This window comes from Noviherbaspirillum sp. Root189 (assembly GCF_001428545.1).
Classification (GTDB): domain Bacteria; phylum Pseudomonadota; class Gammaproteobacteria; order Burkholderiales; family Burkholderiaceae_D; genus Noviherbaspirillum.
Genome location: NZ_LMHZ01000034.1, coordinates 57,672 through 251,879, shown reverse-complemented (window position 1 = coordinate 251,879; position 194,208 = coordinate 57,672). Strand labels below are relative to the sequence as shown.

At 57.4% G+C, this 194,208-nt stretch carries 171 protein-coding genes, 1 tRNA gene and 3 pseudogenes; 82 read left to right on the top strand and 93 right to left on the bottom strand.

The genetic code is table 11. The features are described 5' to 3' along the window. Positions 1 to 623: 623 nt before the first annotated feature. The coding region (locus ASE07_RS29930) for a hypothetical protein (protein WP_235548536.1) at positions 624 to 806 on the top strand (183 nt) is incomplete at its 5' end. 191 nt (positions 807 to 997) lie between these two features. Next, entirely contained in the window at positions 998 to 1,789 is a 792-nt protein-coding gene (locus tag ASE07_RS19830; protein WP_156396807.1) for a hypothetical protein, read from the top strand. Between the two features lie 61 nt (positions 1,790 to 1,850). Here the strand turns inward: ASE07_RS19830 and ASE07_RS19825 are convergent, their stop codons facing one another. Next, a complete protein-coding gene (locus ASE07_RS19825) occupies positions 1,851 to 2,957 on the bottom strand; it encodes an NADH:flavin oxidoreductase/NADH oxidase (RefSeq protein WP_057292533.1) in 1,107 nt (368 codons plus the stop codon). Positions 2,958 to 3,150: 193 nt separating this feature from the next. Between ASE07_RS19825 and ASE07_RS19820 the strand changes: the two genes are divergently transcribed. Together ASE07_RS19820 and ASE07_RS19815 are read left to right on the top strand one after the other, a co-directional pair. Beyond that, positions 3,151 to 4,164, top strand: coding sequence for an AI-2E family transporter (locus ASE07_RS19820; RefSeq protein WP_057292532.1), 1,014 nt, complete (start codon positions 3,151 to 3,153; stop codon positions 4,162 to 4,164). A gap of 110 nt (positions 4,165 to 4,274) precedes the next feature. Beyond that, on the top strand, positions 4,275 to 4,550 hold the full coding sequence (locus ASE07_RS19815) for a hypothetical protein (protein WP_057292531.1): 276 nt from the start codon (positions 4,275 to 4,277) through the stop codon (positions 4,548 to 4,550). 98 nt (positions 4,551 to 4,648) lie between these two features. Here ASE07_RS19815 and ASE07_RS19810 read toward each other — a convergent pair whose 3' ends face one another. After that, positions 4,649 to 5,248, bottom strand: a complete 600-nt coding sequence (locus ASE07_RS19810) for a short chain dehydrogenase (protein ID WP_057292530.1) — start codon at positions 5,246 to 5,248, stop codon at positions 4,649 to 4,651. A gap of 144 nt (positions 5,249 to 5,392) precedes the next feature. On the opposite strand from ASE07_RS19810, the gene ASE07_RS19805 reads away from it, so the two are divergent. After that, positions 5,393 to 6,355 (top strand): LysR family transcriptional regulator, encoded by a 963-nt coding sequence (locus ASE07_RS19805; protein ID WP_082584311.1) that lies wholly within the window; start codon positions 5,393 to 5,395, stop codon positions 6,353 to 6,355. A gap of 94 nt (positions 6,356 to 6,449) precedes the next feature. Here ASE07_RS19805 and ASE07_RS19800 read toward each other — a convergent pair whose 3' ends face one another. Then, positions 6,450 to 6,791: a hypothetical protein gene (locus ASE07_RS19800; RefSeq protein ID WP_057292529.1), complete on the bottom strand. Its 342-nt coding sequence runs from the start codon at positions 6,789 to 6,791 to the stop codon at positions 6,450 to 6,452. A 162-nt stretch (positions 6,792 to 6,953) separates the two neighbouring features. On the opposite strand from ASE07_RS19800, the gene ASE07_RS19795 reads away from it, so the two are divergent. After that, on the top strand, positions 6,954 to 7,934 hold the full coding sequence (locus tag ASE07_RS19795) for a 2-dehydropantoate 2-reductase (RefSeq protein WP_057292561.1): 981 nt from the start codon (positions 6,954 to 6,956) through the stop codon (positions 7,932 to 7,934). A 23-nt stretch (positions 7,935 to 7,957) separates the two neighbouring features. Here ASE07_RS19795 and ASE07_RS28990 read toward each other — a convergent pair whose 3' ends face one another. Both ASE07_RS28990 and ASE07_RS19780 read right to left on the bottom strand, forming a co-directional pair. Beyond that, positions 7,958 to 8,410, bottom strand: a complete 453-nt coding sequence (locus tag ASE07_RS28990) for a hypothetical protein (protein WP_156396805.1) — start codon at positions 8,408 to 8,410, stop codon at positions 7,958 to 7,960. Positions 8,411 to 8,581: 171 nt separating this feature from the next. Then, the gene (locus ASE07_RS19780) at positions 8,582 to 9,199 is read right to left on the bottom strand and encodes a 3'-5' exonuclease (protein ID WP_057292526.1); all 618 of its coding nucleotides are present in this window, start codon (positions 9,197 to 9,199) and stop codon (positions 8,582 to 8,584) included. Positions 9,200 to 9,631: 432 nt separating this feature from the next. On the opposite strand from ASE07_RS19780, the gene ASE07_RS19775 reads away from it, so the two are divergent. The 6 genes from ASE07_RS19775 (at position 9,632) to ASE07_RS19750 (ending at position 15,765) form a co-directional block, all read left to right on the top strand. Continuing rightward, positions 9,632 to 10,285 (top strand): c-type cytochrome, encoded by a 654-nt coding sequence (locus tag ASE07_RS19775; protein WP_057292560.1) that lies wholly within the window; start codon positions 9,632 to 9,634, stop codon positions 10,283 to 10,285. 9 nt (positions 10,286 to 10,294) lie between these two features. Next, positions 10,295 to 11,578 carry a c-type cytochrome gene (locus ASE07_RS19770; protein ID WP_057292525.1) on the top strand — a complete coding sequence of 428 codons (1,284 nt, stop codon included), beginning with the start codon at positions 10,295 to 10,297 and terminating at the stop codon, positions 11,576 to 11,578. Between the two features lie 71 nt (positions 11,579 to 11,649). After that, positions 11,650 to 12,723, top strand: coding sequence for a 3-deoxy-7-phosphoheptulonate synthase (locus ASE07_RS19765; RefSeq protein ID WP_057292524.1), 1,074 nt, complete (start codon positions 11,650 to 11,652; stop codon positions 12,721 to 12,723). 293 nt (positions 12,724 to 13,016) lie between these two features. Next, positions 13,017 to 13,214, top strand: coding sequence for a hypothetical protein (locus ASE07_RS29485; RefSeq protein WP_057292523.1), 198 nt, complete (start codon positions 13,017 to 13,019; stop codon positions 13,212 to 13,214). Between the two features lie 102 nt (positions 13,215 to 13,316). Next, a complete protein-coding gene (locus ASE07_RS19755) occupies positions 13,317 to 15,086 on the top strand; it encodes a thiamine pyrophosphate-requiring protein (RefSeq protein ID WP_057292522.1) in 1,770 nt (589 codons plus the stop codon). A 64-nt stretch (positions 15,087 to 15,150) separates the two neighbouring features. After that, the gene (locus tag ASE07_RS19750) at positions 15,151 to 15,765 is read left to right on the top strand and encodes an undecaprenyl diphosphate synthase family protein (RefSeq protein ID WP_057292521.1); all 615 of its coding nucleotides are present in this window, start codon (positions 15,151 to 15,153) and stop codon (positions 15,763 to 15,765) included. Between the two features lie 184 nt (positions 15,766 to 15,949). Here ASE07_RS19750 and ASE07_RS19745 read toward each other — a convergent pair whose 3' ends face one another. The 7 genes from ASE07_RS19745 to ASE07_RS19715 form a co-directional block, all read right to left on the bottom strand. Then, complete coding sequence (locus ASE07_RS19745) at positions 15,950 to 16,672, bottom strand: SOS response-associated peptidase (protein ID WP_082584309.1); 723 nt, start codon at positions 16,670 to 16,672, stop codon at positions 15,950 to 15,952. A gap of 24 nt (positions 16,673 to 16,696) precedes the next feature. Beyond that, a complete protein-coding gene (locus ASE07_RS19740; protein WP_057292520.1) occupies positions 16,697 to 18,049 on the bottom strand; it encodes an Nramp family divalent metal transporter in 1,353 nt (450 codons plus the stop codon). Between the two features lie 206 nt (positions 18,050 to 18,255). Further along, on the bottom strand, positions 18,256 to 19,170 hold the full coding sequence (locus ASE07_RS19735; protein WP_057292519.1) for a manganese catalase family protein: 915 nt from the start codon (positions 19,168 to 19,170) through the stop codon (positions 18,256 to 18,258). 386 nt (positions 19,171 to 19,556) lie between these two features. Next, positions 19,557 to 20,360: a phosphonate ABC transporter, permease protein PhnE gene (gene phnE / locus ASE07_RS19730; RefSeq protein ID WP_057292518.1), complete on the bottom strand. Its 804-nt coding sequence runs from the start codon at positions 20,358 to 20,360 to the stop codon at positions 19,557 to 19,559. Further along, a complete protein-coding gene (locus tag ASE07_RS19725; protein WP_057292517.1) occupies positions 20,357 to 21,229 on the bottom strand; it encodes a PhnE/PtxC family ABC transporter permease in 873 nt (290 codons plus the stop codon). Before ASE07_RS19725 ends, phnE begins: the two co-directional genes overlap by 4 nt. Before the next feature lie 13 nt (positions 21,230 to 21,242). Then, on the bottom strand, positions 21,243 to 22,088 hold the full coding sequence (locus ASE07_RS19720; protein ID WP_057292516.1) for a phosphonate ABC transporter ATP-binding protein: 846 nt from the start codon (positions 22,086 to 22,088) through the stop codon (positions 21,243 to 21,245). Continuing rightward, positions 22,088 to 22,939, bottom strand: coding sequence for a putative selenate ABC transporter substrate-binding protein (locus tag ASE07_RS19715; protein WP_057292515.1), 852 nt, complete (start codon positions 22,937 to 22,939; stop codon positions 22,088 to 22,090). The genes ASE07_RS19720 and ASE07_RS19715 overlap by 1 nt, the downstream gene beginning before the upstream one ends. Positions 22,940 to 23,188: 249 nt before the next feature. Here ASE07_RS19715 and ASE07_RS19710 point away from each other — a divergent pair, with 249 nt between their 5' ends. Then, complete coding sequence (locus tag ASE07_RS19710; RefSeq protein WP_057292514.1) at positions 23,189 to 23,593, top strand: chemotaxis response regulator CheY; 405 nt, start codon at positions 23,189 to 23,191, stop codon at positions 23,591 to 23,593. Positions 23,594 to 23,728: 135 nt separating this feature from the next. Here the strand turns inward: ASE07_RS19710 and ASE07_RS19705 are convergent, their stop codons facing one another. Then, on the bottom strand, positions 23,729 to 24,415 hold the full coding sequence (locus ASE07_RS19705; protein WP_057292558.1) for a type 1 glutamine amidotransferase domain-containing protein: 687 nt from the start codon (positions 24,413 to 24,415) through the stop codon (positions 23,729 to 23,731). A gap of 216 nt (positions 24,416 to 24,631) precedes the next feature. Here ASE07_RS19705 and ASE07_RS19700 point away from each other — a divergent pair, with 216 nt between their 5' ends. Then, positions 24,632 to 26,860, top strand: coding sequence for a molybdopterin-dependent oxidoreductase (locus tag ASE07_RS19700; protein WP_057292513.1), 2,229 nt, complete (start codon positions 24,632 to 24,634; stop codon positions 26,858 to 26,860). A 79-nt stretch (positions 26,861 to 26,939) separates the two neighbouring features. Here ASE07_RS19700 and ASE07_RS19695 read toward each other — a convergent pair whose 3' ends face one another. Beyond that, positions 26,940 to 27,248: a hypothetical protein gene (locus tag ASE07_RS19695; RefSeq protein WP_057292512.1), complete on the bottom strand. Its 309-nt coding sequence runs from the start codon at positions 27,246 to 27,248 to the stop codon at positions 26,940 to 26,942. Between the two features lie 229 nt (positions 27,249 to 27,477). Between ASE07_RS19695 and ASE07_RS19690 the strand changes: the two genes are divergently transcribed. Further along, entirely contained in the window at positions 27,478 to 27,828 is a 351-nt protein-coding gene (locus ASE07_RS19690; protein WP_057292511.1) for a hypothetical protein, read from the top strand. A 113-nt stretch (positions 27,829 to 27,941) separates the two neighbouring features. On the opposite strand, the gene ASE07_RS19685 is transcribed toward ASE07_RS19690, so the two are convergent. After that, on the bottom strand, positions 27,942 to 28,133 hold the full coding sequence (locus ASE07_RS19685) for a hypothetical protein (protein WP_057292510.1): 192 nt from the start codon (positions 28,131 to 28,133) through the stop codon (positions 27,942 to 27,944). Positions 28,134 to 28,391: 258 nt separating this feature from the next. Between ASE07_RS19685 and ASE07_RS29925 the strand changes: the two are divergent. The 6 genes and pseudogenes from ASE07_RS29925 to htpX form a co-directional block, all read left to right on the top strand. Then, positions 28,392 to 28,627, top strand: a pseudogene (locus tag ASE07_RS29925) (putative DNA modification/repair radical SAM protein); the annotation flags it as partial. A gap of 5 nt (positions 28,628 to 28,632) precedes the next feature. Next, positions 28,633 to 29,598, top strand: a complete 966-nt coding sequence (locus tag ASE07_RS28985) for a UdgX family uracil-DNA binding protein (protein WP_235548535.1) — start codon at positions 28,633 to 28,635, stop codon at positions 29,596 to 29,598. A gap of 10 nt (positions 29,599 to 29,608) precedes the next feature. Then, positions 29,609 to 30,988, top strand: a complete 1,380-nt coding sequence (locus ASE07_RS19670) for a 3'-5' exonuclease family protein (protein WP_057292507.1) — start codon at positions 29,609 to 29,611, stop codon at positions 30,986 to 30,988. A gap of 84 nt (positions 30,989 to 31,072) precedes the next feature. After that, on the top strand, positions 31,073 to 32,755 hold the full coding sequence (locus ASE07_RS19665) for a diguanylate cyclase (RefSeq protein ID WP_057292506.1): 1,683 nt from the start codon (positions 31,073 to 31,075) through the stop codon (positions 32,753 to 32,755). Between the two features lie 98 nt (positions 32,756 to 32,853). Further along, positions 32,854 to 33,198 carry an HPF/RaiA family ribosome-associated protein gene (locus tag ASE07_RS19660; protein WP_057292505.1) on the top strand — a complete coding sequence of 115 codons (345 nt, stop codon included), beginning with the start codon at positions 32,854 to 32,856 and terminating at the stop codon, positions 33,196 to 33,198. A gap of 55 nt (positions 33,199 to 33,253) precedes the next feature. Then, positions 33,254 to 34,129, top strand: a complete 876-nt coding sequence (htpX, locus tag ASE07_RS19655) for a protease HtpX (RefSeq protein WP_057292504.1) — start codon at positions 33,254 to 33,256, stop codon at positions 34,127 to 34,129. Between the two features lie 91 nt (positions 34,130 to 34,220). Here the strand turns inward: htpX and ASE07_RS19650 are convergent. Continuing rightward, positions 34,221 to 34,297, bottom strand: a tRNA-Met gene (locus ASE07_RS19650). Positions 34,298 to 34,403: 106 nt separating this feature from the next. Between ASE07_RS19650 and ASE07_RS29920 the strand changes: the two genes are divergently transcribed. Then, positions 34,404 to 34,622, top strand: coding sequence for a hypothetical protein (locus ASE07_RS29920; RefSeq protein ID WP_057292503.1), 219 nt, complete (start codon positions 34,404 to 34,406; stop codon positions 34,620 to 34,622). A 147-nt stretch (positions 34,623 to 34,769) separates the two neighbouring features. On the opposite strand, the gene ASE07_RS19640 is transcribed toward ASE07_RS29920, so the two are convergent. After that, positions 34,770 to 35,294: a PaaI family thioesterase gene (locus ASE07_RS19640; protein ID WP_057292502.1), complete on the bottom strand. Its 525-nt coding sequence runs from the start codon at positions 35,292 to 35,294 to the stop codon at positions 34,770 to 34,772. A 176-nt stretch (positions 35,295 to 35,470) separates the two neighbouring features. Here ASE07_RS19640 and ASE07_RS19635 point away from each other — a divergent pair, with 176 nt between their 5' ends. Beyond that, a complete protein-coding gene (locus ASE07_RS19635; RefSeq protein WP_057292501.1) occupies positions 35,471 to 36,733 on the top strand; it encodes an MFS transporter in 1,263 nt (420 codons plus the stop codon). 104 nt (positions 36,734 to 36,837) lie between these two features. On the opposite strand, the gene ASE07_RS19630 is transcribed toward ASE07_RS19635, so the two are convergent. Further along, the gene (locus ASE07_RS19630) at positions 36,838 to 37,284 is read right to left on the bottom strand and encodes a winged helix-turn-helix transcriptional regulator (RefSeq protein WP_057292500.1); all 447 of its coding nucleotides are present in this window, start codon (positions 37,282 to 37,284) and stop codon (positions 36,838 to 36,840) included. Positions 37,285 to 37,439: 155 nt separating this feature from the next. Here ASE07_RS19630 and ASE07_RS19625 point away from each other — a divergent pair, with 155 nt between their 5' ends. Beyond that, positions 37,440 to 37,826, top strand: a complete 387-nt coding sequence (locus ASE07_RS19625; protein WP_057292499.1) for a DUF4148 domain-containing protein — start codon at positions 37,440 to 37,442, stop codon at positions 37,824 to 37,826. Between the two features lie 365 nt (positions 37,827 to 38,191). Then, complete coding sequence (locus ASE07_RS19620; RefSeq protein WP_057292498.1) at positions 38,192 to 40,099, top strand: DUF4214 domain-containing protein; 1,908 nt, start codon at positions 38,192 to 38,194, stop codon at positions 40,097 to 40,099. Between the two features lie 95 nt (positions 40,100 to 40,194). On the opposite strand, the gene ASE07_RS19615 is transcribed toward ASE07_RS19620, so the two are convergent. Further along, positions 40,195 to 41,808: a CHASE domain-containing protein gene (locus tag ASE07_RS19615; RefSeq protein WP_082584317.1), complete on the bottom strand. Its 1,614-nt coding sequence runs from the start codon at positions 41,806 to 41,808 to the stop codon at positions 40,195 to 40,197. A gap of 229 nt (positions 41,809 to 42,037) precedes the next feature. Here ASE07_RS19615 and ASE07_RS19610 point away from each other — a divergent pair, with 229 nt between their 5' ends. Next, complete coding sequence (locus ASE07_RS19610; protein ID WP_057292496.1) at positions 42,038 to 43,246, top strand: MFS transporter; 1,209 nt, start codon at positions 42,038 to 42,040, stop codon at positions 43,244 to 43,246. 279 nt (positions 43,247 to 43,525) lie between these two features. Here ASE07_RS19610 and ASE07_RS19605 read toward each other — a convergent pair whose 3' ends face one another. The 4 genes from ASE07_RS19605 to ASE07_RS19590 form a co-directional block, all read right to left on the bottom strand. Next, positions 43,526 to 43,930 carry a hypothetical protein gene (locus ASE07_RS19605; RefSeq protein ID WP_057292495.1) on the bottom strand — a complete coding sequence of 135 codons (405 nt, stop codon included), beginning with the start codon at positions 43,928 to 43,930 and terminating at the stop codon, positions 43,526 to 43,528. A 141-nt stretch (positions 43,931 to 44,071) separates the two neighbouring features. After that, on the bottom strand, positions 44,072 to 46,126 hold the full coding sequence (locus ASE07_RS19600; protein WP_057292494.1) for a sensor domain-containing protein: 2,055 nt from the start codon (positions 46,124 to 46,126) through the stop codon (positions 44,072 to 44,074). A gap of 447 nt (positions 46,127 to 46,573) precedes the next feature. Further along, positions 46,574 to 47,875, bottom strand: coding sequence for an MFS transporter (locus tag ASE07_RS19595; protein ID WP_057292493.1), 1,302 nt, complete (start codon positions 47,873 to 47,875; stop codon positions 46,574 to 46,576). A 15-nt stretch (positions 47,876 to 47,890) separates the two neighbouring features. Beyond that, positions 47,891 to 48,913, bottom strand: coding sequence for a MerR family transcriptional regulator (locus ASE07_RS19590; protein ID WP_057292492.1), 1,023 nt, complete (start codon positions 48,911 to 48,913; stop codon positions 47,891 to 47,893). A gap of 252 nt (positions 48,914 to 49,165) precedes the next feature. Here ASE07_RS19590 and ASE07_RS19585 point away from each other — a divergent pair, with 252 nt between their 5' ends. After that, positions 49,166 to 50,395 (top strand): hypothetical protein, encoded by a 1,230-nt coding sequence (locus ASE07_RS19585; protein ID WP_156396803.1) that lies wholly within the window; start codon positions 49,166 to 49,168, stop codon positions 50,393 to 50,395. 171 nt (positions 50,396 to 50,566) lie between these two features. Here the strand turns inward: ASE07_RS19585 and ASE07_RS19580 are convergent, their stop codons facing one another. The 3 genes from ASE07_RS19580 to ASE07_RS19570 form a co-directional block, all read right to left on the bottom strand. Beyond that, on the bottom strand, positions 50,567 to 50,974 hold the full coding sequence (locus ASE07_RS19580) for a hypothetical protein (RefSeq protein ID WP_057292490.1): 408 nt from the start codon (positions 50,972 to 50,974) through the stop codon (positions 50,567 to 50,569). A gap of 403 nt (positions 50,975 to 51,377) precedes the next feature. Beyond that, positions 51,378 to 53,372, bottom strand: a complete 1,995-nt coding sequence (locus tag ASE07_RS19575) for a putative bifunctional diguanylate cyclase/phosphodiesterase (protein WP_057292489.1) — start codon at positions 53,370 to 53,372, stop codon at positions 51,378 to 51,380. Positions 53,373 to 53,636: 264 nt separating this feature from the next. Further along, a complete protein-coding gene (locus tag ASE07_RS19570; RefSeq protein ID WP_082584304.1) occupies positions 53,637 to 54,794 on the bottom strand; it encodes a GGDEF domain-containing protein in 1,158 nt (385 codons plus the stop codon). Between the two features lie 409 nt (positions 54,795 to 55,203). Between ASE07_RS19570 and ASE07_RS19565 the strand changes: the two genes are divergently transcribed. Together ASE07_RS19565 and ASE07_RS29915 are read left to right on the top strand one after the other, a co-directional pair. Further along, the gene (locus ASE07_RS19565) at positions 55,204 to 55,755 is read left to right on the top strand and encodes a septal ring lytic transglycosylase RlpA family protein (protein WP_057292488.1); all 552 of its coding nucleotides are present in this window, start codon (positions 55,204 to 55,206) and stop codon (positions 55,753 to 55,755) included. A gap of 110 nt (positions 55,756 to 55,865) precedes the next feature. After that, a pseudogene (locus tag ASE07_RS29915) lies at positions 55,866 to 56,024 on the top strand (DNA ligase-associated DEXH box helicase); the annotation flags it as partial. A gap of 19 nt (positions 56,025 to 56,043) precedes the next feature. Here ASE07_RS29915 and ASE07_RS19560 read toward each other — a convergent pair. The 5 genes from ASE07_RS19560 to ASE07_RS19540 all read right to left on the bottom strand — a co-directional run bounded on the left by ASE07_RS19560 (position 56,044) and on the right by ASE07_RS19540 (position 61,484). Beyond that, the gene (locus tag ASE07_RS19560; protein ID WP_057292487.1) at positions 56,044 to 57,201 is read right to left on the bottom strand and encodes a hypothetical protein; all 1,158 of its coding nucleotides are present in this window, start codon (positions 57,199 to 57,201) and stop codon (positions 56,044 to 56,046) included. A gap of 157 nt (positions 57,202 to 57,358) precedes the next feature. Then, positions 57,359 to 58,594, bottom strand: a complete 1,236-nt coding sequence (locus ASE07_RS19555; protein ID WP_057292486.1) for a metal-dependent hydrolase — start codon at positions 58,592 to 58,594, stop codon at positions 57,359 to 57,361. Positions 58,595 to 58,750: 156 nt separating this feature from the next. Further along, positions 58,751 to 59,656 (bottom strand): helix-turn-helix domain-containing protein, encoded by a 906-nt coding sequence (locus tag ASE07_RS19550; RefSeq protein ID WP_057292485.1) that lies wholly within the window; start codon positions 59,654 to 59,656, stop codon positions 58,751 to 58,753. Positions 59,657 to 59,916: 260 nt separating this feature from the next. Next, complete coding sequence (locus tag ASE07_RS19545; protein WP_057292484.1) at positions 59,917 to 60,684, bottom strand: TerC family protein; 768 nt, start codon at positions 60,682 to 60,684, stop codon at positions 59,917 to 59,919. Positions 60,685 to 60,794: 110 nt separating this feature from the next. After that, complete coding sequence (locus tag ASE07_RS19540) at positions 60,795 to 61,484, bottom strand: Bax inhibitor-1/YccA family protein (RefSeq protein ID WP_057292483.1); 690 nt, start codon at positions 61,482 to 61,484, stop codon at positions 60,795 to 60,797. 218 nt (positions 61,485 to 61,702) lie between these two features. On the opposite strand from ASE07_RS19540, the gene nhaR reads away from it, so the two are divergent. After that, entirely contained in the window at positions 61,703 to 62,626 is a 924-nt protein-coding gene (nhaR, locus tag ASE07_RS19535; protein ID WP_057292482.1) for a transcriptional activator NhaR, read from the top strand. Continuing rightward, on the top strand, positions 62,601 to 62,915 hold the full coding sequence (locus ASE07_RS19530; protein ID WP_057292481.1) for an MBL fold metallo-hydrolase: 315 nt from the start codon (positions 62,601 to 62,603) through the stop codon (positions 62,913 to 62,915). The genes nhaR and ASE07_RS19530 overlap by 26 nt, the downstream gene beginning before the upstream one ends. A gap of 5 nt (positions 62,916 to 62,920) precedes the next feature. Here ASE07_RS19530 and ASE07_RS19525 read toward each other — a convergent pair whose 3' ends face one another. After that, a complete protein-coding gene (locus ASE07_RS19525; protein ID WP_057292480.1) occupies positions 62,921 to 63,538 on the bottom strand; it encodes a LysE/ArgO family amino acid transporter in 618 nt (205 codons plus the stop codon). Positions 63,539 to 63,640: 102 nt separating this feature from the next. Between ASE07_RS19525 and ASE07_RS19520 the strand changes: the two genes are divergently transcribed. The 5 genes from ASE07_RS19520 to ASE07_RS19500 all read left to right on the top strand — a co-directional run bounded on the left by ASE07_RS19520 (position 63,641) and on the right by ASE07_RS19500 (position 68,415). Next, on the top strand, positions 63,641 to 64,534 hold the full coding sequence (locus tag ASE07_RS19520; RefSeq protein ID WP_200960983.1) for a LysR family transcriptional regulator ArgP: 894 nt from the start codon (positions 63,641 to 63,643) through the stop codon (positions 64,532 to 64,534). 80 nt (positions 64,535 to 64,614) lie between these two features. Continuing rightward, entirely contained in the window at positions 64,615 to 65,841 is a 1,227-nt protein-coding gene (locus tag ASE07_RS19515) for an MFS transporter (RefSeq protein WP_057292478.1), read from the top strand. Positions 65,842 to 65,913: 72 nt separating this feature from the next. Further along, complete coding sequence (locus ASE07_RS19510) at positions 65,914 to 67,215, top strand: family 1 glycosylhydrolase (RefSeq protein WP_057292477.1); 1,302 nt, start codon at positions 65,914 to 65,916, stop codon at positions 67,213 to 67,215. Positions 67,216 to 67,255: 40 nt separating this feature from the next. Then, positions 67,256 to 67,651: a 4-carboxymuconolactone decarboxylase gene (gene pcaC, locus ASE07_RS19505; RefSeq protein ID WP_057292476.1), complete on the top strand. Its 396-nt coding sequence runs from the start codon at positions 67,256 to 67,258 to the stop codon at positions 67,649 to 67,651. 188 nt (positions 67,652 to 67,839) lie between these two features. Next, complete coding sequence (locus tag ASE07_RS19500; protein WP_057292475.1) at positions 67,840 to 68,415, top strand: CHRD domain-containing protein; 576 nt, start codon at positions 67,840 to 67,842, stop codon at positions 68,413 to 68,415. An 87-nt stretch (positions 68,416 to 68,502) separates the two neighbouring features. Here ASE07_RS19500 and ASE07_RS19495 read toward each other — a convergent pair whose 3' ends face one another. Together ASE07_RS19495 and cls are read right to left on the bottom strand one after the other, a co-directional pair. Then, positions 68,503 to 69,930: a PQQ-dependent sugar dehydrogenase gene (locus tag ASE07_RS19495; RefSeq protein WP_057292474.1), complete on the bottom strand. Its 1,428-nt coding sequence runs from the start codon at positions 69,928 to 69,930 to the stop codon at positions 68,503 to 68,505. A gap of 331 nt (positions 69,931 to 70,261) precedes the next feature. Beyond that, entirely contained in the window at positions 70,262 to 71,674 is a 1,413-nt protein-coding gene (gene cls, locus ASE07_RS19490; RefSeq protein WP_057292473.1) for a cardiolipin synthase, read from the bottom strand. Positions 71,675 to 71,866: 192 nt separating this feature from the next. Here cls and ASE07_RS19485 point away from each other — a divergent pair, with 192 nt between their 5' ends. Then, positions 71,867 to 72,685, top strand: a complete 819-nt coding sequence (locus ASE07_RS19485) for a DUF429 domain-containing protein (RefSeq protein ID WP_057292472.1) — start codon at positions 71,867 to 71,869, stop codon at positions 72,683 to 72,685. A gap of 92 nt (positions 72,686 to 72,777) precedes the next feature. On the opposite strand, the gene ASE07_RS19480 is transcribed toward ASE07_RS19485, so the two are convergent. After that, complete coding sequence (locus tag ASE07_RS19480) at positions 72,778 to 73,029, bottom strand: DUF6139 family protein (RefSeq protein ID WP_057292471.1); 252 nt, start codon at positions 73,027 to 73,029, stop codon at positions 72,778 to 72,780. A gap of 404 nt (positions 73,030 to 73,433) precedes the next feature. On the opposite strand from ASE07_RS19480, the gene ASE07_RS19475 reads away from it, so the two are divergent. From ASE07_RS19475 to ASE07_RS19450, 6 genes are all read left to right on the top strand, one after another. Continuing rightward, complete coding sequence (locus ASE07_RS19475) at positions 73,434 to 74,864, top strand: dienelactone hydrolase family protein (protein ID WP_082584303.1); 1,431 nt, start codon at positions 73,434 to 73,436, stop codon at positions 74,862 to 74,864. A 44-nt stretch (positions 74,865 to 74,908) separates the two neighbouring features. After that, positions 74,909 to 76,159: an Hsp70 family protein gene (locus ASE07_RS19470; RefSeq protein ID WP_057292470.1), complete on the top strand. Its 1,251-nt coding sequence runs from the start codon at positions 74,909 to 74,911 to the stop codon at positions 76,157 to 76,159. Between the two features lie 172 nt (positions 76,160 to 76,331). Continuing rightward, on the top strand, positions 76,332 to 76,583 hold the full coding sequence (locus ASE07_RS19465) for a hypothetical protein (protein WP_057292469.1): 252 nt from the start codon (positions 76,332 to 76,334) through the stop codon (positions 76,581 to 76,583). Positions 76,584 to 76,697: 114 nt separating this feature from the next. Then, positions 76,698 to 77,468, top strand: coding sequence for a histidine phosphatase family protein (locus tag ASE07_RS19460; protein WP_057292468.1), 771 nt, complete (start codon positions 76,698 to 76,700; stop codon positions 77,466 to 77,468). Positions 77,469 to 77,478: 10 nt separating this feature from the next. Further along, complete coding sequence (locus ASE07_RS19455) at positions 77,479 to 78,426, top strand: NAD(P)H-hydrate dehydratase (protein WP_057292467.1); 948 nt, start codon at positions 77,479 to 77,481, stop codon at positions 78,424 to 78,426. 32 nt (positions 78,427 to 78,458) lie between these two features. Continuing rightward, complete coding sequence (locus tag ASE07_RS19450) at positions 78,459 to 79,076, top strand: DNA-3-methyladenine glycosylase I (protein ID WP_235548534.1); 618 nt, start codon at positions 78,459 to 78,461, stop codon at positions 79,074 to 79,076. A gap of 7 nt (positions 79,077 to 79,083) precedes the next feature. Here the strand turns inward: ASE07_RS19450 and ASE07_RS19445 are convergent, their stop codons facing one another. The 3 genes from ASE07_RS19445 to ASE07_RS19435 all read right to left on the bottom strand — a co-directional run bounded on the left by ASE07_RS19445 (position 79,084) and on the right by ASE07_RS19435 (position 80,924). Further along, complete coding sequence (locus tag ASE07_RS19445) at positions 79,084 to 79,755, bottom strand: glutathione S-transferase family protein (RefSeq protein WP_057292466.1); 672 nt, start codon at positions 79,753 to 79,755, stop codon at positions 79,084 to 79,086. A 95-nt stretch (positions 79,756 to 79,850) separates the two neighbouring features. Then, positions 79,851 to 80,468, bottom strand: a complete 618-nt coding sequence (gene gstA, locus ASE07_RS19440; RefSeq protein WP_057292465.1) for a glutathione transferase GstA — start codon at positions 80,466 to 80,468, stop codon at positions 79,851 to 79,853. Positions 80,469 to 80,498: 30 nt separating this feature from the next. After that, positions 80,499 to 80,924, bottom strand: coding sequence for a DoxX family protein (locus ASE07_RS19435; RefSeq protein WP_057292464.1), 426 nt, complete (start codon positions 80,922 to 80,924; stop codon positions 80,499 to 80,501). Between the two features lie 74 nt (positions 80,925 to 80,998). Here ASE07_RS19435 and ASE07_RS19430 point away from each other — a divergent pair, with 74 nt between their 5' ends. Further along, on the top strand, positions 80,999 to 81,889 hold the full coding sequence (locus tag ASE07_RS19430) for a LysR family transcriptional regulator (protein ID WP_057292463.1): 891 nt from the start codon (positions 80,999 to 81,001) through the stop codon (positions 81,887 to 81,889). Positions 81,890 to 82,004: 115 nt separating this feature from the next. Then, positions 82,005 to 82,607 carry a hypothetical protein gene (locus ASE07_RS19425; RefSeq protein ID WP_057292462.1) on the top strand — a complete coding sequence of 201 codons (603 nt, stop codon included), beginning with the start codon at positions 82,005 to 82,007 and terminating at the stop codon, positions 82,605 to 82,607. A gap of 495 nt (positions 82,608 to 83,102) precedes the next feature. Here ASE07_RS19425 and ASE07_RS19420 read toward each other — a convergent pair whose 3' ends face one another. Next, complete coding sequence (locus tag ASE07_RS19420) at positions 83,103 to 83,993, bottom strand: DMT family transporter (protein WP_057292461.1); 891 nt, start codon at positions 83,991 to 83,993, stop codon at positions 83,103 to 83,105. 195 nt (positions 83,994 to 84,188) lie between these two features. Here ASE07_RS19420 and gcvA point away from each other — a divergent pair, with 195 nt between their 5' ends. From gcvA to siaD, 8 genes are all read left to right on the top strand, one after another. Beyond that, the gene (gene gcvA / locus ASE07_RS19415) at positions 84,189 to 85,100 is read left to right on the top strand and encodes a transcriptional regulator GcvA (protein WP_082584302.1); all 912 of its coding nucleotides are present in this window, start codon (positions 84,189 to 84,191) and stop codon (positions 85,098 to 85,100) included. Positions 85,101 to 85,200: 100 nt separating this feature from the next. Next, positions 85,201 to 85,845 carry a pyridoxamine 5'-phosphate oxidase family protein gene (locus ASE07_RS19410; RefSeq protein WP_057292459.1) on the top strand — a complete coding sequence of 215 codons (645 nt, stop codon included), beginning with the start codon at positions 85,201 to 85,203 and terminating at the stop codon, positions 85,843 to 85,845. Positions 85,846 to 85,937: 92 nt separating this feature from the next. Next, positions 85,938 to 86,672, top strand: coding sequence for an AzlC family ABC transporter permease (locus ASE07_RS19405; RefSeq protein ID WP_057292458.1), 735 nt, complete (start codon positions 85,938 to 85,940; stop codon positions 86,670 to 86,672). Then, entirely contained in the window at positions 86,669 to 86,998 is a 330-nt protein-coding gene (locus ASE07_RS19400) for an AzlD domain-containing protein (protein WP_057292457.1), read from the top strand. Before ASE07_RS19405 ends, ASE07_RS19400 begins: the two co-directional genes overlap by 4 nt. 187 nt (positions 86,999 to 87,185) lie before the next feature. Further along, positions 87,186 to 89,186 carry a biofilm regulation protein phosphatase SiaA gene (siaA, locus tag ASE07_RS19395; RefSeq protein ID WP_082584301.1) on the top strand — a complete coding sequence of 667 codons (2,001 nt, stop codon included), beginning with the start codon at positions 87,186 to 87,188 and terminating at the stop codon, positions 89,184 to 89,186. Positions 89,187 to 89,335: 149 nt separating this feature from the next. Then, a complete protein-coding gene (gene siaB / locus ASE07_RS19390) occupies positions 89,336 to 89,875 on the top strand; it encodes a biofilm regulation protein kinase SiaB (protein WP_057292456.1) in 540 nt (179 codons plus the stop codon). A gap of 21 nt (positions 89,876 to 89,896) precedes the next feature. Further along, entirely contained in the window at positions 89,897 to 90,286 is a 390-nt protein-coding gene (gene siaC / locus ASE07_RS19385) for a biofilm regulation phosphoprotein SiaC (protein WP_057292455.1), read from the top strand. A gap of 2 nt (positions 90,287 to 90,288) precedes the next feature. Then, positions 90,289 to 91,074 carry a biofilm regulation diguanylate cyclase SiaD gene (gene siaD, locus ASE07_RS19380; RefSeq protein WP_442946103.1) on the top strand — a complete coding sequence of 262 codons (786 nt, stop codon included), beginning with the start codon at positions 90,289 to 90,291 and terminating at the stop codon, positions 91,072 to 91,074. A gap of 105 nt (positions 91,075 to 91,179) precedes the next feature. Here the strand turns inward: siaD and ASE07_RS19375 are convergent, their stop codons facing one another. Next, positions 91,180 to 91,716, bottom strand: coding sequence for an SET domain-containing protein (locus tag ASE07_RS19375; RefSeq protein WP_082584300.1), 537 nt, complete (start codon positions 91,714 to 91,716; stop codon positions 91,180 to 91,182). A 148-nt stretch (positions 91,717 to 91,864) separates the two neighbouring features. Between ASE07_RS19375 and mnmC the strand changes: the two genes are divergently transcribed. The 8 genes from mnmC (at position 91,865) to ASE07_RS19335 (ending at position 105,398) form a co-directional block, all read left to right on the top strand. Beyond that, positions 91,865 to 93,808 (top strand): bifunctional tRNA (5-methylaminomethyl-2-thiouridine)(34)-methyltransferase MnmD/FAD-dependent 5-carboxymethylaminomethyl-2-thiouridine(34) oxidoreductase MnmC, encoded by a 1,944-nt coding sequence (mnmC, locus tag ASE07_RS19370; protein WP_057292453.1) that lies wholly within the window; start codon positions 91,865 to 91,867, stop codon positions 93,806 to 93,808. 30 nt (positions 93,809 to 93,838) lie between these two features. Next, positions 93,839 to 96,277 carry an AsmA family protein gene (locus ASE07_RS19365; protein ID WP_057292452.1) on the top strand — a complete coding sequence of 813 codons (2,439 nt, stop codon included), beginning with the start codon at positions 93,839 to 93,841 and terminating at the stop codon, positions 96,275 to 96,277. A gap of 528 nt (positions 96,278 to 96,805) precedes the next feature. Further along, positions 96,806 to 98,728 carry a PrkA family serine protein kinase gene (locus ASE07_RS19360; protein ID WP_057292451.1) on the top strand — a complete coding sequence of 641 codons (1,923 nt, stop codon included), beginning with the start codon at positions 96,806 to 96,808 and terminating at the stop codon, positions 98,726 to 98,728. 131 nt (positions 98,729 to 98,859) lie between these two features. Beyond that, on the top strand, positions 98,860 to 100,125 hold the full coding sequence (locus ASE07_RS19355) for a YeaH/YhbH family protein (protein ID WP_057292450.1): 1,266 nt from the start codon (positions 98,860 to 98,862) through the stop codon (positions 100,123 to 100,125). Continuing rightward, entirely contained in the window at positions 100,122 to 101,702 is a 1,581-nt protein-coding gene (locus tag ASE07_RS19350) for a SpoVR family protein (RefSeq protein ID WP_082584299.1), read from the top strand. The genes ASE07_RS19355 and ASE07_RS19350 overlap by 4 nt, the downstream gene beginning before the upstream one ends. Before the next feature lie 485 nt (positions 101,703 to 102,187). Beyond that, complete coding sequence (locus tag ASE07_RS19345) at positions 102,188 to 102,889, top strand: DUF4142 domain-containing protein (RefSeq protein WP_235548533.1); 702 nt, start codon at positions 102,188 to 102,190, stop codon at positions 102,887 to 102,889. A 211-nt stretch (positions 102,890 to 103,100) separates the two neighbouring features. Next, positions 103,101 to 103,550 carry a ferritin-like domain-containing protein gene (locus ASE07_RS19340; protein ID WP_057292449.1) on the top strand — a complete coding sequence of 150 codons (450 nt, stop codon included), beginning with the start codon at positions 103,101 to 103,103 and terminating at the stop codon, positions 103,548 to 103,550. Between the two features lie 204 nt (positions 103,551 to 103,754). Continuing rightward, positions 103,755 to 105,398 (top strand): NAD(P)/FAD-dependent oxidoreductase, encoded by a 1,644-nt coding sequence (locus tag ASE07_RS19335; protein WP_057292448.1) that lies wholly within the window; start codon positions 103,755 to 103,757, stop codon positions 105,396 to 105,398. Between the two features lie 61 nt (positions 105,399 to 105,459). Here the strand turns inward: ASE07_RS19335 and ASE07_RS19330 are convergent, their stop codons facing one another. Next, a complete protein-coding gene (locus ASE07_RS19330; protein ID WP_057292447.1) occupies positions 105,460 to 105,930 on the bottom strand; it encodes a metallophosphoesterase family protein in 471 nt (156 codons plus the stop codon). 356 nt (positions 105,931 to 106,286) lie between these two features. On the opposite strand from ASE07_RS19330, the gene cysE reads away from it, so the two are divergent. After that, entirely contained in the window at positions 106,287 to 107,138 is an 852-nt protein-coding gene (cysE, locus tag ASE07_RS19325; RefSeq protein WP_057292446.1) for a serine O-acetyltransferase, read from the top strand. 13 nt (positions 107,139 to 107,151) lie between these two features. Here cysE and ASE07_RS19320 read toward each other — a convergent pair whose 3' ends face one another. The 3 genes from ASE07_RS19320 to ASE07_RS19310 form a co-directional block, all read right to left on the bottom strand. Further along, on the bottom strand, positions 107,152 to 109,431 hold the full coding sequence (locus ASE07_RS19320) for a two-component system response regulator (protein ID WP_082584298.1): 2,280 nt from the start codon (positions 109,429 to 109,431) through the stop codon (positions 107,152 to 107,154). 309 nt (positions 109,432 to 109,740) lie between these two features. Next, positions 109,741 to 110,535 carry a 4,5-DOPA dioxygenase extradiol gene (ygiD, locus tag ASE07_RS19315; RefSeq protein ID WP_235548532.1) on the bottom strand — a complete coding sequence of 265 codons (795 nt, stop codon included), beginning with the start codon at positions 110,533 to 110,535 and terminating at the stop codon, positions 109,741 to 109,743. Between the two features lie 73 nt (positions 110,536 to 110,608). After that, on the bottom strand, positions 110,609 to 111,043 hold the full coding sequence (locus ASE07_RS19310; RefSeq protein ID WP_057292444.1) for a DoxX family protein: 435 nt from the start codon (positions 111,041 to 111,043) through the stop codon (positions 110,609 to 110,611). A 154-nt stretch (positions 111,044 to 111,197) separates the two neighbouring features. Between ASE07_RS19310 and ASE07_RS19305 the strand changes: the two genes are divergently transcribed. Beyond that, positions 111,198 to 112,112, top strand: a complete 915-nt coding sequence (locus ASE07_RS19305; protein WP_057292443.1) for a LysR family transcriptional regulator — start codon at positions 111,198 to 111,200, stop codon at positions 112,110 to 112,112. Between the two features lie 45 nt (positions 112,113 to 112,157). Here the strand turns inward: ASE07_RS19305 and ASE07_RS19300 are convergent, their stop codons facing one another. Together ASE07_RS19300 and gstA (ASE07_RS19295) are read right to left on the bottom strand one after the other, a co-directional pair. Next, positions 112,158 to 113,327, bottom strand: coding sequence for a patatin-like phospholipase family protein (locus ASE07_RS19300; RefSeq protein WP_057292442.1), 1,170 nt, complete (start codon positions 113,325 to 113,327; stop codon positions 112,158 to 112,160). Between the two features lie 94 nt (positions 113,328 to 113,421). Continuing rightward, positions 113,422 to 114,033, bottom strand: a complete 612-nt coding sequence (gene gstA, locus ASE07_RS19295; protein ID WP_057292441.1) for a glutathione transferase GstA — start codon at positions 114,031 to 114,033, stop codon at positions 113,422 to 113,424. Positions 114,034 to 114,221: 188 nt separating this feature from the next. Here gstA (ASE07_RS19295) and ASE07_RS19290 point away from each other — a divergent pair, with 188 nt between their 5' ends. Both ASE07_RS19290 and ASE07_RS19285 read left to right on the top strand, forming a co-directional pair. Next, entirely contained in the window at positions 114,222 to 115,904 is a 1,683-nt protein-coding gene (locus tag ASE07_RS19290; RefSeq protein ID WP_057292551.1) for a long-chain fatty acid--CoA ligase, read from the top strand. A gap of 502 nt (positions 115,905 to 116,406) precedes the next feature. After that, the gene (locus tag ASE07_RS19285) at positions 116,407 to 117,906 is read left to right on the top strand and encodes a B12-binding domain-containing radical SAM protein (RefSeq protein ID WP_057292440.1); all 1,500 of its coding nucleotides are present in this window, start codon (positions 116,407 to 116,409) and stop codon (positions 117,904 to 117,906) included. A 161-nt stretch (positions 117,907 to 118,067) separates the two neighbouring features. On the opposite strand, the gene ASE07_RS19280 is transcribed toward ASE07_RS19285, so the two are convergent. Continuing rightward, a complete protein-coding gene (locus ASE07_RS19280) occupies positions 118,068 to 118,283 on the bottom strand; it encodes a DUF3717 domain-containing protein (protein WP_057292439.1) in 216 nt (71 codons plus the stop codon). A 146-nt stretch (positions 118,284 to 118,429) separates the two neighbouring features. On the opposite strand from ASE07_RS19280, the gene ASE07_RS19275 reads away from it, so the two are divergent. Next, the gene (locus tag ASE07_RS19275) at positions 118,430 to 118,756 is read left to right on the top strand and encodes a sensor histidine kinase (protein ID WP_082584297.1); all 327 of its coding nucleotides are present in this window, start codon (positions 118,430 to 118,432) and stop codon (positions 118,754 to 118,756) included. Here the strand turns inward: ASE07_RS19275 and ASE07_RS19270 are convergent. The 7 genes from ASE07_RS19270 to ASE07_RS19245 all read right to left on the bottom strand — a co-directional run bounded on the left by ASE07_RS19270 (position 118,740) and on the right by ASE07_RS19245 (position 124,276). Next, positions 118,740 to 119,945, bottom strand: a complete 1,206-nt coding sequence (locus tag ASE07_RS19270; RefSeq protein ID WP_057292437.1) for a pyridoxal phosphate-dependent aminotransferase — start codon at positions 119,943 to 119,945, stop codon at positions 118,740 to 118,742. The two genes, ASE07_RS19275 and ASE07_RS19270, sit on opposite strands and share 17 nt — an antisense overlap. Continuing rightward, on the bottom strand, positions 119,936 to 120,064 hold the full coding sequence (locus ASE07_RS30415; RefSeq protein ID WP_268793447.1) for a hypothetical protein: 129 nt from the start codon (positions 120,062 to 120,064) through the stop codon (positions 119,936 to 119,938). The genes ASE07_RS19270 and ASE07_RS30415 overlap by 10 nt, the downstream gene beginning before the upstream one ends. An 82-nt stretch (positions 120,065 to 120,146) precedes the next feature. Further along, positions 120,147 to 121,367, bottom strand: a complete 1,221-nt coding sequence (locus tag ASE07_RS19265) for an MFS transporter (RefSeq protein WP_057292436.1) — start codon at positions 121,365 to 121,367, stop codon at positions 120,147 to 120,149. Positions 121,368 to 121,462: 95 nt separating this feature from the next. Beyond that, on the bottom strand, positions 121,463 to 121,855 hold the full coding sequence (locus ASE07_RS19260; RefSeq protein ID WP_057292435.1) for an Hpt domain-containing protein: 393 nt from the start codon (positions 121,853 to 121,855) through the stop codon (positions 121,463 to 121,465). A gap of 161 nt (positions 121,856 to 122,016) precedes the next feature. After that, a complete protein-coding gene (locus tag ASE07_RS28980) occupies positions 122,017 to 123,240 on the bottom strand; it encodes a hypothetical protein (protein WP_057292434.1) in 1,224 nt (407 codons plus the stop codon). Continuing rightward, a complete protein-coding gene (locus tag ASE07_RS19250) occupies positions 123,210 to 123,584 on the bottom strand; it encodes a hypothetical protein (protein WP_156396801.1) in 375 nt (124 codons plus the stop codon). Before ASE07_RS19250 ends, ASE07_RS28980 begins: the two co-directional genes overlap by 31 nt. Before the next feature lie 395 nt (positions 123,585 to 123,979). Further along, positions 123,980 to 124,276, bottom strand: a complete 297-nt coding sequence (locus ASE07_RS19245; RefSeq protein WP_156396800.1) for a hypothetical protein — start codon at positions 124,274 to 124,276, stop codon at positions 123,980 to 123,982. Positions 124,277 to 124,553: 277 nt separating this feature from the next. On the opposite strand from ASE07_RS19245, the gene ASE07_RS19240 reads away from it, so the two are divergent. Next, positions 124,554 to 125,675 (top strand): GNAT family N-acetyltransferase, encoded by a 1,122-nt coding sequence (locus ASE07_RS19240; protein ID WP_057292431.1) that lies wholly within the window; start codon positions 124,554 to 124,556, stop codon positions 125,673 to 125,675. A gap of 50 nt (positions 125,676 to 125,725) precedes the next feature. On the opposite strand, the gene ASE07_RS19235 is transcribed toward ASE07_RS19240, so the two are convergent. Next, positions 125,726 to 128,644 carry a bifunctional diguanylate cyclase/phosphodiesterase gene (locus ASE07_RS19235; RefSeq protein WP_057292430.1) on the bottom strand — a complete coding sequence of 973 codons (2,919 nt, stop codon included), beginning with the start codon at positions 128,642 to 128,644 and terminating at the stop codon, positions 125,726 to 125,728. A 408-nt stretch (positions 128,645 to 129,052) separates the two neighbouring features. Between ASE07_RS19235 and ASE07_RS19230 the strand changes: the two genes are divergently transcribed. Beyond that, on the top strand, positions 129,053 to 129,415 hold the full coding sequence (locus ASE07_RS19230; protein ID WP_057292429.1) for a DUF1304 domain-containing protein: 363 nt from the start codon (positions 129,053 to 129,055) through the stop codon (positions 129,413 to 129,415). 15 nt (positions 129,416 to 129,430) lie between these two features. Here the strand turns inward: ASE07_RS19230 and ASE07_RS19225 are convergent, their stop codons facing one another. From ASE07_RS19225 to ASE07_RS19215, 3 genes are read right to left on the bottom strand one after another with little or no spacing between them, the layout of a single operon-like run. Further along, positions 129,431 to 130,267, bottom strand: a complete 837-nt coding sequence (locus ASE07_RS19225) for an alpha/beta fold hydrolase (RefSeq protein ID WP_057292428.1) — start codon at positions 130,265 to 130,267, stop codon at positions 129,431 to 129,433. Next, positions 130,264 to 131,322, bottom strand: coding sequence for a branched-chain amino acid ABC transporter permease (locus tag ASE07_RS19220; protein WP_057292427.1), 1,059 nt, complete (start codon positions 131,320 to 131,322; stop codon positions 130,264 to 130,266). The genes ASE07_RS19225 and ASE07_RS19220 overlap by 4 nt, the downstream gene beginning before the upstream one ends. 7 nt (positions 131,323 to 131,329) lie before the next feature. After that, complete coding sequence (locus ASE07_RS19215; RefSeq protein ID WP_235548540.1) at positions 131,330 to 132,268, bottom strand: branched-chain amino acid ABC transporter permease; 939 nt, start codon at positions 132,266 to 132,268, stop codon at positions 131,330 to 131,332. Here ASE07_RS19215 and ASE07_RS29910 point away from each other — a divergent pair. Beyond that, a complete protein-coding gene (locus ASE07_RS29910; RefSeq protein ID WP_235548541.1) occupies positions 132,171 to 132,446 on the top strand; it encodes a hypothetical protein in 276 nt (91 codons plus the stop codon). The genes ASE07_RS19215 and ASE07_RS29910 overlap by 98 nt on opposite strands. Here the strand turns inward: ASE07_RS29910 and ASE07_RS19210 are convergent. The 3 genes from ASE07_RS19210 to ASE07_RS19200 form a co-directional block, all read right to left on the bottom strand. Then, positions 132,443 to 133,180, bottom strand: a complete 738-nt coding sequence (locus ASE07_RS19210; protein WP_057292426.1) for an ABC transporter ATP-binding protein — start codon at positions 133,178 to 133,180, stop codon at positions 132,443 to 132,445. The two genes, ASE07_RS29910 and ASE07_RS19210, sit on opposite strands and share 4 nt — an antisense overlap. After that, a complete protein-coding gene (locus tag ASE07_RS19205; RefSeq protein WP_057292425.1) occupies positions 133,177 to 133,971 on the bottom strand; it encodes an ABC transporter ATP-binding protein in 795 nt (264 codons plus the stop codon). Before ASE07_RS19205 ends, ASE07_RS19210 begins: the two co-directional genes overlap by 4 nt. A 229-nt stretch (positions 133,972 to 134,200) precedes the next feature. Next, on the bottom strand, positions 134,201 to 135,373 hold the full coding sequence (locus ASE07_RS19200; protein WP_057292424.1) for a substrate-binding domain-containing protein: 1,173 nt from the start codon (positions 135,371 to 135,373) through the stop codon (positions 134,201 to 134,203). Positions 135,374 to 135,612: 239 nt separating this feature from the next. Here ASE07_RS19200 and ASE07_RS19195 point away from each other — a divergent pair, with 239 nt between their 5' ends. The 3 genes from ASE07_RS19195 to ASE07_RS19185 all read left to right on the top strand — a co-directional run bounded on the left by ASE07_RS19195 (position 135,613) and on the right by ASE07_RS19185 (position 138,024). Further along, positions 135,613 to 137,091: a DNA-3-methyladenine glycosylase 2 gene (locus ASE07_RS19195; protein WP_057292423.1), complete on the top strand. Its 1,479-nt coding sequence runs from the start codon at positions 135,613 to 135,615 to the stop codon at positions 137,089 to 137,091. A gap of 2 nt (positions 137,092 to 137,093) precedes the next feature. After that, positions 137,094 to 137,648, top strand: a complete 555-nt coding sequence (locus tag ASE07_RS19190; RefSeq protein WP_082584295.1) for a methylated-DNA--[protein]-cysteine S-methyltransferase — start codon at positions 137,094 to 137,096, stop codon at positions 137,646 to 137,648. 103 nt (positions 137,649 to 137,751) lie between these two features. Further along, entirely contained in the window at positions 137,752 to 138,024 is a 273-nt protein-coding gene (locus ASE07_RS19185; protein ID WP_156396798.1) for a hypothetical protein, read from the top strand. A 434-nt stretch (positions 138,025 to 138,458) separates the two neighbouring features. Here ASE07_RS19185 and ASE07_RS19180 read toward each other — a convergent pair whose 3' ends face one another. Continuing rightward, entirely contained in the window at positions 138,459 to 138,671 is a 213-nt protein-coding gene (locus ASE07_RS19180) for a glycine zipper 2TM domain-containing protein (RefSeq protein WP_082584314.1), read from the bottom strand. Between the two features lie 204 nt (positions 138,672 to 138,875). On the opposite strand from ASE07_RS19180, the gene ASE07_RS19175 reads away from it, so the two are divergent. Next, positions 138,876 to 139,283 carry a GFA family protein gene (locus ASE07_RS19175; RefSeq protein WP_057292548.1) on the top strand — a complete coding sequence of 136 codons (408 nt, stop codon included), beginning with the start codon at positions 138,876 to 138,878 and terminating at the stop codon, positions 139,281 to 139,283. A gap of 371 nt (positions 139,284 to 139,654) precedes the next feature. Here ASE07_RS19175 and ASE07_RS19165 read toward each other — a convergent pair whose 3' ends face one another. The 4 genes from ASE07_RS19165 to ASE07_RS19150 all read right to left on the bottom strand — a co-directional run bounded on the left by ASE07_RS19165 (position 139,655) and on the right by ASE07_RS19150 (position 145,603). Continuing rightward, a complete protein-coding gene (locus tag ASE07_RS19165; protein WP_057292420.1) occupies positions 139,655 to 142,276 on the bottom strand; it encodes a DNA topoisomerase III in 2,622 nt (873 codons plus the stop codon). Between the two features lie 269 nt (positions 142,277 to 142,545). Next, complete coding sequence (locus ASE07_RS19160) at positions 142,546 to 143,022, bottom strand: DUF494 family protein (protein ID WP_057292419.1); 477 nt, start codon at positions 143,020 to 143,022, stop codon at positions 142,546 to 142,548. 208 nt (positions 143,023 to 143,230) lie between these two features. Beyond that, positions 143,231 to 144,343, bottom strand: coding sequence for a DNA-processing protein DprA (dprA, locus tag ASE07_RS19155; protein WP_057292418.1), 1,113 nt, complete (start codon positions 144,341 to 144,343; stop codon positions 143,231 to 143,233). Between the two features lie 150 nt (positions 144,344 to 144,493). Next, positions 144,494 to 145,603 carry a LysM peptidoglycan-binding domain-containing protein gene (locus tag ASE07_RS19150; RefSeq protein ID WP_057292417.1) on the bottom strand — a complete coding sequence of 370 codons (1,110 nt, stop codon included), beginning with the start codon at positions 145,601 to 145,603 and terminating at the stop codon, positions 144,494 to 144,496. Between the two features lie 201 nt (positions 145,604 to 145,804). Here ASE07_RS19150 and def point away from each other — a divergent pair, with 201 nt between their 5' ends. Beyond that, positions 145,805 to 146,341, top strand: a complete 537-nt coding sequence (gene def / locus ASE07_RS19145; RefSeq protein WP_057292416.1) for a peptide deformylase — start codon at positions 145,805 to 145,807, stop codon at positions 146,339 to 146,341. 152 nt (positions 146,342 to 146,493) lie between these two features. Next, a complete protein-coding gene (gene fmt / locus ASE07_RS19140) occupies positions 146,494 to 147,447 on the top strand; it encodes a methionyl-tRNA formyltransferase (protein WP_057292547.1) in 954 nt (317 codons plus the stop codon). A 103-nt stretch (positions 147,448 to 147,550) separates the two neighbouring features. On the opposite strand, the gene ASE07_RS19135 is transcribed toward fmt, so the two are convergent. Then, a complete protein-coding gene (locus ASE07_RS19135; protein ID WP_057292415.1) occupies positions 147,551 to 147,772 on the bottom strand; it encodes a hypothetical protein in 222 nt (73 codons plus the stop codon). On the opposite strand from ASE07_RS19135, the gene metH reads away from it, so the two are divergent. After that, a complete protein-coding gene (gene metH / locus ASE07_RS19130; protein ID WP_057292414.1) occupies positions 147,771 to 151,514 on the top strand; it encodes a methionine synthase in 3,744 nt (1,247 codons plus the stop codon). The genes ASE07_RS19135 and metH overlap by 2 nt on opposite strands. Positions 151,515 to 151,597: 83 nt before the next feature. Here metH and ASE07_RS19125 read toward each other — a convergent pair whose 3' ends face one another. The 3 genes from ASE07_RS19125 to ASE07_RS19115 all read right to left on the bottom strand — a co-directional run bounded on the left by ASE07_RS19125 (position 151,598) and on the right by ASE07_RS19115 (position 154,968). Continuing rightward, positions 151,598 to 152,881, bottom strand: coding sequence for an EAL and HDOD domain-containing protein (locus ASE07_RS19125; protein WP_057292546.1), 1,284 nt, complete (start codon positions 152,879 to 152,881; stop codon positions 151,598 to 151,600). A gap of 282 nt (positions 152,882 to 153,163) precedes the next feature. Next, positions 153,164 to 153,949: a class II glutamine amidotransferase gene (locus ASE07_RS19120; protein ID WP_057292413.1), complete on the bottom strand. Its 786-nt coding sequence runs from the start codon at positions 153,947 to 153,949 to the stop codon at positions 153,164 to 153,166. 101 nt (positions 153,950 to 154,050) lie between these two features. Continuing rightward, a complete protein-coding gene (locus tag ASE07_RS19115) occupies positions 154,051 to 154,968 on the bottom strand; it encodes a LysR family transcriptional regulator (RefSeq protein ID WP_057292412.1) in 918 nt (305 codons plus the stop codon). A gap of 1,047 nt (positions 154,969 to 156,015) precedes the next feature. Between ASE07_RS19115 and ASE07_RS19110 the strand changes: the two genes are divergently transcribed. After that, the gene (locus ASE07_RS19110; RefSeq protein WP_162256916.1) at positions 156,016 to 157,035 is read left to right on the top strand and encodes a LysR family transcriptional regulator; all 1,020 of its coding nucleotides are present in this window, start codon (positions 156,016 to 156,018) and stop codon (positions 157,033 to 157,035) included. 301 nt (positions 157,036 to 157,336) lie between these two features. On the opposite strand, the gene ASE07_RS19105 is transcribed toward ASE07_RS19110, so the two are convergent. The 15 genes from ASE07_RS19105 to ASE07_RS19035 all read right to left on the bottom strand — a co-directional run bounded on the left by ASE07_RS19105 (position 157,337) and on the right by ASE07_RS19035 (position 171,295). After that, positions 157,337 to 158,791: a sigma-54 interaction domain-containing protein gene (locus ASE07_RS19105; protein WP_057292411.1), complete on the bottom strand. Its 1,455-nt coding sequence runs from the start codon at positions 158,789 to 158,791 to the stop codon at positions 157,337 to 157,339. A 324-nt stretch (positions 158,792 to 159,115) separates the two neighbouring features. Continuing rightward, positions 159,116 to 159,784, bottom strand: a complete 669-nt coding sequence (gene trmB, locus ASE07_RS19100; RefSeq protein WP_057292410.1) for a tRNA (guanine(46)-N(7))-methyltransferase TrmB — start codon at positions 159,782 to 159,784, stop codon at positions 159,116 to 159,118. 440 nt (positions 159,785 to 160,224) lie between these two features. Beyond that, the gene (locus ASE07_RS19095; RefSeq protein WP_057292409.1) at positions 160,225 to 160,482 is read right to left on the bottom strand and encodes a BTH_I0359 family protein; all 258 of its coding nucleotides are present in this window, start codon (positions 160,480 to 160,482) and stop codon (positions 160,225 to 160,227) included. 170 nt (positions 160,483 to 160,652) lie between these two features. Continuing rightward, positions 160,653 to 161,015 (bottom strand): hypothetical protein, encoded by a 363-nt coding sequence (locus ASE07_RS19090; RefSeq protein ID WP_057292408.1) that lies wholly within the window; start codon positions 161,013 to 161,015, stop codon positions 160,653 to 160,655. 7 nt (positions 161,016 to 161,022) lie between these two features. Continuing rightward, positions 161,023 to 161,751, bottom strand: coding sequence for a response regulator (locus tag ASE07_RS19085; protein ID WP_057292407.1), 729 nt, complete (start codon positions 161,749 to 161,751; stop codon positions 161,023 to 161,025). An 82-nt stretch (positions 161,752 to 161,833) separates the two neighbouring features. Then, the gene (locus tag ASE07_RS19080) at positions 161,834 to 164,137 is read right to left on the bottom strand and encodes a sensor histidine kinase (RefSeq protein ID WP_057292406.1); all 2,304 of its coding nucleotides are present in this window, start codon (positions 164,135 to 164,137) and stop codon (positions 161,834 to 161,836) included. A 2-nt stretch (positions 164,138 to 164,139) separates the two neighbouring features. Beyond that, positions 164,140 to 164,718: a DUF4390 domain-containing protein gene (locus tag ASE07_RS19075; RefSeq protein WP_200960978.1), complete on the bottom strand. Its 579-nt coding sequence runs from the start codon at positions 164,716 to 164,718 to the stop codon at positions 164,140 to 164,142. A gap of 215 nt (positions 164,719 to 164,933) precedes the next feature. After that, positions 164,934 to 166,241, bottom strand: a complete 1,308-nt coding sequence (gene rsmB / locus ASE07_RS19070) for a 16S rRNA (cytosine(967)-C(5))-methyltransferase RsmB (RefSeq protein ID WP_057292405.1) — start codon at positions 166,239 to 166,241, stop codon at positions 164,934 to 164,936. 35 nt (positions 166,242 to 166,276) lie between these two features. Further along, on the bottom strand, positions 166,277 to 166,915 hold the full coding sequence (locus ASE07_RS19065; protein WP_057292404.1) for a LysE family translocator: 639 nt from the start codon (positions 166,913 to 166,915) through the stop codon (positions 166,277 to 166,279). 89 nt (positions 166,916 to 167,004) lie between these two features. After that, complete coding sequence (locus ASE07_RS19060; RefSeq protein WP_057292543.1) at positions 167,005 to 167,874, bottom strand: alpha/beta hydrolase; 870 nt, start codon at positions 167,872 to 167,874, stop codon at positions 167,005 to 167,007. Positions 167,875 to 167,891: 17 nt separating this feature from the next. Continuing rightward, on the bottom strand, positions 167,892 to 168,236 hold the full coding sequence (locus ASE07_RS19055; protein WP_057292403.1) for a DUF1840 domain-containing protein: 345 nt from the start codon (positions 168,234 to 168,236) through the stop codon (positions 167,892 to 167,894). A 126-nt stretch (positions 168,237 to 168,362) separates the two neighbouring features. Next, complete coding sequence (locus ASE07_RS19050; RefSeq protein ID WP_057292402.1) at positions 168,363 to 168,905, bottom strand: hypothetical protein; 543 nt, start codon at positions 168,903 to 168,905, stop codon at positions 168,363 to 168,365. Positions 168,906 to 168,966: 61 nt separating this feature from the next. Next, on the bottom strand, positions 168,967 to 169,944 hold the full coding sequence (locus tag ASE07_RS19045; RefSeq protein WP_057292401.1) for a DMT family transporter: 978 nt from the start codon (positions 169,942 to 169,944) through the stop codon (positions 168,967 to 168,969). Positions 169,945 to 169,975: 31 nt separating this feature from the next. Then, complete coding sequence (locus tag ASE07_RS19040) at positions 169,976 to 170,824, bottom strand: AraC family transcriptional regulator (RefSeq protein ID WP_057292400.1); 849 nt, start codon at positions 170,822 to 170,824, stop codon at positions 169,976 to 169,978. Positions 170,825 to 170,962: 138 nt separating this feature from the next. Beyond that, on the bottom strand, positions 170,963 to 171,295 hold the full coding sequence (locus tag ASE07_RS19035) for a hypothetical protein (RefSeq protein WP_057292399.1): 333 nt from the start codon (positions 171,293 to 171,295) through the stop codon (positions 170,963 to 170,965). A 178-nt stretch (positions 171,296 to 171,473) separates the two neighbouring features. Between ASE07_RS19035 and ASE07_RS19030 the strand changes: the two genes are divergently transcribed. Beyond that, positions 171,474 to 172,940, top strand: coding sequence for an aminotransferase-like domain-containing protein (locus ASE07_RS19030; RefSeq protein ID WP_057292398.1), 1,467 nt, complete (start codon positions 171,474 to 171,476; stop codon positions 172,938 to 172,940). A 22-nt stretch (positions 172,941 to 172,962) separates the two neighbouring features. Here the strand turns inward: ASE07_RS19030 and ASE07_RS19025 are convergent. Both ASE07_RS19025 and ASE07_RS19010 read right to left on the bottom strand, forming a co-directional pair. Next, positions 172,963 to 173,571, bottom strand: a pseudogene (locus ASE07_RS19025) (ATP-binding protein); the annotation flags it as partial. A gap of 1,365 nt (positions 173,572 to 174,936) precedes the next feature. Continuing rightward, a complete protein-coding gene (locus ASE07_RS19010; RefSeq protein ID WP_057292395.1) occupies positions 174,937 to 175,194 on the bottom strand; it encodes a helix-turn-helix domain-containing protein in 258 nt (85 codons plus the stop codon). 982 nt (positions 175,195 to 176,176) lie between these two features. Between ASE07_RS19010 and ASE07_RS30850 the strand changes: the two genes are divergently transcribed. After that, positions 176,177 to 176,560, top strand: a complete 384-nt coding sequence (locus ASE07_RS30850; RefSeq protein ID WP_442946109.1) for an RNA 2'-phosphotransferase — start codon at positions 176,177 to 176,179, stop codon at positions 176,558 to 176,560. 642 nt (positions 176,561 to 177,202) lie between these two features. Here ASE07_RS30850 and ASE07_RS18995 read toward each other — a convergent pair. Next, complete coding sequence (locus ASE07_RS18995; protein ID WP_057292392.1) at positions 177,203 to 177,589, bottom strand: hypothetical protein; 387 nt, start codon at positions 177,587 to 177,589, stop codon at positions 177,203 to 177,205. A gap of 942 nt (positions 177,590 to 178,531) precedes the next feature. Beyond that, positions 178,532 to 178,867, bottom strand: coding sequence for a hypothetical protein (locus ASE07_RS18985; RefSeq protein WP_156396795.1), 336 nt, complete (start codon positions 178,865 to 178,867; stop codon positions 178,532 to 178,534). 164 nt (positions 178,868 to 179,031) lie between these two features. On the opposite strand from ASE07_RS18985, the gene ASE07_RS18980 reads away from it, so the two are divergent. Beyond that, entirely contained in the window at positions 179,032 to 179,595 is a 564-nt protein-coding gene (locus ASE07_RS18980; RefSeq protein WP_057292389.1) for an RNA 2'-phosphotransferase, read from the top strand. A 39-nt stretch (positions 179,596 to 179,634) separates the two neighbouring features. Here the strand turns inward: ASE07_RS18980 and ASE07_RS18975 are convergent, their stop codons facing one another. The 4 genes from ASE07_RS18975 to ASE07_RS28970 form a co-directional block, all read right to left on the bottom strand. Then, a complete protein-coding gene (locus ASE07_RS18975) occupies positions 179,635 to 185,604 on the bottom strand; it encodes a DUF3320 domain-containing protein (RefSeq protein WP_082584293.1) in 5,970 nt (1,989 codons plus the stop codon). A 1,448-nt stretch (positions 185,605 to 187,052) separates the two neighbouring features. Next, entirely contained in the window at positions 187,053 to 188,363 is a 1,311-nt protein-coding gene (locus tag ASE07_RS18965) for a Y-family DNA polymerase (RefSeq protein ID WP_057292387.1), read from the bottom strand. Further along, positions 188,351 to 188,824, bottom strand: coding sequence for a LexA family protein (locus tag ASE07_RS18960; protein ID WP_082584292.1), 474 nt, complete (start codon positions 188,822 to 188,824; stop codon positions 188,351 to 188,353). Before ASE07_RS18960 ends, ASE07_RS18965 begins: the two co-directional genes overlap by 13 nt. 499 nt (positions 188,825 to 189,323) lie before the next feature. Then, positions 189,324 to 189,602, bottom strand: a complete 279-nt coding sequence (locus ASE07_RS28970) for a DUF1488 family protein (RefSeq protein WP_156396793.1) — start codon at positions 189,600 to 189,602, stop codon at positions 189,324 to 189,326. A 336-nt stretch (positions 189,603 to 189,938) separates the two neighbouring features. Between ASE07_RS28970 and ASE07_RS18955 the strand changes: the two genes are divergently transcribed. Both ASE07_RS18955 and ASE07_RS18950 read left to right on the top strand, forming a co-directional pair. After that, entirely contained in the window at positions 189,939 to 192,998 is a 3,060-nt protein-coding gene (locus ASE07_RS18955; protein ID WP_057292386.1) for a PAS domain S-box protein, read from the top strand. Positions 192,999 to 193,452: 454 nt separating this feature from the next. Further along, a complete protein-coding gene (locus ASE07_RS18950) occupies positions 193,453 to 194,013 on the top strand; it encodes a PDC sensor domain-containing protein (protein WP_156396792.1) in 561 nt (186 codons plus the stop codon). Positions 194,014 to 194,208: the final 195 nt, after the last annotated feature.

Genomic DNA, 194,208 nt, shown 5'->3' with positions numbered 1-194,208 from the left:
GCCAAAACGGGAAGCGAAACAAACTCGCCTGCGGCTCAGACAGGTTTCGCTTCTTTATCCGTTTTGGCCCGCGCTCTTTTGGCGTCTGCACAGGGGGGTTTTTAACCCCATCCCCACCCTAACCCTCCCCCTACGCGGGCCGCCTTGAAGGGGAGGGAACCTCGGCTCGCTCGCTGCGCATCGCCTTGCTGAATGCCGAATGCTGATCGCCGCTGCGCTGCCGGGGCTTTGCCCGAACGGNCTCGGCTCGCTCGCTGCGCATCGCCTTGCTGAATGCCGAATGCTGATCGCCGCTGCGCTGCCGGGGCTTTGCCCGAACGGTGCTTTCTTCTGGCGGTACTCCATCCTCACCACCTTCCCACGATCAAGAACGTTCCCTCCCCTTCAAGGGGAGGGCTAGGGTGGGGATGGGTTGAAATCCCCCTGTGCAGACGCCAAAAGAGCAGCGCTGCAAGCGGATAAAGAAGCGCAGCTGTCTGAGCCGCAGGCGAGTTCTGCGCTTCCCGCTTGCGGCACTGCTCTTTTGGGAACCCGAAGGGCGGCTGAACCGGGGTCGCCTTTCTTTGCTCACTTTCTTTGGCGAAGCAAAGAAAGTGAGTGGCCCGCCGGGGCCAGTCCCGGCNTGGGAACCCGAAGGGCGGCTGAACCGGGGTCGCCTTTCTTTGCTCACTTTCTTTGGCGAAGCAAAGAAAGTGAGTGGCCCGCCGGGGCCAGTCCCGGCAAGCATCCACGAAGAACAACCAGCCCAGAACCACCGAAGAAAAAACCCTCAGAAACTCTTGCAAAAAAGCACCATTCCCCCTTAAACCCCTTCCCCAGCAACAAGTAGAAACAACTCTAACCATTAACACCACACCCCCACCGAACCTGCCCGCAAGAAGCATGTCGAATTCCGGCAAGCCAACCTCATAGCGGCCACACGCAAGATCCACCCACCGCTATGTCCCGGTCCACGGCAGCAGCAACTTGTTTTACGGAAATTTGAAGGAGATTTGACGTGGGCATACTAGGTACCATCATGGGCAGGCGTGAGCCTGAAGTCGCATACCGCACCGTAGATGGCGGTCATCCGGCGCCATATCCGGACATGACGGACGAACAGCTCTACAACTATGAAGTCACATTCAATGTACCGAAGCGGACGTTCGACAGACCGCCCGTATCGGCACGGCGACGAGACGAGGAGGTCACCATACTGCGCGAACCCAGAACAGACATGCGAATTGAGCCCAGAACGGAAATGCGGATTGAACCGCGTGTCGCACCGAGAATGCCGCAACCACCCGAGCGCTCATTCGACGCACCACGCTATACCGCCCGCCCGTCGCGTCAGCCCGAACCGGACCATGGATTCGTCGAACAGATCGAGCCGGTTGCCCCGGCTGCACCAGCACCCCCGGCTGCACCACGCGCGGCAGCCGTACCCGAGCCGCAACCTGTCGCAGCACCACCGCTGGACCTCAGCAAACCGGTGCGACTGACGACCACCAAGCAACCGGTCGAAATCATCACCACCCGTGCACGCCATCCGCTCTACAAGGTGCATGGCTACATTGGCGACGACGATGTGGTGACAGTATTTACCCTGGACGGACGCCTGTCGGAGAATGGTTTGCCTTACCTCGAAAACATCCCTTCACAGCAGCAACTGCATGTGAACATTTATCCCAACACCGATCCACGGAGCAAGGACCGGTACCTGCTGACCCAACATGCCAGCCGCGAGGAGGCAGATGCCGAGGCGCGTCCCGGACGACTGGCCTGTGTGGCGGTTCAGTTCGACTTGTGAAACACGCAGCGCGGGCGCCGAAAACAGGTGCCGGCAAAAGCCCGCGTTGCAACACCCTGTTTCAGCCCCACTTTCCTGCATTGAACAAGGTTTTCAGTTCGCGCGGCTGCGAGCGCCAGTACTGCGGCGGTGCATCGACATGCGCACCTAGTCTGGCCGCTGCATGCCACGGCCAGCGCGGGTCGTACAGGATGCCGCGTGCCAGTGCCACCAGATCGGCCTCGCCGGACGCCACAATCGCTTCCGCCTGCTCCGGCTCGGTAATCAGGCCAACGGCAATTGTCGGCAAGCTGGTTTCACGCTTGATGCGTTCGGCGAATGGCACCTGATAGCCGGGCCCGAGCGTGATTTTCTGCTTCGTCGACAGGCCGCCGCTCGATACATGAATGAACGCACATCCACGACGTTCGAGTTCCTTCGCGAAGGCAACCGTCTGTTCAAGATCCCAGCCACCGTCGACCCAGTCGGTCGCGGACACACGCACGCCGACCGGCCTCTCACCTGGAAAGGCTGCACGTACGATGTCAAAAATTTCCAGCGGAAAACGCATGCGGTTTTCCAGCGAGCCGCCGTATTCATCTTCGCGGCGGTTCGACAGCGGCGACAAAAACTGATGCAGCAGATAGCCATGCGCGGCATGGACTTCAATCGCATCCAGTCCCAGCCGTGCCGAACGCCGCGCCGCATCGGCAAACGCATCGCGAATACGCTGCAAGCCAGCGGCATCAAGCGCGACCGGCGTCTCATCGCCTTCCGTAAACGGCACGGCCGACGGCGCGGAGGTTTTCCAGCCGCCTTCGGCCAAGGGAATCGAATGTCCGCCTTCCCACGGTACATGTACCGATGCCTTGCGCCCCGCATGGCCCAATTGAATCGCCACGGCGGTCGGTGAATGCTTGCGCACCGCCTGCAATACCCTGGCCAGCGCCGCCTCGGTGGCGTCATCCCACAGCCCCAGATCGCTAGGCGAAATGCGGCCAGCCGCCTCGACGGCGGTCGCTTCGATAAACATCAGGCCGGCACCGGACAGCGACAGGTGGCCCAGATGAATCATGTGCCAATCGGTCGCCGCGCCGTTCTCGGCGGAGTACTGGCACATCGGTGCGATTACAATGCGATTCTTGAGTGTGAGTTCCCCGAGCGAGTAGGGCGAAAATAAGGTGCTCATATTCTTTTTCCTGGAAACAGATGAAAAATCCGGTACGACTGATGATATTGCAATGCATCATCCTCAGAGAGGCACGGCGGTGCGGAATAGCTGCGATCACTCCCCATTGCACGATGCGACGTAGGTCTATCCTGCAACACACGGCGACAACAAAAAGCAAGAACAACGAAACACAACAAGACACCACACAGTCATGTCCGAAAACAACAAGCTTCATTTAACCACCATTGCTTCTTATCTGCTGGCTGCGGGAGCTTTGTTCATCGTGCTGCACAAGGGCTTGCTGGCCGCGCTGTTCTCCGGCTTGCTGGTGTATTCGCTGGTGCATGTCATGGCGCCCCCGTTGTCGCGCAACATTAGTGATCACCGCGCACGCATGATTGCGGTCATTTTGCTTGGCGGCCTCATTGTGCTGGTTCTGTCGCTGGCCATCTGGGGCGGGGTCAGTTTTTTTCTGAGCGATGCCGGCAACCTCGGCGTGCTGATGAAAAAGCTGGCCGATATCATCGAAACCTCGCGCGACCAGATGCCGGCATGGCTCAGGCAATACATTCCCACGAGCGCGGACGCGATCCGGGAAATGATTACGACGTGGCTGCGCGCTCATGCGTCGGAGGCGCAATTCATCGGCCAGCAGGCCGGGCGCACCATTGCGCATTTGCTGATCGGCATGGCGATCGGCGCGATGGCGGCGCTGTACGACACCACCACCCCACCGAATTACAAACCGCTTGCTTCGGCATTGCATGCCCGCGTCGTTAACCTTCACAGCGCATTCCGCCAGATCGTCTTTGCGCAGGTCAGGATCGCCGGCCTCAATGCGCTATTTACCGCCGCATACCTGGTGATCGTATTGCCGCTGGCTGGCATACGCCTGCCTCTCACCAAGAGCATGATTGCGATTACCTTCTTCGCCGGCTTGCTGCCGGTGGTCGGAAACCTGATCTCCAACTCGGTGATTGTCATTGTCAGCCTGTCGCATTCGTTGTCGATCGCCATAGCGTCACTGGTGTTCCTCATCGTCATCCACAAGCTTGAATATTTCCTGAATGCCAGAATCATCGGTGCCCACATCAATGCCAAGGCATGGGAGCTGCTCGCCGCCATGTTAACGATGGAAACCATCTTTGGTTTGCCAGGCGTGGTCGCCGCCCCGGTGTTCTATGCTTATGTAAAGAAAGAACTCGCCGATTACGATCTTGTTTGAGCGATATTCAATGCTGAAACTTTCGACATTTCCTGTTATCACACCAATATGGAGGGCTGTGCCGGATTGCGGCATTGCCATTCACCATTGCTAATCAAAGGAGGACGACCATGTCGAACCTGAACAGAACGTCTGCGGAGGACGAGGACAAACAGAAAACGACTTCATCGCAAGGAAACGACTCACAGTCGGTAACGCCGAAGGATGTGTCTTCAAAGGATGCGGCTTCCCGCGACGTGCGGGTACGCCAGATTCAGTCCGAGGACAAGAACGAGAAAGAAGAAGAGCAGATCGACGACGCAGTGGAAATGACTTTCCCCGCCAGCGATCCGATAGCGATTCCCAAACCTGAAACCGAAGCCGACAAGCAGCGCTCCGGACGGTAAGCCGTAATACTGTGCCATGCGCGGACAGCATTCCGCGCATGGCGCCTTCGTATCCCTGTGTTCCTGCTTTCGTCCTGCTCCTCTATTCCCACCCTGTGTCACCAGACGTGATACACGCGCCCCGTGTGCAAGCCATCCACGCTCTTGATGTAAGCCTGTGCCACACGCGTTGCCGGCACCGGTTCAAATCCATGGAAATACGGACCGTAGGCCTCCATCGATTCCTGCAACACGGAAGGGCTGATGCCGTTGATGCGTAAGCCGCGTGGCAATTCGATCGCTGCCGCGCGTATGAAACCTTCGACTGCCGCGTTCACCATGGTGGCGCTGACACCGTAGCGGATCGGCTCGTCGCCGACTATCCCGCTGGTCAGCGTGATCGAGCCGCCGTCGTTCAGGTGACGCTGTGCGGCCAGTGCGACATTCACCTGTCCCATCAACTTGTGCTGCAGGCCGATGTGCAATTGCTGTGGTGTGATTTCCGAGAGCGGACCAAAGTGCACATTGCCGGCGGCGACCACTACCGCATCTGCTTTGCCGACACGCGCAAACAGGGCCTCGACGCTGGCCGGATCGGCAATATCAACATGGTACTGTCCGTTGGTGTTGCCGACCCGGATCACTTCATGCCGGGTAGCGAGTTGTTCCGAGACTGCTTTGCCGATGGTGCCGGTGGCGCCGATAACGATAACTTTCATGCTGTTCTCCTGTGATGGGTGGTTTTCCACGTTGCCCCATGCAAGGGAAGCGACGGCGGCAACGGTGAAGCCATTATTGATTTATTCATAAAAGGAATAAATGTGCTAGGATGAACAACATTACTAAGCAATGGTTAGCAATCTATGGACAAGCTGCGCAGCATGGAAATCTTTGTCGCCGTGGTGGACAGCGGCAGTTTCACGGCCGCCTCCGAGGCGTTCAACATTTCTCCGGTCATGGTTGGCAAGCATGTGCGTGAGCTGGAAGAGAGATTGGGCACCCGGCTGCTGACGCGCACCACCCGACGGCAGAACCTGACCGAGATCGGGCGCCAGTATGTCGAACGCTGCCGCCAGATCCTTGCTGACATTGCCGCCGCCGAATCGGGCGCGGAAGCGATGCGCACCAGCCCACGGGGCTTGCTCACTATCAGCGCGCCGGTATCCTTCGGCAGCCAGCTGATGGCGCCGGCCATTGCCGACTATCTCAGCCTGTATCCGGAAGTGAGCCTGGACCTTAATCTCAACGACCGCGTGGTCGATCTGGTCGAAGATGGCATCGATGTCGCGGTACGCATTGGCAAACTGGACGATTCCGCCCTGGTGGCGCGTCCCTTGCAGCCTTACCGGATGCTGATCTGCGCGTCGCCCGACTATCTTGCACGCGCCGGCACGCCGCTCAAGCCGGAGGACCTGGCCAGCCACCAGTGCCTGGACTTTATGCACTGGAGCAAGGAGGTACGCTGGAAGCTTGCCGCCACTGGGGACAGGCAGGTCGATGTGCCGGCCAGCCGCTTTCGCTCCAACAATGGGCAGGCGCTGCGCATGGTCGCATTGCGTGGCTATGGCATCGTGATGCAGGCGGAAATCCTGCTGGGCGACGATGTCCGTGCCGGACGCCTGGTATCGCTGCTTGAAGACTATGCACCGCCGCCGCGACCCACGCATCTGGTCTATCTGCGTGATCGCCAGCCCACACCCAAGCTTGCGACGTTCATCGATTTCATGCTGGAGCGTTTCGGCGCGAAGCATGGGGCGAACAGTCAGGAGAAAAGTACGACGAAAAGCATGACAAAAAGCGAGGCGAAAAAAAAGCCGGCTGGGTAAGCCGGCTTGCCAACGTTACGAATGCGATGGTAGGTAGGGTAAAGCCATCCGTAACGCGCATTGCTATACTCAATAAGCTAGTGAGCCACGTGAGCTATTCGTATTTGCCTCTTGCGAAAAAATTCAACAGCTTGTCGACTTCGCTGCGCTCTTCTTCGATACGCAGGCTGCCGATGAACTTCTGGTAGGCCTGCGTATCCTTTTTCGCCAGTTCCGTAAATTCAGCGGCGGACATCGGTTTCTTGCCATTATCGGGAGCTTGCACTATCAGGGTATCGACATTGAGCTTCTTCAGCTGCGTGGCTGCCGAATTGCCCGTAGCGAGCGTCGCCGGATCCTGTGCCGCACCCGCCATGCCGATCGCCTGCAGGATATCCGGCCTGCGCCAGCCGATAACAGATAGCGATACCAGCAGCATGATCAACAGCGTCTTCAAGGTTTTCTCCGGAAACTACAGGTAAGGTGTCAAGCGATGGAGCGAAGTTATCACATCGAAAAATCCCTAGCCATGCCATGAATATGTGATGTGTGGTTTGCCCTGCAGAGCAGTTCGTAGCGCGCTACACTGCGCAGTCGAATGATTTGCGGAGGCGGAATGATGAAAATTGCAGTCTACGGTTTCGGTGCGATCGGCGGGTTGATCGGTGCGCGTCTTGCGGGCGCCGGATGCGAAGTCAGCGCGGTCGCGCGTGGTGCGACGCTTGATGCATTGCGCCGGCACGGTGCGCGCGTGCAGTCGCAGGAACAAACCCTCACCGTGCCGTTGCGGGCGGAACAAGACCCGGCAGCGCTCGGCGTGCAGGACGTGGTGATCATCGCCGTCAAGGCCACCGCCTTGCCGGACGTCGCGCGCCAGGTTGCGCCGCTGATCGGACCGGAAACCATCGTGATCACGGCGATGAACGGCGTGCCATGGTGGTTCTTCGCCGCCGATGGGCTGCCCTATGCCGGCACCCGCCTGGCGTCGCTCGATCCGGACGGCGCCTTGCTGCGCGCCATTCCGGGCGCCCAGATCATTGGCTGCGTGGTGCACCTGTCGAGTTCCTGTCCCGAACCGGGGCTGGTACGTCTCGGCTTTGGCAACCGACTGACCCTCGGCGAACCGGGCGGCGGCGATAGCGAGCGCCTGCAACAGCTGGTGGCGCTGTTGGGCAAGGCCGGTTTTCAGGCGGAGGCCAGCCAGGATATCCGCACCGACATCTGGTACAAGTTGTGGGGCAACATGACGATGAACCCGGTCTCCGCCATCACCGGCGCCACGGCCGACAAGGTACTCGACGATCCGCTGGTCCGCAGCTTCTGCCTGTCCGCCATGCAGGAAGCCGCAACGATCGGGGAACGCATCGGCTGCCCAATCACGCAGAGCGGCGCGGACCGCATGGACGTGACGCGGCAGCTGGGCGCATTCAAGACTTCCATGCTGCAGGATGCCGAAGCAGGCAAGGCACTGGAAATCGATGCGCTGGTCACGGCGGTGCAGGAGATCGGCAAGCTGGTCGACGTCCCCACGCCGACGATTGATGGCTTGCTGGGGCTGGTGCGGCTGTTTGGCCGTACGCATGGCTTGTATCCGGAATAGCCCTGCTTAAGCACACTAACGCATTAAAAGCACTGCATGAAAGCACCGTTGCCGCGGCAGGTTCCACCGCCCGGCGCGACGTAGTTTCCATCGCTACCCTGATAGCGCTCGCCACCGCTCCAGCATCCGCCGGGATCGCAGCTGGTCACCGGCGCAGGAGAGGGCGGGCCGACAGGTTGCGGCGTGGCGAGGACTGGCGGGGCCGGGGACGGCGCGGGTGCCGGCGGCTCCGGCATTCGCATGATGGTTGCGGGCACGGCGCGACGTCCCGTGCGCGGATCGGCGGAGCGAGTTGGCGTCGATGACTTGTCCGTCGTGACAGGTGCTCGAGGTGCTGCAGAGGCTTCTGTTGCGGCCGGCGCGGCTGCCGGCTCCCTTGGCACGGGCCTGTTCTGTATGCTGAGGAGCTTGGGGTCGACTGAACTGCAAGCGGTCAGAATAAGCGCAGTGGTCAGGAAACGAACTGGTGTTCTCAAGTTGACTCCGGCGGAAATGAAGGCATCAGTTCATTATCGTTGGACCAAGCCGATCCGCAAGCTGTCGGCAAGACGGCCGGCAGGTACATGCGTGCTTCCACAACAGATACAGGAGAACAGGAGAACAAGAGATGGCTGAGCCGCCGGTCCTGGAACAAGCGCTTTACGATGTCACGCTGCCTGCCTCCGCAAGAACTCCGGCACCTTTGCCGCGCTCAGTGCCGTGACACGTGACAACAATTCCGTATCCACTCGTGTCAGCCCATATCGGCTTTGCAAATGCTCACCGATATGCAGCAGCACATTGGCGCTGACTTCCGCGTCGGCCTCTGCACGGTGCGCAGTACCCTTGAAACGAATCCCAAGCGATGAAGACAGCATACCAAGCTTGTAACTTGGCAAACCCGGAAACACCCGCCGCGACAGTTTTAAGGAACATACCAGGCGGCGGTGACGCGGCATCAACCCGAGATCACGGCTTTCCGCGATCAGGAATTTTTCATCGAAACTTGCATTGTGCGCGGACAGCGCGTCATCGCCGATAAACGCCAGCAGCTCCGGCACCACCCGCGAGACACACGGCGCGCTGTCGACCATCTTCTGGGTAATCCCGGTCAGGCTGGTAATGAAGGCCGGCACGTGAACATGGCAGTTGACCAGAGATACATAGCGGTCAACGATGCGACCGCCCTGGATCTTCAATGCAGCGACTTCGGTAATGCGTGCCCCGGCCGCCGGCGACAATCCGGTGGTTTCAAAGTCGAGCATCACGATGGGTTCCTGGTACATGGCTGTTGCAGCGCCGATAGGGTGGGATCGGCGTGATGGATGGCAAAGAGAAGCCCCGATTTTACGGTATGCGACAACAAGAAGCGATGTCGGAACGGTCAGATCTCGCACGCGCCGCCACGCCACAGTCAACGCAATGCCGCATTACATATCGTTCGCATCGCCGCATCGGCGCATCGACGTATTGCAATAATCGCTCGGCTTGCTTCCCGTGATCCGGGAACAGGCTGAAGCAACAGGGAACCCTGGTTGATCGGGTATGGTCTTTCTGTCAACGCAGTTGGACTTACGCATGTCGTGTCCCACGCCGACCTTGCCATTCACGTAAAATTCCGCCGGCTCATTTCTGGACTCGTCATGCCAAGCAATCCTCTCAGTCATTACCGTCTTTTTCGATCCGGCGCATGCCTGGCCTTGCTCGTTTTTTCCGCAATGCTGGCCCGCGCACAAGCGCCGACCCGCAGCGACGACATCGCCAAACGCGTTGCGCCCTGCATGACTTGCCACGGCAAGGAAGGCCGCGCCACCAATGATGGCTACTATCCTCGCATTGCCGGCAAACCCGCAGGCTACCTGTATAACCAGCTGATCAACTTCCGTGATGGCCGCCGCCAGCAATATCCCTTGATGGTGTATATGGTGCAAAACCTGTCCGATGACTACCTGAAGGAAATGGCAGTCTTCTTCGCCGACCAGCATCTGCCCTATCCGCCACCGCCGACGATCGCTGCGACGCCGGCTATCCTGGAACGCGGACGCCAGCTTGTGATGAACGGCGACCCGGCACGCAAGCTACCTGCCTGTATCGCCTGTCATGGCGAGGCGCTGACCGGCGTGGCCCCGGCCATTCCCGGTCTGCTCGGTTTGCCGCGCGACTATATCAATTCCCAGTTCGGTGCCTGGCGTGAAGGTACGCGCCGCGCGCTTGCCCCTGACTGCATGGCCGAAATCACCCGCCAGCTCCGTCCCGACGAGATCAGTGCGGTGTCCGCCTGGCTATCGACGCGCGGGGTCCCGGACGATGCGGCGCCTGCCCGTTCCTTGCCGGCAAAGCTGCCGGTTGCCTGCGGCAGCGTTCCGCAATAAGGGGAAATCATGAAACGTATTCTCCTGGTATTGCTGGTCCTCGTGCTGTGCGGCCTTGGAATCACCGCCTATTTCGGTACACGTGAAGACGATGTCGGCGCCGCTCCGGCCGCCGCCCAGGCTGATGCCGCCGAACTTGTCAAAAGGGGCGCTTATCTTGCGCGTGCCGGCGACTGCATGGCCTGCCACACCACGCGCGGCGGTGCCGCCTATGCGGGTGGTCGCGCGATCCAGACCCCGTTCGGCGCTATCCATGCACCCAACATCACGTCCGACAAGGAAACTGGCATCGGCGACTGGAACGCCGACGATTTCTGGCGCGCCATCCATAACGGCAAGTCGAAGGACGGCACGCTGCTCTATCCGGCATTTCCTTATCCAAACTACACTCGTGTCACGCGCGCCGACTCCGATGCCCTGTATGCGTATTTCAAGACGGTGCCACCGGTGCACCAGGTCAACAAGGAACCGGAATTGCGCTTCCCATTCAATTACCGCTTCCTGCTGGCCGGCTGGCGGGCCCTGTATTTCCGCCCCGGCGTGTATGAAGCGGAACCGACGCAGAATGCCGAGTGGAATCGCGGCGCCTATCTGGTGCAGGGGTTAGGGCATTGCAGTGCCTGCCATGCACCGCGCAATTTCCTGGGCGCCACGACAAGTGGTGAAAACCTGAGCGGCGCGATGATTCCCATGCTCAACTGGTATGCGTCGTCGCTGACTGGCGAACGCGGCGAAGGCTTGGGCAAGTGGGAGGTGCAGCATATCGTCGATCTGCTGAAAACCGGCGTCTCGGCGCAAGGCGCCGCGTCCGGCCCGATGGCGGAAGTGGTTCAGGAAAGCCTGCAATATCTGGACGAAAAGGATGTGAGGGCGATGGCGGTCTACCTGAAATCGCTGCCGCAGAATGAAAAAGCCGAAGAGCCGGCGGGGCCAAGGCGCAATCCCGAGACCGAGCAGATGCTGAGCCTCGGTGCCTCGCTCTATGAAAAACATTGTGTCGAATGCCACAAGGCATCCGGGGAGGGGCAGCCGCCCGGTTATCCGGCGCTTGCCGGCAACCGCTCGCTGCTACTTGCCTCGCCGGTCAACCCGATCCGGGCGGTGCTGCATGGCGGCTACCCGCCCAGCACCGCCGGCAATCCCCGGCCTTATGGCATGCCGCCTTTCGGTGCGATCCTGAACGACGATGAAGTCGCCGCGGTGGTTTCCTTTGTGCGTAACAACTGGGGCAATCGCGGTTCGATGGTAACGGGCGATCAGATCAATAACTATCGATCGATCGTGCTGGAGTAGCCGGGGCCGGTGCGAGGGCGGTTACACTATGGGGTTTCCATTCAACCCTTGCCGCCCATCCTGCCTCTGCCATGACTACCTTTAATGTAGAAAACGTCAACGTTACCCGTTTCGATTCCATGCCCACGCCGGAAGACTTGCATGCCAGTCTTCCCCTGACAGAAGCGGCGGGCACCTCTGTTACCAAGGGCCGTGAAACGCTGCGCAACATTCTCGATCGCAAGGATCCACGCATGTTCGTGGTCGTCGGGCCGTGTTCCATCCATGATCCGGTTGCTGGCCTGGATTACGCACGCCGCCTGAAAAAATTACAGGCGGAAGTCAGCGACACCTTGCTGCTGGTCATGCGCGTCTACTTTGAAAAGCCTCGCACCACCACCGGCTGGAAGGGTTACATCAACGATCCGGACATGGATGATTCCTTCCACATCGAGCGCGGCATGGCCGCTGCGCGCAAGTTTCTGCTCGACGTCTGCGAACTTGGCCTGCCCACCGCGACCGAAGCGCTCGATCCGATTTCACCGCAGTTCCTGGGCGACCTGATCGCCTGGACCGCGATCGGCGCACGCACCACCGAGTCCCAGACGCACCGCGAGATGTCATCCGGCCTGTCGACCCCGGTCGGCTTCAAGAACGGGACCGACGGCGACATCGGCATTGCGATCAACGCCATCCTGTCTGCCTCGCATCCACATTCCTTTCTCGGCATCAACGGCCAGGGCAAGGTGGCCATCGTGCGCACCAGCGGCAATCGCTATGGGCATGTGGTTTTGCGTGGCGGCGACGGTCGTCCCAACTACGACACCGTGTCGGTGGCGATGGCCGAGCAAGCGCTGGCCAAGGCGAAGCTGCCCGCCAATATCGTGGTCGACTGCTCGCATGCCAACAGCTTCAAGAACCCGGAGCTGCAACCGCTGGTCATGGCCGACGTGGTCAATCAAGTGCGTCTCGGCAGCAATTCGCTGGTCGGCGTCATGATCGAATCGAACATCGTCGCCGGCAAGCAATCCATCCCGGCAGACCTTTCCCAACTGAAGTACGGCTGCTCGGTGACCGATGGCTGCGTGGGCTGGGAGACCACCGAAAAGATGATCCGTGACGCCGACGCGATGCTGAAGGGCGTGCTCTCGGCACGATGCAAATAAGCTGCTTATAGCACTCTTCATCTTTAGCCTGCTGCAAGTTTCCAGGTCCACCTGTACCGCAGCGGTCCCTGGCGTGAAGGCGAGCCGACCCAAGGCTACCAGCTGCCTTTACGCCGGCTGAACTATTTCGCAATGCATTGCGCGGCATTTTGTCAGAGTCAATTTTGACCCTCGCCCGTTAGGTTTTGTTGGCGGTGCTTATATCGGCGAGGTGATGATGAACGGCCAGCCGATCGAGTTTCATCCGACGCCCCCGGCACGCCTTCATGGGGTGTCGACTGGAAGAAGGTGGTATGAGGCATTACAACCATACCGCCGTGTTTAATATCCATGGCAGCTCGGTATCGACCGGGCAAAACTACCTGGACCTCGATCCGGCTTACAGAGATGTGTGGGCCGCGGCGACCACCGGGGGAGCGCAAGGTCCTGGCGGCGGCGGTGGCGGTTCCGGCAGCGGGCCGACCGGCAATCCCACAGGCGGAACCAGGTAGTCTGGCAGGGTGCCATGTTGCCGAACTGCGAATCCGCGTACAGACAAGCTGCGTGGTGTGTATTTTGCATGCGGGGCTGTTCATTGAAAGTCTGGAGAGCGCATCTTGGCAACTGTCGGAGATTTCATCCTGCAGCGACTGCAGCAATGGAAGGTGCAACGCCTATACGGTTATCCTGGTGATGGCATCAACGGCATCATGGGTGCCTTGGGCAGGCAGGACGCCATTTCCTTCGTGCAGACAAGGCATGAAGAAATGGCTGCCTTCATGGCCTGCGCGCATGCAAAATTTACCGGCGAGCTTGGCGTTTGTCTTGCCACGTCAGGTCCTGGGGCCATCCATTTATTGAACGGACTGTACGACGCCAAACTCGATCATCAGCCAGTGGTCGCGATTGTCGGCCAGCAAAAACGTGCGTCGCTCGGCGGCGACTACCAGCAGGAAATCGACCTGATGTCGCTGTTCAAGGATGTCGCGCACGAGTACATCCAGATGGCGACCCTGCCCGGGCAGGTGCGCCATCTGATTGATCGCGCGGTCCGGATCGCACTCGACCAGCGCACCGTGACCTGCATCATTGTGCCCAGCGATGTGCAGGAACTCGAAGCGGTGGAAGTGCCGCCGCGCGAACACGGCACCGTGCATTCCGGTATCGGCAGCGTGGGACGCAACATGGTGCCAGCCGCCGATAGCTTGCAGGAGGCGGCAGCATTGCTCAACGGCGGCAAGAAAGTCGCGATCCTCGCCGGAGCGGGCGCATTGCAGGCAACCGATGAATTGATTGACGTTGCTGAAACCCTTGGCGCAGGGATCGCCAAAGCGCTGCTCGGCAAGGCGGCAGTGCCGGATGACCTTGCCTTCGTCACCGGCTCGATCGGACTCATCGGCACGCGTCCCAGCATGGACATGATGAACGAATGCGACACCTTGCTGATGGTCGGTTCGAGCTTCCCCTATGCGGAATTCCTGCCCAGGGAAGGGCAGGCGCGCGGGATCCAGATCGACATCGACGGGCGCATGACCAGCCTGCGCTATCCCATGGACTGCAACCTGATCGGCGATGCACGCGCCACCCTGCGCGCTTTGTTACCGCTGCTCGATCGCAAGAGCGACCGCAGCTGGCGCACGCGGATCGAAAGCAATGTGCAGCGCTGGTGGAACGTGATGGAGCGACGTGCGATGGACGACGCCAATCCGATCAATCCGCAACGGCCCTTTTACGAGTTGTCGGGTCGGCTGCCGGACGATTGCATTGTGACTTGCGACTCCGGATCCACGGCCGCATGGTATGCACTGCATCTGCAAATGCGGCGCGGCATGATGGCGTCGCTGTCAGGCACGCTGGCGACCATGGGATCGGCGGTGCCTTACGCGATTGCCGCCAAGTTCGCCCACCCGCAACGCCAGGTGATTGCGCTGGTCGGCGACGGCGCAATGCAGATGAACGGCATCAACGGATTAATCACGATTGCCAAGAGCTGGCGCGACTGGGGCGACCCCAGGCTCGTGGTGATGGTGCTCAATAACCGTGACCTCAACTTTGTGACCTGGGAGCAGCGCGGACAGGAAGGCGATCCGAAATATCCGGCGTCGCAGGATTTGCCGGATTTTGCTTATGCCGATTTCGCGCGCATGCTGGGCTTGCACGGCATGCGGGTCGAGCGCCCCGATGAAATTGGCGCGGCCTGGGACAAGGCGCTCGCATCGGACCGTCCGTGCGTGCTCGAATTCGTCGCCGACGCCAACGTGCCGCCATTGCCGCCGCAAGTCACCCGTGCGCAGGCCAGGTCGTATTACGAAGCCCTCGAAAAAGGCGACCCCGACGCGCAAGCCGTGAAGGCCGCATTGGCGCAACAGCAGTCCGAGGCGTAATGGACGTAAGGCATGGAATGGATGTAAAGGACTAACACCTACTCAATAACTCCTGCGAGGAACGATGAAAAATACCGCTCTTCCCCGTCACATTGGCTTCATCCCGGATGGCAATCGCCGCTGGGCCGTCAGTCAGGGCCTGCATAAGCAGGACGGTTACGCATTCGGCATCGAACCCGGACTTGCGCTGTATGAACAGTGCAAGGAATACGGAATTGAAGAGGTGTCGGTTTACGGCTTCACGCAGGACAACGTCAAGCGCCCGCCGGAGCAGAAGGAAGCGTTTCGCCAGGCTTGCGTGCGCTTTGCACTCGAAATCTACGAACGCGGCGCAGCCTTGCTGGTCGTCGGCGACGACGGTTCTCAGCAATTTCCATCGGAGTTGCGCCGCTTTCGCCAGCGCCAGGGCTCCGGAATCAAGGTCAATTTCCTGGTGAACTATGGCTGGCAATGGGACCTATCGGGTATCAGGGAAGGCGACGTCTATTCCAAAGACGTGTCGCGCGTCGACATGATTGTGCGATGGGGCGGTGGGAGGCGGCTGAGCGGCTTCCTGCCGGTACAGTCTGTCTATGCCGACTTTTATGTGGTTGATGATTACTGGCCGGACTTCAAGCCTGCGCACCTTGACGAGGCGCTGTCGTGGTTTGCCAAACAGGACCGTACGCTGGGCGGTTAATAAGGTTTCCGTTTCCGTGCTGGCGTCTTATGGCGCTAACTCATACCAATCCCAACCTGTAACGTGACAAATGAGATCGACGGATTTCGCAGGAGGAGTCAATAGCGGGCTATTGACGACGAGTGCAACGCAGGCAGACGGAAAAAGACGCGATCTCATGGTGCGTTATGGGTTGGGATTGGTATCAGGCATCATCTTCTTCGGTCGCTACGTCGGATTCGATAGGTTCGATCAACTGTGCATTGTTGTTGCCGACCCGGTTCACGTCGGTGCTGACCTTGTACCATTCGAAGACATCCGGCGGTAGTGCGACGGCACGTGCCAGGTGCTCGGCCTGATCGGGCGGCAGGCTGTTGTCCATCCAGAGCGCGGCATCTTCGGCTGAAAACACCACCGGCCGGCGGTCATGAACATCCACCAGTCCCCCTTCGGCGGCCGCCGTCACGATCACGAAACCCGTATTTTCGCCCGGCTCTTTTTCTGGCCGATAGCCGGTGATCGCCGCCAGAAACATCGGTCGGTCGTCCCTGCGCCGGATATACCAGGGCTGCTTGTGGCCTTTTTCGCCGGTCCATTCATACCAGCCATCGGCGGGCACAATCGCGCGTCCCGATTTCCAGAGCGATCGGAAGTAGGGACCGGTCGCCGCTTTCTCGATGCGTGCGTTAATGGCGATCGGGATTTTCTTTTCGGCCGCCCACGATGGACGGTAACCCCAGGTAACCTGATCGATATGTTCGCCGTCATCGCCGAAGCGGTGCATCAGCCAGGGCGCGGTGCCAGGCGCCACATTCCAGCTCGGCCCCCTCCCGCTTCCACCTCCATGACGGCCGAAGTCATCGACATTCCAGCCCATTGCATGTGCATAAGCGACTTGCGACCGGTGTTGTGTGATGCGTCCGCACATGATGAAGAGTCCACAATTTCAGATTTATCCGCTGACCAGTCCGTACAGCATGGCTGCATTCAGCGACACGATGATGACAACCACCAGCCATGCCAGCCGCTTCAGCCAGGCAGGATTGGCAAAGACACCCATCTTGGCTTTGTCGCTGGTAAAGCGCACCAGCGGCACCACGGCAAACGGCAACTGCAGGCTCAGGATCACCTGGCTCAGAATCAGCAGTTTCGCGGTACCGCTTTCGCCGTAGTAAACGGTCGCGATCAGTGCCGGTACGATGGCCACGGAACGCGTGACCAGACGCCGCAGCCATGGCCGCATTTTCAATTGCACATAGCCCTCCATCACGACCTGACCCGCCAGCGTGGCAGTCAGCGTCGAGCTCTGGCCCGACGCCAGCAAGGCCAGGCCGAACAGGAAGCTGGCCACCGTTGTGCCGAGCAGCGGTGTGAGCAAATGATAGGCATCCTGAATTTCCGCAACCTCATGGTGGCCGCTGGTATGGAACACCGCAGCCGAGGTGACCAGAATCGAGGCATTCACCAGTAGTGCAAAAAACAGGGCGATGACGACATCGATCGATGCGTACTTCATCGCATTACGCCGGCCTTCGTCACTCAGTTCAAAGCGCCGCGTCTGTACCGTGGACGAGTGGAGATACAGGTTGTGCGGCATGACGGTTGCACCGATGATGCCGATGGCGAGATACAGCATTTTCGGATCGGTCACGGTTTGCGAACTGGGTATGAGTCCGGCGGCGACCTCGCTCCACTGGGGGCTGGACAAAATCAGGTTGGCGCCGATGCAGACAAAGATCACTGCCAGCAACGATATGATCAGGGCTTCGAAATAACGAAAGCCGCGTTGCTGCAGCCACAGTACGACCAATACATCGAGCACGGTGAGTGACACGCCCCAGGTGAGGGGAATCCCAAATAACAGGTTGAGCGCAATGGCGGTGCCGATCACTTCCGCCAGATCCGTCGCGCAGATCGCGATTTCGCAGACGATCCACTGAAAGAACGCCGAGCGGCGTGAGTAATGCTGCCGGCAAGCCTGCGCGAGGTCCATGCCGGTCGCAATGCCGAGTCGGGCCGACAAAATCTGGAGCAGGATTGCCATCAGGTTCGACAGCATGATTATCCACAGCAGCGAATAACCGAATGAAGAGCCGCCGGCGAGATCCGTTGCCCAGTTACCGGGATCCATGTAGCCGACGGCAACCAGATAGCCGGGGCCCATAAAACCAAGCAGGCGTCGGATCCAGTGACCGTTGTGGGTCACGGCGACGCTACGCAGCATGCTCGATCCGTTTGAGCCATCGGCAGCAGTTGTCGGCGCACCCCATGGAGACGGTGTTTCTACGATGGTGGGCGGCGGCATGAAGAGTCATCCTTTATGGTGATAAACAGAGATTTAACGATGGAATATCAGCCGAACACCAGCCGAACACCAGCCGCATATCAGCGATGAAGCACCTATGCGTACAGCAAAACGCGCCGGCGAAAGCGATAAAGACGCTTTTGCCGGACGCATGGCGCGGGCACACTAATGCTGCATGCCCGCGCGGCACAACGTGGTGATCGACATTACGGTTTAATGGTCTTGCCTTTCGCCGACTTCGACAGTCCGTCCGGTGCAGCACCCAGTTCGGCGCCAGTGGGCGGATCGATTGTCGGATTGGACATCGTGCGTGCAGCCATGGCATCGACAGCGGTCATCTCTTCGGGCTTCAGTTGCACGGTCGGCATGCCATCGCCGCCGTCGACGGCTGCCTGTTCATTGCGATCCGAGACGAACATCCATTGATCGCCCTGGTTCCATGAGCCGCGTGCATCGCCTTCGCCCTGCGACATATTGAAATACACGCCGGTGAAACGGGGATCGCCCTGCAGTTTGCCGGGCGGGAAATTCGGTTCGATGGCATAGAGGGCTTTTTCGAAAGACTTCTGGTGCGCAATCTCCCGTGTCATCAGGAAACCGAGGGCTTCCTTCACACCGGGATCCTCCGTACAGTTGATCAGACGTTCGTACACAATTTTCGCGCGTGCTTCTGCGGCAATATTGGAACGCAGGTCGGCGGTTGGTTCGCCGATGGTATCGATATACGCAGCAGTCCATGGCACGCCGGCCGAGTTGATCAATGGCGAGCCGCCGCCATACAGTACCTGGGTAACGTGGCTGTCATTGCCGCCGCCGCTGATCTGGCGGTACATTTCCGCTTCGGTATCGACTCCTTCGGCCAGCTTGCCTTTGTTACCTTTGTTCAGCATCGCAACCAGGCTGCCAATGACTTCAAGGTGGCTCAGTTCTTCTGTCGCAATGTCCATCAGCATGTCCTTGCGACCCGGATCATCCTCAGCCAGTGCTTGCGTGAAATAGCGACAGGCCGCAGCAAGTTCGCCCTGTGGTCCGCCAAATTGTTCAAGCAGAAGATTGGCCAGACCGGGATTGCTTTCACTGACCCTTACTGTGTACTGAAGACGTTTGTTATGAGCAAACATGGTTATCCTTTCAGACGTTGCCTGGCACTGGCGTAAGGCTGGCCAGGATTGCTTTGTTGAGTGGACGTCGAAAGGATGCAAGACATATACCACGGCGCGCTACAGGCTCGCATGTTGTGATGACCGCGCTGTCTGTGTGTTTGCGTAAGCTCTGATGAATGCCGTAACCGGAAAGTTTTACCGGCGCGTTTTATAAAATGCACACATGGACTCGCTGACATTTTCCATGTCAGAACGGACTCACAAAAATCTTGCCAAGGCATTCATAAGCTTAGGCTATTAAGCTGATTGAAAATTCCTTGCGAATGTTAGTTTCGGCCATGCGTCTTGAAATGATCAAGCCATCAAACTAGCAGCCGGCTAAAGCGCGAGTAACAGGGGGAATGTCAGCGCATCATGATGCGCCGCAGCGTGAAGCTGAACGCATCCACGAGTGCTACCAGCAAAAGCATCGCGATGATGACCGTAGCGGCCTGATGCATCTGGAAAAGCGACAGGTGGTATTTGAGCATTTGCCCGAGACCACCAGCACCGACGACGCCGAGAATTGCCGCAGCACGGATATTATTTTCCCAGCGATAAAGTGTGTACGACATCATTTGCGGCAAAGCTTGCGGCAGCGTCGCATAAAAGAACGCGGCCATCGCATGCGTTCCGTTGATACGCAATGCTGACTCCGGCTGGGGGAGCGTATTTTCCAGCGCATCGGCAAACAGTCTCCCAAGCACGCCACTGGTATGCAAGGCCAGCGCAAGCGTGCCCGCAAACGGGCCAAGGCCGGCCGCAATCAACAGGATGGACGCCCATACCAGTTCCGGGATTGAACGCGATGCATTGAGCAGCATGCGTGTCATGCCTCGCGTTGCATTACCGAAGCGGCCGCTCGCCGGAATCGCGAGCGCAGCGCCGGCAAGCGCGGCAAGCAAGGTGCCGAGTGCCGACATCGCGAGGGTTTCGGCCGTAGCACCAAGGACCTTGCGCAAAAAGTTCGCTGCGGTTTCCGGCGGCGCAAAACCTTTCAGAAAATCGACGCTGGTATGTAGCGCATCGCTGGTAAAGAGTGCCTTCCATTGCAGCGGCAGCGTCGCGAAACTGGCAATCACCAGCAATAGCAGGCCGAACAGCAGCAGCAATGTCGAGCCGCGAATATGCGGCGGTGCCGGCGGCAAGCCCGTCTCGGACAACTTCATGCCAGCCTCCGCCGCAACATCTTGCTGACACCATCCGCAGCGGCCACCAGCAGTACGAAAATGATCAGCATGGTGGCCACTTCGCCGCCGGCCAGCATCTTCATGGATTCATCCATGCGCTGGCCAAGTCCGCCGGCGCCGACAAAGCCCATCACCACCGAACCGCGGATCGCGCATTCCCAGCGGTACACGGTGTACGACACCAGTTCCGATGCCGAGTCCGGCAGTGCGCCATAAAACAACGCGGCAAGCCGACTGCTGCCGTTGTAGAGCAGTGCATCGGTCGCGTGCGGGTCGGTCGATTCGAGGATTTCCGCATAGACCTTGCCGAGCATGCCGCAGTAGGTCAATGCGATGGCCAGCACACCTGCGGTCGGACCGAGGCCAACGATACGCACCAGCAGCAAGGCCCAGACCAGTTCGGGCACGCTGCGCAACAGGATAAGCAACCAGCGTATCAACTGGCGCACCGTACGTCCCACCATGCCGATGCGCCCGGTGCCAAGGCGCGATATCGACAGCAATTCGGTAATCACTAGCGTCAGGGGTATTGCGCCAAGCAGCGCCAGCGCCATGCCGGCGGTCGCCATGGCAACCGTCTGCCAAGTGGCTTCCGCCACCAGCAACAGGAACTCGCCGGAATGCGCGGGCGGAATAAAAGAGAGCAGGAAGCGCCCGGTGGCCTGCAAGCTTTGCGCGTCCAGCAGGATCCAGGGTTTGAATTCACTCCAGACCAGCAGCGGCCACAGCACCGCCAGTGCAATGACGAATGTAGTAACGCGGCCGCGCCATGCCGGATCGCGATAGGACGTGAGACCGGATTCAGCAGAGTCCGCAGAATGAGCAGGGTGGACCGGATGTGCGGACATGCGCTTGGAATACTTAGAAACAGCCGGGAGCGAAGCGACGCCCTGTCGCGCCCTCGCCAGCGGCGATGCTGTCGGCCGTGCCGGGATCGTTGCGATCGGCTGCGGTTGTCGACGTCCCCTGCTGGTAGAGGTCGGCGATCATGCGATCGCTCACATTTTCGCTGGGCGCATCGAAGATAATGCGGCCGTGGCGCAAGCCGACAATACGCGGAAAGAGCGCGCGCGCAAGTTCTACCTGGTGCAGGCTGCATACCATGCTGGCGTTGCGGCGTGCCGCTTCCTGCTGCAGCACGTCAATCGTTTGCCGTGCCAGTGTCGGATCGAGTGCCGACAGCGGCTCGTCGATCAGGAAGGCTTCTGCGTCCGAGACGATCAGCCGGGCCAGGCTGCAGCGCTGGCGCTCGCCACCGGAAAGACGGTCGACGCGCGCATAGAGTTTGTCCTGCAGGTTGAAGCGGGCAAGCGCTTCGTACGCGGCGCGCGGGTCCGCCGGCTTGAGCAATGAAAGCAGGGCCTGCCCCAATGTCCATTGGGGCAGCCGACCTGCGAGCACCGCGGTGACCACGCGCTGCCGGGGCGGCAGCGGCGGTGTCTGCGGCGCCAGAAAAAGCCGGGCACGCAATGCATGCCGCTGCGTCGACGACAGCTTCCACGGCTCGACGCCGAATGCAGTAAAGCTTCCGCCGTCATGCGCGCGCGCCAGTGCCAGCGTATGCAGCAGCGTGGTCTTGCCCGCGCCTGACGGGCCGATGAGCGCGAGCTGTTCGCCGCGCGCAATGTTGAGCGTCACGTCGGACAAGGCATGTTGCGGCAATGTGGGCGCATAACGCACCGACACGCCGCTCAGTGAAAAGCTCATTACTTCAGCAGTCCTGCCTGTTGGGCAGCCTTTTCAATCGAGGCATAGTTTTCCGCCTTGGTAGGGATAAAGCGACTCGCACGTTGCAGGTCCAGGATCTCCTTGGCTTTCGGATCATTTTTGTCGAGTGCGAGGAAAGCATCGGTCAGCTTCTTGCGCAGCGCAGGGTTCATGTCCGAACGCACGCTCCAGTTGTAATCAAAATACCCCGGCGTTGTGTAGAACACGCGCAGCGCATTGCGATCAACCTTGCCCTGTGCAATCAGTTTTTCCCAGACCGAGATGTTCAGCGCACCGGCATCCACCTTGCCGCCGGATACAGCGGCGACTGTCGCATCATGCGCACCGGAGAAAGCGATACGCTTCATGTCGGTGTCCGGATTGACGTTCGCATTCAGCAGATAAAAGCGCGGCATCAGGTGACCGGAGGTCGATGATTCAGAGCCGAAGGCAAAGGTCTTTCCCTTCAGGTCTTCAAGCTTGCTGATCGACTTGTCGGTTGTGATGAATACCGATTTGAATTGTTCGTCTTCTTCGCGCTGTACCAGCGGGATCACCTTGCCGCCGCTGCGTACCTTCGCCTGCACAAAGGTAAAACCGCCAAACCACACCATGTCTAGCTTGTTGTTGATCAGGCCTTCGACCGAGGCTGCGTAGTCCGTAACCGGCACGAACTCGACTTTCATGCCGAGCTTCTGTTCGAGATAGCTGCCTAGCGGCTTGAACTTTCGCTGCAGCTCCGTTGGCGCCTCGTCAGGGATGGCCGATACGCGGAACACCTGTTGTGCCTGTGCCAGGCCTGCAATCAGGAATGCGGAAACGGTAAGCGCAACGCGAAGAAAATTTTTCATGCGGAAGGAGGAGCCCAAGAGTTAGAGGAAGGCCGTTCTGGCCGGGAAGAAGGCGTTGTAAGCGCCGTGTCCGGCCGCCATGATAGCAAAACTGAATAAACATCCCTTCCTTCGCCTGCCGAAGGATGTCCGGCAGGAACTTTTTTCCTGTTGATGTCTCTTAACCAGTCTTTTGGCGCGGATTGCAGTACCCCGCTTCCATACCAACCATGGCGCGCTCGCGCTGCAACATTCCTTTTATAACATTGCATGTCTGCTCATATCCACGTTCTCGTCGTTGACGATTTTTCCACCATGCGCCGCATCGTGTCCAACCTGTTGCGGGAAATTGGATTCACCAAGATTACCGAAGCCGAAGATGGTGAAAAGGCCTTGCATTGTCTGCGCTCCGGCATCCCCATCAATTTTGTGGTCACGGACTGGAATATGCCGGTCATGGATGGCTTGACCATGCTGCAAAAGATTCGCGCGACAGAGGACTTCAAAGACCTGCCGGTCCTGATGGTCACTGCCGAAGCGAAAAAGGAAAACATCATCGCTGCCGCCCAGGCCGGCGCCGATGGTTACATCGTCAAGCCATTCAACGCCGCGACACTGAAGGAGAAGGTCGACAAGATCCTGACGAAAAAAGGGCTCGCTGTCCGATGCGCATGAGTGCGATTAACCGCGCGATTAACCGCACCTGAAACATTGCGCAGGGACGACGTTAAAAGAGTACGCCGGGCACGCACTTCATGCCTTGCCGGAATACGTACCCGTGAACCCGGCAGATTGAACACGGCGCCAAACCTATGTGCCTTGCTGCAGCAGCTTTAGCGTCGCACGGGCGGCTTCTTCCGATGATGCCGGGTTTTGTCCGGTAATCAGATGGCCGTCGACCTGTACATACGAGCTCCAGTCCGGCCCTCTTGAAAACTGACCGCCACCTTTCTTCAGCGAATCCTCGACCAGGAAAGGCACCACCTTGGTCAGCTGTACCGCCTCTTCTTCGGTATTGGTAAAACCGGTCACACGCTTTCCCTCGACCAGCGGACGTCCGTTATGCAGCTTGGCATGACGGAGTACGCCGGGTGCGTGGCACACGAGGGCAACCGGCTTGTCAGCCGCATACGCGCTCTGAATCAGGGTTAATGAATCCTGGTCTTCGGACAGGTCCCATAACGGGCCGTGCCCACCCGGATAAAACACCGCATCAAATTCCTCGTGCGACACGCTGGACAGCAGCACCGTATTGGCCAGTGCCTGCTGTGCTTCCTTATCCTGCTTGAACCGTTGGGTGGCCGCGGTTTGGGCATCTGCATCGTCACTCTTCGGGTCCAGCGGCGGCTGGCCACCCTTCGGCGACGCCAGTGTGATCCTTGCGCCCGCATCCTTGAAGACATAATAGGGTGCCGCGAATTCTTCCAGCCAGAAACCGGTTTTCTTTCCGGTATTTCCCAACTGGTCATGTGATGTCAACACCATCAGAATATTCATAAGGTCATCCTCTATCGCTTGACAATGAATCAACGTAGAGTAAGCCTGCTTATTGAAAGTTCGACCATGCGGACGGGAAAAGATCTTGCGGAAATGCATGAAAAATTGCTTGCGGCGCAATGCGTTATTACCTGCAAGGTTATCGCACATCCCTCATAATCACCTGACAATAAAACCAGTTATCGAGCCATCGGACCGCATCAAGAGGAGACAAGCATGACCAGCAATGCCGAAACGATTGCCCACCGTATCTGCCCGCTCTGCGAGGCATGCTGCGGATTGGAACTGAGAGTAAGCGACAACAAGGTGATTGGCATACGCGGCCATGACGAAGACGTGTTCAGTCGCGGTTATATCTGTCCAAAGGGTGCGTCCCTGAAAGATTTGCATGAAGATCCGGACCGCTTGCGCGCGCCGCTGATCAAGCGCGACGGCAAATTTTTCGAAGCGAGCTGGGATGAAGCATTCGCCGAAATCGAACGTCGCTTGCCGCTGGTGGTGCAGGCCCACGGCGCCGATGCACTCGCCATGGTGATCGGCAATCCTTCCGCGCACAAGATTGGTCTGCTGCTGTACTTCTCGCGCCTGGCCAAGGCGATTGGCAGCCGCAATATGTTTTCGGCCTCCACGCTGGACCAGATGCCCAAGCAACTCTCGTGCGGATTGATGTTTGGTAATTGGTTGTCCTTCCCGGTACCAGATATTGAACGCAGTGATTTCCTGCTGATGCTGGGTGCCAACCCTATGGTGTCGAACGGCAGTTTATGGACAGTGCCGGATTACCGTGGCAAGGCCAAGGCCATGCGCGCACGTGGCGGCCGTATCGTCGTCATCGATCCACGCCGCACGGAAACGGCGTTGGCCGCCGACGAACATCACTTCATCCGGCCTGGCACCGATGTCTTCCTGCTGCTCGGCATGGTGCATACCCTGTTCGACGAACAACTGGTGCGACTGGGGGCGCTTGCCGAACATGTCGCCGGCGTCGACCTGGTGAAGAGCGCGGTGAGCGACTTTACGCCTGAACGCATGGCCGATCGTTGCGGTATCAATGCCGCAACCATTCGCACGCTTGCAAGACGACTTGCGAGCGCTGAACGCGCCGCGGTCTATGGCCGCATGGGAACCTGTACTCAGGAGTACGGCACGCTGTGCAGCTGGCTGATCGATGTGCTCAATGTGCTGACCGGTCACCTTGACCAGGAAGGCGGCGCGATGTTTTCGAAGGCCGCCGCGTTTTCCGCCAATACCGCCGGCAAGCCCGGCGTTGGCAGGGGCGTTATCACTGGCCGGCGCAAAAGCCGTGTGTCGGGTGCACCGGAAGTGATGGGAGAGTTTCCAATTGTCTGCCTGGCGGAAGAGATCCAGACACCGGGCGATGGACAAGTGAAGGCCTTGATTTCGATTGCCGGCAATCCGGTGTTGTCGGCCCCGAATGGGCCGCGTCTTTCCGAAGCGCTGGACGGGCTCGAATTCATGGTCAGCGTCGACATCTATTTGAACGAAACCACGCGCCATGCCGATGTCATCCTGCCCGGCCTGTCGCCGCTGGAAGAATCGCATTACGACGTTGCATTCCCGCAGTTCAGCTATCGCAATCATGCGCGGTACAGCGAGCCGGTACTGCAGCGCGATCCGGCACAGCCGCCTGAATGGCAGGTGCTGCTACGCCTTGCCGCGATCGTGCAAGGCAAGGGCGCGCAGGCTGACGTATTGAAGCTGGATGATGCGTTGTTTGCCGAAGATGTGCGGCGCATGGCGGGGGAGCATGCCGAGGCGGTACTGGCTGCCTTATCGCATCTGAATGGCCCTGAGCGCCAGATCGACCTCGCCTTGCGCACCGGTCCCTACGGCGACCAGTTCGGCCGTAATCCGGGCGGCATCAATCTTGCCAAGGTCAAAGCGGCGCCTGGTGGCATCGACCTCGGTCCCTTGCAATCACGCATACCGGAAGTGCTGCGCACACCGTCGGGCAAGATTGAACTCGCGCCTGAGATGCTACTCGCGGACCTGAGCCGGGTACGCGGCGATCTGGCTCAACCCGCTCCCGAGCTGGTCGTGATCGGCAGGCGCCATGTCCGTTCGGGCAATAGCTGGATGCATAACCTGCCTATCCTTGCCAAAGGCCCGTTCCGCTGTACCGCCCTGGTCCATTCCGTCGATGCGCAGCGACTTGGCCTGCAATCAGGAAGCATGGCGCGTATCAGCAGCGGCGGACGCTCCATCGAAGCACAGGTAGAAATCAGCGATGACATGATGCCCGGCGTGGTCAGTCTTCCGCACGGCTGGGGTCATGACATGCCCGGCACACGCATGCGCGTGGCGGCAGAACGACCTGGCGCCAACCTGAATGCCATTCTCGATGAAAGCAAACGGGATCCCTTGTCGGGCAATGCGGTGTTGAGCGGGGTGGCGATAGAAATGACTGCGGTGGTCAATGCATGACTTTATGACTGTATGACTGCGCGATGAGTGCGTAAAAAAGGCAGACCGGACGGTCTGCCTTTTGATTACATCGAAGTCCTTACTTCTTCGCTGCGTCGGCCTTCTCTTCAGCCGCATCCTTCTTGGCTTCGGCCACTTTTTTCTTGGCCTTCTTGTCGGCTTTGGCTTTTGTCTTGTCGGCATCGGCGTTAGCCTTGGTGACTTTCTCTTCCGCCTTTGCATCTGCCTTGGTCGATTTCTCCGCAGCCTTTGCGTCCGCCTTGGCCGCTTTCGCTTCTTCCTTCGTAGCCGGTGCAGTCGTTGTTGTGCCTGCCGGTGCGGTAGCAGTTTGCGCAAATGCTGCGGTGGCGAACAGGCCTGCGATCAGGGTAGCAATCAGTTTGTTCATGGTCGTCCTCTGTAGTGGATATAGGAAATCGCTGCACCTCTACAAACGACCTGTCCTGGTATCGAGTTGACCATAACGTTGTAAGCAATTGTTATAGCAACACTGTTGCTAAAAATGACATACCAAGGCTTGCTTACAGGCAGTTGCGCAAAATCAAGCTTCCGTTGCATTTCTTACCGCAAAGAGTTTCGTGGAGGCAAAATTACTCATCGTTTTCAAGGAGCTAAGCATGCGCAAGAAATCACCACTGGTTGTACAAGAGGGTTATACGCCGAATCATTTGCTGGACACGCTGATGACAATGCTCGGCGCGAAAAGCGATGCGGCGCTGGCCCGTATTCTCGCCGTGCCGCCGTCAACCATCAGCAAGGTGCGCCACAAGCAAGTCGCCATCAATTCTGATCTGTTGCTGGCAGCGCATGAACTGACAGAAATGAGCATCCGCGAATTGCGTGACCTGATGGGGGACACCAAGTCCAAATATTGGCTCGGTGGCATGGATAGCGTCGTTAAGACACGTACCATCCCCGCCATGCCGCGCTACCATCGCGAAGCGTCGCAGATTGTCAGCCATGCCTGAAAATCGCACACGAGAAACCGTGTCGCAAAAAATTAAGCGGTACATGTTGCAGGCATGTACCGCACGATGAAAAGGCGATTTGTCACATCGCCTGAATCTCAACCTGCATTCAATTAGTTTTTATTTCCGTTTTCCTGCTCCTGGTTTCCCTGTTCGTTGTCGCGCGCATCTGTTTGCTCGCCACGATGGCTCGCCCTGCGATCCGCTGAGTCACGCGGGACCGCGCGTCGCTCGGCCATGCGGCGTTCGCGGAACTTGTTAAGGTCGTAACTTGCTTGTTCAAAAGGTGTTTCTGGTCGCGTCATTCTGTATCTCCGCCATAGGAATCGGCATTCGCCTGTACCAAGTCTAAGAGCTTGGCTCTGCGCAACTTTGATGCGGAGCAAACGCACACTAGTCCTGTACAAATCAGGACAAAGGAGATTGCCATCCTACAAACGCTTATAACAAGCGCCTAAAGACAAAGCGCATAGGCAATCTGGCTTGTCGGTCAATGCAGCCATCGGGCTATCAGCGTAAAATACTGTATATAAAAACAGCATGCAAAGCTGATGGAACTGATCGACAAGCTGGCTTGGGCATTGGCCCATCGCGAACACTTTCCCCTCACCTCAATACTGCGAATCCGAATCTGATTGTGCGTGTCCCGGGCATTGGTTTGCGCAATGCGCGGCGACTGGTGGAACTTCGCCGGGCACGGCGAATCCGTTATGCAGATCTGGCACGTCTTCGCTGCAGCATGGACAAGCTCAAACCATTCATTGTGACCGCTGATTACCGGCCGCAGCACGACACTTGACGCGCGTGGCGCAACACTTTTCGCATCGCATGGGCAAAAGCAGCTGGATGATCGGCACGCCGAAAGGTTCGGCCATATGGGATGGCACCGGACTGCACTTCGGCCCTCCCGTGGCGCGCGTCGACGACATCGCGGATAGCGGCGAAGCTCTGTGGCTCGCGTACTACCGCAGTATTTTCAATCCCGCCCGCTTGAATACCGGGGCGATGGAGATGCATATGCCTGTACGTTACTGGAAGAACCTGCCGGAAGGCAAACTGATTCCCGAACTGGTCAGCCGTGCCGGGACTGGCGGCCAGCGCGTCGGGCAGGCCAAAGAAGTGGACGTGCGCAAAGGAAAAACCATCGACATCGCTCCTGCGGATGCGCAGCCGCAGCGTGATGCGCCGACCGATCTTGACCAGTGCCGGCGCTGTGATTTATGGAGCATGGCAACACAGGGTGTGCCTGGCGTCGGACCGGATCATGCGACGATCATGCTGGTTGGTGAACAACCCGGCGACCAGGAAGACCTTGCAGGGCTGCCCTTTGTCGGGCCCGCCGGAAAACTGCTGGACGACGTGATGCAGCAGGCTGGCGTGGACCGCGATACCGTCTACCTGACCAACGCCGTCAAGCATTTCAAATGGGAGCCACGCGGCAAGCGGCGCCTGCACAAGACGCCGGGACAACGCGAGATTTCAGCCTGTCATTACTGGCTGGAACACGAGATTGCCGCGATCAGGCCCAAGGTGCTGGTAGCGCTGGGCAGCACCGCGCTCAAGTCGATCATGCAAAGCAGCAAGGTCACCTTGAACAGCATGCTCGGCAATCCTGTCCAGCATGACGGCCAGTGGGTGGTTGCAACCTATCATCCGGCCTACGTCTTGCGGGCGCCGGATGAACAATTGAAAGCGGCGGCCTTCGCCGACATGGTGAAAGCACTGCAAACCGCGGAGCGGCTTATCGCCGGGGACGCGCGACATCACTGAATATGGAAGCATGACAGCCCGCAAATTCCCGCACCTCGCCTTTGTCGACCTTGAAACAACTGGCGGCTCCGCCACCGAAGACCGCATCACGGAAGTAGGCATCATCGAAGTCGACGATGACGGGGTGCGCGAATGGAGCAGCCTGGTGAACCCCGGCATCACGATCCCGCCATTCATCCAGTCATTGACGGGGATTTCGGATGAGATGGTCGCCGACGCGCCACCGTTCGAAGCGGTTGCCGATGAAGTCGCCGCACGCCTTGCCGACCGTGTATTCATCGCCCATAACGCACGCTTCGACTACGGCTTCCTGCGCAATGAATTTCGTCGTATCGGACGCGATTTCCGGCCGCAGGTGCTGTGTACGGTACGGTTGTCACGCAAATTGTTCCCCGGCTTCGCACGACACAATCTCGATACGCTGGCCGAACGCCACAAGCTGCATGTGACCGAACGTCACCGCGCACTCGGCGATGCGCAATTGATCTGGCAGTTTTGGCAGCGTATCCATGAAGAGCATACGATTGAAACCATTGATGAAGTTGTCGGCAAACTCATCAGCCAGCCCACCATCCCGGCGCGGCTCGATGCGCTGCAGATCGATCAGATGCCGGGGTCGCACGGCGTCTACCTGTTCTATGGTGAAAACGATCTGCCTTTGTATATCGGCAAGGCCAACAACTTGCGTCGCCGCGTGTTGTCGCATTTCAGTGGCGATCATATGTCGTCGAAAGAGCAACGGCTCAGCCAGCAGATCGAACGCGTCGCGTGGATAGAAACTTCCGGAGAACTTGGCGCATTGCTGCAGGAAGCCGCCTTGGTCAAGGCATTGCGGCCCGTCTATAACCAGAAGCTGCGCGACAACGAAGAAGTCTGTTCCTGGCGCCTGACGATGCGCAAAGGCCGGCTGGTGCCGGTGCTGACCACCACCGATGACCTGTTCTTCGGTATTGATCCCAGCATGTATGGCGTGTATAGCAGCACCCGCAAGGCCAATGACGCGATACGTGCGATCGCCGATGCCAATGGGCTTTGCCATCTCTTGCTCGGACTGGAAAAAAGCAGAGGCGGCAAGGTTTGTTTCGCCAGCCAGGTCGGCAAGTGCCCGGGTGCCTGCGCCGGCAAGGAGAGTATCGACGCGCACAACGCCCGGGTGCTGGCGGCACTGGAAAGTTCACGCCTGCAGCCGTGGCCGTTCAAGGGCCCGATTGCCATCCGCGAAAACGAGACTTTTCATGTGGTCGACTGCTGGTCGTATCTGGGTGCCGCGCGTACCGGTGAAGAAACGGAGATGCTGCTGCAGAAAGGACGCCATCCATTCGATCGCGACGTATACCAGATCGTGCGCAAATGGCTGAAAAAGCCCGGTGTGCAAGTTGTCGATTTATAACGACAATCAACTATCGGTTACTGAAGATGTTGCCTCTCTGGCATTGTTCCCTGATAATGCCGGATCGTTTCTGACCGTCCGGCCATGCCACAATCTTCCCCGAACTCGATCGAAGATCGCCTCTATGTGCTGCAGAAGCGCTGGGAAAGGTACGTCGCCGACGGACGTTTCGAGCAATTCATCGAGTTCGCCGTCGCCGTCAACAGTTTGGCCGAGTATTTCAATCGTCTGCGTCTGCCTGGCCTGGTGCGCTTGTGCGAAGGCCTTGAAAATGCCGCGCTTGCCCGATTGGGCGACGACTCCACCCATCCGATTTCACAGCAGGACGTTCTGGCGCTGCAGAGACAGATCGATGCGCTTGCAGGCGCGGTCGCCAGCTCCCGTTCCTCAGGTACCGGTCGGCGAACCCAGGAAGCCGCAGCGTCGGTTGCCGACATCGACTGGATCAAGCCGCGCTCCGTATGGCTGGTGGCCGGGATGGAAAAGCGCGAGATGGCAGACGCGCTGATCCGCCAGCTGCAGTTCTTTGGTTTCAAGGTCGGCGAGCATGCCTGGGACGACCCGGACCATGCCGATGAAAAGCCGCTCGCCGTGCTTTTCATCCCTGCACAAGAAAACGCCACACCAGAGGAAATCGCCCGCATCTCCTCTGTCCGCGCAGCCTGCCCTGCCAGCCAGCTGATCTACCTCGGCGTCGAATCGGCCATTGAGCCTATCGTCGCGCTCATGCGCGCCGGCATCGACGTCACCATCCCGGCCGAAGACCAGCCGGCCATGGTCCTCAATTGCATCCTCGACCTGGTCCAGACCAAGGAGCAGGAGCAGTACCGGGTGCTTGTGGTGGAAGATTCCCGCGTTGCGGTTGCGCTGATCCAGAGAACACTGGCCCAGCATGGCATCGATACCCACGCGATCAACGATCCGGGCAAACTGCTCAATGCGCTGGAGTCCTACAAGCCCGACCTGGTACTGATGGATATGTACATGCCACGCTTCAACGGTGTCGAAGCTACGCGTGTGCTGCGCCAGATGGCCGCCTACAGTTCACTGCCGATCGTTTATCTGTCCGGGGAATCCGAAGTCGGCATGCAGGTCGAAGCGCTGCGCCTCGGCGGGGACCAGTTCCTGATGAAACCTTTCAATCCGGTGCTGCTTGCCGCAGTCGTCAAGACCCGGATCGAGCGCTTCCGCGAAGTGCGGCGCTCGACGCGGCTGGATGGCCTGACCGGGCTGTTTAACCATACGGCGGCCAAGTCGCGTCTGAAAGTGCTGGTTGATGAGCTGTCGGGGCTGTCGGGTCCTTATCCCGCTGACCCGAGCGGTTCCGGCGAACTTACCGTGGCCATGATCGACATCGATCATTTCAAGTCGATTAATGACACCTACGGCCATCCGGTCGGCGACCAGGTGATCCGTGGTCTCGCCTGGTTGCTGAAGGGCAGGTTACGCTCGATCGACCTCATCGGCCGCTATGGCGGAGAAGAGTTCCTTGTGGCCTTGCCTGGCGTCAGCGCCGAAAAAGCCATCGCTGTCATTGACCGCATCCGGCGCGATTTCTCCGGCTTGCCGCATGCGCATCCTGAAGGTGCCTTGTATGCCACCTTCAGTGCCGGCGTCGCATCCTATCCGGTAACGCAGACCGCGACAACGATGACGGAGGCCGCCGACAATGCGCTATTGCAAGCCAAGCGCCTTGGACGCAACCGTGTCGAGTACAGTGCCGGACTACACGTTGTCCAGGCAGAAAGCGATCTCGATTTGTCTTAAACATTCCTGTTTTTGCGAACAAAATGTCTTAAGAACTTCGCTTTTTTAAAAACAAAAGCTTGTCTACGATGAGGGTTCCTATAGCACTGGAGACTTTAATGAAACCGACCATCGTTGCCAAAGGCGTCAGGCTGACGCAGGTATTACGCGATTACGTGATACGTCGGCTGCAATTTTCGTTGAACCATGCGCGCCAGTCGATCAGTGGCGTCATTGTCCGCATCTCCGACCAGAATGGACCCAGGGGCGGTATCGACAAGCAGTGCCGCATCCAGATCAATGTACCGGGTATGCCTAGTATCGTCGTCAGCAGCACAGCCGCGCGGATTGCGGAAGCGGTCGACCTCGCGGTACATCGTGCCGCCATGGCGCTGGGACGCACGCGTTCGAGGGCAAAGAGCATAGCGCATGCACGTTACCCTGCGCTCGAATTCAATGCATAACTTGCAGCCGGCGCACCGCTCAAGCTTTTCTTCATTTACACTACTATAAGAAATCATGAAACGAGTCATTCTGTTTATCGGTACCAACCTTGCCATCATGCTGGTACTCGGCATTAGTGCCAGCCTGCTCGGTGTGAATAGATACCTCACCGCCAACGGCCTTAACCTCGGCACCTTGCTGATGTTTTCCGGCCTGATGGGCTTCGGCGGCGCATTCATTTCACTTTTCTTGTCGAAGCCCATTGCAAAATGGTCAACCGGCGCCCGCGTCATCGAGCAGCCATCCAACTCGACCGAACTATGGCTGGTCAACACGATTTCCAGCCAGGCGCAGCGGGCCGGCATCGCGATGCCGGAGGTGGCGGTCTATGAGGGCGAACCCAATGCATTTGCCACCGGCGCCACCAAAAACAGTTCGCTGGTTGCGGTATCGACTGGTTTGCTGGAATCGATGAAGAAAGAAGAAGTCGAGGCGGTGCTCGCACACGAGGTTGCACACATTGCCAATGGTGATATGGTGACGTTGACGCTGATCCAGGGTGTGGTCAACACCTTCGTCACTTTCCTTGCGCGCGTGGTTGGTTATGCGGTTGATCAGGTGCTGCGCCGAAACGACGAGCAGAGCAATGGCCCGGGCATTGGCTACACCGTCACCGTCATCATTTGCGACATTGTGTTTGGTATCCTGGCCAGCATCATCGTCATGTATTTTTCGCGTCAGCGTGAATTCCGTGCCGACCGCGGTGCCGCGCAACTGCTTGGCACGCCGCGTCCAATGATTGCTGCGCTCCAGCGTCTGGGTGGTTTGTCGGCGGGCGACTTGCCTAAAAACATGGCGGCATCGGGTATTGCGGGCGGTGCCGGTCTGATGGCCTTGTTTTCCAGCCATCCTCCCATCGAAGACCGGATCGCTGCTTTGCACAGTGCCTGAGCTTTAATCGTTGGTCTTAAGTGTGTTACCTGTTTTGACAGGCCTGAAATGAAAAAGCCGCGCAATATGCATTGCGCGGCTTTTTAATGTTTGGTTGCGGGGACAGGATTTGAACCTGTGACCTTCGGGTTATGAGCCCGACGAGCTGCCAGACTGCTCCACCCCGCGTCTGAGGGATCGAATTGTACAGGCGATGACGTATCGATGCAATCGAAAGCTGGCCAATTACATGAAATAATAAGGGCTTCCTATTTCTTCTCAGTTCAACGAAACAATGAGCAACAAACCATCCCGCACACTGACCTTCAAATGCAAGAAATGCACAAAGCCGGTTACCGTCTTTCTGCAAAAAGTTTCTGCCTGTTCGCATATTCAGCCGTACCAGGGCATTTGCACCTGCGGTGAAGTGCTGCGTCATGCCACCGGCCAGAAAGATGCTGTTGAAGCCTTCCTTGCATCACCCGATGGCAGCTGGACCCATCATCATCACTAAGCCGGTAGCATCAAACTGCCTCCATCATGGTCTTCGTGCTGTACATGAAATCACGCCGCCATCTTGACGGCGTTGCCTAGCCGTATTGCTGCTAAGCAGAAGGTTGCAGGAGGCGACACGAAAGTAGCGCCACCCGAATGCCCATGCTCAGACAGGAAATACCAGGCAAGTCGTTGTCGCATGCGCGTACAGCTTGCCATGGACATCGGTAATACGGCCTTCGGCCACGGCGACCTGGTTACCCACGCTGATGACTCGGCCTTCCGCACGGATCGGGCCTGTCTTGTCAGTCAGCGCCCTGATGTAATTTACCTTTAGTTCCAGCGTACTGTAACCCTTGCCCGCAGGGAGCATCGTCTGAACGGCGCAGCCGACACAGGAATCGAGCAGGGTCGCCGCATAGCCGCCATGCACCATGCCAATCGGGTTGTAATGCTCAGGTCCCGGTGTGCCCTGAAAAATCATGAGTCCGTGGTCGACCTCGATCGGAACAAAGTTGAGCAGGGCGCCAATCGGTGCCACCGGCAATTCGCCGTGCAAAATGGCGTTCAGGAATTCCAGTCCTGAGCGTTCGCGTAATTGTTCACGTGTAGCGACTCCCGGCGCCATCAGGCCGGGCCGCACGGCAGCTTCGTCTTCTTGCCATTGCTGCAGCGTTGCTTGCGGATCCATCAGTAAATCCTTCTTATTAAATTAATGCCTTAAAGAATGCTTTTTAACAATTATATGCATATGCACTATAATCCAAAACTGACAACTTGGCGTGCAGGCGGATAGATGACTATGCACCGTGAGATCCGCTGCATTGGCTGCAACTCCAACCCTTGGGCCCTTGCAGGAGCAGTGACATGGAAAACCAGAATACCCTGAGCTCGCGCGCCGCGTGGACGCTTACACTTGCCGCTGCGGCGATCATGATGATCACCGTCGGTGCGCGACTGACGACCGGTCTGTTCGTTTCGCCGATCAACACATCGACCCAGCTTGGCATCGTTACCATCAGTTTCGCGATGGCCGTTGGCCAGTTCGTGTGGGGCGCATCGCAGCCTATCTTCGGCGCTATCGCCGATAAGTACGGGCCGGTAAAGGTCATCGTCGCCGGCGGACTGATGCTGGCGGCAGGCACAGCCATAACGCCTTTCGTCAAGACGGAATGGGGACTGTTGTTGGCACTCGGTGTGCTCAGTGCGGCCGGAGCAGGCGCTGGAAGTTTTTCCATCTTGATCGGTGCCACGTCACAGCGTCTTCCCGCCGAGCGCCGCGCTTTCGCTTCCGGTTTTATCAATGCCGGAGGCTCGTTCGGACAATTTGTCTTCGCTCCCTTGCTGCAGGCGATCATTAGCAGCGCGGGCTGGGTGATGGCAATGCTCACGATGGCCGTGACGACGCTGGCCACCATTCCACTAGCATGGCCTTTGCGGAAACGCCCGGCTGCCACGATGCAAACACCGGCCGCCACTCCTGCTGCCGCGACGACCGTTGCCGCTGCACCGGCAGCCATGGGCCTTGGCGAGCAAGTCCGCATCGCACTGCGTGACCCAAGTTACCTGTTTTTGCATGCGGGATTTTTTACTTGCGGTTTTCACATTGCTTTCCTGGTGACGCATTTGCCTGGTGAAGTGGCGTTGTGCAATCTCCCTGCGGGCGTATCCGCAACATCGCTGGCATTGATCGGCCTGTTCAATATCGCCGGGAGCCTGACTGCAGGCATGCTATCGTCGCGCTATCGCATGAAATCACTGCTTGCGCTGATGTATGCGAGCCGCGCCGCGATGATCGTGATTTATCTGATGGCGCCGAAGACCGCGATGACCTTCTACGTTTTCGCGGCTGCACTTGGCTTTACTTGGCTAGCCACCGTGCCCCCGACCGCCGGGCTGGTCGGCAAACTGTTTGGTACGCGTTACCTGTCGACTTTATTTGGACTGACCTTGCTGTCGCATCAGATCGGCGGCTTCTTTGGTGCATGGCTCGGCGGCCTCGCGTTTGTCCGCTTCGGCAACTACAACTGGATGTGGTACATCGATATCGTGCTGGCACTCGCCGCCGCACTGATCAACCTGCCGATTCGCGAAGCGCATATTCCCGCAAGGACCGCGACCGCAGTCTGACATTGCAGACAGTAGCAATAGCGACGACACAAGCAGGAAGCGAGGAATGCATCAAAGCATTGCCTCGCTTTTTGACGCCAGCCATCTACGCAGGCGTTGCTTTCTCAGGAATCTTCCATCGTCACATTACCGAGTTTGAGCGGTTTGCCGCACTCGGAACAGTTCTGACCCGGCCTCGACAGTTTTCCGCACTCGCTATGGCGCAGGCGCACCGGTTTTGCATCCGGACATTGCAAGTATTCTTCGCCAAATCGCATGAGTTCAAGCACGATTGGAAAGAGTCCCATTCCGGCCTTGGTCAATTGGTAATTGAAGCGCGGCGGGCGCTCTTGATACGGCACCTTTTCAACCAGTCCGCCTTCAATCAGGCGGTTGAGGCGGGTGGTCAGAATGTTGGTCGCCGCCCCGGTCTGCTTTTGCAAATCATCGAAGCGCAAGGGCCCGCGAAACAGCGCCCGCAAGGCCAGCAGGATCCATTCATCACCCAGCAGCATGGCTGACCGCACAATCGGGCAGGACAGTGGTGCGGCACATTTAGTCGTTTTTTCCATAATTTTCATTTTAGACGCTTGCAAAATAAAAGTCACTAGGCTATGATGAATTCGTTACTTGCAAAACGCAAGCCACTGGGAGGCAAGCACCGCAAGTGCATTTCTCTGGCAGCCAAGTGCCGCCAACCCTTTATCGAACCTGTGGAGAATTTCAAATGAACATCAAAATGACCAGCGTTGCCCTTGCACTTATCGCCACTTCCGCTGCCGCCTTCGCGGCAGACGAGTTTGTCGAGCACACTAACTTCACGTCAACCCGTACCCGCGCGGAAGTACAAGCCGAGCTGAATAATTCGCCTGCACAAAATCAGGTTTCCACGCATCAGGAATTTGTCGAGCACCAGCCGCTCGTCTCCGGCAAATCCCGCGCCGAAGTGCGTGCCGAGCTTGAGGCTGCATATGCCCAAGGCACCTTGGGACACACTCCGGAATTTGTAGAACACACCTATGTCGCCTCGACCAGGTCGCGTGAAGAGGTGCGTAACGAAGCAATCCAGGCTGCCAAAGCAAGCCGTCCCGTGACAAGCCGTTACGGCAGCTGATCCGCAACGCGCCGTATTCTCTCTCCTCGTTGTCGTCTGTCTCGTCCATATTGTCCATATGGATGTTGGCCCGCCTCTGGCGGGCCTTTTTTCGTCATTGTTAAATGCGCTTGTTGATGCGGCCTGTTGCGCCACTGCGTCAGCGTCGATCAGCTTCCCTGCGCGTTTGCGCGGAATCAAACAGCGCTGGACCGCGATTGTTATCTTGACCAGATGCTGCGTAAGCCCAACAGCGAACGCGCGGCGCGTACGCACAACAAAAACACGACAGGGAGCCCAACCTCATCCGCGTGCCACAGACCAGGAGACCAATGCCAATGGTCAGCCAAAGCCACGGACACGCAAATATAAATATGGAGCTTTTCATGTCGCATTTTTTGCAAAGGCCAGTGCATTGCTTATCCTGTCTTGCCGCCTCGACCATTTTTGCTGCCCTGCTGACTGCTTGTGGCGGAAGCGAGCAAACATCTGCTTCGGCGACACGCAGTAGTTTCGCCCCCGCCACCGTCGTCGAAAACACCGCCGTATTTACTGGCAACCGACGCAACTACACCATCATCAAGGCCGCCACCGGCTACACCGTCATTGACAATACCGGTGCAGATGGGACGTCGAACCTCGGCGCCGGGATCAACCTGTTCAAATTCGCCGACATCACGGTCGATCCGGAAATCGGCGCCAAATCACTGACACTCCCGCCCGCACAACTCAAGATACTGACCGAGTTATATATCGCCTTTTTCAACCGTATTCCTGAAGCGGAGGGTTTGAATTATTGGATGGATCAGGTAAAGGCAGGACAAAGCATCAGCCAGATCGCAGATACTTTCTTTAATGCGGCAATCCAGTACACGGCCTTGACCGGCTATTCGCCCGGTATGAGCAATGCTGACTTCGTTCGCGTAATTTACAAAAATGTACTTGGCCGCAGCGGCGCGACCGCACCGCCCGAGGAAGACGTGCAATTTTGGGTGGGCGAACTGACCAGCGGACGAGCTACCAAGGGCACACTGGTACGCAGCATGCTCGACTCAGCGCACACCTTTGTCGGCGATCCAACCTGGGGTTTCGTGCCCTCGTTGCTCGATAATAAATTTACCGTCGGTCATTATTTTGCAGTTCAGCAAGGCATGAGCTTCAACACCCCGGAGGAATCCATCCAGAAAACCATGGATATTGCTGCTGCCGTGACGCCGACCGACACCGTCGCCGCCATCAACCTGATTCCTGTCGCCCCCGGTACGCAGCCGGTTGATCCGAACACGCCAACCACGCCACCGGGCTCTGACCCCAGCCGTGCTCTCAATGCGCGGTTTAATGCTCCACGTGCGTTGGTTGCAGGCGCGGGCGGCTATCTGTACATCGCCGATTCCGGCAGTGATACGGTGCGCAAGTTCAACACCATCACTGGCGCGGTCACGACCCTTGCCGGCACACCGGGTCAATTCGGTACGCCGGGTGCCGCGCCAGTGGACGGAGTCGGCGCGGCCGCGCGTTTCAATGTACTGACTGGCATCACTGTCGATGCAGTGGGCAATCTGTTCGTCACTGACACCTTCCTCAATACCGGACGCATACGCAAGATCACGACCAATGGCACCGTCAGCACGCCATTGGAAAACGCCTACGCCTTCGGTATCGCTACCGATACCATCGGCAATGTGTACTTCACCAATAATTTTTCTTCCCTGGTGGAGCGACTGACCCCTGGCGGCGTGCGCAGCACAATTGCCAACATTCGTGAACCGCGAGGCCTGGCGCTCGATAGTGCAGGCAACCTGTATGTATCGGATACCGGCAGCGATTTCGGTCCACTCGGTCAATCGGCGTTCAGCTGCACCATTGATCGTATCGCTCCTACCGGTACAGTCAGCATCCTCGCCGGCAAAGTGGCGACCGCAGCGGTGGAGAATACCTGCGGTTATGCGGACGGTCAGGGCGATGCGGCAAAGATCGGCAGCAATGCCTATGGTGTCGCAGTCGATGCTGCGGGCAATGTGTATGTGGCCGATACCAGCAACCATGTGATTCGTAAAGTTACGCCGGAGGGTGTCGTGACCACGATCGCCGGTATGGCGGCCGCGACCGGCAGTGCCGACGGCAATGGCACGGCGGCACGCTTCAATGCGCCGCGTGGCATCACCATCGATCCTGCCGGGAATCTTTATGTCGCCGATACCAATAACCACACGATCCGGAAAATTACGCCCGCCGGTGCGGTAAGCACAATTGCCGGAAAGGCTGGTGAAGCAGGGACGGCAAATACACCCTGACATCCTGACGGTGCATGCGTGCCGCTACGGTCAGCAACCGTCGTAGCGACATGCATCGGCGCTCAGTGGCTGATGATGGGCACAGAAGGATTTCATCAGGGTTGATTGGCTGCATGCATGACAGCGGAATTGTGCTGGGTGTCTCGCTGGGCAAAGCGTATGGTAGCGCGCCCCGCATTTTTTGCTTCATACATTGCAAGGTCCGCGTTCCTGATCAACGATTTGCCGTCGGTGCCATCTTCGGGATAGATGGTCGCGCCAATGCTTGCTGAAATTTCAAAGGTGTGACCTGAAATCTCATAAGGCAGTACCAGCAGGTCGAGGATTTTTTTCGCAACCAACGCGGTGCCATTGCGGCCCTCGATATCCGACAATAACACCACAAATTCGTCTCCCCCAAGACGGGACGCGGTATCGGATTCCCGCATGCAGTTCTGCAAGCGTTTTGCAACCTCCTTCAGCAGCAGGTCACCATAGGCATGGCCGAAATTGTCATTGACCGGCTTGAATTTGTCGAGATCGATGAAGAGCAGCGCAACATGGCTGTGCCCACGCTTCGCCTTGTTCAGCGCCTGTCCCAGTCGCTCCTCAAGCAGCTTGCGATTCGGCAGACCGGTCAATGCATCATATAAGGCGAGTTGCATCGCCTGCTGCGCAGCATGCAGGGCACGTGCGCGATCATCCAGGAATAGCCATATCAGCAAGGAAATCATCAGGCTGATGCTGATTCCGGACTGCAGGATCAACTGGGGGCGGTCGGAGCGCAAGCTCATCTCGAATTGCGGTGAGGCCGCCGTCACAACCGTCCATGTGCGGTTTGCCGCCTGGATGAAACTGACGCGCTTTAGTACACGCTCGTTCGACGTGGCGTCCAGTGCATCATTGGAGTCAAACATCTTCGACTCGGCATTGATTGTTTCGTCGTCGAAAATTTCGATGTCCAGTTCATCTGCATATTCTCCACTTACGCCATGCATGAAATCATCCACGCGGAATGGTGCATACACCCAACCAATAATATTGGCGCGGCGTTGTTCCAGTGACGTATGCGGTGCGCCATTGCGATACAGCGGCAAATACATCAGGAAGCCGTTTTGAATAGCGCTTCCACCTTCCTGCACCAGCTTGACCTTAGCCGACAAAGCAGCCGAACCTGCATCCCGCGCAAAATCCATTGCCGCGCGTCGGGCCGGTTCCGAGTACATGTCATAGCCGAATGCACGCAGATTGCGGCCAAAGAAAGGCTCGAGGTAGATAATCGATGTGTAGATATCTCGTGCACCTTCGGGCGTGATCGTATATTCCGGAAAGCCTTCAGCGCGGACCGCTGCAATATGGCGATCTTTATCCGCGGCCGGAACAATCAGGCTCAATCCTATACCCTGGACCCCTGGAAACATTTCTGGTAAAGATAAGGAAGAAATAAAGGATTGAAATTCTTTCCGCGTTACATCGTCGGCCGAATGGAATAGTCCGACCGTGGCACGCAGCATTTGCTGGTAGATGGCCAGTCTTTGCTCGATACGGATATTGGCTTCGCGCACTTTGAACTCGAACGTCGTCTGTAGCGCCTGATCTGCGGAACGCGCCGCGACATCCCACAGGCGGTAGGTAATGAAAAGAGAAAGCGCGAGCACTGCCAGCGTCAGCATTTCGCGTGCTCTGAAGATCTGTCGGATTTGGTGTGGCCGGCGTTCGAGATTTTTCATGCCTGTTCCTGGCGGAATTAAGTTGCCGCGCATCGGTGTGCCATCGGCAAATTCCTGCATCCGTTATGATCGCTGCTTAATGTGAGCGGAGTATTGAGAACATGCAATCCCCCGCCCTTGCTTGCTAGCCGTTTGAAAGAAAGATGGATGCGCACTCCCGGTTAACGGAAAAGATGGCAGTAAGTTCAAAGGCAGTACTTATTTACGCAAGATCTTTTGCATTGGTTTGATGAAAAATCCACTGATTGAATTTCGCTCTTTTCGTTATTTTTTCCTGAGTCGCGTTGCCACGACCATGTCCAACCAGATGTTGATGGTGATCGTTGCATGGCAGATGTACGACATCACGCACAGCGCTTACGATCTCGGTATGGTGGGCCTTGCACAATTCCTTCCTGCACTGGCACTGTCGCTGATTGTCGGCCAGGTTGCAGACCGGTACGATCGGCGTCGCATCCTTGGCTGGTGCCTGGTCGCGCAGCTCTGTGTAGCGATGGGGCTGATCGTCGGCACATTGGGTGACTGGCTGGGACGCGAAGCCATTCTGCTTGCCTCGGTTGCCCTCGGGACAGCCAAGGCATTCCAGATGCCAACGCAGCAGGCGCTTGGGCCGTTGCTGGTGCCGCCCCATGTTCTGCCGCGTGCGCTGGCGGTTAACTCGGCCGGCACCCAGTTCGCGATCATTCTCGGTCCGGCGATTGGCGGTTTTATTTATGTCGGTGGTGCGGCCCTGGTGTATATGGTGTGCGGCGCATTGTGTCTGCTGGCAATTGCGATGACGCTCCGGATACGCATTGAACAGCCGCCGAAATTGCGCGAACCGGTGACCCTGGGAAGTCTGTTCGCTGGTATTGGTTTCATCTGGAGCCGCAAGGAAATCCTTGGCGCGATATCGCTCGACCTGTTCGCCGTCTTGCTTGGCGGAGCCACTGCCTTGCTGCCGATCTTTGCACGAGACATCCTGCATGTGGGGCCATGGGGGCTCGGTTTACTGCGATCGGCCCCTGCGGTCGGTGCTTTGCTGGTGTCGCTCTATCTCGCCCGTCATCCGATACAACGTCGCGTCGGAAAGATCATGTTCGGGTCGGTAGCCTTGTATGGGATCGCGACACTGGTGTTTGCCTTGTCGAGTTCGTTTGCCGTGTCGCTCGTCGCATTGGCGCTGACCGGGGCTTTCGACATGGTCAGCGTGGTGGTGCGCCAGTCGCTTGTGCAGCTCGATACGCCGAATGACATGCGGGGCCGGGTCAGTGCGGTCAATTCAATTTTCATCGGCGCATCGAACCAGCTGGGAGAATTCGAATCCGGTGTCACTGCCGCATGGCTGGGTACCGTGCCGTCGGTCGTGGCGGGCGGTCTCGGCACGATCCTGATTGTTGCTTTGTGGGTGAAACTATTTCCTTCCCTGACAAACCGGGAACAGCTGACCGCCGCGTAACTACCGAGGCAAGACCTGATGGATAGAAAGCCGGAACCAACATGGCACCCAGTCGTCTGAATAACATTCACTATTCCTCATCATGGAGGTTGTATGCGTAAGATAATTTTTCTGGCGATCGCAGGTTTCCTGTGGCGAAAGGTGCAGGCTCGCGTGTTCACCGGCGCCGCAGCCGGACGAACAGTACGTCGTGGCAGGTTCTGACGCCGTATCAGACTGGCTCAAAAATCGGAAAACCGGAGAACAGGGCGGCGCGGACCGCCCTGTTCTTTGCGTGATTCAGCATGCAGCCAGCGCACGCGACTTGCGCAGCGCGAAGTATTCCAGTTCCGCAAACACCGCCACCACGACTGCCTGTGTCACGATGAATGCCTGTCCCAAGGTATTTGGCGAAATCCATCCCGAAAAAGCGATATAGAAACTGTCCAGTGTCCACAAGGCATTGCAGATGATGATTGCCCACACGGCACCGCGTGGCGGTTGCTGGCGCGTTGCAACGTAGACAATCAGCGCGGCGAGAGGTAGCAGGGCAATGCCAGCCGACTGCAACAGTGCAGCTGGAATTTGCAACAGGCTTTCCAGCGTGTCGGCGCCCAGCGCCATCAGCAATCCGGTAACGGCGCCGGCAGCGGCGTCGGCGAGCAGGACTCGGCGCAGGAAAGAAGGTGATTGAAGGTTCAACATGGCAGGCTCCATTTCATGTGGTTGGGTCATCCGCTGGCGGCTGCAGGTTTGCCGCGTCGGTGAACACATGATCGGTCAGCCCCGTATTTGGGTCGATTACGCGCAAGGTAATCGGGAGTTGGTGATGCCGGTTAAAGCGCGCTAAAACAGCTGCTCGAATTCTTCGGCCGGTACCGGCTGCGAAAACAGATGGCCTTGCGCATAATCGCAGTTGCTCGCTGCCAGTAATTGCCTCTGCAGTTCGGTTTCGACACCTTCGGCCACTACCTTGATGCCGAGTTTGTGCGCCATCACGATGATCGCGTCGCACAAGACCATGTCGTCAGACCCCGGCGCCAGGTTCTGCACGAAGGATTTGTCGATCTTGATATAGTCGATGTCGAACTTCTTCAGGTAGGACAGCGACGAGTAGCCGGTTCCAAAATCGTCGAGTGCAACCTGTACCCCATTGTCGCGAAAGCGCAGCAATTGATCGGTCACGCCGGCAGACGAATCCATCAGCATACCCTCGGTGATTTCCACTACGACGCTTTGGCCGGGCAATTCGAGCGACTCAAGGCAGGATAGCCAGCTCTCATGGTTGACTCCCTCGTTTTGCAACTGTACCGGCGACACATTGACGCTGATCTGGAAGGAAGAATGGTGCCGCGTGCGCCATGCGCCAACCTGGCGTGCTGCCTGCCTAAAGATCCATTCGCCGAGTTCTGTGATCATGCCGGTTTCTTCTGCAATCGGAATGAACTCCAGCGGGTTGATCAGGCCGCGCACCGGATGCTGCCAGCGGATCAATGCTTCGGCCTTATGGATACGGCCGGTGTTGAGGTCGACAATCGGCTGGTAGTAGACGCGGAATTGTTTCTCGTGCAGGGCGATGCGCAAGTCATTCACCAGGCGCTTGCGGTTCTGGGCCACCTCCTGCATCGAGGCCGTGAAATAACTGTAGCGGTTACGTCCCTGCGCCTTGGCCGCGTACATCGCCTGATCGGCATTCTTGAGCAGCGTGTCGGTTTCCGTTCCATCCCCGGGATAAAACGTGATGCCGATGCTGGCGGAAATATAAACCTGTTCAGTGCCAAGCTGGAAGGGCTCGGCCAGTGTGCGCAAGATATCGTTGACTGCGCGCTCGATGCTGCGCGTGTCGTGCAGGTCGCCGAGGATCACGGTAAATTCATCGCCGCCCAGGCGTGCGACGGTATCGGTCTCGCGCACGCAGGCACGCACGCGCCGCGCGGCGTCCTGCAGCAGCCGGTCACCCATCGCATGCCCGAGCGTGTCGTTCACTTCCTTGAAGAAGTCGAGGTCGAGGAACAACAACGCCACTTGCTGGTCGGCGCGATTCGCCTGCTTGATGGCCTGGCCGAGACGGTCATGGAACATGCTGCGATTGGGCAGCCCGGTCAGGGTATCGAAGTTGGCCTGCCGCCAGATCAGCTCATCGGTTTCGCGCTTTTTCGTGATATCGGAAAACAGCCCCACGCGGCACTGCACCGAACCATCGGCGTTATAAATCGTATTAACCGACAGCCGGCGCAGAAAATCTTCGCCGTTCTTGCGTCGCGCCCACAATTCGCCCTGCCAGCGCCCTTCGGCGCGCACGGACTTTGTCATTTGCCGGTAGCATTCCGGCGTTTCACGGTCGGAGTTGAGAATACGGATGTTCTTGCCGACGGCTTCTGTCTCGGTGTACCCGGTGATATCGGTAAAGGCAGGATTGATCGTCATGATCTCGCCGTTGCCATCGATGACAGACATCGCTTCGCTGCTTTTTTGATAGACCAGCGATGCCAGCCTTTGCATATCCTGGGCATGCTGACGCACAGTAATGTCGAACACAATCGAAAACAGCAGGATCCTGCCCTTCAGATCGATCGCTGAAGAATGGACCTCGACGATGCGGATAGTGCCGTCGGCGAGACGATGGCGAAAGATAAAATAGTTGCGCCGCTCTGCGAGGGCCTGGCGCATCTCGTCCTGAATCTCGTGTTCCTGCTGCGTACTGATGCGGCTGATTTTCATCCCGCGCATGGTCTCTTGGGGATACCCATAAAAGGCGTTCGCCGCTTGGTTGGCTTCGGCAATCGTTCCCGTTTCGGGATCGATCAGCAGCATGATCGAGCTGTGCTTGCGAAACAGCCGATGGAACAGTTCTTCCTCCGTGCTGAACGTACAAAGTTTTTTCAGATAGGCGTCGAGCATGTCTTTCCGGCCATCGATGGTTCTACGGGACCTGTAATCGATATTACTTACATGGCAAGGCTCAGATTATCGCCGGAAAACCCGCATCACGGTGGCAGGGATGGAAGGTGTGGCGTTTAGCGAATAAGACGCAAGTGAGGACCACGATGCATGCCGGTCCTAACGGAAGGAGAATAAGCAGCGAAGTCGATGAAAAGTGGATAACAAACAGGTGGCTGCTCGTCGGTGACAGACGTTTCCATGAGGCGGCCGCCCGTCGCCGACGAACATCAAACCAATCACTGGCGCCGGTGCCGCCGACCGGCATGGAGCGGCACTAGAGCGGATTTCATCGTGTGTACTGTCGCCTCGGTCTGTCGCTTGTGTGGCCCGCCACACGGCACTTCGCGCGCCTTGTCCTGCACGCCAGGTCGACCCGATTCTCCGTACACCACGATGAAATCCGCTCTAGGACGGTGTCATGCCCGCCTCCGTGCGCCCATCCGAGACTGTACGCATGCGAGAGGTACTCCATGCGACTACCACGATGGCGACCAGTATCACGCCACTGGCGGCAAACAACTGTTCCAGCGGAACGAAACGCATTACCCATCCGGTGACGGCCGACGACATCGGGGCAAGGCCCATGAAAATGAACATGAACAGCGCCATCGTCCGTCCCAGCATTGCCGGCGCGGCATGGCGCTGCAGCCAGGTATAAATTGTCACCTGCAGGAAGCCGCCAAGCACGCCGATCACCAACAGCAGCAGCATGCCTTGCCAGATTGCGCTGATGAGGCCGAGGGGGATGAACAGCAAGCCGATCACGCCATCCAGCAGCAGGATGGTTTTGCCCAGGTTACCGAAGCGCAGTTGCGGCCGGATGCTGGTGACGACCACGCCCAGAAGGGTACCTGCGCCATGGGCGCCGGCAAGTGCACCGAATGCCGCGGCACCGCTGCCGACATGGTCGGCGAGGACAGGGACGGCAACCTGGACCGGGCCGGAGATGAGCAAGGCCACCGCAGCCCAATAACTGAAGCAGATGCGCAGGCTGTCATCATTCCAGCAGTAGCGCAGGCCTTCGCCGACGGATTTCCACACCGACGAGGCGGCTGGTGCCGTTCCGGCTGGCTTCGCATGCGGCCGTACCTGCGATAGTGTCCATGCCGACACCGCAAAGGTAAGCGCGTCAAGGGCAAATGCCATGCCGATACCGCGGGCATCCTTGATGGTCGCGGCCGCGCTGTCGCCGAACAAGGCGATCAGCAGGCCGGCCAGCAAGGGCCCGGCAAACATTGACAGCTGCCGCACACCCATCTGTACGCCTTTGGCCGCCGGCAGCAATTCACGGGAAATCACATGTGGCAGCAGGGAGGTGCCGGCGGGAATGCTGAATGCCGTCGCCAGGCCAATTCCCAGTGCCAGGGCATAGACCGCCCACAGCGTCAGATGCCCGCTGAGCACCAGGGCGGCCAGCACAGCGAGCAACACGGTATTCACATGCTTGGTCAGCATCAGCACGCGCTTGGGCGAATACCGGTCGACCAGTGCGCCGCCCAACAAAATGAACAGCGCGCGCGGTATGCTCATGATTGCCAGTACGGTGCCCAGCACCAGCGTGTCACCGGTCATTTGGAGGACCAGCCAGGGTAGCGCGATCAGACTGAACTGATCGCCGAGCATGGAGATCAGCGCACCGCTGAACACCCATCGGAAGTTGCGGTCGCCAAACAGGGCGCCGCGTTTCGGGTCGGGATTACCGGCCATGTTGCTCTCCTCTTTTTATTTGCTTTGTTTAGCCAGCGTAGCGATGCCTTGCTGGACGAGATGCATTACCGCTTCATCCATGCCACTGCCGGCCATCAGGTCGGGTTCGAGGACGGAAAGTTCGCGGACCCGCTCGCAGAGTGCCGGATCCGTACCCCATATAGCGTGAAAGGTGTCGATCCATCGCTTGCACAAGTCCATCAGTTCGGGACTGGAGGGCGATACGCCACGCTCATGAAGCTCACGCGCCTCGGCAAACATCAATGGCCAGTTCCGGTAATGCGCCAAATACGGTTCGCGTATGCGTGCCACTTGTTCTTTGCCGAGATGCTTCTCGTAGAGGCGGAGCCGGAATTCCGCAGTGGCGTGCACCATGTACTCAAGCATCGCGACATCGACACCGGTCAGGACTTGCACGGCCATCTCATTGCGATGCATGGCATCGAGTTTCAGGATCAGACGCGGATCGTCGCCCATGTGTCGCAGCGACAGGGTCAGCCAAGGCTTTGCCAGCGCCACCGCTTCGTCGCTGTCCGGCGGGACGCCTCGTTGCATCAACGCGCGTGCGGTGACGACGAGAGCCGTCAATTCCTTCATGTCCGCTTCGGCAGTCCGCAAGGCGGCAAATTCCTCCTGCGTGAAATAACGGCCGTAGAGAGTCATCATCTCGAGTGTCGCAAGCCAGTCGTTCAGGTCCGGCTCTTCCTTTTCCGCGAGGCGTTTGCGGAGTTCCTTCAAGCGTTCGCGCAAGGCCACAGTGCGCTCGACTTCGCGGTCCAGCGACGCGATCTGCTGCTGGATAACGCTGTCGAAATCCCGCACATCGCCTTCCAGCAGGGTGGCGACTTCCGCCAGCGGCAGTTCAAGCCGACGCAACGCCTGAATGCGATGCAGGCGCTCGATGTCGTTGCGGTTGTAAAGCCGGTAGCCGGCATCCGATCGCACCGATGGGCTCAACAAGCCGATCGCGTCGTAGTGATGCAGGGTACGAACCGTCAGGCCGGTTCGCTTGGCCAGTTCTCCGATCTTCAACAGCATGGGATGCCTTTCTTCATGATCTCGCCACGTTAAAGCCTGACACTACGTGAGGGTCAAGCGGTTTTCAACGTAAAAACAATCCTGATCAAACGAAAAATTGCCTCAAAGATTGCGTAACACCTGGATACAACACTCTCGCCACGCACTTGCCGCTACTTGACAGTCGTCAAATTTAAACTGTTTCCACTCGGGGATGATGTTTGAAAACAGACAAGAATTTCAGGGAGTTACAAGTGATAGTTGAGGTGAAACGTGGCAACATTTACATCAGGTAGCCGGTATTCGGCAGGTCTTCTTTGCGTCATTCTCGCTGCTTGCGGCGGGGGAGGCGGCGATAACGGCAGCGTAGCCACACAGGCAGGAATCAGTAACGTTCCGACAGGCAGCACGGCGGTAGCCCCTTCCCGCAGCACCGCTGCATCACCCTCGGCCGGGCAAACATCGCCGGCTGGCAATACCAGTTCAGGAGGTAGTGGCGCGCCCGCTGGCGATTCGGCATCTGGCGGAAGCGTAGCCGCCGCCAGTGCGACCGATGCTCGCTTCAACCGCCCGCTCGGGTTGGCGCGGGACGCGGCAGGCAATATGTATGTCGCTGACTCCGGCAACAACACCATCCGAAAAATTTCCGCGTCCGGCAATGTAGTCACACTGGCCGGCACGGCGGGGGCCAGCGGCACCAGCGACGGCATCGGGGCGGCGGCACGCTTCAGTTTTCTGAAAGGGCTTGCAGTGGACGGGGCCGGTAACGTGTATGCGGTCGATGGCAACGCAGTGCGCAAGGTGACACCGACAGGTGCCGTCACCACGCTGGCCGGCGCGCCCGGCGTCGCAGGCAATGCCGACGGACCGGGCACGGCAGCACGCTTCTCGCAACCATGGGGCATCGTCGCCGACGGTGCTGGCAATGTATATGTCGCCGATACCGAAAACTACCTGATCCGCAGAATCGCACCGGACGGCATGGTTACCACCTATGCCGGATCGCGCGGCAATCGTGGCACCGGCAACGGCAGCATCGCCAGTGCGAGCTTCCTTGGACCCAAGGGCATTGCGCGCGATGCAGGCGGCAACCTGTACGTCACCGATTGGTATGGCCCGCCGGCGCCAATGCTGCGTGAAAGCAGCACATTCATTCGCAAGATAGCCGCTGATGGCACCGTCAGTACGCTCGCCGGTACCTATGGCGGCGAAACCGGACCGGCGCAGTTCCGCGACACCTATGCAATCACCGTGGATGGCGGAGGAAATGTGTTTGTGGCGGCCTTTAATAGCGTGCAGCGTATCAGTGCTGTCGGCGCGGTAACGAATGTAGCAGGACCGATTGCTTCGATGCAGTCATTGGAAGGGATTACCATCGATGCAAGCGCGAACCTGTTCGTTGCGGATACGTCCAGTCATGCGATCAGCCGCGTGACCACTGCCGGTGAGGTGACGGTGGTGGCAGGCAAGGTTGATGAGGCCGGAGCAGTGGATGTGCCTTGACGAGGCGCAGCGCTATCAGGTTTGTCAGCGTTGCCAGGTTTTCTCTTCGGTGAGCAAGTGGTGTTGAAACGCCGAAGAGAAAACTGCCAGCGTCGGCAGCCGAATGGTCTGCCGGGCACAGCGGTAAGTTACGTAAATAAGTTACGGAAGTAAGCTACGAAAGAACAGCGACTACCACTTCTTGCGAATCTTGAAATCGTGGTTCACCACAATTCGCGTGGTGGCAATCAACGGACTCAAGCCCAGGATCAGCTGCGTCAACGCATCGCCCGGCAACGCCCAGATCTGCCCGGCCGGTTGTGCGACTTGCGCCGCCGCGCTGATCAGTGGCGCTACCCATTCCGCTTCAGGCGTCACGTCCAGCACCACATCGCCATCCTGCGTCGTGTGCAGATACACTTCGCCGCCATGCTCGAGTCCGAAGCAAATTCCGTGGCCTTGCGTGTTCTTTTTTTCAATGGCGCGCTGGAGTTCCCAGTTGTAGTTATCAATCCAGGCTTCGACGTCATAGGTCGTGGTGAGCACGATCCACGGACGGGCGGCAGGTTCTTGTGCCTTGTTGTCTTCTACGCTGTCCATCGTTGTGTCCAGTAAGCGAATGTGCGCGGGGTATGCACGACGTGTAATTGGTGCGCATGATGCCGCTGCTGCGATTGATGCATTAGTGCATTAGTGCAGGCTCGGCAACCGCTGCAAGCTTTGTATTGGAATGTCGATCAGATTGTCGCACCACTCCCGGACCGTATTGTAATCGCTACAGGTGCTTCACGTTTTCAGCCTCGTACGCCGAGTGCCGGAACGACGTTCCAGGATCGCTGTGTTTTGGAATGTGCCGCCGGTTTGCCTTCAATGAGGGCCGCGGCCGCCGTTCTTTTATCGCATGCCGCCATAGTAGCTGTCAGCACAAGCACAAGTATCACGATGCGCTCGGGGGTAGAACGTGGGGGCATTCTTTATTCTTCCAGGGATGAAGACACCTGTCCTAGACCGGGTTTGATTTCCCTAGTTCAATGCTTTTTTGCGACTTTTCGTCACTCGTATCAGGACTGCAATCCAGGCTGACAATATTCGATGTCACCTTGTTATGCGAAGTTGTCAGAAGCTCTTCGAATGCTTCCGGAGGCAGTGGCTCGGAGAAAAAATAGCCCTGTGCGAAATCGCAGCCTGCCTCCATCAACCAGTCGCGCTGTTCCTCTGTCTCCACGCCTTCCGCGATCACTTGCAGTCCCAGCTTGTGTGCCATCACAATGATCGTTTCAGCAATGGTGCGGCTGGTGCTGTTGCGCGTCGTGTCGCGAATGAAGGATTGGTCGACCTTGAGATAGTCGACGTCGAACTTCTTCAGATACGCCATCGACGAATAGCCGGTCCCAAAATCATCAATGGCAACCTGTACGCCGGCATCGCGCAGGCTGAACAGTTTCTCCGCCGTGGCATCGGTAGCATTGAGCAGCAAGCCCTCGGTAATTTCTACCGACATGCTATTCCATCCCAGTCCCAGGTCCTTCAGGTAGGCGCCCCAATTGAGCGATTTGGCATTTGCCAGAAATTGTACCGGGGACTTGTTGACGCTGATCTGAAATACCTCGCCGCGCAGTGCGCTCCAGCGCTTCGACCAGGCGGCCGCCTGCATGAATACCCAATTGCCGATTTCATTAATCAGTCCGGTTTCTTCCGCAAGGAATACAAACTCGTGCGGACATACCAGGCCGCGGGTCGGATGCATCCAGCGCAGTAAGGCCTCGCCTTTCACTACCTGCCCGCTCTTCAGATCCACTACCGGCTGAAAATACAGCTTGAGTTGACGTTGCGGCAAGGCGGCACGCAGCTCGCCAATCAGCTTGAGCCGCCGCCATGCCTGATCCTGCATCGACTTGGTAAAGAAACTGAATTGATTGCGCCCCGCATTTTTCGCTACATACATCGCCTGGTCGGCATTGCGCACCAGTCCTTCAGGTTCCTTCGCGTCGCCTGGATGCAGGGTAATCCCGATACTGCCGGAGACATGAATTTCTTCATGATTCAGCAAGTAAGGCTTGTCGATGGCGTCGAGGATTTTTTCGGCGATGTTTTCGACATGCGAACGGCTATCGAGATCCGTGAGGATCACCGTGAATTCATCGCCACCGAGCCGCGCCACCGTGTCCGCTTCGCGTACGCAGGAACGGATCCGCGCGGCGGTTTGTTTCAGGAGTTCATCCCCGGCATCGTGGCCGAGCAAATCGTTGACTTCCTTGAAGCGGTCGAGATCGATGAACAAGAGCGCCAGCAGCCGTCCGCTCCGGCGTGAACTTGTCACTTCGTATTGCAGGCGCTCACGAAACAGGCTGCGGTTCGGCAAGCCGGTCAGCGCATCATAATTCGCCCGCAGCAGGGTTTCCTGCTCCGATGAGATATCGACCGTGGTTCCCACCATGCGGCGCGCCCAGCCCGTGTCGCTGCGGTCCACCACGGCGCCGCGTGCCAATACCCATTTCCAGGTGCCATCGCGGCAGCGGACGCGATATTCGCAGGATAGAAACGGTATGCGTCCCTGCATGCAGGCAAGCACATGTTCGCGCACGCGTTCCATGTCTTCGGGATGGGTAATCGCGATCCAATGCACCAGCGACTTGCCAATGTCCGTTGCCCCATAGCCAAGCATGGCGCGCCCGCGGCGTGAAAGTTCGAAGGTATCGCTCTGGATATCCCATTCCCATACACCATCGCCTGCGGCTTCCAGCGCCAGCCGCAGACTGGCTTCGCTGACCTGTGCGGGATCGGCAGGGGTCTGCGCAACTGTTTGCTGTGGCGGCAAGGTGCCGCTCTGGTAAGGAAAAAGTTCCAGTATGCTGCGCCCCAGCACATCGTCGCGCTGCAAGCCGTAATCCTGAAGGAAGACATCATTGACGTCGACCACACTGAGTTCGTGCGACAGTAACAACAGTCCCTCCGCTGCCGCATTCAACGCGGTCCGCAAGTCGATGGATTGCGTCATGTCGCACCCCTCCTATAATGTCCTCCGGATAAACACGGACTGGCGCCCTGACAGCGGCGCAGCACGGCATGTTTGCCCTCAGAAGAATTAGGAAAGGTTGTTGTACTGATAGTTCCGCTGACAGGGCAGTGTTTGACAACAGTAACGGTCCGCTCAAGTGTAGGATGGACCGGTCTTGATTTTGCCGGGACCCGATGGCAAGACTGTACGGTGGCCGCATTAATCCTGATCGACCGGGACGAGCAAGCCCGCAACGCAATCAGGTCAATCGCAGGCAACCCGATTGCGCCCGGAAGCCTTTGCAGCGTACAGCGCCGTGTCTGCACGCCGCATCAGTTCCTGGAATGAGTCGGTGTCGCGCAGTATCGCAAGGCCAATACTGACGGTGTAAGGCGGCGTCTCGGGCTGGCCCTGGATCTGAATGGAACGCGCGCTACCTTCCATGGTAATGCGGATGCGTTCCGCCACCATGACTGCTGCGGTACGGCTTGTTTCCGGCAGCAAAACCGCAAACTCTTCCCCGCCGACACGCGCGAAGTAATCGACGCTGCGGATCGCGGTCTCCGCGCGGAGTACCGCGTCGATCAGCACGCGGTCGCCGGTCGCATGTCCCCATGTGTCGTTGACCGATTTGAAGTTGTCGATGTCAAGCAACAGCAAGGCCATGGAGCGGCTGGTGCGGCGTGTCAAAGATAACTCGCGTTCCGCGATTTCGAACAGTGCGCGCCGTGACCATGCCCCAGTAAGAAAATCGCGGTTGGCGGCATGCTCGGCTTTGGCCAGCATGGTGTCATGGACCATCATCACCGCTCCGATGGTCAGCACCGGCAGCACGAAGGTTCCTGCCGACACGAAAAACAGATTCCAAGGAGAAGGCTGCAATAAGGAGGTGAGTTCGCCTTGATACGCAAAATACAATCCCGCGCGAACCGCATGGCCGAGAGCAATCAATCCCGCCATCCCCGCGGTAAAGAAATACGGATAGCGCGAACGCCATGCATGACGGGAGTGGAAGATCGTCACCGCAATACTGCCGCAAACCGCACCCTGGAATACCGCAACCGTGAGCGTGCGCAACGCGAAGGAATCGAAACCATAGTGAAACAAGGCAATCGCCATGACCATGGCAGCAACTGCAGCGACCAGTAGACGGGTATGCAGCTTGCGACTAAAGAAGCGGCGAAAGCCCGCGAGGATCGCTGCGCTCGCCGCTGCATAAACGCCATTGGCGACTTCATAGGCGACTGGCTCGGACAGATCGCGGCCGAACGCATAGAGGAGCAAGCCGGCAAATCCCAGGCCATTGGCAAGCGCCCATTCCCGAATGCCCGGCGTGCCGCTGCGTAACAGGGACATCAGCACAAGCAGCATGACAACGCAAAACAGGGCACCGATGATGAGTATGTTGAACGCGCTCGGCATGATCGGAATCCGGACAGAAATCTATAAGGCAACAAGGCAAGGGAAAACGTCAATCAGAGAACGGACTATCGACGTTTAAAACCCTGTGCGTAGCGGAAAATTGTTGAGGAGGCACCTTGTCTTAAGAGGCGTGGGGACAGATGATTGTTCCGCGCTGAAAGACCAAGAGTTCCATGATTTTTATGTGCATGATCAAAGTCGGTTAGTCAGAGTTGGCCGACGTTGTCGGCAAGCAGAAACTTTCGGGAAGCGGTGCTATCAAATTGATAACCTGATAGAGCATCGCGACCTGTTGTAGCCGCTTCCGTTTTCTCTGCGGCCGATCCGAGCTCTGCGTGCGCCCTCATACAAGAATCCGAAGTTTCCTGGCGCGCATTCCATTCGACTCTCTTTGCATGGAGCACCGACCATGAAGCGTCTTCCTTTTTGTGTGCGATTCTGTGGTGTTTTGTTGTCCTCCTGTCTGGCCGTCAGCGCTTATGCGGAACCAGCACAAGGCGATGCCGATAAGCAAGCTTCGCAAAAAAAATCCAGCACCAAGGCAAACAAACCTTCTACCGTCAGACTTGACCCCAAGGCGAAAACCAAGCTTGACCATTCTGGTGAGCCGCGCAAAGGCAAGGCTTCGTTTTACGCCGACTACTTTGCCGGGCGCAAGATGGCGGACGGTACGCCGATGGACCCCAATTCAAATGTGGCCGCCAGCCGCACCTTGCCCCTCGGCACCAAGGCCGAAGTCACCAATCTCGACAATGGCAAGAAGGAAGTTGTCGAGATCCGTGACCGCGGTCCTTATATCGACGGACGGATTGTCGACCTGTCGCCGAAGGTTGCTAAAAAACTCGACATGGATGAGAAAGGTATTGCGCCAGTGGTGGTCACACCGATCGAGGTCCCCCAACCGGACGGATCCGTCATGTCCAGCGCTGCCACCTCCGGCGCTGCCACCTCCGGCGAATAGAAGTCGCCAATCACTGGCATTGAGCATAACCGGGTGCGCGCCGCACAGCACTTCGCTGCCATCCGCAGGTCCAATAAGTATCACCGCCCTTCTATCGGCACTGCAGCGCAGTCGATCGCGCCATCATCACTCACGGTCACGCCGATCATGCACGCGTAGGACATGGCCATTACCTCGCTGCGAGCGAAAGCGCCGGCATCCTTCGTTCACGTCTTGGCGAAATTCATCTTGATACGTTGCGCTACGGTGAATCGCTTGTGCATGACGGAACACTAAGCCGCTAAGCAATTACGCGGCTTGTGTATTGCCGGCGTCGACAAACCATGCACGGCCGATGACGTATTCCAGCAGTGTCGCACATGCCAGAATCAGTGAGCCGCTGACCACAACCTGTTTCGGCGTGAGCGAGCCGGCCAGCATCCAGAACAAGCCGAGTGAGGTCATGCGCAGCACCCAGAGCGTGATTTCTCGCGCAAGAATGCGATCGGACAGGCTGCCTTCGATATCCAGCGTGCGCTGGTTCAGGACTTGTTCGCTGGCGATCAGGAAGGGCGAGCCTGCCGCTTTCAGTACCGAATAGACAATGTACAGTGCCGGGATCCAGACGCTGGCACCGAGCATCAGAAACGCGGACCCCACCACCAGGCAGGAGCCGCCCAGCCAGGCGGCGCGGTTGTCGACGCCGCGTTTGCGACGTGTCAGGTAAAGCGCGACGCAACCAGCCATGCCTGCCAGCGTCGCAACCCAGCCAAAGCGGCTTGCCGACCCGAGTGCCTCGGAGGCGCCTGCCGATGTCATTGCCTGGCTGATGCCAAACAAGCCCGATTCAAGGAAGAACAAAGGAAGGCAGGCAATGAATTGCGGCTGGCGCACAATCGCCACCGGATCGCACAACGGTGCAAATGGCTCGTGAGGAAGTTGTCGTCCCAGCAGTAGTGCGCCCATCACGCACAGTACGCCGTACAGGCGGTACACATAGTCGCTGCGCTCGGTCAGCATAGCGAGCATGCCGGTTACCGCAAGTGTGGTCAGCACGCTCAGCACCACCGATACCGTGCCAGCCCGTGCGGCATAGCGGTCACGTTCACTGTTGGCGAACAGGGACATTTCCAGCCAGTGTCGTGCGCCCCAGGTCGATCCTAAATAAATCCCGAATGCCATCGCCAACGCGAGCGGCGATTGCGGCGCACACAGCAATAAGATTCCGGGTAACAGAAAGCCCAGTCGCATCAGGCGCACACTGCTCAGTTGCAGGCGGGGACCGAGGACATACGCCAGCAGGGTCGATGCCATGGCAGTTGTCAGCATGGTGGCGGTGAAGCGGAACATCGCATGGACGTTCTGTTCGGCCATGGTGAAATAACCAATAAAGCCGCCAAGTGTGGCGACTGCGCCTTGCAAGGCGATCAAGGGAAGCAGGGCGCGTTCGCGCAGTGGCATAGTCATAAGCACAAGCAATAAAGAGCAGAGGGGAGCTGAATTGCCGTGTAGGACTATCCGACAGGAAAGAGGTTCAAGCAGGAAATATGTTTTTTGGGAAAGGAAGCAGGATGGCAGGGTAGTCCTTTGCCTGCTGCGGGAGAACTGTTCTATGTGCGTTTCACTACGGTGCAGGCACCAATAAGTCCTCACGCGGATAGCCCCATCGCGGAACGTATGCCGGGCACTCAGCATGTGCGAACGCCGCAAAATCGAGCGTCGTGAAATTACCGCGCGGTGTACTGGCGAAGCGCAAATCGCTAGATCCGCGGGCATCGGCCAGCGGTGCACGGGCAAAACGCATCCATGCATTGAAATGACAATTCTCGTTCTGCAAGCGACGCAATGCCTGCAGGCTGCCCTGGTCTTCCGTGAACAAGGCAATCGCCGGCGTCACGGATTTTTGTTGTGCGGTATTGGCAAAGTTGTCAGGACATGCGGCTGGCGGGGTCATCTGCGGTGCAATGCTGACCACGCCGCGCTTGAGCCCATAGGTTCCTGCCGCTTCGTTGCTTTCCACCGAAACGAACGACCAGCACAAGGGATTGGCGGGAAAGGCGGACATCGATGTGTCGAGCACACGCGTACCGGCATCGTGTTGCGTCAGGTAGCTCGCCACGAGCGCTTTTGCGCGGTGTGATGCTGCCGACTGGACGCCCACAAAACCAAGCGCAATCGCGAAAGACAATACCAGCGCACGCCGTCCATGCGGACCGCATCGCGATTGGCCGACTCCGGTGATCAATGCGACTGCCAGCAGCGCGGTCAGTGAGCCCCATGACAGGAAGCCGCGCAAGGTAAAGTATACCGGCACTCCGGCCAGCAGTATTACAAGCACTGTTTTCAACGCGCGCCCGGGCGCCAGCATGGCCATCGGCATGCCCAGTGCAATCCAGAACACCGGCTCCAGGATAAACACCATGTCGCCATACAACCAGCGTGAATCGAAGGGATGGAAAGGATGGATGCCATACGAGTTGAGGTAATCCATCGACAGGTGCAGCGCAAAGCCGATGATCAGGCTCAGCACGAAGCCGATGCGCGCGGTGCCGCTATCGCGCAGCAGGCGTCGCGCCGCAGGCCACAGCAGCCACAGCACCAGTGCCAGCAATAGCGCTTGGGGAAGTGCATAGAGTACGGTATGCGTATGCCCGCGATGATGCAACAGATAACCCAGGGGCGAAGGCAGTAGCGGCGTCAGTACCAGGTCGAGGTCGGGGAAATTACTGGCCAGCCAGCAGGTCGCCAGCAGCAGACGATGACGTATGCGCTGCTGGTTCGTATCGGCTTCGTCGGGCAGGCTGCGATGCAGAAGTTCGCCGACAGCGAGGCCGGTGACGGAATGACTGAGATTATCCATGGCCAGATGTTACCGGCTTCGGACTGGTGTTGCAGCTATGGTAATCATCTATCGGACTTGGGACTTGGGACTTGGGACCCGGGGCCGCATCATTCCTGAATCGTTGTTATCGTACAGGCGCCTCGGGCACGAAGGAAAAGTAACTCAGCAGAGTCGCTACATGTTTTCGCTGATGCGTCCGCTGGCGGCAGCTACCGCCTTAAACCATTCGGCTGTCGCCGCATCGGCCGGGAAAAAGGATTCGATGCGCAATTCATGGACGGTGACATCGTGCGGCGTGCCCAGCGTGGCGATGGTAGTGAACAGGTTGAGCGAAACATTCCCCTTCTTCAGCGTCACCGGCAGGAAGGGTAGTGCGCGTGCATCGAGATTGGGTGTGCGCGTGGCCGTGGCAATCCCGTCAAACGCCGTGAGTTCTTCTAGCAGCCGGGTCGCTTCGCTGCCTGGGCCATCGCTCATCGCTTCGCGCTGAATCCAGTGCAGCATGTCGCCACACACTTCTTTCCAGTTCGGGATGTACGGGCGCAAGCCGGCGGGGTCAAGCATCAGACGCGCAACATTGATCTGCCCCTCTCGTGGAATCGGCTGCTGTTCCGGCATCCCGAGCAGCCATCTGATCATGGTTGCGGCCGGACCGTTCGGCATGACCATGTTCCATAGCCGGTCAACCACCAGCGCGGGATAGGGCGCCTGCTGCTGCAGCATGAAATCAAGGGCCTGCTTGACCGAATGGAGTTCCGGGTCGGACAGGTTGCGTTCCTGGTAGGCCGGTGCAAAACCGGCGGCGAGCAGCATCACATTGCGCTGGCGCAGCGGAACGTCGAGCACAATGCCGAGCTTGAGCACCATTTCCTTGCTGGGCTGCGAGCGGCCGCTTTCAAGGAAGCTGATGTGCCGTTGCGAGATGCCGCTCTCCGTGGACAGCCGCAACTGGGTGAAGCCGCGCTTGTCGCGCCAGTACCGCAACGCCGAGGCAAAGTCGGTGAAATAACGCTCGTGGGTTGCTGGAGCATGGCCGGTACGTTGCGGCGCAAGTCTCTGCGATGCGTATGCTGATGTCATTCTTGCCCCTGTAAAAAAACAAGATTGCAGATGGGAACGGCACGCAGCAGTGTAGCGCGTCTGCGGCGATCCGTACTACTGGGATGAAAACCGTAGTATCACGCCACAAGGCAGGTGTATCGATTACCTCAGGGGTAATCAACAGAGCATCGCCGTGCTCAAAATAAAAAAACCGGCAGGAGGGCGATTGCCTTCCTGCCGGCCAAGCTGCAGCGTCTGCTGCATCGGTGGTACTGTCAGTAACTCAGCGATTCGCTGGTTCAGTGATGCTTGTTCGTGGCTGCGTCCGGTGTATAGGTGGTCGCCTCCAGTTCGTCTTTGGTGGAGCGCCTGCGCAGGCGGATGTTAAGCATTTCAACCACGACCGAGAAAGCCATTGCACTGTAGATATAACCCTTTGGCACATGGTGACCGAAGCCTTCTGCAATCAGCACCACCGAGACCACGACCAGGAAAGACAGGGCCAGCATCTTGATCGTCGGGTGTTCGGACACAAACCGTCCGATCGGGCCGGCGAAGAACATCATCATGCCGACCGAGGCGACCACGGCGGCGATCATCACAGTGATCTCATCGACCATGCCAACGGCGGTAATGATGGAGTCCAGCGAAAACACCAGGTCGATCACCATGATCTGGAGCACGATGCCGTAGAAGGTGCTTTTCACCGGTGAGCTGACGCCATGCTCCGCACCTTCGAAGGTTTCGTGGATTTCTCCTACGCTCTTGTACAGCAGAAAGAGTCCACCCAGCAGCAATACCAGGTCACGTCCCGAGAAGCCTTGCCCCAGTATCGTAAACAACGGCTGTGTCATGCCGACGATCCACGACAGCGTCAGCAGCAAGCCGATACGCATGAACATCGCCAGGAACAGGCCGAGGCGGCGTGTAAATTCCTGCTTTTCCTTGGGCAGTTTGTCGACCAGAATGGAAATGAAAATGATGTTATCGATACCCAGCACCAATTCGAGCGCGGTCAGGGTGAAGAAGGCTATCCATACCTGTGGATCGGAAAGTAACTCAATCATGCTAGTGTCCTTGCTGTTTTATATAGGTTGTCATTGTTATGTGCAAAAAAAGAGGGCGCCTCGTACAACGGCGCCCTCATTCGATCCACGGGCAGAAGGTGGCGTTCCTTTTATTCGCTGGTGCTGAAGCCCAGCAGATGCAACAGGCTGGTGAACAAATTGAAGATCGACACGAACAGGCTCAGTGTCGCCATCACATAGTTTGTTTCGCCGCCACGCACGATGTTGTTGGTCTCGTACAAAATCATGCCGGACATCAGCAGCACGAATACGGCCGATACCGTCAGCGACAAGGCCGGGATCTGCAGGAAGATCGCAGCGATGCCGGCCAGGAAGGCTACCAGGATGCCGATCGTCAGAAAGCCGCCCATAAACGACAGGTCACGCTTGGTCACCAGTGCATATGCCGACAGACCGATGAAGGTTGCCGCCGTACCAGCCATGGCCAGCATGACAGTTTGCGTGCCATTAGGCATGTTCAGGTAATGGTTGAGTATCGGGCCCAGCGTGTAACCCATAAAACCGGTCAGTGCAAAGACCAGGCCGACACCGAGTCCGCGATCACGGTATTTGTTAACCAGGAAAAGCAGGCCGAAATAACCGACCATGGTCAGCAGCAGTCCGGGATGCGGTAGTCGCAAGGCTGCCGAGGCACCCGCCGTAATGGCGCTGAAACCCAGCGTCAGCGCCAGCAGCATGTAGGTATTACGCAAGACTTTATGTGCATTTGCGTCGATGACGGTCGTGCTGGATTGTGCGCCAAATGGCGAACTGCGCAGCGAGTTGTAACGGTCATTCATGATCTTGTCCTTTCAGGATGCTTGAACAGTGAAAAGGGAGAGTTGGATTCAATAATGGAAACCGGCCGGAATGGCCTCTTCCGAACAGCCACTTAACAGCCTCATGTCACGTGTATTGATGCATCGGACGCTCCTTTCAGATACAAGGCAGATCTTAAAATGCTTGCGTTTAGCGAAAAAGCGAAGATAATCGGAACGTTACTTCGTAAAAACAAGATATGAAAACAACAGGACTTAATTTTCGACATCTGTACTACTTCTGGGTGGTCGCCAAGGAAGGCAGCGTGACAAGAGCGGCGGAACGGCTCGATGTTGCAGTACAGACAATCAGCGCACAACTCGCTTTACTTGAACAGTCATTGGGCAAGGCACTACTGGCACCACAGGGGCGCCGGTTGGTGTTGACCGAAGCGGGGCGTGTCGCGGTCGGCTATGCCGACCAGATTTTTCTGCTGGGCGAGCAGATGCAGGAAGTGTTGACCGAAACGGATATTGGCAAGACCATGCGCCTGACGGTCGGACTGTCCGATTCATTGCCCAAGCTTATTGCTTCGCGCTTGCTGGAAGCGGCGCTGAAGCTGCCGCAAAAGGTCAAGCTGGTATGCCATGAAGACGACTTTGAATCGCTGCTTGGCGATTTGTCGGTCCATAAGCTGGACGTGATCCTGACCGACCGGCCCGTACCTTCCGGCACGACTCTGCGCGTGTTCAGCCATTTACTTGGCGAAAGCGAACTGATGCTGTTCGGCTTGCCCGAGATGGCCAAGCTTTACCGCGAAAATTTCCCGAGAAGCCTACACGGCGCACCGCTGTTGCTGCCTACACGCAACCATGCAATCCGGGGACGCTTCGACCACTGGTTTGAAAGTCATGATGTGCGTCCGGACGTGATTGCCGAGTTTGATGACAATGCTTTGCTCAATACTTTTGCACGTCATGGGCATGGCTTGTTCCCCGCGCCGTCCGCGCTGGCGGAAGATGTGCGTGAAGAACTCGGTGCCGTACCGGTCGGTGAACTGACGCAGTTACGTGAACAGTTTTACGCTATTTCCAATGAACGCAAGATCAAGCACCCGGCAGTGGAAGCTATCCTGACGGCAGTACACGGCGGTTTGTTTGTCCTGGCTGCGCCGCCTCCTTGAGCAGCTTCAAATCTTTTACGTCACGTTCCCGATCAATCACGGCTGGCCATTGTCCGTCTATATCCAGTTCATCGGGACCGCAACCGTCATCATTCGCTATGCGGGAATGACGATCCTGACCGAGCCTGCCATTCCTTTCGAGAAGCTTCCACCGATCGACGTCGTATTGTTATCGTACATGCATGGAGATCACTTCGACCAGCTGGTACAGGAAAAGCTGGATAGAAAGATTCCTGTCATCTCCACACCTATGCTTTCAAGCCCGCAAAACGCTGACAGGTTTTCGTGAGTGGTTTATAAAGCCTGCATGACGAGCGACGTTGCCAGCATCAGCATCACTATGCCGATCACACCGTCCAGCCAGCGCCATGCTGAAGGTTTCACGAACCAGGCGGAGAGTAGCCGCGCGCCGAAGCCCAACAGACTGAACCAGACAAACGCAGCGGTCATCGCACCGCCGGCAAACCACCATTTTGCCTGCGGCCCCTGTTGGGCGCCAACTGCGCCGAGCAGCAGCACGGTGTCAAGATAGACATGTGGATTGAGCAGCGTTACCGCCAGTACCGTCAGCAAAGCGCGGCGTAAAGGCATATTAGGCATATTGACCGACGGCGCTGCTTGTAGGCCGCCTGGTTGAAATGCGGAGCGCCATGCGCGCAGTCCATACCATGCCAGAAACAGGGCGCCGCCCCAGCGGGCGATATTCAAGAACATGGGTTGCTGCTCGATAGCGGAACCGATGCCGGCCACGCCGGCACTGATGAGCAAGGTTTCGCAAATAATACACACCAGCACAGTGAGCAAGACATGCTTGCGCTGCAAGCCCATGCGCAACACATGCGCATTCTGCGAGCCGATTGCAATGATCAGGCCGGCACCGAGCCCAAGGCCTTTCAGGTAATACGGGAACATGCGCCTCTCCTTTTTGAATAAGCGCATTGTCTCCGGTTACCGGCCCTGCATAAACAAAACTAAATATAATTAGGGAATCATTAATTTTTCTTCATTTAATCCATCCGCATGAAACTCGACTCACGTCAGTCCGAAGCTGTTGTCGCAGTGATCGAAAGCGGAAGCTTCGAGCAGGCTGCGACACAGCTATATCTGACCCCTTCTGCCGTGTCGCAACGCGTGCGTGCACTCGAAACTTCGCTGGGTACGCCGCTCGTCGTTCGCAGTCGGCCCTGTCGGGCAACACCTGCTGGCCAGCGCTTGCTGCAGTACCTGCGGCGCGTGCAATCGCTGGAAGCGGACTTGCAGGCCGAGTTTGCCGGTGCGCAGACCGCACCCGTAACGGTGACCATTGCCGTCAATGCCGACACGCTGGCGAGCTGGCTGTTGCCGGCACTGGCACCTTTCCTGATCCGCGAACAGATCCTGCTCGACCTGAGCGTTGACGATCAGGACCATACCTACACGCTGCTGGAAGCCGGACTGGCGCTCGGCTGCATTTCAACAGAGGAGAAGGCAATGCGCGGCTGCCATGCGGAAGCCTTGGGCAAGATGCGCTATCGCTGCATGGCGTCACCCGCATTTCGAGACAACTGGTTCGCCAAAGGCATGACGCGCACAGCGGTGAAGCAGGCGCCCGTCGTGGTTTTCAACCGCAAGGACAGGCTGCAGGCCGACTTCCTGCTAAAGCATTATGGCGTCGCCGACGACGCCTGCCCGCGGCATTACGTGCCTGCGTCGGAAGCCTATATGCAAGCAATCGTGCTCGGGCTTGGCTGGGGTATGTTGCCGGCACTGCAGATGCATGAGTTGTATCGTCAAGGCGCACTCGTCGATATTGCGCCGCATCGCACGACCGACGTCGTACTCTACTGGCATACGTGGAACGTTCAGTCACCCCGTATGGAGCGCCTGTCCCGCTCCCTGATCCAGGCGGCACGGCAGATCCTCGGCTGAAACCTTGAGGGCAATGCCTTCAGGACCTATCCCGGTTACACTGCCATTAGTGCCACATCGCGCCACCACATCGTTACCCTATGTCCGCTCGCGAACCCTGGAAAATCGTCCGCCTGCTCGCCTTCACGCAAATCGTGTCGTGGGGTTCGCTGTACTATGCATTTGCCATCGTTGCGCTGGATATTCAGCATGAACTCGGCTGGCGCACCGAACTGGTGTTCGGCGCTTTTTCATGGAGCTTGCTGGTGGCCGGCCTGGCCGCTACGCCGGCCGGCATGCTGATTGACCGCATCGGCGGGCGCGTAGTGATGACGGTCGGTTCGCTGTGCGCGGGACTGGGCATGGCCGGTGTCGCCACCGCCCATTCCGCGGCACTGTATCTGGGCGCCTGGACACTGATCGGCATAGCGATGGCGATGACCTTGTATGAAGCCGCTTTCGCCACGATCAATCGCGAATTCATCCAGGCATCGCGCAAAGGTATCTCGGTGCTCACCCTGTTTGGCGGACTCGCCAGCACTGTTTTCTGGCCGCTGACCCTCAAGCTCAACACCTTGTTTGGCTGGCGCGATACGCTGTTGATCTACAGTGCTGTGCATATCTTCCTCTGTGCGCCCATGCATGCTTTTCTCGGCGCGGCCAGGATACGTCGACCAAGTGCGGCGCATGCCAGGGGACATGCGGGCGGGACGCGCAATTTCACGCTGCGGGAAGCGCTCCGTGAATCCGCGTTCTGGAAACTCGCGTTCGCCTTTTCGACCAACCTGTTTATTTTTTCTGCGCTATCGGTGCACCTGATCCCGCTGTTGCAGCGCTTCGGCCACTCAGTCGCCACAGCGGTCCTGGTGTCGACGCTTATTGGCCCGATGCAGGTAGCGGGGCGGATCGGCGAAATGCTGTTTGCTGATCGGGTGAGGCCTCAGATTGTCGGGATACTGACGTTTTCCATCCTGCCGGCCGCGCTCGTTGCATTGTTGCTGCTAGGCGAACACCAGGTGGCGGTCGCGGTCTTTTGCATCCTCTACGGGATGAGCAACGGCATCCTGACGATCGTGCGCGGCATCGTTCCCCAAGCCCTGTTCGGCCGCGAAAACTACGGTGCGATTTCAGGTGCTCTCGCGGGACCTTCGCTGGTATCGAAAGCGGCCGGCCCGCTCGCCGCCGCGGCATTCGTCGAATATAACGCTTCACCATCCTGGCTGATCGGCATTCTGCTGATCGTCTCGCTGCTGTCGCTGGTGTGCTTTCTTGCTGCCGTGAAATCGAAAGCGACTGCAACGGCGATGGCAACCGCAACCACCGATTGAGGGCTCGCTTTTAACCCGACGAAACTTCACCGCTGACATGAAGTCTATGAGGCATCATGAAAGGATGCCGCCATGTCGCCTGGCTTTATTTTTGCCACCGGGATTGAAAACAGCGCGCCGACCGTCCAGGGTGGACGCATTCGCATGGATGAAATGGAAAAGTGCGGACATTATCAGCATTGGCTTACCGATTTCGATCTGGTGCAGGAACTCGGTATCCATTTCCTGCGTTATGGTCCGCCGTTGCACACTTCGCTGATCGGACCACAACGTTATGACTGGTCGTTCGCCGATGAAGCCTTTGAAGCGCTGCGCGCAAGGGATCTGATTCCCATTGTCGACCTCTGCCATTTCGGCGTGCCGGACTGGCTTGGCAATTTTCAGAATCCGGATTTTCCGGCTTTGTTCGCAGCGTACGCGCGGGCTTTCGCAGAGCGTTTTCCCTGGGTGCAGTTGTACACGCCAGTCAATGAAATGTTTATCTGCGCGGTCTTTTCCGCGTTGTATGGCTGGTGGAATGAACAGGCGACGAGCGACCGCTGTTTCGTCACCGCGCTCAAGCATCTGGTCAAGGCGAATGTGCTGGCAATGCGTGCGATCCTGCAGGTCCGCCCCGATGCGTTGTTTGTCCAGAGCGAATCTTCCGAATACTTCCATGCAGAAAACCCTCGCGCGATCCGGCCTGCCGAACTGGCCAACGCACGTCGTTTTTTATCGCTCGACCTTAACTACGGCCGTCGTGTCGAATCGGAGATGTACGAATATCTGATGGACAATGGCATGACCCGTGACGAGTACCGCTTCTTCATGTGCAATAACCTGAAGCACCATTGCATCATGGGCAACGACTATTACATGACCAACGAACATCTGGTGCATGAAGACGGCCGAATGGAAGCCTCCGGAGAGATTTTCGGTTATTCCGTCATTACGAGTCAGTACTACGATCGCTATCGGCTTCCCGTGATGCATACCGAGACCAATCTCGTGCAAGGGCCAAAAGGCGATGAAGCGGTGTTCTGGCTGCGCAAGCAATGGGCGAATGTGCTGCGGGTCCGCAACGACGGTGTTCCCATCGTCGGCTTTACCTGGTATTCGCTGACCGATCAGGTTGACTGGGACAGTGCACTGCGCGAAAACAATGGCAACATCAACGCACTGGGTCTTTACGACATCGATCGCAATATCCGGCCGGTCGGTGTCGCGTATGCCAAGCTGATCCATGATTGGCGCCAGGTGCTGCCAACCCAAAGCGTATGCCTGCAGGTGCCGGTGGTGATGCCGAGCGAAGCGGACCAGGAATGGGCGATCCGGCAGCGGCAACAAGCCTACCAAACACGCCACGAAACATCGGCACCCCACAATACCGAGTAGTGCCTATAATTTCCGGTTTAACCACGTCTCGGAGACCGGCATGGACCAGCAGTTCGATAATGGCTTGCAAAAGCGCAGGCAGGTAATGGGTGAAGACTTCGTGGAGAAAGCGTTCACCAATGCGGATGACTTCACCATGCCCTTGCAGGAGTTCATCACGCGCAATGCCTGGGGAACGGTCTGGTGTCGCGATGGGCTCGACATGAAAACCCGCAGCCTGATCACGGTATCCATGCTTACCGCGTTGGGGCGTGCGCATGAACTGAAGGGTCATCTGCGCGGCGCCCTGAACAACGGTGCGACTCCGGAGGAATTGCGGGAAGTGCTGTTGCATGCTGCAGTCTATTGCGGCGCGCCATTGGCAGTGGATGCATTCCGTACCGCGCAGGAGGTGGTCGCCGACTGGAAGGCAGCGAAAGCCGCAAAACCCGGGTGACGCGGCGCACTTAAGCTGACGAACGGTCCACCTCCTTGCGTCGGGAAACGGCGATCGGGTTGAATATCAGGCACGTTCCCTGCATATCGTTATGCAACACCCATGGTGCCATGGTGCCATGGTGATATATAACGAAAGTGCCTGCCTTTGCAGGGAAGGAATCCTGCTGGCGAGGCAAGGAGACCGACATGAAGACTTTCTGCCTGCGTATTTTTTACACGGTATGCACGTGCCTGCTGCTCGCTTCCTGCGGTGGCCACAATGATACGCCGCTGTCCGCGTTCAACACCGTATTGACGGGCCGCGAAGTAATACCGGCGATTGCCAGCAGTGCCTTCGGCACTGGCATTGTCACCGTGAATCTTGATACCCGCATCATGATTGCCAGTGTCGTCACGACCGGTATCGCGGAAACCGAAGTTCATATTCACCTAGCACCCTTCGGCGCGGTCGGTGCAGCGCAGTTTGCGCTTGCCCGAACGGCCGGGACCACGCTGTGGACGGCAAGCGCAGTCCTGGACGACACGCAGTGGCGTGCACTACGATCCGGCAATTTCTATATGGATGTGCATAGCGCCGCTGCTCCGAACGGTGAAATTCGCGGCCAGCTGATCAACGTCTTCCCATCGTCCGACCAGATATTTCGCGTGCAGCAGGCGCGCCAGCTGTCGCCGCTGGCTGAGCAGCAGTTACAGCAATTGCGGGACATCGAGGATTCGTTTGACGGGCACTTTACGGGTGTGGGCCTGACGGTCGGCTTCTAACGGTTTCATGATGCCGCGTTGGGCTTCTGCACCATCAGGACGCGGGAAGGGCCGGCCCGAGTGGCGGGCCGGCTGGATAGGTGGCGATTACAGCGGATAGAGCTGATAAATTGCATCGGCGTAATCGTCCGAGATCAGCAGGTTACCGTTGATATCCGGTACCACATCGACCGGTCGGCCCCAGAAGGTACGCTCATCGGGATTGGTGACGAAGCCAGTGACCAAGTCGATTTCAGCGCCGGCATTGCCGATGGCATCGAATGGGAAATACGATACCTTGTAGCCGGCGCGCAGGCTGGTGCAATTCCAGCAGCCGTGCTGCGCGATCGCCGCACCGGAACGATAGGCGATTGGCATGTTACTCGCGTGCAGGAAACTGAATCCCAATGGGGCCGAATGCGCGCGCAAGCCCTTTGCCACGCGATCGGCAACGGCGCAATTAAAGAAGCTGTTGTCGCGATTCAGTTCATAGTCCGGCATCACGTCGAGTGTACTCATACTCGCATTCGGAACCGAGTTGCAATAAGGCCAGCCGTAGTTACCCCCGTCGCGCAGCGAGGTAAACAACTCCGGCGGATTCTCATCCACAAAGGAAGGGACCAACTTGCCGCGATCGCTCTGGCCATCACCGTCAACGTCTGCATCGGTAGGGACACGCACTTCATCACGGTTATTCACTGTCACCCAGAGTGTCGTGGTGCCAGGCAAAAAGGCCAGGCCTTCCGCATTGCGCAGACCGCGGGAAAACAGTCGCGGATTCTTGCCATCGGCCGAATATTCGTAGATTGCACCGCGTACCGGGTCGCTGTTTGTGTCCTCGATGCAGGCATTGCAGGTCGAGGCGATCGATACGAACAACCTGTGATCTGGCGACAATGCGATATTCTTCAGCTCATGCCCGTAACTGCCTCGCAGTTCCGGTGTCGAATTGTCCGGCAGGTTGTCAATGATGATTTCGCGTGCCGCGGTTGTGATATCGCCAGCGCTGTAAACCGAGCGCGTAATGCGGTTCGATTCTGCCACGTATAGGTAAGTAATATCACCGATCTGATGGAATACCATGTCATGCGGATTGTGCATGTCGCCGGCGAAATCGAACTGTTGCGGCGTGTCGTTCGGGCGGTTGCGCAGCAATACGATCTTGCCGGCGCTTGGTACGGAAACCAGGACGTCGCCGTTCGGCGCGACGGCCATGAAACGTGCTTTTGGCACACGTGCCCATACCCGGATTCCAAAGCCGGGCGGTACCAACAGGTTGCGTGGTTCGTCGAATGGCGTTTGCGCCAATGCCTGCGGCACGGCCAGTGTCTGAACTACCGAGGCTGGCGCGGCGACCGATACGGGCGCTGCACCGACTTGCATGACGGATGTTTCGGCATTATTTGCATTGGCAGCTGTACTGCCACCACCCTCACTACCTCCCCCGCCGCAGCCGGCTATTAAGGTGCCGCACAACATGACAGACAGTCCGCGCCAAAGCCTGCCGCGCGCTGTCTGATTGATCAAAGCGTTCATTACTTATTAACCTTTTCGAAGTGTTTCTGTTGTCAATATGGATACGGCATCGACAATTTGGTTCAACACTGAGATTTACGAACTAAAAGCGATGCAATTATTTGTATAAATCAATGCTGAGCTGAAACCTTATTGCGCTAATCCTGTTCGGTGACCTGGAGAAAATTCTCACCGATTTTTCTTTGAGGTGAAAGAACAGACGCAGAGGTAGAGCAGGAAGTCCGGCGAACAATGTCGCCGCAAGGAATCCATGGAAAATTGCACTGGGAGTATTAACGACAAGCGTCAACCGCTTCGGCTGACGTTAAGTTGACTTGGAGGGAAGGACGCTTTACAGCCAGTACTGAAAGATGCGCACCGTCCATTCACGCACGCGTTCACGGAATCCGCGCTTGCTCCATGCTTCAGCCGTCACTTCATCGGATTCCCGCAGGTCACGCTGGAAGAGATTTTCCATGCGGTCGGCAAATTCGGCGCTCAGGACGACCGCATTGAGTTCGTCGTTATGCAGAAAGCTGCGGATATCGAGATTGGTGGAACCTATGGTTGACCAGACACCGTCGACCACGGCAGTTTTGGCGTGCAGCATCGCATCCTTGCGCTCATACACCTTGATGCCTGCGGCCAGCAATTCATCGTAATAGGAGCGTCCTGCGTACAGGATCATGCCGACGTCGGTAAAGCTGGGGAAGATGATGCGTACGTCGACGCCACGTTTCGCCGCATCGACCATCGCTTGCACTATTTGCTGGTCGGGCACGAAATAGGCAGTGGTGATATGCGCGAATTTGTCGGCATGGGTGAGCGCCGAAATATAGGTTTTATAGACGCCAAAGTCGTCATTATCAGGGGTGCTGCCAATGGCGCGCACCAGTGAATTTCCAACCGCTTTCAACACCGGAAAATACTGGGCCTCGGGTAAGGTCTTGCCGGTCTGGCGCTGCCATGTGCCGAGGAAGAGTTTCTGGAATTCGGCGACGACGGGGCCTTCAATCTGCATATGCGTATCACGCCATGCCGCTTCCTTGGCATTCTTCGGTTGTGGTTGACTACGGCGGCTCGCGAGGAAGGAGCTCTTGCCATACACCTTGCTGATGTTGACTCCGCCGGTAAAGGCGATACGGCCATCGACTACCAGCAGCTTGCGATGATCGCGCTGGTTGATGTCCCAGTTGCCCTTGGCGTTGAGCGGATTGACCGGATTAAACTCCAGCACGTTGATGCCGGCGCTGCGCATACGCTCGAAAAATTCGCGCGGCGTATCCAATGCGCCGACGCTGTCGTAGATCAGATTGACGCGTACACCGGCTGCCTGTTTCGCGATCAGCAAGTCCGCGAGACTCCGGCCAATCTCGTCGGCTTCAAAGATATAAGTTTCGAGATTGATATGATTGCGTGCACTCTTTATCGCCGCAGTCATCGCCCGGATTGTCGCGGGTCCGTCATCAAGCAGCGTGACCTTGTTGCCGGCGACCAGCGGCTGCCCGCTGATTGCCTGTTCGACGGCAATATGCTTGGAGAGAATATCGGTGTCGCCTGCCTTCGCGGCAATACCATCCAGCAGATTCTGTGTCTTGCCGTCTGACAGCGTGCCTTTGGTGGTGACGATCGTCGGATCGGATTTTTTGATAAGGTCACGGTTGCTCAGGTAGCGAACATCCGGCAAGCTCGCACAGCCGCTGGCAAGGGCGAGCAGCAGTACAACTGCTAACCTGGCGAGACATGCCGGCACATTCCATGACATTGCAGGTCCCTCCACATCCAACACTCTCTTGTTGTTATCGAATTTATTAACGGGCCGTCGTATCGACACGCCATGATTCATTGATCACTGGCTTAACCAGATTAACCAGACGCTTTGTTCATTGGAACCCATTTTCCATCTGATAATTCCGCAATAAATCAAACAAGCTGCAGATTGGATACACTCCATGTCATGCACATCGTCGGAATTGACTTCACTTCAGCGCCGCGGCGCGCAAAGCCCATCACGGTAGCCCATGGCGAAGGTGACGGGAACGTGCTGCGGATCGACCGCATCATCCTTCATCCGGACTGGGCTTCATACGAAGCCTGGCTGGCGCAACCCGGCCACTGGATCGGCGCTTTCGACTTTCCATTCGGCCTGTCGCGGGAACTGGTTGAACATCTCGGCTGGCCGCTACGATGGGCTGAACTGGTCCGGCATTGCGCAACCATCGACCGTGCAGAACTGCGCGCCACCTTCAAGGCTTTCTGCGATGCGCGCCCGGTGGGCAATAAATTCGCACATCGCGTCACCGACGGGCCGGCCGGTTCAAGTCCATCAATGAAATGGGTGAATCCGCCGGTCGCCTATATGTTTCATGAAGGCACGCGCCGCCTGCTCGATGCTGGCGTGACGGTGGTCGGGCTGCATCAGGGAGATCCGCAGCGGATTGCGCTGGAAGGCTATCCGGGGCTGGTTGCACGCCTGGTGACACGCGCTTCCTATAAGAGCGATGAACGGGCGAAGCAGACGCCGGAGCGGCGCGCTGCGCGAGCGGCCATCCTGGAGGCACTGGAAAAGGGCAGACATCCGATGGGCATCACACTGCGCATCAAAAGAACCATGCGCGCGCAATTGCTGGAAGATGGGACGGCGGATTGGCTGGATGCGGTGCTGTGCGCTGTCGCGGCGGCTTGGGCGGCACAGCGACCGCATTTTGGTTTACCGCTTCAGATCGATCCGGTCGAGGGATGGACCGCTGGCGCGGACCACGACGGTTTGCTCTGAAGGAAATTGCCAGTCGCGCAAATGGACCGGCGATAAAAATAGCAGGCAGGTGGCTTATACCGGTTCTGACCCGTTATGGGTCGGACCGTATATCAAACGTTCGGGCCAATCCTTATCTTGTTGCTGACGCTGGAAATTGCGTAGCCTTTGGCGCTGATCTGCTGGAATGCATCTTCAGCGGATATGCCATGCAGGGGTTGATTGTCATGGTCAAGGTCGACATTGTTGTCGGCGGTTTCCCAGTCAATGTTGGTCGCTTCCTCGGGAATCGGGCGACCCTCCGGAACGGCGAGATAGGAAAATTTGCCTTCCGATTCAGGGCGTTTGTACACATCAACTTTCATGGTGACATCCTTATAAGAACAGGTGTCTGCTATTGACATTGAGACGCGATAAAAGGTTGCGCCCGACCAGCAAAAACACTTTGTTACATCTTCCTTTCCACACAGTATGTGTGCGTATCTCCCTCCACCATTGTTTTTCTCTTCTTCCGCTTATCCCTTTCGCAAGTTTATGCAGCGAATGCTTGCTACCCAAACAAGCATTCGTAAATAAATGTTTCAGAGTTGCATAAACGAATATTGAACACCGGAAAGCTGCTCTTTAGAATGGGCAATATTGCGTCACGTCAAGAGAAGGCGAGGCGCAATTCGGTGGTTCGCACGACGAGCCGAGATTTTGCAGTTCGACGTGGATCGGGTATATGTCACACTTACTCTTACAGAAGCGCGACGCAAGGAAAGGCAGGATGTTTTCTGCCGTTTGCTCCATCGCCTTCGCGGCAGTCGCTTTCGCTAGCAGTTTCTCCTTCTCTCCGCCGGCTCGCGCAGTGACGCTCGATGCCGCGCTCAATGAACAAATTGTCATGGTGCCCGCAGGTTCCGGCACAGGTAGCGTCGAACTCGAGACCACTGTTTTCAAGCCGGCAGGTAACGGTCCTTTTCCGCTGGTGATCATGAACCATGGCAAGGCGCTCGGTAATCCACGCAACCAGAATCGCGATCGCTTCATCGTCATTAGCCGCGAATTCGTCAAGCGCGGTTATGCGGTGGTCATTCCGATGCGTAAAGGCTTTTCCAGGTCGACTGGTGAGTATGTCGATCCGGGTTGCAACATGACCGCGCATGGCCAAATGCAGGCCGATGACTTGCAAAGCATGCTGGAGTACCTGCGCACGCAGGCTTGGGCCGACAAAGATCGCATTATCGTCGCAGGGCAATCGTATGGTGGCCTGACGGCGCTCGCTTTCGGTACCCGTGAGACAGCAGGAGTCAAAGGCCTGATCAATTTCGCGGGTGGCCTGAAGATGCACGGCGGCGATTGCCACTGGCAAGACTCGCTGGTGCAGGCGTTTGCGACGTATGGCGCCAGGACGACCTTGCCGAGTTTATGGTTCTATGGTCAGAACGATCACCACTTCGGCCCGGACCTGGCATCGCGCATGTATCACGCCTATGTACAGGCCGGCGGCCATGCGAAACTGGTTGCCTATGGCGCGTTCAAGCGCGATGCGCATGGCATGAGCGGCAGCCGTGATGGCGTAAAGATCTGGTGGCCGGAAACCGAGAAATTCCTGAAGGAACTCGGCATGCCGACCGATCCAGTCTATGCGATCAACGATGAAGTCAAGGTGCCGAAGGTACAGTACGCGGCGATCGACAACATCGACGCCATTCCTTACCTGCGCGGCAATGCGCGTGAGCAGTATCGCGTCTTCCTGAGCAAGTCGACGCCACGCGCGTTCGCGGTGTCGCCGACCGGTGCATGGAGCTGGGCGGAAGATGGCGACGATCCGGTGCAGCAGGCAATGGACGATTGCCAGAAAAACAGTAGCGTCCCCTGCCGCCTGTATGCGGTCGACAACCAGGTGGTGTGGTCTGATGATCCGGCGATCAACCCGAATGGTACGGCCCTGGCTGCGGCACCAGCAGTTGTACCAGCTGTTGCACCAGTCGCTGTACCGGCAGCAACCACGCCTGTCGCAACTGCATCGGTGTCATTGCCGGTTGCGGAGCCGGCAGTTTCCGCTGCACCAACTGCCGCAACTGCCGCAACTACCTCAACTACCTCAACTACCTCAACTACCTCAACTACCTCAACTACCTCAACTACCTCAACTACCTCAACTACCTCAACTACCGCGACTGCCCCGACTACCGCTGCTGTTACAGGTCCCTGATTCACGCGTATCATGGTCGGCCTTTTTATGAATCAAAGCCGACCATGAGCAATGCCTGCGGTGTCGATTTCGGCACATCCAATTCCACCGTCGGTTTCCACCGTCCCGGTCAGTCCGCGCTGCTGACACTGGAAGACAACAAGCCGACGCTTCCCTCGGTGGTGTTTTTTAACGCCGATGACAATCTGGTCAGCTTCGGGCGCGCGGCGCTGACCGATTATCTTGCCGGCCATGAAGGCCGCCTCATGCGTTCCCTCAAGAGTCTGCTGGGCACCAGCCTGATCGATGGGCAGACCGAAGTGCAGGGACGGGCCTTGTCGTTTCGCGAACTGCTTGCACAATTCCTGCGCGAACTGAAACGGCGTGCCGAGCACTCGGCCGATCGCAGCTTCAGCCAGGCGGTGTTTGGACGGCCGGTACACTTTGTCGATGAGGATGCGACCGCGGACAAGCTGGCCGAAAACACCTTGCTCGACATCGCCCGCAGTGTCGGCTTTACTGACATTGCTTTCCAGTACGAGCCGATCGCCGCTGCCTTCGATTATGAGTCCGGTATTGCGGGTGAAGAACTGGTACTGATCGTCGATATCGGCGGCGGCACTTCCGACTTTTCGCTAGTGCGTCTATCGCCGGAAAGTGCCCGCAAAACCGAGCGGCGTGATGACATTCTGGCCACGGCCGGTGTGCATGTCGGCGGCACCGACTTCGACAAATATCTCAACCTGTCCTGTGCGATGCCGCTGCTTGGACTCGGCACACGACTGCTTAACAACACTGAAGTACCGTCCAGCTATTACTTCAATCTCGCGACCTGGCACACAATCAATTTCGCCTATACGCAAAAGGTCTGGCGCGAATTGCAAGACGTCTACCGGGATGCGTGTGAACGCGACAAACTGGCACGCCTGCTGAAACTGATCGAGCAACGCGACGGCCATTGGCTGGCATTGAAGATGGAAGAAGGAAAGATCGCCTTGTCCAGTGTCGAACGTACCGAGCTGGCACTGGATCGGCTGGATGCCGCGTTGCAGTTGCTGATCGATCGCCCCAGCTTCGATCACGCCATCACGCACCTGGTCGACAGTGTGGCCAGCACTGTCGGCGGTTTGCTGCGCGATGCCGGCGTACAGGCCAAGGATATCGATACGATTTTCTTCACAGGCGGGTCGAGCGGCGTGCAGTTATTGCGTCAGAAAATTTCTGCGCTTCTTCCGGCTGCGCGGCGTGTCGAAGGTGATCTGTTCGGCAGCATCGGCGCCGGGCTTGCGCTCGATGCAGTGAGGAAGTTCGGCTAAGCATATGCGCTGCAATGCCTGCACCCTGCCTATTAACTATTAAGTTAACTATTAAGTATCACGGCGGCCACTTTACAAAAATGGTGCGGAAACTGAACAATTTGCTCACCATATTTTTCGTGCTTCAACCTATCATGAGCTGCTTACAGGAAATCATGATGGGGAGCATCAAATGGATGAGCAAGGCAAGGAGTTCGCATCGCCCAGCAAAAAGACTAATTTGTTGAGCGTGTTTGCAAAGAATTATTCCGGTTCTGCCACAGGTACGGTCTTGTCGGCGCTCAGTGCATGGATGATCGTTACCGGTCTCAAGGGTCTCGCCGGTTTCGAAATAACAAGACCGGCGGCGCTGGCCGATCTGGCCGGTATCGCGCTGATCATTGTGCTGGCGCGCTGGATACGTATCAGATACAACGTCAAATAAGTCTGCATCGATCAGCATGGCATCGCTTGTTGCCGGTACAGTGCAGGAGGCGAACAGTCAGGGGAAACTTCAGGTCTGCGGTGTTGTCATTCATTTCACAGAAAGGAATGCAACATGCCTGAACAAAAATGGCCGCAAACGATATGGATAGTACGGCACGGCCAGAGTGCCGGCAACGTCGCACGCGATGCGGCGGAGGAAGCCGGCCTGCCACTGATCGACATCGCCGAACGCGATATCGATGTGCCGCTGTCACGCCTGGGTGAGCAGCAGGCCGATGCCCTGGGGCACTGGTTCGGGGAAATGCCGGCGGAGCAGCGGCCCAATGTCGTGTTGTGCTCGTCCTATGCGCGTGCGCGCAGTACCGCCGAGATCGCGGTACGCGCAGCGGGGATCGATCGTGATGACATTACCTTCGTTGCTGATGAGCGCCTGCGCGAAAAGGAATTCGGCATCCTGGACCGGCTGACCAAGTTCGGCATCATCCAGAAGTATCCCGAGCTGCATGAGCAGCGCACCCATGTCGGTAAATTCTATTTCCGTCCACCCGGCGGCGAAAGCTGGTGCGACGTCATACTCCGTCTGCGCAGCGTACTCGACATGATCTCGCGTGAATATCGCAAGGAACGTGTGCTGATTGTCGGCCACCAGGTGATCGTCAACTGCTTTCGTTATCTGCTGGAACGCATGGACGAGCGCCAGATCCTTGAAATCGATCGGGTAGCCGATGTGCCGAACTGCTCGGTGACCTCCTATGAATTCGATCCGACGCGCGGCAAGAATGGCAAGCTGGTACCGCAGCTGATCAGCTTCGTCGCCCCGCTGCGTGAAGCCGGCGCACCGATCACCAGCGAGCCTGACGTGCCCGCGGCGCCGAAGTCCTGAGGGAGCACGCATGAACGATCAGCAAAACCAGGTCGGCGACATCGTGTGCGTCGATGACGACTTTCTGCGCGGCTGGCCGCTTCCCATGCCTTCAGTCGAAGGCGACAAGGAAGAACGCGGGCGGGTGCTTGTCATCGCGGGATCGCGCGAGATGCCGGGTGCGGTGATCCTGGCCGCAACTGCGGCGCTGCGTGCCGGTGCGGGCAAGCTCACCATTGCAACCGGCAGCAGCATTGCGCCGCTGGTCGCGCTTGCGATTCCGGAGTCACGCGTCATCGCCTTGCCGGAAACCAGTGCGGGCGGCATCGCGGCCACGGCGGCCGAGACGCTCAATGGCATTGCGCCGCGTTGCGGATCAGTACTGGTCGGCCCCGGCATGCAGGATGAACCCGCGACCTGCGCCCTCATCCTTTCGCTGCTGCCACGATTGTCGGATACCCAGGTTGTGCTGGATGCCGGCGCCATGAACGTGGTGCGCCGCCAGTTGCAGGCCGTCGATGCCAGTCACCACGCGCAGCAAAAGTATGTGTCGAGTTTCCATTCGCCGGTGTTGCTCACCCCGCATGCCGGCGAAATGGCGCACCTGGCGGCAGTCGACAAGCAAGCCGTTGTCGATAATCCGGTCGAGATTGCGCGCCAGTCGGCACGGCGCTGGAATGCCTTTGTCGCCCTCAAGGGGGCAACGACCTTTTTAGCAGCACCCGATGGCAGGATCTGGCAGCACGACGGCGGCAACGTCGGCCTGGCGACTTCCGGCTCCGGCGATACGCTGGCAGGCATCATCGCCGGCCTTGCAGCGCGCGGAGCGCCGCTGGAACAGGCCTGCGTCTGGGGCGTCGCCTTGCATGCGCGCGCCGGCGAACGACTGGCGCAGCGCCATGGACCGCTCGGCTACCTTGCAGGCGAGCTGTCGTCGGAAGTGCCGGCGCTGATGCACGCATTGCGGCCACACGAGTAAAATCCGGAGGTCTTCCATCATGACCGACCTCCGTGACCACCACCATCGCCACCACCGACACTGCCGACACCAGGGTTACCCGCTGCTTCTGGGCCAATCCCGCCAATCCGCGCTATCTTGCCTATCATGACGACGAGTGGGGCAGGCCGTGTCATGATGAATTGCGCCTGTTCGAGATGCTCAACCTTGAAGGTGCGCAAGCCGGATTAAGCTGGGAAACGGTGCTCAACAAGCGCGACAATTACCGGGCTGCCTTCGATCAATGGGATGCGGAAAAGATTGCACGTTACGACGATGCCAAGGTAGCCGAACTGCTTGCCAATCCCGGCATCATTCGCAATCGCCTGAAAGTCGCGGCGACGATTACCAACGCGCAGGCTTATCTGCGGCTGCGCGACGAAGTGGGCGGCCTTGCGCCATTTTTGTGGCGCTATGTCGATGGCAAGCCGATCGTCAATCACTGGGCCGGCAAGGGCGATACGCCTGCCAAAACGCCCTTGTCCGATCGCATCTCGAAGGATCTGGCCAAGCGCGGGTTCAAGTTCGTCGGCTCCACCATCATCTACGCTTACATGCAGGCGACCGGCATGGTGAACGACCATGCGCTGACCTGCTTCAGGCATCCGGACTGCAAAGCGGACCACAAGTAACGCAGCATTACTCAGCTTGCAGGCGTTCGCCGATGATGCCGCCCTGCCGGATCACGAAGTCCCTGAGCAGGACGGGGTAATCGTCCGACACGGCCTCACGCACCGAAGGGCGCGCGGCAAGCGCCTGCCGCCATGCACGGACCTTTGGTGTTGCAGTGAAAAAGTCTATGCCACTGACGCGGTCGAAGACGTCGAAATAACGAAACACCGGACCGAATGCCGCATCGACCAGGCTGAATGCGGCACCAGCAAAATAGGGGCCGTCGCCGAGCACGTTCTCAATCTGCCTGAAATGTTCCGCCAACGCGCTGGCGCTGCTCTGGTAGCCGCGCACGTCCTTTGACGTATAGAAGCTCCAGATCGTGTTGAGCGTCGCCGAGGCGAACTCAATCCATGCACGGTGTCTGGCGCGCTGCAAGGCATCGGATGGATGCAGCATCGGAGCCGTCGTATCGTCAAGGTATTCGCAGATGACAGCGGATTCGAAGATCGCCTCGCTGCCGACGCGCAGCACCGGTGTTTTCCCCAGCGGTGACAAGGCGAGAAACCATGCAGGCTTTGCCGCAAGATCGATATCGATGCGTTCATAAGGCGCCTGCTTTTCCTTTAGCGCGATCACTGCCCGCTGCACATAGGGGCAGAGCTTGTGGCTGACAAGGATGGGTGTCTGGGTGTTCATGTTGTATTGCCTTCTTGAAAAGAATCCGATGAGACAGGTCGATGCCGTTGTGGCGCCATACCGGGCCACAGCACCGACCGCCGATACGACGACTGTTATGCAGCCGCCTTCAACAAGCCTTCAGCCATCATCGCCGCCTGTACCGACGGCCTGGCCTCGATACGGTTGCGGAAGGCCACGATTGCCGGCCAGCGTTGCAGGTCTATGCCGACGAAGCCGGACCATCCGGTGGTAACGAACAGATAGGCATCCGCTACGGAAAAGCCGCTATCGAGCAGATAGTCGTGTTTCGACAGGCGCCGCTCGACATGGTCAAAGCGTGTCGCCAGTTGCTCCTTGAACGCGGTCTTCGCTTCCGCCGGCATGCCGGGTTTGAACAAGGGTGAAAACGCCTTGTGGATTTCGGAGGTAATGAAGTTCAGCCAGGACTGCAGCTGGTAGCGCTCCATCGTGCCGTAGGCGGGCGCCAGTTTGGCGGCCGGTGCCTGGTCGGCGATGTATTGCATGATGGCCGGTCCTTCCGTCAGGATGAGGCCGGGCGAGATTTCCAGCGCAGGTACGTAGGCATTGGGATTGATGCTCAGGAAATCCGCGCCGTGCTCGGTACGCCCGGTGGCCGGGTCGACCTTTTCCAGAGTGAACGCCAAACCCGCTTCACGCAGTGCGATATGTGGTGCCAGCGAGCAGACGCCCGGGTTGTAATAGAGTTTCATGGTGCTTCCTTTCAGGGTGGGTTAAATCAATCAGGCGGTTTTCAAACGAACGGGCAGGGCAGGGTTGGCGGACTTCAATGCAAATGCGCCGTCACCCAGCAGCGCGTGCACCACCGACATGGCGATCAGGAACAACGGATATTCCCAGCCGCCATTGGCATTGCTGAATACCCAGCCGTTGCCGATATGTACCGCCGTGGCACCGGCAAGAACCGGCAGCAACAGCAAGGACACGACACGACCGTGATAGCCGAGCAGGATCAGCGCGCCGCCGACAATTTCCAGCACTACCACGGGGCCGGCGATAAAGGTCGGCATACCGTGGCTGGCGAGGAAAGCTTCGAATCCGGTGAGGGTGAATACCAGCAGCTTGAGCAATGCATGCGTGATCCACATCGTGCCGAGCGACACGCGCAGCAGGGCTGCAGCGTAGGGCGACAGCGTTTGATCGATCATGGTGAAACTCCTTTCAAATCGGGTTGGTGTGGTGCTAATGTACGTTTGCGCCAATCCAATGAAAATAGGCATCCATGAAATCTCCCTATGCAAAAATGCAATCGAATCTGTCACTAACAGATCTGGAATTGCTGCTCGCGCTGATACGTGGCCGCACGCTTGGCGGCGCGGCGGAACGCATGAAGGTCGACACATCGACCGTCTTCCGCTCCATCAAGCGGCTGGAAAAGGATCTTGGCGAGTTGCTGTTCGAACGCGGTCGGCAAGGCTATCTGCCGACCGAACTCGGGCGTGAACTTGCCGGCTATGCCGAACGCATCGAATCGCAATTGCAGGAAGCGCGTGTGGCGGCCTTCAAGAGCGGCAGCGAGCCTTCCGGGGTGTTGCGCATCACGACCACCGACACCATCCTCAACGGATTGCTGTTGCCGGTGCTGCCCGGGTTCACCAGCGCCTATCCGAAAATCGATCTGGAACTCATTACCAGCAATGCCATCGCCAACCTCAGCCAGCGCGATGCCGATGTCGCTATTCGTGCCACCCGCAAGCCGCCCGACTATCTGGTCGGGAGCAAGCTGGGCACGCTGCAGTCGGCGGTGTTTGCCGCCAAAACTTACCTGCAGCGCTTCGAACAGGCGCCGACGCTGGAACAGATGGAATGGATAGCGCTGGACGAGTCGCTGGCGGAACACCCATCGCAGAAATGGCGGCGGCAGCGATTGCCGCGCGTCGTACCGCGCTTCCGATGCAATAGCGTGCTGTCAGTGGCCGGTAGCGTAGTCTGGGGAATGGGCGCGGGTGTCGCGCCGTTATTCCTGCTGAAAGACAACCCGCAGGTCGGCATGGTCGATGGTCCGCTCGCTGAACTCGAAACCGATCTCTGGATGCTGGCCCATCCGGATGTGCGTCATCTGCACCGGGTCAAGTTGCTATTCGAGTATCTGAAGGCCAATCTGTCTTTGTAACGGATGGTTTGATGTGCGCAGAACGGCATTCCGGCCGGCGTTGCGCAACTTCAAGCAAGGCATGCGCTGATTCTGGTAAACCTGTGATCACGCCCATTTTCCTGAGAGTTTCGCCATGACCCGTTCGTTGACGCCGTTGACGCTGTTAACAATGTTGGCGCTTGCTGTGCAGAGTCCGATTGCGGCTGCCGACAGCGCCGATTTCAGCGGCGCCTGGGTAGGAGCCATCTGTCCTCCGGGCGTACAGCGGGACTTCGGGCAGTGTTCCAGTTTTGTGCTGGAACTGCATCAGCAGGGCAAGCGCTTGTGCGGTGCGCATTCCTTTTCGACCGCCGGGGCGGAGCGTACCGATGAAGGCGCCGCGCCATCGATCAACGGTGAAATCACGGAGGATGTGGCGAACGTGATTGCGATCAGTGGTCGCGCGCCGATACGTGTTCGCGCCGAAATCAAAAAGACCGGCGCCAGCTTGCAATGGCTCAGGCAGGAAGCGCCGAGCGGCGACTACCTGCTGCCTCCGTCCGCACGTCTGAGCAAGTCCAAAAAGAAAACCCTGTTTGCACCGATGTTCGAACAGGAACTCAAGGCCGCGTGCTCCTCGGTCTTCACCATGGAAGCAGAAGCGGAAGCCCGGAAAAAGGCGCTGCAGGATCCCCTGCCGATGCCGGGTGTCGGACAGGGGCCGGGCACACCGCCGGCCGCTGAAGGCAATCGCTGACGACCGCGTCTGCGGTCATATTTTTGCGTCCGGGTCCCAATTTTCAGTGCGCCGTTTTAGCCGAGTGATGTGTCGCCGACCGGCCTGCGCCCCTTGCAGGACGGGCTCCATCGTGTGTAAGGCGCTTTCCGGCATGCAAAAGCGACACTGAATCTTCTTAGAAAGACCGGCCAACTTTCAAGATTTTATCCGGCCTGAGGACTGCTACATTGCAGTGCGTGACGGCGGATCCCGTCACACAAGGGCAATCAGCATACGTTGTACGTTTTCCTCCCTGGGTACGTACAGCCAATGCAGTCTCTCCTCAGTGTCTCCTGGGGTTTTGGGGTGGAGACCAACAGTCTCCACTCCCTTTTTCGCGGCGAAGCCATTCGCTTTGCCATATTGACTGCCTTTAGCTTTTTCAGCCTTTCCGGATCTTTTCTGCGCTGTTTTAATTCCGCCAGAATGACAACATAAGCAGGGCGGCTATCGCAGGTGGTGGTGCCTGATTGCTCATGCGCGCAGCAGGCTGCGCCATTTGCTGAACACGCCTAATGCCAATGCCGTTGCGCACAACACGATAGCAATGCCCGCGACCGTGCCCATGGTCACCGGTTCGCCCAGGAACAGCCATGCCCAGATCGACGCGGTCGCCGGCACCAGGAAGGTCACGGTGATCGCCTTGCTCGCACCCTCGGTAGCGATCAGGTGAAAGAACAGGGCATAGGCTAGCCCCGTACAGATCACTCCCAGAAAGATGACGGATATCGCCACGGTCCAGGTCATGCTGACGGCTGCGTGCGGCATGCCCGGCAAAGCAAATGGCAGCAGGACCAGCGATGAGGTCGCCTGGCTACCGGTTGCGGTCGCCAGCGATGGCAGGCCGGACGCCTTCATGCGGGTATAGGTAGCGGCATAGCCATAGCAGACGGCGGCGCCCATGCCGGCGAGTACACCGAGTACCGTGCTGAGCGTCACTTCGGTCGGGCCGACGCGCACCAGCACGGCAACACCGAACAGGCCGAGGAAGCAGGCCGCCATCCGTGACGGCGTCATCTTTTCGGACAGCAGCAGGAAGCCGAAGACGCCGGTAAAGATAGGCGCCAGCGAATTCATGGTCGCCATATATGCGGACGGGATGTGTAACGCCGACCAGGCAAACAACGCAAACGGAATGGCGGTATTGAACAAGCCGATGATCAGGTAGGTGCGCGCATTTTTTCGCCAGCCGAAATCGATGCCGCGCGACCGTGCAAACGCATATAACGCCACGCCGCCGAGCAGGGCACGGATGAACGTGGTCAGCAAGGGACCGAGCACCGGCGACGCGATGCGCATCAGCATGAAGCTGGTTCCCCAGATCGCGCCTAAGAGGAGCAGCCTCAACATGTTTGCAGTGGACATCGGGATGGGCTTTCCGGAATAATGGGTTGGATAAATCGAATGGGGACCGGTTGTGAACGGCCTGCCTTACCTGCTTTCGCTGGCCTTACAACATTGATCGGAAATGCAGTAAAGTACGACAATTGTAGAGCCCGCAGTGCCGGATCGCTAACGACATTTATTGACATCAACTGTTAGAAAAACTAACAACAAGCAATGCGCCCACCCCTCCAAGCCTTGCATGTGTTTGAAGCTGCCGCCCGCCACCTCAACTATTCACAAGCCGCCGGCGAACTCCATGTCACCCATAGCGCGGTGAGCCAGCAGATGCGTGCGCTCGAAAATGCGCTTGGCGTTCCTTTATTTTGCCGGCAGGGACGGCAGATGCTGCTGACCCGGGAAGGTGCGCTATTGCTCAAGCGAATCCAGCCGGCACTGCAGCAGCTTGGCGATGCGGTCAATGAGATCGGCGTGCTTAACCGTTCGCCGTCGATCACCATCACCACACTGCAGTCTATCGCCAACCGCTGGCTGCTGCCGCGCCTGGGCAGATTCCAGAAACTGCAACCCGACGTCGCCGTGCATATCCAGGCATCTGCCGACCTCAAGGATCTGGTGCGGGCGGAGGCCGACATTGCGATACGCTATGGTCGCGGAACATGGAAGGGATGCAAGGCGGAAAAACTGATGGAAGAATGGCTGTTCCCCGTGTGCAGCCCCGATTTTAACCAAGGCCGTCTGCCGCGGAGCATCAACAGCCTCAAACGCTATCGCATATTGACCGACGACTGTCACATGGAATGGCAGGCATGGTGCAAGCACGCCGGCATCGATTTCGCAGAGTTTGTGCATGGCGCGACCTACAGCGACAGTAACCTGATGCTGGGAGCGGCGATCGCAGGGCAGGGTATTGCCATCGGCCGCAGTGCGCTGGTATCGGCCGATATCGCCGCCGGCAGACTGGTGCCGGTGTTCGAATTGATTGCGCCTGCGCCGTTTGCGTATTACCTGGTGAACGCCGAAGGCCGCGGCATGCCGCCGCATCTCGCCGCATTTGCGCAATGGCTGCATGCCGAAGCCGCGGCTTTCATGCGGCACGAGGTACGTACACTGGGACTCGCCGCGTAGGCGCGTCGCCCAAGCAAGTTCGCAAGTTCCATCGTTAGGTTCTACAAGCATGCTGCGCAGGTACGCAGTGCAACAATTGACCCATGCAAAAGGAGCACCCATGACCACACCATCCTTGCGGCAACCGGACAGCCGCTTTGACATCGTCGACATCCAGGCCCTGCAGCCGCTGTTCGATAGCGTGGGCGAGGCTTCGCGTGCCAAGGAAATTGATTACATCGACGCCAATTACCGTGCGCTGATCGAGGCGTCGCCCTTTGTTGCGCTCGCAACGTCCGGACCCGACGGCGTGGATTGTTCGCCGCGCGGCGATGCGCCGGGTTTTATCGAGGTGCTCGATGAAAGGACCCTGGTGCTGCCCGAACGCCGTGGCAACAATCGTATCGACAGTCTGCGCAACCTGATCACCAATCCGCACGTCGCCTTATTGTTCCTGATCCCCGGCATCGGGCATACCTTGCGTGTCAATGGACGGGCGCGCATCAATGCCGATCCGGTCCTGCTGGCGCGGCATGCGGTTGATGGCAAAGTACCGAAGCTGGCACTGGTGATTGATGTCGATACCGTGTTTTTCCAGTGCTCACGCGCGATTGTGCGTGCCGACCTGTGGAATCCGGATCGCCACGTCAAACCGGATGCCGTGCCCAGTCCAGGCAGGATCCTCGAAGCGGTTACCGCCGCGCGCATCGACGGCCAGGCATACGACCGCGAGTTGCCTGGCCGTATAGGTACCAGCTTGTACTAGTGACTAGTCACTAGTCACTAGTCGCTAGTCGCAAGAATGTACAAGCATCACAGCCAGGGCCGTACTATCATGCCGGGCTGAAAGGATTTCTGATGTCGCATCCCACCCGTCTGACCAGTTTCGCCGCCGGCGCCCGTGACACGCTTCCGATGCTCGTCGGTGCCGCGCCGTTCGGCATCATCTTCGGCACGCTCGTCACGGCCGGACCGCTGGCTGCCTGGCAAGGCCAGCTGATGTCCCTCAGCGTCTATGCCGGTTCCAGCCAGTTCATCGCGGCCGGCTTGGCGGCCAGCCATACCGGCATGCTGGTCATCTGGCTGACCACCTTTATCGTCAACCTGCGCCATATGCTGTATGCGGCCACGCTGCTTCCGTATGTTGCGCACTTGCCGGCACGCTGGCGCTGGGCGCTTGGTTTTTTTCTGACGGATGAGACATTTGCCGTGATGAACGGATATTACCGACAGCATCCGAACGCCCCGCTCGGGCATTGGTATTTTCTCGGTTCCTGCCTGTCGATGTATGTCAACTGGCAAGTGTGGACCGCAGTCGGCTTACTGTTTGGCGCGGTATTTCCTCAACTCCAGACGCTCGGCCTGGACTTCGCCATGGTGGCAACGTTCATTGCCATCGTCGTGCCGCAACTGACCCGTCTCCCGCACTTTTCGGCGGCAGTGGCGGCAGGCGGCTTCGCTTTCATTCTGCGGCATTTGCCCTATAAGCTGGGATTGATGTCGGCGGTGCTGATTGGCGTTGCGGTCGGCATGGCGCTGCTGCGCTGGCAGGCGCGCTCGGTAAACGCCTGCGACGGCAAGGAGGCTGCATGAATGCCACCTGGATGATCCTCGGCATGGCGGCAATCACCGTGGCCATCAAGGCCACCATCTTCGCACTTGGCGGACGGGTCGTCTTTCCGGCATGGCTACAGCAGGCGCTTGGCTTTGTGCCGGTGACGGTTCTGACCGCCATCATCGTCCCCATGGTACTGGCTCCGCATGGCGAGGACCTGGAATTCACCTGGCGCAATCCGCAACTGGTGGCCGCAATTGCCGCCGTCCTCATCTGCGCGGGAACGCGCCGGCAGTTGCTGACTATTGTGATTGCGCTGGCAATTTTCTTTGGCTGGCAACTCGGCGTGCTCGGCAATCTTTGAGATGCCGCTTGGGAAAAGGCAGCTCTGTGCTGATGTGTCTTATACACATTCTGCGCCGCACCAATAGCATAATGACAATTTTGGCTCAATTCAGGTAACGTGTCGCTCCGATTTGCCGGATTGACATTGCAGGACGGCAAAATGACTGTCAGAATTTCCCGTATTCATTATTTTGACGGGAGAAAGCATGGGATCTGCGCTGGGGCTTCGCGGCAAATCCGTGCTGGCGCTGTTCGCCACTTGCGTTCTCGTCCTGCTGTTGGCCGGCATCGCCGGTTGGCAGGTGTATGAATCGGTCCGCTCCCATCTCGGCACGGCATTCACCCGTAATTTCACCTTGCTCAATCGCGAGCGCATTCTGGCACCAGTCACGCGCGAGCTTGCCCTGTCGCTGCGCCTGGCGCGCTCGGAAGCAATTCGGCTGTGGCTGCTGGACGAAAACAATCCTGAAAAAAAGAGCCGGGCTCTGCGAGAAGCGGAAAGCTTCCGCGCAGATTTTGCCGACAAGTCGTATTTCATCGCTTCAAACCTGTCCAGTCATTACTATTTCAGTGACCGGGCATCGCCTAATGCCACCATGCCGCGGTATACCGCCCAGTCCAGCGATCCCAGCGATGCCTGGTTCTTCAACACGATGAAATTCGGGGCGCCATTCAATATCAATGTCGATCCTGATCCCAAGCTCGGGCTTACCAAAATCTGGTTCAACGCGCTGGTGCTTGACGGAGAGCGCAAGATCGGTCTGTGCGGTACCGGTCTTGACCTGTCGACCTTCGTCCGTGACTTCATCGGCACGACCGAGCGCGGCGTCACGCCGCTGATCGTCGACGTCAACGGCGCGATCCAGGCCCATCCGGACAGCCGCCACATTGCCTTCAATTCCGGCACCACCAGTGCCGCCGCCGACAAATCACTGTTCGGATTGCTGCCTGAAGCAGGTGATGCGGAAACGGCACGCGCCGCACTGGATGCCGCGGTCAGGCAGCCGGGCAGTGCCGAAATCTTTGAAGCCAGCCTGCACGGCAAAAAACAACTGATCGCAGTCGCCTATATCCCGGAACTCAGTTGGCATGTGCTGACCGCGGTCGACCTCGCCGCCGCCGATGTGCTCGATACCAATGTACTCAAATTGATGGCCGCCGCGGTAGTCATCCTGCTTGCCGTGGCGATGATGGGTTTTGTGTTTGCCCTGAACCGCCTGGTGCTCAAGCCGCTGGTCAAACTGACGCAGTCCGCACGGGAAATGGCCGCGGGTAATTATTCCCTCGCGCTCCCCCCGGCGAGCAATGATGAGATCGGCGAACTGACCGCCGCTTTCGCCGCGATGGCCGGCAAGGTGCGCCGCCATACCGGCGAACTGGAAGACACCGTGCGCGAACGCACCCGCGAACTGGTCGATGCGAACCGTGAAATGAGCGTCGCACACAAGAAAATCAGCGATTCGATTTCGTATGCCAGCCTGATCCAGCGCGCGATCCTGCCGGATCGCCAACTCGCCGGCGCCCTCGGCGACAACCACTTTGTCCTGTGGCGGCCGCGCGATGTGGTCGGCGGCGACTTTTATGTTTATCGCGCGGTCGAGGGCGGCTGCCTGCTTGGTGTCGTCGATTGCGCGGGCCACGGCGTGCCTGGGGCGTTCATGACCATGCTGGCACGGGCCGCGATCGACCAGGCAATTGACGAAGCGGGCGCTGCCAATCCTGCCGGGATCCTCGCGTGCACCGACCATGTCATGCGCACCATGCTGCATACCGAAAACAGGCAACGGGATATCGCGACCATGATGGATGCCGGCCTGGTCTATATTGAATACGGCGCGCAGCGGCTGACCTTTGCCGGCGCGAAGATCGCACTTTACTGGAGCGATGGCCAGGCGGTCGAGACACGCAAGGGTGGCCGCCGTTCGCTGGGAGATCGTCACCCCGGCGACTACACGAACGAGACGCTCGAACTGCTGCCATCACGTACTTTTTACCTGACCACGGATGGTTTCCTTGACCAGGCCGGCGGTGATAAGGGCTTCGGTTTTGGCAATGCGCGCTTCATCGACATGCTGCGCCGGCATGCCAACCTTCCTTTGTCGCAACAGGGAGAGGCATTTGCATCTACCCTGGCGGCATATCAGGGAAGCCACGCACAGCGCGACGACATTACGATGCTCTGCTTCCGATTCGGTTCATCGCCATGACAGAAAACGGATACCACAGGCTGTCCAGCGCATTCTGAAACACGCTGAAAACCAAAAGTATTATCAACATCAAATGCATACGAAATCGCACACGCAGCGACGTCATCATCCGGAAGCAATCCCGGCATCCGGTTCTTATTGGGGAAACCATGCTGATTGATCTTTTCGCACTACAGCAGACGTATAACCAGCAGCGCATCATGCTGTGCTTTAACGGTCCGCTCACCAAAAGCCTGATTGAAGAAATCGGCCATGCGCTGCGCAATTACATGGAGCGCGAGCATGCCACCGCGTCGTCGTCGATGGATGTGTTCGGTGCCTATATCGAGATGACGCAGAACATTCGCCACTATGCATTTCGCAAGGGCTGGGCGGATTCCGACGCGGCGGCCACCGTGGTCATCGCACGCGACCCGGAAGGCCGTTACGTCGTGTCCGCGGGAAATGTCGTCGATTGCGACGATGGCGCCGACCTGACTGAACGCGTGGCGGCACTGGCAGCACTCGACAAGGCGGCATTGAAGGCACAATACAAAGAACAATTGCGCAAACCGCGCGAAGAAGGCAGTTGCAGCGGCGCCGGCCTGGGCCTGATCGACCTGGCACGTAAAGCCAGTGAACCGCTGGCTTGCTCGCTGAAAACGCTGGACGACGGACGCGCGTTTTTCAGTATCCGCGTCGTGATGTAACCGAACTGGAAGGATCGATAAATGGATAACCTGAACATTGCCGGCACCCCGTCGACGCCCGCCATCATTGCCGATGCCACGCTCGGCACGGTCGAGATGCGAGGCGACTCTTACCCGGAAAATTCGTTTGAGCTGTTTTCACCGGTCATGACCTGGATCGAGCAATACTTCGCCGAACCTGAGCACAACCAGCACAAACTGACGCTGAACCTGACGCTGCTGTACCTTAACACCAGTAGCGTCAAGGCCATGATGGACATTTTCGACCTGCTGGAAGATGCGCACCAGTCCGGACGCGACGTCGCCGTCAACTGGTTTTATGACGAACAGAATGAAAGGGTGGCGGAGCTGGCCGAAGAATTCAAGGAAGACTGCAGTTTCCCTTTCCATATCACTAGCCAGGTGGGATGAACGTGCGCGACGAAGATCATATCGAGCTGCGCGTCGAGACGCTGCTTGCGGATCCTGAATACCAAGACAATCCACTGCGCTTCGCGCTGGATGAACTGTATGCAGAGTTTCGTGGTCTGTTGCGCCAGATCGATCGCATCACCCGCATCTCGGATCGCTATCAGAGCGTAAGCATCGCCGAAAAGCTGTCGGTGACCGACCGGTATCACAAGCAGTTGCGCCAGCTGGAAAAGATTGCGCGCATTTCCGACCGCTACCAGTCCATGATGCGCGACCTCAACGAAGCGCTCAAGGAAGCCTCTACCCGCGACGCGCTCACCGGCATCGGTAACCGGCGCATGCTGATGGAAAGAGTCAAAATCGAGGTGGGGCGCGCCGAGCGCATGGAGCGGCCGATGACGCTGGCCTTGCTCGATGTCGACCGCTTCAAGGCGGTCAATGATGCCCACGGCCACGAAGCCGGCGACAAGGCGCTGATCGAGATTGCCAGGGCGATCGAGTCAGGCATCCGTGATTACGATATCTGCGGGCGCTGGGGTGGGGAAGAATTCATGGTGATCATGCCCGAGATTGGTGCAACGGAAGCGGCGGCGGTGGTCGAGCGTGTACGCAACGCGATTGCCGGACTGAACCTGGTGGCCGGTGATATTTCCCTGGAATTATCTGCAAGCTTCGGCATTGCCGAGCGCCGCAACGGCGAAAGCGTGTCCGATACCATCAAGCGCGCCGATGCCGCCTTGTTCGACGCCAAGCGCGGCGGCCGCAATCGCTACGAAGTCGCTCCCTGAAAGATCGCCGTCAATCAGGCAGCGAGAAAACGGCGATAAAACGGAGGGAGCGTGGCGCGTCTGGCGCACCGCCCTCTCTGTTCCGACACCGGGGAATCATCGCATTTACGCCGCCTGCTTCTTCTTCCGTTTCGGCGCCAGCAAGGTGCCACGGCAGCTCGGCGTGCCGCACAGGCAACGATAGGCACGCTTGAGTGCCGGCGTGTGACGTTCTTCCATGATCAGCCCATAATCGTAGTACAGCTCTTCACCCCGTGTGATATCGCGCAGGGCGTAGATGAATACCTTGCCGTCTTCTTCCTGCGCTTCGCAATTCGGTTCACAGGAATGGTTGATCCAGCGGGCGTCATTGCCGTTATCGCCGCCGTCGATGATCTTTCCGCTGTCCAGGCTGAAGAAGAAGGTATGGAAGTCGTCAGGTGCCTTCAGGTTTTCACGCCGCACCGCCTCCTTCCAGGTAATGCGTTCGCCCTGGTATTCGATAATGCAGGTCCCCTGCGGGATCTTGCGGGTGGCGAAGACGCCGTTTCCGTGGATCTTCGAGTGACGCACGACATAAAAAGGTTTAGCGGCTGGTGTGGCGGTCGTTGCGGGAGCCGCAGTGGAATCAGAAGTGGAAGCGGAAGTGCTTGAGCGTTTCATGTGGGTTCAGGGTGTGTCGGACATGGAATTCGGGAGCGCGAGCACGAAGTGTAATCAATGATCGACCGTTGTGCATGCGGCAAACACGGTTTTTTGAGCGGCGTCGCATGCGCGGCTAAAATGGAAGTCCTTTACCTCCCTGTTTACCATGTCCGGTCACCGACTCGTTCCCGCCGTCCTTGCCTATCTGGACGGCATTCCCTATTCGGAAATCTACGGCGACGTCTACCATTCCGCGGACGGTGGACTGGCGCAGGCACGCCATGTCTTCATTGGCGGCAATCGCTTGCCGGAACGCTGGCGTGGCTGCCGGCGTTTCGTGATCCTCGAAACCGGCTTTGGCCTCGGCCTCAATTTTCTCGCCACCTGGCAGGCGTGGCGTGCCGATCCCGAGCGCGCGCAACAGCTGCACTACATCGCCATCGAGAAGCACCCGTTCAGCCGCGCCGACCTGGAAAGCCTGCATCGCCAGTGGCCGGAACTGGCGGAGTATGCGCAAGCGCTGCACAACCGGTGGCCGCCTCTGGTAGCGGGCTTTCATCGCCTGCTGCTCGATGAAGGACGTGTCGTGCTAACCCTGGTGTTGGGCGATATCGCCGAATGCCTGCCGGAGATCCATGCCGCCGCCGATGCGTTTTACCTCGACGGTTTTGCACCGAGCCGGAATCCTGAAATGTGGACACCGCCGATTCTCACCCGCCTGAACCGCCTGGCCGCGCCCGACGCGACGCTGACGACGTACAGCATCGCCAGTTCGGTACGCGCGGCGTTGACCCAGGCCGGTTTTGTCTGCGAAAGAGTGCCCGGCTTTGGTCGCAAACCGGAGATGCTGGCTGCGCGCTTTGCACCGCGCTGGACACAGCCGCCCCACGTGAAGGCCAGGTTCAATGTTGATGCAGGCGAACGACGTGCCATCGTGATCGGTGCCGGGATCGCCGGCAGCGCCGCGTGTGAACGGCTTGCGGTGCGCGGCTGGCAGATTGCGCTGATCGAACGGCATGCAAAACCCGCGCAGGAAGCATCCGGCAATCTTGCAGGCATCGTCATGCCCTTGCTGTCACGAGACGACAACCTGGCATCCCGGCTGGCACGGTCCGCTTACTTGTTTACGCTGCAACTCTGGCAGCGGCTCGGTGGCGCCGGCAAGGCGTTCGCCGCAGATACTTGCGGCGTGCTGCAACTGGCTGATGATGCCGGGCATGCGCAGTTGCAACGCGATACGCTGGCAGACAGCGGTTTTCCGGAAGACTATGTGCGCTGGGTGGGGCCGGACTGGGTGGAAAGGAAAACCGGCAATCCGTCATCGCATGGCGGCTGGTTGTTCCCGCAAGGCGGCTGGGTAAGGCCGGCGAGTTTGTGCGAAGCCTTGCTGGATGCCTGTGGCACACAACTGCAGCGGTACTTCGGGCAACAGGTTGCGGCGCTGGAACGAATCGATGGCGAGTGGGTGGCACGCGATGCGGACGGCAACGAGATTGCCCGCGCACCGGTGCTGATCCTGGCGGCAGGAACCAACGCCGCGCTGTTGCCTCAAACACAAGAACTGCCGTTGCAGGCGATCCGTGGCCAGGTGACGCATTTGCCGGCTTCGGCCTTGCCGGTGCCGCCGCTGGTGGTATGTGGCGAAGGTTATGTGACGCCGCCAGTAGAGGGATTGTGTCCCGTCGGTGCGTCGTATGACTTTGATGATGACAGAACCTTGCGTCGCAGCAGTCATGACGAAAACCTGCTGCGGCTGGCCCAGGTCCTGCCGCAGGTGATGAGCGGTGCGTTGGCGGGGGCGATGGAGAGTGCGCCGGTTGAAGGCCGGGTTGGCTTTCGCAGCGTATCGCCGGACCGCCTGCCCTTGATTGGCGCTTTGCCGGATTCGTCGGCACCGATTACCGGCAGCCGCTTGCGCGATGTGCCACGGTTGCCGGGCGCATATGGCTTGCTCGGCTATGCGTCACGCGGGTTGATCTGGGCACCGTTCGGCGCGGAACTGCTTGCCGCCGCGCTGGAAGGCGAACCGCTGCCGATTGAACAACAATTGGCCGATGCGTTGGATCCTGCCCGTTTTGCATTGAAGGCCTACCGGCGGGGTGGCAGCTGACGCCGGTCATTCTTGCAGGAATGCCATGCCATGCGTAAGCCCGTCAAAATTGTTCTTATTGCCGTTGCGACATTGCTGCTTCTGCTGGTCGCCGGCATCGTGGTGATCGCCGCGTTTTTCGACCCGAACGATTACAAGCCGGACCTGGTCCGCATGGTGCAGGAAAAAACCCAGCGCAAGCTGGCGATTCCCGGCACCATCCGACTCAGCTTCTTTCCCAAACTGGGCGCCGACCTGGGGCGCGTCACCCTGTCCGAGCGGCAGGGTACGACTGAATTTGCCGCGGTCGACCGCGCTACGCTTTCCCTCGCCTTGTTGCCTTTGCTGTCGCGGCAATTCGTTGTCGACCAGATCCGCGTCGACGGCTTGCAGGCAAAAGTGACCCGTTTCAAGGATGGCAGCACCAGTATTGACGATTTGCTGCCCAAGGCTGAAGAAACGAGCACGACACCGGCGCAGCCGGAAGAACGGAGCGCTGTGCGGCTCGACATCGACGGCATCCGTCTGAGCAATGCACGGATTGCCATCGACGATCGTCAGAAAGCGCGGACCATGGAACTTGGCAATGCCGATCTGACCACCGGCAAGATTGCCGAGGGCGCATCGGGCAAACTGCAGTTCTCCGCCGATATCAGTGCAAAGAATCCCGACATCAATGGCAAGCTGAGCATCCGGGCCGGCTACACACCGCGCTGGTCACAGCAGCATTACACCGTCACCAGCATGGATACGACTTTCAAGGGCAGGTTGGCGGATTTCAGCGATCTGTCGCTCGCGCTGTCCGGTAATGCGGAATTGTGGCTGGCAACGGGGCGCTTTGCGCTGGACCGACTCCGCTTGAGTGCTACCGGCAAGCGCGCCGGCGAAGCGATCGATGCGCAGGTCGACATTCCGCAGCTGGCCATTACCGACGCGCAGATCAAGGCTGCCAAACTGACCGGCAATGCCAGGCTGAACGCCGGCACCCGCACCACAACGGCACAGATCGAATTGCCATCATTCGAAGGCACGCCGCAGGCTTTTCGTATACCGGCGTTCGTTATCGACAGCACCGTCAAGGATGACAAGCTCGATGCGCGGGCCCGCCTGACGGGACCGCTGACGGGAGATATCGACAAGCTGCTGTTTGCGTCCCCTGGTCTCACCGTCAACCTGTCAGGCAAGCAGGAGTCGACCGCGATCAGCGGTAACATCTCGGCACCGCTGTCGGCGAATTTCAAGACGCAGATAGTCAGTATTTCCAAACTGGTCGCGGACCTCAATCTGCCCAATCCGGGCGGTGGGGCATTGCAACTGAAGGCCAATGGCGATGCGACACTCGACCTCGGCAAGAAAAGTGCGACCGCCACCCTGGCCGGCAACCTCGACCAGAGCCGCTTCGACCTGCGTTTGGGCATGAGCGAGTTTTCTCCGGCCGCCTATACTTTCCAGGTCGGCATCGACCAGATCGACGTCGATCGCTATCGCAGCAAACCGGCGACCGCCAAGCCGACAGGGGCCGCGTCTCCAGTTCCAACCTCAGCTCCACCAGCCCCAGCCGAACAACCACTCGATCTGTCCGCGTTAACGAAGCTGCGGGCCAGTGGCAATCTGCGCATCGGTGCCCTGAAGGTGGCTAACATCCGTAGCACCAATGTGCGCGTCGACTTGCGGGCCGGTGCCGGCAAGCTCGACATCAATCCGATCAATGCCAATCTATACGGCGGCAGCGTCGCCGGCTCGCTGAGCGTTGTATCGGCGAGCCCCAATCGATTCGCACTGCAACAAACCTTGTCAGGGGTTCAAGTCGGTCCGCTGCTCAAGGATGCGATCGATAAGAATCCAATCGAAGGACGCGGTAACGTGCACCTCGATGTCACCAGCAGAGGCAAGCTTGTCAGTCAACTCAAGAAGCAGCTGGCCGGCACGGCAAGACTGGAGCTGCGCGATGGCGCGATACGGGGGGTGAACATTGCACAAACAATACGCAGTGCAAAAGCCAAGATTGGCGAACTGCGCGGCGGTGAAAGTGCGCAGGGTGGTACCGCATCGACTGACGAGAAGACCGACTTCAGCGAGTTGTCGGGAAGCTTTCGCATTGCCAACGGCATCGCCCATAACGAAGACCTGACCATCAAGTCGCCGCTGGTCCGTGTCAGTGGCTCAGGCGACATCAATATAGGTGAAGACCGGCTCGACTATGTCGCCCGCACCACCGTGGTATCGACCCTGCAGGGGCAGGGCGGTCCCGAGTTACAGGCACTCAAGGGACTCACTGTACCGGTGCGACTCTCCGGACCTTTCAGTGCCATTGGATGGCGTGTCGATTTTGCCGGCATGGCAAGCGAGCTGGCGAAGCAAAAACTCGAAGAAAAAATCGGCGGGAGCAAGGACGACATCAAGGCCAGGGCACAGCAGTCGCTCGGCGAAGAAAAAGCAAAGGCACGCGATCAGCTGAAGGATCGATTGAAGGGCTTACTCGGCAAGTAATTTGTGCTGTCAGTAACATGACTATACGCTTGAGCCTGCATGTCTGCATCAAATGCAGAAAATAACTTTTCACTCATGTGGTGACTTTGAATTCATCGTTGCGGGATGCACGCACCGCATGGCGATCTGCTGAATTGCGATGCTGTTCATGTTCAATTCAGCAGATTGAATTTGGGCTCACTCAATCGCCTCAGAGCCGTATGCATAAGGATGGATGTTGTATGCCTGCCCTTGTCGCATTTTCACAGCAGCGTTCTTGTTATCCCGTCTATAAACAAGCTTGCGATGACAGCGATGACGCTAAAAAGTTTTACGCAATCGAATCGTAAAACTAAAAAAATACGTCATAAATAGCGCTTTGAAAAGAGCATTTGGAAAGCCTAATTTTCAACATTTTCCGCTTACAAAAAAAACGCGAAAATTTCCTAGCGACCAGAGAAAATCGGGCGTAGTATGAAATTGCGGAGTGGAAATTCAGTCTTGAATCCGACCCACAAACGACCGGCAATTACATCAAAGGACGCCCCCATGAAAATCTTTGACAACTACGCAGCACGGTATGAGCGGACTCGGGAAGAGGAATACTCCCTGCAGGAATATCTGGAACTGTGCAAGCGCGATCGACTCGCTTATGCCACTGCTGCCGAGCGCATGCTCGAGGCAATCGGCGAACCTGAGATGATCGACACGCGCCATGATTCGCGTCTCTCGCGTATCTTCGCCAACAAGGTTATCAAGATCTATCCGGCCTTCCGTGAGTTCTACGGTACGGAAGAGGTGATCGAGCAGGTAGTGTCCTACTTCCGTCATGCTGCTCAAGGTCTCGAAGAGCGCAAGCAGGTACTTTACCTGCTCGGCCCCGTCGGCGGCGGCAAATCGTCGATCGCTGAAAAGCTCAAGGCGCTGATGGAACAAGTTCCGTTTTACGCGATCAAGGGTTCGCCCGTGAATGAATCGCCGCTCGGCCTGTTCAACGAACTCGAAGACGGCGAAATCCTCGAAGAGGACTACGGTATCCCGCGCCGCTACCTGAAGACCATCCCCAGCCCGTGGGCCGTCAAGCGCCTGCACGAGTTCAACGGCGACATCAATCAGTTCCGCGTGGTCAAGCGTTATCCGTCGATCCTGAAACAGGTCGCGATTTCCAAGACCGAACCGGGCGATGAAAACAACCAGGACATCTCTTCGCTGGTCGGCAAGGTCGATATCCGCAAGCTTGAAGACTACTCGCAGGATGATCCGGATGCGTACAGCTACTCCGGCGGCCTGTGCCTGTCGAACCAGGGTTTGATGGAATTCGTCGAAATGTTCAAGGCCCCGATCAAGGTATTGCACCCGTTGCTGACCGCAACGCAGGAAGGCAACTACAAGGGTACCGAAGGCTTCGGCGCGATCCCGTTCGACGGCGTGGTGCTGGCGCACTCGAACGAATCCGAGTGGAAGGCATTCCGCAACAACAAGAACAACGAAGCGTTCCTCGATCGTATCTACATCGTCAAGGTGCCGTACTGCCTGCGCGTGTCGGAAGAGGTCAAGATTTACGACAAGCTGATCCAGAATTCCTCGCTGTCGAAAGCGCCCTGCGCGCCCGGCACCCTGAAGATGATGGCGCAGTTCGCGGTGCTGTCACGTGTCAAGGACCCGGAAAATTCCAGCATCTTCAGCAAGATGCAGGTGTATGACGGCGAGAACTTGAAGGACACCGATCCAAAGGCGAAGTCGCGCCAGGAGTATACGGATTACGCCGGCGTCGACGAAGGCATGAACGGTCTCTCCACACGTTTCGCGTACAAGATCCTGTCCAAGGTCTTCAACTTCGACAACACCGAAGTCGCTGCCAATCCGGTGCACCTGCTGTACGTGCTGGAACAGCAGATCGAGCGCGAGCAGTTCGCGCCCGAACTCGAACAGCGCTACATGTCCTACATCAAGGAATACCTGGCGCAACGTTACGTCGAGTTCATCGGCAAGGAAATTCAGACCGCTTACCTGGAAAGCTATTCCGAGTATGGCCAGAACATCTTCGACCGTTATGTGACGTTCGCCGACTTCTGGATCCAGGACCAGGAATTCCGTGATCCGGACACCGGCGAGAGCTTCGACCGTGATTCGCTCAACAGCGAACTGGAGAAGATCGAGAAGCCGGCGGGGATTTCCAATCCGAAGGACTTCCGTAACGAAATCGTCAACTTCGTGTTGCGTGCCCGTGCGCAGAACAGCGGCAAGAACCCGGCATGGACCAGCTATGAAAAGCTGCGTACCGTGATCGAGAAGAAGATGTTCTCGAACACCGAGGAACTGCTGCCGGTGATCTCCTTCAACGCCAAGGCCAGCGCCGACGATGCGAACAAGCATCAGGAGTTCGTCGGCCGCATGGTCGCGAAGGGTTACACCGCGAAGCAGGTTCGTTTGCTTTGCGAGTGGTACCTGCGCGTACGCAAGTCGTCGTGATGTAACGTCCCGCTCCGCGCGGGCTCCTTCCCCCTTGCAGGGGGAAGGGGCCTGCAGGATGAAGCGGGAAGCTCTTTCTTCTATCAAGGAAAAGAGCAATAACAAACGCCCATACTGTTTCAGGAGGCAATTTGGCTCACCTCATCGACCGGCGCTTGCAGGGTAAAAACAAGTCCGCTGGCAATCGCGAACGCTTCTTACGGCGTTACAAGGGCCAGATCAAGGACGCCGTTGCGCGCGCAATCAAAGGCCGCTCGATCAAGGATATCGAGAAGGGCGAAAAAGTATCCATTCCCGTCAAGGACATCAATGAACCGACGTTCGGCCATGCGCATGGCGGCGTATGGGAAGTCGTTCGTCCCGGCAACAAGGAATATCAAAAAGGCGACCAGATCCAGCGGCCGAAAGGCGGTGCTGGTTCCGGCAAGGGCAAGGGAGGCAACAGCGAGGAAATCACCGAAGACGATTTCGCGTTCGAGCTGACCCGCGAAGAGTTCATGAACTACTTCTTCGAAGACCTCGAACTGCCTAACCTGGTCAAGACCCAACTGAAGTCGATTACCGAGTTCAAGCAGCAACGTGCCGGTTACACCGTGTCCGGCACGCCGTCGAACATCCACGTATTGCGTTCGCTGCGCGGTGCGCTCGGCCGCCGTATCGCAGTCGGCGGAAAGTCGCGCAAGCGCCTCAGGGAAGCAGAGGAGGAACTCGCCCAGTTGATGCAGACGACGTTCGAGGACGATCATCGCATCCTGGCGTTGCGCAAGGAAATTCATCAACTGCGCACCCGCTTGCATGCGATTCCTTTCCTCGATCCGATTGACCTGCGTTACAGCAACCGTATCAAGGTACCGAAGCCGTCCAGCCAGGCCGTGATGTTTTGCGTGATGGACGTGTCGGGTTCGATGGACCAGGCCAAGAAGGATGCGGCAAAGCGCTTCTTCATCCTGCTCTACCTGTTCCTTGAGCGCGCGTATGAAAAGATCGAAGTGGTCTTCATCCGCCACCATACGCAGGCGACCGAAGTGACCGAGGACGAGTTCTTCAACTCGCGCGAATCGGGCGGCACCGTGGTGTCTTCCGCACTGGTCCTGCTCGACAAGGTCATCCAGGAACGCTATGCCAGCAGCGACTGGAATGTGTATGTGGCGCAGGCGTCGGACGGCGACAACTGGGATAACGATTCCGTGACCTGCCGCGAACTGCTGATCAACAAGATCATGCCGATGGTCCAGTACTACGCGTATGTCGAGATCACCGATGGCGAACCGCAGAACCTGTGGCACGAATACACACAGGTCCCCGACCATTGTCCGCACTTCGCGATGCAGAAAATCGAGTCACCGGCCGATATCTATCCGGTGTTCCGTGAACTGTTCAAGAAACAACCGAAATGACGACAACCGCGATCAAGAAACCCGCAAGGAAAACGGCTGCCAAACCCGGACGCAAAAAGGCCGGCAAGCCGTTCCGCCTGCCCGAGCAGTCGGAGTGGACCTTCGAGCTGATCGAATCCGTTCACGAAGAAATCCGCCGCGTCGCGGAAGGCTTCGGACTCGATACCTATCCGAACCAACTCGAAGTCATCACCGCCGAGCAAATGATGGATGCGTATGCGTCGGTCGGCATGCCGGTGTCCTATGCACACTGGTCCTATGGCAAGCAGTTCCTGTCCACGGAAAAGAGTTACAAGCGCGGTCAGATGGGCCTGGCGTATGAGATCGTGATCAATTCGAACCCATGCATCGCCTACTTGATGGAAGAGAACAGCCTGACCATGCAGGCGCTGGTGATCGCGCATGCTTCGTACGGCCACAACTCCTTCTTCAAGAACAATTACCTGTTCCGCACCTGGACCGACGCCGAAGCGATCATTGACTACATGGTGTTCGCCAAGAACTATATCGCCGACTGCGAGCGGCGCTATGGCATCGACGCGGTGGAGTTGCTGATCGACTCCTGCCATGCGCTCCAGAACTATGGCGTGGACCGTTACAAGCGTCCCGCCAAGCTGTCAATGGCGGAGGAGCGCGAGCGTCAGGAAGACCGCGAGCGTTACCTGCAATCCCAGGTCAATGACTTGTGGCGCACGATTCCACGCAAGGCCGAGGTGGTACAGGAAACCGGTCCGTCACGTTTCCCTGCGGAGCCGCAGGAAAATCTGTTGTACTTCATCGAAAAGTCGGCACCGCTGCTGGAACCATGGCAGCGCGAGGTCGTTCGTATCGTGCGCAAGATTTCTCAGTACTTCTACCCGCAACGCCAGACGCAGGTAATGAATGAAGGCTGGGCCACGTTCTGGCACTACACCATCCTCAACCAGTTGTACGACGAGGGCGTGGTCGGTAACGGCTTCATGATGGAGTTTTTGCAGAGCCATACCAACGTTGTGTATCAACCGCCGGTGACCAGCAAGTATTTCAACGGCATCAATCCGTATGCGCTGGGCTTTGCGATGATGCAGGACATTCGCCGCATCTGCGAAAACCCGACTGACGAAGATCGCCAGTGGTTTCCCGATATTGCCGGCAGCGACTGGAAGAAAACGCTCGACTTCGCGATGCGCAACTTCAAGGATGAAAGCTTCATCGCGCAATACCTGTCGCCGAAAGTCATCCGCGATTTCCATTTCTTCGCGGTGCTGGACGACGACAAGAAAGACAAATTGGCGATTTCGGCAATCCATGACGATGCCGGTTATCGCTACCTGCGCGAACAGCTTGCCGGGCAGTACAACCTGGGCAACCGTGAACCCAACATACAGGTGTGGTCAGTCGACACGCATGGTCATCGCGCACTGACGCTGCGTCATAACCAGTATCTGCGCAGGCCACTTTCGAACCAGACCGGTGAGGTGCTCAAGCACGTCGCGCGTCTATGGGGATTTGACGTCATCCTGGAAACTGTCGATCCGGATGGCAAGGTAGTAGAAACGACGGAATGCAAATGCGAAAAGAGGCAGCGCGGTAGCTAGGGGAGGGGTGCGCCGGACGCCACAGGAACGGGGAGCGTCAAAGACGCTGTGGCGCCCATTGCGACCCTGCCGCATTGTTTTGCTTCGCATGCAATGCGGTCATTATCGCCATGTCTCTTTTCATGGGCGCTTGCCGGGAAACCGGCAAGACTTGATGCCAGGGCGAAAGCCTTGGCATTTTTTTGTCATTCGGTTTGTTGCGCCATAAACGCATTCGAGTTCGCTAGACCGGCCACGTGTTGTTCAAGCAAACAAACAACGTGACCACGAATACTGTTCGGATCCCGTGCTTGTAAATCTGTAATTTTTTCCGCCCCTCTGTAGAGTCTTCCAGACGTGCATTGCATGCACGATCACCTCCTTCTATGGCAGCCCAGCCAGGAAGGGACATGCAGGCTATTGGCACATACATTGCCTAACATCGGAATACATCAAATGATGTATTCCGATGGCTATTGCCATCATGTTCCTGAAGGAGATTCCAGATGCAACAACGCAAAAACCTCAATCGCATGCTCGGAGTTGCCGCACTGGCAATGATGTTCGGTAGTGCCTCTGTGTATGCACAAAGCACCGGTACGACCGGCAGCGGCACGGCAGGGGGCAACACCCAGTCCGGCGCCATGTCCGGATCGTCCGGTACCGGTTCGTCGGGTGCAAGCAAAGGCAGTAACAGTTCAGTCGCCAAGGCTGACCAGAAAATGATGCGCGATCTGGCAGAAGCGAATCTGGCGGAAATTGAAACAGGCAAGCTGGCGCTGGAGAAATCCCAGAACGATCAGGTCAAGACCTTTGCGCAGAAGATGATTGATGATCATACCCAATCGCAAAAAGAACTGGAGCAGCTGGCGCAACAAAAAGGCGTGACCCTCCCAACCGAGACTGACATGAAACACAAGGCCGCGGCAAAGGCGCTGAGCGCTCTCGAGGGCGACAAGTTCGACAAGATGTACATGAACCAGGTTGGCGTGCGCGATCACAAGAACACGCATCAGCTGCTTTCCAAGGCGCAAAAGAATGCCAAGGATCCGGATCTGAAAACGATGGCAGCGAAAACTGCCCCGATCGTCGACAACCACCTGACGATGGCACAGGATCAAACCGGCAAGAAGTCTTCCAGCAGCGGTTCGTCCTCTGCCAAGGGCTCGAGCGCTTCCGGCAGCGGCCGTGCTTCCAGCGACAAGTAAATACACAGTCAGTGTGACCTGTTGTACGACGTAAGCAATGTGCCGTCCCACGCGGCGCATTGCCTTGCGGTGGTGACCGGAATGCTCCCCATGTCACCGGACATACTTACGACATACGGCGGTGCTCCGTCCTGACCGTACTTCGCGCACCTCATCAAATTGCTGCCGCCTGGCGAAAGAAATCGCCGGTAAGTTTTATAAAGGAAACGACATGGATAACGATGATGTAATCACGACGCTGAACGACCTGATCGAAACCAGCAAGGATGGCGAAGACGGTTTTCGTGCTTGCGCCGACGATGCCAAGGATCCGACGCTCAAGGCCTTCTTTGCCAATCGTGCGCAAGCCTGCGCCGCTGCGGCCACCGAACTGCAGAATGCGGTGCGCTCGTATGGCGGCGACCCGGAAACCAGCGGTGGCCTGGGCGGTGCACTGCATCGCCGCTGGGTCGACATCAAGTCGATGATCACGGGTAAGGACGACAAGGCCGTGCTGCAGGAGTGCGAGCGTGGCGAAGATGTCGCCGTCTCCAGCTATCGCCGCGCACTTGAAAAGAACTTGCCGGTGGAAGTACGGACCATGGTTGAACGCCAGTACCAGGGCGTGCTGCAGAACCATGACCAGGTAAAGAGCCTGCGCGACCAGTATCGCAGCACCTAAGAGGCGACCGGCCAGCGGACGCTCGTCGCGGCAATATGCCTTACGCGATGCAAGCGAACGCTGACCGGCCTTTTCGCACCATCACCCCAGTAGAGTAAAATACCGGCCTGCCAATGCTCGCCCTCCGGCGTTGGCCCGGATCGCTGTCACTCTGCCAACACGCCGCGACAGTCCGTCCCCACAGAATTTTTCCGGATTGCCCGCATGCTGCGACTGACCAACGTACAACTTCCGCTCGACCATCCCGAAGCCGACCTTCAGGCGGCCATCCTTTCGCGGCTGCAGATTCCCGCAGACCAAATGCTCGGCTATACCGTGTTCCGGCGCGGCTACGATGCCCGCAAACGCAGCGCGATCAACCTGGTCTACACCATCGACGTCAATGTGCGCGACGAATCCGTCGTACTGGCACGATTGCAGGGCACTCCCAATATCACGGTCAGCCCCGACACCGGTTACAAATACGTCGCCAGGGCACCCGCTGCGCTGCTGTTGCGACCGGTGGTGATCGGCTTCGGTCCCTGTGGCATCTTCGCGGCGCTGATCCTCGCGCAAATGGGCTTTCGCCCGATCATTCTCGAACGCGGCAAGGTCGTCCGCGAACGTACCAAGGACACCTGGGGCTTGTGGCGCAAGCGCGAGTTGCATCCCGAGTCGAATGTGCAATTCGGTGAGGGCGGCGCGGGGACGTTTTCCGATGGCAAGCTGCACAGCCAGATTAAAGACCCCAAGCATTATGGCCGCAAGGTGCTGACCGAATTCGTGGCGGCGCATGCGCCTGAAGAAATTCTGTTCGTCAGCAAGCCGCATATCGGCACCTTCCGCCTGGTCAAAATGGTCGAGGCCATGCGCGAGACGATTGAATCGCTGGGCGGCGAATTTCGCTTCGAAGCCAAGGTCACCGACATCGAGATCGACAAGGGCCAGGTGCGCGGCGTGGTACTCGAAAGCGGCGAACGTATCGCAACCGAACACGTGGTGCTGGCGGTTGGCCACAGCGCGCGTGACACCTTCCAGATGCTGTATGAGCGCGGCGTCTATATCGAAGCCAAGCCCTTCTCGATCGGCTTCCGTGCCGAGCATCCGCAATCGCTGATTGACCGCGCGCGCTTCGGCAAATTTGCCGGCCACCCCTTGCTGGGCGCTGCCGATTACAAACTGGTACACCATGCGCGCAATGGCCGTTCGGTCTATAGCTTCTGCATGTGCCCAGGCGGCACCGTCGTTGCCGCCACTTCGGAGCCGGAACGCGTCGTCACCAATGGCATGAGCCAGTATTCACGCAACGAGCGTAATGCCAACAGCGGCATCGTGGTCGGCATCACGCCGGACGATTATCCGGGCCACCCGCTGGCCGGCATCGATTTCCAGCGTGAGCTGGAGTCACGCGCCTACGTGCTGGGCGGACGCAATTACAATGCGCCGGGCCAGCTGATCGGCGATTTTATCGCCGGCAAGCCATCCACTGAATTCGGCACGGTGCAGCCTTCGTACAAGCCGGGTGTGACGCTGACCGATCTCGGTCCTTCGCTGCCCGACTATGCGATCGAAGCAATGCGCGAAGCACTGCCGGCGTTCGACCGCCAGATCAGGGGATACGCCATGCGCGACGCGGTCTTGACGGGTGTAGAAACGCGCACCTCGTCGCCGATACGCATCAAGCGCCAGGAAAATTTCCAGAGCATGAACACGGTCGGCCTTTTCCCTGCGGGCGAAGGCGCAGGTTATGCCGGCGGCATTTTGTCCGCAGGCGTCGACGGCATCAAGGTGGCGGAAGCGGTCGCGCTGAGCATCATGGGCAATACCGATGTGCGCGGCGGCGGGCATGCCGGTGAACTGATGTATTGAGCCCTGATTGTCAGGAACCCCGATCATCGGCGTGTCTCGATCGTCATTTTGATGGGGGCTCTTAGTCCACTTCTAAGGTCTGCAGCTCGGCTTTCGGTATTCCGTTAGTTACTTCAAGAAACGCCAGTGAAATCGGCAAGCGAAAGCGACGTGGACCGGCGCTGCCCGGATTGACGTAGAGCACGCCTTTTTCCTTTTTTACCGATGGCTTGTGCGAATGGCCGGAGATGATGACCTTGATGCCCGCCGCCGCCGGATCGATATCGAGGTCATGCAGGTCGTGCACGACATAGATCTTCACGCCGTCCACCTCGATTACTTCCTTCTCGCGCAGCGCCATGGCCCAGTCACCCCGGTCATTGTTGCCGCGCACCGCGATCACCGGTGCGATCTCTTCCAGTTGCTCCAGCACCTTTGCGTTGCAGATGTCTCCGGCATGGATGATGCGGCTCACACCGTTCAGCGCAAAGCGCGCCTCCGGTCGCAGCAGCCCATGGGTATCTGAAATCAAACCTATGCGTTGTGTCTCCATAGTTACCAACAAATTGCAAAGAACAAAGTGGTATGCACTTGCAAGATGCATACCTTGACTTAACTTGACTTGCGCGGTCACCCAAGTGCGCATGCACGACGCACGCAAAAAACTGAAATATGCTTTAATGTCCCATCGAATAATACATAAGCTTATTTACTTTTTGATTCGACAAATGGACAAGCAAAGTGTTTTCACCCGCATGCCGGGTTGTTGTCGCAGTCGGCCTGGGAAGGCGACTCGCTGACGCGCACGCGCACGTTTTTTGTCGACTAACCATGGCCGCAGCGTTGAAAGACCTGCGGCCATGTTGTTTTTCCACTGTGATGACAGGAAGAAAAACGTAAAGGAATCCGATGAACAGCTTACAAAGTAGAACAGCCACCGCCGTAGTACCGTTTCCATTCGGGAAAGCTGAAGAAAAAACGCCCGATGCACCACCAGCGGCCGTGATCTGGCAGGACATCCATGCCGCTGCGGTAGAGGTAGCGCAGCACGAAGCGGTCCTGCAGCCACGGCTGCAGGCGCTGGTGCTGGCCCACACCGGGCTGGCCGGCGCCATGGCCGCCGTACTGGCGCGGCGGCTGGCCAGCGCCGATATGGACGAGCAAGCCTTGCATGCGCTGTTTTCCGACCTTATCGACGATAACGTGACGGCACGCATTGCAGCGGACCTGTTCGCGGTAAGAACCCGCGACCCCGCCTGCGGTGATTATCTGCACGTGCTGCTGAACCTGAAAGGTTTCCAGGCCTTGCAGACTTACCGCATCGCGCACGCGCTGTGGCTGCAGCACAGGCAGGCGCTGGCGCAAGCGCTTGCTAATCAGGCATCGCTGGTATTCGCCGTCGATATCCATCCCGCTGCGCGTATCGGTTGCGGAGTCATGTTCGACCATGGTACCGGGATCGTGATCGGCGAAACGACGCTCATCGAAGACAATGTCTCCATTCTGCAGAACGTCACACTGGGCGGCACCGGCAAGGAGCATGGCGACCGTCACCCCAAGATCCGCAGTGGCGTGATGATTGGTGCGGGTGCAAAGATACTGGGCAATATCGAAGTCGGTACGATGAGCAAGGTGGCTGCGGGCAGCGTCGTCCTGCGCCCGGTGCCGCCGCATTGCACGGTGGCCGGCGTGCCGGCGCGCGTGGTTCGCCATCATCTCGACCAGGCGTGTCCTTCGGTGGAAATGGACCAGACAATTTGAGTGGTTAGTCTGCTCAGGCGACAATCACGCGCCGGCTTTGCTGGTGCAGCAGTTCGGTGAAGGCTTCAGCCGATACGGGTTTGCTGTAGTAATAGCCCTGTGCCGACGGACAGCCGTGGCTCTGCAGGAAATCGACCTGTTCCAGGGTTTCGACCCCCTCCGCCAGCACCTTCAGCCGCAGGCTGTTTGCCATGGAAATGATGGCAGTGACCAGTGCGGTGTCATTCGAATCCTGGCCGATGCCGCTGACAAAGGAGCGGTCAATCTTGAGCGCATCGACCGGAAAGCGCTGCAGGTAAGCGAGGCTGGAATACCCAGTGCCAAAATCGTCGATCGACAGCTTGATACCCATGCCGGACAAGCGCTTCAAGGTCGCGACGTTGTCTTCGGTGCGCTGCATCAGGATGCTTTCCGTAATTTCCAGGTCAAGCCGGTCGGCCGGAATTCCTGTGTCGTTCAGCACCCCGATGATCATGTCCTGAAAATTCGGCTGGAAGAACTGGCGTGGCGACAGGTTCACTGCCATGACCAGATCGGTGTAACCGCTTTCGTGCCAGCGCTTGAGCTGCTCGCAAGCTTGCCGCAAGACCCATTCGCCAATCGGCAAGATCAGTCCGGTTTCTTCAGCGATGGTGATGAATTCGTTGCAGGCAACCGGTGTATCGCCATTGCGCTTCCAGCGCAGCAAGGCTTCGGCAGAAAAAATGGTGCCCGTTTCCAGATCAACCTGCGGCTGGTAAAACAGGGTGAACTCTTCGCGCGCCAAGGCATGGCGCAGGGCATTGGTTAGCTGATGGCGGCGTTGTGCGGCCTTGTTCAAGCTTTGTGTAAAGAACTGGTAGTTGGCCCGGCCTTTTTCTTTGGCGTAATACATCGCCGTGTCTGCGGTACGCATCAAGGTCTCGACATCCGTGCCATCGTTCGGAAACAGGCTGATGCCGATACTGCCGGAAACGTGCAATTCATGGTCGCCGCAGTGAAACGGCGCGTCGAGGGCATCGAGCACTTTTTGCGCGATCATCGCCGCATCACTGCTGTCGCCGATCAGCGGCAGGGCCAGCACGAATTCATCGCCGCCCAGGCGTGCCACGCTGTCGCCTTCACGTACGCAATGCAGCAGGCGCTCGGCGACATCGCGCAGCAGGCAGTCGCCGACTTCGTGGCCAAGTGAATCGTTGATATGCTTGAAGTAGTCGAGGTCGATGAACATCACCGCGACCTGGGTCTCTGTGCGCCCACCATGCGCGAGTGCCTGCTGCAGGCGATCACGCAGCAATGCACGATTCGGCAAACCTGTTAGCGCATCATGATCCGCCATGTAGCGGATACGTTCTTCGGCACGCTTGCGTTCACTCAGGTCGAGCACAAAGGCCACACCTGTTTCCCGGCGGCGGCTGATGACAGCGCCGCCGATCAGGACCGGCACCCGTGTGCCATCCTTGCGCAAGTATTCTTTTTCATAGGGCGAGAATCGTCCCGTCGCACGCAGTTCGGCCAGCCCGCGTTCGGTTTCTGCCTGGTACCCGGGTGCGGACAGGTGATCCCATTGCACCTTTCCAGCTTGTACCTCTTCCTGGGTATAGCCGAGCAGGCGCAAAAATGCGTCATTGGCTTCGGCGATCCTGCCGTCCGCTTCCCAGAAATAGACGCCGATGATGTTGGCTTCGACCAGGCGCCGCATGCGGACTTCGTTGCGGCGCAGGGTCATTTCGATGCGCCTTCGTTCTTCGATTTCAGCGATCAGTTGTGCGTTGGCACGTGCCAGTTCCCCGGTGCGTAACGCGACCCTTTCTTCAAGCAAATCGTAGGCATGTTGCAGATAGGTTTCAATTTCCTGTCGCAATGCGACTTCACGCTGCAGCATATCGTTTTGTTCGGCAAGCTTGCGCTGTGCGGTGCGTAAAGCGAGATGAGTATTGATGCGTGCCAGTACTTCATCGAGCTGGAAGGGCTTGGTGACGTAGTCAACGCCGCCTGCAGTAAATCCGGCGAGTTTGTCCGCGCATTCCGACAGGGCAGTCATGAAGATGACGGGGACATCGCGCAAGTCTTCGTTTTCCTTCAGTCGACGGCAGGTGGTAAAACCATCGATGCCCGGCATCATCACATCGAGCAGGATCAGGTCCGGCAGCACGAACTGCACGCGGCGCAGCGCTTCGTCGCCATCTTGCGCAACCAGCACGCGGTCGCCACGCTCTTCCAGTACGTGCGCGAGCAAGGCCAGGTTGGCCGGCGTGTCGTCGACCATGAGAATGGTATGGGGAGAGGTAACGTCTGGTTCCGGGGCATTCATGCAGTCATCCCCATTGCAAACAACACCCGGTGATTGGCATGCGTGGTCAGTGTGGTGTGTTGGATGCGTCGTGCGGGAACAGGAAACGCAACGCTATTCGGGCAATACAATGTGCTGATCATGTAGTTGCGGAAGGTGAGTGAAACTTTGCATCCGTCAATGCTACGGGCTGGCCGCTGCCACTTGCTGCCTACCTTATATCGCCGCACTCCGTGCAGTCACCGGAAAAGCAAGACGGGACGTTTGCCGCACGGAGAGGCGATGACCCGCGCCCGGCGCAATCATTAGATGCAATGCAGCACAGGGAGTTCAGGCCCTTGCCCCAACGACGGCTGTCAACATGCTGACCGATCCGAGGTCCATGCCATCGACGGCAATGCTGACGTCTTCATCATCGCGCCGCGCGCCGGCAATGTAAAGGAGCGGCAGGAAATGTTCCGGTGTAGGAACGGATAAGGCGGCATCGTCTCCCCATGCGGTGTAATCGACCAGTTTGTCGTTGTCGCCCCGCATCAATGCATCACGTACCTGCGTATTGAAACGTTCGGCCCAGTCGTAGCCTTGCGTCGTTCCGCGCCGCATGGTTCGCAGATTGTGCACCACGTCGCCGCTTGCCATCAGCAATATGCCTTCGTCGCGCAGCACCGAGAGGCGACGCCCGAGTTCGAGATGGAATGCATTCGGCTGCGTGGCATCGATGCTGAGCTGAAGGACCGGTATGTCGGCTTTCGGAAACGCTTTGACCAGTACCGACCATGTCCCGTGATCCAGCCCCCATTCCGTATCAAGATGAACCGACACGGGCGATAGCAAGGACTGTATCCGCCGCGCCAGCGCCGGGTCGCCGGGCGCGGGATACCGGATGTCAAACAATTCCTGCGGAAAGCCACCGAAATCATGGATGGTCGGCGGATATTCCATCGCGGTCACCGCAGTGCCTCTGGTGGTCCAATGCGCGGAAACCGCGACGATGGCTTGTGGTCGCGGCATATTGAGCCCGATTTGTTCCCATGCCCTGGTGTAAACATTATCGTCGACTGCGTTCATCGGGCTGCCATGGCCGAAAAAGACGGCCGGCATGCGAATGTGAGAGGTATTGGCCATGATCTTCCTTCCGTTGACATTTTGCCGCCCGGCCACGCTGAAAAGGCGGGCCGGCATGTGAAATGACGATCTATCAGGCAGTCTGTAATCGGTGAGACGCTTGCCGGCGTCCGATGTTCGAAAGGGCAAGTGCGCCATCGCCCAGCAATGCCACCACGACGGCGCTTGCTACCAGAAAAGCCGGATATTCCCAGCCGCCGTTCTTTGCTGTGAAGAGCCAGCCGTTACCGATATGCACCGATAGTGCGCCCAACAGTACCGGCAGCGACACCGCCGCCGCTATGCGTGAATGGAAGCCGACGATCATTGCGGCACCGGCGAGCAATTCGATGGCGGTAACCGGGTAAGCCATCCACCCAGGAAAACCCTGGCTGGCAAAAAAGCCGACGGTGCCAGGCATTGTGAAGACAAAAACCTTCAGCAGGCCGTGGGCCAACAGGGCGATGCCCAAAGTGATGCGGAGAAAGCTGGCCGCGTAGAGCGAGAGGGATTGTTGCTGACTGTTCATGATCGTCCTTTCGAATAGGGAGAATTTTTGCGATGTCGTGTTGTGGTCGCTGCATCGATGGACGTACTGTAGGCTTTTTCATTTTCCTGAAAAATACGACAATGAGAAAATAATTATTCCGGTATGTGAAAATATAGGGAAATCAGGAGGCGAAATGGATTTGTTTCAATCGATGAAGGTATTTGCCAAGGTCGCGGAAATCGGCAGCCTGTCCGGCGCGGCGCGTGCGCTCGACATGTCGAATCCCTCGGTTACCCGCCACATCGGCGACCTTGAGGCTTATCTGAATGCGCGCTTGTTCAATCGGACCACACGCCGCCTGAGCCTGACCGAAGCCGGTACCGATTATCTCGAACGTTGCAGGCAGCTACTGCAAGACCTGGAAGAAGCGACACTGGCGGCCGGCAGCAGTGCCGCCAAACCCGCGGGTACCCTGCGTATCAGCGCACCGGTGTCGTTTGCCGTCAATCACCTTGGCCGGGTGTTGGGCGAGTACGGTCAGCGCTATCCCGACGTCGCGCTCGACATCACCTTGTCCGACCGCATGGTTGACTTGGTGGATGAAGGATTCGATCTGGCAATCCGCATCAGCCGCATACGCGATTCCGCGCTGGTGGCGCGGCAATTCGCATCGGCACGCAGCATGGTCTGCGCCTCGCCTTCCTACCTGAAGAAACAGGGTACGCCGCGTGTGCCGGAAGACCTAGCGAGCCATACCTGCCTGATCTACAGCTATCAGGCCACGCGTGGCGAATGGCACTTCAGCCGCAAGGGCAAGACGCATATCGCGAAGGTCAAAGGTACGGTCAACGCGAACAACGGTGACCTGTTGCGCGAAGCGGCAATTGCCGGCATGGGGATCATCGTGCAGCCTTCCTTCATCGTCGCTGACGCGTTGCGCAGCAAAACGCTGGTGCCGCTACTGTCCGACTATGACATGGCGTCGCTGCCGATTTATGCGGTCTATCCGAGTCGGCGTCACTTGTCGGCCAAAGTGCGTACCTTTGTTGATTTCCTGCTGGAGCGATTCGGCGAGAACCCGGAATGGGAACGCGATCTGCCGGCGTAAGCCGCGTGTATTTTTCGCAACCATCACGCAACCATCACGCAGTCTTCAACCACGCGATCTTGCCGTTGGCTCCTTCCGCTCGCAAATCCCCGACGGTCCGACTTCATGCACCAGCACGCCGGCGCCTTCGGGCGCGCGGATACGCCAGGCACCGTGTTCGATGGCACGCATGGCGTCCTGATAACCCTGGTCCCAGCGCCATTCAACCGAGCCGCGCGAAAAATTGATGTCCTTGGATGCCATCTGCCAGTCGCGGCCCGCATAGGCGAGCCGCACGATGTGGATAGTCGACTCGTCGCCGATCGCATCGATCTCCTGCTGTTCGGCCGCGCTGAGTGCGGCGTCCGGCAGCTTGGCGCGCAGCATGCGGACAGTGCGCCGCAATGTGTGTTCGCGCAGGTAAGCGTCGATATGGCGCTGTGAACGCGATGCGAACATCACATCCTTTTGCCGCGTCTGCACTTGTTCCAATGTCTTCGGCTCCGGCCCTTCCGCACTCCACAGATCGACCATGAAACACACGGTATCGACGCGCGGCTCATCGGCGAGCACGGTCTCCAGCGGGGTATTGGAATACAAGCCGCCATCCCAGTACAGTTCGTCATCGATGCGCACCGGCGGAAAGCCCGGCGGCAACGCGCCGCTGGCCATGATGTGCGGGATGCCAACCCGCTGCTGCGATGTGTCGAAGTTGTCGAGCAGGCCGCAGCTGACACGGATGGCGCTGACAGTCAGGCGGATGCCATCCGGACTGTTGAGGTATTCCAGGTCGATCAGGCGGGCCAGTGTGTTTTGCAGGGGACCGGTATCGAAGAAGCTGGCGGTCTCCGGCGGCACCTGCCAGCCAAAGGCAAAGGGATTACCCCAGCGCGGCAGAAAGAATCCCGGAACGCCATGCGTCATCGCATTCCAGGTGGTCAGCATGATGTTGAACTGGCGTACCGAATCCGGCACGCTGCGCATATCGAGCAAGTCGTTTTGCGCCACTTCGTTCCAGAACTGCCGCACGCGCGTGAGGCGATTTGCGCGCTCATTACCCGCAATCAGTGCCGCATTGATTGCGCCGATCGAGGTTCCGACGACCCAGTCCGGTGTCAGGCCGTGCTCATGCAAGGCCTGGTAAACGCCGGCCTGGTAAGCGCCGAGCGCGCCGCCGCCTTGCAGCACCAGCACAACGCGTGGCCTGGCGCCGATAGTGGCAATCGTTGTCGCCATATGGCTTTCCTTACTGATATGGCTGCGCACCACACCGGTGCGCAGCAAGTGGCTGGCTCAGGCCCGCTCAGACTTTGCGCAAGCCATGTTTTGCTCAAGCCTTGCGCAGACCTTCCGCGACCATCGCGGCCTGAACGGCGGGACGTGCGCCGACGCGCGCGAAGAAGGCGTGCACGGCGGGCCAGCGGGCGAGGTCTAGCTTCACATGGCCTGCCCAGTTCAACACGGTAAACAGATACGCGTCGGCGACCGTGAATTGCGCGCCGGTCAGGTAATCGCGACCCTGCAATTGCTTGTCCAGCCATTCCATGCGTGTCGCCAGCGTGTCCAGCGCGGTCTTCTTCGTCTCGTCCGGCGTGGTTGGCTTGAACAAGGGCGAAAACGCTTTGTGTACTTCCGTCGAGATAAAGTTCAGCCACTCCATCAGACGATAGCGCTCCATCGTGCCTGCTTTGGGGACCAGCTGTTTTTCCGGCATCTGGTCGGCAAGGTATTGCACGATCGCCGGTCCTTCGGTCAGCACTTCGCCATTATCGAGTTGCAGCGCAGGCACATAGCCCTTGGGGTTAATCTGCCGGTAGTCACCGCCGCTCGCGGTTTTCTTGTCTGCAAGATTGACCTTTTCGGTGTCGTATTGCATGCCGAGTTCCTGCAGCACGATATGGGGCGACAGCGAACAGGCACCGGGGGAAAAGTACAGTTTCATGCAATTGCTCCTTAAGGAATGATGCGCGGACGAGTCGGGTTTAATGCATATCAAATTGTGAACTCGTTGACAGTCCTGATGGTAGCCCAGAGTGCAGAATCGTGCTGCTGGCCTCGCGCATCCCACGTATGCAAACGGAGGCCGTGCACCCTATAATGAATTTCCATTATAAAAACGAGACGGAGACAATGAACGCCCCTCACTATGCCCCTCACTACGCGCATTGGCCAACGGGCCTGCCCCATGCAATCACGACACCGGCGACCAGTGTCTATGTGAACCTGCAGGTTGCCGCGATGCGCTATCCCGACAAGCCGGCCATCATTTTCTACGACACGGTGCTCAGTTATGCGCAAGTGCATGATGAAGTGCTGGCGCTTGCCGGTTACCTGCAGCAGGTCTGCGGCATCAAGCGCGGCGATCGCGTGCTGCTGAACATGCAGAACAGCCCGCAGTTCATCATCGCGTATTACGCAATCATGCGCGCGGATGCGATGGTGGTGCCGGTCAATCCCATGCTGATGACCGATGAGCTGCAGCATTATGTCGATGACAGCGGTGCGACGACGGCGCTGGTGTCGCAGGAAATTTTTTCGCGTATTGCACCGCTGGTCGGCAAGAGCAGCCTGTCGCAGGTGATTGTTGCCGCTTATTCCGATTACCTGATTTCGCCGACCGACCTCAACGTGCCGGACTTCGTGCGTGCGCCTTACGGCGTGCCCGCCGCATCGGGTGTCGTGCCGTGGAAAGAAGCGCTCGCCGCACGCCATGCCCCGCGCCCGCATGAAGCCGGGCCGGATGATCTCGCATGCATGCCCTATACCTCGGGCACGACCGGCAAGCCCAAGGGTTGTGTGCATACGCACGGCTCGGTGATGTTCAATGCGGTGGCGAGTCCCACCTGGTCGGGGCCGATGGCGCCTGATCATGTCACGCTGGCGGTGCTGCCGTTCTTCCATGTGACCGGCATGCAGTCGGTGATGAATGCCATGATTTACACCGGTGGTGCGATTGTGGTGCTGCCGCGCTGGGATCGGGACGCGGCCGGTCAGCTGATCACGCGCTACAAGGTGACGACCTGGACGCTCATCCCGACCATGATGATCGACTTCCTGTCGAATCCGCGTCTGGCCGAATACGACATCTCGCGTTTGCAGCGGGTGTCGGGCGGCGGTGCGGCGATGCCAGCGGCGATTGCGCAGAAGCTGCTTGACCTCACCGGTCAGAAGTACATGGAAGGCTATGGACTGTCGGAGACGATGGCGGCTTCGCATGTGAATCCGCCCAATCATATGAAGCAGCAGTGCCTGGGCGTGCCTTACCTGAATGTGGATTCGCGTGTTGTCGATCCGGTGACGCTGAAGGAAGTGCCGCAGGGCGAGAATGGTGAGATCTGGATTCATGGGCCGCAGGTGTTTCAGGGGTACTGGAACGATCCGAAGAAAACGGCGGAAGCGTTTGCCGAGCTGGATGGGAAGCGGTTCTTCCGTTCGGGTGATCTGGGGTATATGGACGAGGAGGGATATTTCTTCTTTACCGACCGGCTCAAGCGGATGATTAACGCGAGTGGCTTCAAGGTGTGGCCGGCGGAGGTGGAGTCGATGATGTATCAGCATCCGGCGGTGCAGGAGTGCTGCATTATCGCGGCGCGAGATGCGTATCGCGGGGAGACGGTGAAGGCGGTGATCGTCAAGCGGGCCGGGGTTGATGTGACAGGGGAGGATATCACCAAGTGGGCGCAGGAGAAGATGGCGGCTTATAAGGTGCCGAAGGTGGTGGAGTTTGTGGAGGCGTTGCCGAAGTCGGCTACGGGGAAGGTGATGTGGAGGAGTTTGCAGGAGAAGGAGATGGAGATGGAGAAGCAGGGGTAGGGGTTGGGCTTTCTTTCTTTCGTTTTTTCTTCGGTGATTCAGTACTGTTAGTTCTTCGATCGAGCTTGCCGGGACTGGCCCCGGGGCCAAAACGGGAAGCGAAACAAACTCGCCTGCGGCTCAGACAGGTTTCGCTTCTTTATCCGTTTTGGCCCGCGCTCTTTTGGCGTCTGCACAGGGGGATTAAACCCATCCCCACCCTGGCCCTCCCCTTGAAGGGGAAGGAACTTCGGCTCGCTCGCTGCGCATCGCATTGCTGATCGCCGCTGCGCTGCCGTGGCTTTGCCCGAACGGTGCTTTCTGCTGGCGGTAATCCATCCGCATTACCTTCCAGCATCAAGAACGTTCCCTCCCCTTCAAGGGGAGGGTTAGGGTGGGGATGGGTTCAACCGCACAAATTCAAATCCCCCAACACTTGTCATTCCACCAGCACCACCACCCAATCCAATCACCCCTCTCCGGACCGGCGTAAAATACCCCCTCGCTCACCCGCCGTTTCCCCATGACCATCCTGCTGTCCACCCTCAACGCCCGCTATACGCACGCCTCCCTCGGGCTGCGTTACCTGCTTGCCAATATGGGCGATTTGCGTGAAACCACACAATTGCAGGAATTCGTCATCGGCGCAAAAACCACCGACGTCGTCGAACGCTTGCTTGCCCACCAGCCACGCATTATCGGCTTCGGAGTGTATATCTGGAATGTCGAGGAAACCACGCGCGTGGTCGCGCTGCTCAAGCGCGTGGCGCCGCAGGTCACGATCGTGCTCGGTGGACCGGAGGTGTCGTATGAATCCCAGGAGCAGCACATCGTGCAACTGGCCGACTACCTGGTGACTGGCTGGGGCGATGTGACCTTCCCTGCGCTGTGCCGGAAAATCTTGCATGGCCCGAAACCGCTGATGAAAGTCCATGCCGGCGTGCAGCCGCCACTGGAGGACATCAAGCTGCCGTATGCCGCCTATACCGATCAGGACATTGCCCATCGCACGCTGTATGTTGAGGCTTCTCGCGGCTGTCCGTTCAAATGTGAATTCTGCCTGTCCTCGCTCGACAAGACCGCGTGGCCATTCGACCTCGATGCCTTTCTTGCCGAACTCGAATCGCTGCATGCACGCGGTGCGCGGCTGTTCAAATTCGTTGATCGCACTTTCAACCTGAATATCAAGGCCAGCCTGAGGATCATGCAGTTCTTCCTCGACAAGCTTGCTGCGCATCCTGATGATCCGGTGTTCGCGCATTTCGAGGTCGTGCCCGATCATTTGCCGGATGCATTGAAGGAAGCGATCCAGCAATTTCCTCCGGGGACGCTGCAGTTCGAAATCGGAATACAGAGCTTCAATCCGGAAGTCCAGGGCATCATCAGCCGCAAGCAAAACAATGACAAGTCCGCCGCCAACATTCGCTGGCTGCGTGAACACTCGCATGCGCACCTGCATGTGGATCTGATCGCCGGCTTGCCAGGGGAAGACCTCGACAGTTTTGCGCGCGGCTTTGATCAGCTGGTGACGTTGGCGCCGCACGAAATCCAATTCGGCATCCTCAAGCGCCTGCGCGGCACGCCTATCATCCGGCATACCCAGGCCTATGGCATGGTGTTCGATCCGTATCCGCCTTACACCATCCTCGCGACCGACCGTATTGATTTCGCCACCATGCAGCGTCTGGTGCGCTTTGCACGCTACTGGGATTTGGTCGCCAACTCGGGGCGCTTTGCCAATACGCTGCCCGTGGTTCTCGGCAATGCACCGTTTGCCAATTTCATGGCGTTGTCGGACTGGCTGTATGCGCATACCGACGCAACTCACCGTATCGCACTCGACAAACTCGCCGCGCTGGTCGTGCAATGGCTGGGCAGCCGCGGCATGGCTGGCGATGAGGCATCGACCCTGGTGGATAGCGACTATGCGGGACAGGCACACAAGGCAAAGCCGAAAGCGGATGCCAAGGCAGTCAAGGCCGATGCTGCGCCGCAGCGCCAGGCACGGCATCTTGCGGCCTGATTTCGCTTTTTTAAAGGCAGGATTTCAGGCACGACCGACTGCAGCGGTTTCGGCACCGCCGTGACACGGCCGCCATCCGATACACACACCGCATCCTGCGCAAGGACATGTGACATGCCGGCGACGATACTGGCATACATTGCATCAGGGAAAACGCGTATTCACTTGGTGCCGGTCCGCCATTGCTCGAGTAACTGGCGCGCGTTCTGGTCCAGATCGGACAAGGGTAACGATCTGGCCTTGTTGAAAATCATGAGCGCATACACGGTGGCCAGCGCATTGACTTCAGGCGACAAGGCGCGTTCCTCGCCGCTGGAGGGGCGCAGCGAGCGCCAATAGTTGATCGCTTGTTCGAGTTCGGGAAGAGTAATGTCCATGCGGCTATTGTAAAACACTAAACACTTGGCACAGTCAGTGTGGGAATAGACCGCCCAAGCGCTCTCGTTTTCTTGTTCCCTTGTTATCATCAAAGCCCTGTTCACCGGCATCCTGCACCGGATAAACATATAAAGAAAAGAGCCGGATCTTCCAGGTGCTCGACAACCTGATTAGCAATGCACTCAAATTTACCGCCGCCGGCGGCAAGGTCACGGTGTCGGTTGAAGGAGGTGACAAGAGTGTGACCTTTTGCGTTTCGGATACCGGTGAAGGTATTCCCCCGCAAAACCTGGAAAAGATCTTTGACCGTTTCTGGCAAGCCGAGTTGACTAGGCGACTGGGTACGGGACTGGGTTTGTCGGTTGCCAAAGCCATTATCGAACAGCACAAAGGAAGAATCTGGGCGGAGAGCGAGGCCGGTGAGGGCACGCGGTTTTATTTCACGCTGCCTAGTATTACTGCCTTGCCATGAATTGTTCAAGTCGCTGGCAGCCTTCTTCCAGCCGGTCAAGCGAGCTGGCGAAGCACCAGCGGATATAGCCTTCGCCTTCCGGTCCAAAAGCGCTGCCCGGCGCCAGTCCTACCCGCGCCTCAGTCACCAGACGTTTGCACAACGCCAGCGTATCGTCGACGCCCTCGACCCGGAAAAACAGGTACATCGCGCCTTTGGACTTGGGCGCGATAATGCCCGGCATTGCATTGAGCCGGGTGTACAGGAAATCGCGCGCCGCGCGATAGCGCTCGATGGTATGCGCGATGATTTCGTCGCCGCGTTCCACCGCGACAATGCCGCCGCGTTGCACGAAACCCGGTGCACAGGAAGTGTTGTATTCAATCAGCTTGCCCAGATCGGCCATCAAGGCTTGCGGTGCAACGACCCAGCCAAGTCGCCAGCCGGTCATCAGCCAGGATTTTGAAAAACTGTTGGCCGATACCAGCCGGTCCTGCTCGTCAGCCAGGTCCAGGAAGGACGGTGCGCAGGAACGGGTACCCGGTTCGCCTGATTCGCCCGGTGGGCTATCGTAGACCAGTCGCTCATACACGTCATCGGACAGGATCCAGATGCCATGCTGCCGGCAATGCGCGAGGAGGATTTCCTGCTGCTCGCGGGTGATGACCCAGCCGGTCGGATTGTTCGGCGAGTTGATCAGCACCGCGCGCGTGCCAGGCGTCAGCGCATCCAGCAATTGCTGGACATCCAGTTCCCAGGTCTGACCAAAGCGCAGCGGTACCTTGACCACTTCCGCACCGAGGATTTTCGGAATTTCGACCAGGTTCGGCCACAACGGCGTCACCGCCACCACGCGGTCGCCCGGCTGGATAATCAGCTGTGACAACAGCATCAATGCCGATACGCCGGAGGAGGTAACGGCGACGCGACTCATATCGGTCGGCTTGTGCAGCCGCGACACATACGCTGCAATCGCCTCGCGCAGCGGCGGGATACCAAAGTTATGCGTATAAAAAGTATCGCCTGCGTCCAGCGATGCCTTTGCCGCTTCGCGAATGAACGCCGGCGTTTCCTGGTCCGGTTCGCCGAACCAGAACGGCAGCACATCGGACAGGCCGATGCCGGCGTTGGCGACTTCACGGATGCGCGATGCGCCCAGGGCCTGCACGGCGGATCGCGCAGCGGGTGGAGTAGTGCGATTCAAAAGCATAAGACGATACGGTTGGCAAGGTCGACAACAAAGGAAGGACGCAGGTAAGCGATAAACGCAAGCGCCAGCACGGCGGCACCGATGGCGCCGAGGAGCAGCCGGACGACACGCTTGCGCATGGTGCTGTTGCTGCTATTACTGTTTTGCGTGCTGTTAACGCTATTGCTCACAGGCGCCCTCACGGATTCACGGATGCTGGCCTCAGACGAGCGCCGGTTGTGGCGGTCGGACAATCGCCTTTTCATTGATGGGCAGGTTGATCAGCGCGGCAAAGACGCCGAGCGCAATCGTGATGCCCCATACGGTATTGTAGCTGCCGTCGCGGGTGAACAGAAAACCGCCCAGCCACACCCCCAGGAAACTGCCGACCTGGTGGGAAAAGAACACGAAGCCGGATAGCATCGACAGGTATTTGACGCCGAAGATGCCGGCGATCACGCCATTGGTGAGCGGCACGGTCGACAGCCACAGCAAGCCCATTGCGCAGGCGAACACATAGACCGACCAGTTGGTCAGCGGCGCCAGCAGGAACAGGGAAATCACCACTGCGCGGGTAAGGTAGATGGAGGACAGCAGATAGCGTTTCGGCAGCATGCCGCCGAGTTTGCCCGCGTAGTAAGAGCCGAAGATATTGAACAGGCCGATCAGCGCCAACGCCATGACGGCCACACCCGGATCCATGATGCCCTTGTCTTTCAGGTAGGAAGGCATATGCACGCCGATGAACACCACCTGGAAGCCGCACACGAAATAGCCTGCGACCAGCAGCAGGAAAGGACGGTAGGCGAATGCCTCGCGTGTGGCTTCCATGATGCTCTGTTCACTGCCGCTGGCTTTTTGCACCGGCATTTCGCGCAGGCCGAAGGCCATCGGCAACATGACCAGCACCACCAGCGCGGCCAGCAGGTAAAACGCGGTTTGCCAGCCGGTAATGGAGATCATCTGTTGTTCGACCGGCATCATTACAAACTGGCCGAAGGAACTGGCGGCCGATGAAATACCGAAGGCCCAGGAGCGCCTGTGTTCAGGTGCGGTGCGGCCGATGATGCCGCTGACCGCGCCGAAGGCGGTACAGGCAAGCGCGGCGCCGATCAGTACGCCCGAGCCGATCACAAAAAGCGTGGGTTGCGCCACCGTGGCCATCCATAACAGGCCGCCGGCATAACAGAGCGCGCCAACGATCACCACGCGCGCCGTGCCAAAACGGTCGGCGGCCATTCCGGCGAACGGGGCGAACGCGCCCCACATCAGGTTTTGCAAGGCCATCGCCAGTGAAAAGGTTTCGCGTGTCCAGCCGTAGGCTTGCGAAATGGGTTGCAGCCAGAAGCCGAAACCGTGGCGCACCCCCATGGCAAGCGTCAATACCGCGCCGGCGGCGATGAGCACAGTCTTCAGTTGGGGCGGGCGGCTAGCGGTCAGCATGGCGAGTTCTCGTTACAAGGAGGGGAATCGAGTTTATCGCAAAGCACAAAAACATGTGGCCTGCCGGTTTTACCGGGCCTGTTGCGCGTAGGGGCCTAGCCTTCCGTCCCCGGTGTCGGCTGCGATTGCCCCTTGAGCCAGCTGCGGATAGCGTCGATTGCGGCTTGCAACTCCGCCCGGGTGTCGGTGAACAATTGGGTAACCGTGGCAGGATCGTGGCTCAGCGTCAGTTCCAGTTCCAGCGCAATCGCGGAAAAGCGTTTAAGTCCAAACGAACCAAGCGAACCGCGGACCTTGTGCAACAGCCGGGCGGCATCCACTGTGCGGCCGTCACGCCAGGCCTGCCACGACTCGTCCAATGGCTGCGTGCCATTCTCGACGATGGTGGTGAGAAGGGTAAGGACGATTTCCCTGTAGGCAGGATCAGCGGCGATCAGGGAAATCAGTTCTTCGGGATTGAATACGGCGGACGCTGGCGAGCTTGACACGGCGTGAACACGATCAGTGCGATTGATTGGAATCGTATGTTACACGCTTACATGCGCCATTCCGGAATCGTTCAATGGCATTGGGAAAGATTTTATTGGAATAATAAAAAGCCGCAAGGAAGAACTTCCTTGCGGCTTAGCCCTGCGGTAAATTTTTCGATTTACTGTTTGCGGCCCATGAATCCACCGATGACGGTCTGGCCGCTGCCTGCGTTGGACATCTGGAACGTACCACCGATTTCGATTGGCGCATTGCCAGCGAGCGGGCCGAAGTAGCGTCCGCCAAGCTGTCCGGATAGTGCGCCACTGCTCACCGCGCCGGAAAGGAAGTTGGTCAGGTTGCTTCCGGCTGCGCCCATCGTTGTGGTGGTCGTGAAGTTGACCGGCACCGGCGCTCCTGCGGAGTCCTCGGTAGTGGCGTTCTGAACGGTAATCGTGACCGCGCGGGTGGCGAAGTTGACAGTCATAGTGGCATTGCCGCGGAACACCGATGGATCTACTGTGCGGTTACCAGCATAGTAACCATAAGCGAAGCCCGCATAGCTCGCCGTGCCGGTAGTTGGGACGGAAGCTGGGTTCGTCACGTCGCCATAGGTAATTACGCCGCGACGGTTCTTGTTGTGTTCGTTGCCACGCTTTGCCCATTCCTCAATCCACACCGTATCCTGCGTGAGCCAGGTGCTTAGATTGGTGTATTGGAAACTAAGGTTATCGAAGCTCCGGTAGCCCTTTGAACCGGGGAAAGGAACGCCGATGCCATTGCCACCTTCCAGAATGGTGCCGTTCGGGCCGTTGCCTGCGTGAACATCGCCATCTTCATGTACGCGAATAAAACTAGTCGAATCGGGCCGGATGCCGCCACTGCGCCAGTCACCAGTCGGTGTGCGCGTTGGCTCAACGGTCTCGGTGGTGGCGCAGTTGGCTGGCGGCACTTCCGGAGCGCATCGTGACGGCGCACTGCGTGGGAAGTAACGGTTGTTGGCATAGTTTGCTTGCGTTCCCAAAGGGCCCTTTGTGCCAAAGTCGTAATAGCTTAGGTCCGACGGGCTGGGCAGGGCACCGGAAACAACAATACGGCCGGCCTCGTCCAGTCTGGTAATTCCCGCCGTTGGATTAAACGTTTCAAGGATGGGCGGACGATCCTTTACGCTATCCCATGTCAAACCCAGATTCCGCAGAATGAGCGCCCGCGAAGAAATCTTGCCCGTTGTCGGATCCTTTGCAACCCGCACTTCGGCGACACCGTTGGCTGCCTCGCTGGTTGGTAATGCGAAGCCGAATGCGCCTGTCTTGATCACAATCGGATTGGCAAGATCGCTGGTCGACGTGCCGTATGCCTGAACGCCGGAATTGGTCAGGATAATGCCGTTTTCCCTTGCCAGCACCGTGCTTCCGCTGCACTGAAAGCCAGCGCCTTCGGGGCAAGACATGGTGGTCGAAGTTGCACCATCGGTGCCGCCAGTGCCTGTACCGCCGGTACCCGTACCGCCAGTGCCTGTACCACCGGTACCTGTGCCACCAGTGCCTGTACCGCCAGTACCCGTACCGCCAGTGCCTGTACCACCAGTGCCTGTACCGCCAGTACCCGTACCACCAGTGCCTGTACCACCAGTGCCTGTACCGCCAGTACCCGTACCACCAGTACCCGTACCACCAGTACCCGTACCACCAGTACCTGTATCGCCAGTGCCTGTGCCGCCAGTGCCCGTACTCGGTGCAACGCTGTCACCACCACCTCCGCCGCCGCAGGCGCTCAATACGCCTGCAGTAATCAGTGCAAGGCAAATCGGCTTGATATCAAGACGCGTCAATTTCATACGCTTGCTCCCTGTAGTGTCAACGCCATCGCGGCGCCATGCTGTTGCATGTCCTTGGATAAGGAAATCATTGAAAGCCTTTCATTCGTTGTGCTGTGTTACGGTCTGGCCAGATACGGTTGTCGCCAGATCGGAAATCAATGGTGGCCGACCGCTTGCCAAGGCTGCGGCGGCACGGTGCTTCGCAAGTCAAAGTCTTTCCTGCAGAACAGAAGCTGGAAAACTTGTAGTGCCATGATGCAGGGTATGCCCCGATAGGTTCTTGATAACAATTAAGCGTCGGTGCATGATCTTGTAACCATTGGTTTCAAAGTTTCCATCCGGAATGCAGCGGTGTTTTCCACGATGATGCAACGTTGACGTTCATCACAACCAACTCCAGGCGGAAGATGAGCGCTATTACTTGCAGTTGCATGCCGAGGGCAAACCGGTACTCGCGGTCGATACCGAAAAATCGCTGATCCCAACCCGTCACGCACCATGAGATCGTGTCTTTTTCCGGGGGCGCCGAGCCGCCTGCTGGCGTTGCACTCGTCGTCAATAGCCCGCTATTGACTCTTCCTGCGCCTTGCCAGTCAAAAAGACCATCGATCTCATTTGTCACATGTCAGATTGGGATTGGTATTAGCCCCGGTAGAAAAGGCAAACTCATTGCATTAGTCGATACGTCAGGATCGAACACTTATGTCATTTTTTCCCGGCTCGCCTATCCGTGCATGGAAAAAGCAGGGACTTAGCAGCGCAGTTTGAGCGGACACAAAGAGACGCAGACGCAGGGTGGAAAACAGGGAACATGCGGGACATGATGATATTCAGAACAGGCTCGGACAGTGCATGTTGTTTCTGTTGATTTTCGCTTACAAAGCGTCTTGTACCCGCTCATGACCTCACACGATATTTCGATTTCGCTATTTGAAAACTCCATTCCTCATTCACTGGAGGATGATCTGGAAAAACTGTACCAGAACCTCTACTCCACGCTGGCGCATCACCGTACCTATGGCGACCTGTCGTCCGGTGTCAGTATCTATGTCGCGCGCAGGAAGAATGAACCGGTAGCCATTCTTTTGCTGCGCCGGGACAAGGATACCGTCCGCGTACTCAATGAGCAGATACGGCTTGACCCTCAGGAAGTCACCCGGTTCGCCAATTACATCTTTACCATTTTCAGCAGCGTCAACATCATCCTTTTCCATGCAGTAGAAGCGGAACTGAAACGGGTAGACTTTCCTTGTCAGCACTTCAGCTGCACGGAAGATATCGTGCTCGAATTACCGCCATCTACCGAGGCATATCGGTCAAAGCTGGGCAAGTCGACACGCAGCTATATCAACCGTTACCAGAACAAGTTGCGCCGTGATTTTCCGACGCTGCGGCATGATGTGTACACCCGTGAGGAGATAAGAGAAGAGCATGTGCGTGCGATCATCGCCATGAACCGCGCCCGGATGGCGGGCAAACATCGCGCATCGTATATCGATGATGTCGAAGCTGAGCGGATCCTGAACTTCACGCGCAAGTTCGGCATGGTGAGCGTGGTCACCATCGATGGGCGGGTCTGCGCGGGTACGATCAATTTTCGTATCGGAGACAATTATTTCCTGAAGGTGATCGCGCATGACCCTGCATTCAATGATTATGGTCTCGGCACCGTATGCTGTTATCTCACCATCTGCGAATGCATTGCGCGTGGCGGCAAGGAATACCACTTCCTGTGGGGCCGATATGAATACAAGTACCGGCTGCTGGGTGTGCAGCGCAACCTCGACCACATCGCACTCTACCGTTCGCGCAGGTACATGGTATTCAACGGCCGGCGTGCGTTGCATAACGCTTTCCTGGGTAATGCCTTGCAAGTGCGCAGCTGGTTGCTGCAGCGGGCACGGGACAAGGATCCGCTAGGCGTCGCGCTCAAGGCAGCCATCGATAGGCTGCATGGAGCCAGGGGCGGGATCGGCGCAGCACGCGCCTTGCTGACGCGCAGGCCGGTCAGGAAAAGCTGAATCGCGACGAGGGTGCCGCGGAACGCCGTGCATTGAATGGTTGTGGAATGTTATGCGCCGAGTACCTTTTCAAATTCCTCCGGCGGCACGGCTTTCGAGAACAGAAAGCCCTGGCCATAGTCACAGCCGGCTTCCATCAGCAAAAATTTCTGTGCATCGGTCTCGATGCCTTCGGCAATCACCTTCAAGCCGAGCTCATGCGCCATGGCGATGATGGAGCGCACAATTGCACGATCGCCTGCATCGGTAGCGACATCGCGCACGAATGACTGGTCGATTTTCAGGTAGTCGATATCAAACTTGCGCAGATACGCCATCGATGAATAACCCGTGCCGAAATCGTCAATCGCTACCTGGATGCCGGCGTCACGGTATTGCAGCAGCTTGTCCGCCACGCTTGCCGATGCGTTGAGCAATGTACCTTCCGTGATTTCCACGGAAATGCTGCTGCCGGGCAGGCCGAGCCGCTGCAGGTAATGGACCCAGTTGCATTCATGACTGCGTGACATGAATTGCACCGGCGACTTGTTGACGCTGATCTGGAACGGTATGCCAAACCGGCGTCCCCAATGCCTGGACCAGGAAGCCGCTTCATGGAATACCCATTCGCCGATTTCACTGATCAGCCCGGACTCTTCCGCAAAGGGAATGAATCGCGGCGGATCGATCAGCCCCAGTCGAGGATGATGCCAGCGCAACAGAGCCTCGGCTTTCGTGATATCACCGGTTGCCAGATCGACGACCGGCTGGTAATACACCTTGAGCTGGTCACTGGAGAGCGCCTTGCGCAAATCCGAGATCAGTCGCAGCCTTGCATGCGCATCCTGCTGCATCGAGCGCGTAAAGTAGCTGAACTGATTGCGTCCCCCATTCTTTGCGGCATACATCGCCTGATCGGCGTTGCGGATCAGGTTTTCCGGGCTGCTTGCATCGTTCGGATACATGGTGATGCCAATGCTTGCAGACAAATACACCACTTCGCTGGCCAGATGGAAAGGCGAAGCCAGCGTGTCGATCATCTTTTGCGCCAGCATTTCCACATGCGCGAGGTCGTCGAGTTCGGTCAGTATGGCGGTAAATTCGTCGCCGCCCAACCGGGCGACGGTATCCGATTCGCGTACGCAACCGCTGATGCGCTTCGCCGCTTCGGCCAGCAACTGGTCACCGATGTCATGGCCAAGTAAATCGTTGGCTTCCTTGAAACGGTCGAGATCAATAAAGAGCAGTGCCAGCGGTTGATGGGTGCGATGCGCTTTCTTGACATCATGGTCCAGGCGGTCGCGGAACAACCTGCGATTCGGAAGACCGGTCAGGGTATCGAAGTTGGCATGCCGCCAGATGATTTCTTCCGACCGCCGTTTTTCGGTAATGTCCGACACCGTGCCGGTCATGCGCAACGGATTGTGGCGTGCATCCCTCTGGACAACGATGGCGCGCGTACGCAGCCACTTCCAGTCGCCGCAATCGGAGCGCATCCGGTATTCGCTCTGGAATGATCCGGTGCTGCCCTTCAGGCACGCATTGAGCGCGGATAGCACTTGTGGCAGATCTTCCGGGTGTAAGCGTTTTTCCCATTCACCATAGGAAAACGTCTGCTTCGGCTCCGACAAACCGAGCACCTGGTTCAACTTGTCCGAATGCAGCATCTGGTCGGACACAATGTGCCAGTCCCAGATCGCGTCGCCCGAGCCTTCAATTGCAAAGTTGAGGCGCTCATTGCTGATTGCCAGTTCCTCAAGCGCCCGCACTTCATCGGTCACATCGAGCGAAATGCCGACGTGCCCAGCATACTCGCCGTCCTCACGAAACCATGGCGCCGCATGCGATTCCAGCCAGCGCCATCCATCATGGATACGCCGCACACGCACGCGGTGCGTCATCGGCGCTCGTGCCAGTTGCGCGTGGCGGATGGCCTTCAGATAAGGCGCCGTGTCGTCAGGGTGAAGAAGAGTGATCCATGACGTGCCGAACAATTGTTCCGGCGGAATATCCATCAGGTCGACGGTACGCGGATTGACATATTTGATGGTCCCCGAAGGATCGATATGCCAGATCAGTGCCGGACAGGTTTCGGCAAGGGCGCGAAAGCGCGCTTCACTTTCCGACAGCGCTCGCTCGGCCTGCATGCGAGCGGTAAGGTCGACCGTTACCACCAGCAAGGAAACCGGCTTGCCGTATTCATCGTCCAGCCGGGTCACGCTGCTGTTGGCCCACACCAGGCTGCCGTCGGGGCGCATATAGCGTTTATCGATGGACGCGGGTATGCCATGCTCCAGCAAGGCGCCAAGCGCCGCCAGGCTTTTCGGCACGTCTTCCGGATGCGTGACATCCGGCACGCCCAGTTGTAGCAGCAACTCGCGCGGACGGCCGAGCATGCGGCATAGCTCATCGTTGATGCGAATGAATTTGCCTTGGGGCGAAATCTCCGACAGGCCCACCATCGCGCGGGCAAAAATTGCCGACAGGCGTGCTTCGTTCGCGCGCAAGGCTTGCTCGACTCTGACGCGATCGGTGGTGTCCGTCACAATGGCCAGTGCCCCCGTTGGAACACCCCGTTCATTGAGCACCGGAGAAAAATCGAGATTGAGCCAGGCACTCTTCGTTTCACCATTGCGCTCAAGCAGAAATTCCTGGCCGCGGATGAGAAGCGGCTCTCCGGCCAGGATGACTTGCATCACTTGCGTGTGAAAATCGGCGCGTTCCGAGCAGCCATCTTCGACCTTGCGGCCTAGCAGCCAGGGATGTTGGGCACCGGCAATACGGGCATAGGCATCGTTGTAGAGCATGATGCCGTCGCTACCCCATAGCAGCAATGCCGGCATGGGCATGCCAAGCAGGATGTCCACTGTTGTACGCAGACATTGCGGCCACGCATCGAGCGGGCCGAGGATGGTCGTCGACCAATCGAAGTTGCGAATAGCCATCCGCATTTTACCGGCGCCCGCCGGCCATTCCGGATCGTCTGGCATATCTTGACCTTGCCAAGGTGCTGCGCTTTGGCGGCGGAGCCGCGCAGTCGAAGTCTTGCCTATGCAGGTGCCTGCGTTGCGCTCGTCATCAATAGCAAGGCTATTGACGCCTCCCGCGCCTTGTCAGTTAAAAAAATCCGTCGATTTCATTTGTTACGTTACGGGGCGGAATTGATATTAGCTCGTCACTCTTGGGTCCGGGTTTGCGGAAACCACGCACGCGGTCCGCCGCGACCGCTATTCAAAAGGGTGCATCCCTAATCCGAAGAGCGCATTGCAGCGCAAAAGTTCAGGCGCAGCAGGCGATGGACGGCGTTCTTCTGCGAGGACGATGGTGGCGATTGCCCGTTCATTCCCATGCCGTTAAGTATGTTGTACCCTGAAGTAAATTTCCACGGAGGGAACACCATGCTTCTGCTCGCCAATGTCCTCATCGGTATCGTGCTGCTCATTCACGTGTACATCTTTTTGCTGGAAACGGTATTGTTCCGCAGCCGTGGGCGCAAGGTCTTTAGGCTCTCGGAGCAGCAGGTGGAGATGATGGCACCGGCAATGTCCAATCAAGGTTGCTATAACGGCTTTCTGGCGGCTGCGCTGGCGGTATATTTCCTGCATCCCGATGCAGCCACTGGCAACGCCTTCGCGGTATTCGGGTTGGCTTGCGTCGCGGTGGCGGGCATCTGGGGAGCGGCTACCGTTCAGCGGCGCATCCTGTTCATTCAGACTGTACCCGCGGCACTGGGGCTGGCGGCGCTGATGCTGGCGAAGTAGATCCGCTCTAGCGCTCTAGCGTTTCAGAAAGTCCCTGACCAGGCCGATCTGTTCCGGGACATTCAGGGCCGGTGCATGTCCGCAGCCGGGAATCACTTCCAGTTGCGCACGTGGACCACGTTGTGTCATTTCCTCGGCAGTGCACTGCAGCAGCAGGTCGGAATCGATTCCGCGCATCACCATGGTTGGCATGGTGAGCGTGTCATAGGCGTCCCACAAGTCGTAGTCCCATGGATGAGCGATGAATTGGCGCACCATCGCGGGGTCGTAGTGCGGCGTGATTTTCCCGTCCGGCAGACGCCGCGCCGAAGTCTCGGCCATGCGCCGCCATTGCGCATCGCTTTGCCAGCCGTAGGGCCTGTACACGGTGCGCAAAAATTCTTCGAATTCGGTCAGGGTGTCGAACTGCGGCGGATTGCCCGCATACGTCTTGATCCGCTCGATCGCTGCGGCCGCCAGTGCCGGCCCGTTATCGTTGAGGACAAGGTGACTGATACGGCCTTTCAGCGTGGTTGCCGCTGCCACCGTACCGATCGCGCCACCCATCGAGGTGCCGACCCAGCGTACTTGCGAAAAGCCGAGCCGGTCAACCAGTTCGGCCGCAATGCGTGCATAGAAGGCAAGGCAGTACTCGTTATCGGGATCGGGGCTCCACTGTGAAAATCCGCGCCCCAGCGTATCCGGGCAAATGATGTGATAGCGATCCGACAGCGCTTCTGCCAGGTCATCGAAATCGCGGCCGGTGCGCGCCAGTCCGTGCCACATGATGATCGGCGGCTGGCCGCGTGTGCCCCATTCGACGTAATGGATTTCACGCCGGCAGCACAATGTGTAATGGGACGATGGGGTCATTGACGCTCCCGCAGTTTGCCGACGATGCCGGTCGGGAAGAAGTACACGGACAGGATGAACAGGATGCCCAGCCACAGCAGCCAGCGGTCGGGCGACAGCAGCGCCGACAGTAGCGGCACCGATTGCGTCGCGTTTGCCGCCATGCCCATCAGGTCCTGCAGGTAGCTCTGCGCCAGCAGGAATACCGTGGCGCCGAAGATCGCCCCGTACATGGTGCCCATGCCGCCGATCACGACGATCAGCAGGATGTCGATCATGATTTCGAACGACAAGGAGGTGTCCGGACCGTTGTAGCGCAGCCAGATCGCCAGCAGGCAACCGGCCAGCGTGGCGAACACGGCGGCCAGCACATTCGACCAGGTGCGGTAGACGACGGTGCGATAACCGATCGCCTCTGCACGGAAATCGTTTTCGCGAATCGCCTGCAGCACGCGACCGAATGGCGAATTGACGATGCGCAGCATGGCCAGGAACAGCACGACCGCGCTGAAAAACACGAGATAGTAGGTGATGAACCTGCCATCGAGCGAGGCGCCGAGGAAAGGGTTGTCGCTCAGATGGAAGGACGGGGCCAGGACTTCCGGCAGCTTGAAATTCAAGCCATCCTCACCGCCGGTGATTTCCGACAGCTGCGAAGCCAGGGTCTGAAATGCCGAGGCCACCGCCAGCGTGATCATCGCGTAAAAGATCGCCCGCACCCGCAGTGAAAACAAGCCGATCATCAGCGACAGCAGCAGCGACAGCAGCATCGCGCCGAGCGCTCCGGCCAGCAGGCTGGTCCAGCCCGGTCCCATGCGGGTACTGGCAATCGCGATGCCATAAGCGCCAATGCCGAAGAACATCGTATGCGCGAAGGAAACGATCCCGGTATAGCCAAGCAGCAGATCAAAGCTGGCCACCAGCACAATGAAGATCAGGATCTTCGCGGCCACATTGAGCGACTTTGCGCCCGGGAAAATGAAAGGCGCAAATGCCAGACCGAGCACGATCACGGTCAGGATCACCGCCAGTACACGGCTGCGCGGCAAATCATGGGAAAGAAGGCGGGTAATCATCGGTTGCTCACCTGTTCGTGACCGGATAGACGCCCTGAGGACGCCACAGCAAAATGGCGATCATCAGGAGAATGTTGGAAAAGAGCGCAACTTTCGGCACCAGAAAGCCGGTGTAGTTCGCCAGCAATCCCACCAGCAGCGCGCCGAGGAAGCAGCCGCCGGTCGAACCGAGGCCGCCGATGATAATGACAATGAAGATCAGCACGTTGACCTGCGCGCCCATCTGCGGAATCACGTTCTGCTGGTACAGGCCCCACATCACGCCGCCAAGGCCAGCCAACGCCGAGCCGGCGATGAAGACACCGACGAACAGGCGGCGGATCCGGTAACCGAGGCTTTCGACCATTTCGCGATCCTGCACACCGGCGCGGATCAGCAGTCCGAGCTTGGTGCGGTTGAGCACCAGGACCAGCGCGGCGAACACCGCGAGGCCAACCACCACCGCGATCAGCCGGTATTTTTCGATGGCCGCATCGCCGAGCAGCACCGAGCCGCGCAGGGCGGTCGGCAAGGGCAGCGGAATTTGCGCAGGGCCCCAGATCACCTTGATCAGTTCTTCGCCGACTACCATGCCGCCCATCGTGATCAGGATCTGTTTCAGATGCTGGCCGTACACCACCCGCACCAGCACCCGTTCGAATACAGCGCCGAGCACGCCGGCCACGACCATCGCCGCCAGCATCGCCAGGCCGAGCGCACCAAGGTTCTGCGCCAGGCTGTCGGCGTTGCTCCATTCCGACATCGAACCCATTACCGACACCGCGACGAAGGCGCCGAGTGCGATGAACACGCCGTGACCGAAGTTCAGCACGTCCATCAGGCCAAAGATCAGCGTCAGGCCGGAAGCGATGATGAAGATGATCATTCCCATCGCCAGTCCGGCCGCAGTCAGCGTGATCCAGGTCGAGGTAGAGCCGATGAAGGGTAACGCGGCCAATGCCAGCACCGGTACCAGCGCCAGCGGCGCCCAGTCAATTTTCGTGGTCAGAGGCGGCGCGCTGCTTGCGGGCGCTGCCGTGTCCACGGTCGTCACCACCGTGTTTGCCATGCTCGGCATGTTTGGCATGTCTGGTGTTGGCGCTGCGGAAGTCTGTTCCGTTGTCGTTCCCATCGTCATCCCTTAATGATGCGCAGCCAGCGACAGGCCCAGCAGGCGCGTTTGCAATTCTTCGTTCTCGGCCAGTTCCGCCATCTGTCCGCGATGCACAATCTTGCCGTCGTCCATCACCGCGACCGTATCGCCCAGTTGCCTGGCGAAGTTGAAATTCTGCTCGACCAGCAAGATGGTCGTGTCGGTCTGCTTCAGTTCGCGGAAGGCGGTGATCATGTTGGCGATGATGGCCGGCGCCAGACCCTTGCTTGGCTCGTCAATCAGCAACAGTTTGCGCGGTTCGACAATGGCGCGTGATACGGCCAGCATCTGCTTTTGGCCACCGGACAGTTTGCCCGCCGGGTGCAGCCAGAATTTTTTCATCGCCGGAAACAAGCCAAAGATCCATTCCAGGCGCTGCGTGTCGATGTCATCGATGCGACGCGCTCCCCGTGCCGCCAGCAGCATGTTTTCCTTCACCGACAGGTCGGCGAAAATGCCCATGTTTTCCGGCACGTACGCGATGCCAAGCTGCGAAATATCGGGTGTCGACGTTGCAGTAATGTCGCGGCCATCGAAGCTGATGCGGCCTTGCGATGCCTGCCACAGGCCCATGATGGTGCGCAGCGTCGTGGTTTTGCCGGCGCCGTTGCGGCCCAGCAGCATGGTCAGTTGGCCGCGCGGCACCTCGAGGTCGACACCGTGCAGGATGTGATAGGCGCCGATATGCGTATGCACACCGTCGAGTTTGAGCAAGGGGGCGTTCATGCCGCTTCCTCCACCGGCGCAAGGCCGAGATAGGCTTGTTGTACCACCGGCGACGAAATCACCGTTTCCGGATCGCCGTCGGCCATCAGGGTGCCGTTGTGCAGCACGATGATGCGGTCGGCCAGTTCCCGCACCACATCCATCTTGTGTTCGACCAGCAGGATGGTCCTGTCGCCCCGCGCCTTGAGTGCGCGGATCAGATCCAGGATCACCGGCACTTCATCCACGCTCATGCCGGCGGTCGGTTCGTCGAACATGTAGACCTCGGGGTCGAGCGCCATCAGCAGGCCGACTTCCAGCTTGCGCTGATCACCGTGCGGCAGGGCCGATGCCTGAACATCATGCTTGGACAGCAGCGCCACGCTGTCGAGTAATTGCTCGGCCCGCTCGATCAGGTCGCGATGGTGGCTCCAGACATTCCACATATCCAGGCCGACACGACGGCGCGACTGCAAGGCCAGGCGCACGTTTTCCATCACGCTGAGATTCGGGAACAGGCTGGTCAGCTGGAAGGCGCGGCCCAGACCGGCATGGGTGCGCGCCGAAGCCGACAGCGATGAGATGTCGTTCCCATTGAGCAGCACCTGACCTGCGCTCGGCTTGAGCTGGCCGGAAATCAGGTTGAAATAGGTGGTCTTGCCGGCACCGTTGGGACCGACGATGGCGGTCAGGGTACCGGGGGCGAACTTGCAGGACACCGCATTGACGGCAACATGGCCGCCGAAGCGGATGGTCAGGTCGCGGGTTTCAAGTGTACCGGCGTGAGAGCCCGGGGATTGAGGCTGGGACATGGGTGCTCCACGGTTGAAATCCCTGCATGCGGGCTCCTTCCCCCTTGCAGGGGGAAGGTTGGGATGGGGGTGTGAAGGTCGTGCAAGGGACTGCGCTTGATTCGACCTTCCCACCCCCACCCTAACCCTCCCCCTACCAGGGGGAGGGAACCGGCATGTGGAAGACTTACAGGTAAATCGTGGTTTCGATAGTGAGGCTACAGCCTCGCCACATCAACCGACCAATCAATCAACGCTTGTTCTTGATCGGAATGTTCATGTCTTCGATCTTGATCTCGCGCACCAGCTCCGGCACGCCCCACGGGAAGGCGGGATCGACCTTGATCTTGAAGTGGTACATCGACTGCAGTGCCTGATGGTCTTCCTTGCGGAAAGTCATCTTGCCTTTCGGGGTCTCGAAGCTCATCCCTTCCATGGTCGAGATCAGCTTCTCGGTATTGGTGTCGCCGCCGGTCTTTTTCAGCGCTTCCACCAGTGCAATACCGGCCGACATGCCGCCGGCGGTAAAGAAGTCAGGCGGGTTCTTATAGCGCTTGTAGTGTTCGGACACCAGCCAGTTGTTGGCCGGATTCTTCGGGATGCCGAAGTAGTAGTAGGTCGCGCCTTCCATGCCGGGGAAGTTCTTGTATGCGGCCATGGCCGGCAGGATGTTGCCGCCGGTGGCGATCTCGATGCCGTAACGTTTGGGATCGAGGTCGGCGATCTTGAACGGATTGCCCGCGCCCGCCCAGATGATAAAGATGACCTTGCGGCCCGGCTTGTCCTTCAGCGAATCGAACAGGCGTTGCGCACCGGCGGTAAAGTCGGTGGTATTGGTCGGCAGGTATTCTTCATGAACGATCTTCGCCTTCTTCAGCGCGTCCTTGAAGGCCTTGACGCCGTCACGGCCGAACGCATAGTCCTGCGCCAGTGTGGCAATGGTCACGCCTTCCTTGTCGAGCGCCACGGCGTTCGAGATCGCGTCCTGCGAGGAGTTGCGGCCGGTGCGGAAGATGTAGCGGTTCCACTTGTCGCCAGTGATCGCATCGGCGACCGCCGGCTCGACCAGCAGGATCTTCTTGTATTCTTCGGCGATCGGCAGCATGGCCAGCGCCACACCGGAGCCGGTCGGGCCGACCGCGATGTCGGCCTTGTCGTCGGCATAGGCAGCGGAAAGCTGCGACTTTGCGACGTCAGGCTTACCCTGGGTATCCTTTTCGATGACCACCAGCTTGTTGCCGTTCACGGTCATGGTGCCGCCGGTTGCATAGTCCAGGCCCATCATCAGGCCGATCTGCGTCTGCTTCGCGTAGGCTTCCAGCGGGCCGGTCTTGTCGTATACGTGGGCGATCTTGATATCTTTGGCGTGGACTGCTGTGGTGCAGCAAAGCGCGGCGACTGCCGCAAGCAGGTGATGTCTCATGTCTCACTTCCTCTGAAGGGTTGTTGTTTTTACTGCCGTGTTCTGTCTGGGACCGTAGCGAACGGCGGACGGAATCAGGCTTGGAGCAGGTTACTCCAAGGCGTGTTTTGGGGAAAGTAGTAAAACTACGATGGACGTTGATTCGGCTCATTGTGAATGCATTACCGCAAAAAAGCAGTCGTCGAATGGTGTCCGAAAACGGCTAGACGCCGAGCAGGCCGGCGCGTATAACGTTCGACATGGATACCGTTACCACCCTCGTCGCGGAACCGCCGAATGCCATGGACAGCGCCAGCTGCTACCGTGCGCTCGCAGCCAAAGATACACGTTTCGATGGGGTGTTTTTCACCGGGGTCACCACGACCGGTGTTTACTGCAGGCCGGTATGCACAGTGAAGACGCCGCGCGCGTCGTCCTGCCGATTCTTCAGCAGCGCGGCGGCAGCCGAAGCGGCGGGGTTCCGGCCCTGTTTGCGCTGCCGTCCGGAACTGGCGCCCTACGCGCTTCAGGAAAACCTGGCGCATGCAGTGTGGCAGCGTATCGCCAGCGGGGCGTTAAACGATGGCGATGTCGAACGCCTTGCCGGTGAAGTTGGTCTGTCGTCGCGGCAGTTACGACGTGTGCTGTTGCAGCATTTCGGTGTCACGCCGGTTGAGCTGGCGCAGACCCAGCGACTGCTGTTCGCCAAGAAGCTGTTGCAGGAAACCGCGATGCCGATGACCGATGTGGCGTTTGCCGCCGGCTTCGGCAGTGTCAGGCGTTTCAACGCCCTGTTTGCCCAGCGCTACGGAATGGCGCCCGGCAGCATTCGCCGTGCGTTGCCGAGGCCCACGGCCACACCCGATGCATTGACGCTGCGCCTTGCCTATCGTCCTCCGCTCCAGTGGGAACGCTTGCTGGGCTACCTGTCCGGCCGCGCGATCGCCGGGGTCGAGGCAGTGGACCTGCAAGCGGCGGCTTACCTGCGCAGCGTGCGTCTGGACAGCGCCACCGGATGGGTACGCGTCACGCATGCGCCATCGCGGCACCAGCTCGAACTGGAAGTCGCACCGTCGCTGGCCCCGGTCTTGATGCCGCTGCTCGGACGGATGCGCAAGCTGTTCGACCTCGATGCCAACCCGGCCATTATTGAAGCGCATTTGAAGCAGGACCCGTTGCTTGGCCCGCGTATCACCGCGACGCCGGGCCTGCGCGTGCCCGGCGCATTCGACGCTTTCGAGCTTGCCGTGCGGGCTGTGCTCGGACAGCAGGTCAGCGTGGCCGGTGCCACCACGCTGTCGGGGCGGCTGGTGCAACGCTTCGGGACACTGTCCGCCACGCCGTTTGCCGCCGTCACGCATGCTTTCCCGCTGCCGGAAGTGCTGTCACAGGCGGACGTCAGTGCCATAGCGGCCATCGGCTTGCCGCAGACACGCGCGCAGACGATACGCAACCTTGCGCAATTTGCTGCGCAAGGCGGCTTGCAACTGCGGCCGGGCATGACGCTGGACGACGCGGTGGCCTGCCTGAGGACGGTACGTGGCATCGGTGACTGGACTGCGCATTACATTGCGTTGCGGGCGCTGCGTTTTCCTGATGCTTTTCCAGCCGGCGACCTCGGGCTGCAAAAAGCGGCAGCCGAAGAGGGCGGGCGTCTCACGGAAAAGCAGCTCGCCGCCCGGGCCAGTGCCTGGGCGCCATGGCGCGGTTATGCCGCGCTTTCATTGTGGATGGGATAGACATGACTTCATACTCCGAATACCGCAGTCCCTTGGGCATCTTGCTGCTTGCCGCCACCGAGCGCGGCCTGTCGGGCCTGTATTTCGAGCAGCACAAATACTTCAAGGGCACGCAGGATTGGCGGCGCGACGATGGGCATGATCATCTTTTGCGCACGAAGGACCAACTCGATGAATACTTTGCCGGGCAGAGGCAGGTATTCGACGTCGCGCTCGATTTGCGTGGCACACCCTTCCAGCGTGCGGTTTGGGACGCTCTGGCGTTGCTGCCTTTTGGACTAACTGCCACCTATCAGTCCATTGCACAGCGCGTTGCCAGTCCGAAGGCGGTACGTGCGGTGGGTACGGCGATCGGGCGTAATCCGGTATCGATCATCGTGCCATGCCATCGGGTATTGGGAAGCTCGGGTGCATTGTCCGGTTATGCGGGCGGACTCGATCGTAAGAGGTACTTGCTGGCGCTGGAAGAAAAGAATTATCGTGGTGCCGAAACAGCGATACCCGCTGCGGCAGATTTTTTCGCTGACGGACAGACGCGCCTTTTGCTGCAGGAATAGGGAAGAAAAAAGGAAAAAAGAAAAAGAAAGGCTGGGCTGGCCAGCCGCATTGATCAGCAGTGTGCAATGCTATTCGCAAGATCTCGCGCATGGAGGGTTGCGCGTGAACCGCGGATGCATGCAGCACACTGCCGAAACGCTCGATTACTTCGCGCCACCTGCTGCACCCGCGCCACCGCTAGCACCGGAACCAGTACCAGCGCCAACACCGGTGGTGCCTGTGGTGCCCGCACCCGACATACCGGATGAAGTGGTAGTGGACGAGCCTGTAGCGGAGCTAGGAGTCGGCACGTTGCTGCTCGGCGAAGACATGCCGGACGAGGACGAGGACGAGCTTGGGCTTGTGCTGGAAGCGCCGCTGGAGCTGGAGCCGTAGCCGCCGGAGCCGGACCTCATGCCAGAGCCAGAGGTGCCGCATGCGCTCAACACCAATGCGCATACCAAGGGGATAGTCCATTTCATCATAAGAATTCTCCTTAAGAATCGTTCAGTTACCAGAGACAACTGGAAGACATGCTCATGCCAAAATTGCATGTTGCGAGTGTGTAGAAACTTTCAATACTCGAAAGTTCCGGCAGATGCATTTGGTTACACGACATGGTCAATAAGGCGTATCTGTACGTCACTGGCGGACCTTACTGATCGACCTTATTGCTGCAGTCTGAACGGAATGGGAAGATCGATGAAATAAAGCATGCGGAAGATCGCGGAAGCCTTGGCACGCTTTAGAAAGCCGTGACGAGATACAGGCATCCGCGACAGGTGAAGCGATGGCAAGGCCGAATTGACCAAGCCGGAATGGCTCTTCGATTACTTCGATACCTCATTACCAAGCAGGCCACCCACTGCGGCGCCGCCTACCGTACCCATGGTACTGCCGCCGGTTACTGCATGTCCTGCCACGCCGCCAAGCACGGCGCCGGTGCCTACACCAACCTGCTGCCTTGTTGGTGTGCCGCATGCCGAGAGTGCGGATGCCAATGTGATGGCGCTTATTACCGAAATCAAAGTACGTTGTTTCATCATATCCTCCGGAACGTTGGAATCCATCGCTTCCCATCACCATCGGAAAACAATGTCTTATGGCTTTTGCAAAAGTTCGACCTTTGCGCTACGGTGATAGTTCCGGTTTGGCATTGTCTCGAAGAATGGCTTGTTGATACCGCGCATTCAAGCTTCCATGGATGCCTGTGCGGTGCAGCAATCCTCACTATGGAAGGACGCAACATGATCAAGGGAAGTTGTATGTGTGGTGGCGTGCAATACGAATACGGCGGAAACTTCGGCACCATCACCGTGTGTCACTGCAGCGATTGCCGTAAGGCGCAAGGTACCAGCGCGGTCGTCGCCGCACCGGTGGACAGAAAGCAGTTCCAGTGGGTGCAAGGCGAGGAACTGATCACCGAATACGCGTCTTCGCCCGGCAAGAAACGCGCATTTTGCAGTCGCTGCGGCTCGCCATTGTATTCACGCCGGGATGACACGCCGGAGGTATTGCGTTTGCGCATGGGGACGGTAGACACGCCGACGGAAGCCACGCCTGCCGCGCATATTTTTACCTCAGGTATTCCTCCATGGGCTGCGATCAATGACACGCTGCCGCAGTACGATACGCATGAACCCGGGCGACGCTGAAGCCTTCAGTTGCCTGTTTGATTGTCGCGTATCGGAGTTCGAGGGGCGCATGGCATTACGCAGCATTGTGGGATTTGTGAGATCAGTGGCCTGAAATGAAAAACGGCTTGCGCAACTGCGCAAGCCGTTTTGTTTGGTTCATGTCGTTTTCCGCAAACCTGCAAAGCGCAACCCGAACACGTCTGCGAAGTAATACCAATCCCAACCCATAACGCACCATGAGATCGCGTCTTTTTTCGGGGGCGCCGAGCCGCCTGCCTGCGTTGCACTCGTTGTCAATAGCTCGCTATTGACTCCTCCTGCGCCTTGCCAGTCAAAAAAATCCATCGATCTCATTTGTCACGTTATAGCTTGGGATTGGTATAAAGCGCTTACGCAGCCTTCTTCGCTGCTGCTTTTTTAGCGACAGCCTTCTTCGCAGCCGGCTTGGCGACACTCTTGGCCGGCGCCGCTTTCTTTGGTGCTTCCTCCGCTGCCGCGTCCTTTTCGGCGACCTTGCCCTTGGCGGGGGCCTTGGCCTTGCGTTCTTCAAACTCGAAGCTCACCTTGCCGACTTTGTCTTTTACCAGATAAGCCTTGAAAGGTCTGCGGGTGCGCTGCGAAATGAAACCTGGCAGCAGATCGGTTTTGCCATCATTGAGCAGCTTGGCCATCTGCTCGGGCAGGATTTCCTGCTGCAGGATAATACGACCGCTGCGGAAATCGCAGGCCTTGGGTTTGGCGACCGTCTTTTCGCAGACATAGGCCAAGCCCATTTCGTACACGCCGCTGCCGCACTTGGGGCAAGCACCGAGCGCTGTCTGCCCGGTGAAATCGACACCTTCGCCATCTTCGCCTTCATCCTGGTTCTGACCGAAATCGAATTCCAGCTTGAAGTTGTTGATTTCCGCGTCACGTACGATCTTCAGGATGGCTGCAAACGGACGGCCCATCTTGGAACGGAAGCCTTGCAAGGGACCGATCTCACGCTTCTCCAGCAACTCTTCGACTTCCGCGATTTCAAACTGGCGGCTGCCGGGGATTTTGCTCATTGAAAATTCGCACTTGGTGCAGGCGAAACGTCGATAGTTTTCCTTCACCACGCCGCCGCAATTCGGGCACGGCGTCTTCAGCGTCGCATAGTCACCGGGAATAGTGTCGTTGTTGTATTCCTTCGCGCGCTTGACGATGATTTGCGTCATCTGCGCGATCTCGCGCATGAATTCCTCACGGCTGATCTTGCCGCGTTCCATCTGCGACAGCTTGTATTCCCATTCACCGGTGAGTTCAGGTGCGGTCAGTTCATTCACGCCCAGACCGCGCAGCAAGGTCATCAGCTGGAAGGCCTTTGCCGTGGGAATGATTTCGCGTCCCTCGCGCAGCAGGTATTTTTCATTGAGCAAGCCTTCGATGATGGCCGCGCGCGTCGCCGGCGTACCGAGGCCCTTGCCGGCCATCGCTTCACGCAGGTCCTCATCGTCGACCAGTTTGCCCGCACCCTCCATCGCCGATAGCAGTGTCGCTTCCGAATACCGTGCAGGCGGTTTGGTGACCAGACCGTTGGCGGTGATTTTTTCGGTCTTGACCTTTTCATCCTTCGCCACGGGAACCAGCGTGCCGGCGTTTTCCTTGTCGTCGTCGTTCGCCGCTTCCTTGCCGTAGATGGCCAGCCAGCCCGGATTGGTCATGACCTTGCCTTCGGTCTTGAACTGATGGCCGGAGACTTCGGTATAGCGGGTCGTTACCTGGAATTCGGCCGCAGGGAAGAACACCGCCATGAAACGGCGTGTCACCAGGTCGTACAGCTTTTGCTCGGGCTCCGACAGGTTCTTCGGCGCCTGGGTGGTGGGAATGATCGCGAAGTGATCGCTGATCTTGCTGTTGTCGAAAATGCGCTTGTTCGGCTTGACCCAGTTCTTGTTCAGGATCTGCGAGGCGAACTGCTGATAGTTATGGTTTTCCGATACCGTTTCCAGCGTTTGCCTGACGGTCTGCAAATAGTCTTCCGGCAAGTGGCGCGAGTCGGTACGCGGATAGGTCAGCACCTTGTGCTTTTCGTACAGCGCCTGTGCCAGGCCAAGCGTGTTCTTCGCAGAAAAGCCGAAGCGCGCATTGGCCTCGCGCTGCAGGCTGGTCAGATCGAACAATGCCGGCGCCATCTGGGTGGCAGGTTTGGATTCTTCGGTAACCGTGCCTTGCTTGCCGCGGCAGGCGGCGACAATGGATTCGGCGGCAGCCTTGCTCCACAACCGTTCAGCGCGTTTTTCCGGATCGGTTTCGTCCTTCTTGAACTTGGTGTCGAGCCAGCGGCCTTCATAGATGCCGGCGGCACAGACGAATTCGGCGCGCACTTCCCAATAGTCGCGTGGCACGAAATTCTTGATCTTTTCTTCACGCTCCACCACGATCGACAGGGTCGGCGTCTGCACGCGACCGACGGTCGTCAGGTAGAAACCGCCTTCCTTGGAATTGAAGGCAGTCATCGCGCGCGTGCCATTGATGCCGATCAGCCAGTCGGCCTCGCTGCGGCAGCGTGCGGCGTCGGCCAGCGGCAGCATTTCGCGGTCTTCACGCAGCCGGGCAAAGCCGTCGCGTATTGCGCCCTGCGTCATGGATTGCAGCCACAGGCGCTTGATCGGCTGCTTGGCTTTCGCGTATTGCACGATCAGGCGGAAGATCAGTTCGCCCTCGCGCCCGGCGTCGCATGCGTTGATAAGGGCCGTGACATCCTTGCGCTTGATCAACTTGTTCAGCACCTTCAGCCGCGATTCGGTCTTGGCAATCGGGTTGAGGGCAAAATGCGGCGGAATCATCGGCAAGTGCGTGAACGTCCACTTGCCGCGTTTGACGTCATATTCTTCCGGAACCGCGATTTCGACCAGGTGGCCGACTGCGGAGGACAGGACATACTCGTCGGATTCAAAGTACTCATCGTGCTTTGTAAAGCCGCCGAGCGCCTTCGCGATATCGTTCGCGACAGAGGGCTTCTCTGCGATGATGAGGGTCTTGGTCATAAGCGTATTCTCTTTAGTGCGCGGCTAGCGCGGTAACGCGGTAATGGCAGGTAGATGGGCTTGCTTCAGTGCAACCCCCTACTAATATAGCAACTTATCTGGAGATTGAGCGGCCAATGATAAGCGCGTTGCGGGAGAAACCGCAAGCAACGAGGAATGTGAGTGCCCGCTGTGCGACGGTAATCCCGTACGACAACAGCGGGCGGATGTTGCGGATAAACGTATGAATTGCCTTTTCGGCGATAGTTGCGGTTGCAGTACTATTGCTGTTAATGCAAGAGACGCGGCTCGGCGTCTTCGTCGTCGGAAAACAATTCATCGAAGATCAGACCATCCGGTTCCTTGCCCTGGCTCCATAGCACCATCAGGACAATCACCTTGATCTTGTCGAGCGATACTTGGGAGTCGCTCACAGCGAGTGCGCGCTCAATGATGATTTCTCGCTGGATTGAGTCGATGACTTTGGCTGACTCAAGGAACTGCAGGAAGCCGACAGCCTCTGTACCGAGCACATCCATTTCCCGCTGGGCGTAGATGCGGATGCCGAAGGAAAACGCAGCCTGCTGCGGATAGCGGTCGGAAAGCTCATTGGTCGCTTCGGCAAGATCGGTGAGCCAGCCGAGTGCTTTGGAAATCTCTTCTTCCTCGAAGCCGACAGCCGACAGCTTCTTGACGAGTGCTTCCGAATCCGGACAGGCGTCGGGGCGGTAATAAGTTTCGTAGAGGTAAACGAGAACGTCGAACATGATTTCACTGTACCGTTAAGGTCATTGCCCAATGTGCAGGGCAGCAACCAGGTTGCGAATAAATGACACTCTCGTGATCATCTTTTCTTGCATGAAAACACCTGAAGCCAAGAAAAGAGGTGCCATGCCAGCGACAGTACAAATAAATTGCAGTCTTACAGGTACAGCATATCTTAAAAAAGAAAATGCTGACAGCGTGTTTTTGGTATCAGGATGTTGCGATTCGGCGGATCATTCCGCCGGGAAGAGTTTCCACCAGGCCATCAAGTTCATGCGTCAAAAGACGTGCGCTCAGTTCTGCAATACCGATTTCGCAACGCGTTGCCAACGTATCCATATCGACCGGGTCGTAACCCAGCGCAGAAAGTACCATACATTCCGGTGCGCTGCCGGAAACCGCAGGCGCCTTGACCGCAGGCAACCGGGAAGGCAGTTCGCCGATTTCTTCAAGGATATGTTGTGCCGAGTCGACCAGCTTGGCCCCTTGCCGGATCAGCAGATGGCATCCTTTGGACAGCGGCGAGTGGATGGAGCCGGGTATCGCAAATACATCGCGGCCCTGTTCGGCCGCCATGCGTGCAGTGATCAAGGAACCGGACTGCGCTGCGGCTTCGATGACCAGTACGCCGCGCGACAGGCCGGAGATGAGCCGGTTACGCCGCGGGAAATGCGATGCGATCGGCCCTTCTCCAAGCGCGTACTCACTGACGATGCAGCCCTGGTCCGCGATCTGGTGCGCGAGTGCACGGTTACGTGCCGGGTAAACGGTATCAGCACCGGTGCCGATGACGGCAATGGTCGAGCCGACGCCACGCAGCCCGCCGAGATGTGCGGCGGTATCGATGCCCAGCGCCTGGCCGGAAACAATGGTCAGGCATTCGCGGCTGAGCGATTCGGAAAATTTCTCTGCATTCAGGACGCCCTGGGCAGTGGCATTGCGGCTGCCGACAACGGCAATCGACGTCGCCCGCAACAGTTCGATGCGCCCTTTAATATAGAGCAGTAGCGGCGGATCGGAAATATTGAGCAGCTGTCGCGGATAGTCATCGTCGGCCAGCGTCAGTACGCGGTTACCCGGAAGGCTTGCCCAGTCCAGCGTCTTGTCGATCAGCGCGCGCGTGTCACTTGGCAGCGGTGCCAGCAAGGCACGGGCAACCCGCTCGGGCACGACGGCGGCAAGCGCCTCGAAGTCCGCATCAAAGACATGTTGCGGCAAGCCGAAGGCCGACAGCAGTCTGCGTCCGGTGTCGTTCCCCACGCCTGGCGTTTGCTCAAAGCGTATCCATTGCGCGAGGTCCCGCGCCCAGTCGGTATCGATCATCGCGTGATGTTATACCAATCCCTGAGATCGATGGATTTTTTTGACTGGCAAGGCGCAGGAGGAGTCAATAGCGGGCTATTGACGACGAGTGCAACGCAGGCAGGCGGAAAAAGACGCGATGTCATGGTGCGTTATGGGTTGGGATTGGTATTAGTCTGGTGAGCGCGCAACGTCGCCTATCTGGACGCTGTCGGTCACCTGCATCACAAGACCATACGAGATGTTGTCGAACACCCGGAAAACGAACAGGCTGCCATACTGGGTGTCGGGAAGCTTGACCTTCTTGCGGCCCCAGGACGAAAACGAAAAGAAGCCGCTGTCGTCGGTACGGTCGGACACCACCTGGCCGAAGCGATACAGCTCCAGCACCGTCCCGGTGTCGAGACCATCCTTGCTGCCGCGGTTCACGGTCACGATCTGGTTCTGACCCGCCTGCGACACGCCGCCATAGACAGAGACGATGCGTGCATCGACATTGGCTTCGGGCGGATGCGGCATGTAATTCAGGATGGGCGTCGGTGGCACTGGCATCAGGCGGTCACCGATGCCCATTTCTTCCTTGACCGTGACGACACGGAACACATGCGCTTCATCGGGCGATTTGGCTTCGCGCTCAAGCTTGACCGTGCCCAGGTAAGCGGCCTCGTAGCCGATGACCTTGCCGGTGCCTGGATCTTTGAGAGGAATCCCGGGTCGAAATACCTGAAATGAAGTGCCGGACTGCAGGTCGCCGCGCACATAGGCCTTGTCATTCTTGCCAAGGATGACTCGTCCTTCGTCGGTTGCCATGATGCGCGGGACGTTCTTGAGTTCGTTTTCGGAAACGATCAGCGGTTGCGACAGGAAAGGCTCGATCACACTGGAGGGAATGGCCGGAATGGCGTCCTGGCCCAGGCCTTCGGTGCGCACCTGTGGCGACAATTTGACAGTCGGCGTGCCTGACGCGGAACCCACTGCATTGCCGAGGCGAAGCCTGCCGCTTGCACGGTCGAAATAGACAATCTGGCCAGGATAAATCCAGTGCGGGTCGCGGATCTGGTCGCGATTCAGGCCCCAGACCTGCGGCCAGCACCAGGGATGCTGCAGGAATTTGCCGGAAATGTCCCATAGTGTATCGCCGCGAACCACCGTATGCTGGTCAGGCGCATTGGGCAGGAAAGCACAGCGCGGGGAAATCGTACCGTTGTCGCCGGTGGCCGCAAAGCCATTTGCAGCCGCCGTCAGAGCGAGTAGAAGGGCTGCTGTGCTAAACTTTTTCATAAATGTATCCGGTGAACGTGGCTTGTGTGGCGTGACTCCAACCTCATATCCATCGCGACGGTGATCGCCACTGTATATTGCCAACGTGTAAAGAATTGCCGCGACAAAACTTGTCAAAGTGAATCAAATTCTGCACATAAATCCTTGAACTAGCAAGAGAAACGACGCCTCGTCAAGACGAGGTTGTTGCACAAAAGCCGTATGTCCCTATTAAATATTTTGCGTTATCCCGATCCGCGTTTGCATAAGGTGGCCAAGCCGGTCACCGTTTTCGACGCACGCCTGAAGAAGCTGGCCGCCGACATGGCTGAAACCATGTACGAAGCGCCCGGCGTCGGCCTCGCCGCGACCCAGGTGGACGTGCATGAGCAACTGATTGTCATCGACACCTCGGATACCCATGACCAGTTGCAGGTTTTCATCAATCCCGAAATCACCTGGGCCAGCGAAGAGCGCCGCGTCTATGACGAGGGCTGCCTGTCGGTGCCGGGCATCTACGACGGCGTCGAGCGACCGGCCCGCGTCAAAGTCAAAGCCCTTGACCTTGACGGCAAGCCGTTTGAAATCGAGGCTGACGATCTGCTGGCAGTCTGTATCCAGCACGAAATGGATCATCTGAAAGGCAAGGTCTTCGTCGAATACCTGTCGCCGCTGAAACGCAATCGCATCAAGGCCAAGTTGCTCAAGGAAGAGCGAGAACTGAGCCGTGACAAGAAGAAAACGGCTGCCGTACGCTAGATCTGCCAAGTTCTTACTTGTGATCGAACCAACCCTGTCGCCTGCGTCCCGGCAGGTAGGCTGGTGGCAAGCTGATGGGACGCAGCTTCGCGGGACGCGCAGAGCGCTATGCCTGCGCAGCGCGAACGTTGCCAACCTTTTACTTTCGTCCCATGAAAATCATCTTTGCCGGTACACCCGAGTTTGCCGCGATCGCCCTCGAAGCCCTGCACAATGCCGGCTTCTCGATCCCTCTGGTACTCACCCAGCCCGATCGCCCGGCCGGACGCGGCATGCAATTGCAGGCTTCTCCGGTCAAGCAGTTTGCGCTGGCCCATGACATACCGGTTGCCCAGCCGCAATCGCTGCGACTGGACGGCAAATATCCGGAGGTCGCTGAAGAAGCGCACGCCCTGCTGCATGCGACACCGCATGACGTGATGGTGGTTGCGGCTTACGGACTGATCTTGCCGCGCAGTGTCCTGGAAATTCCGAGATTCGGTTGCATCAACATCCATGCATCGCTGCTGCCACGCTGGCGCGGCGCGGCGCCGATCCATCGTGCCATTGAAGCTGGCGATGCGGAAACCGGCGTTACCATCATGCAGATGGAAGAAGGACTGGATACAGGGCCCATGCTGCTGCGGGAAGGCCTGCCGATTGCCGACGATGAAACGACAGCGACGCTGCACGACAAACTGGCAACGCTGGGCGGCAAACTGATCGTCGACGCTTTGAGCAAGGTCGCGCAGGGCGCGTTGTCGCCCACTCCCCAGCCAGAACAGGGGACGACCTATGCGGCCAAGATCGCCAAAGAAGAAGCCGCACTCGACCTGACACAACCGGCGGTCGTGCTGCACCGGAAACTGCGAGCCTTCAATCCCTTTCCCGGCGCGGTTGCCCAGCTCAACGGTGTTCCGGTGAAATTCTGGCGCGCTGAACTGGCGGCGGCACCTGCCGGCGCAATACCGGGACAAGTCCTTGCAGCCAATGGCCATGATGGCGTGCTGGTAGCCTGTGGCGAAGGTGCATTGCGCATCCTGGAATTGCAGAAGCCCGGTGGCAAGCGCCTGGCTGCTGCGGAGTTCCTTAAAGGTTTTCCCCTGGAAGGCGAACGCTTCAACTAGCAACCTGCTGTATCTCAAAAACGTATTACATGACAATGAGAAAGCTTGTGCGGGATTGCGACCGGATTTTTACTAGAAAAGCATGGGCCCATGCGGCTCCGCTCTAGCGATTTTTGGAAAGCGAGCGCAGCTTTTCCATTTTTCTTACATTCTTACCCAACATATTGATTTCACGTATAATTTTTACTGCGCCGATTTGATTGGAAAAAGTCAAAACCCAGCTTGCGGGCGCCAGGGTCCAAGTCCCATTCCAAATGCAGCTAAAGCGGACATCAGAACCCGGTCCCGCTTTGCAGGCCGGGTTTTTTGCTTTAAGGGATAACATGAAACGCGACGCCATTTCCTCCACTGAAGCGCACTTGCGCGACCTCCTGTCACAACGCATCCTGATTCTCGACGGGGCGATGGGTACCATGGTCCAGCAATACAAGTTGAGCGAAGAAGATTTTCGTGGCGCGCGTTTCGCCGATTTTTCGGTGCCCGGCAAGGAGATTTTCGTCAAGGGCAACAATGATTTGCTGGTGCTGACACAACCGCAGATCATCCAGGAAATCCACGAGAAATACCTGGCGGCCGGTGCCGACCTGATCGAAACCAATACCTTCGGCGCAACCAGTGTCGCGCAGGACGATTACCACATGGGTCATCTCGCCTATGAGATGAACGTTGCCGCGGCGAAGATCGCCCGCGCCGCCGTTGACAAATATTCAACTGCCGACAAGCCGCGTTTTGTCGCCGGCGCACTCGGGCCGACGCCAAAGACCGCGTCGATTTCGCCGGACGTCAACGACCCTGCGGCCCGCAACGTCACTTTCGACCAACTCGTCACCGCCTACCTCGAACAGGTCCGCGGTCTTGTCGAAGGCGGTGTCGATGTGCTGCTGGTCGAGACGATTTTTGACACGCTCAACTGCAAGGCGGCGCTGTTCGCGATCGATACCTACTTCGAAGAAGCGGGCAAGCGCCTGCCGATCATGATTTCCGGTACCGTCACCGATGCCTCCGGCCGCATTTTGTCGGGCCAGACCGTCGCTGCTTTCTGGCATTCGGTACGTCATGCGCGCCCGCTGACGGTCGGCCTCAACTGCGCGCTCGGCGCTGCGCTGATGCGCCCGTATGCGGAAGAGCTATCGAAGATCGCCGACACCTTTATTTCCGTTTACCCGAACGCCGGTCTGCCCAACCCGATGGCGGATACCGGTTTTGATGAAACGCCGGACGTGACTTCCTCGCTGCTGAAGGAATTTGCCGAGAGCGGCTTTGTGAACGTGGCCGGCGGATGCTGCGGCACCACGCCTGACCATATCAAGGCGATTGCCGACGCGGTGCGTGAACTGCCTCCCCGCAAGGTGCCGGTGTTGTCGCCGACAATGAAGCTGTCGGGCCTGGAGCCGTTCATCATCGATGAAGACTCGCTGTTCGTCAACGTTGGTGAACGTACCAACGTGACCGGTTCGAAAGCCTTCGCCCGCATGATCCTCAACGAGCAATACGACGAAGCCTTGTCGGTTGCCCGCCAGCAGGTGGAAAACGGCGCGCAGATCATCGACATCAACATGGATGAAGCGATGCTCGATTCGGTCGTGGCGATGACGCGCTTCCTCAACCTGATCGCGTCCGAACCCGATATTGCGCGCGTGCCGATCATGATCGACTCGTCGAAGTGGTCAGTGATCAAAGCCGGCCTCAAGTGTGTGCAGGGCAAGTCGGTCGTCAACTCGATTTCGATGAAAGAAGGCGAAGAGGAATTCCTGCGCCAGGCCAAGCTGTGCCGCCGTTATGGTGCCGCAGTGATCGTGATGGCGTTCGACGAGAAAGGCCAGGCCGATACCTTCGAGCGCAAGATCGAAATCTGCGAACGCGCCTACAAGCTGCTCACTGAAAAGCTAAACTTCCCGCCGGAAGACATCATCTTCGATCCGAACATTTTTGCGATTGCCACCGGTATCGAAGAGCATAACAACTACGCGGTTGACTTCATCAACGCGACCCGCTGGATCCGGGACAACCTGCCGCATGCGAAGATCAGCGGCGGTGTTTCCAACGTCAGCTTCAGCTTCCGCGGCAACGATCCGGCGCGTGAAGCGATTCATACCGTATTTCTGTACCATGCGATCAAGGCAGGCCTGACGATGGGCATCGTCAACGCAGGCATGGTCGGCGTATATGACGAGCTGTCGCCCGAATTGCGGGAACGTGTCGAAGACGTGGTGCTGAACCGCCGCGACGATGCCACCGAGCGCATGATCGAATTTGCCGCCACGCTGAAGGCAGGTGGCAAGAAGGAAGAGCAGAACCTGGAGTGGCGCAACGATCCGGTCGAAAAGCGTCTGGCCCATGCTCTCGTGCACGGCATCACGCAATGGATCGTCGAAGACGCGGAAGAAGCGCGCGTCAAGGTCTTCAATAGCGGCGGTCGCCCGATCAACGTGATCGAAGGCCCGCTGATGGACGGCATGAACATCGTCGGTGACTTGTTTGGCCAAGGCAAGATGTTCCTGCCGCAGGTCGTCAAATCGGCGCGCGTAATGAAGCAGGCGGTCGCGCATCTGATTCCCTATATCGAGGAAGAGAAGCGACGGGAAGAGCAGCGCACCGGCATTGTCGCCAAGCCCAAGGGCAAGATCGTGATCGCTACGGTCAAGGGCGATGTGCACGACATTGGCAAGAACATCGTGTCGGTGGTCCTCCAGTGCAACAACTTCGAAGTCGTGAACATGGGCGTGATGGTGCCATGTTCCGAAATCCTCGCCAAAGCCAAGGCGGAAAATGCCGACATCATCGGATTGTCCGGCCTGATCACGCCTTCGCTCGAAGAAATGGCGCACGTCGCCAAGGAAATGCAGCGCGATCCGCATTTCCGCATGATGAAGATTCCTCTGCTGATTGGCGGCGCCACGACCAGCCGCGCGCACACCGCTGTGAAGATTGCCCCCAATTATGAAGGCCCGGTAGTCTATGTGCCGGATGCGTCACGCTCGGTATCGGTCGCGCAATCCTTGCTGACGCAGGAGCAGCGCGAGCAGTACGTTGAAGATATCAAGAAAGACTACGAGCGTATCCGCGAGCAGCATGCGAACAAGAAGGCGGTGCCGATGGTGTCGCTGGCCGAAGCGCGGGCCAACAAGACCCGGCTGGAGTTCGCGCCGGTCAAGCCGAAGTTCATTGGCCGCCGCGTATTCAAGAACGTCGATCTCGGCGTGCTGGCGCAGTACATCGACTGGGGCCCGTTCTTCCAGACCTGGGACCTGGCCGGACCATTCCCGGCGATCCTGAAGGATGAAATCGTTGGCGAGCAAGCGAGCAAGGTCTACGAAGAAGGCCAGGCGATGCTGAAGAAAATCATCGAAGGCCGCTGGCTTACCGCCAATGGCGTGATGGCCTTGCTGCCGGCGAACACCGTCAATGATGACGATATAGAGATCTACACAGACGACACGCGCACCAAGGTGGCTTTCACCTATTACGGTGTGCGTCAGCAAACCGCCAAACCGGTGATCGATGGCGTTGCGCGCCCCAACCAGTGCCTCGCCGATTTCATCGCACCGAAGTCCTCCGGCATCGCGGATTACATCGGCTTGTTTGCGGTCACCGCCGGTATCGGTATTGAAAAGTACGAGAAGCGTTTCGAGGATGCGCATGACGACTACAGCAGCATCATGCTCAAATCACTCGCCGACCGTCTGGCAGAAGCCTTTGCCGAACATTTGCATGAGCGCGTGCGCAAGGATTTGTGGGGTTATGCGGCGGACGAAAAGCTGAGCAACCAGGAACTGATCAAGGAAGCCTACCGTGGTATCCGTCCGGCACCGGGTTATCCGGCCTGCCCCGAACACACGGTCAAGGCCGACATGTTCAAGCTGCTCCAGTGCGAGGAAGTCGGCATGCGGATTACCGAGTCCTTCGCCATGTTCCCCGGCGCATCGGTATCGGGTTTCTACTTTGCGCACCCCGAGTCGAAATATTTTGTCGTCGGAAAGATTGCCGAAGACCAGGTGAATGACATGGCGGAGCGCCGTGGGGTGAGCAAGGATGATCTGGAGCGTTGGCTGGCGCCTAATCTATAGTCCTAAACCTGTTTCCCCAAAAACGGAAGGCGGTGCATTGCTGTCGGGCAGTGCACCGCCTTTATCCATCCATCTTCTATTGCTCAATGCGCGCTGCGCGCCACCGCATCACCCCATTCAAATGCCGAGACCTGCAGGTTGTACAGGTCTTCGCTCCCCAGACGAAGACGATCAATCAGCTCATCGAGCATCGAACCGGCTTCTTCGATTCGCTCCATATGTTCGGCAAGGCGCAACATGGAGCCGTACACTCCCTTGCGATGCAACAATGCATCGCAAACTTCGTCGATTACCGCAACCTGCTCCAGAATGTCCTTCATCGGAATGCTGAACAGCGTATCCATCAGCGACATGATGCCCACGGTGAACGCGGTGTCCGCCATGCTTTGATTACGAGGTTCTACCTGTTGCGCGATCAGTTCAAGCAACTTGCCGCGCGTCGCTGCCAAGGTCAGCAATGGCGTCATGCAATGCCCCTTCTTGCAGGGTTCCGCGTACAACATGATTTGCAGCCAGCGCTGTAGCTGGCTGCGGCCGAGCAGCATCAGGGCCTGGTTGACCGAATCGATACGGCGCCGCGCGCCCACTGCCGGCGTATTCACCAGGCGCAGTAAATTGAAGCAGAGCGAGACATCCTGCTTGATGCTGCGTTCGATGTCCGCAGTGTCCGCGTCTGAATTCAGCTGCCCCATCAGTTGCATGATGGCCAGCTGGGACGGTGATAATTTCTTGCCTGTCAGGATGACCGGTTTCGCGAAATAGTAACCCTGGAAGAAATCGAAGCCGAGCTTCAAGCAGGTATCGAATTGCTCCTGCGTCTCCACTTTTTCGGCGAGCAGTGCCTTACCCGCCAGCTTGAATTGCGGCGTCAGCTTGAGCAGCGCGGAAAGTGGCATGTCGCGCAAGTCAAACTTGATGATTTCCACCAGCGGCAGCAGTTGTTTTACTTCGGTTGTATCGGCAATGACGTCGTCCAGCGCAAAGCGAAAACCTTCCTTCACGAGCTGTTCGATACGCGCCAGGATTTCCGGCGTCACTTTCATCGTCTCGACAATTTCAAGCACAACTTTTTCGCGCGGCAGGAACTGGAAGATATCGCTCATTAATACTGCCGCATCGACATTCAGGTAACCGAGCGCATCGCCGATCACTTTCTCCATGCCCAGCTGGGAAGTATGCGCAATGACGGATGCGGTCGCCGACAAATCGCTGGTGACGTTGGCCGGTCCGGTAGCCGCATTGCGGAACAGCAGTTCGTAAGCCACCAGCGCCTGGTTACGGTCCAGGATGGGTTGGCGGGCAAGGAAGAATTCGCGCACGCGCAGCGGGCGTGTCGTATCGTTCTCTGGCAAGGAAGTGGCAATCATCGCGTTATTCTTGTCTTCGCCAACATTGGGGGAGCGCGCCATGCGCCGCCTGTTCGCATCAGCAAATCGAATCTGCAAATACGAACAGGTCGTATGGGTCATAGGTAGCGATTGAGATTGACCGTCGGTTTTCCGGCCTATAACAACTCAGCTACACGGCAACGCACACGGCCTCTTCGCACGTGGTCAGCTTTGCGGCGAACTGGCAACGCGTCTTTTAATACACTCTAGCGCATTTTAATTGCCGCGTTGCAATTTTCGATGTTGCGCTGCATTCTCCGATTATTGCTCAGGTGCTGACTCGTCGACTGGTGCGCCGTCGACAAACACCTTCATCTCGCCGGGTGCGAATTGTGTCCAGGTTTCATTATTGGTCAGAGGGGCGGTGACGATGACGGCGACTCTGTCCTTGGGCGTCGTCACTTCCGAAAAGTCGACCGTCATTTCTTCATCCGACAGAACCGCGGTCGCGAACGGGTATTGACGGATGATGTAATGCAGGTTGGTCGAGCAATGTGCAAACAAGGCGGAGCCATCGGACAACATCATATTGAACGGCCCATGCGCCGCAATCTCCGTGGTCAGTTCACGCAATGCCGCACTCAATTCCGGCAGGGCGGGCGCAATATCGCCGAAGCGGCGCCGCAGTTCCTGCAGCAGGAAACAGAAGGCCAGCTCGCTATCGGTATTGCCGACTGGCCGAAACGCGCCTGTGAGCGGGGGCGCGAAATCCTTGAGATCGCCGTTATGGGCGAACACCCAATAATGGCCCCAGAGTTCACGCACGAAGGGATGGCAGTTTTCTAATGCCACGCGGCCCTGGGTCGCCTTGCGAATATGTGCGATCACGTTTTTCGACTTGATCGGCCAGCGCTTGATCAGGTCGGCGATCGGTGAAGCAATCGCCGCATCATGGTCGACGAAATGGCGAACGCCCGCACCTTCGAAGAAAGCGATCCCCCATCCATCGTTATGGACGTCCGTGCGGCCACCCCGAGTGGCAAAGCCGGTAAAGCTGAATACGATGTCCGTGGGAACATTACAGTTCATTCCGAGAAGCTGGCACATAGCGAGGCGAGTGATAGTACTTTTAGGATGGGTAAAACGATTATGCGAACACACGATAAGACAGCGTACACCAACAGGTAGCGGCCATCGGTCGCATTATTTCACGTTGTTTGCCACGGATCATGCTCGGGGCGCGGAAACTGTTTCGACATGAAATCGACGAAGGTGCGTACTTTTGCTGACAACAGGCGCCGGCTTGGATACACCAGCATGACGGGTAGCCGGCCAAGCTCATAATCTGCCAGCAAGCGCACCAGCTTGCCTGCGGCAAGGTCGTCGCCCAGTGCAAACGAAGGGCGGATCGTAATCCCCATTCCCGCGATCGCGCAGTGTCGCAACAGATCGCCGTTGTTAGACACTACTTTGCCGGTCACGGGAATGTTGATCAGGCTGCCATCCGGCCCTTTGACCGGCCACTGATGCCGTAACTGTTCGTACGAAAAGTTCAGACAGGAATGGCGAGAAATATCTTCCAGCTCTTCGGGAGCGCCGTGACGCCTGACATAATCTGGCGAAGCGCAAAGCAGCGCCTCGGACACAGCGAGCTGTCGCGCGATCATGTTGGCATCGAATTTCTGTAAGTTAATAAAAATACCGACATCGAAGCCGTCTTCCACCAGATCAACGGTCCTGTCCGAAAGTGTAACGTCCAGGGTGACGTCCGGATACTGGCTTGCGTAGAGGGGCAGCAAGTGCGCAAGTTGCTGTTGTCCGAAGCCAAGGTGAGAGTAAATCCGCAGGATACCGGCTGGTTTTTTGGACTGTGACGATGCGATGGCTTCCGCATCCTCCACTTCCTGCAGGATCTGCAGAACGCGCTCAAGATAAGCATGGCCGGTTTCCGTCAGCGAAAGTTTGCGCGTGGTGCGGTTCATCAGTCGTGTGCCGAGGTGATCCTCCAGGTCCGCGACATGGCGTGTGACTACTGCATTCGACATGTCGAGCGCCTGCGCTGCCCGGGCAAAGCTGCCCTGTTCTATCACTTTCGCGAACACGCGCATTGATTGCAATCGATCCATATTTTTACCTTCTGTTCCTTGGGCCTTGACTGTTTCTGATTGGGGAATAGTCGTCGTTGATTATTGACCTTTTTTGTGGAACACACAATGGATGCGCTGTGCTTGATAGGAAAAAATGTGTGCCTGGTGCATGTTTATATACGGAATTGCCGGCGGTGTGGATCTATGCAAAAGATTCGACACAATCACGGACGGCTTCTATACGCATGGCGACCGTTCAAACCGGGTAAGTCAATTGAATCAAGTGCTTGGGTATGCAGGCATGTGTCTTGCGGAGTTATCCGGGCCGGCTGTGAAAAGACACGATGTACCGATATGAATCCATGGACATTGGTTCTGGCGTTGTTTGTGCCGTCGTGTTTTCAGCGTTCTCGCATAGCGTCCTGCTTAGGACGAAAGTGCTCTAGGCCTATCAATCTCCGGTTCCCGCCATTGTCCGCACCTGTGGGCGTGGCGGGTTTTTTCTTGCTTCGCCATCTCCATCTATTCACCTGCGCCTGCGCCCGCGCCACAGTCCACACAGTCCAATATCCCGTGATCTATCGCTTGAAACGACAAATGGCTTCATGATCGAATAGAGATTGACACTTTTGGACAAGCAGTTCATGTGACAGAGCGAACGTAGTTCGTTTCCGTACATTAAGAAGCTGAGCAAACGAACAGGTGGCATCTGAATGAAACAAAGAAGCTTTTTTCGTCGCGAAGCGTGATAAAGACTGAGATTGCCTGCGCCGTAGCTATCCAAGGCTTACCGAAGCTAATGCCTTTTCGCAACTTAGTTTCCTGGCGGGTAGTTAACGCATTACAGGAAATGGATCAGGAGTTGCACTGTGAAAATTAAGTTCTGCGCCATCCTTTACATATTTGGACGGCTGTTTTCCAGATAAAAGAAGAAGTCTTGAGGAATCAACGATTTAGGTAGCAGGCTTGCCTTTTGCTACAGACACTCGAGCCAGCGACATCAGGATGAGCGTCACGGTAAGCCGTGCCTGTCACATCTGGTGCCAAGGCGCTGATCGTTCGCCTAGAAGATAAAGGATGAAACACATGACTCAAACAAGAACGCAAGCATCAGGGCAGGGACCGGCAATGGATCTGGGACGTGCAACCTATCGCTCTCGCCCGCACGACATCCACAATCTTTACGTCAGTCTCAAGCAGTGGAGAATTTTCCATGCCGTGATTGATTGCGGCGGGTTCGCCGAAGCTGCCAAGTCGCTCCATCTGAGTCAATCCACCATTAGCTATACGGTTTCGAAATTGCAGGACCAGCTAGGCACACCACTGCTGCGTATCGAGGGTCGAAAAGCGAATTTGACGCCGGAGGGAAAGGCTTTGCTCGATCGCTCACGCCACGTTCTGAAGGAAGCGATCGAGCTGGAAAACTTTGCTAAAAATCTCGGACAGGGCTTGGGTGGCGAAGTGCGTCTGGTCGTTGATCACAACTTCCCTCCACATTTGCTGGTACGCGCGCTAAGCGAATTTTCGCGGATAGGAAGAGTTGCCAGCCATGTCAAGCTGAGCGAAGTCGATACCCTGCATGCAGAAGATGTATTGCGAGACTTGAGTGTGGATCTGGCCATTAGCGAACGCGTTCCGCTGGGATTTCTGGGTGAGCCCCTGATCGAGGTAGAGCATCTGCCGGTCGCGCATCCCGAGCATCCGCTGCTCAAGCTCGGACGCGACGTCACTGCAATGGACCTGGCGCAGCATGTGCAAATCGGCGTAGGCCAAACGGGTGAGCGTGAGCGTCCGATGTCAAGTTCGAAGCCGATGCGTCGTTGGGCAATGAGTAGTCTGGATACAGTGGTTGAGGCCGTGACCGAGCGCCTTGGCTATGCATGGCTGCCAGAACACCGGATCCGTCGCTGGCTAGATGACGGTTCGCTGGTGCGACTGCCGCTTGGGGAAAGTCGCCCACATAAAACCATGCTGTACCTGATCCATGGACGCCCCTGGGCGTCTACTGCAGCGGCTGGCAGGCTTGCGGATGTCCTGAGGGGGCTAGCGGGCGGCGAATCGTCAACACAGTCGCAGACGAAATACGACAACATCATGGCAAGATAAACAGAAGAGTCCGAACGATTGGTATAAACCATGAAAAATGGCTGAAGGTGCAGAGGCACCTTCAGCCATTTTTCACATGCGTCTCTTTATTTTGTTAGGGGGAATTCTGGTGAAGGCACTCACGCCCAGGGCTCTGGTCCTGTTCAAGGAGTTCCGGCACGGTTATTGAACTGCCAACGCCTTATACCAATCGCAACCCATAACGCACCGTCGTCAATAGCCCGCTATTGACTCCTCCTGCGCCTTGCCAGTCAAAAAAATCCATCGATCTCATTTGTCACGTTACAGGTTGGGATTGGTATTACTTGTGCGCTTCCATGTCGGCACTGGCGCCAGCGTTTCCGGCAAAGCTACGTCCCGCTCCTGTGATCACTTCTGGCCGGATGTTGTATTTCTCGATCAGCCGATACAGCGTCACCCGTGATACGCCCAGTAACGACGCAGCGCGAGAAATCTGGTTCCGTGACTGTGCGAGTGCGCGCCTGATCATCGTGCGTTCCGCCGCGGCACGGGCATCCTCAAGCGACATCAGTTGCGTATCGGCGCTGCCACGGTTCAAGCCAAGATCTTCCGGCTGGATGAATCTTCCTTCCGCCATCACCGTCGCGCGCTGGACCCGATTGACGAGTTCACGCACATTGCCCGGCCATGAATGGCTCAGCATCGCATTCATGGCCGCCTTGGAGAATCCGCGCAGACTGCGGTTGTGCATGCTGGCGAACTTGGAGAAGTAATATTTGGCGATGTCTTCGATATCCTGTCCGCGGTCCGCCAGTTGCGGAATCTCGATGCAGACAACATTGATACGGTAATACAGGTCTTCACGAAAACGGCCTTGCGCGACTGCTTCGGCAAGGTCGATATGCGTTGCTGCAATCACGCGCACATTGATGTCGAGACTATCATTGCCGCCGACACGTTCAATCGTCTTTTCCTGCAGGAAACGTAGCAGATTGACCTGCATGTCATAGGGCATGTCGCCGATCTCATCGAGAAAGAGCGTCCCGCCCTGAGCGGCTTCGATACGTCCTATCTTGCGCTGGTTCGCTCCGGTGAACGCTCCCTTCTCATAGCCGAAGAGTTCGGATTGGAACAACTGCGGTGCAATCGCTCCGCAGTTGACCGCCACGAAGGGCGCATTCCTGCGTGCCGATTGACGATGGATAGACAGCGCTGCGAGTTCCTTGCCGGTACCTGAAGGCCCGGTAATCAATACCGATGCGTTGGTACGGGCCACCTTTTGCAACTGGCTGAACAGCTGCAGCATCTGCGGCGTCTTGCCGACCATCGCAAAATCGCCGTCGTTGTTGAGCGGCGTCGGCTGGCTGGAAGAGGCATTCTTGAAATCGCGCAGATAGGCCATGCCCCAGGCATGACGCAAAGTCAGCACGATATGGTCGAGCTGCGCGGGAATGGAGATGAAATTAAACAGATGCTCGCCGATGAATTCACGCATGCGTGGCAACGGAATCAATTCCTGGGCGACAAGGCCAACCCAGGTGATCCGGGTATTGCTGACAAACGGCTCGTATTTGTCGAGATGCGTGAGGTCGGCTTCCTGGGTGACACTGAGCAGGCCGACACGGCATCCTGCCTGTATGGCATCGTTGGCCGATTCAAAGCTGAAGCACTCGATCAGGCTCAACCCTTGTCCACGCAGTACATCGGTGTACTTGCAGGCCGGTCCGTTGCGGCCTGTAAGCCGCAATACGAGGACCGGCTGGGCCGCAGGTGCAGAATGGGACGCGTAAAGCATTTCACAATACTTTCTTGTTGATGCTTATTGAAGCGTCGAGCCCGCGTGGAAATAGTCAGCAGCATCCGGTGCAGGTCCTGCCACCGGCAATCACCCTCGGGCAATTAATAACGGTGTCCTCGACGCCTAAACGTTGGCAAAAGAGTCTGAAATGAGACTCGAACCCGACTGAGCTTAGCTGCTTTTATCAGGCCGAACAATGCCATAAACAGGGGATTTCCTTTCAACTGAATAGGCATTTGTTTTTTGTCAATAAGTGTGGCTTTGTCGGTCTATTGCCCGCAGTATGGTGTCTTTTTTGATGAATTCAGTCAGGGACGATACTTATCCCAGGGACACGCGACAGCGCCAGAGGTCGTGACCGGACGCCGTGTATTTTTGCTCGAACGGTGTGATGGGCGAGGCGGCAATGTAGGCGTCGCAAGTGATCGTTTTTGCGGTCAGCCGTTCGAGAGCCGCCGCAAATTCGGCGATATAGAGACGCCAGTTACTACGGCATTCCAGTTCGCCGCCAAGGCTGACAATAGTAGGAAAAACGGCGTGGCCATGCCAGCGTCTGGCCAGTTGTCCCAGCTTTGGCCAGGGATTGGGATACAGGATATAGTGCCGTGCCGGTCGTACCGCTGCCGCGTGCATCAGGCGCCAGTAGTCGACCAGGTCGGCACGTACGGTCATACAGTTCTCTGGTGGTGTTCCTGGCCAGAGTGTCTTACGAGAAAGACGATCAGCCGATTGGTCGACGCCGATAACAAAATGATCAGGATAAAGCGTCGCAAGATGCAACGTAGACAGTCCGACACCACACCCGGCATCCAGAATCAGTGGCGGTGAACCGGCTTTCGCCCATGCGGCCATACTGCGTTCAAAGGCTTCCGTGTTGTAAGGCATGACCGGTTTGTGAAACCGCGTGCGAACGTGTTTATCGACAAGTGTAAATAAGTGCTCGTGGATGTCGGTTTGGGTACTGCTGACGGGACTGGAATTGGCGTACATAGCTGGAAATTGGGAAAGTGTATCCGCCACCGATAGCATGTGCGGAAGGTGTTGCACGCCGAGATTGTAATGGGACCACCGGATCGTGGACAGCGCGCAGCAGCGAAGGCTGCCGTGCGGCAGAGAGTTTTGCCTGCATTGAGGACATTGCCAGTATCCAACAAGCCGCCATGCTGGTGGCTGGGCCGCCCTGTGCATTTTCCCGTGTTTGCATGTTTGTGCTTCACGTGCGGCACGTTCCTCTTCAAGACGCAAAAGTATGACCGCCACCCGGTTGTGGGCGGTGGGCTACGCATGTCTTGTCGTGCAAGGAGTCGGAGCGGATGCCACGATCATGCCAGTTCGGCAGGAGTCGGGCGCAGCAGTGGCCGTAGGAAAGGCCGCCTTATCTGCTGAAGCGCCACAGAATGCCAGGCATTCCGTGGCGAGCATTGAAAAAACTAGTGCAGCGTGACCGGCTGGCGCATCAACGCGTCATATTTACCGAGGAAGTCGTCGATTTCTTCAACGCTGGGTTCGGTGGCAATCAGGTTTTCCACTTCTTCGCGGAACGACCTTGCAAGAGTACCGCCGATGAAGATTTCACGTTTGCCGGACTTATCCATAATTTCATATCCGCCAAAGCGCAAGGCCTCGCGGCCGTCGTCTGCACCAAACTCCACCACGCTGTACTGCTCGCTGTTGTAGATTAAGTTCATATTGCGCTCCTTGTTACGGGATTGTGTGGTTAACCCACTTCCCTCTGATGCAAAAATGAGGCCACCTCACTTCTTTTCAAGGTGGACGCCCAAATTCCGTGTTGAAGAAGCGACAACTGCCTGATCCGCTGCATATAAGGGCGGGCGCTGACTGACCCGGTTTCAAATGCTCAGGTTTGAAGATCTGCCGTGAGCTCCAGCAGGCTGTCGTAAGGAGCTTGTGAAAGAAACAGGCGGATCTGGTCCAGATGTTCTGAGTTCGCCAGAGCAATAAAGAGGCGTTCAGGGCGCTTGCGCAACATGCGGTTCAGGGTCACGCGCATGGTCAGATTGCCGGTACAGCAAAGGCAACCCGGCGCAATACGGGAAACAAGGAGTGCAGGGGCATGTGCGTTGTCGTCCAGCGACCCGGCGCCGCCATCGGGCAAGCCTTCGAGGATGAGAGCCGTGGAGAGCTGCGGCTTAAGCAGGGTGGCGATTGCCGCCTCACGCTTTGCCGCAGTGGAACCGGTTACCAGCGTTGTCAGGGTCACCCGGGCATCAGCCTTTTCTGGAGGCTTTACTTGGTTCGACGCCCAGCTGCTTGAGTTTGCGATACAGGTGTGTTCTCTCAAGTCCGGTACGCTCGGCAACGCGCGTCATGCTGCCGCCTTCACGAACCAGATGGTGTTCGAAGTACGCGCGCTCAAAGGCATCGCGGGCTTCCCGCAGCGGCATGTCGAAGGACAGTCCAAATACCGCCGTCTCCGTTTGGACTGGCACTTGCGGGGACTGTGCAACGCCATTTCCGGTGTTGGATCCCGGCGCATACACGGCAGTCGCCACTGCCGCTGCAGTCGCAGGTTCTTCCAGAGCAACGGGGGCGGGCCGTGGCTGGTACACGGGCATGGGACGGATGGCTTCCGATGTGCGGGTGAGCCCTTGCTGCACGGCTTTGAGTAATTTTTGCAAAGCGATCGGCTTTTCGAGAAAATTTAGCGCGCCGATCCGCGTTGCCTCCACGGCCGTATCGATGGTTGCATGTCCGGACATCATGATGACGGGCATTGTCAGCATGCCATCACGTTGCCATTCCTTGAGTAGGGTGACGCCATCGGTGTCTGGCATCCAAATGTCAAGCAGCACCAGGTCGGGCGCACCCTGAGCCCTGACGTCGCGTGCCTGTTGCGCGTTTTCCGCGGTGGTGACGACATGGCCTTCATCTCCCAGGATTTCCGAAAGTAATTCACGGATTCCCATTTCATCATCGACTACCAGAATATTTGCCATATGCTTACCTTATCTGCTTCTAATGTCGCCAAGTTCGTTCGTATGCACAATTGCACGTCAGCATGCAAAAGCCGAAATCTTGTCACGTCGCTAACTTTAACAGCAAAATTGCTACTTTTGCACCAGTGCCGCTTGATTGGTTTTTGATATCAATCCGGCCACCGTGTTCATCAATAATCTTTTTTACCATGGCGAGTCCCAATCCGGTGCCTTTTGCCTTTGATGTGACATAGGGCTCAAATGCCCTCGCCAGAATTTTCGACGAAAAGCCGGGCCCGTTGTCTGTCACCGAGAGCCTTACCGCAGTACGGCTCTCGCCGTCCGAATCCTGGTAATGCACTGTTTCGGTCAACACATCAATTCTTGCTTTCGCCGCATCGGCTGGGCGATCGGCAACGGCATCCTGCGCATTCTGCAGTAGATTGTGAATCACTTGCCGAAGTTGCGTCTCATCACCCATTACCTGCGGTAAATTCGGGGCGAGCACAGCATGAATGATGTCGCGTTCATCGCCGGCGGTGTAGAGATGCAGAATTTCCTCCACCAGTTCATTCAGGCTCAGTGGCGTTAGCATCGCCGGCGGCGTCTTCGCGTAATCGCGGAAATCGTCCACCATGCGCTTCATGGCCGATACCTGGTTGACAATGGTGGCAGTGCTCTTTGTCAGCATTGCTGCATCCGCGTCCGCCAGCTTGGTTTCCAGTTTCATCTGCAGACGCTCCGCCGACAGCTGGATCGGTGTCAGCGGGTTTTTGATTTCATGGGCCAGACGCCGTGCAACTTCGCCCCATGCAATGGACCGTTGGGCTGAAATGACATCGGAAATATCGTCGAACACCACGATATAACCTTTCCCTCCTGCGATTGGCAGATACGAGCCACGCGCCAGCAGGGTGAGGTTGTTATCATTTTCAACGCTCGCGGCAGGACGAGGTATTTCAATCTGTTTCTGCCAATGCAATTCTTCGGAGCTGCCCGCTGATTGTGCGCTCTGTTCCGAAAAAGCCTTGGTGATCGCCGTTGCCAGTGGCTCGAGCCCATTGATGCCGACCAGCGGTTTGCCGATGTGCGGATCGAAATCGTGCTGCAGGATGCGCTCGACCGATTCGTTGCATGTCACTAGCCGGAACTGTCCATCGAGCACCATGACGCCGGCGGACATATTGGCTAGCACCGACTCCAGGTAAGCCTTCGCGTTTTCCAGCGCAGCACGATTGCGTTCGACGGACATGCGCGCTTCCGACAACTGTCGCGTCATGGTATTGAACGACTGGGTCAGTGTGCCAAGTTCGTCGGAGCTGGCGACGATGGGCCGCGGCGATAAATTGCCTTCGGCGACGGCCTTGGTACCTTCAGCCAGCACCAGCAACGGTTGCGCAAGGTCGCCCGCAATCAGGAATGCGGCTGCAATCGCGCCAAAAATCGCCAGCAGCAACGTCAGGGTCAGCGTGACGATATAAATCTTGCGCAGGCCGGTACGGGCCAGTGAGCGTTCCTGATACTCACTATAGGCGGCCCGTAAGGCTTCGGCGTTGGCGGCCAGATGCGCGGGCACCGGTTGCAGCAACTGCAGGAAGCGCGATTCGCTTTGCAGGCTGAGTTCATTGTTCGATGCGGGGATCGCTACCACCACGCGCAAGCGCAAACCACCCGCATCGCCCGGATCGCTTGCGGAAGCGACGTTCGGCTGTTCGCCCGAGGCGCTCTCTTCCCTGGCAGGATTCTCGTGAAAATCAATGCCTCCCTCGATGGCTGAATACGAACGCGTCAGGCGGGCCTGTCGCAGCATCGTCGCATTCGGCAAGTCGGGAATGAAGCTTCCCAGTCGGCCACCGACGGTCGCGACAATTTGACCGCTCGACGTCACGATAGTTGCTTCCTGCATTTGACTTTGATCACGCACACGTGACAGCTGGGTGATCTGCGCCGCGTCGGACAGCTCGGACAATTCAAGGGCAATGCTGCGCGCTTTGGCGGTGAGGTCGGCAAGCGAGCCGTCAAGCGCGGTGCGGCCCAGGGTCAGGCCGGATTCCAGCGCTGACTCGACCCGCACGTCGAACCAGGATTCAATCGAGCGCGAGACGAATTGCACCGAAACGATGTAAATGACGATGCCCGGCAAGATGCCGATCATGGCGAACAGCAAGACTAGTCGCGCCATCAGCCGCGAGCCGAATTCGCGCCGTTTATAGCCCCTGTATAACCTGGCGAGAAGCAGACTCACCAATGCGAGCAAGGCAACCGCGATGACGGCGTTAAGGACCAGCAGCTCGGGATAGTGCCGGTCAAAGAAAGCAGAATTCTCGGAGGCTGACGCCAGCAGAAACAGCAAAATGCTGACGATAGCACCGCCGACGATCAGGAAGTAACGCAGGAAACGCTGCACGGTTACTCAGCCTTGAAAGTGAATTGCAGCCAGTCTGACGAAAAACGCCAGTCGGAACTGTTGAGCGCATGGACCTGGAACGGCTTGGGCAGCCTTGCGACATCGAGTCCCATGCGGACCGCGACATAATAAGTTTCGCCGGGCTTGAGCGCACTCTTGTCGGCCACGATCCAGCGGCTCGGCCGTCGCACCAGCGACAGCGCATCGTCGAGCGTGGCAAAGCTTTGTTGCAGGCGCCCGCCAATCGATGCATGGTATTGGTGGGTCAATACATTGTAGGAGATCCGGATAGTTTGCGACGCCGTGATCGTTTTTTCATCGAACCAGTACCAGCGTGGACGATTGATCTGTACCTCGGTGGTGAAATACAGCGGAATGCCACGTGTGATCGCATCTTCCAGGCCACGTGTCAGCTCGAATGAAAATCCCAGGGCCAGCCGGTAACCGTCCTCGGTGCTTTCCAGATTGGCATGCGTAATGTCGACGCCTTCCGCAGCGTGTGCAGAAGGCGTGAATATTGGCGCTAGCAGCAGCGCCGTCAGGAAAAAGCCTGCCAGGAATCGGAAGAAACGGTGAGTCACTCGTATCGGGCGCCGTTCAGGGATGATGAGACATGCCGGTACTCAAATATTGCCTGATCGGCATTGCAATGCCGACGTGTTTTCTGGTGGTGTCGTGCCCGTATGGTTGCGTGCCATGGCCTCGCTGGGGCAATCCAGGCAAGAAAATGTAAAACTGCAAACAGTTGTATTCATGCTTCCTTCCAGCGGTGACCGGTTTATCGAAAAAGATACTATCAGACGCTGCTCTTTTGGAATAGCGCATAGAACAAACCGTCGTGATCTTGCTGTTGCCCGGCTGTCGGCAGCAACTGGCCCGGCGCCGGTAGCCGGATGGCGTCATTTCTGACTGCAAATGCGGCTGCCTGCGCTTCCGATTCCTGTGGCCACAGCGAGCAGGTGACAAACAGCAGTTTGCCGTCGGGTTGCAGCATTTTCCACAGATTGTCGAGGATGTGGGCCGACAGGGCGGCGAGTTGCGCGGTATCGGCTTTGCGTCGCAGCCAACGAATGTCCGGATGACGGCGGACAATGCCGGACGCTGTACACGGTACGTCGGCCAGGATACGGTCGAACAGGCGGCCATCCCACCAGTCGCGTTGCGCGGCATCGCCTTGACGCAGTGTTGCATCGAGTTGCAGCCGCTGCAGGTTTTCATTGATGCGGGTCAGACGATGCGCATCGCTGTCCAGCGCAGTAACGTCGACCGCCGCCTGCTCAAGAATGTGCCCGGTCTTCCCGCCCGGTGCTGCGCAGGCGTCGAGCACGCGCATGCCATCCTGCAGGTCCAGCAAGGGAGCCGCCAGTTGCGCGGCGGCGTCCTGCACCGAGACGACGCCCTCGGCAAAGCCGGGAATCTGCTGGACCGGTAGCGGACGCTCAAGGCGTACCGCGAACGGACCGATGGCCGTGGCAGCCATGCCCTGGGCTTCGAGTGTCTGCAGATAGTCGGTGACCGTGGCCTTGCGACGGTTCACGCGCAAGGTCAGTGGTGGCGCACTGTTGCCCGCCGAAAGAATCGCTTGCCATTGCGATGGATACGCGCTGCGGACACTGTCGATCCACCAGGTCGGGTAATTCCATTGTCCCGGCGGCTGCTTGCCGACTTGCTGAAGGAGGGTGTCGCGCTCCCGCAGGAAGCGCCTTAACACCGCATTGACCATGCCTTTTGCGTGCGCCATGCCGGGGTCGGCCGCGCACGCGGTGACAGCCTGGTCGACGACGGTAAACGATTCATAAGGAGCATCATCGCCGGTCTGCAGCATCAGCGCCAGCGCGCAGCACAGCAGGCCATGCAACTCCGGCGGCGAAGGTGGCTTGCTGGCCAGCAGGCCAAGCAGGGCTTCCGCCTGGCCAAGCCGGCGCATCGTGCGGTAGGAAATGTCCTGAATTGCACCGCGCGCTTGCGGCAAAGGATTGTCGCGCGCAAAGATCGCGGCCAGCGCCTGCGGCAGGGCGGTTCCTGCCTTGACCTTTGCTACGGCATGCGCCGCACCGTACAGGCTGAAGGCAAGAGAGTCGTTTTTGAGTTGAATTTTTGACACGGGGATGGCGCAGTGTGACTGCGTGTATTAAAGGGTTATGGCCGGGCCAGCGCGAGCTTGACGCCGAGTCCGACAAAGGCTGTGCCGACAAAGCGTTCCAGCCACAGCCTGACTTGCGGATTATTGCTGGCGCGACGCGCCAGCGTGCCGGCCAGGAAAGCTGTCCCGCTATTCCATCCCATGCTGATGAAGGCGAACGCCAGGCCGAGAAACAGGAAACCCAGGGTCTTGTGCGGCGCATCCGCCTGCACGAATTGCGGAATGAATGCGAGGAAGAACAGGACGACTTTAGGGTTAAGCACATTGGTCAGCATCGCCTGCCAGAAAATCGTGCGCAGCGGACGCACGTCGGCGTGTGCTGTCGACACGTTGTCCGCTGCCGGTTTGGCCAGCAGCATGCGTATGCCGAGATAAATAAGATAAGCGCCGCCAGCCAGCTTGACCAGCATGAACGCCGTGGCTGATGCCGCCAGCACCGCACTCAGGCCGACCGCCGAAGCCACCGCATGCACGCAGCAGCCGGCCGAGATGCCGAGTGCCGACATCAAGCCGGCGGAACGGCCTTGCGCAATGCTGCGCCCGACGATGTAAGCGGTGTCCGGTCCAGGTGTCGCATTCAGCAACAGCACGGCAGCCAGGAAAAGACCGAAATTGTAAATGCCGAAGGAGTTCATGATACGGTCGCGCAGAAGTGCGGGTGCAGTGAGATAAAGACAGGATTGTAGCCGTTGTCGGCGACAAATCCGCTCAACGACAATAACGATCAGGCCGCGTGTTCAGGCTTCAGCGCCTCGATGTCCTGTTGGGTCAGCCAGGCGCGCAGGTCCGCAAATACGCGCGCCGCCCCAACTTCATTGAAAATTTCATGATAGTTGCCCGCATAACGATGCATGGTGCCGATGCCCGGGGATAGTCTGCCGTAAAACACTTCACTGCCGGAAGCATCGACCAGGTGATCGTCCCCAGCGACCAGCAAGAGGGTCGGTATCCTGAGAGCAGCCGCATGATTTCGCGCGTAGGCTCCGGCTTCCAGCATGCCGGTGAGCAGGCGCGCGCTGATTTTCGGATGCACCAGCGAATCCTTTTCATAAGCGGCGACAACGGCGGGATCATGCGACAGGTATCGCGTCTGCAAGCCATTGGGAACTCCCAGTCCAGGCGCAACCGCACGTAATGCCTTGAGCAGCATGCCTTGCACGCCTGATAGCGGCACCGCCAGGGCAGGGGAGGACAGGATCAGTCCACGCAACGGCGCCAGGCCGGCCGTGGCAAAACGTGCCGCGAACAGCCCGCCCATGCTGTGACCGAGCAATAGCGGCGGCCCATCGAATCGAGGCGCGAAATCGCTGATGACAATGGCGGCGTCGCGCAACATCGCTTCACTGTCGGGAATGTCGCCGCGTGGTCCGCCGGACCGGCCATGACCGCGATGATCGTAGGCGCGGACCGACCAGCCGCATTCATTGAAAAACCGTGCGACGTGCGCGTAGCGGCCGCAATGTTCGCCAAGGCCATGCATCAGCAGGACGCCGCCTTTGGCAGCGGGCAGGCACCAGTCCCTGACAAATAGCGATGTGCCGTCGGCGGCATGGAGCCGATGTTCGACCGGATTGGCAGCGGCCAATGTTGCCATGGTCGGCGCCTGCTCCACTAGACGCCCCACATCACGTCGTGGCCTTCATGTTTGGCCGCACGCAGCATTTCGAGCAAGGGATAGGCGCGGGTGGCAAAGGTGACGAATTCGACCGGTTCGTGTTCGTTGTCATCGCCATTCTCGCCATGATGGGCACGCACGTCGCGTTGCACTTCCTCCGATGTCGGATGTAAGCGGCTTTCCATGATTTCCGCTTCGAGTCGCTTTACGGCAAGGGGAGTTTCCTCGGCGGTAATAACGCCACGCCGGACGTCCTTGTTCAGCAAATCAAGAATGCGCTTGGCATGCTCTTCGTACATCAGCACTTCGGCAGCGGCTTTTGATTTGAATTTGACCAACATGGAGCCTCCAATTTCGATTCGATATGATTAAACGATAGCATGGCTTTACAAATTTGCTATACGCCAAATCAGACAATTGGTGGCCTTCCCGGGTTCAGTGCCTGGCTTCCTGAAGTCAGGTTTTGCTCATCCCGGCTTGAAGGAACTGAAGAAAGTATCGACCTGTTCGCGTGAAATATTCTTTTCCGCGCCGACCACGACCAGCTGGTAGACCCGGCGTTCGCGTGCGGCAAAACGGGCAATCAACAGGCGCGGCGGACCGCTGGCACCAGTACCCACCGGGCTGGCGACTTCGATTTCGGTCATGCCGGGCGCAGCCGGGGTTGCCACTGACTTGTCATACCGGACCGCACCCGCCATGTTGCGCGTCAGGGCGGTTTTCATGGCCAGCAAGGCTGTCTGGGCTTGGGTGGGGTCCGCCAGCACCGCGCTGCCGACGGCGAAAGTGACGCCATCGACGTCGGCAGCCGTCATGCTCATCGTTACCTGGGCGCCGTCCAGATTAACGGGACGGGAATGGGATGCGGGCTTGCCGGGAAACATCGCCATGAAGTTGGCATCGGCGCTGCGAACTTCGCGCCAGTCATATTTGGGGCTGCAGGCGAGCAGCAATGCGGTGGCGGCAATGCACGCCACCTTGCATAAACGGGTAGATGTGATCGGGAACATGCCGCCATGGTAACAGCTGCGGCCGGTGAACGAAGCTGTGCAGAAAGGCCGGCAATACGACTTAGCCGGCAGCGACTTCTTCCACCTTGGCTGCCGCTCCATGTCCGGCTTGCTGGAAAGCGCGCATACCCAGCATCACCCCGATACACAACAGCACGATCCCGGCCACGACGGGCGCACTGGGTGCCGCACCGCGCCAGATAAACGCGTACAACAACGCCGACAAGGTCTCAAAGACGATCAGCTGGCCAGCCAGGGAAGTCGGAAGCTTCTGGCTGGCCTTGTTCCATAGCATGGTGCCCAGCCATGACGCGCAAAGGCCCAATACCAGCATCAGCCCGACGAACTGCAACGGCCGTGGGCCGAGCGGAAAATCATAGCCGCCGCTGACTGCGTTGACCGCACCGTAGCCCGCCAAGCCGGTCAGCGCGAGCGGCAATGTTGCCAGGCCCTGTACCGTCGACCAGGTTGAAGATCGAATATGCGGATGGCGCTTCATGTGACGCGCATTCATGATCGGATACCAGGTCCACGCGGCCAGCGCACCCAGCGCAATGCAGCAGCCCAGGGCATAGTCGCGCAGCGAGCGCGAGCCATCGAGGTGGGCCAGTTCGCTCGCATTGACCAGCATGAGTCCGCCAAAAATGATCACCAGCGATGGTGCGAGACGTCTCCACGCAATCGCTTCCGATGGATGGCCGGGTGCCCAGTTCGAAAAAATGGAAATGATGACCGGCAGCGTGCCGATCAGCATCGCGGGCAAAGGTGCGTCGGCCAGTTGGATCGCAGTGGCGAGCGCGGCGTAATAAAGGATATTGCCGACCAGCGCGAGCTTGAGCGCTGCGATCCAGTCGGTGCGCGTCAGCGCGGCAATCCGCTGCCGGTCAAAGAACGCCGGCACCAGCGCGATCAGGCCGAAACCAACATAGCGCCCGAAAGAGAGCATAAGCCCCGGATAGTCGCCCAGCATGAGTGGGGCAACAAAAACCAAACCCCACATGAGGCCAGCGCCAAGAGCGCAGAGTAAACCGATCAGCATGATGCAAATTCAAAAGGGACAGAGGGGCCGATTATGTGCGCACGTATCCCTGTGGTCTTGTACCAATTTGCTGTTGGTATTGTGCAGGCGTGACGCCGTAGGTGCGTTTGAACCAGCGATTCAGGTGGCTCTGGTCGGTGAGGCCGGCCGCCGCCGCGGCGTCCGATGGCGTTGCGCGCCGGGCCAGCAGGGACTTGGCGCGCGCTGCACGCCGGGCCTGCAGGTACTGGTGCGGCGTTGCATGAAAGGTCGCTGAAAAACTGCGCACGAAATGAAATACCGATAAACCCGCTTCCGCCGCCAGTGTCTCGATGCTCAGGGTCTCGTCGAGATGCGCTTCGATGCAATCGATGACTCTTTGCATGCCTGCCATGCGTTGGCGTTCACGCGGTGACGTTGGTTGTACATCGCGTGCATTGCGGCCATAGCGTGCGACAACCACATCAACCAGGTGTGTGAAGCCGGACAGGAAGGCAATGTCATCCGGCGCATTCCACATCTGGCGAAACGTCGCCCTGTAGGTGTTCGCGAGTACCGGGTCATGTACCGCCGCATCCGGAAAGAAGGCTTCGCTACCCGTCATCTGCAGCAAGGTAGCGGGTTCGATGTAAAGCATCTGGTAAGTCCAGCCGCTATCGACTTCCGCTTGTCCGGTATGGAGCTCATCGGGATTGAGCAGAACCAGCGTGCCGGCTGGTGCGATATGTTCCTCGCCCTGATAACGAAAGCGCTCCACGCCCGCTTCGATTGCGCCCAGCGAATAGCCGTCATGCACATGCGGCGAAAACGCATGGTCGACAAGGCGTGCGGAATACAGCTCTACACCCGGCAGATGCGGGCTGGCCTTGAAGGTAACGAATTCGGACGGGTGCTGGAACATATGCTGCGGTGTCTGCGGTCGTAATCACGCTGCCCGATATTGCCGTACCGACAATGCCGGGTCTGTCGTGTGCTGTAGATACTCGCCATGATAGAACTTTATCGAGCGGCGCGCGCAGCAGCTTAGTGTCCTCAATTCTCACGTGCCATAGCGCGATGCCGTCCGCCGACGCATCAGGCTGAGCGCCGCACGCAGGCTTTGCCACAGCGACCGTGCTTCGACGCTGCCTGTCATGCATATCAACTCGGCCGCGGATGTCGCTGACAGGCAAATCCATCCGGTATCCGAAATCAGATGCACCGCGCCTTCCTGAAGGGCAACGACCGTTCGGATCATGTGCCCATCCGGTGAGGACAGTGGTCCCTCGATGCGCAGGCTGCCAGCAACGGCCACAATCTGCATACCGGGTTTGACATATCGCGGCAGGCGTTGTCCGGCTTGCAGAATGATTCTTTGCGAAAATTCTTCCATCGCACACCTTCTTTTCTGTTGATTGGCATGCCTTCATCGTAAAGACGACGCCCACACCGTAACAGGCACAAGAAGCGATTTGGTGAACCGGAACAGTTCCGCGGCAACCCATCTGTTATTGTTCGTTTTATCAATATCTATATCTGTCCGGCGAGGGCTGGGCAGGCGATCATGCGATATGGACGCGCAACGACTGCAACCGGAGCAACCACTCTACCGGCAACTGGCAAACCACTACCTTGGCGCGATCAAGGCAGGCGCTCTCGCGCAGGGCGAACGCATGCCATCGGTACGGGCCATGATGCGATTGCACGATGTCAGCCTGTCGACGGCACTGCAGACATGCAGGCAACTTGAAAGCGAGGGTTGGATAGAAGCGCGCCCGCGTTCCGGTTACTTTGTGCGCCAGCCGCGCCGTGCGGCCATCATGCCGCCGGATGAGCCGGATATCGCCGTACCGCCGGACCCGGCGCAATATGTCGGCATCCACGCACGGGTGTCGGATTTCATCGCAAAAGGCCGGGCCATGCCGGTCAAGGTGAATTTTTCCGGTGCGCGCGCCGCCCCTGAGTTTTATCCTGCCGCACACCTAAAGAATGCGGCCATCCGTGCATTGCGCCGCTATCCGGAACTGCTGGTGCGCAGCACGCCGGCAGGCGGGAACCTGCATTTCCGTTCGGTGCTTGCAAAACGCGCACTCGCCAACGGCATGGTGCTGGCACCGGAAGAGGTCACCATTACGCACGGCTGCATTGAAGCCCTCAACCTGGCACTGCGCGCCGTCACCCAACCCGGCGATACCGTGGCGGTGGAATCGCCGACCTTTTACGGCTTGCTGCAAATCCTGGAAAGTCTGGGCCTGCGCGCACTGGAAATTCCTACCAGCGCCGGCAGCGGCCTGTCGATCGAAGCGCTGGAACTGGCGATGCAAACCTACGACCACATCAAGGCCGTCGTCGTGGTGCCGCATTTGCAGAATCCGCTTGGCAGCATCATGCCCGACGCCAACAAGCAGCGGTTGGTGCAACTCTGCGAACGCAACGGCGTCGCGCTGATCGAGGACGACACCTATACCGCGCTGGTGGAAAGCGAAGTGCTGCCGAATGCATTGAAGGCTTGGGACCGCAGCGGCAACGTCATCTATTGCGCGTCATTGCACAAGACGCTTGCACCCGGCATGCGGCTGGGATGGATGGTCGCCGGCAAATGGCAGGCGCGGGTCGCCATGCTGAAATACGCGCACACCCGCGACAATGAAGAATGGTCGCAGATCGCCGCCGCGGATTTCCTCGCCTCTACCGGGTATGACCGTCATCTGCGTCGCCTGCGCTCCGCGCTACGGCCACAACGCGAACGCATGGCTGAAGCAATCGCGGCCAGCTTTCCGCTTGGTACGCGTCTCACGATGCCCAATGGCGGCATCACGCTCTGGATGGAATTGCCGCACAGGCTGTCTTCGCAAAAGGTATTCGATGCGGCATTGCGCGATGGCATCCTGATCGCGCCGGGATCGATGTTTTCCAATTCGAATCGCTTTGATGCCTTTGTGCGTGTCAGTTGTGGCTGGCGCTATTCGGCGGATATCGATGATGCGATACGGCGCGTTGGGCATATCGTCTCGGATTTGGCACGGGACGTCGCATAGGCTGACTGCGGGAGTAGGCGTGTTAATGCTCACGCAACGCGCGCCGGTACTGAATCGCTTCAGCCACATGTGCCTTCGTGATAATCCCGGTACCGTCCATGTCGGCAATCGTGCGCGCCACCTTCAGCACGCGGTGATACGCGCGCGCCGACCAATGCAGGCGCGTCATCGCCGTACGCAGGATCTGTTCACCTGCATCATCAGGTTTGCAGTGCAGATCGATTTCGGCCGTCGTCAATGCATGGTTGCCTTTACCTTGGCGCCGCAATTGCCTGTCGAACGCAAGCTCCACCCGATCGCCGATCGCACTCGACGCTTCGCCGTTAGCTTGTCGCAGCAACTCGTCATGCGGTAATGCGGAGACTTGAATCTGCATGTCGATGCGGTCGAGAAGCGGCCCGGAAATCTTGTCCTGATAGCGCGCAATCACATCCGGCGTGCAACGGCAACGGTTGGCAACATGGCCGAGGTAACCACAGGGGCAGGGATTCATCGCGGCGATCAATTGAAAACGGGCGGGAAAGTCGGCCTGTCGTGCCGCGCGTGAAATCGTGATGTGTCCCGACTCAAGGGGTTCGCGCAAGACTTCGAGGACCTTGCGATCGAACTCCGGCAGTTCATCAAGTACTATATCCGGTAAAACATTAGATTGATTTACCAGTCCCCTTTCAAATCAAGGGTTTATTCTTCATCTAAAAGGTTTTTTATTAGACCAAGAATGGGTCCGGCATTTTCATCTCATTCTTCATCTAATGAGTACCTTTTGAGCTCTGCGTCCTTATATAGAAAAGCTTGCTCCTCTAGCCAAGCCTCGACCTCAGAAGCGCTCCATCTCGGCATCTTCTTACCAGGAATGTGCATTCTCGGCGGCACTCGTCTAGGGTCGCTTCTCATCTGCTTTCGTATAGTTTCGGGCGCTCGCCCAAGAAGCTCACCTAGCTCCCAAATATCCAAATATTTTGTCATCAGTCGCTCCTGTCTGATGCGGTGGGCGGAAATGAGATTGCTCTTTGCCACCGCTACAGTGATATAGCGATTGAAGTTATTTGGAGCGAGTTAGTATTCTTTTACTTGGCAAAGGGAAACCACAGGCCAAGGGGGCGTTGTGTTACATACGACTCAGCGCCGGGCATAGAATCCGTTGAGGACGAGGAATCCGTCGTGGGAAGTGCATCATCAAACGGGCGGTATTGAAGATAGCAAACTTACTGCCGTAGGAGTTCGGCAGAAGTGACCGACCTCCTAGGTTTGTCCGTCACCAGATATTGGCGCCGCCATAATGTGAACGTCTCCGTACTCGGTATATGGAGCAGTATCCAATTTTACTTGCACGAGCAAATCATGTTGCAAGCTCCTTGGCGAACAGCGCGCGTATAGGAAGCAGCCTGGTACAAGCACCTCATCCCCAAATTCCACGATATCCCGTTTTATTGGGGCAACCCAGAAGGTTATCTTGGGCTGCACCCCGGGGGCATAGGGATTAGTAATCACTCCATGGTATTTGCCATCTAACCTGTCCAACGAGGGGCTTTCAATAGGGTAGTGGCCGGGAGACGCAAGCGAATGGATTACGACTTCTTCGAGTCGCTCAAGACTACACAAGTCGAAGCGCGGAATACTTTGACGCCTGCGGACACCGAACAGAACGGGCCTCGGACCTTTGACTGACGGATGGAACGTCAGGTGTACATGGTCCTTTTCGTCATTACCTTTCAATGACATAGGTTCAGGGATTGACGTGCCTTTAAAGTAGCCTTTTTCAAAATTGCCTTTTACCTCGGAAACCCGTCGCCCGGATGACCGCGGACGCGTGACTAAGTCGCCGTTGTTCGAACAACGGAACCATAGTAGAGCTCGGGTTTGGTTTCCATCCTGTAGATAAAGCCGAAACAGGGTATCCGCCGGCAAAACATGTACTGCAATCATTGCCCTCCATCGATTCTACTGTCCGATTCATTGGTCTTGAACAGCTATATGAAAACCTTCTAGCATCCGCTCAAGGGGAGGCTTTTTCCTTCTTCTTCCTCGGTATTGCCAAAAGCCTCGCGGAATCAACTTTTAATGCCCTCGCAAGCTTATCGAGGTTATCCACCGTGAGGTTGACCATCTCCCGTTCGACCTGACTAACATACGTCCGATGAAACCCGGCTTTCAAAGCCAAAGCTTCTTGTGAGACTCCCATCGCCATACGTAGTACGCGTACGTTTTCCGCAACTTTCATGCGCGAGGATGGTTTTGTTTCGGAAACTGTCATGGAATCGAAGGATTATCCAACCCTGCGTATATGTCGACTGGGTAAACATCTACTGCTCAAACATCTACTGTGTTTACATCTACATTAAGTTGCTCTAATATTGGCTATCTCATTGATTACCCGTGCAAATTTTGCGAGCTGGGATTGAAGTGCCGAATACCGTGAGCTGTGGTTTTTTCACTAAAACTGAAGAACTTGTATAGCAAACGTATCACGTACGACGAAATCACCGTGATGGTTTTTGCGCGGTCGATGTGACGAGGTGAAAATATGAACTGCCTCCTTGGAAAGTTGGCTGTATTTCGTTCCGTGCAGATGCATCGAAAGGTCCGGATGGAAGTGTGGTTACTCCCTTATCAGTAGCGGAAGTTGATTTGACTACCGCGAGGAAACCGCTTTTCCAGCTGAGTCGTTTTCTTCGAATAAGAAGAATTATTGTTAATTTGCAAAGGTTGATAGATGTTGGAATTTGCAGGCTCCATTAACACCCAAATACGTGACGCACTCGAAAGCCCGGAACGCGGTGTCCGCCGTTGGTCAATGGTTGCCATCCCTAACGACGCTTGGTTCCAAGTCGAGAGTTGTTCTCACGCTGACGGCTTGCCATCTGTGACCACGTACATTCTTGCTGAGCTTGAGAGCGCTCTTACCTTAGTTAGACGGCTACAAGGAAATACATGGACAGAGCTTCGCCTCTATTCACGAATGCCATCGGTTGCACAGAACGGGTTCATCCTTGAACCTATTGAGCAGATTGTTTCAACACAGGACGGCACACATATCTTCTTTCTGTCTTCAGGGATAACGATTTATAGAAGCGCAGGCAATTGGAATTCGCCAGTGTCATTCGCCGGAGTCAAAGAAATCTATAGAAGCAGATAGCGATAGTTATGTCTTTTAAATCATGGCTGCATACACCTACGACGGTTTCCCTCAGAGCCCAAAAGCACTCTAAACCCGCAGACCTAACCTCGTCGGTTATATCGCCGCCCCATTTTTATTCCACGGTATCGTCAGAAATCTCATGCCTCGGATTCGCGACCATGGTCTTGTCCCTGGCAGCCGCAACGACGTGTGCCTTTCTACGAATGGGGTTCGTGGTATGACAGTGGCAGCGCGACGAGGTACACCGGTTGTTCTTGTTATTGAAGCGCATTCTATGGTCCGGGACGGTTTTGAATTCAGGTGTGCGGACAAATGGGGTTTGGCTTATCTCAAACGTGCCAACAAAATATATTCGGTTTCCGAGAAACGAAACATCATAGCGGTTCTAATCCTACCTCCTCGGGGGCCGCTACATCTTGTAGGCGGAATGATGACTAAATCAATCCTGATGAAAGCCGAAAATCACTACAGGAACCCCTAAAAATGTCTTCAATCATTTGTGATTTACTTAGCGACGAATAATGTGCATCAATATTATTGATTGCAGTGCCCGTTGGGTTGACGGCTTCGAGGCTTCTCATCGCAATTGTGGCAATCGTCTTTATTAAATCGAACATAACGCCCACCCGCCAGACAGAAAACATGGCAGATACTCCAAATTATGACGAGGTTCCTACAGACTATCCATGTGTCGACATCGCGAGCGCCGTCGGTGGCACGCAGCCGAAATTTGCTATGGTCAAATTTGAGGGAAAGTTTTACATCCCCGGGAATACGCCCCCAGAGAGGCGGCACGATTGGGCATATAGCGAATCGTTGGTCCAGCACTTCGTGAAGCAGTGTCCAGAAACGAAACGGGGAAAACGGGCGCATATGTCGGAGCACGACATCATTGCACAGTACTTCGAACGAGCCGTCGCTGCCGGAGGTCGATACGGAACAGAAGCTCAATTGAGATGGGCGTTCAGGCGCGTTGCAGAATTACTCGGATGGCCGGTGCCGGGGGTATGCAAAGAGCCTGACCAGTAGCAACTTCCAGATGCCCGAAGGCCGAGTGCATACTGCAAAGGAAAAGGCTTGCCGATACCGTGGCAAGCCATTTGGAGGTTGGAAGAATTATTGCTCAGCTTACGGAGCGCGTTGGCCGTCTGAAAGTATTCGATTTGACTTCGGCTATGCCAAAACCGGCCGCCTTTTTCGCAGCTTCAAGACGAGTGAGACACTCTTCAACATCTTTGTCAGCAAGCCTATACGCGTCGTCGGCCCTGACATATGGAGTCGTCACTTCGAGCAATGCCGTTTTAAATTGCAAGACCATCGGCCAAAGTGCATCTGATTCAACTTGAAATCCGTGTTCTTTCAATGTGGCGTGCAGGTCATGCGCTCGGTTGTGGAGTTCCTTCGCCGCTTCGTATCGGGAACGAAGTTCATCTACCGCCTGTACGGCGTCACGCCAGGCGTTGTGGGCATCACGATACTGCTCTTCGAGGAGTTGAATTTCTTGCAGCATTTTACTTGTCCTATAGTTAATAATGGAAGGTGGAAACAACTCGACCGCTGGTACGTATAGGCACTACCTGCAAAGACGCATCACATTTTCTGAAAATTATTTTGAGGCTTAGGATTGCTGCCAATCTCCTCCGGCCAAGACAGGAGATGTCGCCTTTTTGCGGTGCCCATTTGATATGGTGAATGGCATTCAGAACTCGTTACCAGACCTGGCAAACGGAACCATTATTGGCATCGCTGGACTGAAAGATGTACGCAAAATTCTTAAGCTTGGGGAGCCCGTGACATCATAAAACAAAGCCGTGAAACCTGTCCGAGTCAGTATCGCGGCAAAAGAGACCGTCGTTCAATCTTCGCTAGCCGCGAATCGATTGAACTTACTTTGTTTTGAATCTCAGAGGTTGGCAACGATTCAATATGATTCCCCCCACCGTAGAACGTTTCCCTTTATTATTAACGTTATGCTAAGAGTGAATTCAACCTTACGACTTACCGAAACGGAGCTGGTTGTATTTCGGCTCCTTACCAATGCACCATATGCGCTTCCGAAAACCGTCGCAGAATACAACGCCGCACTTGCTGCCGCCGCCGCGCGTCTTGAAAACGGCGCAACCTTGTTCGAGCGACAAAGTGCTGTGGTTGCGCGCGAAATGATACTGCCGGCTTGAGCACAACATCTGTCGTAGATACTGAATTCGGCATCCTCTGAAGGGACGCATAGCAAATGACCGCTCTGCGTGATAAAAACTAGATGGTCTCGCGATGACTGCGACATCGACCAGATGCAATCGACATTACATTGGACAAACGCGGCCTGACACCGCGGTAAGACTGGTCGCTGAAAACGATGAGGCTTGCCGATACCGCGGCAAGCCTTTGAAGTTAGGAAGAATTATTGCTCAGCTTACGGAGTGCCGTCTGAAAGTATTTGCGTTGAATCCGGCTATGCCAAATCGGCCGCTTTTTTCGCAGCTTCAAGACGGGCTCCGCAATCTTCCGCAGCTTTGTCAGCAAGCCGGCACTCTGCGTCGGCCTTTCGATAGGGCTCGGCAAACTTGGCTAATGCTTTCTCGAAGTTCAAGCGCATCGGTTCGAGCGCCTCTGCTTCAACTTCATATCCGTGTTCTTTCAATGAGAGATGCATGTCATGAGCTCGGTCGTGGACCTCTTTTGCCGCCATGTATTTCGGACGAAGCTCATTCAACACCCGCACAGCGTCCAGCCACGCTTTGTGAGCATCGCGATATTGTTCTTCGAGTAATTGAATTTCTTGCAGCATTTTGGTTGTCCTATAGTTAATAACGAAACGTGGAAGCAAATCGACCACTGTTCGTATAGGCATAACTCGCTAAAACGCATCACATTTTTTGAATATTTTTCGGACCGGGTTGACGCCTCATGCTCGGCCTTGATTGACCGTAAAGCGGAAAGGGTGTGTAGCGAATGGACGCACTGAAGGACAAAAGCAAAATGCTCTCGCGATGGTTGCGACATCGGCCAGATGCCATCGGTATTACGCTCGACAAACGAGGCTGGACTGACGTTGCAGAATTGATAGCAAAAGCTGCAGCGGCAGGTACTCCCATTAATCGCGATGAGCTGCTTCAAATTGTCGCGGAGAGCGACAAGCAACGATTTACATTGAGCGAAGACAGACTGCGAATCCGTGCTGCCCAAGGGCATTCTGTGGCCGTGGACCTGAAATTGCCCGTCAAGACGCCACCACCTGTGCTTTACCACGGTACCGTACAGAGATTTACGGCGTCCATCCGCAAGCACGGCTTACTGCCTGGACGCCGCCAAGACGTCCATCTCTCTGCAAACCGGGAAACGGCTGAAGCTGTGGGCGCGCGCCGAGGCGAACCGGTAGTTCTAATTATCGAAACGTTTCCAATGGTACGGGATGGCTATCAATTCCGCCATGCTGACAATGGGGTTTGGCTGATTTCTAGCGTTCCGCCACAATATCTCCGTCTTCCGGAAAATGGAACATCAACGACACTGTAACCCTGCCTCCATAGTTCCAACGAATGGTATGACGAGGAACTACGTCCGCCTCAATGAAGCAGTGTCGTTTTCAATGACCATTATCTTAGCTGCTCGCCCAATAGTGAATGCTTTACTCAGTCGTGCTTCTGCATCGCTTGTAAGGCGAGAGACTCCCAAAAGCTTGCAGACCGCCCGCTGTAAGTCAACCACTCGAGTACTTCCTTCTTGGGAAAGGACAAACAATGCCAAATTACCCAACTCCTCCGGTGCAACTTCATCGAGGCCTCGTTTGGATTCTGCATCGCTTCCTGAAAGCCGGAAACCATCCCACTCGTTCGGTACGACATTCTCTGGCCAATAAACAGTCAAACCGCCGGAATCGCGAGCTAGCTTGCCAGGTGCGAGTGACTTCAATCGCTCTTCGATTCGCCGTCCAGTACGCGACAAATCCCAGGAACGGGCTACGCGCCGGAAAAGCACCGACTCTAGTACTGGTCCTTCCTGATTGATGACATACAAGAGCTGATTTTTCAGTTTCGCATCTGAGTGTCCGTCGTAAAACAACTCGGGTTTGCTTGTCTCCAGTACCGCTGCAGCGTAGCGAGGCAATGTCTCAGCCGGTGCCGGTGCGTCACTGTGCGAAGCGATATCCCTAGGAACGTGGTCGACCTCCGAAGGAGCTAAGGCGGCCACTGCTTCAGCATCTGTCCCGTCTACCCCGCTGGACTCGGGCGCCTCAGGCTCGTCCACAACGAGTTGCTCCAGTTTCGCCAATAGCTTCCGCATTGGCTCTTCAGGATTCAGCCACCAATCTGTGGACCATATGCGATGTAGCTTCCAACCCAGCCCCTCCAACACATGCTGCCGCAACCTATCACGGTCGCGAGCCGTCGCACCGGAGTGGTAGGTGCGACCGTCGCACTCGACGCCCAAGAGGTACCGCCCGGGTGCGCGAGGGTCAACGACACCAATATCAATCCGGTATCCGGAAACGCCAACTTGCGGATGCACTTCCCAGCCTTTTTCGCGCAATGCGGAAATGACTTCACACTCGAACGGGCTATCAGGTTCCTGTCCAGTAGGGATGCTCTGCTCTACAAGCGCTCTCGGACCTCTGATTGCAAATTCGAGGTAATTTTTCAGGTCTCGCACGCCGGCCGCGCGAACTTTGGACAGGTCGATATGCTCCGGCAACAGAGTACTGAAGATAACGACGCCTTGACGCGCACGCGAAACCGCGACGTTCAGGCGACGGTGGCCACCTTCGAGGTTCAGCGGTCCGAAGTTGAGGCTGACTTTGCCAGAAGCATCCGGACCATATGTGATTGAGAAATAGATAATATCCCGCTCATCACCTTGGACGTTTTCAAGGTTCTTGATGAACAGCGGCTCGGTACTCCCTTGCGCAATTGCCTGGTCCAATTCGGCGGACGCTCGTCTGCGCTCGTCGAGAAGTTTCTCGATGAGACTCTGCTGTGCTTGGTTGAACGTGACGACGCCAAGTGTCTGGCGGCGCTTTGACCGGTCAAGGAAGTGATTCTCAATAGATTTTACGATAGCATCGGCTTCAGCTCTGTTCGTTCGCGAGCCCCCACGGTCGTACACACCCTTTACGTGCTCAAAGTGAACTCCGCGGTCCTCGGTAACGGGCGATGGGAAGGTGACCAGCCTGTTGTCGTAGTACGTTACGTTGCTGAAGGTAATGAGACTTTCGTGTTTACTCCGGTAGTGCCAGTTCAACCCAAGCTTTAGCATGCCAATACTCAAGCACTCGTCCAAAATGCTTTCCAAATCCTGAATGTCATCTTCTCCAACCCCTTCGCTTGAATCATCCACGCGATTGAAGAAGTTCGTCGGCGGCAGCTGCTTCGGGTCACCAACGCAAATCAGCTGTTTTCCGCGGGCAATTGCTCCCACGGCATCCCAGACCGGAATTTGGGATGCTTCGTCGAATACAACGACGTCAAACTGCGCATGGGCCGCATCAAGGTACTGGGCAACGGAGAGCGGAGACATCAGAAGACATGGCTTCAGCTTTGGCAGCAAAGTCGGCAGGTTCTGCACAAGCTGACGAATAGGCATGTGCTTACGCTGTTTCTGAAGTTCGCGGCGTAATTTGCCCATTTCTGACTCTACACCGGGTATAAGGAGGCCCATCGACGGGATGTGTCCAGCCAACTTGGCAGCGACATATTGCTGGGTCAGTTTTTGGAAGCGTGCGTCGGCTGCCTGAAACTCCGAAATTTTCCGCTCATGGTCGGCGCTCGAAAACGTGCACAAGGTCGGTTCGCGGTCGATAGCTTTCTTGACCCACCAGCTCCGGTAGCTGTATTCAAAGTATTCGGGCACCTCGGCCAACGAAACGTCGCCGCCTTCAAGTGCAACGACCAAACCCTGTAATCCTTGAGCAATCGCTTTGGCACGGGAACTCTGCCACAGGCACCAAGGTTGCAACTGTCGCTGTGCTCTACTCCATCCTTGGAGGATGCCGAGAAGACGAGATATAACAGCCGGTGTAACAGGGTCCAGGCCAAGCCCGGACTCGCAGCTGCCTAACTCAACAATTACCTGCATTTTTGACAACAAATCTCGGTAGCCGTCTCTGTATTTCACAAGGTTGGCGCCAACAGCTCCATCGCCCTTGAGCATTGAACGATTCTCTGTAACGAACGGCTGTAGTTTTTCCCGCAAGCTTCGTGCCGCTTCCGGGTCGCTCCCTGCCATACGGGCGACTGCATCTGCAAATTCCTCGGCCCACTTTGCGCTTTCGGCCACGACATCCCAGTCAGTCTTGGACGAGACATACTGCTCTAGCAGTAGAGTGGATGCCTCGCCTGCCATAGACTCCAGCATTTTGTCTTCTGCATTTACTTTTGCGAGGGCTTCCAGTAACGACGCCACATCACCTTCATCTGGCCGGTTTTGGTCGTTGCGGAACAACCGCAATCTGGAAGTGACAGACCGTTTTGCGAACCATTTTTTCGGCCACCAAGTAGACTGGGCCTCAGCCCATTGAAGTTTTATTTCTGCAGCGTTTAAGGTGACCACATCCTCGCGATACGCTCCACCAAGTGAATCCCAAGCCGACTTGCGGGCTATGCCGTGCTGACGCAGTATTGCTAGTCTGGCCCGGGCCGACTCGTCGTGAGCCGCCTTTGCAACGCCTGCCGGCACTCGTGGTGCCCGAATAAGGGTATCGGCAAGGCGGTCGAATGATTCGAAGTCACGCAGCGAAAACAGCGACACATCTAATCCGAAAAGCTTGAGCGTGTCACTAGTGCTGGACTGTAGGTCGGACACCGCTTTTTCCAAGGCCGTAGCCGCGTCTAACAATTCCTGTTGCCAGCTTGGAGTCCAATCACCGCGCCGAATAGCCGACAACGGGTGAGTACGAAGGTCAGAAAGCTGGCTTGCAAGTGCGGCCATCTGACGTGCGGTCTCGCGTAATGTCTCGAGTTCGGAGCGGGTATGGGTATTGGCGTCCGCCCAGCTCAGGTGTGCTGGGCGCTTGCTGCCATACTTGATGCAGGTACCGATGGCCTCAAAAACGGTGAGGTCGTTTGGATAGATTCGATGCAACGCGGTTGCTACGCCATTTAGTTCCTGGCGAAGCGTTCCCAACCTCTCCGCCTCTATTTCCCATTCCTTGACGGTCTTCGAGCTTGCCGCATCGAGTGCCGTTCCTAGCTGCTTGAGTACTTCTGCCTTCTTTGCCTTCGAAGAGTGAAGCTCTAGGCAGAATGCCCCAAGTCCAAGAGAATTAAGCCGGCGATGTACAACTTCCAGCGCCGCCATTTTCTCTGACACGAACAGAACGGTTTTTCCTGTCGCCAGCAGGTGGGAGATAAGGTTGGTAATTGTCTGGCTCTTACCGGTTCCGGGCGGGCCTTCGACCACCAGGTTCTTGCCATCACTGGCGACACAAATAGCGCGTAGCTGCGACGAATCAGATAACAGCGGCGCAAACAAGTCTTGGGGTCGATGGGTTTGGTCAAGAGTGCTTGGCTCGAAACCGATGTCGTTCCCTGCGAACGCTTGTCCTGGATTGTTGATGAGATGGGAAACAACGCTGTTCGCCTGCAATTGCTGATGCCGGTCTTGAAGGTCCTTCCACATCAGGTACTTTGTGAACGAGAAAATACCGAGGTGGACCTGGTCCTTGACCTCCCATCCTTTCAGCTCTGCCACGTGCAATCGGAACGTCTGGAGCACTTTGCCGACATCGATTCCCTTTTCGTCGGCAGGAAGGACGTCGAACGACGGCAGCTTCAGGTTGAAGTCCTGCCAGAGTTTCTGGACGAGCGTAGGGTTGACCAAGGCGTCGTCGTCATGCCGCGTAAGACGGAAACCGCTGCGCACTGATTGCCGGGACAGCGTCACAGGGATGAGGAGTATGGGCGCCAGATGCTGTGCTTCGGCGTCCTTGTCTTCTTGCCACTGCAGGAGGCCGAATGACATGAACAGCGTGTTCGCACCGCCTTCCTCCAAGCCAGTTCCGGCCGCTCGGAAAATTTCGACAAGTCGTCCTTCGAGGCTTTCTTCCGGTACATCAACAATAATCTCGTGGCGACCGAGAGCATCCAGTGCAAGAGCATCAAGCGGAGTAGCACCGTTTCGTGCCGTAAAAACAGCTGCTTCACGAGTATCAGAGCCGCTCATCAGCTGCGGCAACGGCCGAATCTTGAATTCCTTGCCTTCAGAGAGGCTGTCTTCAAGGGCATTCGGGTCCGGGCAAATGACTCGTAACGAAGTCTTTGTCGGCTTGAAGTTAATTAGTTTGTTCCGCAAGGTCAGGTCGAGCAACTTGCTCTTCCACTTAGCGAGACGTCCTTCAGGAGTATCAGGGACAGTGACTTCGACGGCTGGCACCGCCAGCGGGTCCAGAGGAGGCAGCGCTGGCATGTCCTCAATTGCCGGAGGTGCCGAGTCTGCGATTTGAACCGGTTGGTCCACGTTGGTTGAACGAGACGGTAGCGGGCGAATCTGGACTTCCCTGGCGCGACGGATGTCTACCGCATACAGGAAAGTTGCCTCTTCATGCAGATATTCCTCCCCCGTCGAGCACGCCCAGCGTAGTGACGGCTTCTGGCTAGTTGCCACACCTGTTGTTTCGAAGACAATAAACTCACCCGACTTGACGCGCTTCCGGACAGACTGCACGTCGTCCACCAGTGCGGTCGGAAAGCATGTATCGACCAACCATGCGCCTACCCACGAATGCCCCTCTTTGACAAGCACGACTGGATTGATGCCGGCCTGCTCAAGGCAAGACGCAAACAGCATGGTGAGGTCAAGACAGGTGCCTACCCGTCCGTCCAGTATGCGTTCAGGAGTACGAATCTTCTGGCCGTCGTTTCCGAACGAGGCAGGCGGATTCGAGTAGTGCAGGTTTTCGGCACTGATAGCGCTATAGAGTGCAGATATCTGCTTCCAGACCTTCTCGCGGTTCTTGGCCTGGTACCCGCTCATCTGCAACTCTGCGTTCGTGTCCCGCAATAACGTCGAAGCCTTGCTAATCAGCTGGTCGACGACACGGGAATTAGGCATGCAGAATGCAGCAAGCAATTCTGGCAGCGAACGAGTGCCCGCCCATTGCTCGTACGCGAGGACATCGATGCTGTGTGCGGCCTCCCCAATTTTCTTTTCATTGGCGAACGCTCTTATTGAGATTGTTGCTCGCTCCGACTCATCCAATTGCGCGAGATACCCGTGGTCAGGTTTGAGGTCCAGAGGTGCGATTTTCCTACTTTCCCCTGGCGCTAACCGTTCGAACCGCAGTCTCACCGGCGCGGCGAACGCCGGTGAGCATAATATGAGAACGTCAACGTTCTCTTGAGGAACTTCGCTGGTGTTCGTAATTGTGAAGCCACGTACCACTGGGACGTTGTTTTGAATCGCCGCGTAGCCAGTAGTGCCGTCCGCCTGTATCTCTAACCGCAGTGGCGCGACGACCTCGTTGAATCGATTCAACGATTCTTCTGCAATGTGTATGTCAATTTTTGGAACGGCGGCCTGTTCTGTACTCATACTAGTCTCGGCAATTCTGGTGTCCCGAAGGAGGACCGGTCACTGTAGCCTGACTTGCAAAGGGTGTCCATTCCGCAAGCGTCACTGCATAGACTTAACCTTACAGGACCGCCTCCACTCGTACTTGCATCCCATATTTATGGGAAATGTATAGGGGTTTAGCCGTGGAACCACGTCCGTTTACTGGTACGGGCATCTTCGGCCAATAGATAGCGCTGAAGCCAAAATCACAGCTCAAGCGACATCAAAACAAGCTCATCACCGCCAAGTTTAGCGATAATGTCTGTCGGCCAAACTTTGTTCCTGAAGCGCCTTTTTGACTTCGCAAAACACTTCGTCAACTGGCCAGTGCCTATAAGTCATTAATTTTATTGGAACGTTACAGGTCAAAAAGATATCGTTAGATTGCGAATGAAACACAACAATGAGCTGCCATACAGTTCGCTCAATCACCTAGTTCCCAACCAATTTGTAAAGAGTTATCAATTACAGGTTCTCCCGCGATGTCAAGCTAAGTTAGGGAGAAGACTAAATTGAACTTACTTGAATTCTCCACTTGTGCCCAATGTAACTACGCACCTAAAAGCGCCGAGTAATTGACCTGAATTATTGCCAACTAAACGGGTCATCGGACCTGTATTTTGGCCACCGTCAGTGGCGTATGCAAAAAGTAAAGCGGCACTACCTTTTGAATCAAGTACGAAGGCTTCCGCATTAGGAAAATCATCACCTCTCATGACACCGTTGACCTCGAGCGACTGCTTACGAAAGACAGCCTCAAAGTCAACAAATGTGTCAATGGGAGGGGCCATCGGAACCATTGGATTAGCACCAGCAGTCTGTGCGGTAAATCGTACACAGTCTATGTGTGGCAGTAGAAACTGAAACCGATGACGTTAGCTTGGATATATGTTTCCCTAATAAGTTGGCCACCTTCGGACCAAGCAGGGTGAACGCAGTGCCGTCACTACGGGCTGTCAGTGCGCCCACCCTGCCCGGAGAAAATCCAATTATCCCAATTGTTCGGGCGGTATCTTTTAAATTTGTCGACGGTCCTGTTCTAACGTCGCCTTCAAAACCCAAACCGAAAGTTTCAAATGGAGCATACCTACGGAATACCAATGTATATTCCATGTTTCAGGCCCCCTTCTGATTCAAATGTTCTTTGGATTTCGCCAGTTTTGGCGCGGCCTCTGTTGGAACCACGCCTGTAAGTTGAATTGAACCCGTTTTGGCCGCCTGCGACAATAGAACGAAAGACCTAGCTCGGACAGTACAGACTGCGAGATGACTCCGTCAGACGATGCATAACCAGGCAGAAACAATATTGCATAAAAACATGATGCGCTCTCGTTAAGACGTGCCCAAACACCGCATAGTTACCATTAAAGTGTTGCTAGTTTTCGACGCTTCTGCAGCAGTCATGTCGATGCATGATGTTGATAGAGCTAATGCGCAAACGCTTTCGGCAGCTCACTCCATCGCGTCGTATAACAAGGCGTCTTGTTCTCAGCTTTTGCCGCCCACCGCTTTCTCGTCCCCGCCGCAGCGACACACAAAGTATCGTGGCCAAACCTCCTGTTCAGCCCGTCAAGCGCGGCCATCAATGATTCTGAGTGCTTCGCCTGCTCTTCGAGCGGGTCAAACAGTGATGCTTGGGTTTGACCCGCTGGAGCTAAGTCGAGCAGCATGACACCAGTCTTCTTGTACAAGTACCCCCGCCGATAGATAGCCTTGAGCCCAAACAGTGCCGCCTGGACCAGGTCGAGGGTGTTATTCGATGGATTGGGCAACGGTATGACAATCCCATTGCTGTACTGCGCGTCATCCGACCGAAACTGGTTTGTCATCACAAAGACCTGCAGTGCTCCGCAAACGCTTCCCTGTTCACGCAGCTTTTCCGCGGCGCGCGTGACGTACGAAGACAAAGCCTCGCTGAGTTCATCTAGGGTTGCGACCATCTCCCCGAAGGATTTACTTGAAACGATTTGTTTTTTCGGCGGTGCAATGTCTTCAAGCTCCAGACAAGGCAGCCCCTGTAACTCGCTGACGGTTCGCTCCATCACGACGGAAAAGTTTGCTCGGATGACCTTAGGGGGCACCAGCCGCAAGTCCTGCACGGAATGAATTCCAGCACTCTTCAGCTTTTCAGCAATACGGCGCCCGACACCCCAGAGCTCGCCTACATCGATGTTAGCGAGCAAAGCGTCAAGCTGCGCTGGCGGGTAACTGGCGAGGCCAAATACTCCTCCGAAGTCCGGATTCTTTTTGGCGATGTGGTTGGCGAGCTTCGCCAGCGTCTTAGTCGGTCCGATTCCGACGCATACCGGTATGCCCGTCCATTGTCGAACTCGTGCGCGAATGGCTTGGCCCATGGCGGTATGGTTTGCCCACAGGAGACGCATGCGCTCTATTCGAAGAAAGCTCTCATCAATGGAATAGACCTCGACGTCTGGAGTGAAGCCCCGCAACACCTGCATGACGCGCTGTGACATGTCGCCATACAAGGTGTAATTCGACGATAGGCCAACGATGCCGTGATGCTTCACCAGGTCCCGTAGTTTGAACCAAGGCTCACCCATACGGATGCCGAGCGCCTTGGCTTCATTCGAGCGCGCAATCGCGCAACCGTCATTGTTTGAAAGGACGACCAGCGGACGATTTTCCAGCTTTGGATTGAAGACGCGCTCGCACGAGCAATAAAAGTTGTTGCAGTCAACGAGCGCATATAGCGGCCCATCGTGCCCTATCGCTGACATGGTCGCATATTCCGGACAACTCCCACTACGACACCGAAGACGTGGAGTTCCTCCGCCTCCTTGATGCGTATAGGCCGGTACATCGGATTTTCCGCTCGGAGCTCTACAATTCCGTCTTTGACATACAAGCGCTTCACGGTATGTTCGCCATTCAAGATGGCGACAATGATGTCCCCATGATGAGCCTCTACGGAGCGGTCAACGACAATCTTGTCGCCATCCAGGATTCCGACATTGCGCATCGAGTCACCGCATACGTCAAACATGAATGTTGATGCGCGATGCTTGACGAGGTAGTCGTTCAGGTCGAGGCCTGATTCAACATAGTCAGCGGCTGGCGAAGGAAAACCCGCCGGGCACTTCACCAAGAATCGCTGGATGTTCTTTGGTTTGCCTGGGTTTGCGGGCCAGACAATAGGGACGAGTGTAGACAGGTCGTTCAGGTCGACAAGGGATGACATTGGTGCCTAGAAATACTGTATATATAAACAGTATATTTTTTGAAAGCAAAGTCGGCAAGAATAAAAGATAGAATTTTGACGCTGAGCAGGACGGAGGATGTTTGTCTGCAACGGTCATGCAGGTGCCGCTGCAATGAATCAACAGATTTTGAAACAGGTAATGTGGGGGAATAGCTGGCTCGTAACTTGCTGTGATTCGGTAGTCTCCTCCCCCACACGGGGATTTAGCCCATGTATGCTCCCCGTCGGTTGTAGTACATGGGCTTTTTTATGTTTCGACCGGACATCTGGACAGTAAAAAGCCCACACTTGGAAAAAGTGTGGGCTTTCGTCTGTCTCCTCCACCTCTCTCTGGAAATGGATTATTTTCAAACCACGGGCTGAATGTGCCCGAAGTTTCTTCCCTGCTCTATTGGGGAAAATACGTATCAAGAAGAGGGGTCTTTCGCACCTTCAGTTTGGGCAGCTAACGTCATCACATAAGTTGAGAAATGGAATTTTACCGGCTACGGTAAGCATCATTCATATTTTGCGGAGTCAGCTGAAGAGGCGTTTGAAGGACTCTTCCACCAAGGAGTGAGTGCGCTACAGGTCGAATGAAGGTCTCGAACGCTTTAAAAAGCTCAAGGCTATCAGCATCTGAACTGTCGATGTTCTTCAATTGCGAAAGTGTATTGAGAGCTTCACGCGAAATTAAACATTCCCTTTCTTGGGCGTCGATATTGATAGAGAAGATAACGCCATCTGGAGTTCGACGCGTGGGTGTACTGTTGTCCATACTTTTCTCCCGGCGGTTGCGAGTCGATTGAAGTTTGGTCACATACTTTTGGTCTACTTACATACTAGGCTATGCAAGGTACGCGTAGATGAAATGCAACAACCGGATACAAGATTGTTTACAGCAACGTATCTCTTGTCGCTTAGCCCTTTGAAGCTACCTGAATCAGCTTTTTGGAAGCCTTCACGTTTTCCACTTTTTCTGGATTCAAGCCTGTGGACAACTTATGTGAGAAGGAAAAAGTCGTTGAAAGGTATAGAATGTTTTCAAATGTGCAAAATTGAAGCAAATAAATAACCAATTTAGCGAGCCTACTCGTACTGCTTCGTGGACTCTATGCCATTCCTAGACCAGCTTCCGTTTGACCAACGTATCCGTTTGGTCTTTGACCATCTTCAGACCCAGGCCCTTATTACGCTTAACATCGACGGCACCATCGTTGATTGGTCGTTCGGCGCACAATCCCTTTTTGGCTGGGTCCCGAGCGAAGTCATTGGTAAGCAGGTAAGTGTGCTGTTTACGGCTGAGGACGTGGCGGTGGCGGTGCCACAGAACGAAATGCAGCTGGCGCTCAAAAATGGTAGCGCGCCTGGTGTACGGTGGCACATCAGAAAAGACGGCTCCCGCTTCTTCGCAGACGGCGTGTTAACGGCACTCAAACTGGAAGACGGCTCCATTGTCGGCTTCGTAAAAAACCTGCGCGAAGCGACAGGAGCCCTCCAGTTGCAGGAAAGCGAGGCCAAGTTTAAGGCCATGGTGAATGCAACTCCGCACATGGTCTGGTCAGCCTTAGCTGACGGTCGCGGTGACTATTGCAATGAACGGATGACCGACTTCACCGGGGCTTCAGTGAGTGAGCTACAGGGACATGGATGGGCGACGTTCGTCTATCCCGAAGACCGTACCACCGCCGGGCATACGTGGATGCACGCCATTCGCACGGGCACACCGCTTTCCATTCAGTTCCGATTGCGCAGTGGCTCCGGTGAATACCGTTGGGTGCTATGTCGAGGTGAACCCGTACGTGACAACAGCGGAAGGGTCGTACGCTGGATAGGCACCTATACAGACATCCATGAGCAAAAAATGGCCCAGGTCACGCTGGCAGAAAGCGAAGAGTTGTTCCGGTCGTTGGTAAATGCCACTTCGCAGATACTCTGGCGGTGTGAAGCCAATGGCGAGAGCATGAAGGACTCACCATCGTGGCGGGCATTCACCGGCCAATCTGTTGAAGAGATGAGGGGTTCTGGTTGGCAAGATTCGATTCATCCGGAGGACCGGGAGCTCGCTGCCGCAGCATGGTCAAAGGCCATATTAGAGCGTAGTACCTACGAAATTGAATATCGTTTAAAACACGTAAGCGGGCAATATCGTTGGACGCGTGCTCGCAGCGTTCCCCTCCTAAACAGCAATGGCTCCGTCCGTGAATGGATTGGCACAAACACTGACATTACTGGAAAGAAGCAAACTGAGTTAGCGCTGAAAGAGGCACACTTCCGTCTTGAAGCCATCTTGAGCGCAGGCGACATTGGCACCTGGACCTTTGACTTGGTTGCCAACCGTATGTATGGCGACGCAAATCTTGCGCGGCTATTCGACGTCAAACTATCGAGCGATGAAGGATTACCGCCTGAGGTGTACTTCACCAAGCTTCACCCCGATGATGTTGAATTCGAAAGGCAGCGGAGAGAGCATGCAATCAATCATCGGCAGCCATACCACGAAATATATCGAGTGCGTAACTCTGAAAGTGGATGGCGGTTCCTGCATATCCGCGGGAATGTTGAATATGCAAAGGATGGCACGCCATTATGGATAGCGGGAGTAGCGCTTGACGTGACTGCGCTGAAGGCCGCGGAAGAAAAACTTCGTCGACGCGAGGAACGCTACGGCGCCTTGTTCAATGCAATTGATGAAGGTTTTTACATCATCGAGTTGATTCACGATGAAAGCGGCTGTGCCGTAGACTACCGCTTCCTCGAAGCCAATCCCGCCGCGGAAAAACTGAGTGGTTTGCGTAACGTTGTCGGCAAAACATTGAGTGAAGTCGTTTCATCACCGACATTGACCTGGCTTGACAACTATGACCAGGTAGCCAAGACCGGGCAGTCAATGCGTTTTATCGACTACTCTAAAGTACTCAGCCGGTGGTTTGACATATCCGTTACTCGCTTGGGGAATGAGCCAGGACGTCAGGTCGCACTATTGTTCAACGACATAACTGAGCAAAAACGGAATGAGGAAGAGTTGCAACGCTTGGCTGCTGATTTATCACAAATTAATCGTCGCCAAAGGGAGTTCCTGGCTACCTTGGCACATGAGCTCCGCAATCCGCTCGCTCCAATTCGTACAGGTCTGGACTTGTTGAATGTGGCGATGGACGTACCAGAGCCGATTGCCAAGGTACATGAAATGATGAACCGCCAAGTAGACCATCTGGTTCATCTGGTGAATGATTTGCTGGACTTGGCACGCATAAATAGTGGAAAGATTGAGCTGAAACGGGACCGGCATCTGCTAAATGAAATCATGCAGAATGCCGTCGAAGTCAGCCTGCCACTGATTAAGGAAAGGCGTCATGAGTTGGTCATCGACTTGGCAGAGGAGCCTATCTGGCTTGATGCTGACAAGAACCGGCTGGGCCAGGTCATCAGCAATCTTTTGACTAACGCCGCCAAGTACACACCCGAAGGTGGCAGAATCATTCTGTCGCTTCAGCGCGAAGATGATGCCGCGGCCATCAGGGTGACCGACAATGGCATTGGTATAGCAGCAGAGGAACAGTCACATTTATTCCAGATGTTTTCGCAAGTCGGACGCGGGTTGGGCCAATCCCAAGGGGGTCTTGGAATTGGACTGAACCTGGTCAAGCGGCTCACTGAAAAGCATGGTGGCAGCATATTGGTATCCAGTCCCGGCGTAGGACTGGGCAGTACCTTCACTATACGCTTACCAGTAGAGCAGCGAGATACTGATGTTGTACATGCATACCGTTTAGAACGGTCTCAAGAGCCCACTACTGCAGTCCCGCTAAATATCGTTATCGCTGACGACAATCGAGACGCGGTTGAACTTCTTAAGGAGTTACTGGTATTGAAAGGCCATACGGTAACTGCAACCTATGACGGTAAATCAGCATTAATGATGCTTAAGGAGATGCACCCGGACCTGGCATTGCTGGATATCGGGATGCCCGGCATGGACGGGTATGAGGTCGCCAGGGCGATTCGTAGCGAGACCCAGTTGCAAGATATCGTTTTGGCGGCGGTGACTGGATGGGGAAATATGGAAGACCGTTCAAAGTCACGTGAGGCAGGATTCGACTATCACTTGACCAAGCCGGTAAGTTATGGAGCGATTCTGGAGGTGCTCACGAAGGTGCAGAACAGGAAGTGAAAATCAAATGCAGCTCCAGGGATTTTTGACTGACGCGAAGCAACTAGCCAATATTCAATCCAACGCGCCATGCTCAGCCAATGATTGAGCCGTAATCCGCCGTAATACAAATACAATACATCGGTCGGGTCGCCGACGTTCCGTTTGAGGGAGCGGCTCTTCGATATGCTGGTGTTCGCTCCTTTGTGCTCCTATTCAGGATACGCGGGTGCCTCTGGGTGTTTTGATTATGCCGATTTCTCAGTCTGGTACTGCCTACAAGGTATGATGGTTCATAGGCTGAGTTTGGTGAACCCGCATTACCCAAATCGTCTGTCACCAAGAAATCCACCTTCGGCTTTCCTATACCGACGCATCAATACCACTAACCCAAGACAACAGCCTCATTTTGTACTACGATTAGTTTCATCTGGGAAACTCTTTCAGTGAGCCCTCTTTGTCGGTCTAATGTTACATGGTTGCCAACCCTCATCCTCAACGCTTCAGGCTTCTTCCAAACAAGTGGCGTTTCCTACGACAAAACCCAAAAGCAACCTTAATATGGCCAGCGACGTGTTTGGGACTTGGTATTGTTCTCGCAGCGTTACTCATTTCATCACTCCGAAATACACGCCACCACCTTGAAGAACACGCTTTACGCGAAGCCAAGTCCCTCGCGGAAACCTATGCGCTCCAAATCGGCCGTACCATCGGTGAACTAGACCATGTRACTGCCCTTTTGAAAAACAACTGGGAGCGCTCAAACGGCACGTGGAGGCTCGAAGAAATCAACAAAGAAGACAAGTTCGTTGATACCACTTTGGCCGCAATATCGTTGATTAACCGCGATGGCATTATTGTGTCGAGTACCTTGCCCGGCGCCGCCGGTACGTCGGTCAAGGACCGTAGTTACTTCACGTTTCACCAAGCGAATCAAACACGGGAATTGCATATTGGCCCACCCGTTTCCGGACGTTTTGAAGATAAAGAGATTGTCACGTTCACGCGCCGACCACTTTGGCCGCAATATCGTTGATTAACCGCGATGGCATTATTGTGTCGAGTACCTTGCCCGGCGCCGCCGGTACGTCGGTCAAGGACCGTAGTTACTTCACGTTTCACCAAGCGAATCAAACACGGGAATTGCRTATTGGCCCACCCRTTTCCGGACGTTTTGRAGATAAAGAGATTGTCACGTTCACGCGCCGATTATCGTCAAAAAATGGCAACT

Bases quoted from the DNA above. Each gene is read 5' to 3' on its own strand.
- ASE07_RS19305 (WP_057292443.1), top strand. From the start codon at position 111,198: ATGGATTTGTTTCAATCGATGAAGGTATTTGCCAAGGTCGCGGAAATC.
- siaB (WP_057292456.1), top strand. From the start codon at position 89,336: ATGCTGATTGATCTTTTCGCACTACAGCAGACGTATAACCAGCAGCGC.
- ASE07_RS19205 (WP_057292425.1), bottom strand. From the start codon at position 133,971: ATGTCCCAGCCTCAATCCCCGGGCTCTCACGCCGGTACACTTGAAACC.
- siaC (WP_057292455.1), top strand. From the start codon at position 89,897: ATGGATAACCTGAACATTGCCGGCACCCCGTCGACGCCCGCCATCATT.
- ASE07_RS19475 (WP_082584303.1), top strand. From the start codon at position 73,434: ATGTTTTCTGCCGTTTGCTCCATCGCCTTCGCGGCAGTCGCTTTCGCT.
- ASE07_RS19285 (WP_057292440.1), top strand. From the start codon at position 116,407: ATGACCATCCTGCTGTCCACCCTCAACGCCCGCTATACGCACGCCTCC.
- ASE07_RS19300 (WP_057292442.1), bottom strand. From the start codon at position 113,327: ATGGCGACAACGATTGCCACTATCGGCGCCAGGCCACGCGTTGTGCTG.
- ASE07_RS19540 (WP_057292483.1), bottom strand. From the start codon at position 61,484: ATGAATGACCGTTACAACTCGCTGCGCAGTTCGCCATTTGGCGCACAA.
- ASE07_RS19375 (WP_082584300.1), bottom strand. From the start codon at position 91,716: ATGAAACGCTCAAGCACTTCCGCTTCCACTTCTGATTCCACTGCGGCT.
- ASE07_RS19480 (WP_057292471.1), bottom strand. From the start codon at position 73,029: ATGAAAGTTGATGTGTACAAACGCCCTGAATCGGAAGGCAAATTTTCC.
- ASE07_RS19600 (WP_057292494.1), bottom strand. From the start codon at position 46,126: ATGCTCGACGCCTATCTGAAAAAACTTTGTACGTTCAGCACGGAGGAA.
- dprA (WP_057292418.1), bottom strand. From the start codon at position 144,343: ATGATCGATACCGACTGGGCGCGGGACCTCGCGCAATGGATACGCTTT.
- ASE07_RS19150 (WP_057292417.1), bottom strand. From the start codon at position 145,603: ATGAAAAAGTTTAGCACAGCAGCCCTTCTACTCGCTCTGACGGCGGCT.
- ASE07_RS19180 (WP_082584314.1), bottom strand. From the start codon at position 138,671: ATGAAACAACGTACTTTGATTTCGGTAATAAGCGCCATCACATTGGCA.
- ASE07_RS19330 (WP_057292447.1), bottom strand. From the start codon at position 105,930: ATGGAGACACAACGCATAGGTTTGATTTCAGATACCCATGGGCTGCTG.
- ASE07_RS19045 (WP_057292401.1), bottom strand. From the start codon at position 169,944: ATGCTGATCGGTTTACTCTGCGCTCTTGGCGCTGGCCTCATGTGGGGT.
- ASE07_RS19670 (WP_057292507.1), top strand. From the start codon at position 29,609: ATGACAGCCCGCAAATTCCCGCACCTCGCCTTTGTCGACCTTGAAACA.
- gcvA (WP_082584302.1), top strand. From the start codon at position 84,189: ATGCGCCCACCCCTCCAAGCCTTGCATGTGTTTGAAGCTGCCGCCCGC.
- ASE07_RS19340 (WP_057292449.1), top strand. From the start codon at position 103,101: ATGGATAACGATGATGTAATCACGACGCTGAACGACCTGATCGAAACC.
- ASE07_RS19580 (WP_057292490.1), bottom strand. From the start codon at position 50,974: ATGGACAGCGTAGAAGACAACAAGGCACAAGAACCTGCCGCCCGTCCG.
- ASE07_RS19265 (WP_057292436.1), bottom strand. From the start codon at position 121,367: ATGCTGACCGCTAGCCGCCCGCCCCAACTGAAGACTGTGCTCATCGCC.
- ASE07_RS19365 (WP_057292452.1), top strand. From the start codon at position 93,839: ATGCGTAAGCCCGTCAAAATTGTTCTTATTGCCGTTGCGACATTGCTG.
- ASE07_RS19055 (WP_057292403.1), bottom strand. From the start codon at position 168,236: ATGTTGGTCAAATTCAAATCAAAAGCCGCTGCCGAAGTGCTGATGTAC.
- ASE07_RS19165 (WP_057292420.1), bottom strand. From the start codon at position 142,276: ATGACCAAGACCCTCATCATCGCAGAGAAGCCCTCTGTCGCGAACGAT.
- ASE07_RS19565 (WP_057292488.1), top strand. From the start codon at position 55,204: ATGAAGCGTCTTCCTTTTTGTGTGCGATTCTGTGGTGTTTTGTTGTCC.
- ASE07_RS19235 (WP_057292430.1), bottom strand. From the start codon at position 128,644: ATGCCAGACGATCCGGAATGGCCGGCGGGCGCCGGTAAAATGCGGATG.
- ASE07_RS19460 (WP_057292468.1), top strand. From the start codon at position 76,698: ATGCCTGAACAAAAATGGCCGCAAACGATATGGATAGTACGGCACGGC.
- ASE07_RS19825 (WP_057292533.1), bottom strand. From the start codon at position 2,957: ATGAGCACCTTATTTTCGCCCTACTCGCTCGGGGAACTCACACTCAAG.
- ASE07_RS19290 (WP_057292551.1), top strand. From the start codon at position 114,222: ATGAACGCCCCTCACTATGCCCCTCACTACGCGCATTGGCCAACGGGC.
- ASE07_RS19360 (WP_057292451.1), top strand. From the start codon at position 96,806: ATGAAAATCTTTGACAACTACGCAGCACGGTATGAGCGGACTCGGGAA.
- ASE07_RS29910 (WP_235548541.1), top strand. From the start codon at position 132,171: ATGATGAAGATGATCATTCCCATCGCCAGTCCGGCCGCAGTCAGCGTG.
- ASE07_RS19135 (WP_057292415.1), bottom strand. From the start codon at position 147,772: ATGTTATCCCTTAAAGCAAAAAACCCGGCCTGCAAAGCGGGACCGGGT.
- fmt (WP_057292547.1), top strand. From the start codon at position 146,494: ATGAAAATCATCTTTGCCGGTACACCCGAGTTTGCCGCGATCGCCCTC.
- ASE07_RS19335 (WP_057292448.1), top strand. From the start codon at position 103,755: ATGCTGCGACTGACCAACGTACAACTTCCGCTCGACCATCCCGAAGCC.
- ASE07_RS19225 (WP_057292428.1), bottom strand. From the start codon at position 130,267: ATGACCCCATCGTCCCATTACACATTGTGCTGCCGGCGTGAAATCCAT.
- ASE07_RS19320 (WP_082584298.1), bottom strand. From the start codon at position 109,431: ATGAATGCCCCGGAACCAGACGTTACCTCTCCCCATACCATTCTCATG.
- ASE07_RS19515 (WP_057292478.1), top strand. From the start codon at position 64,615: ATGTCCGCTCGCGAACCCTGGAAAATCGTCCGCCTGCTCGCCTTCACG.
- ASE07_RS19625 (WP_057292499.1), top strand. From the start codon at position 37,440: ATGAACATCAAAATGACCAGCGTTGCCCTTGCACTTATCGCCACTTCC.
- ASE07_RS29920 (WP_057292503.1), top strand. From the start codon at position 34,404: ATGAGCAACAAACCATCCCGCACACTGACCTTCAAATGCAAGAAATGC.
- ASE07_RS19805 (WP_082584311.1), top strand. From the start codon at position 5,393: ATGGACAAGCTGCGCAGCATGGAAATCTTTGTCGCCGTGGTGGACAGC.
- ASE07_RS19550 (WP_057292485.1), bottom strand. From the start codon at position 59,656: ATGACATCAGCATACGCATCGCAGAGACTTGCGCCGCAACGTACCGGC.
- ASE07_RS19010 (WP_057292395.1), bottom strand. From the start codon at position 175,194: ATGACAGTTTCCGAAACAAAACCATCCTCGCGCATGAAAGTTGCGGAA.
- ASE07_RS30415 (WP_268793447.1), bottom strand. From the start codon at position 120,064: ATGCGCAAGCGTGTCGTCCGGCTGCTCCTCGGCGCCATCGGTGCCGCC.
- ASE07_RS18985 (WP_156396795.1), bottom strand. From the start codon at position 178,867: ATGCTGCAAGAAATTCAATTACTCGAAGAACAATATCGCGATGCTCAC.
- ASE07_RS19720 (WP_057292516.1), bottom strand. From the start codon at position 22,088: ATGAGCTTTTCACTGAGCGGCGTGTCGGTGCGTTATGCGCCCACATTG.
- ASE07_RS19710 (WP_057292514.1), top strand. From the start codon at position 23,189: ATGTCTGCTCATATCCACGTTCTCGTCGTTGACGATTTTTCCACCATG.
- ASE07_RS19810 (WP_057292530.1), bottom strand. From the start codon at position 5,248: ATGAAAGTTATCGTTATCGGCGCCACCGGCACCATCGGCAAAGCAGTC.
- mnmC (WP_057292453.1), top strand. From the start codon at position 91,865: ATGTCCGGTCACCGACTCGTTCCCGCCGTCCTTGCCTATCTGGACGGC.
- ASE07_RS18965 (WP_057292387.1), bottom strand. From the start codon at position 188,363: ATGTCAGCGATAGGGCACGATGGGCCGCTATATGCGCTCGTTGACTGC.
- ASE07_RS19575 (WP_057292489.1), bottom strand. From the start codon at position 53,372: ATGACGCAATCCATCGACTTGCGGACCGCGTTGAATGCGGCAGCGGAG.
- ASE07_RS19455 (WP_057292467.1), top strand. From the start codon at position 77,479: ATGAACGATCAGCAAAACCAGGTCGGCGACATCGTGTGCGTCGATGAC.
- ASE07_RS19060 (WP_057292543.1), bottom strand. From the start codon at position 167,874: ATGGCAACATTGGCCGCTGCCAATCCGGTCGAACATCGGCTCCATGCC.
- ASE07_RS19115 (WP_057292412.1), bottom strand. From the start codon at position 154,968: ATGGATCGATTGCAATCAATGCGCGTGTTCGCGAAAGTGATAGAACAG.
- ASE07_RS19630 (WP_057292500.1), bottom strand. From the start codon at position 37,284: ATGGAAAAAACGACTAAATGTGCCGCACCACTGTCCTGCCCGATTGTG.
- ASE07_RS19700 (WP_057292513.1), top strand. From the start codon at position 24,632: ATGACCAGCAATGCCGAAACGATTGCCCACCGTATCTGCCCGCTCTGC.
- ASE07_RS19470 (WP_057292470.1), top strand. From the start codon at position 74,909: ATGAGCAATGCCTGCGGTGTCGATTTCGGCACATCCAATTCCACCGTC.
- ASE07_RS19420 (WP_057292461.1), bottom strand. From the start codon at position 83,993: ATGTCCACTGCAAACATGTTGAGGCTGCTCCTCTTAGGCGCGATCTGG.
- phnE (WP_057292518.1), bottom strand. From the start codon at position 20,360: ATGAAGTTGTCCGAGACGGGCTTGCCGCCGGCACCGCCGCATATTCGC.
- ASE07_RS19405 (WP_057292458.1), top strand. From the start codon at position 85,938: ATGTCGCATCCCACCCGTCTGACCAGTTTCGCCGCCGGCGCCCGTGAC.
- nhaR (WP_057292482.1), top strand. From the start codon at position 61,703: ATGAAAACAACAGGACTTAATTTTCGACATCTGTACTACTTCTGGGTG.
- ASE07_RS19485 (WP_057292472.1), top strand. From the start codon at position 71,867: ATGCACATCGTCGGAATTGACTTCACTTCAGCGCCGCGGCGCGCAAAG.
- metH (WP_057292414.1), top strand. From the start codon at position 147,771: ATGAAACGCGACGCCATTTCCTCCACTGAAGCGCACTTGCGCGACCTC.
- ASE07_RS19765 (WP_057292524.1), top strand. From the start codon at position 11,650: ATGACTACCTTTAATGTAGAAAACGTCAACGTTACCCGTTTCGATTCC.
- ASE07_RS19665 (WP_057292506.1), top strand. From the start codon at position 31,073: ATGCCACAATCTTCCCCGAACTCGATCGAAGATCGCCTCTATGTGCTG.
- ASE07_RS18980 (WP_057292389.1), top strand. From the start codon at position 179,032: ATGGACGCACTGAAGGACAAAAGCAAAATGCTCTCGCGATGGTTGCGA.
- ASE07_RS19105 (WP_057292411.1), bottom strand. From the start codon at position 158,791: ATGCTTTACGCGTCCCATTCTGCACCTGCGGCCCAGCCGGTCCTCGTA.
- ASE07_RS19350 (WP_082584299.1), top strand. From the start codon at position 100,122: ATGACGACAACCGCGATCAAGAAACCCGCAAGGAAAACGGCTGCCAAA.
- ASE07_RS19125 (WP_057292546.1), bottom strand. From the start codon at position 152,881: ATGATTGCCACTTCCTTGCCAGAGAACGATACGACACGCCCGCTGCGC.
- ASE07_RS19220 (WP_057292427.1), bottom strand. From the start codon at position 131,322: ATGATTACCCGCCTTCTTTCCCATGATTTGCCGCGCAGCCGTGTACTG.
- ASE07_RS19035 (WP_057292399.1), bottom strand. From the start codon at position 171,295: ATGGAAGAATTTTCGCAAAGAATCATTCTGCAAGCCGGACAACGCCTG.
- ASE07_RS19200 (WP_057292424.1), bottom strand. From the start codon at position 135,373: ATGAGACATCACCTGCTTGCGGCAGTCGCCGCGCTTTGCTGCACCACA.
- ASE07_RS19620 (WP_057292498.1), top strand. From the start codon at position 38,192: ATGTCGCATTTTTTGCAAAGGCCAGTGCATTGCTTATCCTGTCTTGCC.
- ASE07_RS19065 (WP_057292404.1), bottom strand. From the start codon at position 166,915: ATGAACTCCTTCGGCATTTACAATTTCGGTCTTTTCCTGGCTGCCGTG.
- ASE07_RS19740 (WP_057292520.1), bottom strand. From the start codon at position 18,049: ATGCCGCCGCCCACCATCGTAGAAACACCGTCTCCATGGGGTGCGCCG.
- ASE07_RS19595 (WP_057292493.1), bottom strand. From the start codon at position 47,875: ATGGCCGGTAATCCCGACCCGAAACGCGGCGCCCTGTTTGGCGACCGC.
- ASE07_RS19820 (WP_057292532.1), top strand. From the start codon at position 3,151: ATGTCCGAAAACAACAAGCTTCATTTAACCACCATTGCTTCTTATCTG.
- ASE07_RS19690 (WP_057292511.1), top strand. From the start codon at position 27,478: ATGCGCAAGAAATCACCACTGGTTGTACAAGAGGGTTATACGCCGAAT.
- ASE07_RS19345 (WP_235548533.1), top strand. From the start codon at position 102,188: ATGCAACAACGCAAAAACCTCAATCGCATGCTCGGAGTTGCCGCACTG.
- ASE07_RS19735 (WP_057292519.1), bottom strand. From the start codon at position 19,170: ATGTTTGCTCATAACAAACGTCTTCAGTACACAGTAAGGGTCAGTGAA.
- ASE07_RS19745 (WP_082584309.1), bottom strand. From the start codon at position 16,672: ATGTGCGGACGCATCACACAACACCGGTCGCAAGTCGCTTATGCACAT.
- ASE07_RS19770 (WP_057292525.1), top strand. From the start codon at position 10,295: ATGAAACGTATTCTCCTGGTATTGCTGGTCCTCGTGCTGTGCGGCCTT.
- ASE07_RS19120 (WP_057292413.1), bottom strand. From the start codon at position 153,949: ATGTGCCAGCTTCTCGGAATGAACTGTAATGTTCCCACGGACATCGTA.
- ASE07_RS19095 (WP_057292409.1), bottom strand. From the start codon at position 160,482: ATGAACTTAATCTACAACAGCGAGCAGTACAGCGTGGTGGAGTTTGGT.
- ASE07_RS28970 (WP_156396793.1), bottom strand. From the start codon at position 189,602: ATGGACAACAGTACACCCACGCGTCGAACTCCAGATGGCGTTATCTTC.
- ASE07_RS19695 (WP_057292512.1), bottom strand. From the start codon at position 27,248: ATGAACAAACTGATTGCTACCCTGATCGCAGGCCTGTTCGCCACCGCA.
- ASE07_RS18955 (WP_057292386.1), top strand. From the start codon at position 189,939: ATGCCATTCCTAGACCAGCTTCCGTTTGACCAACGTATCCGTTTGGTC.
- ASE07_RS19445 (WP_057292466.1), bottom strand. From the start codon at position 79,755: ATGAACACCCAGACACCCATCCTTGTCAGCCACAAGCTCTGCCCCTAT.
- ASE07_RS19050 (WP_057292402.1), bottom strand. From the start codon at position 168,905: ATGTTCCCGATCACATCTACCCGTTTATGCAAGGTGGCGTGCATTGCC.
- ASE07_RS19725 (WP_057292517.1), bottom strand. From the start codon at position 21,229: ATGTCCGCACATCCGGTCCACCCTGCTCATTCTGCGGACTCTGCTGAA.
- ASE07_RS19465 (WP_057292469.1), top strand. From the start codon at position 76,332: ATGGATGAGCAAGGCAAGGAGTTCGCATCGCCCAGCAAAAAGACTAAT.
- ASE07_RS19715 (WP_057292515.1), bottom strand. From the start codon at position 22,939: ATGAAAAATTTTCTTCGCGTTGCGCTTACCGTTTCCGCATTCCTGATT.
- ASE07_RS19545 (WP_057292484.1), bottom strand. From the start codon at position 60,684: ATGATTGAGTTACTTTCCGATCCACAGGTATGGATAGCCTTCTTCACC.
- ASE07_RS19635 (WP_057292501.1), top strand. From the start codon at position 35,471: ATGGAAAACCAGAATACCCTGAGCTCGCGCGCCGCGTGGACGCTTACA.
- ASE07_RS29485 (WP_057292523.1), top strand. From the start codon at position 13,017: ATGAGGCATTACAACCATACCGCCGTGTTTAATATCCATGGCAGCTCG.
- ASE07_RS19400 (WP_057292457.1), top strand. From the start codon at position 86,669: ATGAATGCCACCTGGATGATCCTCGGCATGGCGGCAATCACCGTGGCC.
- ASE07_RS19750 (WP_057292521.1), top strand. From the start codon at position 15,151: ATGAAAAATACCGCTCTTCCCCGTCACATTGGCTTCATCCCGGATGGC.
- ASE07_RS19510 (WP_057292477.1), top strand. From the start codon at position 65,914: ATGTCGCCTGGCTTTATTTTTGCCACCGGGATTGAAAACAGCGCGCCG.
- ASE07_RS19110 (WP_162256916.1), top strand. From the start codon at position 156,016: ATGACTCAAACAAGAACGCAAGCATCAGGGCAGGGACCGGCAATGGAT.
- ASE07_RS19525 (WP_057292480.1), bottom strand. From the start codon at position 63,538: ATGTTCCCGTATTACCTGAAAGGCCTTGGGCTCGGTGCCGGCCTGATC.
- ygiD (WP_235548532.1), bottom strand. From the start codon at position 110,535: ATGGCCAATACCTCTCACATTCGCATGCCGGCCGTCTTTTTCGGCCAT.
- ASE07_RS19815 (WP_057292531.1), top strand. From the start codon at position 4,275: ATGTCGAACCTGAACAGAACGTCTGCGGAGGACGAGGACAAACAGAAA.
- ASE07_RS19775 (WP_057292560.1), top strand. From the start codon at position 9,632: ATGCTGGCCCGCGCACAAGCGCCGACCCGCAGCGACGACATCGCCAAA.
- ASE07_RS19610 (WP_057292496.1), top strand. From the start codon at position 42,038: ATGAAAAATCCACTGATTGAATTTCGCTCTTTTCGTTATTTTTTCCTG.
- ASE07_RS19495 (WP_057292474.1), bottom strand. From the start codon at position 69,930: ATGAACGCTTTGATCAATCAGACAGCGCGCGGCAGGCTTTGGCGCGGA.
- ASE07_RS19425 (WP_057292462.1), top strand. From the start codon at position 82,005: ATGACCCGTTCGTTGACGCCGTTGACGCTGTTAACAATGTTGGCGCTT.
- ASE07_RS19555 (WP_057292486.1), bottom strand. From the start codon at position 58,594: ATGGATAATCTCAGTCATTCCGTCACCGGCCTCGCTGTCGGCGAACTT.
- ASE07_RS19030 (WP_057292398.1), top strand. From the start codon at position 171,474: ATGGACGCGCAACGACTGCAACCGGAGCAACCACTCTACCGGCAACTG.
- htpX (WP_057292504.1), top strand. From the start codon at position 33,254: ATGAAACGAGTCATTCTGTTTATCGGTACCAACCTTGCCATCATGCTG.
- ASE07_RS18995 (WP_057292392.1), bottom strand. From the start codon at position 177,589: ATGCTGCAAGAAATTCAACTCCTCGAAGAGCAGTATCGTGATGCCCAC.
- siaA (WP_082584301.1), top strand. From the start codon at position 87,186: ATGGGATCTGCGCTGGGGCTTCGCGGCAAATCCGTGCTGGCGCTGTTC.
- pcaC (WP_057292476.1), top strand. From the start codon at position 67,256: ATGGACCAGCAGTTCGATAATGGCTTGCAAAAGCGCAGGCAGGTAATG.
- ASE07_RS18975 (WP_082584293.1), bottom strand. From the start codon at position 185,604: ATGAGTACAGAACAGGCCGCCGTTCCAAAAATTGACATACACATTGCA.
- ASE07_RS19040 (WP_057292400.1), bottom strand. From the start codon at position 170,824: ATGTTCCAGCACCCGTCCGAATTCGTTACCTTCAAGGCCAGCCCGCAT.
- ASE07_RS19210 (WP_057292426.1), bottom strand. From the start codon at position 133,180: ATGAACGCCCCCTTGCTCAAACTCGACGGTGTGCATACGCATATCGGC.
- ASE07_RS19160 (WP_057292419.1), bottom strand. From the start codon at position 143,022: ATGTTCGACGTTCTCGTTTACCTCTACGAAACTTATTACCGCCCCGAC.
- ASE07_RS19195 (WP_057292423.1), top strand. From the start codon at position 135,613: ATGGATACCGTTACCACCCTCGTCGCGGAACCGCCGAATGCCATGGAC.
- ASE07_RS19230 (WP_057292429.1), top strand. From the start codon at position 129,053: ATGCTTCTGCTCGCCAATGTCCTCATCGGTATCGTGCTGCTCATTCAC.
- gstA (WP_057292441.1), bottom strand. From the start codon at position 114,033: ATGAAACTGTACTTTTCCCCCGGTGCCTGTTCGCTGTCGCCCCATATC.
- ASE07_RS19190 (WP_082584295.1), top strand. From the start codon at position 137,094: ATGACTTCATACTCCGAATACCGCAGTCCCTTGGGCATCTTGCTGCTT.
- ASE07_RS18960 (WP_082584292.1), bottom strand. From the start codon at position 188,824: ATGTCATCCCTTGTCGACCTGAACGACCTGTCTACACTCGTCCCTATT.
- ASE07_RS19570 (WP_082584304.1), bottom strand. From the start codon at position 54,794: ATGCCGAGCGCGTTCAACATACTCATCATCGGTGCCCTGTTTTGCGTT.
- ASE07_RS19615 (WP_082584317.1), bottom strand. From the start codon at position 41,808: ATGAAAAATCTCGAACGCCGGCCACACCAAATCCGACAGATCTTCAGA.
- gstA (WP_057292465.1), bottom strand. From the start codon at position 80,468: ATGAAACTCTATTACAACCCGGGCGTCTGCTCGCTGGCACCACATATC.
- ASE07_RS19430 (WP_057292463.1), top strand. From the start codon at position 80,999: ATGAAATCTCCCTATGCAAAAATGCAATCGAATCTGTCACTAACAGAT.
- ASE07_RS19605 (WP_057292495.1), bottom strand. From the start codon at position 43,930: ATGTTGAACCTTCAATCACCTTCTTTCCTGCGCCGAGTCCTGCTCGCC.
- cls (WP_057292473.1), bottom strand. From the start codon at position 71,674: ATGTCATGGAATGTGCCGGCATGTCTCGCCAGGTTAGCAGTTGTACTG.
- ASE07_RS19500 (WP_057292475.1), top strand. From the start codon at position 67,840: ATGAAGACTTTCTGCCTGCGTATTTTTTACACGGTATGCACGTGCCTG.
- ASE07_RS19685 (WP_057292510.1), bottom strand. From the start codon at position 28,133: ATGACGCGACCAGAAACACCTTTTGAACAAGCAAGTTACGACCTTAAC.
- ASE07_RS19310 (WP_057292444.1), bottom strand. From the start codon at position 111,043: ATGAACAGTCAGCAACAATCCCTCTCGCTCTACGCGGCCAGCTTTCTC.
- ASE07_RS19270 (WP_057292437.1), bottom strand. From the start codon at position 119,945: ATGCTTTTGAATCGCACTACTCCACCCGCTGCGCGATCCGCCGTGCAG.
- ASE07_RS19085 (WP_057292407.1), bottom strand. From the start codon at position 161,751: ATGGCAAATATTCTGGTAGTCGATGATGAAATGGGAATCCGTGAATTA.
- ASE07_RS19660 (WP_057292505.1), top strand. From the start codon at position 32,854: ATGAAACCGACCATCGTTGCCAAAGGCGTCAGGCTGACGCAGGTATTA.
- ASE07_RS19590 (WP_057292492.1), bottom strand. From the start codon at position 48,913: ATGCTGTTGAAGATCGGAGAACTGGCCAAGCGAACCGGCCTGACGGTT.
- def (WP_057292416.1), top strand. From the start codon at position 145,805: ATGTCCCTATTAAATATTTTGCGTTATCCCGATCCGCGTTTGCATAAG.
- ASE07_RS19410 (WP_057292459.1), top strand. From the start codon at position 85,201: ATGACCACACCATCCTTGCGGCAACCGGACAGCCGCTTTGACATCGTC.
- ASE07_RS19240 (WP_057292431.1), top strand. From the start codon at position 124,554: ATGACCTCACACGATATTTCGATTTCGCTATTTGAAAACTCCATTCCT.
- ASE07_RS19175 (WP_057292548.1), top strand. From the start codon at position 138,876: ATGATCAAGGGAAGTTGTATGTGTGGTGGCGTGCAATACGAATACGGC.
- ASE07_RS19640 (WP_057292502.1), bottom strand. From the start codon at position 35,294: ATGGATCCGCAAGCAACGCTGCAGCAATGGCAAGAAGACGAAGCTGCC.
- ASE07_RS19560 (WP_057292487.1), bottom strand. From the start codon at position 57,201: ATGACTATGCCACTGCGCGAACGCGCCCTGCTTCCCTTGATCGCCTTG.
- ASE07_RS19705 (WP_057292558.1), bottom strand. From the start codon at position 24,415: ATGAATATTCTGATGGTGTTGACATCACATGACCAGTTGGGAAATACC.
- ASE07_RS19795 (WP_057292561.1), top strand. From the start codon at position 6,954: ATGAAAATTGCAGTCTACGGTTTCGGTGCGATCGGCGGGTTGATCGGT.
- ASE07_RS19780 (WP_057292526.1), bottom strand. From the start codon at position 9,199: ATGTACCAGGAACCCATCGTGATGCTCGACTTTGAAACCACCGGATTG.
- cysE (WP_057292446.1), top strand. From the start codon at position 106,287: ATGAACAGCTTACAAAGTAGAACAGCCACCGCCGTAGTACCGTTTCCA.
- ASE07_RS19280 (WP_057292439.1), bottom strand. From the start codon at position 118,283: ATGGACATTACTCTTCCCGAACTCGAACAAGCGATCAACTATTGGCGC.
- ASE07_RS19435 (WP_057292464.1), bottom strand. From the start codon at position 80,924: ATGATCGATCAAACGCTGTCGCCCTACGCTGCAGCCCTGCTGCGCGTG.
- trmB (WP_057292410.1), bottom strand. From the start codon at position 159,784: ATGTACGCCAATTCCAGTCCCGTCAGCAGTACCCAAACCGACATCCAC.